This is a genomic window from Pseudomonas sp. SWRI154, from assembly GCF_014268645.1.
GTDB classification, from domain to species: domain Bacteria; phylum Pseudomonadota; class Gammaproteobacteria; order Pseudomonadales; family Pseudomonadaceae; genus Aquipseudomonas; species Aquipseudomonas marvdashtae.
Genome location: NZ_JABWQW010000002.1, coordinates 169,040 through 367,169, shown reverse-complemented (window position 1 = coordinate 367,169; position 198,130 = coordinate 169,040). Strand labels below are relative to the sequence as shown.

Below are 198,130 nucleotides of genomic sequence, written 5' to 3'. Positions count from 1 at the left end.
GTCTCGATACTGGATACGATTAACGGTTTATCCGTATAACCTGAACCGCCGTATACGGAACCGTACGTACGGTGGTGTGAGAGGACGGCGGATGTAAATCCGCCTCCTACTCGATCTGTCGTTTGGTGTTTTTTCAGGGCTATTGGTCAATCGAACCGATAAATGTCCATCCCCAGCGCTCCCATCGTGAATCCCTCATGGGCGACGTCGAACTTTCCACCGGCCCCTCGGGCAAAATACAGCGGCAGCAAGTGTTCGTCGCTGGGGTGGCTGCGTACTGCGTTGGGCGCTTGGCGACGGTAGCCGTGCAGCGCCGCCTCGTCGTCGGCGGTCAGTTGTTCGACCATCCAATCGCGGAAAGCCTTGGCCCATGGCTCGACGCTGTCTGGACCGGCGTTCCAGTCCAGGTCGCGAAGGTTATGCGTGATGCTCCCGGAGCCGATCAGCAGGATCCCTTCCTGGCGCAGGCTCGCCAGGGCCCGGCCAACCTGCGTCTGTAACATCGGCCCTTGGCGGCTGGGCAGGGAAATCTGTATCACCGGAATATCTGCCGCGGGGTACATCAAGGAGAGCGGCACCCAGACGCCGTGATCGAATGGCCGTGCCGAGTCGAGACGCGCCGGCAAGTGCGCGGCAACAAGCAGGCCGGCCACGCGCGCAGCCAGTTCCGGGTCTCCGGGCGCCGGATATTGCACCGCGTACAGGGCTGGCGCAAACCCACCGAAATCATGCCAGGTGCGCGGCTGTGGGTTGGCGTTGACCAACAGTTCATCGCTCTCCCAATGCGCCGAGACAATCACAATTGCTTTAGGCCTGGGCAGTTGCGCGGCCAGGCGAGCCAATGCCGGGCCGCTTTCACCGGGTTCCAGGGCAAGCATGGGTGAGCCATGGGAGATAAACAGGCTGGGCAGCATGAACGCGCTCCTGAGCGTTAAGATGTGCCATCTTCGGTCAGGTCGATGTTGCAGATCTAATATAAGTTTTAACCTGTTTTGATCGATATTTTGGAGCGATACCATGGAGCCGGAGTTTTGGCATAAGCGTTGGGCTGCGAACCAGATCGGTTTTCACCTGCCGCAAGTGAACCCTTATCTGCAGCGTTTCTGGCCGCAACTGGGACTGCCCCGGGGAACGCGGGTGCTGGTGCCTCTTTGCGGAAAGACCCTGGATTTGCTGTGGTTGGCGCAACAAGGGTGCTCGGTACTGGGCGTAGAGCTTTCGGAGAAAGCCATCAGCGATTTTTTCCTCGAACAGCAGCTTGAACCGAGCGTGACTGAAGAGGGCGCGTTCAAGGTGTTTCGAGCCGCAGACATTGAAATTCGCTGTGGGGATTTCTTTGCGTTGACGGCGGCGGATGTGGCGGATTGCGCGACGCTGTATGACCGCGCTGCGTTGATCGCCTTGCCTGCGCCGATGCGCGAGCGGTACGTGGCCCATCTGCAGGGCATCTTGCCGGACTGCGTCGGGCTGTTGATTACGCTCGATTACGACCAGGACGAAATGCCTGGACCGCCGTTCTCCGTTGGTCATGACGAGGTACAGCGGTTGCTGGGTGCAGCTTGGCAATTGGAGATCTTGCAGGAACAGGATGTGCTGGGAGAGAGCTGGAAGTTCTTGCAGGCGGGGGTGAAACGTCTGGAAGAGCGGGTGTATCTCATATCCCGCCGCTGATGTGGACCTTTGCTCGCAACGCCTGGCCAGCAGCCAAAAAAAAGCCCGCATCGCTGCGGGCTTTCGTTTGAGGCTCTGGCTGTCAGCCGCGGCGACGCAGCGCGTCGATACGCTCTTCCAGCGGCGGGTGGCTCATGAACATGCGAGCCAGGCCCTGCTTGATGCCACCGTTGATACCAAAGGCATTCAGGGTATCGGGCATGTGCACCGGCAGACCTTGCTCGGCGCGCAGGCGCTGCAGGGCGCCAATCATGGCACTGGTGCCGGCCAGGCGTGCGCCGGCGTCGTCGGCGCGGAATTCGCGTTTGCGCGAGAACCACATGACGATGGCGCTGGCGAGGATGCCCAGGACCAGCTCGGCGAAAATGGTCGCCACGTAATAGGCGATACCCTGGCCTTCTTCGTTCTTGAAGATCACTTTGTCGACGAAGTTGCCGATGATACGGGCGAAGAACATCACGAAGGTGTTCACCACGCCCTGGATCAGCGCGAGGGTCACCATGTCGCCGTTGGCAACGTGGCCGATCTCGTGGGCCAGCACGGCCTTGACTTCATCGGGTGAGAATCGCTCGAGCAAGCCCTGGCTGACGGCGACCAGCGCGTCGTTCTTGTTCCAGCCGGTGGCGAAGGCGTTGGCCTCGTAGGCTGGGAAGATCCCGACTTCCGGCATCTTGATCCCGGCTTCACGGGACAGCTGCTCGACGGTTTGCAGCAGCCATTGTTCGTGACGAGTGCGCGGCTGGCTGATGATCTGGGTGCTGGTGCTCATCTTCGCCATCCACTTGGAGATGAACAGCGAGAACAGGGAACCGGCGAAACCGAACACCGCACAGAAGATCAGCAGCTGATTGAGGTTGAGATCAACCCCATTGGCCGCCATGAACCCGTTGAAGCCGAAAAGGCTCAGGGTGATGCTGGCAATCAGCACGACCGCCAGGTTAGTGGCCAAGAACAGCAGGATGCGCATCATGGTGGTGGAAATCTCCTCATGCTAAAGATGTAGCGTTATGCGGGGTATATAAGGTGCTGCCTCAGGCTATTCAACTCGCCTACTATTTCAAACTGTGTCCTACAGGCGTCCTAAATGTTTGAAAGACTTTTCCGAAAGTGATTACGGAAAAGGAATGCGGCGCCGCTGCCCTGTGAACGTTGGCCCTGGCCGAACATCCGTTCCGCAGCTCTCAGTGTAGAAGGGCTGCCGAAGCTGGCGGAACGGATATGTTGCTGAATCAAACAGCATGCGAGCGAGGCGGCTCGCACGCGGTCCGGGTTACTGTCGGTAGGACTTGAGGAAGTTGCCGATTCGGCCAATGGCCTGGTCCAGGTCATCGACCCGCGGCAGGGTCACGACGCGGAAGTGATCCGGCCATGGCCAGTTGAACGCCGTACCCTGAACGACCAGCAGCTTCTCGGACAGCAGCAGGTCGAGCACGAACTTTTCGTCGTTATGGATCGGGCAGACCTTCGGGTCGATCCGCGGGAAGGCATACAAGGCGCCCATCGGCTTGACGCAGCTGACGCCAGGAATGTCGTTGAGCAATTCCCAGGTGCGATTACGCTGTTCCAGCAACCTGCCCTGGGGCAGGACGAGGTCGTTGATGCTCTGGTAGCCACCCAGCGCCGTCTGGATCGCATGCTGGCTCGGCACGTTGGCACACAGGCGCATGTTGGCCAGCATGTCGATGCCTTCGATGTAGCTCTGGGCATGGTGCTTGGGCCCGGAGATGGCGATCCAGCCGGAGCGGAAACCGGCGACCCGATAGGACTTGGACAAGCCGTTGAAGGTCAGGCACAGCAAGTCCGGCGCCAGGGATGCGGTGCACACGTGCACGGCGTCGTCGTAGAGGATCTTGTCGTAGATCTCGTCGGAGAACACCACCAGGTTGTGCTGGCGGGCCAGTTCCAGCATGCCCAGCAACACTTCCTTGGAATACACGGCGCCGGTCGGGTTGTTCGGGTTGATGATCACCAGCGCCTTGGTGTTCGGGGTGATCTTGGCCTTGATGTCCGCCAGGTCTGGGAACCAGTTGGCCTGCTCGTCGCACAGGTAATGCACAGGGTTACCGCCGGACAGGCTCACGGCGGCGGTCCACAACGGATAGTCCGGAGCGGGCACCAGCACTTCGTCGCCGTTGTTGAGCAGGGCCTGCATGGACATGACGATCAGCTCGGACACGCCGTTGCCCAGGTAGATATCCTCGATGCCGATGCCTTCGACCTGCTTTTGCTGGTAGTACTGCATCACCGCCTTGCGTGCGCTGAACAAGCCCTTGGAATCGCTGTAGCCTTGGGCAGTCGGCAGGTTGCGGATGACGTCCTGGAGGATCTCATCGGGCGCTTCGAAACCAAAGGGCGCCGGGTTGCCGATGTTCAGCTTGAGGATGCGGTGGCCTTCCTCTTCCAGGCGCTTGGCGTGCTTGAGCACCGGGCCGCGAATGTCGTAGCAGACGTTGGCGAGCTTGTTCGATTTGCTGACCTGCATGGCGATGTGTTCCCGAAAATGAACGATCCAGGCGGCGTATGAACTACCGTACTGGGGATCCTGCGTCTGTGCCCAGGCCTGACGCGATAGATGCGCCACAATCCGTTTGAATGCGCATGGCGTGACTGCCAGACTGGCATCTGACGAGGCGCAATCATACGTGCCGCCCGATCTGCGGAAAAGCGTCGGATCGGGCTTTTTCAATTGCCGAGGTAGGACGATGGAAAAGTTGCAGAAAACCCTTGAAGAATGGCGCGCCATGCTCGATCCGGAGCAGTACAACGTCTGCCGGTTGAAAGGCACCGAGCGGCCGTTCTCCGGTAAATACAACGACACCAGGATCGACGGTGTGTACCACTGCATTTGCTGCGACGAACCGTTGTTCGACTCGAAGACCAAATTCGATTCCGGCTGCGGCTGGCCGAGCTTTTACGAGCCGCTCGTAGGCAGCGCGGTGGTGGAGGTGCGCGATGTCAGCCACGGCATGATCCGCACCGAAGTGGTCTGCGCCAAGTGCGATGCACACCTGGGCCACGTCTTTCCAGACGGTCCGCCGCCGACCGGCCTGCGTTACTGCATCAACTCGGTGTGCCTGGATCTCGTGCCACGCGAGTAAAGAATGGCTCAGTCCTTCGCCAGCAGGCCATTTGCAGAGGTTGGAGCAATTAAATTGCACACAATTTAATTGCTCGCTATCTTCTGCTTCCCACTTTTTTCTGGAGCCACCCATGACTGACAATCTGTTGAGCATCCCTTGCACGACTATCAAGGGCGAACAAAAGACCCTTGCCGATTTCGCCGGCAAGGCGGTACTGGTGGTCAATACCGCCAGCCAGTGCGGCTTCACCCCGCAGTACAAGGGCCTTGAGACGTTGTGGCAGTCCTACAAGGACCAAGGGCTGGTGGTGCTGGGCTTTCCCTGCAACCAATTCGGCAAGCAGGAACCGGGTAACGAGGGGGCGATTTCCGAGTTTTGCGAACTTAATTTCGGCGTGAGCTTCCCGCTGTTCAAGAAGGTCGAGGTCAACGGTGCCAACGCCCATCCGCTGTTCGTCCAGCTCAAGCAGCGGGCGCCGGGTCTGCTGGGGTCCAAGGGTATCAAGTGGAATTTCACCAAGTTCCTGATTGGCAAGGACGGTCAGGTGGTCAAGCGCTTTGCCCCAACCACCAAGCCCCAGGACCTCACCGCTGAGATCGAAGCCCTGCTCAAATGAACCAACTGCCAGTCGATTCGCTGAAGCTCGACAACCAGTTGTGCTTCAAACTGTACGCAGCATCGCGGGCAGTGATCCGAAGCTACAAGCCGATGCTTGACCAACTCGGCCTGACCTACCCGCAATACCTGGCGATGCTGGTGCTGTGGGAATGGCAGGACAACCCGCCGGAGCAACCGACGGTCAAGGCGTTGGGGGAACGATTGCTGCTCGATTCCGGCACGCTGACGCCGCTGCTCAAGCGCTTGGAACAGCTGAAGCTGGTCCAGCGCCAGCGCTCGGCCCGTGATGAACGGGAGATGCATCTGAGCCTGGCGGAAAGCGCAAAGGCCCTGCGTGAGCGGGTCGGTCCGCTCAAGGTCCGTTTGCTGTGCGACAGTGGGATCGACCTGGCTCGCGTGGGTGAACTGCGCGACGGCCTGGATCATCTGCTGGCGCAGATCAAAGCGCTGACGTAGTGGCCACCCACTGATCCAGCAGTGCCGCCAACTCTTCGCGACGGAACGGCTTGGACAAATAATCGCTCATGCCCGCGGCCCGGCAGCGCTCGCGTTCTTCAGGCATCGCATTGGCGGTCAGGGCGACAATCGGCAGGTTCGGCCAGCGCCCGCAGCGGCGAATCTGCCGGCTGGCTTCGTAGCCATCCATGACCGGCATGTTGCAATCCATCAACACCAGGTCGAAATCCTGCTGTTCGAGCTGGTCCAGGCCTTCGGCGCCGTGGGCCGCGACGACCACTTCGCATCCCAGCTTCACCAGCATGCCCTTCGCCACCAGTTGGTTGACGGGGTTGTCTTCCACCAAAAGCACCCGTCCACGCGGGGAGAGGGTCTGTGCCTCGATTTGTGCATCATTGATCGTGGTCGCCTCGCTTTGCAGGGAGCGGCGCAGGATCTGATAAAGCGCATGGCGCGCCAAAGGCCGGGCCTGCTGTAGCAAGGGGGCGAGGGCAGCCGCTTCTTCGCTGGGCATGAAGCTGCCGTAGGCGGTGACCAGCAGGATAGGGGCGTCGAAGGTGGGCCGCAGATTGAACAGGCATTCCGGGCAGTCGGTGATCAGAATGTCCGGATTGAGGCCGAGCAGCCCGTCATCCACCGTGCGTTGTACATAATCCAAGCCCCAGCTGGGCAACAGCATGCCCAACAATTCGGCCAAGCCGCTGCTGGCGGTAGTAATCGCGACGACATTGCCACGCAACGATTCGACGGGCGTTGCAGGGGTGTGGCAGGGCAGCGGCAGCTCGGCGCAGAACTGGCTGCCGAAGCCTGTCTCGGAGCTGATCGTCAACCGGCCCTGCATGGCTTCGCAGAGGTTGTAGGTCAATGCCAGTCCCAGCCCGGTGCCGCCAAATTGACGGGTAATGCCGGCTCCGGCCTGGGTGAACGGCTGCAGGATGCGAGCCTGGGCTTCCTGCGGAATGCCGATACCCGTGTCGCAGATTTCAATCCGCACGCCACCTTCGTAATGGCTCAAGCGCACGTCCACCCGGCCGAACCGAGTGAACTTCAACGCGTTGGACAGCAGGTTGCTGACGATCTGGCGGACGCGGGTCGGGTCACCCAACACTTGCGCGGGAAACTGTGGTTCGATCAGGCACGCCAGCTCGACGCTCGGGGCGGCATTTTGGGAAAGCAGGTTGGCCGTGTCTTCGACCAGGGCGCCCAGGTCGAACGGGATGCGCTCGAGCTCCAATTGGCCCGCATCGAATTTAGACAGGTCGAGGATGTCGTTGAGCAATTCCACCAAGACCTTGCCCGAGTCATGGGCAATCGACAGCTGTTGCTGTTGTTCGGCCGTAAGTGGGCCGTCCAGGGACAGGGCAATCATCCCCAGCAGGCCGTTGAGTGGCGTGCGGATCTCGTGGCTCATGTTGGCCAGGAACGCCGAGCGCGCGTCGGCCATGTCCAGGGCGGTACGCCGGGCAACCTCGAGTTCCTCGTTGGACTGGCTGAGGCGGGCATTGATGGCCTTGAGTTCGGCGGTGCGCGCCGAAACAATGGTTTCCAGTTGCGCCAGGTAGTCGGTGAGGCGGTTTTCAGCCGTGCGCCGCTGCTGGATTTCGGTGGAGATGTTTTCGAACTGTTGGTTGGCGACTGAAACCAGTACGCCGATCTCGTCGTACTGGTGGCCGGAAGGACACTCCAGCGGGCTCTGTTCGCTGCTGCTGGGGTCTCGGCTGCTCAGCTCGCGGATGACCCGCACCAGCGGCTTGGTCAGCATGACGTAGAACAGCGCCAGCAACAGCCCGGTCAGGATCAGGCTGCGGGCGAAACCATTGAGCAAGGTGATTTCGGCCCGGCGCAGGAAGCGACTGCCGAACGAATAGGTATCGACGTCAAGTCGCAACACACCCAGGGATTCGCCGGGCAGATGATTCAAGTACAGCCGGTCCTCGAACTGGCGTTGGGCGCCGAACAGAAAGTCGCTGATGAACCGGTAGCTGCTTTGCAACTCGGGGCGTTTGACGCTTGCCAGGACGGTGTTGGTGTTATCGATCAGTTCGGCGCCGATGATGGCCGGCGAGCGCAGCAGGCCCAGGGCCAGCTCCTGGGCGAGTTCGGCATCGATGTTATAGGCAATGCGCGAGGCCGGGTTGTGGCTGATTTCCAGCAACGAGAGGATTTCCCGGTTGATCGATGCGTCTTCGCTGGCATAATCGATGCCGATCTGCACCAGGCTCAGCAAGGTGCCCAGCACGAAACCCACCAGGACGGTCAGTCGGGCCTGCTTGTACGACAGCCGTTGGGTGAACCTGATGTCCATTGAATGGTGAACCACTTACGTTTCCCTTCGCCGGTCAAGCATAGCTGATCATCTCTGAATGTCGGTGGTGGCCGGTGTGTAGTGTTTGAACAGACCCGCCATTGGCGTCGTCGTTTCGTCGCTGAAGCGTCATCATTACCGTGAACTTGTCCGAGGAGAAGACGTGGACGCCCGATTGAATGCTTTTCTTGAGCGCGCCGATGCGGTGCTGGCCCGTATCGAGCCCCTGTTGCCCGCTCCACGACCCGCCATCGACTGGTCCCGGACTTTGGCTGCCCGCTGGCAACGCGACGGGCGCAGCGGTTTCCTGCTGCCGCTTGAAGTCAGTCTCGATATTCGTTTGTCGGACCTGATCGGCGTGGATCGCCAGGTGGAGCAGTTGGGCCGCAACACCCAACAGTTCATCGATGGCATGCCGGCTAACCATGCGTTGCTCTGGGGTTCGCGTGGCACCGGCAAATCGTCGCTGGTGCGCGCCTTGCTGGCCGAACATGCCGGGCATGGCCTGCGCTTGATCGAGATCGAGCGTGATCACCTGGCCGATCTGCCCCGGGTGGTCGAGCAGGTGGCGAAACTGCCGCAGCGCTTCGTGTTGTTCTGCGATGACCTGTCGTTCGAATCCGGCGAGGGCGACTACCGCGTGCTCAAGAGCGTGCTTGACGGTTCCCTCGAGCAGGCGCCGGACAATGTGCTGCTGTATGCCACTTCGAACCGCCGCCATCTGGTCCCCGAAAAGGAAAGCGACAACGAGAACTGGAAGCGCGTCGACGGCGAGCTTCACCCCAGCGAAGCCGTGGAAGACAAGATCGCCTTGTCCGACCGTTTCGGGTTGTGGTTGTCGTTCTATCCGTTTACCCAGGAACATTTTCTCGACGTGGTGGAGCATTGGATCGGTGTGCTGGCCGCGAAGGCCGGGCTGGCCTGGCAACGTGACGAAGCGCTGGATATACAGGCGGTGCGCTGGGCGACCGGACGCGGCAACCGCAACGGACGTTGCGCCTATCAGTTTGCCCGCTATTGGGTGGGCCTCAAACTTCTGGAGCACAAGGCATGATCGATTTGATGAGCACCGGGCAAGGCCTCGAAGGCTACGGGCTGCTATCGGCACAATTGCAATCGCTGCTGGCGGATGAGCGGGACCTCATTGCCAATGCTGCGCAATTCTCGGCGTTCCTGTTCAGTCAGCTGGACGATCTGAATTGGGCTGGTTTTTACCTCAATCGTAATGACGAATTGGTACTGGGCCCGTTCCAGGGCCAGATTGCCTGCGTGCGGATCCCGTTTGGCCGTGGCGTGTGCGGTACTGCCGCGGCGACCCGCCAGACCCAGCGCGTTGAAGATGTTCATGCATTCGCCGGGCACATCGCCTGCGACAGCGCATCGAACAGCGAGTTGGTGGTGCCGCTGGTCAAGGACGGGCGCCTGATCGGCGTGCTGGACCTGGACAGTCCGCAACTGGCGCGCTTTACCGAGCATGACCAGGCCGGCATTGAACAATTGGTCGCAATATTCCTGCGCTTGACCGATTGCTGATCACGTTTTCAATCCTGCCTTGGCCAACAGGCTGTCCGGGTCGATTTCATCGATCTGGCGCGGGTCGAGAAACGCCTCGGCGTAGTGCAGGTAGATCCGCTCGTCGATGAACAGCCCGAACAGCTCGGGATCGATATGGGCATCGCGGCACATCGTGGCCATGATGCCCAAGGCTTCACTCAGCTTCTTGGCTTTCTTGTAGGGCCGATCGGCGGCCGTCAGCGCTTCGAAAATATCGGCGATGGCCATCATTCGAGCCGGCAGGCTCATCTGCTCGCGCTTGAGTCGCTTGGGATAGCCGGTGCCGTCCATCTTCTCGTGGTGCCCCCCGGCGATTTCCGCGACATTTTCCAGGTGGCTGGGAAAGGGCAACTGGCTGAGCATCAGGATCGTCTGGACCATGTGATGGTTGATCATGTAGCGCTCCTCGCGAGTCAGCGTGCCGCGGGTAATGCTGAGGTTATAGAGTTCGCCGCGGTTGTATTTCCAGGTCGGCACATCGAGTTGGAAACCCCACGGATTGTCGGCCGGAATTAGCTCGGCCGGATGCCGTTCGAACAGATGTTCGGGCTTGTCCGCCAGCAGCGGTTCAGCGACGGGCAGCGTCGGCGCCGGCTCGCGGGCCTGGCGCCGATTTTCCTCCCAGGACACGCCCAGGCGATCGTCCAGGGTTCGGGTCCAGGTGCGTTTGGCGATGCGTTGCAGGCGTTGCAAGTCGGTGTCCGCCATGGCTTCGGAGCCCAGGTTGCAGCGTGCAACGAAGGCGAAGTCATCATCGAGGGCGGCTAGCGCGGTGTCACGTCGTTGGGCCAGGAGAGAGGCTTCGCCACCGGTTGCCAGGGCCTGCCAATAGTCGACCCAGGCGTCGCGCTTGAGGACTTCGAAGCGGGTGCGAATTTCATGGATACGATCGTTCAAGGTTTCCAGCTTGGTGGCTTTGTCCACCACGTACTCAGGCGTGGTGACCTTGCCACAGTCATGCAACCAGGCTGCGATGTGCAGCGCCTCCCATTCATCTTCCGTCGGCTTGTAGCCTTCGAACGCCGGTGCCTGGCTGGCGGCAGCCGCCTGGGCGAGCATGAGCGTGAGGGCCGGTACTCGCTGGCAGTGGCCGCCGGTGTAGGGGCTTTTGGCATCGATCGCGCCGGCGAGCAATTGGATGAACGAGTCCAGCAATTGCTTTTGCCTGGCTTGCAGGCGCTGGCTTTCGATGCTCACCGTCGCGGTGCCCGAGACCGCCTGCAAGAAAGCGATGCGGTCTGGCTGGAGCTTTTCCAGGTCGGCTTCGGTGCCGGTGTCAGCGATCAATAGCACTAACGCGCCGACGGTTTCCTGATGACGGTTGCACAGGCGTATGCCGATCAAGTGCACGCGGGGGGCGTCCAGTGCCAACAGAACGCTACGCAAATCGGCGGCCTGCTCGAAGCCCAAGGAAGAGACCAGGGTTTGCGCGGCGCCCAGTTCCCGGAACCACTGCGGGCTGTCCGAGGCATTCAATGCATAACCTTGTAGCGCGAAGGCCTGGAGATCCTGAGGCGTTTCATTGATGACCAGTCCATACGGCTTGATCTGCTCGCCGTCGTTTTCGCGCAGGTAGATCAGGCCGGCCTGGGCCTGGGCGATTTTCACGGTCTCGAACAGCACCCGCTCCAGCAGTGGGGCGAAACGGGTTTCAGCGCGCAGGCTGGCGGTGATCTCGAAAAAACTCGCCAGGGTTTCTTTCATGCGGGCCATCGAAACGCTCAGTTGATCCACCTCCAGCACAGGGGAGCGACGGGACACCGGGTAACTGAAATTGAAGCTGCGGATGGCGTCGGCCTCCCTTACCAACCCACGCAACGGCTTGACCAGAATTCGCGATGTCAGCCAGCCCAAAGGCAGGCACAACAGTAAGGTGGCAAGGGTGATCAGCGCGCCTTGCCAGCGCAGTCGATAGGCATCGGCCAGCAACTCGTCTTCCGGCACCAGCAGAGCCAGTTGCAGCCCCTCTGGCCCACCCTCCTGCATGTGGCTGCGGGAGACGATCCACTGGCGCCCGGCCGCCTCCAGGCGTGGCATGTCACTGTCATTGTCGAGCGCGGCGGCGATGGCCGGGTGCAAGTCACGCGCCTTGATCAGGTGGGCCGACTGGGTGTCAGTGACCAGTCGCTCGCTGTCGGGGTAGCCCACGGCGTTGCCTTGAGGGTCGATCAGGGCGATCTCGGTGCCGGTCGTTACCTTGTGCTTGGCCAGCGTCTGGGACAACGCGGCCAGGGTGAGGTCCGCGCCGATGACCGCTCGCTCGCCGCTGCGTCGGGCGAGGGTCGTGCCGATATTACGGCTGGAAAAAAACACGTAGGGTTCGGTGGTGATCTGCTCCGTGGCGTCCATTGCGCTGCGAAACCAGCCCCGGCTGCGCGGATCATAGTCTTCACCGAGGTGATCCTGGCGGCCGATCAGCGTCAGCGCCTGGTCATAAAACAGCGACTGGGAGTGAACCGAACCTGCGTCGCCTGCGCGCTCGACGGTCCACACCTCGTAGAGCGCGTCGGCTGGAGCCTTCAAGGCGTTTTTAGAGGTTTCGGTGCGCAAGGATCGAACCATCAGGAAATTGCCGTCGCGATCGCCCAGATAGAGCGATGCGAGGTTCGGATTGTCCCGCAGAGCCTGGCTGAAAGGGCCGAGCAGGGCCAGTCGTTGCGACATCTGGGGCATGCGTGTTGCTGGATAATCGGCCAGCAGGCCGAGCAAATGGCGGATCGGTTCGTAAGTGTCGTACAGGTCCAGGCGCACAGTCTGTTCGATTCGATTGAACAGCTTTTCACTGCTGGACAGGATGATTTGGGTGGTCTGTCGATAATTGAAGACCCCCAATACCACGCCGGTCAGCAGCAGGAGCAGCGTGAACATCACGCTGATATGGACGTGCAGGGGAAACCTGCGTTTTTCTGGACGCGGTGCGCTGGGCATTTCCGTCACTCCAAGTGTTGGGGGAAATCGCCCCCTGCTACGCACTGCTGAGCGAACAGCATAGTAAACACTGGATTATTTTGCCTTGGCGATCGCTGTTTCCAGGCTGCGCCCCAGTTCAATCATCGCCTGGCTCAGCGCGTTGATGTAGCCATTGATTCGTTCGGGGGGCAGTGCTTGATGGCAGGCCTGTTCCAACGCGTCGCACAGTTGAATCAGCGCAGTGGCCTGCACGATGCGGGCGACACCTTTTATCTTGTGCGCCGTCTCGGTAATCGCCTGCCGGTTTGCGCCGCGGGCGACGTCAAGCAGTTCCTGGCGGTCAGCGCGGTTGCTGCTGAGAAGTTCCGCCAGCAGGCGGTGGGTGGAGACCGGGTCGCCGCCGGTCAGCGTGTGCAGGCTTTGCAAGTTGAAAGCTCGGGAAGCATTGATGGGTTTGATGGCGTTCATCCATTGATTAAGTGCGCTCAGGCTGATCGGCTTGAACAGGCAGTCGTCCATGCCGGCATCCTTGCATCGCTGTTTTTCCTCGGGCTGCGCGTTGGCGGTAAATCCCAGGATGGTACAAGGCGGCTGTTGCTGTTCGGCCTCGTGTCGGCGAACCGCCCGGGCAAGTTCGTAGCCGCTCATGATGGGCATGTTGCAGTCGGCGATGATCAGGTCGAAATCCCCGTCAAGCCAAGCCTTGAGACCTTGCTCGCCGTCGTGGCTGACATGGTGGGGATGACCCAGATAATTCAGCTGCTGGGACATCAGCAGACGATTGGCCGGATGGTCGTCCACGACCAAGACGTTCAGTGTGCACGTCGCTGTTTCAGTCACAGGCGTAACCGGAACGCTGGCTTCTGCCTTCGGCAGGATGGTCAGCGGCAAGGCAATCCGCACTTGGGTTCCAAGGCCCGGCTGGCTGTTCATGTGCAGTTCTCCACCCATGGCCTCGCACAAGTGACGGCTGATTACCAGGCCAAGCCCCGCCCCCTTGCGGGCCATCCGGCTGCCGTTATCGGCTTGGGCAAACGGCTCGAACAGACGTCCGAGGTCTGCCGGACTGATACCGATGCCGCTGTCGCTGACTTCCATCTGCATTTGCAGCGTCTTGTCCCGGGCGGCCTGGGACAGCTTCACGCTGACCTTCACTTCGCCTTGCTCGGTAAATTTCAAGGCGTTGCTGACCAGGTTTGAAAGCACCTGCTTGAAGCGCAGCGGGTCCATTCGCACGTCCGGGTTGATTCCGGCAGGCTCGAATTGCAGGGACAATCCAACGTTCTTTTGCCGGGCCAACCCTTCGAAAACCCGCATGACCGATTGCACCAGGGCCTTCAGGTCAACTCGTTCGGGCGCCAGGCTCAGATGGCCTGTTTCGATGCGTGCGATGTCGAGGATATCGCCTATCAGCTCCAACATGCCGGACGCCGACTCGTACGCGACCTCAATCGCCGAGCGGTCAATGTGACCCTTGTCGGCGTGTTTCAGGGCCAGTTCAAGCATGCCGATCACTGCGTTCATGGGCGTACGGATTTCATGGCTCATGGTCGCGAGAAAGGTGCTCTTGGCCCGATTGGCGTCGTCGGCCTGTTCTTTGGCTGCGCGCAGTTGCTCGACGAGCTGGCGCCGTTCGCTGATATCAATCCAGCCGCCGATGATCCCTTGCACCTGTGCCGCAGAGTTACGGTACGGAAGGATCCAGTGATAGATCGTCAGCTTCCGGTTGCCGATGTGCAGTGGCCGGTCGGTGATCAGCGCGGTGCCCTCAGCCATGACGCGTTGATAGTCCGCCTGGTATTCCCGGGCCTCGAAAGCATTGCTCATGGCACCGGGCATGATGTTCTTGCCGATGACTTCCTCACGCTTCGCGTTGAACGTTTCCAGGTAACTGTCGTTGCAGCTTTGCAGCACTCCATCGCGGTCTCGCACATAGATCGGATGGGGGGTGCCGTTGAGCAGGGCGTGCATGAACTCGAGTTGGTCATTGAGCGCCAGTTCTGCCCGCTGGCGTTGCCTGATCTGTCGCTGCATGTAGGCATTCCATGCCAGCGAAAGCAGCAGTAGCAGGCCCGCGCCCGCAACGACCTGGAGAAACACGCGATTGTAGGTACGCCAGGTACTTTCCGATGCCGAGATGTAGCCGCGCCAGCGGTTGTTGATCACGCCCAGTTCGTCGGGATCGATGCTGGTCAAGGCCTTGTCAAGAATGGAGCTCAGCTCCGTGGCGGTTCTTGCGGTGGCCAGCGAGAACATGGCCTGCTGAGTCCCCACGGTGCTGCTGATTTGCAACTTGTCTTTGAGCGAGTGGGACGAGATGAAATAGTTGGCCATGACCAGCGAGTTCACGCCACCGTCGGCCTGGCCTTGGGCGATCATTTCAGCGGCGTGCAAGGAGCCGACGGTTTCGATTATTTTGATGCTCGGGTACTGGTTGCGTAGAAACTCTATGATCGGATTGCTTTTGGCGATTGCCAGGCTTTTGTCCCCGAACTGGTCGAGGGTGGTGGGTGTATCGGAGTGTTTACGGGTCAGCAGAACGAATGAGCTATCGAGGTAAGGGCGGCTTAACTTCATCTGTTGTTGCCGCTCGCTGCTGGGTAAAAGTGCCGCAATCACGTCGGCGTGACCTTCCAGGACCGCCGCAATCATGTCGTCGTCGTTCTGGTGACGTTGGACGTCCAGGCGTATGCCGGTACGCAACCGGATCAGCTCTAGCAGGTCGGCACTGATCCCGCGAAAATCGCCGTCCGAATCAAAGAAAGTGAACGGGGCCGCGGTTTCGTTCACCGCCACTCGAACCACCGGATGCCTTGCCAGCCAGCGCTCTTCCCGGTCGGTCAGTTGTATCTTGTGCTCTGTGAGGTACAGGTCGCTGCCGGCACTCCAACGCTTGGCGATAGCCGCTTGCTCGGCGATGGAGATCTGGTTCAGCGTGGCGTTTATGACTTCCAGCAACCGGGTATCGTTGCGTCGCACCGCGAAACCGAATCCGTAGGATTCATGTTTGCCAAAACTGGCCATGCGGATGTTGCTCAAGTAACCCTTGCTGATCATGTAGTGGGTGGAAATGGTATCGCCGAGAAACACATCGGCTTGGCCGAAGGCGACGGCGTTAATAGCGTTCTGGTAGGAGGGGTACGTGGTGATAAGCGCCTTGGGGTACAGTTTTTCGATGTCACGGGGCGGCAGGTAGTGGTAGACCATGCTCAGCCGCAGCCCGTCCAGATTATCGGTCAGGGGGCGGTTTTCATTCGTCCGGGTGACCAGGACAGGTTGATCCACGGCATAGGGAGCCGATAGAACGATGCCCGGATCCTGGGCTTCGAAGCCGTTGGCGGTGCCGAGCAGGTCTATTTGCCCGGTCTTGAGCGCGGTAATGGCTGCTTCGCGGGAATCGAAGCGCAGGACTTTCATCGGCAGGCCGCTGGCCTTGGCGATGACTCCGGCATAATCGGCGGTCATGCCTTCGTAATCACAACCGCTGCCGGAAAGATCGAAGGGCGGATAATCCGGCGCAGAGGTCCCCAGGACCAGTTCCTGACGACTTTGCAGCCAGGCACGGTGGGTATCATCAAGCTTGATCTCGAGATGATCGGTGCTCGCACGGCTCAGCAGGGCATAGTGCTCAGGCACATTTGGCGCAGCCACGAGAAACACCGCATAAAGCCCTGAACTTAACAGCAGCAGGTACTTGCTTATGCATTTGAGCATCCTGTTATTTCTCACACCAATGCGTTGCGCTTTGCCATTTCGATCAAATCCACCAGCGACTTCACTTTGAGTTTCTGCATCAGCCGTTTTTTATAGGTGCTGACCGTTTTATTACTTAGGAACATGCCTTTGGCTATTTCCTTGTTGGTGCGTCCCTGGGCAAAAAGTTGCAATACCATCAACTCTCGGTCGTTGACGCTTTTGAAAAGATCCAGCTCGACACTGCGCGGATCATCGTCACGTACGGGGGTGAGCGCTTGACTGGGAAAGTAGTTGTAACCGGACAGTACGGCTTTGATTGCGCTGACAAGTTCACTGAGGTCTTCTTGCTTGCAAACATAACCGGATGCGCCGGACTGCATGCATCGAATACCGAAAAGTGTGGGGGATTGTGCTGTCAGCACCAGCGTCTTGAGCGCAGTGCCCATGGCATTGAAGCGAGACAGTATTTCCAGTCCGTCAAGTTTGGGGATGCTGATGTCCAAGATGACCAGGTCCGGCATGCACTCACGCACCATTTGCATCGCGTCGACGCCATTGTCGGTTTCCCCTACGACTTTATAGCCTTCGTGCTCGAGGAGCATTCGAACGGCGAGGCGGATGACCGGATGATCGTCAACAATGAAAACGGAGTTCATGAATAAGTCCCCTACGAGCCTAATAAAGCGCGCACCTTAGCCCAGTTAAGGTCAAGTCGCGCGAGGAGACAGGCATGCATGATCAATTTCAGAAGTTTCCTACAAAAAAAGAGGCGAGGTACCACGATGTATTTAGTTGGTCGGTAGGCAAATGGCGTGAGGAGGGGATGCTATATGTTCAGTTGTGGGTGGGTTTAGTTCTAATAATTAATCAGGTCGTTAATAAACGGCTATCGTCATCTATTGACAGGCGCAGACCAGCAACCGACCCCGTTCGCTCAGGAGGCGGTTGCTGAAAGAGGTTGCCTCATTGACGCGTGCGACCGGTCATTTCCTGGGCCATTTCGCTGGCATAGCTGTCGGTCATGCCGGCGATAAAATCGATCATCCGCAGGAATGCGTTGTGCAGCGAGCCGTCAGGATCGGGTGCGTTATTGCCGAGAAGGTCGAGGATGCGACGGTTCTTGAACGAAGGGGTACGGCCGCCGTGTTGTTCCAGCGCAGCTCCGCAGAATCCATTGAGCAAGATCTCCAGCGTGGTGTAGGCGCCGATTTCATTCAGGGTTTTTCGCTTGTCCTGGAATATCTTCTTGCGGGCCATGTCCTTGGCGTTCAGTACGCAGCGCTTGGCTGGACCGTGCATGTGCTCCACCAGGTCTCCCTGCAGCGTGCCCGCCAGCAAGGCGTCCTGCTGCTCGACGAATGCCCGGGCGGCGGCGTTGGTGAGGTGTTCGATGGCCTTGCCACGCAGGATCGCCAGTTTTCTGCGCCGCGAATCCTGCGGCCCGAGCTGGCGATAGGTTTCCGGCAAGTCGTCTCCGACCAGGTCCAGGAGTAGCGATTCAACCTGCGGGTATTCCAGCAGGTCCATCTCGACGCCATCCTCCAGATCGATCAGGGCATAGCAGATGTCATCGGCCGCTTCCATCAGGTAGACCAGCGGATGCCTTGCCCAGCGCTGGTCCTCGAGTTGCGGCAGGCCGAGCTTATGGGCAATCTGCTCCAGCAGTGGCAGCTCACTCTGGTAACAGCCGAACTTGTGTTTCTTGTAGCCCAGGGAGTCCGCGTGACGAGCGGTCCACGGGTATTTCAGGTAGGTACCCAGGGTCGCGTAGGTCAGCCGTGTGCCACCGTCGAACTGATGATATTCGAGCTGAGTGAGTACCCGGAACCCCTGGGCATTGCCTTCGAAATTAAGGAAGTCGTTGCGCTCGGCATCGCTCATGGCGTCAAGCCAACCGCGTCCCGCCGCTTGTTGAAACCAGTAGCGGATCGCGTCCTCGCCGGAATGGCCGAACGGCGGGTTCCCGATGTCATGGGCCAGGCAAGCCGATTGGACCACCATGCCCAGGTCACTTGGCTCGCACCAGTCGGGCAGGGCGCTGCGGATGGTTTCCCCGACGCGCATGCCCAGGGACCGTCCGACGCAACTGACTTCCAGCGAATGGGTCAAGCGTGTGTGGATATGGTCGTTGCTGGACACCGGGTGCACTTGCGTCTTGCGACCAAGGCGACGGAAGGCTCCAGAGAAGATGATGCGGTCGTGGTCTTTGTGAAATGGGCTGCGGCCCAGTTCTTCCGGGCTGTGCAGCGGTTTTCCCAAGCGTTCGCGAGTCAGCAGGGTGTGCCAATCCAAGGCCGGTGCTCCGTTTGATGAGTCGATGCCTTAGCTTCCCGGTTCGAGCGGTGTCCCGCAAGGCCCCAGAGCCTCGATCAGTTGTGCCCGGGTGTTGCGTCCACCGCCGGATCGGGTCATTACCGGCTTGAAGGCGTCAGGGTTTGCGCGCGCTCTTCGCCAGCTTGATCAGGGGAAGCACTGCCGTTGCCAGCCGGACCAGGCGCGACAAGCCGCCAGAACGCCCGCTTCGGGTTCGCTTGCCTCCAAGGAAGCCGAGCAAGGAAACCGCGGCTACGCCCCAAAGGGACGCGTGCTTGAGGCCGAAGCCCTCATGCCAACTTTTCGTGAAGCCGCGTACCCGTTGCAGCGGATGCAGCAGTTGGCGCGTTTCCTGGCGAATTTCCTGGCGATGCATTTCCATGCGCAGGCGCACCAGCGCCTTGCGCATTTCCTGTCGGGTACGGGCTTGGGGAATATCAGGCAGACTCATGGCAACAGGCGCTCCCGGTCGTTGGCCAATTCTTCCAGGGTGGCATGGAAAGGGGACGACTCATCGTAGATTGCTGCCTTGAGTCGAAGCCCACAGAACAACGCCGCCAACAGATAGAACAGGCACAGGCCGATAATCCCCGCCAGGCGATAGGTGTCCCATACCAGGATCAGCACCAGCGCCGACAGCCCAACCAACAGCAGCAAACCAAAAACCAGTGCAAGACCTGCAAACAACAGCAGGCTGACGGTACGCGCCTTCTGTTCCTGCAATTCAATGCCGAACAATTCGACATGGCTGTGCAGCAACCCGAGGAATGCCGCGCCCAGGCGACGCGCTGTGGGTCTTGTGCCCGATTCGGGCGAGCCGGATTCGTCGATGCCCATCATCAGCGCCGAGTCGCCAGCAGTCCGATCAAGAAGCCCACGCCCGCCGCGATGCCGACCGATTGCCAAGGATTGGCCTGTACGTATTCTTCGGTGGCGATGACCGCCGCCTGGCCGCGCTCACGCACAGAGTCTTCGGTCAACTTGAGAGTGTCGCGGGCACGCAACAGGGTTTCGTGGATCTGGCTGCGCAATTCGTCAGCCTGATCGCCCGCCAAGGTCGCGGTGTGATCGAGCAATCGTTCAGTGTCCTGGACCAGCGTCTGGAAATCTTCCATCAGGGTTTCTTGAGCAGTCTTTGCCTGGGTTCTGGCCATGGGTGCATCTCCGTAAGTGACGTCTGAAGCGTTCGAGTATGAGCCTTGCCGGAAGGTTCAGTGAAACTGAGTGGTACATCTTTTGCTCTGGATTTTGCGATGTACTGGTGCATCCACCCGCGCCAGTGCGCTGAAGCTGGGCGAAAGCCTCTGGAAACCTTAACTCAAATAATCAAAACCCGTGAAGCACCTCGACGCGGTTGCATCGAGCTACCGGATTTGCGCACCAAAGCGGTTCGTCTGCCTGTGGTAAATCGACGAGCCGTTTCAATTTGGTGCGCTGGTGGCTAGAGCGAACCGCTTTGGTGCTTTTCAATTTCTTCAGGCCTGCCCATACCATGGAAAATATGCAAAGCGCTGTGGACAGTCTCGTCCATAGTTCCAACACGCTGTTCATCCTGCTCGGCGCGGTCATGGTTCTGGCCATGCACGCCGGTTTCGCGTTTCTGGAGGTAGGAACCGTACGACAGAAGAACCAGGTCAACGCCTTGTCGAAAATCCTTAGTGATTTTGCCGTGTCGACCCTCGCCTATTTTTTCATAGGCTATTGGATCTCTTACGGCGTGACCTTCCTGCAACCTGCGGCGGTACTCAGCGCCGACCATGGTTACAGCCTGGTGAAGTTCTTCTTCCTGTTGACGTTCGCTGCCGCGATCCCGGCGATCATCTCCGGAGGAATTGCCGAGCGCGCGCGGTTCGTACCGCAGTTATGCGCGACGGTGCTTATCGTGGCGTTCATCTATCCGTTTTTCGAAGGGATTGTCTGGAACGGTAATTTTGGCCTGCAGGCCTGGCTTCAGGCGCGTTTCGGTGCCGGGTTCCATGATTTTGCCGGCTCCGTAGTGGTCCATGCGATGGGCGGCTGGCTGGCGCTGGCGGCGGTACTTTTGCTTGGCCCGCGTAATGGTCGCTACCGGGAAGGGCGCCTGGTGGCGTTCGCGCCATCAAGTATCCCGTTTCTGGCGTTGGGTTCGTGGATCCTCATCGTTGGCTGGTTCGGCTTCAACGTCATGAGTGCCCAGACCTTGCCAGGCGTGAGTGGGTTGGTGGCAGTCAATTCGCTGATGGCGATGGTCGGAGGAACCGTGGCGGCGTTGATTGTCGGTCGCAACGACCCGGGCTTCCTGCACAACGGTCCGCTGGCCGGTTTGGTGGCGGTCTGCGCCGGTTCCGACCTGATGCATCCGGTCGGCGCACTGGCGACCGGCGCCATCGCCGGTGCTTTGTTCGTCTGGTGTTTCACCGCAGCCCAGGGCAAGTGGAAAATCGACGACGTCCTCGGTGTATGGCCCCTTCACGGGCTATGCGGTGTCTGGGGCGGAATCGCCTGCGGTATTTTTGGCCAGGACGCCTTGGGCGGCTTGGGGGGGGTCAGCCTCACCAGCCAATTGGTTGGCACGGCGCTTGGCGTGATCATCGCCCTGGTGGGCGGGTTTGTGGTTTACGGTGCGATCAAGGCAGTACTGGGCTTGCGGCTGACGCAGGAAGAAGAGTACTACGGCGCCGACCTGTCGATTCACAAGATTGGAGCGGTCAGCCAGGACTGAACATTGCGCTACGGTTCCTTGTCCTGATTGCCTGGGTAGAACCCGTGGAGCAGGCCATAGCGCTCGTGTCGGACTTGATCCACATGATGCCGGACCCGCTGCTCCGGCAGCCCAAGCATGATCAGCGCGTGAGAAGCCAGCATCAGGCTCGACTCCAGCAACTCCGGGACCACTTCGGTGGCCCCGGCAGCTTGCAACTCGGCCAGTTGGCTGTCGTCCCGGGTACGCACCAGGATCGGCACCTGCTGATTGACCCGCCGGGCCTCCTTGAGCACGGTCATTGCAATGTCCGTCTTGTCTACCGCGATGACCAGCAATCTTGCGCGACCCAGCCCGACGGCGGCGAGCAGGTCTGCCCGGCGTGAGTCGCCATAGTGCACGCATTTCTCGCCGACCGAGGCTTCGCGGATGATGACCGGGTCGTCATCCAGGGCAACGAACCCCAGCCCCTCCCGGCGTAGAAAACGCCCGATCGACTGTCCTACGCGACCATACCCGCAAATGACCACATGACCTGACAAGCCTGCGTTGAGCTCGCTGATCTGGTCCAGCTGCGCTTCTTCGTTGGGCTTGCGATGGAGCCGGGCGGCTATGGCTGGCGCGGCGCGCAGCAATAGCGGCGTCAGCAGCATCGAGCAGAACGTGGCGGCCAGCAACAGCCCGCCGATGTCGGCGGGCATGAGGCGGTTCTGTTGCATCAGTGCCATGAGGGCGAAACAGAATTCGCCGCCCTGGGCCAGGGCCAAGCCGCTGCGCCAGGCGGTTTCGCCATCGCTGCCGCGCCACTTCACCAGCGCGGCGACCACGCCGCCCTTGATGATCATCAATCCCAGCGTCAGCCCCAGGATCAGCGGGCCATCCTCGACGAACAGTTGCAAGTCGATCAGCATGCCGATGCTAACGAAGAACAGTCCCAGCAGGATATCGCGGAATGGCCGTATATCGGCCTCGATCTGATGCCGATAGTGGCTTTCGCCAAGCAACATGCCAGCGAGGAATGCCCCGAGGGCCGGCGACAGGCCAAGCAGGTGAGTAAGCCATGCGGTCAGCAGCACGATCACCAGGGCCAGCAACACAAAAAGCTCGGCGGACCGGGACGCCGCTACTTCGTGGAACAGCCGTGGCAGCAGCAAGCGGCTGGCCAACAGCAAGCCGCCGAACAGCACCAGGGTCTTGCCCAGCGTCAGGGGCAGCGCCCAATACCAGGCGTGCTCGCTGCTGCCGGCAAACACCGGCACCAGGGTCAGGAGCAGTACCGCGACGACGTCCTGGAACAGCAGCACGCCGATGGCATTCTGGCCGTGACTGGTGAAAATCTCCCCCAGGCTGGTCAGCTCCTTGCTGACGATGGCGGTGGAGGACAAGGCCAGCCCGGCGCCGAGCAACAGTGCCGCCATCGCCGGAGCGCCGCAGCCCACCAGCAGGGCGCCCAGCAGCGCTCCCGAACCCACCACCTGCAAGCTGCCGAGTCCGAACACCACCCGGCGCAATTCGAGCATCTTCGAGAGCGAAAATTCCAGGCCCAGCGAGAACAGCAGGAAGACCACGCCGAGTTCGGCAAGGTCCGGCAGTTCCTCGCTGTCGTTCACCCAGTCCAGCGCGGTCGGGCCGACGGCCAATCCGACGCAGAGATAGCCAAGCACGGGTGGCAGGCGCAGTCGCCGGAACAGGGCGATGACCACCAGGGACGAGGCGAGGATGATCAGCAGGTTGGCAAACAAGGGATACTCCGTTTCAGGTCTGACACTCAGCGTAGAAGAGAAATGAACCGAGCATCGTCGAAAATACGTTTGTGCTCAATGATTTGCGTCAGCGCTTTACCGAAAAATTCTGAATCGCGGCACCCGCCTCGACGGCTTCCCAAGGCAGGCCTAGAATGGCCTTCTATCTTTTTTGGGTCTACCTGCCATGCCGCCTGAATGCCAGTTATTCGGCACCCTGGGATGCCATTTGTGTGAAGTTGCCGAGAACGTGCTGATGCCCTTCGTCGAACATGGCCTGTTGGTGGAGCTCGTGGATATCGCCGAAAGCGAGGCCCTGACCGAGACCTACGGTTTGCGCATTCCGGTATTACGCAGAGTCGACACGGGGGCTGAGTTGGATTGGCCCTTCGATGATCCCGACCGGGTTGCCACCTTCCTGGGTTGATACCTTCCATCCTTTGAGTCACACGCCGCCATTGGCGAAATAAGATTCTTCGGTTACTGTATGCCCATACAGCTATCCGGAGTGCGTGCCTTGGTCAATGTCGAGCAATTGAAAAACAGCGTGAACAGGATGTCCGCGGACGTTGTGCGTGAGGCGGTCCTGGAGTTGCGCCTGGATGGTCTGGTGACCGAAGGGAAAACGCCCTTCAATAAACTGCATTTCAACACCTGTTTCGCCGAGATCGAAGCATTGTTCCAGCGCGCCGGTTATCACAAGCAACTGGATGTGGTGGGTTACCAGGGGTTGTTATATGCATTGTACGACCCAGGGCGTTGGGAGGCGGTCGAGGTGCTGCGCTGGTTGAAAGAGTTCACCGAAGCAGCAGCGAGACCGACGCCAATCCGCGCATGAGCCAATCATTGCTGGGCTGGTTTGCGTGACTATCGGATAATGCCAGCCCCGTAAAAGGTTGAAGAGTCCTTAATGTCTGGTTCATCGTTTTCCGCGGCTCACCATCAGGCGAGCACGCTGTATTTGCCGCCCGGCGCCTGGCAGACAGTGCTCGATTGTCTCTGCGAGCATTTCAGCGCGATCAGCCGCGAGCAATGGCTGGATCGGATCGCCCGTGGACGGGTATTGGACGAAGAGGGCAGGTCGATTCGTGCCGATTTGCCTTACCGTGAAGGTCTGCGCATCCATTACTTTCGGGAAGTCCTCGACGAAAGGCCGATCCCGGTAGTGGAGTCGATTCTCCATGCTGACGAACACTTGGTGGTGGCTGACAAACCGCATTTCCTGCCTGTCACTCCAGCGGGGGAGTACGTTGAGCAGACGTTGTTGCGGCGATTGATTCGTCGGCTGGACAATCCCCATCTGGTTCCCTTGCACCGCATCGATCGCCACACGGCCGGGCTGGTGCTGTTTTCAGCCAATCCGCTGACCCGTTCAGCTTATCAATCGTTGTTTCCGACGCGACGGATCGAAAAACACTACCAAGCCATTGCCCCCGCATTGCCTGGATTGGCTTTTCCGCGCGTGCACAAGAGCCGGATGATCAACGGGGAGCCGTTCTTTCGGATGCAAGAAGGGCCGGGCGAGCCCAATACCGAAACGGCCATTGAAGTGCTTGAAAGCAATGGCGACCTGTGGCGCTACGGCCTGTATCCGGTGACCGGCAAGAAACATCAGTTACGGGTTCATATGAACGCGTTGGGGGCGGGCATCTGCAACGATCCCTTCTACCCCGATGTGGTTCGAGATGCCGAGGATGATTATTCCAATCCACTCAAGTTGCTCGCGCGGGGGTTGCGTTTCATCGATCCGATCACGGGTATGGAGCGCGCCTTTGAAAGCGCGATAACGCTGCGTTGGTAATGACGCCGCTTTCGGACAGGCAACAAAAAGCCCGCAATAGTGCGGGCTTTTCTTCATCTGTTGTGACGTCGAAGATTACAGGTCTTTAACGGTACGAACCTGATCCTTGTTCACGCGAGTCTGCTTGCCATCCAGTTGCTCGAATTCGTAGAAGCCGCTGTCTTCATCGTAATGTGGCGTGTCGACGGCCTGGATTTCGCGACCGTCATTCAAGGTAATCACTGTTGGCGATGCACACCCGGCGAGAGTGGCGAGGCCCAGCGCGAGCATGAAAGTAGCGAGGGTCCGTTGAGTCATGGTGTTTCTCCGAAATGAATTCTTCAAGTTACTGACCTTCAGACGTATACATCGCGAGCAAGTTCCTGGCTAGTGTCAATCTGACACGCCTGCGTGATGGGCGAGTAGCTCCGGTGTATTGAGATTAGCCAGCCGGGGATCATTGGCTGGGCACTGCAAGGCCACGGCATGCAGCATGCGCATGATACGGCCTGGACTGCGTTCGCCTTCATGCCACGCCTGTTCAAACGTTGCTGCCAGCGCAACCGGGATGACGCACAGCAGCGGCTCCCAATGTTCGCCATGACGCACCATCAACGGCTTGTCGGGGTGTTGGCTTGCCGTCTCGCGCATGCTGCCGAGCAGGCTTGCGTCAATCTGCGGTACGTCGCACGGCAGAACCAGCAGATAAGGATGCCGCGCCACCCCGAGGCCCGCACGGATGCCTGCCAGTGGGCCGGGGAAATCCCCTTCCTCGTCATGCACCAGCTGATCTGCGTACAGGGCGTAACGTTCCGGGTTGCGGTTGCAGGAGATGATCAGGTCATCGCTCAAGGTCCGGGTCTGCCGATGAAGGTGGGCAATCAACGGTTCTCCGTGCCATTCCAGCAAACCCTTGTCTTGCCCGCCCATCCTTTGCCCGCGCCCGCCCGCCAGGAGCAGGACGGAACAGGGCGGCAGGGGATTGTTCGAGGTCATCGTGTGTCTCCGCACGGGCGAAAAAATCAGGCGCTGTGATATAACACCAGGCTGTTTCCTCTACAACTGGAAGAGCCTATGAAAGCCAAGGCTGATGTACCTTTCGTGCCGCTCAATGTCGCGGTACTGACTGTCAGTGATACCCGTACCCTGGAAACCGACACATCGGGGCAGGTCTTTGTCGACCGGCTCACGGAGGCAGGGCATAACCTCGCGGCGCGGGTGTTGCTAAAAGATGATCTGTACAAGATCCGCGCGCAAGTCGCCACCTGGATTGCCGACGAGGTAGTGCAGGTGGTGCTGATCACTGGTGGTACTGGCTTCACCGGTCGTGACAGCACTCCCGAGGCCGTTGCGTGCCTGTTGGACAAACAGGTCGACGGATTCGGCGAATTGTTCCGGCAGATATCCGTGGCGGACATTGGTACCTCTACGGTGCAATCTCGAGCACTGGCCGGCCTGGCCAACGGTACGCTGGTGTGTTGCCTGCCGGGTTCAACCAATGCGGTGCGCACCGGATGGGACGCAATCCTGGCTGAGCAATTGGATGCGCGGCATCGGCCGTGTAACTTCGTGGCTCATTTGAAACAGGCGGCTCCTTGTGAATCCCGTGGGTAAACCCGGCAAGACTGGGGCCTTGATGGCCGTCGAGGTCGCGCTGGAGCGGTTGCTGGAGATGGCGGCGTCTTCGCCGATCGTCCAGCGCGAGCGGGTGCCCCTGGCGCAGGCGGAGGGCCGGGTGCTGGCCGAGGATCTGGTGGCGACGCTCGATCTGCCGCCTTGGCCCAACAGCGCCATGGACGGCTACGCTTTGCGCCTGGCCGACTGGCAAGGCGAGGCGCTGGTGGTCAGTCAGCGGATTTTCGCCGGACAGGCTCCAGAACCCTTGGCTGCGGGAACTTGCGCGCGAATCTTCACGGGGGCGCCCGTTCCGGTCGGCGCCGATTGCGTCGAGATGCAGGAAAACGTCGTGGTCGAAGATGACCAGCGGGTATGGTTCACCCAGCCGCTGACGAGCGGGCAAAATATCCGCCCCCAGGGGCAGGAAACAACCGTCGGCGAACAGGTCCTGTGCGCTGGTACTCGCCTGGGTCCCATCGAACTGGGACTTGCGGCATCCTTGGGTTGCGCATCGCTGGAAGTGGTGCGCAAAGTGCGCGTTGCAGTCCTGTCCACGGGCGATGAACTGGTGGAACCTGGCCAGCCCCTGGGGCCGGGGCAGATCTACAACAGCAACCGCGTGCTGCTTTGCGGGTGGCTGCAGCGTCTGGGTTGCGAGGTCGTGGATGCAGGCATCCTGCCTGACGATTTGTCCGCTACCCGCCGGTGCCTGGCCGGGCTGGCAGATGTCGACCTGATCCTTTCCACGGGTGGGGTCTCGGTGGGTGAGGCCGACTTCCTCGGCATAGCGTTACGTGAAGAAGGTGAGCTGACGCTTTGGAAGCTCGCCATCAAGCCTGGGAAACCGCTGACATTCGGACATTTCCGTGGGATGCCGGTAATAGGTCTGCCCGGAAATCCCGCTTCTACGCTGGTGACTTTTGCACTGTTGGCTCGGCCATATCTACTGAGACGCCAAGGCGTTCAGTCTGTGGAACCGCTCAAGTTCAAGGTGCCCGCCGGTTTCGTCTGGCCGAAGGCGGGCAGTCGGAGAGAGTACTTGCGAGGCCGTATTGAAAATGGCCGCGCAGTTATTTACCGCAACCAGAGCTCGGGCGTCTTGCGAAGTGCAGCCTGGGCCGACGGGCTGGTCGAGGTCCTCGAAGAGCGAACGTTGGTCCAGGGCGATGAAGTCAGCTTTATTCCCTTGAGCGAAGTCTTGGGTTAGCTCTGATTCAACATGTTCAGGCCCGAGTAGGTACTCGGGCCTCTACTTGTAATCCTTAGCGCGACAGTAACGTCACCAGTTGGTCGAATCGGTTGTTCGCGACCCAGCCCAGCAATCCGATCACCACCGCCGCCGCACCGGCCAGATAGGCAAGTCGGTGTCGAACCGCCTTGACGTCGGTACGGATTTCATCCATGTCCCTTCGGATGTACTTGAGGTGGGTTTCCAGTTCAACGACGCGCGGTTCCAAATCAGTTCCTCCAGTAGGCTTACTGCAGCTTTTTCCTTCGTTTTGCCCATCGGCTCGTTCACCCCCGAAGGGTACGAACCGCCGGGGCGATACCTTGTATTCATGGCTATGCATGGGGCGTTTCTCCCCGGCAAACATGATTTTTCCCGCGATCAAGCGGACCTCTACGGGCCGTGGCATATCCGTCCATGGGCAACACATCCTTCTAAATGATCGATTTACCGCTTCAACGTAACCTGATGCCAAGGTGTCTCAATATGACTAGAGGGTCAATTGAACTGATTCGCCAAGACTTGTAAGAAAATTCCTTGAATAAGGAAATCCCTGAGTGAGGCCGTCCGGTCTTTTGTGACAGCGAAAGGCAAGTCGCGTGTTTTTTTTAAAAGATTGAACGAGTCCGGGCTTTTTCGGCTGCGCGGGCGGTCTCATTCCTGAACCTTTCCAATGACGGAGACAACGATGAGCAAAGGCAAGGCGCTATTGATCCTGCACGGCAAGCAGGCGCTCAACGAGGAGGTTCGCGCGGCAGTGATGCTAAAGCGCAAACAAGGCTGGGATCTGGCGGTTCGGCTGACTTGGGAAGCCGGCGATGCCCAGCGATGTGTCGAGGAAGCACTGGACGCCGGTTACACTCAACTGATCGCTGGTGGCGGCGACGGAACCTTGCGCGACATCGCCGAGGCCATCGCCCTGCAGGCGGGTGATGCCAGTCTGGTGTTGCTGCCGCTGGGCACTGCCAATGATTTTTCTCGGGCGGCGGGGATTCCGCTGGACCCGGAGCAGGCCCTGGATCTACTCGACGTTGCGCCCCGGGCGGTTGATCTGGGCGAGGTCGGTGGACGGATCTTCCTCAACATGGCCACCGGCGGTTTCGGCAGTCAGGTCACTGCGAATACTTCCGAGGACCTTAAAAAAGTCCTTGGCGGTGCCGCCTATCTGTTTACCGGCCTTTCACGATTCAGTGAGCTGAGTGCTGCCTATGGCGAGCTGCAGGGCCCCGGTTTTCATTGGCGTGGCGATCTGTTGGCGCTGGGTATAGGCAATGGTCGGCAGGCTGGAGGGGGGCATGTGCTGTGCCCTGAGGCGCTGGCCGACGATGGGTTGCTCGATATCAGCATCCTGCCCGCACCTCAAGAAGTAGTCAGTACCCTCAAGGATCTGTTGTCCGGCGGCCTGGGTATCGACAACATGTTCGTACGGGCGCGCTTGCCATGGGTGGAAATCAAGGTAGCCCAAGGTCTGGATATCAATCTGGATGGCGAACCCTTGGAGGTCGATGATCTGCGTTTCACAGTGCGGCCCAAGGCGTTGCGCGTGCACTTGCCATCGGATTCGCCTCTATTGGGGTCTTCGGGCCTGCTCAGTCGTCCAGGCTGATAATCTGCTCGCGTACCGCAAATAGCACCAACCCCGCGACATCATGGATTTGCAGGCGCTTCATGATCTGGGCTCGGTGGGTTTCCACGGTCTTGATGCTCAGGCTCAGGCCGTTGGCGATTTCCCGGGTGGATTTGCCGCGAACGATCAATCGCAGGATTTCCAACTGGCGAGCGGTCAGGTTATGGGTCTGGGCAGGATCGGGTTGGTGTTTTTGAACACGGGTCAATGCTTGGTTGATCACAGTATGGGCAATGGCCGGGCTGAGGTAGCGCTCGTTATTGCGCAGGGCATCCAGGGCGTGTTCCAGCTCGGTGGCAGTGGTGTCTTTGAGCAGATAACCATGGGCTCCGGATTCCAGCGCCTGCATGATCAGCGCGGGATCGGTGTGCATGGACAGGATCAACACCTTGCTGTTGGGACGCGCTTGCTTGAGTTGCTGCAAGGCTTGCAGGCCGCTGGTGTCTTTCATCGAAATATCCAGCAGAACGATATCCGGATCGAGCCGTTCCACCAGTTCCAATAGCTGTGCGCCGTCGTTGGCTTCGCCGATGACGGCGTAGCCAGGCAGATCCAGGACAAGGGCGCGCACCCCGGCCCGGATCAGCGAGTGGTCATCTACCAAAAGCAAATTACAAGTCAATGGAGAACCTTATTCTTGCTGGCCCGTTCCAGGGTGCGAGGCGCCCAGGGAATGCGAGCTTCGATATGCGTGCCTTTTCCGGCCTCGCTGGTAACCTTGAGGGTGCCGCCCAGTTGTGCGACCCGCTCGGCCATGCCGGCCATGCCGCGTTGCCCTTCGCGGGCGGGATGGGGGGCCGGGACGAATCCCTGGCCGTCATCGCTGATCAACAACGTCAGGCCTTCGGGCAGGCGTTGCAGGCGTACCAGGAGATTCGTCGCCTGGGCATGGCGCAGGATGTTGGTGACCGCTTCCTGGGTGATGCGAAAGGCGGCGACCGTCATTTCTTCCGGTATGCCGGCCATGCGCTGCTGACAGTCCAGGCTCCATTTCACCGGCGTATTGGCCAGCGTCTTGAGCAGGTGCGCGCGCAGGCTGGCTTCGAGTCCCAGGCTGGTCAGCTGTCTCGGGTTGAGGATGGCCGACACGTCCCGCACTTTATTCAGGGTTTCGTCCAGCGTCTCGCAGAGCACGGAGCATTGGCTTTGCAAATCTTCCGGCATGCGCCGTTTGAGCCATTCGCTTTGCAGCTTTGCCGCGGTCAGTAATTGCCCGATGTCGTCGTGCAGTTCGCGGCTGAGTCGATGGCGCTCGTTTTCCTGGACTTCGAGCAGCCGATCCGCCAGTTCCTGCGGTTGGAACTTGATGGACTTTCGCGACAGTCGATAGTGGATCCAGACACAGGCAAGGGCCGCTACATTCAATGCCAGCAAGCTCAACGGCATGGTGACGGCCGTCAGGTAGGCCAGCAGGCAGCCGAGGGTCGAGCAGATGCACAGCAGCAACGTGAACCGGCGGGCATTTTCTCGGGAGGGTGGCCAGGATATAAGTGACTTGAAGCTGGCGTACATAGCGGATGGAGCCAATGGATGTTCGCTGCGGGCAGGCCGGTCAGCGCATCTGACGGGCCGGGTCGGGTAAACGTTTCAGGTCGGGGACGGCTTCAGTTGGCGACGGCTGTTCGAAGCGACTGACGCGAGACATAGTACCACTTCAAATATCGTTGGTCGCGTTCGGCTTGGCGGCTGTAATGCCCAGCGAGCCGGATACCTGATCGCGAGCCGTAACGAGCGACTTCAGGCTTGTTTCTGAGCGAAGGGGACCACTGCCAAGGAGCGCGGTGGTTGTAATACCTCGCAAGGATTTTGGCCTACCTGAAAAGCAAATGCTTCGATCAGAGAGGTCTGTTCACTGTTGTCCAGGCCCAGCTTGCCGGTGGTGTGATCGACCAGTTCCAGTTGCCAGGCCATCAGTGTGAAACAATCTTTCAGCGCGTCCAGCGCTTGATCGTGCAGCTCCATGTGATGTTGCGCATGAGTGAGCAAGCCATGGATGTGCAGCGAAAACTCCGAAACGGCCTCCAACGCCAAGGCATCGGCCTTGTTTGCCAGCTTCAGCAAGGTGCTGAGCATGCAATCAATGGCGTCCTTGTCGTTGTTGATCAATTGCAGGTGGCTCAGGCATTCCTCTGACTTGGCCAAGAGCGTCTCGGCTTCAATCAGGAACTCGGGAAGGCGCTGGCTCCAGTTCTTGCGATCGTTCGGCATGCTTATCTCCACAACATCATGTCAGGCGAAAGTGATCGCGTGTGGCGAACGGCTGGGTCTCATGGCCGACAACGAGCGACGGCACGTCGCCAGCCTCTGCCGCTCGGCCAACGCCGGCTCGCAAACGATTGCACCAGCAAGATCGGCCGAACGACTGAAAGTCCGATGTCCTACGGTCGCGCACAAGGGCCTGACTCCATTCAGCAATGAGAATGGCGTCACATTAATGGCTATTGGATAGCGGGAATATCAGGTTAGGCCTGATTGTGCCTAGGGGAATCCCTTAGGCAGGGGAACTTTGCGCGCAAACCGAAGTCGCGCAGCGAGAAAATTACGGGTAGAGACGGGAAGTCAGTAAAACATGATGTTAATGTGACATCAATGCCCCCATGCAGCTATTTCATGTCGGGGTCAAGAAACGGCTCATGCAGCCGATAAAGCCTTTACAGGATTCATCCGAACAAGCCCAGGAGTCATCGATGGCCGGCATTCTCGACACAGTAGATCAACGAACCCAACTGGTGGGTGAGAATCGCCTGGAAATTCTCATGTTTCGCCTGGCGGGGCGGCAGTTGTTCGCTATCAACGTTTTCAAGGTCCAGGAAGTGCTGCAGTTGCCGAAGCTGACGTTGATGCCCCAGCGCCATCCGTTCGTCTGTGGCGTGGTCAACCTGCGGGGCCAGACGTTGCCGGTCATCGACCTGTCCCAGGCCATCGGCATGCGTCCGCTGGTGCCGGGACCGAACAGCACCATCATCGTCACCGAGTACAACCGCTCGGTCCAGGCGTTTTTGGTGGGTGGCGTGGACCGCATCGTCAACATGAACTGGGAAGCCATCCTGCCGCCTCCGACCAGCGCCGGCCGAGAGCATTACCTGACGGCCATCAGCAAGGTGGACGACCAGTTGGTGGAGATCATCGACGTGGAAAAAGTCCTCGCCGAAATCGTGCCTTACAACGCCAAGGTGTCCCGGGACAAACTCGAGGATCCGGTATTGGAGCGCGCCCGCGGTCGTGAAGTATTGCTGGTCGACGACTCCAATGTCGCGCTTTCCCAGTTGCGTGACACCCTGGGCCAGTTGGGCGTGAAGATGCACATCGCCAGCGACGGCCTGAAGGCGTTGAACATGCTCAAGGCGTGGGCGGATACAGGGGAGGTCATGACCGACAAGTTGCTGATGATTTTCACCGACGCGGAAATGCCGGAGATGGACGGCTATCGCCTGACCACCGAAATCCGTAACGACCCGCGCTTGCGCGCGCTCTACGTGGTATTGCACACCTCGCTGTCCGGCAGCTTCAACGACTCGATGGTGAAGAAGGTCGGCTGTGACAACTTCCTCTCCAAATTCCAGCCGGACAAGCTGGTCGATGTGGTGCGTCAGCGGTTGATGCTCGACCGCGGCTGATCGAGGTTTGCTTCGACGGTCGGCTCGTATAAGGTTGCGTTTTTTCGCCACCAGGGAAGTTGATCATGTTGCGGCTGAGCGCGCTGTACCGTTATCCGTTGAAGTCCGGCAAGGGCCAGCTCCTGCAAGGGATTGGCCTGGACAAGCTCGGGCTCGACGGTGATCGGCGCTGGATGCTGGTGGATGAGGCCAGCGGACGGTTCCTGACCCAGCGAGCCGTGGCGAAAATGAGCCAGCTCTCGGCTGTGTGGAACGAGGCGGGTGGTCTGACCCTCAGCGCGCCGGGCCACGGCGGCATCGAGGTGCCGCTGCCGTCCGCCGGCGAAGAACAACGGCGCGGCGTGATCATCTGGCGTGACACCTTGCGCGTGCCGGATGCCGGCGACGAGGCGGCGGCCTGGGTCAGCGGATTCATCGGCAATCCCACCCGGTTGGTCCATGTGCCGGTGGAGTTGGCTCGCACCACGGCGGCCGGCTACGGCAAGGACGACGACAAGGTCGCCTTCGCCGATGGATTTCCGCTGCTGCTGATTGGCCAGGCATCTTTGCAGGATTTATCGAGCAAGGTCGGTCGTCCGCTGGAAATGCTGCGCTTTCGTCCCAACCTGGTGATCGAAGGCAGCGAGGCGTTCGCCGAGGATGGCTGGAAGCGCATTCGCATAGGCGAGGTGGAGTTCCGGGTGGTCAAGCCGTGCTCGCGCTGCATCATGACAACGGTCGATCCGCATACGGGCGAACGTGATCCGAAGCGCGAGCCTTTCGCGACATTGCAGCAGTATCGTTCGACCCCGGATGGCGCGATGTTCGGCCAGAATCTGGTCAACGACGGCGATGGCAGCCTTGAAGTCGGCATGCCGGTCGAAGTGCTGGAATAAAGAACCCTTGAATAGAAATGCCCGTGCCATTCGACACGGGCATTTCTGTTTATGACGTAACCGTTTCTGTGGCGAGGCGGGTTCAGCCGCGATATTCACACAGGTAAGCCGTGTCGACGGTCACCTTGAGCTGGAATTTGCTGTTGGCCGGGACGTTGAACTGGCTGCCAGCGGCAAAGGTTTCCCAGTCAGTGCTGTCGGGCAGTTTAACCGACAGGGCGCCGGAAACGACGTGCATGATTTCCCGCTGGGCGGTGCCGAATTCGTATTCGCCCGGTGCCATGACGCCGATGGTCGCGGGACCTTCGGCAGTGCCGAAGGCGATCGACTTGACGGTGCCGTCGAAGTACTCGTTGACTTTGAACATGGGCGATTCCTCGAGAAAGGGCTGAAAAAGGCCGGCCAGTATGCACAAGGCCACAACGGTCGTCATCTGCCGCGCCGGACCTTGCGGTCAGCCTGTGAGTACCAGGGGCAATAGTCTCGCCGTGTTGCGGGCGTCCTCCAGCGCGCGGTGCTGTTGCCCACAGAATTGCATTCCGGCCAGCTGGAGCGCCCCATTGAGCCCCAAAGGGCGCTCCAGCCGGCGGGCCTTGGCGAAGCGTTGCTTGAGATTCATATGCGGTACTTGGTCGAGAACGCTGTGCAATTGCTGCTGCTGCCATTCCTGAAGCAATTGCTTGCGATCGTAGTCGCCCCAACTGACCCAGCCTTCCAGGCGTGCATGATAGGGCGCCAGCCAATGTTCGAACGCTGGCCAGACCTCGGCAAGCGGTGCTGCACTGTCGACATTGGCCTGGCTGATGTGCGTCAGCTGGCGACAAAAAGAGGTGAGCAGTGGTCGCCTCAAAGGCCGGACAAACCTCTGGAAATGATCCACTTCCCGGCCATCTCGATTCACCAGGGTGGCGCCGATTTCGATAATTTCCATTTCGGTTACCGGCCAGCCACCTTCATCGGTCGTGGCCTCCAGATCAATCACCAGCCATTGAGGCATTGCAAGGTTCCTGGTATCGGCGTGTTCATGGGTTTGAGCGTAGCCAAACCCGGCATATCCGCCTAGTCCTGTCTCGTTCTGCAATATTCCGACGATTCGCTGGCATGCTTGATCCAGACGACCGCGCCCGAGCGCTTGCTTGGCTGCCCCGGTCAGCTTAAATTGCCCGCGCCACCTGGATTTGCTGAAGTGGCCCGCGTTGGCCGATCAACGGTAGGAGAGAGTGGGTGGACGAGCGAAAAGCCCTGCGCGTGATGCATGACTTGGTCGACAACGGGCAACTGACCGACCCGGACAGCGCACGCGGTAAATTGCTTCAAACCGCCGCTCACCTGTTTCGCAACAACGGCTTTGAACGCACCACCGTGCGCGACCTCGCGAGCGCCGTCGGCATTCAATCGGGGAGCATTTTCCATCACTTCAAAAGCAAGGACGAGATCCTGCGGGCGGTGATGGAGGAAACCATCCGCTACAACACCGCGTTGATGCGCGCGGCGCTGGCCGAAGGTGGCAGCGTGCGCGAGCGCGTGTTGGCGCTGATCCGCTGTGAACTGCAATCGATCATGGGCGGTACTGGCGAGGCGATGGCGGTGCTGGTCTATGAATGGCGCTCCTTATCCGAAGAAGGGCAGAGACAAGTGCTGGCCCTGCGTGATATCTACGAAGCTGTGTGGCTCGAGGTCTTGGGCGAGGCCAGGGATGCCGGGTATATTCGCGGGGACGTGTCGATCATGCGGCGCCTCCTTACCGGAGCGTTGTCCTGGACCTCCACCTGGTTTCGCGCCGAAGGCAGCCTGAGTCTTGATGAATTGGCCGAGCAGGCGCTGATCCTGGTGCTGAAAGAACAACAATAATCGAGCTCAGGCGTCAGGGCCGCGCGGTTGGCTAAGCGGCTGCAACCGCCCGGCATCATTGTATTGATGGGAATTCTTGGGGAGTGGTTATCTTGATTTTTTCGCCGATGGGGATGACCTCGCGTGTTCTGCTGGCCGCTCTGGCCCTTTTCTTGATGCTGCCTGTCGAGGCGGCGCAATTGGTCCGGATCGGCGCGGCACATTTTCCGCCTTATACCGTTCGTCCCGAGAGCGGTGCCGACACGGGGTTGCTGCCGCAACTGGTGGAGGCGTTGAATCGATCGCAGGCCGATTACCAGTTCGTCCTGGTGCCCACATCGATCCCACGCCGTTTCAATGACTTCAAGCAAGGCCGGGTCGACATGGCCATTTTCGAGAATCCGGACTGGGGCTGGCAGGATGTGCCCCATACGTTGGTGGACATGGGTCTGGAAGACGCGGAAATCTTCGTAACGCAGAAACTGCCGGATCGCCAGCAGAGCTATTTCGCGGACCTTCGAGGCAAGCGGCTGGCGTTGTTCAGCGGCTATCACTACGCCTTTGCGCAGTTCAACTCAGACCCCAAATTCCTCATCGGCCAGTTCAACGCCACGTTGACCTATTCCCATGACAGCAATCTGCAAATGTTGTTGCGCGGGCGTGCGGACATTGCGTTGGTGACCCGTTCGTACCTCAGCGATTATCTGTTGCGCAATCCCCAGCTCGCTTCCCAGTTTCTGGTCTCCGAGCGTATCGACCAGATTTATCACCATTACGCGCTGGTCCGACCGCAGGCGCCCATTTCTGCCGAGGCGTTTGGTCGATTGCTGCAGAAGTTGCGGGAGGACGGCCAGCTTCTGGCGATTTTCAAGCCCTACCAAATCGAGCTGGTGCCGACCCACACCCACTGAGCGCGCGACTAAATTTCCCCTCCTGGCTCACGTCACACGTTGACTACCGACGAATACGCGAGCCCCTTCAATGTCTCACTTCAATCCTGCGACGACGCTTCCCTTGCCTGGCGGCCGGAGTCTTGGCGCCGATGAAACAGAACGCCACCTCAGCCTGATGCTCGAGGACACGCCGCTGGTCCGGTTGCGCCTGGAGCGCGGTCCCCAATTGCATGTGCATTTGCAGGAACCCAATGATCGGCCTGTAGGCCCGGCGCTCTGGGCGGCTTGCTATTGGTTGTTTGCCAGGGAACCGGGCTGCCAGCAACTGGTCTGGCACCTCGATGAGCGTCCAGGCGAGGCGCTGCTCAGCGGCTTGCTGGTGGGCACCTCGCAGCCCAACGAATACCTGTGCGAGCGCACGCTGTTCTGGCAATTGCCGCAGCCCTGGCTGGGCGAATCGTTCAGCGGCAGTTATCCGCAGCAGATGATCATCACCGATGGCAAGCGCCATCCTCGCCGACCCGTCAAGCCACGAGGCGAAGTGTATCGGCGCTTCGACGCTCGCCTGGGGGCGTGGGTGTCCTTGCGAACCCTGGAAATCGAGCATGACCTGACGCGCTTCAACCGCTGGCAGAACAGCCCGAGAGTGGCCAGTTTCTGGCAGGAAGAGGGCAGCCTGGAGCAGCATCGCGAATACCTGACCAAACTGCAGCACGACCCTCGGGTCCTGACGCTGATCGGCTGTTTCGATGAGCAACCATTTGCCTATTTCGAAGCCTATTGGGCAAAGGAAGATCGAATCGCGCCGTTCTATGAAGCGCGCGACTTCGACCGCGGCATCCACATGCTGGTCGGCGAGGAGCAGCACCGCGGCCCGCACAAGGTGGCGAGCTGGCTGTCGGCCCTGGTCCATTACCTGTTTCTCGATGACCCGCGCACTCAACGCGTGGTGGCCGAGCCCCGCGCCGATAACGCGCGGATGATCGGGCATTTGCATAACCAGTGCTTTCATTGCGAGAAAGAATTCGATTTCCCGCACAAGCGAGCGGCGCTGATGATCCTGGGACGCGAGCGGTTTTTTGAGCGGTGTTCGTTGGTGTAGGCCTTGAAGCCTCATCGCGGGCTTGCTCGCGATGAGGCTTCACAACTACCGATGATCAGCGTCGGGCGAAGGTGTCCGCACGAACCCCTGAGACCTTGCGGCAATGCACCAGGGCGTCGCGGATCATGAAGTTGACCAAGGTCGGCGAGACCCCCAGTTCCTTGGCGATGTCCTTCTGTGGCACGCCGTGCAAACGGTACATCTCGAAGGCGTAGCGGGTACGGCTGGGCAACTCGGTCAGCGCCTCGGCAATGTGCTCCAGCGTGGAAAAATTAATGTGCAAGGTCTCCGGCGAAGCACCCTGGATCACCACGTTCAATCCTTCCTCTTCCGGCCCCGAGTATTTCTGTTCAAGCGCCTGCTTGCGGTAATGATCGATCGCCAGGTTGCGCACGATCTGGAACAGGTAGCTGAGCTGGGCCTTGAAAGATGAGGTGATCTGTGGCGCTGATTGCAGTCGGAAAAACGCATCCTGTACGACGTCTTCGGCGCGGGACCGGCAACCGGTGATACGCGCCGCGATCTTGACCAGAATTGTTCGGTTATCGACAAAGGCTTGAAGTAGCGGTGAGTCGCACCTGCTTGTGGAGACTTGTTCCGTCATGGAATTCACCTTGCTGCAATTAGTTAGCAGGACGACGGGTCCATCGGACCTGTCCTACACATCGACGGCCAAATTAGGCTTAATGATAATTATTGTCAATTGAGAAGAAGAATTATTGATGAAAGGAAGTCCAGCTTGAGCGCTGCGACTCTTTGTCGCTCTGCGCAACGGTCAAGCGGTCTGTTGCGCAGGGTCGGCGACTAATTATTTGCCGGCGCTATCCGTTCCCATGGGTGACAACTTGCAAGCCGAATTCAGGCAGGAACCCCCCATGACCGATCCGTTCGAACTCCCCAGCACCCTGGCTCATGCCCTCCAGCGCCGCGCCGCGTTGACGCCGGACCGGGTGGCCTTGCGCTTCCTCGCCGACACACCGCAGCAGAGCGTGGTGCTGAGTTATCGCGACCTGGATCTGCGCGCCCGGACCATCGCCGCTGCCTTGCAGGCCGAGTGCGACGCCGGTGATCGAGCGGTATTGCTGTTCCCCAGCGGCCCGGATTACGTCGCGGCGTTCTTTGGTTGCCTGTACGCCGGCGTGATCGCCGTGCCGGCCTATCCGCCGGAGTCCACGCGTCGCCATCACCAGGAGCGGCTGCTGTCGATCATCGCTGACGCCGAACCACGTTTACTGCTGACCAGCGCTGACTTGCGTGACACCTTGCAGGCCATCGAATCGGCACCGTCGGTGCTGTGCGTCGACGCCCTCGATCCGGCCCGCGCCGGACGATGGCTGGCGCCGGACCTGCAAGACGATGACATCGCGTTCTTGCAATACACTTCCGGCTCCACCGCGTTGCCCAAGGGTGTGCAAGTCAGCCATGGCAACCTGGTAGCCAATGAATTGTTGATTCGTCATGGCTTCGGCATTGATGTGAATCCCGACGACGTCATCGTCAGTTGGCTCCCGCTGTATCACGACATGGGCCTGATCGGCGGTTTGCTGCAGCCGATCTTCAGTGGCGTGCCCTGCGTGCTGATGTCACCGGCTTATTTCCTCGCTCGACCGTTGCGCTGGCTCGAAGCGATCAGCGAGTACGGTGGCACCATCAGCGGCGGCCCGGACTTCGCCTATCGATTGTGCAGCGAACGCGTTAGCGAATCAGCCTTGAGCCGCCTCGACCTGAGCGGTTGGCGCGTGGCCTATTCCGGCTCCGAACCGATCCGCCTCGACAGCCTGGAGCGCTTCGCCGAAAAGTTCGCCCCGTGCGGTTTTACCCCCGACAGCTTCATGGCGTCCTACGGGCTGGCCGAAGCGACCTTGTTCGTCGCCGGCACGCCGCGCAGCCGAGGCATTCCTGCGATGCGGATGGACGACGCGGCATTGGCGCAAAACCGCGCCGAACCGGGGCAGGGCAACGCGGTGATGAGTTGTGGCGTGAGCCAGCCGGGTCATGCGGTGCTGATCGTCGAGCCCTCCATGTTGCAGCCGCTGGCCGACAGTCGGGTCGGCGAAGTCTGGGCCGCCGGGCCGAGCATCGCCCACGGTTACTGGCGTAATCGCGAGGCCAGCGCCAGGACCTTTGTCCAGCATGACGGTCGCACGTGGCTGCGTACCGGCGACTTGGGTTTTGTACGTGACGGCGAGCTGTTTATCACCGGCCGCCTGAAGGACATGCTGATCGTGCGTGGCCATAACCTTTATCCACAGGACATCGAGCAAGCCATCGAGCGCGAAGTGGAGGTGGTGCGCAAAGGACGGGTCGCCGCTTTTGCAGTTGACGACAACGGCGAAGAAGGCGTCGGCATCGCAGCGGAAATCAGCCGCAGCGTGCAGAAAATTCTCCCGCCCGAAGCCCTGATCAAAGCGATTCGCCAGGCCGTGGCCGACAGCTGTCAACAAGCGCCCAGCGTCGTGGTGCTGCTCAATCCGGGCGCGTTGCCGAAGACCTCCAGCGGGAAACTACAGCGTTCGGCGTGTCGCGCCCGATTGGCGGATGGCAGCCTCGACAGCTATGCGCTGTTCCCCTCGACTGAAGTGCAAACGGTCGATGAGCCTGCGTCTTCATCCGAGCTCCAGGCTTTGATCGGCCAGCTCTGGTGCGAGCAATTGCAGGTCGACCAGGTGCGCGGCGACGATCATTTCTTCCTGTTGGGCGGCAATTCCATCGTTGCTACCCAAGTTATCGCTCGGCTGCGCGAAACCCTGGGCCTGGAACTCAGCCTGCGCGTGCTTTTCGAAGCCCCGACCCTGGATGCTTTCGCTGCTGCAGTGGCAAACCTGCAGCAGGACGGCGGCCTGGCTCAAGGCCTGATCAAGCCGTTGTCCCGCGCCGAAGCGCTGCCACAATCCCTGGCCCAGAACCGCTTGTGGCTGACCTGGCAGTTGGACCCTTCGAGCTGCGCCTACAACATTCCCGGGGCCGTGCACTTGCGCGGTGAGCTTAACGAAGACGCATTGCGCGCCAGCTTCCAGCAACTGGTCGAACGCCACGAGTCCCTGCGCACGCGGTTTCTGGAACGTGACGGGGTAGCCCTGCAACAGATCGACCCGGCCGGTGAGTTCAACCTTCAGGTGATCGACCTCAGCGACGTGCCCGCCGACCAGCGCGGAGCCCGTGCGCTGCAGATCCGTGAAGAGCAAGCGGCCACCCGATTCGATCTGGAAAAGGGACCGCTGCTCAAGGTCACTTTGTTGCGCCTGGATGAAGACGAGCATCAGTTGTTGGTGACGCTGCACCACATCATCGCCGATGGCTGGTCGATGAACGTGTTGATCGATGAATTCTCGCGGCTGTACGCCGCAGCGTCCCAGGGGCGGGTGGCGGAACTGGCGCCGTTGCCGTTGCAATATGCCGACTACGGCAGTTGGCAGCGGCAGTGGCTCGCCCAAGGCGAAGCCGAACGTCAACTGGAATACTGGAAACAGCAGTTGGGTGATGAGCATCCGCCCCTGGCGCTGGGCACCGATCATCCGCGCAATGCCCAGCAGCGTCGCAGCGCCGCGCGCCACAGCGTGCGTCTGGACAAGGACCTCGGCGAGGCCCTGCGCCAGGTCGCCCAAGCTCATGACGCGACGCTGTTCATGCTGTTGCTGGCGAGCTTGCAAGCATTATTGCAGCGCTACACCGGCCAATCCGACATCCGCATCGGTGTGCCCAACGCCAATCGCCCGCGCCTGGAAACCCAAGGGCTGATCGGCTTCTTCATCAACACCCAGGTGCTGCGCGCACAAACCGATGCGCGCCAGCCGTTCGCCGCGCTGCTGGCCGAGGCCCGGGAGGCCACGCTGGGTGCCCAGGCTCATCAGGACCTGCCTTTCGAACAGCTGCTCGAAGCGTTCCCCCAGGCCCGCGAGCAAGGCCTGTTCCAAGTGATGTTCAATCACCAGCAGCGTGACCTGGGCGCGTTGCGGCGTCTGCCCGGACTGCTGGCCGACGAGTTGCCGTGGCACAGCCGCGAAGCCAAATTCGACCTGCAACTGCACAGCGAAGAAGACCGCAACGGTCGGCTGATGCTGTCGTTCGATTACGCGGACGAACTGTTCGAGGCGGCGACCATCGCGCGCTTGGCCGAGCATTTCTGCAACCTGTTGCGATCCATCTGCAGCGACCCGCAGCAGGCGATCGGTGATGTGCCGTTGTCGGGTGCCGAGGAACTCGCCCAGCAACGGCGTTGGGGGGCTGCGCCCTGCGAACCCGCCGCGCAATGGCTGCCGGAACTGCTGAATGAACAAGCCCGCCGCACCCCGCAACGCACCGCGCTGCAGTGGGACGGTGGTTCGCTGGACTACGCCGAGCTGCACGCCCAGGCCAATCGGCTGGCGCATTACCTGCGCGACAAAGGCGTCGGCCCTGACGTGTGCGTGGCAATCGCCGCCGAGCGTTCGGCGCCATTGCTCATCGGCGTGCTGGCGATCATCAAGGCCGGTGGCGCTTATGTGCCGCTGGATGTCGATTACCCGAGCGAACGCCTGGCCTACATGCTCCATGACAGCGGCGTCGATTTGCTGCTGACCCAGACCGCATTGCTCGAACGCTTGCCGGCCTGCGAGGGCGTCAGCGTCATCGCCATGGACGCCCTGCACTTGGAGCAATGGCCAAGCAATCCGCCGGGCCTGCACTTGCACGGCGATCACTTGGCCTACGTGATTTATACCTCCGGCTCGACGGGTCAACCCAAAGGCGTCGGCAATACCCACGCCGCCTTGGCTGAACGCTTGCAATGGATGCAAGCTGCCTATGGGTTGGATGAAAGCGACGTGCTGATGCAAAAGGCGCCGATCAGTTTTGACGTGTCGGTGTGGGAGTGCTTCTGGCCGCTGGTCACCGGCAGCCAATTGGTACTGGCCGGGCCAGGCGAACACCGCGATCCGCACCGCATTGCGCAGTTGGTCGAGCGGTTTGGCGTGACCACGTTGCATTTCGTGCCGCCGCTGCTCAGCCTGTTCGTCGATGAACCGTTGAGCGCCCGCTGCACAAGCCTGCGGCGGATTTTCTCCGGCGGTGAAGCCCTGCCGGCCGAGTTGCGCAACCGGGTGTTGGCGCAACTGCCGTCGACGCAGTTGCACAACCGCTACGGCCCGACTGAAACCGCCATCAATGTCACCCATTGGCACTGCACCGAAGCCGATGGCGATCGCTCGCCGATTGGCCGGCCATTAGCCAATGTACTGTGTCGCGTGCTCGACGCTGAGCTCAATCCCGTGCCGATCGGCGTGCCGGGCGAGTTGTGCATCGGTGGCGTTGGCTTGGCGCGGGGGTATCTGGGCCGTCCCGGATTGACCGCCGAGCGTTTCATTGTCGATCGGCAAGGGCCGGCGGGCGCGCGGCTGTACCGTACCGGTGACCGGGCGCGGTGGGGCGCCGATGGCGTGATCGAATACCTCGGCCGTCTCGATCAGCAGGTCAAGCTGCGCGGTTTCCGGGTCGAACCACAGGAAGTCGAGGCCCGACTGCTGGCCCAGCTCGGCGTCACCCAAGCGGCGGTGCTGGTGCGGGACACGGCGGCCGGCCCGCAGTTGATCGGCTACTACACGACCGACGCGGCCCATGAAGACGAAAGCGCCCAGGCTATGCGCGTGAAAACCGCCCTGGCCGCCGAGCTTCCGGAGTACATGGTGCCTGCGCAACTGCTGCGCCTGGACGCCATGCCGTTGAGCCCTAGCGGTAAGCTCGACCGCCGCGCTTTGCCCGAGCCGCAATGGCAGGTGCGCGAGCACGTCGAGCCGACCAGCGCACTCGAACAGCAGATCGCCGGCATCTGGCGCGATGTGCTGGGGCTTGCGCGCATTGGCCTGCGGGACGATTTTTTCGCCCTGGGCGGTCATTCGTTGCTGGCGACCCAGATCATTTCCCGCACCCGTCAGGCTTGCGACGTCGAGCTGCCATTGCGGGCATTGTTCGAGGCCAGTGAGCTGGGGGCTTTCGCCGAACAGGTGCGCTTGATCCAGGCCAGCGGCCAGACCAACCGCCAGCCGCCCATCGAGAAAGTCGATCGCAGCCAACCGGTGCCGCTGTCCTATTCCCAGCAGCGCATGTGGTTCCTCTGGCAGATGGAGCCGGACAGCCCGGCCTATAACGTCGGCGGCATGGCGCGGTTGCGCGGGGTGCTGGACGTCGGGCGTTTCGAAGCGGCCTTGCAAGCCTTGCTCCTGCGCCACGAAACCCTGCGCACCAGGTTCCCGAGCATCGACGGCGTGGCCTGCCAGCAGGTGCACGACGAAACAGGGCTGCGCATGGACTGGAAGGACTTCTCGATGCTCGACGCCGATGTACGCCAGCAGCGCGTGCAGCAACTGGCCGACAGCGAGGCCCACGAGCCCTTCAATCTGGAAACCGGGCCGCTGCTGCGGGCCTGCCTGGTCAAGACCGCCGAGCATGAGCATTACTTTGTGCTGACCCTGCACCACATCGTCACCGAAGGTTGGGCGATGGACATCTTTGCCAGAGAGCTGAGCGCGCTGTACGAAGCCTTCGTCGACGACCGCGAATCGCCGCTGGAGCCTTTGCCCGTGCAGTACCTGGACTACAGCGTCTGGCAGCGCCAATGGCTGGAGTCCGGCGAACGCCAGCGACAATTGGACTATTGGACCGCGCAACTGGGCCGCGAACATCCACTGCTGGAATTGCCGGCCGATCGCCCGCGTCCACCGGTGCAAAGCCATCGTGGCGAGTTGTTCCGCTTTGATCTCAGCGATGAGCTGGCCGCCCGGGTCCGTGCCTTTAATGCCGAATGTGGCTTGACCCTGTTCATGACCATGACCGCCGCCCTGGCCGTGTTGCTCTATCGCTACAGCGGCCAGACCGACCTGCGTATTGGCGCGCCGGTGGCCAACCGCATCCGTCCGGAAAGCGAAGGGCTGATCGGCGCGTTCCTCAACACCCAAGTGCTGCGCTGCCAGCTCGACGGGCAGATGTCGGTGGGCGAATTGTTCGAGCAGGTGCGCCACACCGTGATCGAGGGGCAGTCCCACCAGGACTTGCCGTTCGACCATCTAGTGGAAGCCTTGCAACCGCCGCGCAGTGCGGCGTACAACCCGTTGTTCCAAGTGATGTGCAACGTGCAGCGCTGGGAATTCCAGCAGAGCCGCACGTTGGCTGGCATGAGCGTCGACTACTTGGTCAACGACGCCCGCGCGACCAAGTTCGACCTGAACCTGGAAGTCACCGACCTGGACCATCGGCTGGGTTGCTGCCTGACTTACAGCACTGACCTGTTCGACGAACCGCGCATTGCGCGCATGGCCGGGCACTGGCGCAATCTGTTGGAAGCGTTGCTGGTCGATCCGTCCCGGCGACTGAGTGAACTGCCGCTGCTGGACGCGAGCGAGCAACGGCAGCTCTTCGACAGCCTCGGCGAGGAGGGGGGGGAACATCGCCTGGATCAATGCATCCATCCATTGTTCACTGAACAGGCCCAGGCGCGCCCCGACGCGCCGGCCCTGACCTTCGCCGGCCAGACTCTGACCTACGCCGAACTCGAAGGCCGGGCCAATCGCCTGGCCTGGATGTTGCGCGAACGTGGCGTCGGGCCGCAGGTGCGGGTGGGCCTGGCGCTGGAGCGCTCGCTGGAAATGGTCGTCGGCCTATTGGCGATTCTCAAGGCGGGCGGCGCCTACGTGCCGCTGGATCCGGAATACCCGCTGGACCGCTTGCACTACATGATCGAAGACAGCGGCGTCGGCCTGTTGCTCAGCGACCGGGCCATGTTCGAGGTCCTTGGTCCATTGCCGGAGGGCGTGCAGCGCTGGTGCCTGGAAGACGATTCGGCGGCCCTGGCGCAATACGCGGATCATGCGCCGGCGCTGATCAACCTGCCGCAACATCAGGCCTACTTGATCTATACCTCCGGTTCCACCGGCAAGCCCAAGGGCGTGGTGGTCTCCCACGGTGAAATCGCCATGCATTGCCGAGCGGTGATCCAGCGCTTCGGCATGCGCCCGGACGATTGCGAACTGCATTTCTATTCCATCAACTTCGATGCCGCCACCGAGCGGTTGCTGGTGCCGTTGCTCAGTGGCGCCCATGTGGTGCTGCGCGCCCAGGGCCAGTGGGACGCCGAGGAGATTTGCGGGTTGATTCGCCAGCACCGCATCAACATCCTCGGCTTCACGCCCAGCTACGGCAGCCAGTTGGCGCAATGGCTGGCGAGCCAGGGGCAAACGTTGCCGGTGCGCATGTGCATCACCGGTGGCGAAGCCCTGACCGGCGAGCACTTGCAGCGCATCCGCGCCGCCTTCAATCCGAGCCTGTTTTTCAATGCCTATGGGCCGACCGAAGCCGTGGTAATGCCGCTGGCGAGCCTGGCCCCGGAACGGCTGGAGGAGGGCGCGGGCAGCGTGCCGATTGGCAGCGTGATCGGCGCTCGGGTGGCCTACATTCTCGACGCCGACCTGGCGCTGGTGCCGCAAGGTGCCCCGGGCGAGTTGTATGTTGGTGGCGCCGGCCTGGCCCAGGGTTATCACCAGCGCCCGGGCATGACCGCCGAGCGTTTTGTCGCCGACCCGTTTGCCGCCAATGGCGGACGGCTGTACCGCACCGGCGACCTGGTGCGCCAGCGTGCCGACGGCCAGGTCGAATACCTGGGCCGAATCGACCACCAAGTGAAAATCCGCGGTTTCCGCATCGAGCTGGGGGAAATCGAAAACCGTCTGCTGGAACATGACGCCGTGCGCGAAGCCGTGGTGTTGGCCCTCGATCTGCCGGGTGGCAAGCAGTTGGTCGGCTATCTCGCCACCGACGTCGCGGAGCAGGGCGCCGCCGAGCAGGCGACCTTGCGTGAATCCCTGAAAAACCACCTCAAGGCGCAGTTGCCGGACTACATGGTGCCGACTCACTTGATCGTGCTGGCGAGCATGCCGCTGACCGCTAACGGCAAGCTTGATCGCCGTGCCTTGCCGATGCCCGATCCGGAGCTCAATCGCCAACAGTACGTGGCGCCAGGCAATGTCCTGGAACAAGCGCTGGCGGCGATCTGGTGTGATGTGTTGAACGTGAAACAGGTGGGCCTCAACGACAACTTCTTCGAGCTGGGGGGCGACTCGATTCTCTCGATCCAGGTCGTCAGCCGTGCCCGGCAGCAGGGCATCCATTTCACGCCGCGGGACTTGTTCCAGCACCAGACCGTGCAGGCCCTGAGCAACGTTGCGACCCGCAGCGAGCTGGTCAGCGCCGAGCAAGGATTGTTGAGCGGTGAATCGGCGCTGACGCCGATCCAGCATTGGTTCTTCGCCACGCCAATGCCCCGCCGTCATCATTGGAACCAGGCGCTGTTGCTGGAGCCGACGACGCCCCTCGAACCACAGGCGCTGGAGCAGGCATTGCGCGCTGTCTTCAAACAGCATGACGCCTTGCGCCTGGGCTTCGGCAGCACGACCGGGCATTGGCGCGCCGAGCACCAGCCGTTGTTTGACGGTGGGTTGTTGCAGCACCTGCCGGTAGATTCGGCGCAAGCCTGTGAGGCGGTGTTTGCCCAGGCGCAGCGTAGCTTTGATTTGTCGAGCGGGCCGTTATTGCGCACCGTGCTGGCAGACCTGCCCGACGGTCGGCAACAACTGCTGGTCGTCATTCATCACCTGGTGGTGGACGGTGTGTCGTGGCGCGTGTTGATGGACGATTTGCAAACTGCCTACCGTCACTGCGCAGAAGGGCAGACGCCACGGTTACCGGCCAAGACCAGCCCGTTCCGGGATTGGTCGGCGCGCTTGCAGGCCTACGCTGGCAGCGAGTCTTTGCGCGAGGAGTTGGGCTGGTGGCAAAGCCAACTGAGCGGCCCGGACGTGGCGCTGCCTTGCACACATGCCGATGGAGGGCAGCAGGAGCGTCACGCGCAAGTCGTCAGCGTGCGCCTGGACGCGGAGCGCACCCGCCAGCTGTTGCAACAGGCGCCGAGCGCCTACCGCACCCAGGTCAACGACTTGCTGCTCACGGCGCTGGCTCGGGTGTTGTGTCGCCGCACCGGTCATGCCTCGGCGCTGATCCAACTTGAAGGCCACGGCCGCGAAGCGCTGTTCGATGACATCGACCTGACGCGCACCGTGGGTTGGTTCACCAGTGTCTATCCGCTGCGGCTGAGCCCTGGGGAGGACGATCTCGGCACTTCGATCAAAGCCATCAAGGAACAACTGCGCGCCGTGCCCCACAAAGGCCTCGGTTATGGCGTGCTGCGTTACCTTGCCGACACGACAACCCGTGAAGCCATGGCTGCTTTGCCGCAAGCGGCGATCACCTTCAACTACCTCGGCCGGCTTGATCATACCCTCGGCCAGGAGGCGTTGTTCCGGCCTCTCGACGCACCACTGGGGTCGATTCACGACCCTGACGCGCCACTGCCCAACGAACTGAGCGTCGACGGCCAGGTCAGCGGCGGTGAACTGGTGCTGCGCTGGACCTTCAGCGCCGAGCGCCATGACCACCAGGTTATCGCCGCGCTGGCCTATGCCTACCTCGACGAGTTACAGCGCTTGATCGAGCATTGCCTCACGGACGAGGCGGGCGGCCTGACACCGTCGGATTTCCCACTGGCGAAACTGACCCAGGCACAACTCGACAACCTGCCGGTGCCGGCCGCGCAGATCGAAGATGTTTATCCGCTGACACCGATGCAGGAAGGCATGTTGCTGCACACGTTGCTGGAGCCGGGCACGGGCCTGTATTACATGCAGGACCGTTACCGCATCAACAGCGAACTGGACCCACAGCGTTTCGCCCAGGCCTGGCAGGCGGTCATCGCCCGCCACGAAGCCTTGCGTGCTTCGTTCTGCTGGAACGTCGGCGAAGACATGCTGCAAGTCATCCACAAGCCCGGCCGCACGCCGGTCGACTATCTCGATTGGACGCAGGTCCCCGAGAATGAGCAGGAACCCAAGCTCCAGGCGTTGCTCAAGCGGGAGCGCGAGGCCGGTTTCGATCTGTTGAACGAGGCACCGTTCCACCTGCGATTGATCCGGGTCGGCGCGGCGCGCTACTGGTTCATGATGAGCAATCACCACATCCTCATCGATGCCTGGTGCCGTTCGCTGCTGATGGACGATTTCTTCGAGATCTACACCGCCCTCGGTGAGCATCGCGAGCCCCTATTGGCGGTGCCGCCGCGCTATCGCGACTACATCGGCTGGTTGCAACGCCAGAGCCTGGCCGAAGCCCGGCAGTGGTGGCAGCGCAACCTGCAAGGCTTTGAACGGACCACGCCGATCCCCGGCGACCGACCGTTCCTGCGCGAGCACGCCGGTGATAGCGGCGGCATGGTGGTCGGCGACTGCTACACGCGGCTCGACGCCCGGGATGGCGCGCGGTTGCGCGAGCTGGCCCAGGCCCATCAGTTGACCGTGAACACCTTCGCCCAGGCGGCGTGGGCCCTGGTGCTGCGCCGGGTCAGTGGTGATCGGGACGTGCTGTTCGGCGTGACCGTGGCCGGGCGCCCGGTGGAGATGCCGCAGATGCAGCGCACGGTGGGGCTGTTCATCAACAGCGTGGCCTTGCGGGTGCAGATCCCCGGCGACGACGAGCGTTGCAGTGTGCGCGATTGGCTCAACGGCCTGCTGGACAGCAACATGCAGTTGCGCGAGTACGAATACCTGCCGCTGGTGAGCATCCAGGAAGCCAGTGAACTGCCCAAGGGCCAGCCGCTGTTCGACAGCCTCTTCGTGTTCGAAAACGCGCCGGTGGAAGTCTCGGTGCTGGACCGCGCCCAAAGCCTCAACGCCACCTCGGACTCGGGCCGCACCCACACCAATTTCCCGCTGACGGCGGTCTGCTATCCGGGCGATGACCTGGGGCTGCACCTGTCCTACGACCAACGTTATTTCGACGAGTCCACCGTCCATGGTCTGCTCGGCGAGTTCAAGCGATTGCTGCTGGCCTTGATAGACGGTTTCCACGGTGACATGGCCGAGCTGCCGCTGATCGGCGCCCAAGAGCGGGACTTTCTGGTCGAAGGCTGCAACCAGAGCGAGCGCGACTATCCGTTGGAGCGCAGTTACGTCGAGCTGTTCGAGGCCCAGGTGGCGGCTCATCCGCAACGCGTCGCCGCCAGTTGCCTGGAGGACCGCTGCACCTACGCCGAGTTGAATGAGCGCAGCAACCGCCTCGGCCATGCGCTGATCGCCGCCGGCGTCGGTCTCGATCAGCCTGTGGCACTGCTGGCCGAACGGAACCTGGATCTGTTGGGCATGATCATCGGCAGTTTCAAGGCCGGCGGCGGTTACCTGCCCCTGGACCCGGGCCTGCCGAGTCAGCGCTTGAGCCGCATCATCGAACTGAGCCGCACGCCGCTGCTGGTTTGCACCCGAGCCTGTGAGGAGCAGGCGCTGGCGTTGCTGGATGAGTTCGCCTGTGCCGGCCGGCCAAAGCTGCTGGTCTGGGAGAACGTCCAGGCCAGCAATGTGTCGCTGGACAATCCCGGCGTCCACAGCGGACCGGACAACCTGGCTTACGTGATCTACACCTCGGGTTCCACGGGGTTGCCCAAAGGCGTCATGGTGCAACAGCGCGGCATGCTCAATAACCAGCTCAGCAAAGTGCCGTACCTGGCGCTGGACGAAACGGACGTGATTGCCCAGACGGCGTCGCAGAGTTTCGATATCTCGGTGTGGCAGTTCCTCGCCGCGCCGTTGTTCGGCGCTCGGGTGGACATCGTGCCCAACGCCGTCGCCCATGACCCGCAAGGGCTGCTGGACCATGTGCAACGCCAGGACATCACGGTGCTGGAAAGCGTGCCGTCACTGATCCAAGGCATGCTCACCCACGACCGCATCGGCCTCGATGGTCTGCGCTGGATGCTGCCGACCGGTGAGGCGATGCCTCCGGAGCTTGCTCACCAATGGCTGTTGCGTTACCCGGCTATCGGCCTGGTGAATGCCTACGGTCCGGCTGAATGTTCCGATGACGTCGCGTTCTTCCGCGTCGACATGGCCTCGACCCGTGGCACTTACCTGCCCATCGGCACGCCCACCGACAACAACCGTTTGTACCTGCTCGATGGGGCGCTGGAACTGGTGCCACTGGGCGCGGTGGGCGAGTTGTGTGTCGCCGGGACCGGGGTCGGGCGTGGCTATGTCAGCGATCCACTGCGCACCGCGCCGGTGTTCGTGCCCAACCCGTTCGGCGCACCTGGGGAACGCCTGTACCGCACCGGCGACCTGGCGCGACGTCGCAGCGATGGCGTGTTGGAATACGTGGGACGCATCGATCACCAAGTGAAGATTCGTGGCTACCGCATCGAACTCGGGGAAATCGAAGCGCGGCTGCACGAGCAACCGGAAATCCGCGACGGCGCGGTAGGCGTGCAGGAGGGCGCCCATGGCAAGCATCTGGTGGGCTACCTGGTTGCCGCCGACTCGACGCTGAACCCGACCGAACGGCTGGAGCGCATCAAACAACGGCTGCGCGCCGAGCTGCCGGAATACATGGTCCCGCTGCACTGGCTATGGCTCGACCGGTTGCCCCTGAACGCTAACGGCAAATTGGATCGCAAGGCCTTGCCGGCCCTGGAGATTGGCCAGTTGCAAAGCCAGGATTATCAAGCCCCTGGCAGCGATCTGGAACGGACCCTGGCGGACATCTGGGCCGAGGTGCTGAAGGTCGAGCGGGTGGGGATACGCGATAACTTTTTCGAGCTGGGCGGGCATTCGTTGCTGGCGACGCAAATCGCCTCGCGTGTGCAAAAAGCCCTGCAACGCAACGTGCCGCTGCGGGCCATGTTCGAGTGCAGCACGGTGCAGGAACTGGCCGAATACATCGAAGGGCTGGCGGCCAGCGAAATCACCGAGGAGAAAGCGGATCGGTTGAATGATTTGATGGCAGAGTTGGAAGGATTGTAGTTTTGCGGCGTCTATAAGGACCGCATCGCGAGCTGGCTGCACAAGCAGGGCAACCCCGTGGTTGACGCCTCGCTTGTCGCAGCTCAGTCTCCCGAAGGTTTTCCCTGACTCAACAAAAGGAGGTCACCGATGCCCTTTGCAACGATTGACGGACAACCGCTCCATTACCTCGACCAAGGCCGGGGGCCGGTGGTGCTGCTGGGCAGCAGCTATTTGTGGGACAGCTGCATGTGGACGCCGCAGATTGACGCCCTGTCGAAGCACTGTCGGGTGATCGTTCCAGAATTGTGGGGGCACGGCCAGTCGGGGCGCTTGCCGGAGGGCACGACTTCGCTGGACGACCTGGCGCGCCAGGCGCTGGCGTTGATGGATCATCTGGACGTTGGTTGTTTCAGCCTGGTGGGGCTGTCGGTGGGCGGGATGTGGGGCGCGCGATTGGCATTGGCGGCGCCTGAACGCGTGCAGTCGCTGGTGTTGATGGACACCTACGTCGGCGTCGAGCCGGAACCGACGCGCCTGTATTACTTCTCGCTGTTCGACAAGATCGAGGCCAGCGGCGGCATTCCTGAACCGTTGCTGGACATCATCGTGCCGATCTTCTTCCGGCCAGGCATCGATCCGCAGTCGGCGCTCTATCAACAGTTCCGCGCCTCGCTCGCTGCGCTACCCGCCGATCGCCTGCGCGACAGTGTCGTACCGCTGGGGCGGATCATTTTCGGTCGGGACGATATCCTGCCGCGCCTGCCCGGACTGGACGCCGAGCGCACGCTGGTGATGTGCGGCGACCAGGACAAGCCACGGCCCCCGGCCGAGGCGTTGGAAATGGCCGAGCTGATTGGCTGTCGGCATGTGCTGGTTCCGGAGGCGGGGCATATCTCGAACCTGGAGAACCCGGAGTTTGTGACCGAGGTGTTGCTGGAATTCTTGAAGCAAAAACGCTGACTTGTGGCGAGGGAGCTTGCTCCCGCTGGGCTGCGCAGCAGCCCCAAAAAAACCAAATGCAGTCACCCTGACGAACCGCAGCAGGAAATCCAGGGGCTGCTTCGCACTGGAGCGCCAGCCCGGCCCAGCGGGAGCAAGCTCCCTCGCCACAAAAGCAGTCGGCGGCGCCACAGGTCTTAAGGGTTTTGCTATCACTTCGGCCCGAGGATCTTCACCAGCTTGTCCGGCGATGGCGCGCCTTGCTGTTGTTGCAGTTCGCCTTTGTCATCGAGGTAGAAAATCGCCGGGGTGGCTGACAGTTCCAGTTCTTCCATCAGTTGCAGGTTGGCGTCGAGCTTGGCCTGGATGGCCGGCGGTATGTCCTTGAGCGGTTTGAGCGAGCTGCCCTTGCCGGCCTTTTCATGCTCGGCCAGGGCTTTCTCCGGTTCCTTGGCGGCCAGCAACGCGGCGGATTTACCCGGGCTGTCCTCGCGGATGATGCCCACCATGATGTGGCGCAACTGCACCTTGCCGGCCTTGACCCACGGTCGGGCCTGTTCCCAGAACATATTGCAGTATGGGCAATTGGGGTCGCTGAACAGGTACACAGTGCGCGGTGCGTCCTTGTTGCCGTCGGCGATCCAATTGCTCGCTTCCATTTTTGCCCAGATTTCCTTGGCCATCGGTGCATAGACCAGTTTTTGCAGCGGTTCGGCGCTCAGGTCCTTGCCCTCGGCGTCGTACAGGTTGCCCAGCAGAACGTGTTTGCCATCCGGCGTCAGGTACAGCGCCATGCCACGGTTCTGGTATTGCGCCGCATAACCACGCAGCCCGTCCGGTGCGTCAAAGGTGCCGACGATTTTCGCGCCCTTGGCTTCGATCTTCTTGATCGCCGCCGGTAACTCCTCGGCGTGAAGCAACGGGGTTTGCAAGAGTGCGCCGGCAAAGGCCAGGGTCAGCAGGTGGTGGAGGCGGGGCATGGCAGTGTCCTTGTCGCGGGGTGGGCCGCCGTGGTCGAGCCAGGCGTTTCGAAATTTTCCAGTGCGCGGGCCAGGCTCGCTTCCGACAACTCGCCCAGATGGCTGCCCAGCAGGCGGCCGTCGGCGCTGTAGAACAAGGTTGTCGGTAATGCCATCGAGCCGACAACCTGACCAAGACGACCGCTGCCATCGAACAGCACGTTTGTCAGGCTAAGGCCCTGGGTGGCGAGGTAGGTGCTGACGCTTTGCATGCTTTCGGCTTGATTGACGAACAGGAAGGTCAGGTCCGGGCGCTGCTTTTGTGCTTCTTCCAGTACCGGCATTTCACGCCGGCAGGGTGGGCACCACGTGGCCCAGAGATTGATCACCAAGGGGCCGCCCTGGTAGTCGGCGAGGTATACGGTTTCGCCTTGGGCGTTGCGCAGATCGATCTCCGGCAAGCGGGTACCTTGTTCATAAATCGTCAACGACATTGTTGCCACCAGCCAGAACAGCAGCCCGCTGCCAACGCTGAAACCCAGCGGGCGGCGCAGGCCCGGTCGGCGACGGGCCCACAGCAACGCAGCGATCAGCAGTGCGACGATGCCTGGCCAGGCCAGGAAACCGCCGTCGCGTAAATCGACAATCTGCCACGGATCGTCCTGGTAATGGTTCCAGTAGGCGGCGACAAAGCCGATTCTTGCGGCAAGCAGCCCCAGCAGGAACAGCCCGAACAGCACTGACTCGGGGTTTTCGCCGCCGCGCTTGGCCACGCGCCAACCGACGAAGGTCGCCAGGGCCAGCGCGCTGATCAGCAGCAAATGGTTAAGGGCGATGGCGAAGGTGCCCAAGGTAAACGTCAGCATCAGGGCGCGTTCCGGGTCATGTTCCAACGTTCCAGGAAACCCTTGGCGTCGATTTCGCCAGTGATCCGTTGGCTGCGGCGTTCCGCGCCGTCCGTGCCGATCCACAGCAGGCTCGGTGGCCCAGGCACTTGGTAACGGCTTAGCAGCTCACGACTGGCGGCGCTGTCGGCGGTGACATCCAGGCGCAGCAGCCGCACGTCCTTGAGGGCGTCGAGCACTTCGGCTCGGCCGAACACCTGTTTCTCCATGATCTTGCAGGACACGCACCAGTCGGCGTAGTAATCCAGCAACACCCACTGGCCCTGCGCCTTGGCAGCGTCCAGTTCCCTTTGCAGGGCAGCCGGCTCGCTGACCGTAACAAAGGCATCGTCGGCGCTGAGGGTCGCGTTGCCTTGTCCGCCGCCGTAGATCTGCAGGGGCCTGAACAGGTCGTCGCTGCCGCCCGCTGCACCGATCACCAGCAGGCTGCCCCACAGGCCGAACAACAGCGACACGCTGCCCCACAGATAAGCGGCGCGACCGAATCCTTGGGTTTGGCGCCAGGCGCAATAGGCGGCAACCACCAGCAGCGCGCCCCACAGCCCGATCCACAGCGAGCCATCGATGATCGGGCGAATCATCAGCAACGCGGTGCCGAGGAACAAAAAGCCGAATACCCCCTTGAGCAGGTTCATCCAGGCGCCGGGCTTGGGCAGGAAGCGATTGCCCACCGTCACCAGCAGCAACAGCGGCAGGCCCATGCCGACACCCATGGTGAACAGGATCAGGCCGCCATGCAGGGCATTGCCGCTCTGGGCGATGTACAGCAGCGCGCCGGCCAGCGGCGCGGTCATGCACGGGCCCACCAACAGGCCGGACAGCGCGCCGAGCACGCCGGCACCCACCAGGCTGCCCCCGCGCCGCTGGCGGCCGGCGTTCTCCAGACGATCACGCAGGGCGGCCGGCAGTTGCAGTTCGAAGAAACCGAACATGGGCAGCGCCAGCAACACGAAGATGGCCGCGAAGCTGCCCAGCAGCCACGGTTGCTGCAGCAGCGCCTGGAGGTTGGCCCCCAGCAGCGCGGCGAGCACGCCCATGGCGGCATACACCAAGGCCATGCTGATCACGTAGCTGCCGGCCAAGGCCAGACCGCGCCGTGGCCCGGCGCCGCTGCCCACCACCAGCCCGGCCAGAATCGGCAGCATTGGCAACGAGCACGGCGTAAATGCCAGCAACAGCCCCAGGCCGAAGAACACCAACAGGCTCCAGCCCAACGCGCGCTGTTGCAGACCACTGGCCAAGGCCTGATCCTGCGCCTCGCCGCTGGCCGCTGCTGCTGGGCCGCCACCCAGGTCGACCACTTGGGTCTGGGGCGGATAGCACAGGCCCGCGTCGGCACAGCCTTGGAAGCCGACCTTGATCTTGCCGGTGGCTCCGGCGGGAATCTTCAGCTCCAGTGCCTGGCGATAGACTTGCTGATCGCCGAAAAACTCGTCGCTGTGAGCTTCGCCTTCCGGCAACTTCGGCTTCTGCGCTTCGGCCAGACCGTCGAATTTGAGCCGCTGCTGGTAAAGGTAGTATCCGTCCGCGATCTGCCAGAACAACAGGGTCTCACCGGAATCCAGGCGTTGCGAGGAAAAGACGAAGGCCTTTTCCACCGGCAGGAATTCGGGTTTGGTCTCGAAGGGATTGGCAGCCTGGGCCAGGCCCGAGAGCAGGAACAGCCATAGCAAAAGCAATCGACGCATGGATAAAGCCTTAGAACGAAGCAGGTGGAATGCACAATGGCGACCGGCGATTAACCGTCGATTAACCTGGTCGACAACCGTTTTGCAGCAATGATCACCCATATCGGGCGTACTCGTCGCATAATGTCGGCTTAATCGGCCGGCGGCCTAATGTACCTTTTTCAACGGGGCTCCCCATGCGCGTACTGGTCTGCGAAGACGATGAGTTGATCGCCAGCGGCATAGTCGCCGGGCTTACGGCCCAAGGCCTGACGGTCGAACACGTGGCCACGGCAGCGGCGGCGCGGGCGATGATCGGCGTGGCCGAGTTCGATGTCATGGTGCTTGACCTTGGCCTGCCCGATGAGGACGGCCTCAAGCTGCTCCGGCAGTTGCGCCAGCAAGGCCTGGAGATTCCGGTGCTGATCCTCACCGCCCGTGATTCGGTGACCGACCGGGTCGAAGGCCTGCAGGCCGGAGCCGATGATTACTTGCTCAAGCCGTTCGACCTGCGTGAGCTGGCGGCGCGCCTGCACACCTTGTTGCGGCGCGTGGCCGGGCGCAGTGTCAACCTGATCGAGCACGGTCGCCTGACGTATGACCCCAGCAGCCGCGAAACCACCTTGGACGGTCATTCGGTGGACCTGTCCCGCCGCGAGCAGTCGCTGTTGCAGGCTTTGCTCCACAGTCGCGGGCGGGTGTTGTCCACCGAGCAGCTCAAGGACAGCGTCTACGGGTTCAACGACGAACTGGAAAGCAATGCCCTCAACGTGCATATCCATCATCTGCGGCGCAAGCTGGGCAACGGGATTGTCGAGACGGTGCGCGGCCTGGGTTATCGGCTGGGGCCGGCCGATGGTGGGGAATCCTCCAAGTGATGAGCTTGCGACTGCGGCTGAGCCTGACCCTTGGCGCGGCCTTCGCGCTGATCTGGGCCCTGGCCGCCGCCTGGATGCTCAGCGACCTGCGCAACCAGATGATGTTCTCCCTCGACCAGCGCCTGGTGGCTTCGGCGCGGATGGTCGCCGGGTTGCTGGAGCAACTGCCGCCCTTGCCGACCAAGGGTGACGGCACGCATTTCAGCGCCGAACAGTTGAGTATTCCGGGCGGTATGGCTTGCCAGGTCAGCTCCTTGCGCGGGGAGATCCTGGCGCGCAGCCACGGGACTCCCGAGCAACCTCTTGAAGCCGAGAAAATGGGTTTTCATGACCAGATGATCGACGGCGCGCCTTGGCGAAGTTTTACCTTGGCCCGAGGCGATTTGCGCATTACCACCGCCGACCGCCAGATCGAGCGCGAAGCCTTGAACATGTCGGTGTTGCTGGCGGCGTCGGTGCCGGTCGGCGTGGCGCTGCTCGGTTGCCTGTGCCTGTTGTGGCTCGGCATTGGCCAGGGTCTGGCGCCGCTCAATCGCATGCGCGATGCGTTGATGCGGCGCAACGCCGATTCCCTGGAGCCGCTGCAGATTCATCCCCTGCCCAGCGAGCTGCGTCCCTTGCTGGAAACCCAGAACCAGTTGCTCCAGCGCATCGGCAAGACCATCGAGCGCGAGCGCCGCCTGACCGGCGATGCCGCTCATGAACTGCGCAGCCCGCTGACGGCCATCAAGACGCACCTGCAAGTGGCGCGCATGACCGAGGGCGCCGCGCGCGACCAGTCCCTGGCGCGAGCGGAGGAGGGTGCCGACCGGTTGCATCGCACGCTCGAACAACTGTTGTTGCTGGCCCGTGTCGAGGGCAGCCTGTCGTTCGATGACGGCGTGCAATGCAATGCCGAGCAGGTCGCACGGTTGGCCATCCAGGACGCGGCCGGTGGCGCGCTCCAGCGGATCAGGCTGGATCTATCGCCGCAACTGTCCGACGCGCCAGTGCAGATGCCAGCGGTACTGGCCATCGCCGCGTTGCGCAATCTGCTGGAAAACGCCCTGCGCCATACGCCGGACGATACCGAGGTCGAGCTGAACCTGGAGATGATCGGCCAACGTGTGCGTTTCCAGGTGCGCGACCAAGGCCCCGGCATTGCCGCCGACGATATCCAGCACCTGACCCAACGCTTCTGGCGCAACGGCCAGAGCAATGGCTGCGGGTTGGGACTGGCGATTGTCCAGGCCATCGTCCAGCGCTGCGGCTGTGGCTTGCACTTCGACAGCCGCCCGGATGGGCTGCGAGTTGAATTCACCGTGCCGGTGCAAGTGTCGCCTGTCCAGTGACGGATTCCTGTGGGTAAATCCTTGCCTCGCTGATGCGTTTCCAACAGAAGCCTGCACGTGCGCCCCGAATGCGCACCTGCCCGGTGCGCCGTTTGGTCACTCATTGCGGGGTCGAAAAATGTCAGTCGCTCACAGTCCTATCCAAGCATTGCCTGTCCGGGTCAGTCCGACACCGGTCGAGACGCTCTATCAATTCAACGAATCGCCGTTGCTGGCTCGCCAGAACCGGCAGGAATCCAATGCCCGCAGTTACCCACGACGGATCCCCCTGGCCCTTAAGCGCGCCAAGGGCCTGTACGTCGAAGATGTCGAGGGCCGCACGTTCATCGATTGCCTGGCCGGCGCGGGCACGCTGGCCCTTGGGCACAATCACCCGGTAGTGATCGAGGCGATCCAGCAGGTGCTTGCCGATGAGCTGCCGTTGCATACCCTGGACCTGACCACGCCGGTCAAGGATCGCTTTGTCCAGGACCTGTTCGGCCTGTTGCCAGCGGCCCTCGCCGCCGAAGCGAAAATCCAGTTTTGCGGCCCCACGGGCACAGACGCGGTGGAAGCGGCCCTCAAGTTGGTGCGCACCGCCACGGGACGAAGCACCGTGCTGTCGTTCCAGGGCGGTTATCACGGCATGAGCCAAGGCGCGTTGAGCCTGATGGGCAGCCTGGGCCCTAAAAAGCCGTTGGGGGCCTTGCTCAGCAGTGGCGTGCAGTTCATGCCGTTTCCCTACGATTATCGGTGTCCGTTCGGACTCGGGGGGGCTGAAGGCGTCAAGGCTAACCTGCATTACCTGGAAAACCTGCTGACCGACCCCGAGGCTGGCGTGCAGTTGCCCGCAGCGGTAATTGTCGAGGTGGTGCAGGGCGAAGGTGGTGTGATACCCGCCGATCTTGACTGGCTGCGCGGGTTGCGACGGATCACCGAGCGGGCCGGCGTGGCGCTGATCGTCGATGAGATCCAGAGCGGCTTTGGCCGAACCGGCAAGATGTTTGCGTTCGAGCACGCCGGGATCATTCCGGACGTGGTCGTCCTGTCCAAGGCCATCGGCGGCAGCCTGCCGCTGGCGGTGGTGGTTTATCGCGACTGGCTCGACACCTGGCTGCCGGGCGCCCACGCCGGGACTTTCCGCGGCAACCAGATGGCCATGGCGGCGGGTAGCGCGGTCATGCGCTACCTGGTTGAACACAACGTGCCAGCCCATGCCGCCGCCATGGGCGAACGCCTGAGCGAACACCTGCATATCCTGCAGAGGGACTTCCCGCAATTGGGCGATATTCGTGGTCGCGGGCTGATGCTCGGCGTCGAGCTGGTAGACCCGGCCGGCACGTCGGACGCCTTGGGCCATCCACCGGTGGATGCACGGCTGGCGCCACGGCTGCAGCGTGAATGCCTCAAGCGTGGGCTGATCCTGGAGTTGGGTGGCCGACAGGGCGGCGTAGTGCGTTTCCTGCCGCCGCTGATCATTACCGCAGCGGAGATCGACCGGGTCGCGGAGATTTTTCGGCGTGCCTTGGAAGCCGCCGTGGCCGATGCCTAATTTTCATTCGGTCCGGTACGTTCCTTTTCATACCTTGGCTGCGCCTGCGCGCGGCGAACCTTGAGCAACGATGGAGAACCACCCATGACTTCAGTATTCGACCGCGAGGACATCCTCTTTCAGGTCGTGGTCAACCACGAAGAGCAGTATTCGATCTGGCCGGACTACAAGGCCGTTCCGGAAGGCTGGCGCACCGTTGGCAAAAGCGGTTTCAAAAAGGAATGCCTGGCTTATATCGAAGAGGTCTGGACCGATATGCGACCGTTGAGCCTGCGCAAGAAGATGGAAGAGCAGGCGACTGCGGCTCACTAAACAGAGCCGACGCGCCCCGCTTTGAGGGAGCGGGGCAAGCCCGCTCCCTCATCAGGCTTTGCGTCTGGGCCGACAGTTGGTGCACCGCCGTCTGCTTTATCTTGAAGCTTGGCGCTTGAAACTCATCGCTGCTCTACTTGAACCGCCGCTCCACCCCTTTCTCCACCAGGATCTTCGCCGAAATCTCCTCCACGGAAAAATGCGTGGAATTGATGTGGGGAATGTTCTCCCGCCGGAACAGGTTTTCCACCTCGCGCACCTCGAACTCGCATTGCGCGTAGCTCGAATAGCGGCTGTTGGGCTTGCGTTCGTTGCGGATCGCGGTAAGGCGGTCCGGGTCGATGGTCAGGCCAAACAGCTTGTGCTGGTGGGCGCGCAGGGCGCTCGGCAGTTGCAGGCGCTCCATGTCGTCTTCGGTCAGCGGATAGTTGGCCGCGCGGATGCCAAATTGCATCGCCATGTACAGGCACGTCGGCGTCTTACCACATCGCGACACCCCCACTAGGATCAGGTCGGCCTTGTCGTAATAATGCGTGCGGGCGCCGTCGTCGTTGTCCAACGCGAAGTTGACCGCTTCGATCCGCTCCATGTAGTTGGAGTTGTGGCCAATGGAATGGGACTTGCCGACCGAGTAGGAGGAATGCTCGCTCAATTCCTGCTCGAGCGGCGCGAGGAACGTGGAAAAAATGTCGATCATGAAACCATTGGACGTTGCGAGAATCTCACGGATGTCCTGATTGACGATGGTATCGAAGATGATCGGGCGAAAACCGTCGGTTTCGGCGGCTTTATTGATTTGCTGTACCATGGCCCGCGCCTTGTCGACGCTGTCTATGTAGGGACGTGTCAGCTTGGTGAAGGTAATGTTCTCGAACTGCGCCAACAGGCTCTGGCCCAGCGTTTCGGCCGTGATGCCGGTGCCGTCGGAAATAAAGAAAGCAGATCGTTTCATTTGCGCCTTGGGCCTTAAGCTAGTGAGCTAGTAACGATTCTTGGATATGATAGGCGCGATTTGCCGGCCGCCCGTGGCCCGCATTCTCACTTATTTTCCAGGTCCAGGCCATATCGCCGGTGACTCGCTCCCCTGGAGCTACCGGTTCTTGAGCTTTTCCAACACAGTTAGTGGAGAGATCACCTTGGTAGAGTACGTAGTTTCCCTCGATAAGCTCGGCGTCCATGATGTAGAGCATGTGGGGGGCAAGAACGCATCCCTGGGCGAGATGATCAGTAACCTCGCCGGCGCCGGTGTATCGGTGCCAGGTGGCTTCGCCACGACCGCCCAGGCTTATCGTGATTTCCTGGAACTGAGCGGCCTGAACCAGCAGATCCACGATGCCCTCGACGCCCTCGACGTCGATGACGTCAATGCCCTGGCCAAGACCGGCGCCCAGATCCGCCAATGGATCATGGAAGCCGAATTCCCCGAGAAGCTGAACGCCGAAATCCGCACGGCCTTTGCCAAACTCTCCGAAGGCAACCCCGATATTGCCGTCGCCGTACGCTCGTCGGCCACTGCCGAAGACCTGCCGGACGCGTCCTTTGCCGGTCAGCAGGAAACCTTCCTGAACATCCGTGGCGTGGAAAACGTCATCCGGGCCGCCAAGGAAGTCTTCGCCTCCCTTTTCAACGACCGTGCCATTTCCTACCGCGTGCACCAGGGCTTTGACCATAAGCTGGTCGCCCTGTCCGCCGGTGTGCAGCGCATGGTCCGCTCCGAAACCGGCACCGCCGGCGTAATGTTCACCCTCGACACCGAGTCGGGTTTCCGTGACGTGGTGTTCATCACCGGTGCCTACGGCCTGGGTGAGACCGTCGTACAAGGCGCGGTGAACCCGGACGAATTCTATGTCCACAAGGGCACGCTGGAAGCCGGTCGCCCGGCGATCCTGCGTCGCAACCTGGGCAGCAAGGCCATCAAGATGATCTACGGCGACGAAGCCAAGGCCGGTCGCTCAGTGAAAACCGTCGACGTCGACAAGGCCGAGCGCGCGCGTTTCTGCCTGACCGATGCTGAAGTCAGCGAACTGGCCAAGCAGGCCATGACCATCGAGAAACACTACAAGTGCCCGATGGACATCGAGTGGGCCAAGGACGGTGACGACGGCAAGCTGTACATCGTCCAGGCCCGTCCGGAAACCGTGAAGAGCCGCACCCAGGCCAATGTCATGGAGCGCTACCTGCTCAAGGAAACCGGCACCGTGTTGGTGGAAGGCCGTGCCATCGGCCAGCGCATCGGCGCCGGCAAGGTGCGAATCATCAAGGACGTCTCGGAGATGGACAAAGTCCAGGCCGGCGACGTACTGGTTTCCGATATGACCGACCCGGATTGGGAACCTGTCATGAAGCGCGCCAGCGCTATCGTCACCAACCGTGGTGGGCGTACCTGCCACGCGGCGATCATTGCCCGTGAACTGGGGATCCCGGCGGTTGTTGGTTGCGGCAACGCCACTCAATTGCTCAAGGACGGCCAGGGCGTCACCGTTTCCTGCGCCGAAGGCGATACCGGCTACATCTTCGAAGGCGAGCTGGGCTTCGACATCAAGAAGAACTCCGTGGACGCCATGCCGGAGCTGCCATTCAAGATCATGATGAACGTCGGCAACCCGGACCGCGCCTTCGACTTCGCGCAATTGCCGAATGCCGGCGTGGGCCTGGCCCGCCTCGAGTTCATCATCAACCGCATGATCGGCGTCCACCCCAAGGCACTGCTGAACTACGACGGCCTGCCTCAGGAAATCAAGGACAGCGTCGACAAGCGTATCGCCGGCTACAACGATCCGGTCGGTTTCTACGTCGAGAAGCTGGTGGAAGGCATCAGTACCCTGGCGGCGGCGTTCTACCCGAAAAAGGTCATCGTGCGCCTGTCGGACTTCAAGTCCAACGAGTACGCCAACCTGATCGGCGGCAAGCTCTACGAGCCGGAAGAAGAAAACCCGATGCTGGGCTTCCGTGGTGCGTCGCGCTACATCAGCGAATCGTTCCGTGATTGCTTCGAGCTCGAGTGCCGCGCCCTCAAGCGCGTGCGCAACGAGATGGGCCTGACCAACGTCGAGATCATGGTGCCGTTCGTGCGCACCCTCGGCGAAGCGAGCCAAGTGGTCGACCTGCTGGCGGAAAACGGCCTGGCCCGTGGCGAAAACGGCCTTCGCGTGATCATGATGTGCGAACTGCCGTCCAACGCGATCCTGGCTGAAGAGTTCCTCGAATTCTTCGACGGTTTCTCCATCGGCTCCAACGACCTGACCCAGTTGACCCTGGGCCTGGATCGCGACTCCGGGATCATCGCCCACCTGTTCGACGAGCGGAACCCGGCGGTGAAGAAGTTGCTGGCCAATGCCATCGCCGCCTGTAACAAGGCCGGCAAGTACATCGGCATCTGCGGCCAAGGCCCTTCGGACCACCCTGACCTGGCCAAGTGGCTGATGGAGCAGGGCATCGAAAGCGTTTCGCTGAACCCGGACTCCGTACTGGAAACCTGGTTCTTCCTGGCTGAGGGTCAGGCTGCGGTCTGATTGAGTGAAGGGGCCCCGTTGGCCCCTTTTGATTGAAGCAGGGCGGGCTCCGCGCGGAATCCGCCTTTTTTGTGCAAGAGCATCATGCAAAGCAGCAGCAACTTATTTCCTGTCGCCCTGATCAGCGCCGAGCGGCGTGGTGATCTGAGCGAAGATGTCTATCGCTTGAAACCCGGCAACAGCCCGGACTACAGCGTCGAACTGGCCGTCACCCGCCTGGGCATGGCGGATGCCGGCGAACGCCGTGGCGTCCCAGTGATCCTGCTGCACGGCAGCTTTTCCAACCGGCGCTTCTGGTATTCGCCCAAGGGCCTTGGGCTCGGGGCGTATCTGGTGCGGCGTGGGTTCGATGCCTGGATTCCCGAGATGCGCGGTCACGGGCTGTCCCAACGCAACCAGGGCTACCGCAACAACCGCGTCGCCGATTATGCCCGTTACGACTTGCCGGCCATCGGCGCCTTTGTGCGTGAGCAAAGCGGCCAGGTGCCCCATTGGATTGGTCATTCCCTGGGCGGCATTACCCTGGCGGCAGCCTTGGGCGGGCATTACCTGGGCGAGCCCGCCGTGGCGTCGGCGGCGTTTTTCGGTACTCAGGTCAGCCGCACCTATTGGCCGCTGAAAATTCCGCCGGTGGAGTGGAGCGGACGATTCATCCTCAAGCGGTTTGCGCAACTGTCTGGCACAAGGCTCAAGCGCGGCCCGGAGGATGAGCCCATCGGGCTGGCCCTGGAGAGCATGCGCTGGTATGGGCTTTTCGGGCGTTTCGGCGATGCCGAAAAAAACTGGTGGGCGGGCCTTGCCGATGTGCAAGTGCCGGTGCTGGCGGTGAGTGCCGCCGGTGATCGTCAGGATCCGACCTGGGCCTGTCGTAAATTGTTCGAGCAGATCGGTTCCGAGTACAAACAGTTCGTCTGTCTTGGCCGGGAACAGGGCTTTAGCGACGATTTCGGCCATGTTGAAATGCTCGTCAGCAAAGCCGCGCACGCCGAGGTCTGGCCGTTGGTGGCGCGCTGGCTGGAAAATCAATGCGCGCCGCTGTTGGCGGAGCCGTCCGGATTGGCCGAAGCTGTTTAACGCGAGGGCCCTGGACATGGGCATTTCGCTCTGGTCGGCTAGCGGCTAAGATATGACGCGCTACGTTGTTCCGGTCACAAACGGTTGTTCATTCAGCCAGACGTTCAAGCCCTGCAGGAGTTGTTCGATGAACCATTACCTCACGCCCGACCTGTGCGATGCCTATCCGGACCTGGTGCAAGTATTGGAGCCGATGTTCAGCAATTTCGGTGGCCGCGACTCGTTCGGCGGCGAAATCGTGACCATCAAGTGCTTCGAAGACAACTCGTTGGTCAAGGAGCAGGTTGAACTCGACGGCACGGGCAAGGTGCTGGTGGTCGATGGCGGCGGTTCCCTGCGTCGGGCTTTGCTGGGCGACATGCTGGCGGAAAAAGCCGCGAAGAACGGCTGGGAAGGCTTGGTGATCTACGGTTGCATCCGCGACGTCGACGTCATTGCCCAGACCGACCTGGGCGTCCAGGCCCTGGCCAGTCATCCGATGAAAACCGACAAGCGCGGCATCGGCGATCTCAATGTTGCCGTGACCTTCGCCGGCGTGACCTTTCGTCCGGGCGAGTATGTCTATGCGGACAACAACGGCGTGATCGTCTCGCCAAGCCCGCTGAAAATGCCTGAATGAAACGATATAGCCATAAGGGATGAGGATGTTCGAGGAAGAAAACGCGCAATGGGGGCTGGTTCATGCCCTGGTGCTGGATGGTAAAGGCGGCGCGCGTTCGATAGCCCGGACCGAACTTGACGATTTGCAGTTGCAGGCCCATGAAAGCCTGTGGCTGCACTGGGATCGCAGTCATCCGCAAACCCATACCTGGTTGCGCAAATCCAGTGGCTTGAGTGAATTCAATTGCGACCTGCTGCTTGAGGAGAACACCCGGCCACGCCTGCTGGCGTTGCCCAATGCCGAGCTGCTGCTGTTTCTTCGGGGCATCAACCTCAACCCGGGTGCCGAGCCTGAAGACATGGTGTCGGTGCGCATCTTTGCCTCGGCCCAGCGTGTAATCTCGCTACGGTTGCGTCCATTGCGCGCCACCGATGAGCTGCTGGCGGAGTTGGTTGAGGGCAAGGGACCGAAGACCTCGTCGGAACTCATCCTTTATATGGCGCAATACCTGACCAATAAAGTGCAGGACCTGGTGACGTGCCTGTCTGAAATCGTCGACAGCGAGGAAGAGAAACTCGATACCGACGAACGGTATACACCCGAACACGACGCCATTTTGCACATCCGTCGCAGGGCCGCCGGACTGAAGCGATTCCTGGCGCCACAGCGGGACATCTTTGGCCAGATGTCGCGGACCAAGTTGCCTTGGTTCGTCGAGGACGATGGCGACTATTGGAATGAATTGAACAACAGCCTGACGCGCTACCTCGAAGAGCTGGAATTGACCCGAGAGCGCGTGGGGCTTGTGCTGGAAGCCGAGGACCGGCGTCTTTCGGTGCGCATGAACCGCACCATGTACCGCTTCGGCATCATTACCGGGATCTTCCTGCCGATGAGTTTTCTCACCGGCCTGCTGGGTATCAATGTCGGCGGCATTCCGTTTTCCGAAAGCCCTTACGGTTTCATGATCGCCTGCCTGCTGATGATCTGCGTCGCGACGGGGCAATGGTGGTTATTCCGCCGTTTGCGTTGGGTGTGATGGGCTTTCATGTGACCCGACGAAATCTGATTGCGTCTTCCACAGACATCACGAGAGGTGCGTATGCACGATCCGTTCGAACAGTCTCTGCGCGACATGCTCAAGGCCTCGCCGTCCAGCCGGGACGACGATGCATGCCTGGGGCGTGTACTGAAAACCGCCAACCGCCAGGTCGGCGCCGGCGATCTGTTCAGCCTGCTGGGCCGTTGGTTGCCCGCGCTGATGATCGCGTTGAACAACGGGTCGGCCCATGTCTCGCCGGTTTCCCGTCGCAAATCTGTTACTCGCACCGCTGATAAGGCTGATTGAATATGGAACTTGATCTCTGGACCCAGAGCCTCGTCACGGCAATGACTGCGTTGTGGACCAAGATAGCTAATTTTATCCCCAACCTTTTTGGCGCCCTGGTGGTGCTGTTGCTGGGGTTCGTCGTGGCCAAGCTGCTGGACACGCTGCTTTCCAAGCTGCTCGCCAAATTGGGCCTCGACCGCCTGATGGGCGGCACCGGCCTGACCAAACTGTTGTCTCGCGGCGGCATCCAGGTGCCGATCTCGACGCTGGTGGGCAAGATCGTCTATTGGTTCGTGCTGCTTATTTTCCTCGTGTCGGCGGCTGAGTCCCTGGGCCTGGAGCGCGTTTCAGCTACGCTCGACATGCTTGCGCTGTATTTGCCGAAGGTGTTTGGCGCGGCGTTGGTGTTGCTGGTGGGCGTCCTGTTGGCGCAACTGGCCAACGGGCTGGTACGTGGCGCCGCCGAGGGCGTTGGACTGGACTACGCTGCGGGGCTTGGGCGAATCGCCCAAGGGCTTGTCATCATCATCAGTATTTCGGTCGCGATCAGCCAGTTGGAGGTCAAGACTGACCTGCTCAACCATGTGATCGTGATCGTCTTGATTACCGTTGGTCTGGCGGTTGCGCTGGCAATGGGGTTGGGAAGCCGGGAAATCGCCGGTCAGATTCTTGCGGGAATCTATGTGCGTGAGCTGTATGAGGTTGGACAACAAGTGCGTGTTGGCGAGGTCGAAGGCCAGATCGAAGAGATCGGCACGGTGAAAACCACATTGCTGACCGAAGAGGGCGAGCTGGTGTCGCTTTCCAATCGGATCCTGCTGGAACAGCATGTGAGTAGCCGCTAACCCGGCAAACCCTGCTAATGTATGCCGCCGCAAAATGCCTGCCACCGCAGGGTGCGGCGCACATTGACCTAGACTGTCGGCCCGACTTGTTTTGAACAAACCCCAATCGCTATCCACGCGCTACGACCCCCGTGATCTCTCCGATGAGGAGTTGGTCGCGCGCGCGCATACGGAGCTGTTTCACGTTACGCGGGCCTACGAAGAGTTGATGCGCCGCTACCAGCGGACATTATTTAACGTTTGTGCACGATATCTCGGGAACGATCGCGACGCTGACGATGTCTGTCAGGAGGTGATGTTGAAGGTGCTGTACGGCCTGAAGAACTTCGAGGGGAAATCGAAGTTCAAGACTTGGCTATACAGCATCACTTACAACGAATGCATCACGCAGTATCGCAAGGAACGGCGAAAGCGTCGCTTGATGGATGCATTGAGCCTTGATCCTCTCGAGGAAGCGTCTGAAGAAAAGGCGCCCAAGCCCGAGGAGAAGGGTGGACTCGATCGCTGGCTGGTTTATGTGAACCCGATCGATCGGGAAATTCTGGTGCTACGATTTGTCGCAGAACTGGAATTCCAAGAGATCGCAGACATAATGCATATGGGTTTGAGTGCGACAAAAATGCGTTACAAGCGCGCGCTCGATAAGCTACGTGAGAAATTTGCGGGCATTGCTGAAACTTAGTTCGGCGCAAATATCTCTTACGTGTAGGCAAGTTCTGATAGACTTGCCGCCGAGTTGTCCCCCGGTTTGCGGGACTGCTTCACAATCACCAGATGGGGATTTAACGGATGAAACTGAAAAACACCTTGGGCTTTGCCATTGGTTCTTTGATTGCTGCCACTTCGTTCGGCGCTCTGGCACAAGGCCAAGGCGCAGTTGAAATCGAAGGCTTCGCCAAGAAAGAAATGTTCGACAGCGCTCGTGATTTCAAGAACAACGGCAACCTGTTCGGCGGTTCGGTCGGTTACTTCCTGACCGACGACGTTGAACTGCGTCTGGCCTACGACGAAGTGCACAACGCACGTACTGACGATGGCACTAACGTCAAGGGCGCCAACACCGCTCTGGACGCTTTGTACCACTTCAACAACCCAGGCGACATGCTGCGTCCATACGTCTCGGCCGGTTTCTCGGACCAGAGCATCGACCAGAATGGCAGCAACGGTCGTAACCGTTCTACCTTCGCCAACGTTGGTGGCGGCGCCAAGCTGTATTTCACCGACAACTTCTACGCCCGTGCTGGCGTTGAAGCCCAGTACAACATCGACCAAGGCGACACCGAGTGGGCGCCAAGCGTCGGTATCGGTGTGAACTTCGGTGGCGGCTCCAAGCCTGCTGCTGCTCCAGTTCCAGCGCCAGCTGAAGTCTGCTCCGACAGCGACAACGATGGCGTGTGCGACAACGTCGACAAGTGCCCTGACACCCCAGCCAACGTAACCGTTGACGCTGATGGCTGCCCAGCTGTTGCTGAAGTCGTACGTGTTGAGCTGGACGTCAAGTTCGACTTCGACAAGTCGGTCGTTAAAGAAAACAGCTACGGCGACATCAAGAACCTGGCTGATTTCATGAAGCAGTACCCATCCACCAGCACCACTGTTGAAGGTCACACTGACTCCGTCGGTCCTGACGCTTACAACCAGAAGCTGTCTGAGCGTCGTGCAAACGCCGTTAAGCAAGTTCTGACCAACCAGTACGGTGTTGAATCGTCCCGCGTTCAGTCTGTTGGCTACGGCGAATCCCGCCCAGTTGCTGACAACGCCACTGACGCTGGTCGTGCAGTTAACCGTCGCGTAGAAGCGCAGGTTGAAGCCCAAGCTAAGTAATTAGCCCACAGCTTTGGAAAAACCCGGCCTAGGCCGGGTTTTTCTTTGTCTGGGATTTATCGGACAGTCTGTGCCAGACGAAGCAAGACCTTTGGGAGCGAGCTTGCTCGCGATGACGGTCTGACTGAGTACATATCCATTGCTGCGATAACGGCGGCTTATGGTTCCGCCCCGACGGCGGGTCACTTTCGAAAAGCGCGAAAGTAACCAAAGCGCTTCAAGCCCCACCACTCGGCACCTCGCCTAGGCTCGGTGTGCCCTCACTCCGGCATTGCTCCGTGGGCCCGCCGCGAAGGGCCATCCATGGCCCAGCGCGGCTACCTCGGCATCCATGCCGAGGTGCCCACTACGCAATACCTGCGTTCGGCCAGCGTGGTTAACGGGGCGCCCCAGATCAAAATCAAAAGCGAGGCGGCCTGACAGCCGACCTGTCTCCGGCGGCTGTACTTCAATCCCATTGTGGGAGCGAGCTTGCTTGCGATTGCGGTGTGTCAGTCACCCTTCAGGTTGCTGATACATTGCCATCGCGAGCAAGCTCCCACATTGGGTCGGGGGGGCTGTCAGAGGGCGCAAGCCTGGGCCCAGGCAGGCTGCGAGGCGGCCAGTTCAGCAGCGCCGGCCACCGAGCCAATCACCAGGATCGCCGGGCTCTTGAGTTGAAACGCGCTGGCATCGGCTTCCATCGAAGCCAGGTCGCTGCGGCAGTCGCGCTGGTGGGGCAGGGAGGCATTTTCGATCATGGCCACGGGCGTGTCCGCCGCCAAGCCACCGGCCAACAACTGCTCGCGGATCTCGCTCAATTTCGCCACGCCCATATACACCACCAGGGTGGTCCCGCTTTGCGCCAGGGCTTGCCAGTTCAGGCTGCTGCCGTCCTGAGTGTGGGCCGTGACCAGGGTCACGCCCCGGGCGATTCCGCGCAGGGTCAGTGAAATATCGCATTGGGTGGCGCCCGCGAGGCCGGCGGTGATGCCGTTGACCAATTCCACTTCGACGCCATGTTCGCGCAACCACTGCGCCTCTTCACCGCCGCGACCGAAGATGCACGGATCGCCGCCCTTGAGGCGCACCACGCATTTGCCTTGGCGGGCATAACGCAACATCAGCCGGTGAATGAACGCCTGTGGCGTGGACCGGCAGCCGCCGCGCTTGCCCACGGCGATGACGCGCGCAGCGGGGCAATGCTCCAGCACCGCGACGTTGACCAGATCGTCGATCAACACCACATCCGCCTCGCCCAAGGCGCGCACGGCTTTGAGGGTCAGCAATTCAGGGTCGCCAGGACCTGCACCCACCAGCCAGACTTTTGCGTTCATAGTGTTTTCCTCACGAGATCGCGGCCACTGGTTGCGCGGTGGCAACCAGCAGACGCTTGATTTCAGGTACGCAGGAACCGCATTGCGTGCCGCAACCCAGTTCTTTTTTCAGTCCCTGCAAGTCCAAGCCACGCTCGATGCCGGCGCACACCGCGCGTTGGCTGACGTTCATGCAATTGCACAGGGTTTTGCCGCCGCCCACGGTGGCGCCGACGTTGCCCGGCGGCGCGCTCAGCGGGGCCAGCAGCCAGCGCCGCAGCTGCTCATCGGCACGACCTTCCAGCCACAGGTTCTGCAACCAGTGCCGTGCGAGGGTTTCGCCGGCGAGGCGAATGGCAGTGATGCGACCATTTTCGATCCGCACCCGTTTGCCAATGGAGCGACGCGGATCGTCATAGGCCAGCACCGGCCCATCGATCAGCCCCAGCTGTTCGTCGATCGCTTGTAGCAGTTGTGGTTCGGGCGCAACGGCGCTGGCCGCGCGAATCAGCAGCGCGGGACGTTCCCGACCAGTCAGGCTCAGGCTGACGTAGGCAAACGCCTCACACAATGGACGCAATGTCTCCAAATGCTGTTGGACATCGCCCTCGACCAAGGCGAAAAGTTGCCAAGGCAGGTTCACCGGTTCCAGGCGCACGCCGCTGTGCTTGAGTTCCGGCTGTTTCGACAACGGGTCGAAAGCCGGCTGAGTCAGGGTATTTACGCCGCCCTTGAGAAACCGGTCGCCCCAATGCATGGGCAGGAAGGCTTGGCCAGGGCGAACGCTCTCGTCCCTGTCCACCGCCACGACCACGCTGCCGCGACGGCTTTTCAGGCTGACCAGATCGCCGGCTTGCAGACGATGGCGATTCAGTTCGTCCGGATGCAGGCTGAGCACGGCTTCGTTCACATGCCCGAACAACTGCGCAGCGGTGCCGGTGCGGCTCATGCCGTGCCATTGGTCCCGCAGACGACCGGTGTTCAGGGTCAGCGGGTAGCGTGCGTCACGTAGCTCCTTGGCGGCGCGATAGGGTTCGGCCACAAACCGGGCACGGCCACTGTCGGTAGGAAAAATCCCGTCGACGTACAAACGCGCCGTTCCAACCGTGGCGCCTTCGGGAAAAGGCCATTGTTGTGGGCCAAGTCGATCGATCAACGCATGGCTGATGCCGGACAGGTCCAAGTCGCGGCCGCGGGTCAGTTGTTTGTATTCGTCGAACAGGTGGGCCGGCGCGTCGAAGGCGAACAGGCTGGGTAGGTTCGGGCGCAGGCGTTTTTCCAGGCGCTGTGCGAAATCCACGGTGATGGCCCAGTCCGGACGTGCTTCGCCCGGTGCGTTTATTGCCCGGCGAACGTGGGAAATACGCCGTTCGGAATTGGTCACCGAGCCTTCCTTTTCGCCCCAACTGGCCGCCGGCAGCAACAGGTCGGCAAACGCGGCGGTCTCGGTAGTTCGGAAGGCTTCCTGCAACACCACGAACGGGCAAGTTTGCAGGGCTTCGCGCACGGCGGTCTGGTCCGGCATCGATTGGGCCGGGTTGGTGCAGGCGATCCACAGGGCCTTGATCTTGCCGCTGCGCACCTGTTCGAAGAGCTCAATGGCGCTCAGCCCCGGAGTGCTGGGCAGTTGTTCCACGCCCCAATAGCTGGCGACCTCGGCGCGATGCTCAGGATTGCTGGCTTCGCGATGACCCGGCAGCAGGTTGGACAGACTGCCGGTTTCCCTGCCGCCCATTGCGTTAGGCTGGCCAGTCAACGAGAACGGCCCCGCACCCGGCCGGCCAATTTGGCCGGTGGCCAGGTGCAAATTGATCAGCGCGCTGTTTTTTGCGCTGCCGGCGGTGGACTGGTTCAAGCCCATGCACCACAACGACAGGAAACTCGGGGAGGTGCCGACCCATTCGGCGCATTGGTGCAGTTGCTCGACGCTGATGCCGCACAGTTGAGCAACCATGGTCGGCGTGTAGTCGCGCACCAGGTTCTTCAGGTCCGCCAGGCCTTCGGTGTGGGCCTTGATGAAGCTGCGATCGACCCAGTCTTCCCACAGCAGCAGGTGCAAAATCCCATGGAACAAGGCCACGTCGGTGCCCGGCAGAATCGCCAGGTGCAGGTCCGCCAGGTCGCAGGTGTCGGTGCGCCGGGGATCGATGACGATGATTTTCATCTGCGGCCGGCGGGATTTGGCCTCTTCCAGGCGGCGAAACAGGATCGGATGCGCGTAGGCCATGTTGCTGCCGACGATCATCACGCAGTCGCTCAGTTCCAGGTCTTCGTAGCTGCAGGGTGGGGCGTCGGCACCGAGGCTGCGCTTGTAGCCCACCACGGCGGAGGACATGCACAGCCGCGAATTGCTGTCGATATTGTTGGTACCCACCAACGCCCGGGCGAGTTTGTTGAAGGCGTAGTAGTCCTCGGTCAACAACTGGCCGGAGATGTAGAACGCCACGCTGTCGGGGCCGTGCTCGGCGATCGTGTCGGCGAAGACGCTGGCGGCGTGATCCAGGGCGCTGTCCCAGTCGGTGCGGCCCCTGGCCAGGCTTTTACCGAGGCGTAGCTCGGGATACAGGGCGCGCGCGGCGAGGTCACCGGTCAGGTGCAGGGTCGAGCCCTTGCTGCACAGTTTGCCGAAGTTGGCCGGATGGGCGGGATCGCCGCTGACGCCGAGGATGCGCTCGCCGTCATGCTCGATCAGGACGCCGCAACCGACCCCGCAATAACAGCAGGTCGAGGCAGTGGTCTGGCGGTTCATCAGCTTGCGTCCCGCAGGGCGAGCATGACTCGGCCGTTCTCGACCCGCGCCGAATGATGATGGGCGCAGCCCACGTCGGGGGCCTGGGCCTGGCCGCTCTCCAGGTCGATCTGCCAGTTGTGCAACGGGCAGGCTACGCGCTTGCCGTAGACCAACCCTTGGGACAGCGGGCCACCCTTGTGCGGGCAACGGTCATCGAGGGCGAACACTTCGTCGTCGCTGGTGCGGAAAATCGCGATATCGCCTTTCGGGCCATTGATGATGCGCGAACCGAGGATATTGATCTCTTCCAGCGCGCAGATATCCAGCCAATTCATGCCGGCACCTCCAAGGTCTTCACGGGGATGACTTCGAACTCTTTCTTCAACTCAGGCTGTTCCAGGCGTTGCTTCCACGGGTCCTGTTCCAGCGACAAGGAAAACTTCAGGCGTTCATGAAGGGCCTTGCGCCGCTCCGGGTCCTCCAACACGGCTTTCTTGATGTGCTCCATGCCGACCCGTTGCATGTAATGCACGGTGCGTTCGAGGTAGAAGGCTTCCTCGCGGTACAGCTGCAGGAAAGCCCCGTTGTATTCGCGGACTTCTTCGGCGGTCTTGAGCTTGACGAAGAACTCGGCGACCTCGGTCTTGATCCCGCCGTTGCCGCCGATGTACATCTCCCAGCCCGAATCGACGCCGATAATGCCGACGTCCTTGATGCCAGCTTCCGAGCAGTTGCGTGGGCAACCGGAGACGGCCAGCTTCACCTTGTGCGGCGACCACATGTTGAACAAATCGTGCTCGAGCTCGATGCCAAGCTGGGTGGAGTTCTGCGTGCCGAAGCGGCAGAACTCGCTGCCAACGCAGGTCTTCACGGTGCGGATGGACTTGCCGTAGGCGTGGCCGGACGGCATGTCGAGGTCTTTCCACACGCCCGGCAGGTCTTGCTTCTTGATGCCCAGCAGATCGATGCGTTGCCCGCCGGTGACCTTGACCATCGGCACGTTGTACTTGTCGGCCACGTCGGCAATGCGCCGCAGCTCGGAAGGGTTGGTCACGCCACCCCACATCCGCGGGACCACGGAGTAGGTGCCGTCTTTCTGGATGTTGGCGTGGGCGCGTTCGTTGATCAGGCGCGATTGCGGGTCGTCCTGGGCTTCGCCGGGCCAGGTGGAGATCAGGTAATAGTTCAAGGCCGGACGGCAAGTGGCGCAGCCGTTGGGAGTGCGCCAGTTCAGGTAGCTCATGGTCCCGGCGATGGTCAGCAGGTGCTGGTCGCGGATCGCCTGGCGGATCTGGCCGTGGTTGAGATCGCTGCAGCCGCAGATGGCTTTTTCGCTTTTCGGCTTGACGTCCGCCGCGCCGCCCACGGTGTTGATCAGGATCTGTTCCACCAGGCCGGCGCAAGAGCCGCAGGAACTGGCGGCCTTGGTGTGTTTTTTCACGTCATCGACGCTGAACAGCCCGTGTTCCTGGATCGCCTTGACGATGGTGCCTTTGCACACGCCGTTGCAGCCGCAGACTTCGGCGGTGTCGGCCATGCTCATGGCTTTGTCCTGGCCTTGGTGGCCTACATCGCCCAAGGCGTTTTCCCCAAACATCAGGTGATCGCGGATCTCGCTGATGCCGTGGTTCTCACGGATCTGACGGAAATACCAGCCGCCATCCGCCGTATCGCCGTACAGGCAGGCACCCACCAGCACGTCATCCTTGATCACCAGTTTTTTGTAGACGCCGCCGATCGGATCGGAAAGGGTGATGGTCTCGGTGCCTTCGCCGCCCATGAAGTCGCCGGCGGAGAACAGGTCGATGCCGGTGACTTTCAACTTGGTCGACGTGACCGAGCCTTTGTAAGTGGCGAAGCCCAGTTGCGCGAGGTGATTGGCGCAGACCTTGGCTTGTTCGAACAACGGGGCTACCAAGCCATAAGCCGTCCCACGGTGGCTGGCGCATTCGCCGATGGCATAGACGCGCGGATCGTAGGTTTGCATCGTGTCGTTGACCAGGATCCCGCGGTTGCACGGGATGCCGGATTTTTCCGCCAGTTCGGTGTTGGGGCGGATGCCGGCGGCCATCACCACCAGGTCGGCGGGGATGATGTCGCCGTTCTTGAACTGTACCGAGCCGACCCGGCCATTGCCGGCGTCGTGCAGGGCTTGGGTCTGTTCACACAGGCGGAACTTGAGGCCGCGGTTTTCCAGGGCGGTTTGCAGCAGTTGGCCGCTGGTCTTGTCCAACTGCCGTTCCAGCAGCCATTCACCGATGTGCACGACGGTCACGTCCATGCCGCGCAACTTCAGGCCGTTGGCGGCTTCCAGGCCCAGCAAGCCGCCGCCGATCACCACGGCGTGCTTGTGGGTCTTGGCGGTGTCGATCATCGCTTGGGTGTCGGCGATGTCGCGGTAGCCAATCACGCCGTCCAGAGTGTTGCCGGGGATCGGCAAGATGAACGGCGTGGAGCCGGTGGCGATCAGCAGGCGGTCGTATTCGGCTTCGCTACCGTCTTCGGCGATGACCCGGCGCTTGATGCGGTCGATCTCCACGACTTTGCGGTTGAGCAGCAACTTGATGTTGTTTTCCAAGTACCAGCTCAGGTCGTTGAGCACGATGTCTTCGAACGTTTGCTCTCCGGCCAGCACCGGCGACAGCAGGATGCGGTTGTAATTGGTGTGAGGCTCGGCGCCGAATACCGTGATGTCGTAGAGCTCGTTGCTCAGCTTGAGCAGTTCCTCGAGGGTTCGAACCCCGGCCATGCCGTTGCCGATCATTACCAGTTTGAGTTTTTTCATCAGGGTTCTCCGCAAGCTCAGGTCCGGTTTCATCACGGCGATCGGACTGGCTCGACATTTTTACGAAAACAAAAAAAGGCGTCTCGCTAGTGGCCTAGCGAGGACGCCTTTGTCCTGGTCCCGTTCTCTCGGGAAGCACCGCCTTCATCGTTGGAGGCGTTGCTTTATGTATGGTGAGAGAGGCTATGCAGCGGTTGTGCCAAGTGGCTCGGCACCCCGGATTTACTGGCTGAAGCCGGGGGAGGGTGAGGTGAAGGGGGATTTATTGCACCGAATCAAAGCGTGTTGCCCGGTAATGGAGCGCGGAAGGGCGAGCGAAAAAGTTTTTGTGGCGAGGGAGCTTGCTCCCGCTGGGCCGGTCCGACGCTTCGGGCGAAGCAGACCCAAAAAAACGGCGACCGCTGCGCGCTCGAGCGGGAGCAAGCTCCCTCGCCACGGTTATGAGTGAAACACCAAAAACAGCAGCACGACATTCACCACCAACGACCCCAGCGCCAACGTCCGCCAGACCTTCAGCGGTTCACGCTCCAGCAGGGGCCTGGGCCTTACGCTCAAGCTGCGACGCTCGCCTTGTTCCAGCAGCAATAACCATTCTTCGGCCGTTTCAAAGCGCTGGGCCGGATCAGCCGCCACCGCGCGATCCAGACTTAGCCCAAGCCATTCCGGCAGGTCGGGCCGATAACGATGGGCACTCACCGGCACGCCAAAGCGCGGACGTTGGAAGGCTTCGATTTCGCCGTAGGGATAATGCCCGGTAAGCAGGTAATACAGCGTCACGCCGACGGCGTACAAATCCTGCTGCGCCGTAGGCAATGTACCGCCGAACGCCTCCGGCGCAATGTAGCTAGGCGTGCCTGGAAGAACATTGGCCTGGTCTTCGGAGAGGCCCGGACAGTACGCCAGGCCGAAATCCAGCAAGCGCAATTCCCCGTCGTCGCCCAGGTGCAGGTTTTCCGGCTTGATGTCGCGGTGATAGATCTGCCGTCGATGCAGCAGGCCCACCGCCCGCACCAGCCGTTGCGCCAGGTCCAGCCATTGGGCCAGCGGCAGCGGCCCGCCCTGGTTGAACAGCTCGGCCAGGGTCGCGCCCGGATACTCGCGCATCACGTAATACAAATGCTGACGCTGGGGAACACCATGGACCTCGGGAAACTGCCGCCCGGCGACGCGCTTGAGAAACCATTCCTCCGAGAGCAACGCCTGACCGGCCCGGCTATCGTCCCGTAGCTGCACGGGCAAGGTTTTCAGCAGCCAGGGTTGGCCCTGGCCGTCGTGGACCCGGTAGAGCAACGATTGCTGGCTCTGGCCGAGCAGGCTTTCGATCTGCCAGCCCTCGAATACCTGGCCCGGTTTCAACGCAGGCGGCAGGGGCCATTGCTGCAATTGGATCAGCGCATCGCCGATGCTGGCTTCGCCCAAGGCATCGACGCGCACCAGCAGGGCACTGGCGTTGTCCTGGCTGCCGGCGAGGTGCGCGGCGTTGACCAAGGTCTGGGCTGCAAGATTCAGGTCCGGCTGGTCGCGAAGGATACCGGCAATGGCCGTATCCCCCAATACCGCCCAGACGCCGTCGCTGAGCAGCACGAAGGTTTCGTCGGTGCGCAATTCACCGTCGAGGAAGTCCAGGATCAGATGCTGATCCAAGCCCAGGGCACGCTTGAGCACATGCTGCATGCCCTGTTGTTCCCAGACATGGTCTTCGCTGACCCGTTGCAGATGATCGGCGTGCCAGCGATAGACCCGGCAATCGCCGACATGGGCGAGGGTAAAGCGCCGACCCCGCAGGACCAGCGCGCTGACGGTAGTGAGCAGCGGTTGCCCGCCACCGTTGGCCTGCAGCCAGCGATTTTGCGCCAGCAGCAGCCGGTCGAGCGCTTGGGCCACGCCCCAGGTCTGCGGCGTGGAATAGTAATCCAGGGCCAGGGCCTGCAAGGTCGAACGGGCGGCCAATCCGCCATCGGCGCACTGGCTCACGCCGTCGGCGATGGCGAACAGGTAACCCTTGCTGGCAGCCAGGGCCGGGGCCGGGGTGACCAGGCGCAGGGCGTCCTGGTTTTCCTCCCGAGGGCCGATGGCGCTGGCCTCGGCGAAACTCAATTGCAGGCTCATGGTTGCAGGTTATACCCGAGCCGCGGTAACAGCTGCCGAACCCCAAGTGGTTCTCCAGCGACGCTTGACGCCGTACAGGCCGAACCACGCCAGGACACCGAGGCTGGCGAACAACCACAGTGCCAGTTGATAGCTGCCGGTGCTCTGCTTGATCGCGCCCATGCCCGCCGCCAGGGCGAAGCCGCCGATGCCGCCGGCCATGCCGATCAGGCCGGTCATCACGCCGATCTCGCGGCGGAAGCGTTGTGGCACCAGTTGGAACACTGCGCCGTTGCCCGCACCCAAGCCGAGCATGGTGCAGACGAACAGGGCCAGCGCCGCATAGGAACTCGGCAGGTTGAAGCCGACCGCGGCGATGCAAACGGCCGCTACGGTGTACATGCCCAGCAAGGTGCGGATTCCGCCGAAACGGTCCGCCAGTGCGCCGCCCAATGGACGCATCAGGCTGCCACCAAACACGCAGGCGGCGGTGTAGTAGCCAGCGGTCACGGGGCTCAGGCCATATTGGTCGTTGAAGTAACCAGGCAGGGCGCTGGCCAGGCCGATGAAGCCGCCGAAGGTCACGCTGTAGAAGAACATGAACCACCAGCTGTCACGGTCGCCCAAGGCCTTGAGGTAGTCGGCCATGGATTTGGCTTTCGGCCGCTCCGGAGCGTTCTTCGCCAGCCAGGCAAAGAGCACCAGGGTGATCACCAGTGGGATCACCGCGAAGCCGAACACGTTGGTCCAGCCGAAGGCCACGGCCATGACCGGTGCGATCAACGCGGCGAGCACGGTGCCTGAGTTGCCCGCACCGGCGATGCCCATGGCCTTGCCCTGATGCTGCGGCGGATACCACTGGGACGCCAACGGCAGGGCGACGGCGAACGAAGCACCGGCGACACCCAGGAACAGGCCCAGCAGCAACGCTTGTTCGTAGCTGTGGATGCCCAGTTTCCAGGCGCAGAACAGCGCACCGATCACAATCACCTGGCCGACCATGCCGGCGGTCTTGGGTGAAATCCGGTCGGCCAGCAGGCCCATGAACAGGCGCAGCACGGCGCCGGCCAGGATCGGTGTCGCCACCATCAGGCCGCGCTGTTGGGTGGTCAGGTGCAGGTCGGCGGAGATCTGTACCGCCAGTGGGCCGAGCAGGTACCAGACCATGAAGCTCAGGTCGAAATAGAGGAAGGCCGCGAACAATGTCGGGGTGTGGCCGGATTTCCAGAAGCTTGAATTCATCGCGCACCTCAGCTGTAAAAGTCTCGAGAAATGAGTCAGTGCTTTGAGCAGTGCGCCGCCTGTGGTCGCACCACCGGTCCCGAAGGACCAAAACAAAAAAACGCCGCAACCCTGAGCGCCCGGAGGCGAAGAGGATGTGCGACGTCTTTGTCGTAGGTGGGGCAACCGCCGTTGGTTACCTGTGGAGTTGCTTAAGCGAGATCTGTGCCAACGGGGCCTGGCGCTACGACGATCAGCCGAGCAATTCATTCATTGCGATGATTTGCTCCGCCACCTGGACCAGCTTCTGCTGGCGGCTCATGGCCTGGCGGCGCATCAGGGTGTAGGCCTGTTCCTCGTTGCAGTCCTTCATCTTCATCAGCATGCCCTTGGCCTGTTCGATGCGTTTGCGTTCGGCCAGTTGCTGGTCCCGGGCCAGGAGCTGGGCGCGCAGGGCCTGGTCGCTTTCGAAGCGGGCCATGGCGACATCGAGGATCGGTTGCAGCCGCGCGGCATGGATGCCTTCGACGATGTAGGCGCTGACACCCGACTTGATTGCCTGACGCATCACATCCGGGTCGTGCTCGTCGGTAAACATGACGATCGGTCGTGGCTGGTCGCGACTGACCAGCACCACTTGTTCCATCACATCGCGGCCGGGTGACTCGGTATCGATCAAGATGACGTCCGGACGCACTGTTTCGACGCGCGCAGGCAGGTCGATGGTCAATCCGGATTCGTCGATCACTTCGAACCCGGCTTCAATCAAGGCAGCCTTGAGGCGGCCGACTTTTTTCGCAGTGTCGTTGATCAGCAGGATACGCAGCATGGTCGTGGCTCCTGTCAGCGGCTGGCGAGAAGGGGAGCCGCATCGCTCAAGGCGTGCAGTTTGAAGCTGCGGGCATACCCGGCCGGGTCGGAACCGTCCCAGGTGGTGCCGTCGATCAGTTGACTGCTGCGCATGTCTTGGCGCGGCGATGAAACCCCCAGCGCCTCGGCGGCCTCCCGATACAACCCGAGCTGCTGGACTTGCCGGGCCACGGCCAGGTAGTCCGGGTCTTCGCGCAACAGGCCCCAGCGGCGGAATTGAGTCATGAACCACATGCCGTCGGACAGGTAAGGCAGGTTGACCTCGCCGCCGCCATGAAAACGCATGGCGTGGGGATCTTGCCAACTGTTGCCCAGGCCGTCGGCGTAGATGCCCAGCAGTCGGGGTTCGATGCAGTCGAGCGGCGCGTCGAGGTATTCGGGGGCGCTCAACAATTGCGCGGTGCTGCGGCGGTTTTCAGTGCTTTGTTCGATGAAGCGGCTGGCTTCGAGGATTGCCATCACCAGCGCCCGGGCGGTATTGGGGTATTGCTCGACGAACGCACGGGTGCTGCCGAGGACTTTTTCCGGATGGTCGGGCCAGATGGTCTGGGTGGTCGCCAGGGTAAAGCCGAGGTTCTGCTTCACCGCGCTGGCGCACCAGGGCTCGCCGACGCAAAATCCGTCGATACGCCCGGCTTGCAGGTGCGCGATCATTTGTGGCGGCGGCACCACCACGCTGTCGACATCCGACAGTGGATGAATGCCCTGGGCGGCGAGCCAGTAGTAGAGCCACATGGCATGGGTGCCGGTGGGGAAGGTCTGGGCGAAGGTCAGTTTCGGGCGAGTTTGGTGCACGTGCTGTTCCAGTGCCTCAGGACTGGTCACGCCTTGGGCCTGGAGACCATGGGAGAGGTTGATGCTCTGGCCATTCTGGTTGAGTCCCATCAGCACGGCCATGTCCGTTGGGGCGACGCCGCCGATGCCCAGGTGCACGGCGTAGATCAGGCCGTAAAGGCTGTGGGCGGCATCGATTTCGCCGCTGACCAGCTTGTCCCGCAGGTTGGCCCAGGATGCCTGGCGCTTGAGGTTCAGGGTCAGGCCGTAGGGCTGGGCGAAACCCTGTGTCGCGGCGACGACCAGCGGGGCACAGTCGCTCAAGGCCATGAAGCCGAGATTGACCGCGCTCTTTTCCGGGGCATCGCTGCCATTGACCCAAGCCAGGGGCGTGGCTGGAATTTCATTCATCGGTATCACCTTCCACATCAAAAAAGCGCCGTGTCCTGGCCAAGAAGGCCGAACGACGACGCTGCTGTCCCTTGAAACAGTGCGACACTCATTCCGTCGTTGGCATGGGGCGCTGATGACCAAAAGGGTGCAAGGCATATGCCAGTGCCGTCGGATTGTGCGCACGCCTCGCTTGCGCCGCCGTTGCCCGGCTATAATCGCCGCCTCATTTCGTCGCCCGAGTCAAAGCCGCCCATGTACACCCTGGCCCGTGAACTGCTGTTCAAACTCTCCCCGGAAACTTCCCATGACCTGTCCCTGGACTTGATCGGCGCGGGCGGACGCCTGGGCCTCAATGGGCTGCTGTGCAAAGCCCCGGCAAAATTGCCGGTGACGGTCATGGGCCTGGAATTTCCCAACCCGGTCGGATTGGCGGCGGGCCTGGACAAGAACGGCGCGGCCATCGACGGCTTTGCGCAATTGGGTTTCGGCTTCGTTGAAATCGGCACCGTCACGCCGCGACCACAGCCGGGCAACCCCAAGCCACGGATCTTCCGTCTGCCGCAAGCCGAGGCGATCATCAACCGCATGGGCTTCAACAACCTGGGCGTCGATCATCTGCTGGCCCGTGTGGCCGCGGCCAAATACAAGGGCGTGCTGGGCATCAACATCGGCAAGAACTTCGACACGCCGGTGGAGCGCGCCGTCGACGACTACCTGATCTGTCTGGACAAGGTCTACGCCCACGCCAGCTACGTGACCGTCAACGTCAGCTCGCCCAACACACCGGGGCTGCGCAGCCTGCAATTCGGTGATTCCCTCAAGCAACTGCTGGCCGACCTGGCCCAACGTCGCGCGGAACTGGCCTTGACCCACGGCCGGCATGTGCCACTGGCGATCAAGATCGCCCCGGACATGACCGACGAGGAGACCACCCAGGTGGCCCAGGCCCTGATCGAGACGGGTATGGACGCGGTGATCGCCACCAACACGACCCTGGGCCGCGAAGGCGTCGAAGGGCTGGAACACGGTGACGAGGCGGGCGGTTTGTCTGGCGCGCCCGTGCGTGACAAGAGCACCCACACCGTGAAGGTGCTGGCCGCTGAATTGGCGGGGCGCTTGCCAATCATCGCGGCGGGGGGGATTACCGAAGGCAAGCATGCCGCCGAGAAGATCACCGCCGGGGCAAGCCTGGTGCAGATCTATTCGGGCTTTATCTACAAAGGGCCGGCGTTGATTCGTGAGTCGGTGGATGCGATTGCGGCGTTGGGTTGAACCGAAGGTTAGTTCTGCGCAGATCCATTGCCACAGGATGTGTGGTCTTTGAGATGTCCATTAAAAAGGGCTCCTGTAAAGGAGCCCCTTGGGCCGTAGCCCGCCGCCCGGATGGGGCGTGCGTGGTTAAATCGGTTTGGGTGTCAAATTGTCGAGTTGTTGAGTATTGAGCCCTGTGTCAGCCGACGGCGTGAAGTTCGTTGAGTCTGTGGATACCCGCAGTGCCGGTCATACCGTCCCAGTTGTCGCCGCGTCCTTCTCGCCAGCCGTTGATCCAGGCTTGACGTACTGACGGTAGAGTAAAGGGGCAAAGCTCACGGGATTTACCACCAACGCCATATTGGTAACCGCGTAAAAATGCTCTTTCCAACGGATCACGCTTAAGTCTTCTCATAGGGTGTTGCCCTCACTTGTTGACTGTTGCTTAGCGTCGACCTCAATCGAGGTCGGGGCAGAATCATTCTGCCGTTGGTGGCTCGTTGCCGGCGTGACGAGCCAAGGTGTCGGCGCCGTTTCGACGCCAACCTGTGGTGAGTTCTAACCAAAGCGTCACACGGATGGAATGATCGTTTTGTCATAAGCACGTAACAATAAAGATGCTAGTGCGATAAGTAACCTGATGTTCAGCACCCGCTTTTGCGCAAGACCCCTGTATGATCAGCCCTGCGCCGAAGGGCGGTCCCTGAGTTTGAATGAGAATGTCCCCCTGTTGCACTCAGGTACTATTCGACGAAAGGGACGCGTTTTCACAATTTGTTGCACAGAATTTTTTTTCTGCCTTCGCATCTAAGCTTTTTAAACCTGAGCGGCGGGGGCGGAACGGCACACGTTCGTGCCACGCGGGTGCTCTTGAGAAAAGCACCTGATTGAACCCGGCCCGGCAATGCGTTGCCCGGTCCACTTAGCCAAAGGCTCTGGAAATTCCCATGTCCGATCGTTTCGAACTCTTCCTCACCTGCCCCAAGGGCCTCGAAGGCCTGCTGATCGAGGAAGCCGTCGGGCTTGGCCTTGAAGAGGCGCGCGAGCACACCTCAGCCGTGCGCGGCATGGCCGACATGGAAACGGCCTATCGCCTGTGCCTGTGGTCACGCTTGGCCAACCGCGTGTTGCTGGTCCTCAAGCGCTTCCCGATGAAGGACGCCGAAGACCTGTACCACGGCGTGCTGGACGTCGATTGGCAAGATCATATGCTGGCCGATGGCACCCTGGCGGTAGAGTTCAGCGGACACGGCTCGGGCATCGACAACACTCACTTCGGCGCCTTGAAGGTCAAGGACGCCATCGTCGACAAGCTGCGCACGCCATCGGGCGAGCGGCCGTCCATCGACAAGCTCAACCCGGACCTGCGCATCCATCTGCGCCTGGATCGTGGGGAGGCAATTCTTTCCCTGGACCTCTCGGGCCACAGCCTGCACCAGCGCGGCTATCGACTGCAGCAGGGCGCCGCGCCACTGAAGGAAAACCTTGCCGCCGCGATCCTGATCCGCGCCGGCTGGCCGCGCATTGCCGCTGAAGGCGGGGCGCTGGCCGACCCGATGTGCGGTGTCGGCACGTTCCTGGTGGAAGCCGGCATGATCGCCGCCGACATGGCGCCGAACCTGCGTCGCCAGCAGTGGGGCTTTACCGCCTGGCTCGGCCACGTGCCGGCGCTGTGGAAGAAGCTTCATGAAGAGGCCACCGAACGCGCTACCGCCGGGCTGGCCAAGCCACCGTTGTGGATTCGCGGCTACGAAGCCGACCCACGGCTGATCCAGCCGGGCCGCAACAACGTCGAGCGCGCAGGCCTGAGCGAGTGGATCAAGATCTATCAGGGCGAAGTCGCCACCTTCGAACCCCGTCCGGACCAGAACCAGAAAGGCCTGGTGATCTGCAACCCGCCGTACGGCGAGCGCCTGGGCGACGAAGCCAGCCTGCTTTACCTCTACCAGAACCTTGGCGAGCGCCTGCGCCAGGCCTGTCTGAACTGGGAGGCGGCGGTGTTCACCGGCGCCCCCGACCTGGGCAAGCGCATGGGCATTCGCAGCCACAAGCAGTATTCGTTCTGGAACGGCGCCTTGCCGTGCAAACTGCTGCTGATCAAAGTGCTGCCGGACCAGTTCGTCACCGGCGAGCGCCGTACCCCAGAACAGCGCCAGGCCGAGCGTGAGCAGGCCGCCTACGATCAAACCCCTGAAGTACCCCAAGAGCGCCAGTACAACAAGAACGGCAACCCGATCAAGCCAACGCCTCCCCCGACTCCCGTGGTCGAGCAGGCGCGCCTGAGCGAAGGCGGGCAGATGTTCGCCAATCGCCTGCAAAAGAATCTCAAGCAACTGAGCAAGTGGGCCAAGCGTGAAGGCGTCGACTGCTACCGGGTCTACGATGCGGATATGCCGGAATACTCCATGGCGATCGACCTGTACCACGATTGGGTGCACGTCCAGGAATACGTCGCGCCGAAGTCCATCGATCCGGAAAAGGCCTCGGCCCGATTGTTCGATGCCCTGGCGGCCATTCCCCAAGCCTTGAATGTCGATAAGAACCGCGTCGTCATCAAGCGCCGCGAGCGTCAGAGCGGCACCAAGCAGTACGAGCGCCAGAGTGCCCAGGGCAAATTCACCGAGGTCAACGAAGGCGGCGTAAAGCTGTTGGTCAACCTGACCGACTACCTGGACACCGGGCTGTTTCTCGACCATCGGCCGATGCGCCTGCGGATCCAGGAAGAAGCGGCCGGCAAGCGCTTCCTGAACTTGTTCTGCTACACCGCGACCGCCAGCGTCCACGCCGCCAAGGGTGGTGCTCGGAACACCACCAGTGTCGACCTGTCGAAAACCTACCTGGACTGGGCTCGACGCAACCTGTCGCTCAACGGTTTTTCCGACAAGAACCGCCTGGAACAGGGTGACGTCATGGCGTGGCTGGAAGCCAGTCGCGACGAGTACGACCTGATCTTCATCGATCCGCCGACCTTCTCCAACTCCAAGCGCATGGAAGGCGTGTTCGACGTGCAGCGCGACCACGTCCAGCTGCTTGACCTGGCCATGGCGCGCCTGGCGCCGGGAGGCGTGCTGTATTTCTCCAACAACTTCCGCAAGTTCCAGCTCGAGGACAACCTGGGCGAGCGTTACGCAGTTGAAGAAATCACTGCCAAGACCATCGATCCGGATTTTGCCCGCAACAGCAAGATCCACCGCGCATGGAAGATCATGGCGCGCTGATGTTCGGCTGATTGGATCCACGCAGGCCTTGAAACTCAAGGCTCTTGGATCGTTTGGGGGCTAGCTAAAGTGGTGGCAGATAGCTATAACTGAGGGTGTGACCGGGGCTGTACACAAGACCGGTCCTTTCTGAGTTATGTGTATGGCATTACATCAGGTGCGTCCCAGGATCCTGGGCTTTATCAGCGAAGATGTTTCAGCATGGCTCGTGGCTGCAGTGGTCCTGATGGTGGGCTCGCTGCTGACCGGACTGCTGGCCTGGGGTACGCTGAGCCAGTTCAATCGCCAGTTGCGCCAGCGCTTTGAACTGTTGGTCGAGGAGCGCTACAGCCGCCTCGAAGAACGTTTCCAGGATCAGGAACAACGCCTCGACAGCCTGAGGCGCTTCTTCGCCAACTCCGCTGGGGTTTCCCGCACCGAGTTCCACGGCTACACCGAAGCGCTGTTGCGGCGCACCCGGGCTTTCGCCTGGGCGCCTCGGGTGCAGCGAGGTGAGCGCCAAGCGTTTGAACAACGAGCGCGGGCCGAAGTGTCGAGCACGTTTACTGTTCGTGAGCGGGACGAGGCCGGGGTCCTGCGCGAGTCCGCCGAACGGGACGAATACGTGCCGGTGCTGTACGTCCAGAGCCAGCCATCCTATGGCGCGCCGCTGGGCTTGGATTTGCTGTCGCATCCTCTGCGCCGCGTCACGCTCGAACGGGCCCGCCAGCGTAACGCCTTGGTGGTTTCCGAGCCGATCGACCTGATAGGCGTCGATCCGGCCTTTTCCCGGGGTGTCATGTTGGCAGCGCCCGTCCTCGGCCCATCGGCCAGCGAGCCGTTCGGTTACGTGGTAGCGGCCATCAGCATGCGCCAGTTGGTCGCCGATGGCCTGCCGGAGGCTGACGATGACAACCTGTCGATGCGTGTGCTTGACGCCGCCCACGGCGATCCTCCAGAAGTCCTGTTCGAAACCTCGAACCGTCCGGGCAAAAGCGATTTGTCGGCAGCGCGGCCGTTGCGCCTCGGCGACCATGACTTTCGCGTAGAGCTGCGGCCCAGTCGTCTGTTCCTGTCGAGCAATCACTCCAGCGTGGTGAGCCTGACGGTGCTGGGCGGACTGCTCAGCCTGATGCTCAGCGCCTTGCTCTACACGTTGGTCAGCCAGCGGCAGCGGGCCCTGGCGTTGGTGGACCAGCGCACCCGCGAACTGCATGCCCGGGAATCGGAATTACGTGGCACTCACGGCCAATTGAAGGGCGTGCTCGATGCCGCGACCCAAGTCGCGATCATCGCCACCGACCTGCGGGGCATCATCACCACGTTCAACGCCGGCGCCGAGCAGATGCTCGGTTACCAGAGCTGCGACGTTTTGCAAAGCATGACCTTGGAAGGCCTCCACGTTCCCCGCGAATTGCAGGAGCGGTCCGCACAGTTGGCGGCCCGTTTCGGCAAACCGATCCCCACGTGCCATGCGATGCTGCTCGAGGGCGGCGAGCAGGGCGGCCAACAGGCGCGGGAATGGACTCTGGTGCGCCGCGACGGCAGCCACTTGACGGTCAACATGCTGGCCACGCCAGTGCTCGACGACCAAGGGCTTTGGGTCGGGCACCTGGCGATCTGCATCGACGTTACCGAACGCAAGCGTGTCCATGAGGCATTGGCCGCGCGGGATATGTTGCTGAAGAAGCTCAGCGCCCACGTTCCCGGCGGCATCTACCAATTCAAAATGGATTTCAACGGCGGATTCAGCGTGATCTACGCCAGCGATGGCATTCGCGACATCTACGAACTGGAACCTGATGTGCTGGTGCGAAACGCCGAAGCGATTTTCTCGCGAATCCATTCGTTGGACAGCGCACGGGTGCGCGCTTCCATCCGCATTTCGGCCGATACCCTGAGCCCTTGGCGTGAAGAGTACCGGGTGCTACTGCCACAGCGCGGCTTGCGCTGGGTGCGCGGCGAGGCAACACCCGAACAGTTGCCCGGCGGCGGGGTGTTGTGGCACGGCTATGTTTCGGATATTTCCGACCTCAAGCGCGTGGAGGAAGAGTTGCGGGCGCTGTCCGTGACCGATGCCTTGACCGGTATTCGCAACCGACGTTATTTCCAGGAGCGCCTGACCTCGGAGATGGTCCGGGTCGAGCGCGGTTCCGGAGAACTCACGGTCATCATGCTCGACATCGATCACTTCAAGCGCGTCAACGATCAGTATGGCCATGCGGTGGGTGATCGGGTGCTGCAAGCGGTCTGCCAGCGAATCATCCAGCGACTGCGCCGCACCGATGTGTTCTGTCGCTTGGGCGGGGAAGAATTCGTGGTGCTGTGCCCCGACACGGACGCCGAAAGCGCCTATACCCTGGCGCTGGGATTATGGGACGGCCTTCGCGCGGCGCCGATCGACGGCGTGGGGGTGATCACCGCCAGTTTCGGCATTGCCAGCTGGCGCGCCGGCGAAGGCGCCGATGCGCTGCTGTTGCGGGCCGACTCCGGAGTGTACGCGGCGAAGCAGGCTGGACGGGATCGAGTCGAGGCGCAGCTGGGTAGCCATTAGCCTGGATAAAGTCGATTACGGTGGGAGTGAGCAAGCCCGCTCCCAGCTTGATTTTAAGCGATCAGAGCACCGAAGCCGTCTGCGGCAGTTTCGGCTGGCGGTACAGGTCCAGCAGCACCTGGTCCAAAACCGATGAAGCGCCCCAGGGTTTCGGATCGTTGAGGATCGCGACCACTGCCCAGGTATTGCCGTTGATGTCGCGGCTGTAGCCGGCGATGGCGCGGACGGTGTTCAGCGTGCCCGTCTTGACGTGGGCTTCGCCGGCCATGGCGGTGGTCTTCAAGCGTTTGCGCATGGTGCCGTCGGTGCCGGCAATCGGCATCGAACTGATGAACTCCGCCGAATATGGGCTGCGCCAGGCGGCTTGGAGCATCGCCGCCATTTCCCGGGCGCTGACCCGTTCCGCGCGGGACAGGCCCGAGCCATTTTCCATCACCAGGTGCGGCGCGGTAATGCCTTTCTTGGCCAGCCACTGGCGCACCACCCGTTGCGCAGCCTTGGCGTCGTCACCGTCGGCCTCGTTGCGAAATTGCGCGCCCAGGCTCAGGAACAACTGCTGGGCCATGGTGTTGTTACTGTATTTGTTGATGTCGCGGATGATCTCCGCCAGGTCCGGAGAAAATGCCCGGGCCAGCAGCTTGGCGCTACTCGGGGTCGCGGCCAGGCGGTCCTTGCCTTGGATGCTGCCGCCCAACTCTTTCCAGATCGCCCGCACGGCGCCAGCGGTGTAGGTGGCATGGTCGAGCAACGAGAGGTAGGTCTGGGAGCTGCAGCCCTCGCCGAGTTGACCGCTGACGGTCACCGTCATGCTGCCGTCCGCCTGGGGCACCGGGTTGTAGCGCACGCCGCCGGTGCATTGTTTGGAATTGGCGGCCTTGACCACGTTTTCGATACGAATACTGGCGATTGGCGGCTCGACCGAGACCAGTACCCGGCCACCGTCGTTGCGGGCGACGAAGCGCAGCGCCTTGAGGTTGACCAGCAGCGAATCGGGCTTGACCAGGAAGGGTTTGTTTTCGTCATTGCCGTCGTCGTTGAACTCGGGCAACTGCGGTTGGATGAAAAAGCTGCGGTCCAGCACCAGGTCGCCGGTAATTTGCTGCACGCCGTTGGCCCGCAGGTCGCGCATCAGCAGCCAGAGCTTTTCCATGTTCAGCTTGGGATCGCCGCCGCCCTTGAGGTACAGGTTGCCGTTGAGGATCCCGCCGCTGAGGGTGCCGTCGGTATAGAACTCGGTCTTCCATTGATGATTGGGGCCGAGCATCTCCAGGGCGGCGTAAGTTGTCACCAGTTTCATGGTGGATGCCGGATTTACCGAGACATCGGCGTTGTACAACGTCGGGGTGCCCGGGCCGTTGAGCGGCACCAGCACCAGTGACAAGGCGTTGTCTTGCAGTTTGCTGTTCTTGAGGGCCTTTTGCACATTGGGCGAAAGGGCGGTGTTGATGGTGGCAGCGTGGGTATTAACGGGAAGGGCCAAAGGAAAAAGAAGACTGGCCAGAAGCAGTGGGCGCAAAGATTTGATCATTTGAAATAAAACCCTACAGGCGAGGGGAAAAAGACGAGGACATGGAAATGAACGCCCTCAACGGTCATGAAAGTGTCGGCATTATGCCCCAAGGCGCAACGGCTTGTGCCGTGCCCAAGCCCATCGAAGCGGTATTTTTTTACCGACGGTAGACGGACATGTCCGATGAGTCGGGCAAACGATGCACCAAACTGGTAAAGTGCCGGCCGTTATTACTTATGAGGATTGCTCCAATGGCGACTAACCGTTCCCAGCGTCTGCGCAAAAAACTGTGCGTGGATGAATTTCAAGAGCTGGGTTTCGAACTGAACCTGGATTTCAAAGAAGATCTGGCCGATGAGGCTATTGACGCTTTCCTCGACGCTTTCTTGAAGGAGGCCATGGAAGCCAACGGCCTTGGCTACGTCGGCGGCGACGACTACGGTCTGGTTTGCCTGCAGAAGCGTGGCTCGGTGACCGAAGAGCAGCGCGCAGCCGTTGAGGCTTGGCTCAAGGCGCGTCCTGAGCTGACCAGCGTTGAAGTCAGCCCGTTGCTGGACGTCTGGTACCCGGAAAAGCCGATCAATCAGAAATAAGCTGCAAGCTGCAAGCTTCAAGCCGCAAGTCTCAGTGCTTGAAGCTTGAAGCTTGAAGCTTGAAGCTCATTTATTCCAATTCAGTACCAACAGCGTCAACACCCCCGCCACAATCCCCCAGAACGCCGAACCGATGGAAGACAGCGTCAGCCCCGACGCCGTGACCATGAAGGTAATCAGCGCCGCCTCGCGCTCTTTCGTTTCGCTCATGGCGATGGTCAGACCATTGATGATCGATCCGAACAGTGCCAGGGCCGCGATCGAAAGCACCAGTTCCTTGGGCAGCGCGGCGAACAGCGCCGCCAGTGTCGCGCCGAACACCCCGGCGATCCCGTAGAAAATCCCGCACCAGACCGCCGCCGTGTAGCGCTTGTCGCGATCTTCGTGGGCGTGTGGCCCGGTGCAGATCGCTGCGCTGATGGCCGCCAGGTTGATCCCGTGGGAACCGAACGGTGCCAGCAGCAGCGAGGCGATGCCGGTGCTGGTGATCAAAGGCGATGCCGGCACGTTGTAGCCGTCGGCGCGCAGCACGGCGATGCCAGGCATGTTCTGCGAGGTCATCGCCACCACAAACAGCGGAATGCCGATGCTGATGGTCGCTGCCAGGGAAAACTGCGGCGTGGTCCAGACAGGCGTGGCGACTTCAAGGGCGAAACTGTTGAAATCCAACAGCCCCAGGAGACCCGACAGCGCGGTGCCGACCAGCAACGCCGCGAGCACCGCATAGCGTGGAGACAGGCGCTTGACGATCAGGTAGGTAAAAAACATGCCTAGCACCAGGCCGGTGCGATGCTGGGCGGCGACGAAGATTTCGCTGCCGATCTTGAACAGAATGCCGGCTAGCAACGCCGCCGCCAGCGAGGCCGGAATGCGCTTGACCAGGCGTTCGAAGCTGCCGGTCAGGCCACAGATCGTCACCAGGATCGCGCAGGTGATATAAGCACCGATTGCCTCGCCATAGCCCACACCGCCCAGGCTGGTAATCAGCAGTGCCGCGCCCGGCGTCGACCAGGCGATGGTAATCGGCGTGCGATAGCGCAGCGACAGTCCGATGGAACATATCGCCATGCCGATGGAAATTGCCCAGATCCACGAGGAAATCTGCCCGTTGGTCAGCCCCGCCGCCTGGCCGGCCTGGAACATCAGCACCAGGGAACTGGTATAGCCGGTCATCATGGCGATGAACCCGGCAACGATGGCCGAGGGCGACGTATCGGCCAATGGACGAAGTGGCGTGGTCGTGACTTCGGTCATGGTGGGCGGTGGTCCTTGTTGTAGATTGACTGGCCTCGAGGGCCCCGTGTTTCGGGTTTAAGCCTAAACTCAAGACAGTTGCCGATTGCGATACAGCCATGCCCGCAAACAGCCGTACAGTCGTGTTGCCATCAGAGGTTGTGTACAATCGCCGTGTTTTTTACGCAATACTTGCCAGCGACCCGCTGTGCCGTATTACAGTCACGGTTAAATCGCCGCAGTTCTCCCGACTCGAGTGCCCATGAACGAACAGTTGCAGCCCCTCAAGAAACAACCGCGAGCAGGCAAAGCCGGCCGCAGCGGAACCCAGGACGATATTGTCTATGCGCATATTTTCGAGGCCATCCTCGAACAGCGCCTGGCGCCCGGCACAAAATTGAGTGAAGAGGCGCTGGGGGAGATTTTCGGGGTCAGCCGCACCATCATTCGCCGTGCACTGTCACGCCTGGCCCACGAAGGCGTGGTGTTGTTGCGACCCAACCGCGGCGCGGTGGTGGCCAGCCCGAGTGTCGAAGAGGCACGCCAGGTGTTCTTTGCCCGGCGCATGGTGGAGAAGGCGATCACCGAACTGGCGGTGCAGCACGCCACCGCCGAGCAGCTTGCCGAGCTGCGGCAGATGGTCAGCGACGAGCGCGACAGCTTTTCCCGCGGCGACCGCGGCGCCGGCATCCGCTTGTCGGGCGAATTCCACCTCAAGCTGGCCGAGGCGGCAAGAAATGCGCCGTTGATCAGCTTCCAGCGCAGCCTGGTTTCCCAGACTTCATTGATCATCGCCCAGTACGAGAGTGGCAATCGTTCCCACTGTTCCTATGACGAACATACCCAGTTGATCGATGCCATCGAAGCTCGCGACGCCGCCCTGGCAGTGAACTTGATGATGCATCACATGGACCACATCGACAGCAAGCTCAACCTCGACGAAGAAAGCGCGTCGGATGACTTGCATGCGGTGTTCTCGCATTTGCTGCAAAGCAAGAAGCCGGGGCGTTCGACGGCCAAGCTGTAACCCCGACTCGGATCGTTCCCACGCTCTGCGTGGGAATGCCTCAACGGACGCTCCGCGTTCGGCTCTTGGGACGCGGAGCGTCCCGGGCTGCGTTCCCACGCAGAGCGTGGGAACGATCAATAACCCCTAGCGCTGATGCACCAAGTTGCCGGCCGCATAAGTCCGCGCCACCGTCCGGTCATCCCCCAGCGTCATCAAGACAAACAACCGCTCGGCAATGTCCTTGGCCTGCTTCAGGCGATAGCTCGACAACGGCGTGGCGTTGTAGTCCAGCACCAGGAAATCCGCATCGGTGCCCGGTTGCAAGGTGCCGATATTGTTTTCCAGGCGCAAGGCCCGGGCGCCGCCGAGCGTGGCCAGGTACAACGACTTGAATGGGCTCAGTCGCGCGCCTTGCAGTTGCATCACTTTGTAGGCTTCGTTCAGGGTTTGCAGCAGTGAAAAACTGGTGCCGCCGCCCACGTCTGTGCCCAAGCCGACATTCACCTTGTGCTTCTCGGCCATTGGCAGGTTGAACAGGCCGCTGCCCAGGAACAGGTTCGAGGTCGGGCAGAACGCGATGGCCGAACCGGTCTGCGCCAGTCGCGCGCATTCGTCGTCGCACAAATGTACGCCGTGGGCGAACACCGAGCGCTCGCCAAGCAATTGGTAGTGGTCGTAGACGTCCAGGTAGCCTTTGCGCTCAGGAAACAGCTCCTTGACCCATTGCACTTCCTGCAGGTTTTCACTGATGTGAGTCTGCATATACAAATCCGGATACTCGCTGAGCAATTGGCCCGCCAAGGTCAACTGCTCGGGCGTGCTGGTCGGCGCGAAACGCGGGGTCACGGCGTAATGCAGGCGGCCCTTGCCGTGCCAGCGTTCGATCAGCGCCTTGCTCTCGGTGTAGCTGGATTCGGCGGTATCGACGAGATAGTCCGGGGCGTTGCGGTCCATCATGACCTTGCCGGCGATCATCCGCAGGTCGAGCTTCTCGGCGACCTCGAAAAACGCGTTCACCGACTGCGGGTGCACACTGCCGAATACCAAGGCGGTGGTGGTGCCGTTGCGCAGCAGTTCCTTGACGAAAATATCCGCCACGGCGTCGGCATGGGCCTGGTCGGCGAACTGGCTTTCACACGGGAAGGTGTAGGTGTTGAGCCAGTCCAGCAGTTGCTCGCCATAGGCGCCCACCATGCCGGTCTGCGGAAGATGAATATGGGTGTCGATGAAACCGGGTGTTATCAGTGCGTCTTGGTAATGCGTGATTTCGATGTCCGCCGCCAGGGTAGGCAGCAGGTCGCTGGCGTGGCCGATGGCGCTGATCTGGCCGTTTTCTACCACCAACAGACCGTCTTCGAAATATTCATAAGACGCCTCGATTCCCACTTCGGCCGGGTCGGCGAGGCTGTGGAGCAGGGCGGCACGGTAGGCTTTGCGTGTCAGGGGCATGGAAGTTTCTCGATAATGAATCAACGCTGGCTGCGGCGTGAAACCGGCAGCAACTTGGCAATCGGTTCGGCGCGCACGGTGTGCTGACCGAAATTGGCGTTATAGGTGGCGATGATTTCGCCGGCGATGGAGATGGCTATTTCCACAGGCAGCTTGCCTTTGACTTCGCCGATGCCCATCGGGCAACGCATGCGTTGCAGGGTGCCGCTGTCGAAGCCGCGGTCGCGCAGGCGATGCTCGAACTTGACCCGCTTGGTCTTCGAACCGATCAGGCCGAAGTAGGCGAAGTCGTTGCGCTTGAGGATCGCGGCGCTCAGTTCCAGGTCGAGCTGATGATTGTGGGTCATGACGATGCAGTAGCTGCCGGCGGGCAATTCGTCGACTTCATCCAGCGGCTCGTCGGTGACGATCTTGCGTACGCCGTGGGGCAGGTGCTCGGGGAACTCCGCTTGCCGTGAGTCGATCCAGCGCACCCGGCATGGCAGGCTCGCCAGCAACGGTACCAGGGCGCGACCGACGTGGCCGGCGCCGAACACGGCGATCTGCGCCTGTACCTGGCCCATCGGTTCGAACAGCAGCACGGTGACGCCGCCGCAGCATTGACCCAGGCTGGCACCGAGGCTGAAGCGTTGCAGATGGGTGTTTTGTTGCCCGCTGGCAAGCATCTGCCTGGCGAGCTCCATGGCTTTGTATTCCAAGTGCCCACCGCCAATGGTATCGAATGCCTGGTTGGCGCTGATGACCATCTTCGAACCAGCGTTGCGCGGCGTGGAGCCGAGTTCTTCGATGATCGTCACCAACACGCAGGGTTCGCCACGGTCTTGCAGGTCGGCGAGGGCGCTGATCCAGTTGTACATGTTCACCTCGATTGCTCGTTCCCACGCTCTGCGTGGGAATGCATCTTTGGACGCTCTGCGTCCGCTCTTCAAAGCGAAGCCGCTTCGGCCTCAGCTTCCTCGGCACTGACAACCTTCAACCCGCGCATCTGCTCACACCCCCACAACACCCGCTCCGGTGTCGCCGGGGCGTCGATTTTCGGCTGATGCCTGTAGTCGCCAAGGCTCGCCACGGCGTCCTTGATGGCGCACCACGCGGCGATGCCGAGCATGAACGGCGGCTCGCCCACGGCTTTGGAGTGGAACACTGTGTCTTCAGGGTTCTTGCGGTTTTCCACCAACTTGACCCGCAGGTCCAGCGGCATGTCGGCCGCCGCCGGGATCTTGTAGCTGGCCGGGCCATTGGTCATCAACTTGCCCTTGTCGTTCCACACCAGCTCTTCCATGGTCAGCCAGCCCATGCCTTGGATAAAGCCGCCTTCGACTTGGCCGATGTCGATGGCCGGGTTCAGCGAGGCACCGACGTCGTGGAGGATGTCGGTGCGCAGCATCTTGTACTCACCCGTGAGCGTGTCGACGATGACCTCGGCACACGCCGCGCCATAGGCGTAGTAGTAGAACGGCCGGCCACGGGCCTGGCTGCGGTCGTAGTAGATTTTCGGGGTCTTGTAGAAACCGGTGCTCGACAGTGAGACCTGGGCGAAATACGCCTGCTGCACCAGCGCCTCGAAGCTCAGGATGTGATCGCGAACCCGCACATGACCATTATGGAATTCGACATCTTCTTCGCTGACCTTGTACTGCCGCGCGGCGAACGCCACCAGACGTTGCTTGATGGTTTCAGCAGCGTTTTGCGCGGCCTTGCCGTTCAGGTCGGCGCCGCTGGAGGCAGCGGTGGGCGAGGTGTTCGGCACTTTGTCGGTATTGGTCGCGGTGATCTGCACGCGGTCCATTTCCACCTGGAACACTTCGGCCACCACTTGGGCGACCTTGGTGTTGAGCCCTTGGCCCATTTCCGTGCCGCCATGGTTCAGGTGGATGCTGCCGTCGGTGTAGACGTGAATCAGCGCCCCGGCCTGGTTGAGGAAGCTGGCGGTGAACGAAATGCCGAATTTCACCGGCGTCAGCGCCAGGCCTTTTTTCAGGATTGGGCTGACTGCGTTGTAGTGGCGGATCGCTTCGCGGCGCTCGGCGTACTGGCTGCTCTGCTCAAGCTCGGCGGTCATTTCCTCGAGCATGTTGTGCTCGACGGTCTGGTAGTAATGCGTGACGTTGCGCTCGGCCTTGCCGTAGTAGTTTGCCTTGCGCACGTCCAGCGGATCGAGCCCCAGGTGCCGCGCGATTGCATCCATCACTTCTTCGATGGCGACCATGCCTTGCGGTCCGCCGAAACCCCGATAGGCGGTGTTCGACGCGGTGTTGGTCTTGCAGCGATGGCCGTTGATGGTCGCGTCGCCCAGGTAATAGGCGTTGTCGGCATGGAACATCGCCCGATCGACAATCGACGCCGACAGGTCCGGCGAGCAACCGCAGTTGCCGGCCAGCTCCAAGGCGATGCCGTGCAGTCGTCCGCGGCTGTCGAAACCCACGTCATATTCGATATAGAAGGGGTGACGCTTGCCGGTCATCAGCATGTCTTCGACACGGGGCAGGCGCATCTTGGTCGGCTGGCCGGTGATGTATGCGATGACGGCGCACAGGCACGCCGGGCTGGCGGCCTGGGTTTCCTTGCCGCCAAAGCCGCCGCCCATGCGACGCATGTCCACCACGACTTTGTTCATCGACACGCCGAGCACTTCGGCCACTAGTTTCTGTACTTCGGTCGGGTTCTGGGTCGAGCAGTAGACGATCATCCCGCCGTCTTCAGTGGGCATCACCGAGGAGATCTGGGTTTCCAGGTAAAAGTGTTCCTGGCCGCCGATGTGCAGCGAGCCCTGGATGCGGTGCTCGGCGTTCGCCAGTGCGGTGGCCGAATCGCCGCGCTGGTGGGTGTGACTGTCGAGTACAAAATGCCGTTTGCGCAGCGCTTCGACTACATCGAGCACCGGTTCCAAGTCTTCGTATTCGATGATCGCGGCCATGGCGGCCTTGCGTGCCGTCTCAAGATCCTTGGCGGCCACGGCCAGTACCGGTTGACCGACGAACTGCACATCATCGATCGCCAGCAGCGGGTCACCGGGCAACAGCGGGCCGATGTCCTTCAGGCCTGGAATGTCTGCATGGGTGATGGCGATGCGCACGCCTTCGAAGGCGTAGCAAGGCGCGGTGTCGATGCTGAGGATTCGCGCGTGGGCGCGGTCCGAAAGCCGGGCATACACGTGCAACTGGTTGGGAAATTCCAGGCGATCATCGATGTACTGGGCTTCGCCGGACACGTGCTTGGCGGCGCTGTCGTGCTTGACGCTGCGACCCACGCCGGTCGTGAGGTCACGGGCGAACAGTTCGGCCAGTTCGGCTTGGGTCTTCTCTACGGCGTGATGGTTAGACATAAGCGGTCACCCGAGTCGCGATGTGCGGCGTTTGCAGTTCGATGAAGAATTTGCGCAACAGGTTCTGGGCGCTGAGCTGGCGGTATTCCTTGCTGGCGCGGAAGTCCGACAGCGGCGTGAAATCCTCGGCCAGGGCGATGCAGGCGCGTTCGACGGTGCTGTTTTTCCACGGCGCGCCGATCAGGACGGCCTCGCAATGCTTGGCGCGCTTGGGGGTGGCGGCCATGCCGCCGAAGGCGACGCGAGCGTCCCGGACCACACCGTTTTCGATGCGCAGGTTGAACGCCGCGCAGACTGCGGAAATATCATCGTCCAGGCGTTTGGAAACCTTGTAGGCGCGAAACGCCTGCTCGGCGCTGGCCCGGGGCACGATGATCTTCTCGATGAATTCGCTTTCCTGGCGCGCGGTGACCCGGTAGTCGATGAAGTAGTCCTCCAGGGCCAGGGTGCGGCGGACCTGGCCCTTGCACAGCACGATCTGCGCACCGAGGGCGATCAGCAGGGGCGGTGAGTCGCCAATCGGCGAGGCGTTGCCAATGTTGCCACCCAGGGTGCCCTGATTGCGGATCTGCAACGAGGCGAAGCGTTGCAGCAGTTCGCCGAAGTCCGGGTATTCGGCCTTCAGCGCCTCGTAGCAATCCGAGAGCGCGGTGGCGGCGCCGATTTCCAGACGGTCATCGAAATGCTCGATGCGCTTGAGTTCGGCAACGTTGCCCACGTAGATCATCACCGGCAGGGTGCGGTGGAACTGGGTGACTTCCAAGGCCAGGTCGGTGCCACCGGCCAGCAGGCGCGCTTGTGGATAGGCGTCGTAGAGATCGGCCAGGTCGGCCACGGTCAGTGGCACCAGGCAACGCTTGTCGCCGCTGTTGAGTTCGCCGGTTTCGGTCGGAGCGATGGCTTTGAGGCGCGAAATGGTCTCGGCCTCGCCGGCGTCGAACTGGTCTGGCTGTTTAGCGCAGCAGGCTTGGTCGGCGGCGGCCAGGATCGGCCGATAGCCCGTGCAGCGGCACAGGTTGCCCGCGAGGGCTTCATGGGCTTTGTGGGCGTCGGGTTGCTCGCTGTTTTTCTGCAGGGCGAACAACGACATGACGAAGCCCGGCGTGCAGAAACCGCACTGCGAGCCGTGGCAATCGACCATCGCCTGTTGGACGCTGTGCAGTTGGCCCTTGTGCTTGAGATCCTCGACGCTGATCAGTTGCTTGCCGTGCAGCGACGAGACAAAGGTCAGGCAAGAATTGAGGCTGCGGTAGCGAATGCGTTCGCGACCGCTTTGGTCCGTGTCCAATTCGCCCACTACCACCGTGCAGGCACCGCAGTCGCCGCTGGCGCAGCCTTCCTTGGTGCCGGATTTGCCGACGTGCTCACGCAGATAGTTGAGCACGGTCAGGTTCGGGTCCAGGGCATGCTCGCTACGGAGTTCCTGGTTGAGTAAAAACTGGATCACGGAAGGCCTCGCAGATTCATTATTGTTGTATCGACGTGGGCCGAATTTAGCAGGTCTGACTTTTCGGTCAATGATTTTCTGACTTAAAGGTCAGAAAATCAGCTGCAGGCCACAAGCTACGAGCTGCAAGTCAAAAGCTTGAAGCTCAAAGCTCAAAGCTTGAAGCTGATTTTTTTGCTTTTATCGTGCCAAAAACCCGGTGCAGGCCCTGCGCCATGACGTATCGAGTGCGCTACACTGCGCCGCTTGTGCAAATCGAAGAGTTTGAAGGACAACCATGACGTTCAAGGCCCCGGACAGCCTCGCCGAGCAAATCGCCCATCACCTCGCCGAGCGGATCATTCGCGGCGAAATGAAGCCGGGGGAGCGCATCCAGGAACAGAAGGTCACGCTGGCGCTCAACGTTAGCCGCGGCTCGGTCCGCGAGGCCTTGCTGATTCTGGAGAGGCGTCATCTGATCGCCATCCTGCCGCGCCGTGGCGCCCACGTGACCGAACTCACCGAGCACAAGGTGCGCAGCCTTTGTGCGCTGATGAGCGAGCTATATATCCTGCTCGGCAACGCCGTGGCCCATGGCTGGAAGGTACAGGCCGACATGGCGCCGTTCGTCGCGATCCAGCAACGCCTCAATGAGGCCTATGCGCGCCAGGACATCCGTACCTTCGTCGACGAAAGCTTCAGCGTGATGCGCGCCGCTTATCCGTTCGCCAACAACCCGTATTTGCAGGAAACCGTCGAAAACCTGCAGCCGGCGATGAGCCGCGCCTATTTCCTCGCCCTTGAACAGCGCAAGGCGGAGATGAGCGAATTCCTCGACCTGTTCCAGCGCCTGCTCGCCGCCGTGCTGGCCCGTGATTTGCCGCAGATCCGCATCGTGCTGACGGCCTACGCCCAGCGCAGTTGCGATCTGGTGGTTTCTGCCCTGACGGCGGCCTGACGTGCGGCTCAAGTGCATCAAGCTGGCCGGGTTCAAGTCTTTCGTCGACCCGACCACGGTGAACTTCCCCAGCAACATGGCGGCGGTGGTCGGACCCAATGGTTGCGGCAAGTCGAACATCATCGACGCCGTGCGCTGGGTGATGGGCGAGAGCTCGGCCAAGAATTTGCGCGGCGAGTCGATGACCGACGTCATCTTCAACGGCTCCACCAGCCGTAAACCGGTGAGCCAGGCCAGTATCGAACTGGTGTTCGATAACTCGGACGGTACCCTGATTGGCGAATACGCTGCCTACGCGGAGATCTCCATCCGCCGCAAAGTGACCCGCGACAGCCAGAACAGTTATTTCCTCAACGGCACCAAATGCCGTCGCCGCGACATCACCGACATCTTCCTCGGCACCGGTCTCGGGCCACGCAGCTATTCGATCATCGAGCAGGGCATGATCTCCAAGCTGATCGAGGCCAAGCCGGAAGATTTGCGCAATTTCATCGAAGAAGCCGCCGGCATTTCCAAGTACAAGGAACGGCGCCGCGAGACTGAAAACCGTATCCGCCGCACCCACGAAAACCTGGCGCGCCTGACCGATTTGCGTGAAGAACTCGAGCGCCAGCTTGAACGTTTGCACCGTCAGGCCGAAGCCGCGAAGAAGTATCAGGAATACAAGGGCGAGGAGCGCCAGCTCAAGGCCCAGCTGTCGGCCCTGCGCTGGCAGGCGTTGAACGAACAGGTCGGCCAGCGCGAGGCGATCATCGGCAACCAGGAAGTCAGCTTCGAAGCGTTGGTGGCCGAACAGCGCAATGCCGACGCCGCCATCGAACGCCTGCGCGACGGGCACCATGAACTCTCCGAGCGCTTCAATCTGGTGCAAGGGCGCTTCTATTCGGTGGGCGGCGACATCGCCCGGGTCGAACAGAGCATCCAGCATGGCCAGCAACGCCTGCGTCAGTTGCAGGACGATTTGAAGGAGGCCGAGCGCGCGCGCCTGGAAACCGAATCCCACCTCGGGCATGACCGCACCCTGTTGCTGACCCTCGGCGAGGAACTGGACCGGCTCACACCGGAGCAGGAAATCACCAGCGCCGCCGCCGAAGAAGCCGCCGCTGCCCTGGAGGAAGCGGAGCTGACCATGCACGGCTGGCAAGAGCAGTGGGACACTTTCAACCTCACCTGTGCCGAACCACGACGCCAGGCCGAGGTGCAGCAGGCGCGCATCCAGCAGTTGGAAACCAGCATGGAGCGCCTGGCCGAACGGCAGCGCCGCCTGACTGAAGAACGGACGTTGCTCGCTGCTGACCCGGAAGACGCAGCGATTCTGGACCTGGGCGAACAACTGGCCACCAGCGAAGCCACCCTGGAAGATTTGCAAGCCAGCGAAGACGCCCAGGTCGAACGCCTTGAGCAACTGCGCCAGGCCTTGCAACTGGCCTTGCAGAATCAGCAGCAAGCCCAGGGCGAATTGCAGCGGCTCAACGGGCGCCTCGCCTCGCTTGAAGCCTTGCAGCAAGCCGCGCTCGATCCTGGCACCGGGACGGCGGAATGGCTGCGCGACCAGCACTTGGCCGAACGCCCGCGCTTGGCCGAAGGACTGAAAGTCGACGCTGGCTGGGAGCTGGCGGTGGAAACCGTGTTGGGCGCCGACCTGCAAGCGGTGCTGGTGGAAGACTTTGGCGGCTTTGATCTGTCGGGCTTCACCCAGGGCGATCTGCGCCTGCTCAGCCCGGCCGGCGACGGCGTGCGGATGCCCGGCAGCCTGCTGGACAAGGTCGAGACCGACGTCGACCTGTCGCCCTGGCTGGGGCAGGTCAAGCCGGTGGACAGCCTTGATCAGGCGCTGGTCCTGCGCGGGCAACTGGCTCCCGGCGAAAGCCTGATCAGCCGTGACGGATATTGGGTGGGCCGACATTTCCTCCGGGTGCGCCGGGCCGGCGAAGCCGAGAGCGGCATGCTCGCCCGCGGCCAGGAAATCCAGCGACTGGTCGCCGAGCGTGAGGAGCGCGAAGCCAGCGTCGAAGCCCTGGAAACCGAATTGCAGAACCTGCGCGCACAGCAGCGTCAGCAGGAGAATGGCCGGGAACACTTGCGTCGGTTGTTGCAGGACGAAGCGCGCCAGCAAGGCGAGCTCAAGGCGCAGTTGTCCGCCGGCAAGGCCAAGGTCGAGCAATTGGCCCTGCGTCGCACCCGCCTCGACGAAGAAATCGCCGAGCTGGGCGAGCAACGAGCGTTGGAACATGAGCAGATCGGTGAAGCGCGCTTGCAACTGCAAGACGCCCTCGATGCGATGGCGCTGGACACCGAGCAGCGCGAATTGCTGTTGGCCCAGCGCGACAGCCTGCGCGAGCGCCTCGATCGGGTGCGCCAGGAGGCGCGTCAGCACAAGGACCATGCCCATCAATTGGCGGTCCGTCTTGGCTCGCTGAGGGCGCAATACGATTCCACGCGCCAGGCCTTGGAACGCCTGGAAATGCAATCCGAACGCCTGACGGAAAAACGCGAGCAGCTGAGTCTCAACCTGGAGGAGGGCGAGGCGCCGCTGGAAGAGCTGCGCCTCAAGCTCGAAGAGTTGCTCGACAAGCGCATGAGCGTCGACGAAGAACTCAAGACAGCGCAGATCGCCCTGGAGGATGCCGACCGCGAACTGCGCGATGCCGAGAAGCGCCGCAGCCAGGCCGAGCAGCAATCCCAGCTGATCCGCGGCCAGATGGAACAGCAGCGCATGGAATGGCAAGCCCTGACCGTGCGCCGCAAGGCTTTGCAGGATCAGTTGCTGGAGGACGGCTACGACCTCACCGGCGTGCTCGCCACCTTGGTCACGGGCGTCAACGAGAAAGACGCCGAGGAAGAGCTCGAGCGCATTGCCCAGCGCATCCAGCGCCTGGGCGCGATCAACCTGGCCGCCATCGACGAATACCAGCAGCAGTCCGAGCGCAAGCGTTACCTGGATGCTCAGAATGACGACTTGGTGGAAGCGTTGGAAACCCTGGAAAACGTCATCCGCAAGATCGACAAGGAAACCCGCAATCGCTTCAAGGATACCTTTGATCAGATCAATGGCGGTTTGCAGGCGCTTTTCCCAAAAGTTTTCGGTGGCGGCAGCGCCTATTTGGAACTGACGGGCGAAGATCTACTCGATACTGGGGTGACAATCATGGCGCGTCCCCCCGGCAAGAAGAACAGCACCATTCATTTGCTCTCCGGCGGTGAAAAAGCCCTGACGGCATTGGCCTTGGTATTTGCCATCTTCAAATTGAACCCAGCGCCGTTCTGCATGCTCGACGAAGTCGACGCACCGCTGGACGACGCCAACGTCGGCCGTTACGCACGGCTGGTGAAAGAAATGTCCGAGACCGTGCAGTTCATCTACATCACCCACAACAAGATCGCCATGGAAATGGCCGACCAGTTGATGGGCGTGACGATGCACGAGCCGGGTTGTTCGCGGCTGGTGGCGGTGGACGTGGAAGAAGCCATGGCGATGGTGGACAGTTAGCTGCGAGCTTCAAGCGGCAAGCTGCAAGTGAGGCGGCTAGTGGCTTTCAGCTTGTAGCTTGTATCTGCAGGTCATGCTAGTTTAATGTCAATTTTTCGTATGCGTGGGCAAAACGCCATTCAGAACATAGAGTTGGCGCCACGTTTTAAAGCGGTTTGCAAATAGCTAAGCCCCTTATTTTTCAGCATTTTTATAGAGGCACGGGATTACATGGAAATCGGTCTGCGCGAGTGGCTGATCGTCATCGGCATCATAGTCATTGCCGGTATTCTTTTCGACGGCTGGCGTCGCATGCGCGGCGGCAAGGGGAAACTCAAGTTTCGCCTGGACCGCAGCCTGTCGAACCTGCCCGATGAGGATGATAGCGCCGAACTGCTGGGCCCGCCTCGGGTGCTGGACACCCACAAGGAGCCGCAGCTGGATGAGCACGACCTGCCGTCGATGAGCGCGCCTGCGCGTGAGCCGAAGGAGTCGGGTTCCAAGCGTGGCAAGCGTAACAGCGAGCCGTCCCAGGGGGATTTGAATCTCAATCTCGACCTCGACGGCGGCCCGAGCTTCAGCAGCCGCGACGGCGACTTCCCGGACGAGAGCAAGCCATCGAGCAGCGACAAGGAACAGGCCCAGGCCGAAGAAGTGCTGGTGATCAGCGTGATCTGCCGCGATCCGGCCGGCTTCAAGGGCCCGGCACTGCTGCAGAACATTCTGGAAAGTGGCCTGCGTTTCGGCGAGATGGATATTTTTCACCGTCACGAAAGCATGGCCGGCAATGGCGAGGTGCTGTTCTCCATGGCCAACGCCGTCAAGCCTGGCGTCTTCGACCTGGACGACATCGACCATTTCAGCACCCCTGCGGTGAGCTTCTTCCTGGGGTTGCCAGGTCCGCGCCATCCCAAGCAGGCTTTTGACGTAATGGTGGCCGCGGCTCGCAAGCTCTCCCAGGAGCTCAACGGCGAACTGAAGGATGACCAGCGCAGCGTGCTGACCGCCCAGACCATCGAGCATTACCGCCAGCGCATCGTTGAATTCGAGCGCCGGGCGCTGACCCAGAAGCGCTGAAGTCGCCAGAGTCGTTGTGGCTAGGGCTTTTTGAGGCGAGGGAGCTTGCTCCCGCTGGGCCGGGCTGGCGCTCCAGGCGAAGCCCTCCCATAAAAGTCTTGAAAAAATGAGCAGCCTCGGCTGCTCTTTTGCTTTATGAGAGAACACCATGAACGCCGTCGAAACCCGTATTCAACAGCTGCGTACCGAGCTGGACCAGCATAACTATCGCTACCATGTCCTCGATGAACCCAGCATCCCGGACGCCGAGTACGACCGCCTGTTCCACGAGCTCAAGGCCCTTGAAGAGCAGCACCCGGAGCTTGTGACCAGCGACTCTCCAACCCAGCGGGTCGGCAGTGTGGCGCTGTCGGCGTTCAGCCAGGTGCGCCATGAAATCCCGATGCTCAGCCTGGGCAACGCCTTCGATGAAACCACCATGCGCGAATTCGACCGGCGGGTAACCGAAGGCCTCGACCTGCCCATGGGCGATCTGCTGGGCGGTGGCGCGGCGGTGGAATATAGCTGCGAGCCGAAGCTCGATGGCCTGGCGGTCAGCCTGTTGTATCAGGACGGCATGCTCGTACGCGGGGCGACGCGTGGTGACGGGACCACGGGCGAGGACATCAGCGTCAACGTTCGCACCGTACGAAATATTCCGCTCAAGTTGCAGGGCACTGGCTGGCCGCCGGTGTTGGAAGTGCGTGGCGAGGTCTACATGTCCAAGGCCGGTTTCGAGCGGCTCAACGCCACGCAACTGGAGGCGGGCGGCAAGACCTTCGCCAATCCGCGCAACGCGGCGGCGGGCAGCCTGCGCCAGTTGGATTCCAAGATCACCGCCAACCGTCCCCTGGAGTTCTGTTGCTATGGCATCGGCCAGGTATCCTCGGACATCGCCGACACTCACATTGGCAATCTCAAGCAACTGAAAGCCTGGGGCATGCCCATCAGTCGCGAATTGAAGTTGGCCCACGGCATCGACGAATGCCTGGACTACTACCATGACATCGGCGAGCGGCGTAATGCGCTGCCCTACGAAATCGACGGCGTCGTGTTCAAGGTCAACAGCATTGCCTCGCAGCGCGAACTGGGCTTCCGCGCCCGGGAGCCGCGCTGGGCCATCGCCCATAAATTCCCCGCCAGCGAAGAGCTCACCGAGTTGCTGGACGTGGAATTCCAAGTCGGTCGCACTGGTGCCGTCACGCCTGTGGCCCGGCTCAAGCCGGTCAAGGTCGCCGGCGTGACCGTGGCCAACGCCACGCTGCATAACATGGACGAAGTGGCGCGCCTGGGCCTGATGATCGGTGACACGGTGATCATCCGCCGCGCCGGCGACGTGATCCCGCAAGTGGTGCAAGTCGTCACCGAGCGCCGTCCGGACAACGCCCGTGCGGTGGAGGTGCCGCAGCAATGTCCGGTCTGCGGTTCCCACGTCGAGCGCACACAATTGATCAAGCGCAGCAAGGGCCGTGAGACCGTCAGCGAAGGCGCGGTGTATCGCTGCGTCGGTCGCCTGGCCTGTGGCGCGCAACTCAAGCAGGCGATCATCCATTTTGTCTCGCGCCGGGCCATGGACATCGAGGGCCTGGGCGAAAAGAGCGTCGAACAATTGGTGGACGAAGGCTTGGTGGGCTCACCCGCCGACCTGTACGCGCTGACGTTCGAGCAAGTGGTCGACCTGGAAGGTTTTGCCGAGCTGTCGAGCAAGAACCTGCTGGCGGCCATCGTTGACAGCAAGAAGCCGAGCCTGGCGCGATTCATCTATGCGCTCGGCATACCGGACGTGGGCGAGGAAACCGCCAAGGTCCTGGCCCGCTCCCTCGGTTCGCTGGAGCGCGTGCAAGCCGCCTTGCCCCAAGTGCTCACGTACTTGCCGGACGTCGGCCTGGAAGTCGCCCACGAGATTCACAGCTTCTTTGAAGATCCGCACAATCGCCAAGTCATCAAGGACTTGCTGCGTCATGGCCTCGAGATCCAGGACCAGGGCGAGCTGGGCGCCGAGTTTTCCGCCAGCACCACCCTTGGCGGCTTCCTGGACAAGTTGCACATTCCTTCGGTAGGGCCGGGCGGCGCACAAAAACTCGCGGACAAGTTCGGTTCACTCGAAGCTGTCATGGATGCCGACTGGCTGGACATGCGCCAGGCGCTGCCGGAAAAGCAGGCCAACGCTGTGCGGGAATTCTTCTCCATCGCCGCCAACCGCGAGCAGGCCATGGCCGCTGAGCGGCAGCTGCGGGACTTCGGCATGCACTGGCAGAGTGAGAAAAAGGTCGTCGAAGGGCTGCCCGAGGCGGGCCATACCTGGGTACTGACCGGTTCGCTGGAATTGATGAGTCGCGACATTGCCAAGGACAAATTGGAAAGCCTTGGGGCCAAGGTCGCAGGGTCCGTCTCGGCGAAAACCCACTGCGTCGTGGCAGGGCCTGGGGCGGGCTCGAAGCTGACCAAGGCCAATAAGCTGGGGCTCAAGGTGCTCGATGAACAAGCGTTTGTCGATTTCCTGAAGGGGCACGGCATCACGGTCTGAGGGGCAGCCGCTCTTGTGGCGAGGGAGCTTGCGCCCGCTGGGTGGCGTAGCCGCCCCAACCGGAACGACGCAACCCTCCAGGTGGACCACATCAGCCGGTTTACGACGGCTGCGCCGCCGAGCGGGAGCAAGCTCCCTCGCCACGGGCTGTGGTCAGTCCACAGCGTGGGAACGATCATGGACGAAGGATGATCTAGTCTTGCAGGCTCAAGGGAGAGATCGCCATGTACCGCTTCTTCGAACAACTGAGCTCACGCATCGCCGCGCCGTTCCTGGGCGATCGCTCACGTAACAGCAAGATCTGGCCGTGTCGCTGCGGCCAGTCCTTGTTCTTTCGCAACAGCCAATGCCTGGCGTGCCTGGCGGCGCTGGGCTATCAGCCGGAACAGAGCCGCCTGTCGTCTCTGCAACCCGGCGAGCAACCTGGCACTTGGAACCTGGATGTCGATCCACAGGCCGGGCTGTTCAGGCGTTGCGCCAATCTTGATACCCCAGCGGCCTGCAACTGGCTGTTGCCGGCGAACGGGCATGACACCTTGTGCGTCGCCTGCAGCTTGAATCGCACCATTCCAGACCTGTCGGTTGCGGAAAATCCTGAGCGCTGGCGCAAGGTTGAAACCGCTAAGCGGCGCCTGGTGGCCCAGCTGATTACCCTCGGCTTGCCGGTGATTCCCAAGACTGCCGATGAAAATATCGGCCTGGCCTTCGACTTCATCGGTGTCGACCTCGACGGCAAGCCGCCGACCACTGGGCACGCCAGCGGGTTGATCACCCTCGATATCAAAGAGGCCGACGATGCCCATCGCGAGCACGTGCGCCAACAAATGCGCGAGCCTTATCGCACCTTGCTCGGGCACTTTCGCCACGAGGTGGGGCATTACTACTGGGATCGATTGGTCGCCGACAGTCATTGGCTGGAGCCATTTCGCGCATTGTTCGGCGATGAGCGCGCCAGCTATTCCGAAGCCCTGGAGCGCCACTATCAGCAAGGCGCGCCGCTGGACTGGCAAACCCGTTACGTCAGCGCCTACGCGACCATGCACCCTTGGGAAGACTGGGCAGAAACCTGGGCCCATTACCTGCATATGATGGACGCGGTCGACACGGCGCTGGGCTTTGGCATGAGCGCCCGGGAAATGGATTTCGACTACCAACCATTCCCACCCGAAACCCTGTTCGACCCGGAGCACGCGGGCGGCGCGGCGTTCTTGTCATTCGTCAACGCCTGGATCGAGTTGGCTGGGATGCTCAACGAACTCTCGCGCAGCATGGGCCAGCCGGATTTCTACCCGTTCGTCGTACCGGCGGCGGTCATCACCAAGCTGCATTTCATCCATCTGGTGATCCAGGAGGAGGGTGGTCGGGCGGATGCGGTGCTGTTGTAGCTGCGCGCACCTACAAGTGCTTGAAGGCCATGAGTTTTTAATCCCGTGCCAACGGTTGTAACTTCCCGCCAGATAGGTACAATGGCGCGGCTCGCCGTCAGGCGGGCGTCGTTATGGTGACCCCATCGGTCCCCCCGCAACGATTACCCGTGAACCTGGTCAGATCCGGAAGGAAGCAGCCACAGCGGGAACATTGTGTGCCGGGGTGTGGCTGGTGGGGTTGCCTCCATAACGCCCCAGGCCCTCGTTCGCAGGGTTTGCCAAATCTCTTATTCCTTTTGATTCACTGCTTGGTTCGATGTTGGTCGAGGCGGCGGTTTTCCATTGTTCAAATGTGGTGGTCATTCTCGATATGGCACCAATAGTATGATAATTTCGCCTTAATCGTTCATTCTTCCAGGGGCTGATTATGGGTACCGTTCGAAAAACCATCACCGTCACCGACCAACAGGACGGCTGGATCAAGGCCCAGATCGAGGCGGGTCACTACACGAATGACAGCGAATACATCCGCGATCTGATTCGGCGCGAGCAGGAACGTAGCGCCGAGCTTGGGATAATCCGGTCTGCCTTGAAAGAGGGTGAGTCCAGTGGAGAGCCGCAACCATTCGATCCCGATGCATTCAAAAAAAAAATGCTGACAGCGCATGGCTGAATATCGTCTTGCACCTGCCGCCGAGCGTGATCTTGAAAAAATCTGGACTTACACCGCCCAGCATTGGAGCGTAGGGCAGGCCAATCGATACATCGATATCATCTCTACGGCGTTTCATGAGCTGACGCTACAGCCGGAAATAGCTCCAGCATGTGACCATATCCGTGCTGGCTATCGCCGACGCAGTGTCGAACGGCACATGATTTACTTTCGAATCACAACCTACGGGATTGTGATTATTCGTGTCCTTCATGATCGGATGGATACATTTCGGAATCTGTGACGGTTAGCTTTACGAAATTGGTCATCGTTCGTAGCTGGCCTTCGGTAACAGACTCGGCCTCCCTTTCCCTGCATCAAGACTTGGACATCGCCTGGTCAACCGCCGCAATCAACTTCCCAAGGTCCTTCGAAGTAGCTTTGTGAATGACGTTGAACAAGTAGGCCCGCTGCTCGTCTTCATCGGCCATGTCGGCGAAAAACGCTTTAGGCTGGACGTCCAATACGTTGGCAAGCAGGAGCAAGGCTTCGACGCTGGGGGTGTAGGTGCCGGTTTCGAAGCGGCTGATGGTTTTCGGGTCAAAACCGGTCTTTTCGCCAAGTTCAGCCTGAGTAAGCCCCGCTACTTTGCGGTAGCGTCTGATGGCTGAACCCAGACTTGAAATTTGCATCGCTTAATTCCCATTCAGAATCAAGAACTTAACGATAGATTTTCGCATTAGGCAACCGCTTGTTCCATCACCTTGCTTTGCAAAATGTGATGCGTTTCGTAGAATCGGCCTTTGGCATGGGGGATTCGGTGATCTGCTTCTGAAGCCGGGCGAGTAAAAAGACCGGGGCTCGCGCTTCTTTGCAGCGACACAAGGCGGGGCCTGGAGCATTCAGGTCGCACCGCCAGCGTCCGTGCTCCAGCTTTATCAAGGTATTTGAGCCTAGTTGATTTTCGCCCGTCCGGGGGTGGTTCAACCGCGCGCGCCAAACGAGCCTGACTCATGGATGACTGCTTCGATGGATAAGAAGTACCGCAGGGCCGTTGACGCCGCCGCGATCTTTTCCGAAACCGATTTGAGCGGTCGCATCACTTACGTCAACGATCAGTTCTGCGATCTGTTTGGCTTCCGGCGCGATGAGCTGCTGGGGGCGAACCACAGGTTGCTCAATTCCGGCCAGCACCCCAGCGAATTCTTCAGTGCGATGTGGCGCACTATCGCGTTGGGGGATATCTGGAAGGGCGAGATCTGCAATCGATCCAAGGACGGTACGCTGCACTGGGTCGACACCACCCTGGTACCGGTAACTGACGAAGCGACAGGGCTCGTCGAGCGATACCTGGCAATTCGCTTCGATGTCAGCGAAAAGCGTCGGCTGCTGCATTCCCTGCAATGGCGGGTCGGGCACGATGTGCTGACTGGACTGCCCAATCGTACCTACTTGTCCGAACTGTTGGACCAGGCCTTGGAATTTTCCCGGGGAGAAAATCTACCCCTCGCGGTATGCATGCTCGATCTGGATGGCTTCAAGGCAGTCAACGACGGCTATGGCCACGCCAGCGGTGATCGCTTGCTAGTGGAAGTCGCCAGGCGACTGCGCAGCATTGTGCGCGGCGACGACGTCGTGGCGCGCCTGGCTGGGGATGAGTTCGTGCTGGTGCTGCGACATGTGTGTGGCATAGACGAATTGCATGCCGCGTTGAATCGGGTGTTGATCGCCGTTTCCATGCCCTATGCCATTGATGGCAAGAGCATCAAGGTCTTTGCCAGCATCGGTGTGACGCTGTCTCCCTGGGATAACGAAGACGCCGACACGTTGCTGCGCCACGCCGACCAGGCGATGTACGTGGCCAAGCAGAGCGGCCGCAATCGTTTTCACCTGTTCGACGTGTCCCGGGACAAAGAGGTGCGTGCAACTTACCAGACCGTCGAACGGGTCCGACAGGCCTTGGCCAACAATGAATTGCGATTACATTTCCAGCCCAAGGTCAATATGCGCGATGGCACCGTGGTCGGTCTGGAAGCTTTGTTGCGCTGGAAGCATCCGCAGCGCGGCCTGGTGCCGCCGCGCGAATTCCTGCCGCTGGTAGAAGAGACGGACCTGATTGTCGAAATCGGCGAATGGGTCATGGGAAAAGTGCTGACCCAGCTGCAGCAATGGCAACAGGCGGGGCAGGGGTGGCCGGTGAGTATCAACATATCGGCGCGGCACTTCCAGCGGGCGGATTTCGTCGAGCGGCTGCGGCGAATGCTGGAGCTGCATCCGGCGGTGTTGCCGCGCATGCTCGACCTGCAGATCGTGGAGTCGGTCGCCGTGGAAAACCTCGCGCACGTCAGTGCCTGTCTACAGGCGTGCCAGGCCTTGGGCGTGGGGTTTTCATTGGGCGGTTTCGGTACGGGTTATTGTTCGCTCAATGACCTCAAGCACCTACATACGCAAACCATCAAGATCGACAAGACCTTCGTGCGCGATATGCTAGATGACCGGGACGATCTGGCGCTGACCAAAGCCGTGATCGGTCTGGCTCGGGCGTTTGGCCGGCAGGTGGTCGCGGAGGGCCTCGACAGTCTTGAGCACGGACAGCTCCTGCTACGCCTGGGATGCGAAGTGGCGCAAGGTTACTTTATCGCCCGGCCCATGCCCGCCAATCGGGTGCCGGGCTGGGTAAGAAGCTTCGTCCCGCCGCCGCAGTGGCGGAGTCGGCCGGGTGGTCAGGGAGATACGGCGCCGGTCTGAGCCCCCTCGCTGCGACCGGTGTAGAGCTGGATGATCGAGTCGATTTCCCCAGACATTTTCATTGTCAGCAAGGTGCGCAGAATGCGTTGCGCTGGAATATTCGGGTCATTGCGCACATAACAGCTCAATTGCTGTTCCTGGAGGACCGCAACCTCATGCAACTGTCGGTCGGCGCCATGCCGTTGGTTGAACCAATCAAGTGCCCATTGATTGCTGACCGCATAACGGTAGCGCCCGGCCAACAGTTTCGCCAGCACCTGGTCCTGGCTGCGCGCATCGTCGCGCCGCAGGTGGCCGCTGTCGAACAAAGGTTGCAAGGTCGGGTAGCGGTAGCTGAGCACGGTGCCGATCGATTGTTGCGCCAGCGCCGCCGGGGCGATTTTTACACCGGTGCCGGTCGCGCTGACGAGCACGTCGCGCTGAAAGAACAGCGGAACACTCCAAAGGTAATCGGGGCCTTTGTCCTTCACCCAATCAGGCGAGACGTAACAGCGAATGTCTATTTCGCCATGTTCCATGGCGCTGTCCAGTCGTGCGCGAGCCAGGACATGAAATTGCGCGGGCATGCCCACCTGGGTTGCCAGGCTGGTCATGATGTCCGGCAGGATGCCTTGGGTCGGGCGGCCTCGCTCGATCTGCACCATGGGCATGGCCCAGCCGTCGGTAATGGCGAAACGCAAGGGGACCTCGTCGGCGAAACATCCCGTGGTCAACAGCAGCAAAGCCCCCATGGCGGAACGCATAAACTCTCCTGACAGTGCCAAACCGTGTCGACAACCGAGCCTTCAGGTCCAAGCTTAGCCACATTAGACGAGCACACCGGATGCAATTTCGCCCCTGCTCCGCTAGCATTAGCCGCTTATGTTCCTTCGTTGCGACGGTTTTCGATGAGTTATCAGGTTCTTGCACGTAAATGGCGCCCGCGCTCGTTCCGCGAAATGGTCGGCCAGACCCATGTGCTCAAGGCTCTGATCAATGCCTTGGACAGCCAGCGGCTGCACCATGCCTACCTGTTCACCGGCACCCGGGGCGTGGGCAAGACCACCATTGCGCGGATCATCGCCAAGTGCCTGAACTGTGAAACCGGTATCACTTCGACGCCTTGCGGCGAATGCTCGGTCTGCCGGGAAATCGACGAAGGTCGTTTCGTCGACCTGATCGAGATCGACGCCGCCAGCCGCACCAAGGTCGAAGATACCCGTGAGTTGCTCGACAACGTCCAGTACGCGCCGAGCCGTGGGCGCTTCAAGGTCTACCTGATCGACGAAGTGCACATGCTCTCCAGCCATTCCTTCAATGCGCTGCTCAAGACCCTCGAAGAACCACCGCCCTACGTCAAGTTCATCCTGGCGACCACCGATCCGCAGAAACTCCCTGCAACGATTCTCTCGCGGTGCCTGCAGTTCTCCCTGAAGAACATGACGCCGGAACGGGTCGTCGAGCATTTGACCCACGTCCTGGGCGTCGAGAACGTGCCGTTCGAAGACGACGCGCTGTGGCTGCTGGGCCGCGCCGCCGACGGTTCGATGCGCGACGCCATGAGCTTGACCGACCAGGCCATCGCTTTCGGTGAAGGCAAGGTCATGTCCGCCGATGTGCGCGCCATGCTCGGCACTCTCGATCACGGTCAGGTCTACGACGTGCTGCATGCGCTGATCGAAGGCGACGCGAAGGCGCTCCTCGAAGCGGTGCGTCACCTGGCCGAGCAGGGGCCGGACTGGAATGGCGTGCTCTCGGAAATCCTCAATGTGCTGCACCGTGTCGCCATCGCCCAGGCGTTGCCGGACGGCGTTGACAACGGTCATGGCGACCGCGATCGCGTATTGGCCCTGGCCCAGGTGCTGCCGGCCGAAGACGTGCAGTTCTATTACCAGATGGGCTTGATCGGCCGGCGCGATCTGCCCCTGGCGCCGGATCCGCGCGGCGGCTTCGAAATGGTCCTGTTGCGAATGCTGGCGTTCCGGCCAGCCGACACGGCGGATGCGCCGAGGCAAGCGCTAAAGCCAGTGGGGATCAGCCAAGCCACAGCTGATTCCGCCAAGCCAGTGGCTGCCGCGCCCAATGTCGCGTCGGCAGCGGCTTCTGCTCCGGCCGCAGTGGCGCCTTTCACCCAGCCGGCCCCGATGCCGGTCGTTACCACGCCTGAACCGCAGCCCGAACCGGAGCCGGTCGTTGAGGCGTTGCCCGAGCCTGTCGCCGAAGACGTCATCGATCTGCCCTGGAACGACCCGGTCGAGCCGGAGGTTGTCCTGCAGCCTGCTGTCGAGCCGGTGCTGGAAACGGTCGCCGAGCAGCCCGAATTGCCGGCCATGCCCATGCCAACGCCGGACAGCGTGGTACCCGACGCGCCTGAGTGGGTCGCCGCGCCGGTGCCCGAGCCGACGGTGGCCGACGTCGATGTCGCCACGCCGGGCAGCGACCTGGATGACGAGCCGCCGTTGGACGAGGATTACATCGAGCCGGACATGGATTCGGCCTACAGCTACCTGGACGACCTGGCCAGCGAGCACGCCGCCGAGCCAGCCCCTGAGCCCGAGCCGGAACCCGCGGCGATGCCAGCCACAGGGCTGGCCTTGCAATGGCTGGAGCTGTTCCCGAAACTGCCGATCAGCGGCATGACCGGCAGCATTGCCGCCAACTGCACGTTGATTTCCGTCGAAGGCGACCACTGGCTGTTGCACCTGGACCCGGCCCACAGCGCGCTGTTCAACGCGACCCAACAGCGTCGTCTCAACGATGCGCTTAACCAATACCACCAGCGCCCGTTGACGTTGACCATCGAGCTGATCAAGCCCGAGCAGGAAACCCCGGCACAGGCTGCGTCCCGCCGCCGTGCCGACCGTCAGCGCGAGGCGGAAGAGTCGATCCACGGCGATCCGTTCATCCAGCAGATGATGCAACAGTTCGGCGCCGTGGTCCGTCACGATACTATCGAACCTGTCGAGGCCCCGGTCACCCAGGGCTCATAACTGAAAGCGCCGGGCCGAACGCCGGGCGCTGTGTTTATTCACGTACTTTCGAGGTGATTCCCATGATGAAAGGTGGCATGGCCGGCCTGATGAAGCAGGCGCAGCAGATGCAGGAGAAAATGGCCAAGATGCAGGAAGAGCTGGCCAACGCTGAAGTCACCGGCAAGTCCGGCGGCGACATGGTGACCGTGGTCATGACCGGGCGCCACGACATCAAGCGCGTCAGCATCGACCCAAGCGTCGTTGAAGGCTTGAGCGAAGATGACAAGGAGATGCTCGAAGCCCTGTTCGCCGCCGCCGTCAACGACGCAGTGCGCAAGATCGAAGCCAACAGCCAGGACAAGATGTCCGGCATGACCGCTGGCATGCAGCTGCCGCCGGGCATGAAACTGCCGTTCTGATTCGCCATCCCGGTCGGGATGGGCTACACACAATGCCAGGCATCGCGCCTGGCATTTTTGTTTGCGCTATGCAGCCGAAATCACTGGGGCCGTTAGGCTGAACAAACATCGAACGCCGCCCCTTCGGCAATGGTCTGCTCCCTATACGTGCCCGTAACGAACAAGGAGACGCTTGCATGTCGATTTCCAACCAGCGCATCGTCCTGGCTTCCCGCCCGGAAGGTGCGCCCATCCCTGAAAACTTTCGTCTTGAACACGTCACGCTGCCGGACCTGGCGGAGGGACAGATCCTGCTCAAGACGCTGTTCCTATCGCTGGATCCCTACATGCGCGGACGCATGAGTGACGCACCTTCCTACGCCGCGCCGGTGCAAATCGACGAGGTTATGACCGGTGGCGCCGTCAGTCGCGTGGAGCGCTCGATGCATCCGAAGTTCCAGGAGGGCGATTTGGTGGTGGGGGCAACGGGTTGGCAAAGCCACTGCATCAGTGATGGCCGCAATGTCATTCCCATCCCCTCGGGATTGCCAAGTCCTTCAATGGCCCTGGGGGTTTTGGGGATGCCGGGCATGACCGCCTACATGGGTCTGATGGACATCGGCCAACCCAAGGCGGGGGAAACCTTGGTGGTCGCCGCGGCGTCGGGCGCGGTAGGTTCAGTGGTCGGCCAGGTGGCGAAGATCAAAGGCCTGCGCGTGGTGGGTGTGGCCGGCGGAAGCGAGAAGTGCAAATACGTGGTCGACGAGCTGGGGTTCGACGCCTGCGTCGACCATCGAAGCGAGAGTTTCGCGCAAGAACTGGCCCGGGCCTGCGACCAGGGCATCGACATCTATTACGAAAACGTCGGTGGCAAAGTCTTCGACGCGGTGGTGCCGCTACTCAACGCCAAGGCCCGCATCCCGCTCTGCGGATTGATTGCGTCCTACAACGATCATCAGCCGCCGGGTGGCCCGGATCGTCTACCGCAGTTGCAGCGCACGCTGCTGACCAAGCGCGTGCGTATCCAAGGCTTCATCGTGTTTGATGATTACGGTGACCGCCAGCCGGAATTCATCAGCGCCATGGCGCCCTGGGTGCGGGACGGCAGGGTCAAGTTCCGCGAAGACCTTGTCGACGGTCTCGAGAACGCGCCACAGGCATTTATCGGTCTGCTGGAAGGGCGCAACTTCGGCAAGTTGGTCGTGCGGGTGGCGCGCGATTGAGTATTTGACGCTAATCGGAGGCGCGGGTATAAACCGCGTCTCGTTGTTATGTCGGACGTTTCCTCCATGAGCTTCAGCCCTTTGATCCGTCAACTGATCGATGCCTTGCGAACTTTGCCGGGTGTCGGTCAGAAAACCGCCCAGCGTATGGCGTTGCAATTGCTTGAGCGCGATCGCAGTGGCGGCTCGCGCCTGGCCCAGGCCTTGAGCCAGGCGATGGAAGGGGTAGGGCATTGCCGCTTATGCCGCACCCTGACGGAAGACGACCTTTGTCCGCAATGCGCCGACCCGCGTCGGGACGACAGCCTGCTCTGCGTGGTGGAGGGGCCGATGGACGTGTACGCGGTGGAGCAGACCGGTTTCCGTGGTCGCTACTTCGTGCTCAAGGGCCATTTATCGCCGCTCGACGGGCTAGGGCCTGAGGCCATTGGCATTCCGCAGCTGATGGCGCGGGTCGAGGAGGCGGGTACGTTTACCGAAGTCATCCTTGCCACGAACCCGACGGTCGAAGGCGAAGCCACCGCCCACTACATTGCCCAACTGCTGAACAATAAAGGCCTGGTCGCCTCCCGCATCGCCCACGGCGTGCCCTTGGGCGGCGAGTTGGAGTTGGTGGATGGCGGGACATTGGCGCATTCATTTGCCGGGCGCAAGCCGATCGCGTTGTAACGTGCGGAGCGAGCAGGCTCGCTTCCACACGTTCTACCGTGGGGCGCTGATTATCGTTCGCTGAGCGAAAACTGCGTCAGGCAGAACGTCGGTATCCCCATATCTTGCAGGCGCTGGGAACCGAGCAGTTCAGGCAAATCGATTATCGCCGCCGCTTCATGGACCTTCGCGCCCATGCGGTGGATCAGGTTGGCGGCGGCGATCAGCGTGCCGCCCGTGGCGATCAGGTCATCGAACATCACCACCGAATCACCCTCGCACAGGCTGTCGGCGTGAACTTCCAGGAAGGCCTCTCCGTATTCCGTCTGGTAGCCCTCGGCCAATACGTCGGCCGGCAGCTTGCCTTGCTTGCGGAACAGCACCAGCGGCTTGTTCAGCTGATAGGCCAGGATCGAGCCAATCAGGAAACCTCGTGCATCCATCGCGCCGATATGCGTGAACCCGGCCTCGACATAGCGATGGGCGAAGCTGTCCATCACCAACCGCAGCGCGGTGGGCGATTGGAACAACGGAGTAATGTCGCGAAAGATCACGCCGGGCTTGGGGAAGTCGATAACGGGGCGTATCAGGGATTTGAAGTCGAAGGAGTCGAAGACCATCGTCGAAGTGTCCTGGCTGGCTGCAAGCGCCGCAGTATAGCGCGGCGGGGCGAAAGCCTCAGCCGCGCAGGTGTATCAGCCTTCTACCGAGCCGCCCGCCAGGGCGCAAAGCTGGATCGGATCGAGAATATGGATTTCCTTGCCTTCGGCGGCGATCAATTCATTCTGCTGGAAACGGGTGAACACCCGAGACACGGTTTCCACCGCCAGGCCCAGGTAATTGCCGATTTCGTTGCGCGACATGCTCAGGCGAAATTGATTGGCGGAAAACCCACGGGCACGAAAGCGGGCCGAGAGGTTGACCAGGAACGTGGCGATGCGCTCGTCGGCGGTTTTCTTCGAGAGCAACAGCATCATCTGCTGGTCGTCGCGGATCTCCCTGCTCATCACTCGCATCAGTTGACGGCGCAGTTGCGGCAGTTGCACGGCCAACTCGTCGAGACGATCAAAAGGAATTTCGCAGACCGAGGTGGTTTCCAGCGCCTGGGCCGAGACCGGGTGGGTTTCTGTGTCCATGCCCGACAGGCCCACCAGTTCGCTGGGCAAGTGGAAACCGGTGAGCTGCTCTTCGCCGCCGTCGCTCAGGTTGAAGGTCTTCAAGGCGCCCGAGCGTACGGCATAGACTGAATTGAAGGCATCGCCCTGGCGAAACAGGAACTCGCCTTTTTTCAACGGACGTCCGCGTTTGACGATGTCATCCAGCGCGTCCATGTCCTCCAGGTTCAACGAAAGTGGCAGGCACAGGGGGGCCAGGCTGCAGTCCTTGCAGTGTGCCTGGTTATGAGCGCGCGATTTGACTGGCTCGGACATTTCTTAAATCCTTGTGGGAAAACACACATAAGCCGTAAGGGTAACTCAGCACACTAACTCGGGCCAGTGCGGTATCACCGTCAAATTGTCGCGCTCAGATGACGCGGGAAAAACGCTGTCGATTCTGATGCTCCAGATACACGTCGAACACCATGCAGACCGAGCGCACCAGCAAGCGCCCAGCGGGTAATACCATGATGTGCGTATTCGTCAGTTCAATCAGCCCGTCGTCGGCCATTGTTTGTAGTTGCGGCCATATCGAGGCGAAATACTCGCAAAAACCGATGTTGAAGGCATGCTCGATCTCGGCGAACGCCAGCGTGAAATGGCAGATCAGCTGTTGGATCACCGCCCGTCGCAGCCGGTCGTCAGCGTTGCACACCAGCCCGCGACTGGTCGCCAGTTGCCCGTCGGCCAGGGTGTTCTGGTAGCGGCTCAAATCGCTGCTGTTCTGGCAGTAGAGATCGCCGATCTGGCTGATGGCCGACACGCCGAGACCGATCAGGTCGCAATGACCATGGGTGGTATAGCCCTGGAAGTTGCGCTGCAAGGTCGCTTCTTCCTGGGCGATTGCCAGTTCGTCGTCGGGCAGGGCGAAGTGGTCCATGCCGATGTAGCGATAACCGGCGGTGGTCAGCTGTTCGATGGTGCCTTGCAGCATCGCCAGTTTCTGGGGCGGGTTCGGCAGGTCCTGGCTGTTGATGCGCCGCTGGGGCATGAAGCGTTCCGGCAGGTGGGCGTAGTTGAACACCGACAGGCGGTCCGGTTGCAGGCTGATGACTTCCTCGACGGTGCGAGCGAAGTTGTCCGGGGTCTGCTTGGGCAAGCCGTAAATCAAATCGATGTTGATCGAACGAAACTGCAGGGTCCGGGCGGCTTCGACCACGGCGCGGGTTTCTTCCAGGCTTTGCAGGCGATTGACGGCGCGCTGCACGGCCGGGTCAAGGTCCTGCAAGCCGATGCTGACCCGGTTGAAGCCCAGTTCCCGCAGCAATCCCATGGTCGACCAGTCGGCTTCCCGAGGGTCTATTTCAATGCCGTAGTCGCCGGAATCGTCGTCCATCAGATTCAGGTGTTTGCGCAGCTTGGCCATTAGTTGACGCAACTCGGCATGGCTGAGAAAGGTCGGCGTGCCGCCACCCAAGTGCAGCTGTTCGACGCGCTGGGCCGGGTCCAGGTGGCAACTGATCAGTTGGATTTCCTGCTCCAGGCGTTGCAGATAGACATGGGCCCGGCCGCGATCCTTGGTGATGACTTTGTTGCAGGCGCAGTAGTAGCAAATATTGGCGCAGAACGGCACGTGCACATACAGCGACAGCGGCTTGAGCGCTTTGCGGCTATCGCGCAAAGCATGGAGCAAATCGAAACTGCCCACTTGGCCGGCAAACTGCGCCGCGGTCGGGTACGAGGTGTAGCGTGGGCCCGCCAGGTCGTAGCGGCGGATAAGGTCTGAGTCCCAACGAATGGCGTCGAGCATGCGGGCATTCCCCGGATAGGCTGGCATGCTTGAAAGTTTATGGGGGCGATGGAAGGAGCGTGTTGATTTGCGTCAACAGGGCAAGCCTGCTTCCAACGTATCCCTGTGGAACCGGATCAATGCCCCATGAGCCAATGCTGATGCGGCCCTGGCAACGTCCAGATTCCGAAGACAATCACCAACAAGCCGCCAGCCATGCGCACGCTGCGTTTGCGTAGCAATGCCGTGACGCGTTCGGCGGCGAGGCCGGTGGCGAGCAGCACAGGCCAAGTGCCCAGGCCAAAGGCGAGCATCAGTAACGCACTGTCCAGCGCATTGCCTTGGCTGGCGGACCACAGCAGGGTGCTATAGACCAACCCGCACGGCAACCAACCCCACAGCGCGCCGAGCAGCAGGGCCCGGGGCAGGCTCGACACCGGCAGCAGGCGATTGGCGACGGGTTGGATATGCCGCCACAGGCCACGCCCGACGCTTTCGATTCGTGTCAGGCCACCCCACCAACCTGCCAGATACAGGCCCATGGCGATCAGCAACAGACCGGCCAGCACCCGCATGACCATTGCCGCCGGGCTGTTTGCCACGGCCCAGCCCGCCAGGCCGATCAGCAAGCCGGCCGTGGCGTAGCTGAGGATTCGTCCGAGGTTGTAGGCCAGCAACAATCGAAAGCGCCGACTGCGCTGTTCCTTGGGAATCGCCAGGGTCAGGGCGCCCATCAGCCCTCCGCACATGCCCAGGCAATGTCCGCCGCCCAAAAGGCCAAGGATGACGGCCGAAACCAGTAAGGGCGCCAGATCAAGCATGGGGCGGGACCTTGTCGTCCGGTTTGCGCTCGTCGCCGCTGGCCTCGTCCACGGCGGCCTTGTGGTTCGGGTCCTGGTCATCGAACAGAATGCTATGGGCCGGACCGTCGAGGTCATCGTATTGGCCGCTGTCCACGGCCCAGAAGAAGATGTAGACGGCGATGGCTACGATCAGCAGCGCGGCCGGGATCATCACGTACAGAGCTGGCATGTCGGAAACTCCATGCCCGCGCGGCTCAGGCCGGCAGCGGACGGGTATCGGGCGTGGCGTCGAACACCTGCGCCTTGGGTTGACGGGTTAGCCTCAGCGCATTCAGCACCACCGTCAACGAGCTGATGGACATGCCGACCGCGGCCCACACCGGCGTAATCCAACCGAGGGCGGCAAACGGCAACATGAGGCCATTGTACAACCCGGCCCAGAGCAGGTTCTCGATGATCACCCGACGGGTGCGCCGGGCCAGGCTGAAGGCGTGAATCAGGGCGCCCAGGCGGTTGGACAAGAGGACCGCGTCAGCGCTGGTCTTGGCCAGGTCGGTGGCTGAGCCCATCGCGACGCTGATGTCCGCCGCCGCCAACACCGGGACGTCGTTCACGCCGTCGCCAAGCATCAGCACTTTATGGCCTTGCTGGTGCAATTGCTGGAGCACCGCCAGCTTGTCGTCCGGGCGCAGGCCGCCGCGGGCTTCATCGATGCCCAGTTCGGCGGCGACGCTGACAACCATTGGCGAGCTGTCGCCCGACAACAACAAGGTTCGCCAGCCCCGCGCCTTGCACGCCGCCAGCAGGGCCGGCGCGTCTGCACGCAAGCGATCATCGAGGACAAACCAGGCCAGCGGCCCGAGCTCATCGCCCAGCAGCAGCCATTGCCCAGGTTCGTCCGGCATCACCGGCACTGCGGCGCCGCTCAGTTCGCAGACAAAGCTGGGATGGCCGATGCGCAGGGATTGTTCGCCCACCACGCCTTCAAGTCCCAAGCCGGGAGTGCTTTGAACATGCTCGGCGGCCAATGGCGCACGGCCGAAAGCCCTGGCGATAGGGTGTTCGGAGCGGTTTTCCAAAGCGGCGGCAAGGGCCAGGCAATGGTCGCTGTCGAGTGCCCCGAGTGTTCGAATCGCGCGCAACGCCAGGCGGCCTTCGGTGAGGGTGCCGGTCTTGTCGAAAATCACCGTGTCGATCTGGTTCAGGCCTTCCAACACATGACCGCGCGTCAGTAGCAGGCCGAGTTTGTGCAGGGTGCCGGTGGCGGCGGTCAGGGCGGTCGGCGTCGCCAGGGACAGCGCGCAAGGGCAGGTCGCGACCAGCATCGCGAGGACAATCCAGAATGCCCGTGAGGCATCCAGTTGCCACCACACCAACCCGATGACGGCAGCGGCGACCAGAGAGAACAGCAAGAACCACTGGGCGGCGCGGTCGGCGACTTGCGCCAGTCGTGGCTTCTCGGCCTGGGCCCTGTCCAGCAACCGCACGATGGCCGATAACCGGGTGTCCTGCCCGAGGGCCAGCACCTCTACCGTCAAGGCACCTTCGACATTCAGCGTGCCAGCGGTGACTGCGTCGCCCACCTGGCGAGGTTGAGGCAGGTATTCGCCGGTCAGCAGTGATTCGTCGATGCTGGACTGGCCGTCGAGAATCCTGCCATCGGCCGGCAGCACCGCGCCTGGATGCACCAGTACCCGGTCGCCGGTGCGCAATTCACTGAGCAGGATGCGTTCACTCTGGCCGCTGTCCTCCAGACGCAGGCACGAAGCCGGCAGCAGATTGACCAGTTGTGCGGTGGCAGCAGCGGTACGCTCGCGAGCCCGGCGCTCCAGGTAGCGGCCGGCGAGCAGGAACAAGGCGAACATGCCGACGGCATCGAAATACAGCTCGCCTGTCCCGGTGATGGCGGTCCAGATGCCGGCTATATAGGCGCCGCCAATGGCCAGGGACACTGAAACATCCATGGTCAGGTGCCGGGTGCGCAGGTCGCGCATGGCACCTTTGAAAAACGGCGCGCAGCTGTAGAAGACGATGGGGGTGGTGAGGAACAGCGCAACCCAGCGCAGGATGGCGTGCATCTCCGGGCTCAGGTCGATGTTGAATTCCGGCCAGGTGGCCATGGTCGCCATCATGGCCTGGAACCACAGCAATCCGGCCACGCCCAACTGGCGCAGGGCCAGGCGATTCTGCGCGGCGAGCTGTTCGCAGGCTTGGTCGGCCTGGTACGGATGGGCGGCGTAGCCGATCTGGCGCAGCTCGGCGAGCAGCGTGCTCAGCGGCAGTTGCCCGTCGGCCCAGCGAACGTGCAAGCGATGGTTGGACAGGTTCAATCGCGCCTCGGCCACGGCCGGCAGGCTGCGCAGTTGTTTTTCGATCAACCAGCCGCAGGCGGCGCAGCTGATGCCTTCCATGAGCAGGGTAGTCTCGGCCAGTTCGCCTTCATGACGAACGAACGATTGCTGCACATCGGGTCGATCATACAGCGCCAGTTCTTCGCTCAGTTGCACCGGCAGGGTCTGGGGATTGGCCGACGCTTCGCTGCGATGCTGGTAATAACCTTCCAGGCCACCGGCGACGATCGCCTCGGCCACGGCCTGGCAGCCCGGGCAGCACAGCTCGCGGGTTTCACCGAGGACAACGGCGGTGAAGCGACTGCCAGGGGGGACGGGCAGGGCGCAGTGATAGCAGGGCTGTGGAGTGGTCATGGGTATCGCATGAAGCCTTTTGTGGAAGGAGCTTGCTACAAGTGAGGGCGCTTTTTGTGGCGAGGGAGCTTGCTCCCGCTGGCCTGCGTAGCAGGCCCAAAGCAGCCGACACCATGGAGCCTGATAGCGCCGGGACTCAGGCTTCAGGGCCGCTTCGCAGCCCAGCGGGAGCAAGCTCCCTCGCCACAACAGCAGCTTACTTTTTCAGGTCTTCAGCGCCTTGCAATGGCTCATCGCCAAGCAGGATGGCCTGGTCGTGGTTGATCTGTTCTTCTTCGAACAGGCGCCAGGTCTGGTCGCTCTCCACGCCTAGCAATTCGACAAAGCGCCGGCCTTCGATCTTGTCCGTCAACTGGCCGACGTAGCGTCCCGGCTCGCTGTCGTTGCGGGCCAGGACGACCTTGCGATCCTTCTCCGGCTGGGTTGGCGAGATCAGGCTCAGTTCCAGGGTCTGGGGGCGACTGTCGCCGTTCAGGCGCAGGTTCACTTCGCCGGTCACATCATCCAGTTGCACATTGGCGTGCAGTTGCAGTGTCTGGGCCAGCAACTCTCGCTCCAGCGAGCGGTTGATGCCCTTGCCGGCTTCGTAGTAGTTGTCGTTGACCAGGTTGTCCGGATTCTTCACGGCGATGGTCACCATGGTCAGGCTCAGTGTCACTGAACAGGTCAGGATCGCAATGATGATCCACGGCCAGAGGTGTTTGTACCAAGGGCTGGTGGCGGTTGCTGCAGGCATGTTCATTTCTCTCAACGAGTCTGTGGGCCGATGAACCGGCTCTTGGCTTCAACATGGACGCTGTCGTCATCGGCATCCTTGAGGATGAATGTAACCTCGTTGGTGCTCGATGGCAGTTGTTCCGGTGCGCTGGATAATTCAACCGGCTGGCTGAGGATCTCGCCGGCGGCCACCTTGATTTCCCGGCGCCCTTGCAGCTTGAGATCGGGCAGGCCGGCGGCTTCCAGAATGTACGTATGGTCGCGTTGGTCCTTGTTCATGATTTTCAGGCTGTAGACGTTCTCGATCCGGCCTTCGGCGTTTTCGCGATACAGCACGCGGTCCTTGCTGACGTCGAAACCCACCAGCGAGCGCATGAAGAACGCCGTCACCAGCAGGCTGATCATGGCCAGCAGCACCAAGGCATAACCGATCAGGCGTGGGCGAAGTTTATTGGTTTTCTGGCCCGAGAGGTTGTGTTCGGTGGTGTAGCTGATCAGGCCGCGGGGATAATCCATCTTGTCCATGATGTTGTCGCAGGCATCGATGCAGGCCGCGCAGCCGATGCACTCGACCTGCAGGCCGTCGCGAATGTCGATACCGGTGGGGCAGACCTGGACGCACATGGTGCAATCGATGCAATCACCCAGGCCCAGCGCCTTGTAGTCGATGCCTTTTTTGCGCGGGCCGCGGCTTTCACCGCGACGCGGGTCATAGGAAACGATCAGGGTGTCCTTGTCGAACATCACGCTTTGGAAGCGGGCGTAGGGACACATGTAGATGCACACTTGTTCGCGCAGCCAGCCGGCATTGCCATAAGTGGCGAGGGTGAAGAAGCCGACCCAGAAGTACGACCAACCATCGGCCTCGCCGGTAAAGAACTGGAACACCAGTTCGCGGATGGGTGTGAAGTAACCGACGAAAGTCATGCCGGTGACGAAACCGATCAGCAGCCACAGGCTGTGCTTGGCGAACTTGCGTGAGATTTTGTTGGCGCTCATGGGCGCCTTGTCGAGCTTGATGCGTTGGTTGCGGTCGCCTTCGGTGACTTTTTCGCACCACATGAAGATCCAGGTCCATACGCTCTGCGGGCAGGTATAACCGCACCAGACCCGTCCGGCATACACGGTGATGAAAAAAAGACCGAAGGCGGCGATGATCAGCAGCCCGGAAAGCAGGATGAAATCCTGAGGCCAGAAGGTGGCGCCGAAAATAAAGAATTTGCGTTCAGGCAGGTTCCACCAGACAGCCTGGTGGCCACCCCAGTTCAGCCAGACCGTACCGAAATACAACAGGAACAATAACGCCCCGCCAACCATTCGCAGGTTACGGAACAGGCCCGTGAAGGCGCGGGTGTAGATTTTTTCCCGAGAGGCATACAGGTCGACGCTTTTGTTGGCGTCCTTGGCAGGCGGGGTAACGTCATGTACCGGAATCTGGTTGCTCATCAATTGCATCCCACGGCAGTGGAAAAGTGCCGAGGCCAGTACGTGCCGACCACGGTCAGAAAGGGCATTGCAGTGGCGCAATGATACGCCTGTCGCTCTAGTGCAAGGGTGCGACCTTTGGTCGCGTTGGGAGTGAGGGCCGAATGGTGTAGCGGATGTAACAAGTCATGACCCAGATCAATTGACTATAGACAGTGCATGGCGTTGGCGAAACGAAGGGGGGCTCTGCAGGCTGTTCTGTTTCGTGGCGAGGGAGCTTGCTCCCGCTCGGCTGCGCAGCAGTCGTAAATCAGGCTAGTGCGGTTTTACCTGGAAAAGTGCGGTGATTTTTTGGGGCGGCTTCGCCACCCAGCGGGAGCAAGCTCCCTCGCCACAAAAGGCCAACTTGTAATCAGCCAACCCACGGGTTGAGCACCGCCACGCCGCTGGCCTGGAAATCAGTCACGTTACGTGTGACCACAGTCAGCCCATGGACAAGGGCGGTGGCGGCAATCAGTGCGTCGCACTCATTGCTGCGGTCGGGCACATGCAGGCGAGCGCAGCGCAGTGCGACTGCGCGGTCCACAGCCAGGATCCTGCCGGCAAAGGCAGGCAGCACATGATTATCCAGCCACGCCCGCAGGCGACTGCCTTGCGTCGGGTCCTTGCGTTCGAAGCGCAGCACACCGGTTTCCAGTTCCAGTACGGTAATGGCCGAGACATACAGGCTGGGTGCCGGAACGCTGCGGGCCCAGGCCTGGACGTTTTTGTCTGCCTGGGGTTTGCGCAGTTCCGATATGACGTTGGTATCGAGTAGAAACATTCAGGACAAGTCCACCGAGCGAGGCGTGATGACGGCACGCTCGGTATCGAAGTCGATATCCGGCGTATCGGGCATGACCAGCAACTCGACAATGCTCGCGCCAATGCCGGACAGTTTCTGGTACTCCTCAATGCTTAGCAGCACATGGGCCGGCTTGCCACGGTCGGTGATGATGACCGGCCCTTCACGGGTGGCTTTTTTGGCACCACTTGTGTCGTGGTTGAATTCGCGGCTGGAGATGGTGGTGGTGGACATGGAAGTGCCCCTCTTTAACGCTTGAATGTAGGCACGTTACTACCAGTATGAATAGCCGGCAAGTGGAACAGTTTTACCCCTGTTTCGAGCCGGTAAACAAAAGGCCCCGCCAGTCTGATTGGCGGGGCCTTTGATGTCTCAAGCGTTTGCCTTATTGCGCGTCAGCGGCCGGAGCCTTTTCGCCGTGTGACAGGCTGTAGACGTAAGCGGCCAACAGGTGAACCTTGTCGTTGCCTTGCAGATCGGCCTGGGCCGGCATCTGGCCCTGGCGGCCGTAACGGATGGTCTGCTGCAACTGAGCGAAGCTCGAACCGTAGATGAAGCCGGCCGGGTGCGTCAGGTCAGGAGCGCCCATGGCGGGCGTGCCCTTGCCGGCTGGACCATGGCAGGCTACGCAGTTGGCTGCGAACAGCTTTTGGCCGTTGGCCGGGTCGGCCTTGGCGCCTTCCGGCAGTTTGCGGCTATGCAAGCCGGTCACCAGGTAAGCGGCTACGTCGGCAACACCTTGCTCGCCAACCACGGCAGCCCATCCCGGCATGACGGCATGACGACCGCCCATGATGGTGGTCTTGATGGTTTCCGGCTCGCCGCCCCAGCGCCAGTCGGCGTCGGTCAGGTTAGGGAAACCGTAGGCGCCCTTGGCGTCGGAACCATGGCAGACCGAGCAGTTGGAGGCGAACAGGCGGCCACCCATCTTCAGGGCTTGCGGGTCCTTGGCGACTTCTTCGATCGGCATGGAAGCGAACTTGGCGAAGATCGGACCGAACTTGGCGTCCGAGCGGGCCATTTCCTTTTCCCATTCGTGCACGCCAGTCCAGCCGGTCTGGCCGTTGGCGAAAGCGGTCTGCTTTTCATTGTCCAGGTAGTTGTAGCCTGGCAGCAGGCCTTTCCAATTGCCCAAGCCCGGATAGAGGACCAGGTAACCGAGGGCGAAAATGATGGTGCCGACGAACAGCATGAACCACCACTTTGGCAGTGGGTTGTCGTACTCCTCGATCCCGTCGAAGGAGTGGCCGACCGTCTCCTCGGTGGCTTCGCTGCGCTGGCCCTTGCGGGTCGACAGCAACAGCCAGGTCAGGGCGAAGATCGTTCCCAGGCTGAGGACTGTGACGTACAGACTCCAGAATGTTGTCATTCTTTGTTACTCCTAGAAGCTTGCTCGACGTGCTTGATGGCTTCGGGATCATCCGCGAATGGCAGCAAGGTCGCGTCGTCAAACTCCGACTTGCGCTTTGGGCTGAACACCCACAGGGCCAGGCCGATAAAAGCCACCATCACGACGACGGTGCCCAGGCCACGAATCATCCCGATATCCATCTAAATCACCGTTTGCTTTTGATGATGGTGCCCAGGCCTTGCAGATAGGCCACCAGCGCGTCCATTTCGGTCTTGCCCTTCACGGCATCCCTGGCACCGGCGATGTCTTCGTCGGTGTAAGGCACGCCCAAGGTGCGCAAGACTTCCATTTTCTTGGCAGTGTCTTTGCCGTCGAGCTTGTTTTCTACGAGGAACGGGTAGGCCGGCATCTTCGATTCCGGCACCACGTTGCGCGGGTTGTACAAATGCGCACGCTGCCAGTCATCAGAGTAACGGCCGCCAACGCGGGCCAGGTCCGGGCCGGTACGCTTGGAGCCCCACAGGAACGGGTGGTCCCAGACGCTTTCACCGGCAACGGAATAGTGGCCGTAACGTTCGGTTTCGGCGCGGAACGGACGGATCATCTGCGAATGGCAGCCGACACAGCCGTTGGCGATGTAGACGTCGCGGCCTTCCAGTTCAAGGGCGGTACGCGGCTTCATGCCTTCGACCGGCTTGTTGGTCACGTCCTGGAAAAACAGCGGAACGATCTGGGTCAAGCCGCCAATGCTGACGGCGATGACCATGAAGAAGGCCAGCAGGCCGATATTCTTCTCTACTGCTTCGTGCTTCATCAGTGAGCTCCAACTACGGCGATCTTGGCGGCGGCTTCTGCTTCAACCGGGTCAGAGGCACGAACGGTGCGATACACGTTGTAGGCCATCAGCAGCATGCCGCTGGCGAAGAACGCGCCGCCCAGGGCACGCACGATGAAGCCTGGGTGACTGGCTTGCAGGGCTTCGACGAACGAGTACGTCAGGGTGCCGTCGTCGTTGATTGCACGCCACATCAGGCCTTGGGTAATGCCGTTGACCCACATCGAGGCGATATAGAGCACGGTGCCGATGGTGGCGAGCCAGAAGTGCGCGTTGATCAGGCCGGTGCTGTGCATCTGCGCGCGACCGAACAGTTTCGGGATCATGTGGTAGATGGCGCCGATGGAAATCATCGCGACCCAGCCGAGTGCACCGGCGTGTACGTGGCCGATGGTCCAGTCGGTGTAGTGACTCAGCGAGTTGACTGTCTTGATGGCCATCATCGGGCCTTCGAAGGTCGACATGCCGTAGAACGCCAGGGATACCACCAGGAACCGCAGGATCGGGTCGGTGCGCAGCTTATGCCAGGCGCCCGACAGGGTCATCATGCCGTTGATCATGCCGCCCCAGCTTGGCGCCAGCAGGATGATCGACATCGCCATGCCCAGCGACTGCGCCCAGTCCGGCAGCGCGGTGTAGTGCAGGTGGTGCGGGCCGGCCCAGATGTACAGGGTGATCAGCGCCCAGAAGTGCACGATGGACAGGCGATAGGAGTAGATCGGACGCTCGGCCTGTTTCGGCACGAAGTAATACATCATCCCCAGGAAACCGGTGGTCAGGAAGAAGCCCACGGCGTTGTGGCCGTACCACCACTGGATCATCGCGTCGGTCGCGCCCGAGTAGGCCGAGTACGACTTGAAGAAGCTGACCGGCAGCGATGCGTGGTTGACGATATGCAGCATGGCGGTCACGACGATGAAGGCACCGTAGAACCAGTTGCCAACATAGATGTGCTTGGTCTTGCGCTTGACGATGGTGCCGAAGAACACCAAACCGTAGGTCACCCAGACGATGGCCAGCAGAATAGCCAGGGGCCATTCCAGTTCCGCGTATTCCTTGGTGGTAGTGAAACCCATTGGCAAGGTCACGATCGCGCCGATGATCACCGCTTGCCAACCCCAGAAGGTGAAGGCGGCGAGGCTGTCGGAGATCAGTCGCGTCTGGCAGGTTCGCTGCACGACATAGTAAGAAGTGGCAAACAAGGCACAACCACCGAAGGCGAAGATCACCAGGTTGGTGTGCAGTGGGCGCAGGCGTCCAAAAGTCGTCCATGGCAGATCGAAGTTCAACTCCGGCCAGACCAGTTGCGAGGCGATGAAGACACCGAGCCCCATGCCAAGGATCCCCCAGACCACCGTCATGATGGCGAACTGGCGGACTACCTTATAGTTATAAGCAGTCGGACTGATTGCTGTGCTCATTCTAAGGTTCCACGGTTTGGGTGTTTTATTAGGATAAAAATCGGTCGCAAGTATGGAGAAAGCGGGGGGTCATTGCAACGCGCCATGACCTGGGTCAATGCTTTCCAAAGCTGATTCTGCGGCCTTTCCATGTTCTGTGTAGGGACAAAATTGGCCCTCGGCAAAATGTCGCAACGAAGGAAAGAGGCGAGGGGGTCGGGTCGGTTGTAACGGGGTGTGTTCAAGCGCTACGTTCGGGTGATGCCTGGCAACTGTCGCAACAGCCGGGATTCACCTGCCTTTGCGGCTTTTTTCAACGAACGAATGTCGAACGCATCGGGTCGGCTCGACCTGAAACCGGCAGTCGCCAGTGCACGCAGAGGCAAGCTTAGACCCGATTGCGGGGAACCGAAAGGAGACGATGGGAGGGGTGCGACAATGCGTCGCGCAGGGGCACGGAACAGCCGCATCCAGATGAATGCGACTGTTCGTGTGGTCAGGATTTATTCGCTTTTGCGTTCAGCTTGCAGGCGCTCGGCGCCAGTGCCGTGGGACAGGTTGTAGACGTAGGCCGCGAGCAGTTGCACCTTGTCATTGCCGAGCAATTCATTCTGCGCTGGCATATGGCCCTGGCGGCCGTGGCGGATGGTCTGCTGCAGTTGGGCCAGGCTGGTGCCGTAGATGAAACCGGCCGGTTGCGTCAGGTTCGGCGCGCCCATCGCTTCGGTCCCTTGGCCGTTGGCGCCGTGGCAGGCGACGCAGGTGCTGTTGAACGCCTGCTGGCCGGCTTGCAGGTCGGCACCGCTGTCGGCCGGCAGTGGCAGGCCAGCCAGGTCGTGGCGAACATACGCGGCCACGTTCTTGACTCCGGCGTCTCCCAGCACTTCGCCCCAGGCCGGCATTGCCGCCATGCGACCGCCCAGGATGGTCGCCTTGATGGTCTCGGCATTGCCGCCCCAGCGCCAATGGCTGTCGGCCAGGTTCGGGAAACCGAAGGCGCCCTTGGCGTCCGACCCATGGCAGACCGAGCAGTTGGAGGCGAACAGGCGGCCACCCATCTTCAAGGCTTGCGGATCCTTGGCGACTTCTTCCACCGGCATGGCCGAGAACTTGGCGAAGATCGGCCCGAACTTGGCGTCGGCCTTGGCCATCTCCTTTTCCCATTCATGAGCGCCGGTCCAGCCATTCTCATAGCCGGGCAGGATGCCTTTCCAGTTGCCCAGGCCTGGATACAGAATCAGATAGCCCACGGAAAATACCAACGTGCCGGCGAACAACAGGAACCACCATTGCGGCAATGGGTTGTCGTACTCCTCGATGCCATCGAAGCTGTGGCCCATGGTCTGGTCGACGCTGCCCTTGGTCTCGCCCTTGCGGGTGCCGATCAGCAGCCAGGTCAGGCCGATCAAGCTGCCGAGGGTCAGTACGCAGATCCACGTACTCCAGAAGGTGGTCATGGCCGGGTGCTCCTTGTTGCAGGGTCTTGGGGAATGGCGGTTTCGGCGGGCGGTTCGTCGGCGAATGGCAGCAGGCGCGCCTGGGCGAATTCCGGGCCACGCTTGCTGCTGAACACCCACAGGGTCAGGCCGATGAAGGCGATGAACACCACGACCGTGCCCAGGCCGCGGATCATTCCAGTGCTCATTTCAAGGAACATGGATTCACCTCTTGCTCTTGATGGCAGTGCCGAGCACTTGCAGGTAGGCGACCAGCGCGTCCATTTCGGTCTTGCCCTTGAGCGAAGCCACGCTGCCCGCGATGTCGTCGTCGGTGTACGGCACGCCGAGGGTGCGCATGGCGCGCAGCTTGCCTTCGGTGTGGCTACTGTCGACCGCTTGAGTGACCAGCCATGGATAGGCCGGCATTTTCGACTCGGGTACGACGTTGCGCGGGTTGTACAAGTGGGCGCGGTGCCAGTCATCGGAGTAGCGCGCGCCGACTCGGGCCAGGTCCGGTCCGGTGCGCTTGGAGCCCCACAAGAACGGGTGGTCCCAGACGCTTTCACCGGCGACGGAGTAATGGCCGTAGCGCTCGGTCTCGGCGCGGAATGGGCGGATCATCTGCGAGTGGCAGCCAACGCAGCCTTCACGGATGTAGATGTCGCGACCTTCCAATTGCAAGGCGGTGTAGGGCTTCATGCCGTCCACCGGTTTATTGGTCACGTCCTGGAAGAACAGCGGCACGATCTGGGTCAGGCCGCCAATGCTCACGGCCAGCACCATCAGCAGCATCAGCAGGCCGACGTTTTTTTCGATTGTTTCGTGTTTCATGGCGGACTCCTCAAGCCATCTGCGCGGCAGCGGCGGCTTCGGCAGGCTCGTAGGCCCGCACGGTGCGCCAGGTGTTGTAGGCCATCAGCAACATGCCGGCGAGGAAGATTGCCCCGCCCGCCAACCGCACGATGAAGCCGGGATGGCTGGCCACCAGGGTTTCGACGAAGGAATAGGTGAGCGTGCCGTCCTCGTTCACTGCCCGCCACATCAGGCCCTGGGCGATCCCGTTGACCCACATCGAGGCGATGTAGAGCACGGTGCCGATGGTCGCGAGCCAGAAGTGCGCGTTGATCAGGCCGATGCTGTGCATCTGCGCCCGGCCGAAGACTTTCGGGATCATGTGGTACAACGCGCCGATAGAAATCATCGCCACCCAGCCGAGCGCACCGGCGTGGACGTGGCCGATGGTCCAGTCGGTGTAGTGGGATAGGGCGTTGACGGTCTTGATCGCCATCATCGGACCTTCGAAGGTCGACATGCCGTAGAACGCCAGGGACACCACCAAAAAGCGCAGGATCGGGTCGCTGCGCAACTTATGCCAGGCGCCCGAGAGCGTCATCATGCCGTTGATCATGCCGCCCCAACTGGGCGCTAGCAGGATCAGCGACATCACCATGCCCAGCGACTGCGCCCAGTCCGGCAGCGCCGTGTAGTGCAGGTGGTGCGGGCCGGCCCAGATGTACAGGGTGATCAGTGCCCAGAAGTGCACGATGGACAAGCGATAGGAATACACCGGGCGCTCGGCCTGCTTCGGCACGAAGTAATACATCATCCCGAGGAAACCCGCGGTGAGGAAAAAGCCCACGGCGTTGTGGCCGTACCACCATTGCACCATCGCATCGGTGGCCCCGGCGTAAACCGAGTAGGACTTGGTGAAGCTCACCGGCAGTTCCAGGTTGTTGACGATGTGCAGGAGCGCCACGGTCAGGATGAACCCGCCGAAAAACCAGTTGCCGACGTAGATGTGCTTGGTGTTGCGCTTGGCCACGGTGCCGAAGAACACAACGGCGTAGGCGACCCAGACGATGGTGATCAGGATGTCGATCGGCCATTCAAGCTCGGCGTATTCCTTGGAACTGGTGTAGCCCAGTGGCAGGCTGATGGCCGCCAGCAGGATCACCAGCTGCCAACCCCAGAAGCAGAACGCGGCGAGTTTCGGCGCAAACAGCTGGGTCTGGCAGGTGCGTTGCACCGAATAGAACGAACTGGCGAACAACGCGCAGCCACCGAAGGCGAAGATTACCGCGTTGGTGTGCAATGGGCGCAGGCGGCCGAAGCTGGTCCAGGGCAAATCGAAGTTGAGCTGCGGCCAGACCAATTGGGCCGCGAGAAAAACCCCGAGCCCCATGCCGACGATGCCCCACACCACCGTCATAATGGCGAATTGGCGGACCACCTTGTAGTTGTAGGCGGTACTGATAGAAGTGTTCATGGTTCCCCATCCACGGTTCAGCCGAAGTGAGCGCCTGCGCAAGGCAGTGCGGCGTTCTTCGCCTGGAGTTATAGGCAGACTAAAAGCGAGGCAAGCATGGACAAACAGCACAAGGCCAGTATTGACGGGGATCAATGGGCGCGATGCGTGGCGCAACACGGTTGGTTGTGGACAGCCGCGCAGCCAAGTACCGGCACCGAGTCGCCGACCTTGATCCTGGCCCATGGTGCCGGTGCGCCGATGGACAGTGGCTTCATGAACGAAATGGTCGCGCGCCTCGCCGCACAAGGCGTCAACGTGCTGCGCTTCGAGTTTCCCTACATGGCTCAACGGCGCTTGGACGGAGGCAAGCGTCCACCGAACCCAGCGCCCAAATTGCTTGAGTGCTGGCGCGAGGTGTACGCCACGGTGCGGCCTTATGTCGCTGGGCGGCTGGCCATTGGCGGCAAGTCCATGGGCGGGCGCATGGCGAGCCTGCTGGCCGATGAATTGGGTGCCGACGCGCTGGTATGCCTGGGGTATCCCTTCTACGCGGTGGGCAAGCCGGAGAAACCGCGGGTCGAGCATTTGGCGGGGTTGAAGACCCGGACCTTGATCGTCCAGGGCGAACGCGATGCGTTGGGTAATCGGGCGGCGGTGCAGGGCTACACCTTGTCACCGAACATCGAGGTGTTGTGGTTGGTGGCGGGGGATCATGACCTCAAGCCGTTGAAGGCTTCGGGGTTCAGTCATGAGCAGCATCTGGAGGCCGCGGCGCGGAAGGTGGCTGGGTTTCTCTCCCAGGATTGATGCGGCCGGCAAATAATAAAACCCGGAAGCTTTCGCTGTCCGGGTTCTTGGTTTGCCAATCGAAATCAGCGGTTAAACCGCTCCACCAACGAATACTGGGTATTGGCCGTGCGAGTCAGTTCTTCGCTGAGCAGCGCCGAGCTGTGGGCCTGGCCGGAGGTCTGGTCGGCCAGTTCCGAGATGTTGCTGATGTTGCGGCTGATTTCCTCGGCCACTGAGCTTTGTTCCTCGGTGGCGGCGGCGATCTGGGTGGTCATGTCGGTGATGTGGGCCACCGCTTCGCTGATCCCCACCAGCGCCTGGTCTGCTTCCATCACACGCGCCACACCTTCTTCGGCCTGGCGATGGCCGGCCTCCATGGTTTGCACGGCGTTGGTGGCGGTCTGCTGGAGCTTGGCGATCAGGGCGTGGATCTGCCCGGTCGATTCGCTGGTACGTTGTGCCAGTTGTCGCACTTCGTCGGCCACCACGGCAAAACCGCGCCCCATTTCACCGGCGCGGGCCGCTTCGATGGCGGCGTTGAGAGCCAGCAGGTTGGTCTGGTCGGCGATGCCTTTGATCACGTCGACCACGCCACCGATTTCGTCGCTGTCCTTGGCCAGTTGGGTCACGGTCTGTCCGGTCTCGCCCACGACCACCGACAGGCGCTCGATGGCCTGGCGGGTTTCCCCGGCAATATCACGACCTCGACCGGTCAGGCGATTGGCCTCCTGGGTGGCATCGGCGGTGCGTTGTACGTGGCTGGCAACTTCCTGGGTCGTGGCGGCCATCTGGTTGACGGCTGTAGCGACCTGTTCGGTCTCCACGCGCTGGCGCTCCAGGCCACTGGAGCTGTCGTTGGCCAGGGCATTGGACTGGCGCGCCTGGGCGTTGAGGTGCTCGGCGGTATCCTGCAGGCGGGTCAGGCAGGTTTTCAAACGTGCTTCCTGGCTCAGGATCGACATTTCCAGGCGCGCCTGGACGCCGCGGCTGTCGGTGTACATCCGCGCGATCAACGGGTCGGAAGTGGTTTGCTCGGCCAGGCGCAGCAGGCGCTTGATGCCGCGTTGCTGCCATTGCAGGCCCATCAGCCCCAAGGGCACCGACAGCAGGGCGGCCAGGGCGAAACCGTAGGACGAATTGAGGAACGCGCCGACCACGAAACTCAACTGGCTGACCAGGATGAACGGCAGCCAGTCCTGCAGGATCGGCAACCATTTGTCGCTGCTCGGGACCGCTGACTTGCCCTGGTTGATGCGTTGATACAGTGCTTCGGCCCGGCTGATCTGCTCGGCGCTGGGCTTGACCCGCACCGATTCATAGCCGACCACCTGGTTGCCTTCGAATACAGGCGTGACGTAGGCGTTGACCCAATAATGATCGCCGTTCTGGCAGCGGTTCTTGACGATGCCCATCCATGGCAAGCCTTGTTTCAGGGTGTCCCACATGTGGGCGAACACGGCCGACGGAACGTCCGGATGGCGTACCAGGTTGTGCGGCGAATGGATCAGCTCTTCCTTGGAAAATCCACTGACTTCAATGAACGCGTCGTTGCAGTAGGTGATCACACCCTTGGTGTTGGTGGTGGAAATCAATCGTTGCTGGGCCGCGAAAGTCCTTTCGCGTTGTGTGACAGGCTGGTTGTTACGCATGGTGTGTAGATCCGCAAGGCTTTGTAAGGTTGTCGGCACCGTCAGCTTTTTGTTGAAGTAATTCTGCCCGGCGGCATCACGCCAGCATCGGGTAGGTAAATAGGGCGAAATGCAGCAGATTGAGGCCAAAATGCGTGGCAATCGCCGCGCTCAGGCCGCCCAACCGATAGGCCAGGCCGTAACCGATCCCGGCCAGGCCCGACAGCAGTACCCATTGCCAACCGGCGCCAGCATGCACCAGGCCGAACAGCAGCGAGGCGAGCAGCAGTGCGAGGTTGTCACCCTGGCGCAGATGTTTGAAGCGTCGGCTCAGGCCACCCTGAATGTAGCCACGAAACAGCGCTTCCTCCACCAAAGTCACCAACAAAAGATTATTGAGTACCCACAGCCAGGCCTGGTCCGGCCATTTCGGTGCCCAGTGGATCATGCCCAGCAGCATTGCTCCGCCCAAGGCCAATACCGCGCTCAAGCAAAGACCTTGGGCTGTGGCGTAGACAGACAAGCGAAACGAGCGCCGACCGACGATCCATGGACAGGCCAGTAACAGCCAGAAGCCGATCAACGGTTTGTCTTGATTCAAATACATGGCGAACCGCACGGCGTCATCGCTGAAGCGTTGCGCCGCGATCGCCCGGCCGTTGAAAAAACCTGGCATCCAGTGCAATGCCAGCGCGACCGCAAGGACGATGAACAGGCAATGCCCAAGAAACTGCCCGACCGGCGTCTGTCGCTGGCGCACCGCGTACCCGGCAAACAGCAGCAGCGCGACCGAGATGATGGCAGTCCAGGCCAGATGGCCGTACACGAGGGCCAGGCCATAACCGATCGAGAGAAGGGCCAGGTACGGCCAGGGTAGGGCGAGCATGTGAAGTCCTTTGGGGCGGAAACGTTCGAGGCTGTCAGGGCCGGCGGGATTATAGGCAGACCCAAACGAAAACACCGCCCTTAAGAGGCGGTGTTTTCGTAGGACGCTTCTTTTTATCCTGCAATCAATTGCCGTAGGACGTAGTGCAAGATGCCGCCGGCCTTGAAATATTCCACTTCGTTCAAGGTGTCGATCCGGCACAACACTTCGATCCGCTCCTGGCTGCCGTCTTCGCGGGTGATGACCACGGGCAGATTCATGCGCGGCGTCAGCTCGGTATCGCTCAGACCGAGAATGTCCAGGGTTTCCTTGCCCGTGAGGTTCAGGCTCTTGCGGTTCTGATCCAGCTTGAACTGCAAGGGCAGCACGCCCATGCCCACCAGGTTGGAGCGGTGGATACGCTCGAAGCTCTCGGCAATCACTGCCTTGACCCCCAGCAGATTCGTGCCTTTGGCGGCCCAGTCCCGGCTCGAACCCGTGCCGTATTCCTGCCCAGCAATCACTACCAATGGTGTGCCCGTCGCTTGGTACAGCATGGCGGCATCGTATATCGACATTCTTTCGCCGCTGGGGATATAGATCGTATTGCCGCCTTCCTCGCCGCCGAGCATCTCGTTACGGATACGAATATTGGCGAAGGTGCCGCGCATCATCACCTGATGATTGCCGCGCCGCGAGCCATAGGAGTTGAAGTCCCGTGGCTCTACGCCTTGTTCGCGCAGGTAGTGACCGGCTGGGCTGTCCGTCTTGATGTTGCCCGCAGGGGAGATGTGGTCGGTGGTCACCGAGTCCCCGAGCAGCGCCAGGACTTTCGCCCCCTCGACGTTTCTGACAAGCGGCGGTGGTCCGCCGATGTCGTCAAAGAAGGGCGGATGCTGGATGTAGGTCGAGTCGTCCTGCCAGACGTAAGTTGCTGCTTGAGGGACTTCGATGGCTTGCCATTGTTCGTCCCCGGCAAACACAGCGGCGTATTCCTTATGGAACATGCTGGTATCGACCTGGGCCACGGCGTCGGCCACTTCCTTGCTGCTGGGCCAGATGTCCCGCAGATACACCGGGTTGCCGTCCCGGTCGTTGCCCAACGGTTCGCTGCTGATGTCGATGCGCACGGTGCCGGCCAAGGCATAGGCAACCACCAGCGGCGGTGAGGCCAGCCAGTTGGTTTTCACCAGCGGATGCACCCGGCCTTCAAAGTTGCGGTTACCCGACAGCACCGAAGCGACGGTCAGGTCAGCCTTCTGAATGGCTTTTTCAATAGGATCGGACAGTGGCCCCGAATTGCCGATACAGGTCGTGCAACCGTAGCCCACCAGGTCGAAGCCGAGCTTGTCGAGGTATTCGGTCAGGCCCGCGGCGTTGTAGTAATCGGTCACCACCTTGGAACCCGGCGCCAGTGAACTCTTGACCCAAGGCTTGCGGGTCAGGCCTTTTTCCACGGCTTTTTTCGCCACTAGGCCGGCGGCCATCATCACGCTGGGGTTGGAGGTGTTGGTGCAAGAGGTAATGGCGGCAATCACCACCGCGCCGTTTTTCAAGCGATGGGTCTGGCCTTCGAATTCATACTCGGCTTCGCCCACTTGGTCGGCATTGCCCACCGCGACCCCTCCGCCACCTTCGCTTTCCAGGCGGCCTTCTTCTTTGCTGGTGGGTTTGACCTGCAGTCCCAGGAAGTCGCTGAAGGCCTGGCCGACATTCGGCAGCGAGACCCGGTCCTGGGGACGTTTGGGCCCGGCGAGACTGGCTTCGACGCTGCCCATGTCCAGTTCCAGCGTGTCGGTGAACACCGGTTCCTGGCCCGGCAGCCGCCACAGTCCCTGGGCTTTGCAATAGGCTTCTACCAGCTTCACCGTTTCGGCCGGGCGGCCGGACAGGCGCAGATAATCCAGCGTCACGTCGTCCACCGGGAAGAAACCGCACGTGGCGCCGTATTCCGGCGCCATATTGGCAATGGTCGCGCGGTCGGCCAGCGGCAGGTCGGCAAGTCCATCACCATAAAATTCGACGAATTTGCCCACCACCCCCTTCTTGCGCAGCATTTGCGTGACGGTCAGCACCAGGTCGGTCGCGGTGATGCCTTCGCGCAGCTTGCCGATGAGTTTGAAACCGACAACCTCGGGAATCAGCATCGACACCGGTTGGCCGAGCATCGCCGCTTCCGCCTCGATCCCGCCGACGCCCCAGCCGAGCACGCCCAGGCCATTGATCATGGTGGTGTGGGAATCGGTACCGACGAGCGTGTCGGGAAAGGCGTAGGTGCGGCCGTCTTCTTCTTTGGTCCAGACGGTGCGGCCCAGGTATTCAAGGTTGACCTGATGGCAGATGCCGGTGCCCGGCGGCACCACGCTGAAATTGTCGAAAGCACTCTGGCCCCAGCGCAGGAAAGCGTAGCGTTCGCCGTTGCGCTGCATTTCGATGTCGACGTTCTGCTCGAACGCCTGGCTGCTGGCGAACTTGTCCACCATCACCGAGTGGTCGATCACCAAGTCCACCGGTGACAAAGGGTTGATCCGCTGGGGATCGCCGCCGGCCTTTTCCACGGCGGCGCGCATGGCGGCCAGGTCGACCACGGCGGGCACGCCGGTAAAGTCCTGCATCAGCACCCGTGCCGGGCGGTATTGAATCTCGCGGTCGGAGCGGCGCTCCTTCAACCATCCGGCCAAGGCCTTGAGGTCGGCGCCGGTGACGGTTTTTTCATCTTCCCAGCGCAGCAGGTTTTCCAACAGCACTTTCAGGGACATGGGCAGCTTGTCGAGGTCACCCAGGCTGCGCGCGGCGTCCGGCAGGCTGAAATAGTGATAGGTCTTGGCGTCGACTTGCAGCGTTTTAAGGGTTTTCAGGCTATCGAGGGACGGCATTGAAATCACTCCTTTGAGTCCGCACGGCTACGGACTGACGGAACGGACAGAGCCTTTAACCTAGCCCTGTTTTGAGCGTATGACTAATCACTGGACTCTACGGGCAGGTCGGGGGTTCCGAACTCCGCTATCATGCGGCGGTTTTCGTGACAGGCTTTGCTACGGAGTTTCAATGAATACGCTTTTCATGCACTGCCGACCGGGATTCGAGGGCGAGGTCTGTTCGGAGATCGCCGAACACGCCGCGCGGCTCAACGTGGCCGGTTATGCCAAGGCCAAGACGGCCAGTGCCTGCGCCGAATTTGTCTGCACCGAACAGGACGGCGCCGAGCGGTTGATGCGTGGACAGCGGTTTGCCGAGTTGATTTTTCCGCGCCAGTGGGCGCGGGGTACGTTCATTGACTTGCCGGAAACCGACCGCATCAGCGTCATCCTCGCCCACATGACGGCATTCCCGACCTGCGGCAGCCTGTGGTTGGAAGTGGTCGACACCAATGACGGCAAGGAGCTGTCGAATTTCTGCAAAAAATTCGAAGGTCCGTTGCGCAAGGCATTGAGCGGAGCCGGCAAGCTGGTGGACGATCCGCTCAAGCCGCGCCTGCTGCTGACGTTCAAAAGTGGCCGGGAGGTTTTCCTCGGGCTGGCGGAGTCAAACAATTCGGCGATGTGGCCGATGGGCATCCCGCGCCTGAAGTTCCCTCGGGAAGCGCCGAGCCGTTCGACGCTCAAGCTGGAAGAGGCCTGGCACCATTTCATCCCTCGCGACCAGTGGGACGAACGCCTGCACAGCGACATGACTGGCGTCGACCTCGGCGCCGCGCCGGGCGGCTGGACCTGGCAACTGGTCAACCGTGGCATGCTGGTGACGGCCATCGATAACGGCCCGATGGCCGAAAGCCTGATGGATACCGGCCTGGTGCAGCATCTGATGGCGGACGGCTTCACCTTCAAGCCCAAGCAGCCGGTGGACTGGATGGTGTGCGACATCGTTGAGAAACCGGCGCGCAACGCGGCGATGCTGGAAGAGTGGATTGGCGAGGGGCATTGCCGCGAGGCGGTGGTCAACTTGAAGCTGCCGATGAAACAGCGCTATGCCGAGGTCAAGCGTCTGCTCGAGCGTATCGCCGAGGGGTTCAAGGCGCGGGGCATCAAGGTCGAGATTGGTTGCAAGCAGCTGTATCACGACCGCGAAGAAGTGACGTGCCATCTGCGGCGGTTGGACAGCAAGAAGCCGAAGTCCCGCTGAAGCGATGTGGCGAGCTTTTGGTGGCGAGGGAGCAAGCTGCCTCGCCACAGGGCTGATGTACATCTTTCAAGAGCGCCGGCATTACGCGACAATGCCGGCCAGTTTCAGGAGTAGAACATGGGTGAAATGAACGACACGCCGGTCGACGGCACACTGGACGCCACCGGCCTCAATTGTCCGGAACCGGTGATGATGCTGCACCAGCATATCCGCGACCTGGTTCCCGGTGGCCTGTTGAAAGTCATCGCCACCGACCCCTCGACTCGCCGCGACATTCCCAAGTTCTGCGTGTTCCTGGACCACGAACTGGTGGCCCAGCAGGAAGAGGCCGGCACCTACCTCTACTGGATCCGCAAGAAACTCGCTTAATCCGTCGAGCGGCTGATGCGGATTTGCTTGCGTGCACTGCGTGCCAGGCGGATCGAAAGCATCAGTGCCGCGCAACTCAAGCCTACGATCAAACCCTGCCACAATCCGCTCGGACCGCTGGCGTCGCCGAGCCAGTCGGTCAGGCCCAATGCGTAACCCACCGGCAGGCCGATCCCCCAATAAGCGAACAACGTCAGGATCATCGTCACGCGCGTATCCTGATAGCCGCGTAACGCGCCTGCCGCCGTGACCTGTATCGCATCGGAAAACTGGAACAGCGCCGCGTAGACGATCAGCATCGACGCCACCTGGATCACCACGGGGTCGGCGGTGTAGATCGCGGCGATGGGCGCGCGCAGCGCGAACATCAGGCTCGCCGACAGGCAGGCGTACGCCAGCGCCGTGCCCATGCCGACACCGGCGGCGAAGCGCGCTTCCCGTGGCTGGCCGCGGCCCAGCGCCTGGCCGACCCGCACCGTCACGGCCATGCCCAGGGAGTAGGGGATCATGAACACCAGTGAACTGAAGTTCAGGGCGATCTGATGCCCGGCCACCACCGTGGCGCCGAGGCTGCCGATCAGCAGCGCGATGACCGCGAAGATGCTCGACTCAGCAAACACCGCAATGCCAATGGGCAAGCCGATCCCCAGCAGGCGCTTGATCACTGCCCCTTGCGGCCAATCGAAACGAGCGAACAAACGACTCGACTGATAGGCCGGCGCCCAGCGTGTCCAGGCCGCCATGCCTGCCGCCATGAACCACATCACGATGGCCGTGGCCCAACCGCAACCGACGCCGCCCATGGCGGGAACGCCCAGGTGTCCATAAATGAAGATGTAGTTGAGCGGAATGTTCAGCGCCAGGCCGCACAGGCCCAGCACCATCGCCGGCCGCGTACGCCCCAAGCCGTCGCTGAAGCAGCGCAGCACATGATAAAACGCCACCGCCGGAAGACCGGTGCCGATGCCCCGCAGGTATTCCATGCAAGGGCCGATCAGCTCGGGATCGACCTTCATGATGTGCAAGATCGGTTCGGCACTGAACAGCACCAGCGTAGCGATCAATCCCACCACCAGCGCCAGCCACAGCGCCTGGCGAACCAGTGGGCCGATCTGGTCGAACGTTCCGGCACCGAAACGCTGGGCCACCTTCGGGGTAGTGGCCAGCAGCGTACCGGTCATCAACAGGAACACCGGGACCCAGATCGAATTGCCCAGCGCCACTGCCGCAAGATCCCGCGGCCCGACCCGCCCGGCCATCACCGCATCGACAAAACCCATGGCGGTGGTCGCCAGTTGCGCCACCATGATCGGCAGAGCCAGGGCCAGCAGCGTCTTGAGCTCCAGGCGAACCCGGGCCGGGCGGGTGAGAGTCGTGGGGTTTTCGATGACAGGATTCACAGGCGCAGCGTCCGAAAAATTAGCAAGTGGCGGCGCATTCTACGCCTTGACGCAATGGTCAGGAAAAAACCTCTGTTGGGGATTTGTAATCGGCAACGTCTGCCTGGGTCGTTTCCGTGGCGAGGGAGCTTGCTCCCGCTGGACTGCGAAGCAGGCCCAAAAAGCTGGCGGCTGCTTCGCACTGGAGCGCCAGCCCGGCCGAGCGGGAGCAAGCTCCCTCGCCACATACGCGTTCACTGAAGCAATGGCTGGCCCATCGAGGCGAGGAACGCCTACACTGCCAACCCCGCCAAAGGAGCTGCGCCATGCTGATTGTTGCCGACGAAAACATTCCTCTGCTCGATGCTTTTTTCCAGGGCTTCGGTGAAATCCGCCGGGTGCCGGGACGGAGTATCGACCGGGCGCTGGTCGAGCAGGCTGATGTGTTGCTGGTGCGTTCGGTCAGCCAAGTCAATCGGGCATTGCTGACTGGCAGCAAGGTGCGCTTCGTCGGTACCTGCACCATCGGTACTGATCACCTGGACCTGGATTATTTTGCCGAAGCCGGCATTCGCTGGGCCAGTGCGCCCGGCTGTAACGCTCGTGGCGTGGTGGACTACGTGCTGGGTAGCCTGATGACCCTGGCGGAAATCGAAGGCGCAAGCCTTGCGCAACGCACTTTCGGCGTGGTCGGCGCGGGGCAGGTGGGCGGGCGGTTGGTCGAGGTGCTCAAAGGCCTGGGTTGGAACGTGAAGGTCTGCGATCCGCCGCGCCAGGCGCTCGAGGGCGGTGATTACCTGAGCCTGGAGCAGATTGTCGAGCAGTGCGATGTTATCAGCCTGCACACACCCTTGACCCGTGGTGGGGAGCAGCCTACCTGGCATCTATTCGATGAGCACCGGTTGAACAGTCTCAAGCCCGGCACGTGGCTGATCAACGCAGCTCGCGGCCCGGTCATCGACAACTTGGCGCTGCGCGAAGTGCTGTTGGAACGCGAGGACTTGCAAGCGGTGCTGGATGTCTGGGAACAGGAGCCAACAGTCGATGTTGACCTGGCCGACCTGTGCGTCATCGCCACCCCGCACATTGCCGGCTACAGCCTTGACGGTCGCCAGCGCGGCACGGCGCAGATCTACGAAGCCTTGTGCGGTTTTCTCGAACGACCGGTCGAAGTCAGCCTGGCCGACCTGTTGCCTCGCCCTTGGCTGGATGGTGTGACGCTGGACGCCGAAACCGACCCGGCCTGGGCCCTCGCGGCGTTGTGCCGCAGCGTGTACGACCCGCGTCGCGACGATGCGGATTTTCGCCGCAGCCTGGTGGGCACGGCCAGCGAACAGCGCAGCGCCTTCGACGCACTGCGCAAGTTCTATCCGCCCCGGCGCGAGATCGACAGCTTGAAGGTGCGTATCGAAGGGCAATCCCCCGCCTTGCAACAGATCGTGGCGGCGCTGGGCGCCACTACCTTGTAAGCGCCGGGCACTCCAAGGGCTGAGACGCAACAGGCATAAAAAACCCGACATCAAGGTCGGGTTCAATAGAAGACGGGTTGGGTCACTTTTGTTCGGCAGGCTTGACCAGTCGTTTTTCCAGTTCGCTGCAAGCTTCCTGGATCATGTCTTCGGTGATAGGGACTTCGCGCCCTTGGGCATCGATGAACGAGCAGCCCAGGGACTGGTCCGGTTGCGTGCGAATCACTTGAATCTTGTCGTCGCTGCTGTGTTGCAAGGACATGGCCTGTCTCCTCATCAGGTTGTGTGCCTAGTTTAATGTCGCCAGGTGACCGAGCCATGACACTCCTTGTCGGTTCATGGCGACACCTCCACTCAATCAGAAACACAGTTGCGTTTCCAGCCGGACTTTAGACCGATAACATCTAGCCGCCAGTCGTAGTGGTCATATTTAACCTGACTCATTTCGATTCAATTTGGTTCCGCTGCGTTTCGTTGCCGCTGGCCGTCCTTTCCTGCTGCATTATCGGATGCTCTCCATGCTTACTTCCCGACATCGACGTGCCATTCGCTTGGCCAGCGGCTTTATTGCTCCTTACCGCAAGCAAGTGATGGGCGCTTTGCTGGCGCTGATTGCCACGGCCGCCATTACCTTGTCCATGGGCCAGGGCATCCGGTTGCTGGTGGACCAAGGCTTCATGACCCGCTCACCGCAGTTGCTCAATCAGTCCATCGGCCTGTTCATGGTCTTGGTCGTTGGGCTGGCGATCGGTACGTTTTCGCGTTTTTACCTGGTGTCGTGGATCGGCGAGCGGGTGGTGGCCGATATCCGGCGGCAGGTGTTCAACCATTTGGTGTACTTGCATCCTGGCTTCTATGAAAACAACCGCAGTTCGGAGATCCAGTCACGCCTGACGGCTGACACAACGCTGTTGCAGTCGGTGATCGGCTCATCGCTCTCGTTGTTCCTGCGCAACCTGCTGATGGTGATCGGCGGCATCGTGCTGTTGTTCGTGACCAATCCCAAGCTCACCAGCATCGTGGTCATTGCCCTGCCGCTGGTACTGGCGCCGATCCTGATTTTCGGCCGCCGTGTGCGGAGCCTGTCGCGTGAGAGCCAGGACCGCATCGCCGATGTGGGCAGCTACGTCTCCGAAACCCTCGGCCAGATCAAGACGGTGCAGGCCTACAATCATCAAGTCCAGGATGAGCGTCGTTTCGCCACCACCGTGGAGCAGGCCTTCGACACTGCCCGCAAACGAATTACCCAGCGGGCCTGGTTGATCACGCTGGTGATCGTATTGGTGCTGGGGGCGGTGGGCGTGATGCTCTGGGTCGGCGGCATGGACGTGATCGCGGGAAGGATTTCCGGCGGTGAGCTGGCGGCGTTCGTGTTCTACAGCATGATTGTCGGGAGTGCCTTCGGTACCTTGAGCGAGGTGATCGGCGAGCTGCAGCGAGCGGCCGGCGCGGCCGAGCGTATTGCCGAGTTGCTGCGTTCGGAAAATGTCATCCAGCCGCCGGCTTCTGGCCTTGTTACATTGCCGCCGCGGGTGCGCGGCGATCTGCGGCTTGAAGGCGTACGGTTTTCCTATCCGTCCCGACCGGAGCGTTTCGCGGTCGATGGGCTGGACTTGACCGTCAGGGCCGGCGAAACCCTGGCGCTGGTCGGGCCGTCCGGCGCCGGCAAATCAACGGTTTATGACTTGTTGCTGCGTTTCTACGACCCGGTCGAGGGAGCGATCCTGATCGATGACGTACCGCTGACCCAGCTCGATCCGCTGGACCTGCGCCGTCACTTCGCCCTGGTGTCGCAAAGCCCTGCTTTGTTTTTTGGCACGGTTGAAGAAAACATCCGCTACGGCAACCCCGACGCCACCGCCGAGCAAGTCCGCGAAGCCGCGCGCATTGCCCACGCCCACGATTTCATTGAAAAAATGCCCGACGGCTACGGTACCCACCTGGGCGATGGCGGCCTCGGACTTTCTGGAGGCCAGCGCCAACGCCTGGCCATCGCCCGGGCATTGTTGGTGGACGCGCCGATCCTGTTGCTGGACGAAGCGACCAGCGCCCTCGATGCGCAAAGTGAACACCTGATCCAGCAAGCCCTGCCCAGCCTGATGAAGAACCGCACCACGCTGGTCATTGCCCATCGCCTGGCCACCGTGAAGAACGCCGACCGAATCGCGGTGATGGACCAGGGCAAGGTGGTTGCGGTGGGCACGCATCAGGAGTTGGTTGCTGGTAATGCGCTGTATGCGCGGTTGGCGGCGTTGCAGTTCAGTCAACAGGGTGAAGGGATTCATTAATGCTGCTGGCACCGATGCGTTGGGGCATCATGTTGAACTGTTTGTTGGAGCTGGATGAGGTATGAGCCGTTATACGCCACCGCTGACCCTGACGACCCGAATGCTGGGATTGATCGCTGACATCAGCGAGCAAATCGGTCAGCTTTCGGCTGTCAGCGAGAACCAGCAGACACCGCAGCTGCGCCGAGGAAACCGGATCCGCACGATCCATGCTTCCTTGGCGATCGAAAACAACACCCTGAGCGTCGAGCAGGTGACCGCGGTTTTGGCCGGACAGCGGGTATTGGGCCTGCCTCGTGAGATCCAGGAGGTTCGCAATGCGTTTGCTGCCTACGAAGCCATGTCTGGTTGGCAGCCTGATAGCCGGATCGACTTGCTCAGGGCTCATGAATTGCTGATGCAGGGTCTGATCGATGATGCCGGACAGCTTCGCAGTGCAGGCGTGGGCATTGATCGGGGGGATCAACTGGTGCACATGGCGCCACCACCCAGCCGTGTCACACACCTAATAGACGATCTACTTGCATGGGCCGGATCGTCTGATTGGCATCCGCTGATTATCAGCTGCGTTTTTCATTACGAATTCGAATTCATTCATCCTTTCGCAGATGGGAATGGACGAATGGGCCGGCTATGGCAAACATTGATTCTTAGCCGATGGCGACCTGTGCTGGCCTATCTGCCGGTTGAGGCAGTCATCCGTGATCAGCAGGATGCCTATTATGTTGCGTTGTCGGTTTCGGATCGGTTGGCTGAATCGACGCCCTTCGTTGAGTTCATGCTGCAGTCACTGAACGTTGCGCTTGGAGAAGCCATTCGTAGCGAGCCGGTAACCGACCAAGTAACCGACCAAGTAACCGACCAAGTAGCGAGACTGCTCCACGCGCTGCGTGGGGGAGGGGCTTTCAAGGTAAGTGAGTTGATGGGGCTGTTGGGGCTGGCGCACAAAGCTACTTTTCGGGGTAACTACCTTAAGCCGGCACTAGCCTGCGGTTTCATCGAAATGACTGACCCCGAATCCCCGAGAAGTCCGGCGCAACGGTACCGACTCACCCAATTGGGGAGACAGGCGACGATGCGCTCGGATTGAGTTCTGTCCGCGCGCCAAGCCAGTGTAGGCGATCAGGCTCGCACACAGGCTCTTGCGAAGTAATCACTGATCGTCGAAAAAACGCTCATGCCAGTCCACCAGCGGCTGCGGCGAGTTGAGTTTCTGGCCGTAGATCACCGAATACGACAACACGTTCTGCACGTATTGGCGGGTTTCGTCAAAGGGGATGCTTTCGACCCAGACGTCGAAGCTCAGGTGATCGGCGCCGCGCAGCCACTGGCGCACACGGCCGGGGCCGGCGTTGTAGGCGGCGGAGGCGAGGACGCGGTTGCCATTGAACTGGCTGTGGACTTGGCTCAGGTAAGCCGCGCCTAGCTGGATGTTCTTGTCCGGGTTGAGCACTTGCTGTGGCGAGGCCAGTGGAATGTTGAATTTGCGTGCGGTTTCCTTGGCAGTGCCCGGCATCAACTGCATGAGGCCGCTGGCGCCGACGCTGGAGCGGGCATCGTCCATGAATGCGCTTTCCTGGCGGGTGATGGCGAACGCCCAGCTCGGGTGCAGGCCGCGGACCTTGGCTTCGCGCACCAAGGTCTCGCGGTGGGCCATCGGGAAGCGAATGTCCAGGTCGTCCCAGTATTTGGCTTGGCTGATGGTGCGAATGGCCGGGAAATACCATTTCAAGTCGTACGCCAGTTTCGCCTGGGCGACCATTTCGTCCCGGTTGAAATGACGGCTGACGTGATACCACTCGCGGCGCCCATCAACGATTTGCCCGCGCGCATGAAACTCCAGAGCGCGACGTACGCCGGGGGTGTTGCGCACTTTGTTGATCAGCGCCTGGCTCATGGGCAGCGGCTTGTTTACCAGCGAGTACGGCGATTGGGAGCGGTCGGCGGCCAGGAATCCGTAAAAGTCCCGTTCGCGAGCCAGATGCTTGTACAGCGTGATCGCCTCGGGGTTCTGTGGTTGCGCCAGTTCCAGGCTGCGTGCCTGCCAGTAGCGCCAGCGGTTGGTGCTGGCCAGCGATTCCGGAAGGCGGCGGGTCAGTTGATAGGCCTCGTCCCAGCGCGCCAGCCGCAGGAGCAGACGCAAGCGCCACTCCGATACGGTGTCGTCGCGAAGTTCGGGGTCATATTTGGTCATGACGTCCAAGGCGCGGCTGTCGAAGCGTTTGGCCAGGGTCAGCCCGATCTCACGGGCAATGGCGACTTTTTCATCCCGGGAGAAATGCATGGTGCTCGCATAGCCGTCCAGCAAGACCATGGCTTTTTCCGGGTCCTGGCGGGCCAGGCGGCGCAGGCCGAGGCTGACCACATCGGACATCGGCTCGTCGGCGGGCGAGAAGCGCGAAGGCTGGTCGAGCATCTCGGGCTTTTGCGCAACATCGACCAGCAGCTTGCCTCGGGGGGCAAGGGTGGTCAGGCCGCTGATCAGGCTGTTGGCCAACGGATAGTTGCGCGCCTGGGCAGCCAGTTTGGCGCGCTCCCAGCGTTTCTGCTCGGTCAACTGGCCCTGAGCCGCCCACATGCCGAACAGCGCGTCGCAGGCCGCTGGCTGCGATTTGCCGGTGAGCCATAGTTTTTCGGCGTTGGCGTAGCCCTCGGCTTTCAAGCCATGGCTCAGCTGATATTGAGCGTTAAGGCAATCAAGCTCGGTGAAGTTGAGCTTGGGGTCGTAGTACTTGACGAAAGTCGCCCAGTCACCACGTTCGGCCAGCCAGCGCAACCAGCGCAGCTTCATCCAATTGGCCTGGGGCAGGTCGCCATGTTCGGCGAGGAATTTCTCGATCTCGGCGTTGCTTGCGCTCTTGAGGCGCGCGGTCAGCTCGTCGTAGGCCAGGTACGGTTCCAGTGGATAATCGCGCAGGGCCTGGCTATAGCGAAAATAAGGGCCGGAATCACCTTTGGCCAGGGCGCGCTTGGCTTCATCGTAGTACTGGCGCTGGGTGGAGATATCCACCGCCTGGGCGGTTTGAACGGCAGTGGCACATACAAAAAAACAAGATAAGACATTCAAAAGGCGACTGCGCATGATACGTCCGGGCAAAAAAACATGACAAGCCCAAGGGGAAACCCAGGGTAACTTGCTCGTAGCTTAGCCTTTTGCCAGCAACCGGCGAAAGCTTTGCGAAGTCGTCGGCACAACTTGGCAACATTTAAAGGGCAGAGTGCTTCGGCGAAGAAATTGGCGGACCTTTGAGGTCGCTTCTCAGGTAGAATGCGCGCCCGGTTTTTGGAGAAGCTCATGACCCTGCTCAAATTCAGCGATGTGTCCCTTGCTTTCGGCGCGATGCCGTTGTTGGACAAGGTGTCCTGGCAGATCGCCCGTGGAGAGCGGGTGTGCATCATCGGCCGCAACGGCACTGGCAAGTCCAGCATGATGAAGCTCGTCAAGGGCGACCAGAAGCCTGACGATGGTTCGGTCTGGCGCGCGCCTGGCCTGAAAATCGGCGAATTGCCCCAGGAACTGCCGGTGGCCGACGAGCGGACCGTGTTCGACGTGGTTGCCGAAGGCCTGGACGGCGTCGGCGCGCTGTTGGCCGAATATCACCACCTGAGTCAGAACATCGTCACCGATGCCGACCTGGACAAGTTGATGCACGTGCAGCACGACCTTGAGGCTCGCGACGGATGGCGCCTGCAGCAACTGGTCGACAGCACCTTGAGTCGTCTGCAACTGCCGGCCGACAAGACCCTGGCCGAGCTGTCCGGTGGCTGGCGTCGCCGCGTCCTCCTGGCCCAGGCCCTGGTGTCCGAGCCGGACCTGCTGTTACTCGACGAGCCGACCAACCACCTGGACATCGGCGCCATCGCCTGGCTTGAAGAAGCCTTGAAGGATTTCCAGGGCGCTGTGCTGTTCATCACCCACGACCGTTCCTTCCTGCAAAACCTGGCGACCCGCATCCTCGAACTGGATCGCGGTGGCCTGATCGATTGGAACGGCGATTACGCCAGTTTCCTGGTGCACAAGGAAGCGGCGCTGGCGGCGGAGGAAACCGCCAACGCGTTGTTCGACAAGAAGCTGGCCCAGGAAGAAGTCTGGATTCGCCAGGGCATCAAGGCTCGGCGCACCCGCAACGAAGGCCGCGTACGGGCGCTGAAGGCTCTGCGCATGGAACGCAGCGAGCGTCGCGAGCGCACCGGCAAGGCGAATATCCAGCTGGATACCGCCGACAAGTCCGGCAAGCAGGTAATGGTTCTTGAGAACGTGAGCTTCGCCCACCCTGGCGGCCCGTTCCTGATCAAGGACTTCTCCATGGTCTTGCAGCGCGGCGATCGCATCGGCCTGCTGGGCGCCAACGGCACTGGCAAGACCACCTTGCTCAAGCTGATGCTCGGCGGCCTGGTCCCGACCAACGGCAAGGTAGAAGAGGGCACGAAGATCGACGTCGCCTACTTCGACCAGCTGCGTCATCAGTTGGACCTGGAAAAGACCGTGATCGATAACGTGGCGGAAGGCCGCGACTTCATCGACATCGATGGCCAAAGCCGCCATGTGTTGAGCTACCTTGGCGATTTCCTGTTCAGCCCCCAGCGCGCTCGCACGCCAGTGAAGGCGCTGTCGGGTGGTGAGCGGGCCCGTCTGTTGCTGGCCAAATTGTTCAGCAAGCCAGCAAACCTGCTGGTGCTCGACGAACCAACCAACGACCTGGACGTGGAAACCCTGGAATTGCTGGAAGAAGTGCTGCTGACCTTCAACGGCACTGTGCTGATGGTCAGTCACGACCGGGCATTCCTCGACAACGTGGTCACCAGCACGCTGGTGTTCGAAGGCGAGGGACTGGTTCGTGAATATGTCGGTGGTTATCAGGACTGGCTGCGCCAGGGCGGCTCGCCGCGTCTGCTGGGTGTGACCGAGAGCAAGTCCGGCAAGGCTGATCTGAATTCCGCGGTCGTCAAGGCCGAGCCGGCGCCGGTTGCCGCCGCGGCCGCACCGACGCCAGCGAAGAAAAAACTCAGCTACAAGCTGCAGCGTGAGCTGGAAGCCTTGCCGGGTGATATCGATGCGAAGGAAAAGCAGATCGCCGCGGTGGAGGCCGAAATGGCGGACGCTGGTTTTTATCAGCGTCCACCGGCTGAAACCGCCAAGGTAATCGCGCATCTGGAGCAGTTGCAGGCTGAGCTGGACGCATTGGTCGAGCGTTGGGCCGAACTGGACGCCTGATCTGGCGCTCAAAAAAATCCCGGCGTTGAGCGCCGGGATTCTTTCATCTGATATGCCGCCCCTGAAGGTTCAGGTGCGTTTGATCAGGTGCACTGCCAGCACATCGCATGGCGCACCATGCAACACATCGTTGGCGGTGGAGCCTAGCAACAGCGCCAGGCCGTGGCGGCCGTGGCTGCCAACGACGATCAGGTCGCAGCCTTGCTCCTTGGCCAGATGATGGATCTCCTGGCGAGGCTGGCCGTAGGTCAGGTGGCTGTTTTCTTTTTTCAGCGCGGGGTATTTCACGATCAGCCGGTCAAGGCGTTCCTTGGCTTGGTCGAATTGCTGCTGCTGCAGTTGGGAAAGATCCATCGGAACGTCACCGCCAAATGCCATGGCCATGGGTTCGACGATGTGCACCAGCGACAGTTTGGTGTCTCGGCCATCGCAAAGGGCGAGGGCGCGCTTGACGACGGGATCGCATTCTTCAGTAAGGTCGACGGCGACCAGGACGTGTTCGTAGTACATGAAAAAGCACTCCAGAGAATGGCGATACGTTAAGTATGGCTGGTTTCAAGCGCATTGAAGGCAACGCAGGTCAATGGCTCATCAAAATTCGGGATTACAGATATGACGGTCTGGATAGTGGTGTCAATCCTGTTGGTGGTTTTAAGCCCCCTGGCATGGTTGCGGCCGTCCCGCGTGCAGAGCGGTCGAATGGCCCTGCGCATGGAGGCCCGACGCCTTGGGTTGGCCATGCAGTTGGCCCCGCAGGAATGGCCCCACTGGCTCGGCCAGCAGCCGCCGAACCCTTGCGCGCAGTATCATCGGCCGCGGCGGGGGCGTCAGCCGGTCAGTTGGAGTTACTGGCAAAAGGCGCCAGGCGTGTGGGTCAACCAATGGCAGGAGACCTGTCAGGACGAATCGCTGCTTGGTCATTTCAGAACATTGCCTGCCAACGTCTACAAGGTCGAGGCTGACGGTCAGATGATCGCCCTGTATTGGGGCGAGAAAGGCGAGGCGAGTGTTTTGCAGGACATTTCTGCTGTGCTCAAGGCGTTGGCCTGAGTAATAAAAAGCCCGATAGCGTCATCGGGCGGGTTGGCCAGGCAGGCCGGTAAACCGTTCTCTCCGGGCGTGCTTCTAAACGTCCTTCTTCCCAAGCACTCGGATGTGTTGTCACCAGCTTAGCCGGTTCAAATCCGCACGCCTGTAATTAGGGCGACTTTTCTAATAATTGATTCTATGAATGGTTGCCCATGCGGCGTCGTGTTGCGGATCCGTGCGGTACGGAAATGACTGTAGAGTCCTGTTCAAACGCTTGTTTAGGGCGATTGACAATTGTCGGAAATTCCGTGAAGGTGACGTACCCAAATCAAACGGGCGTATGAATTGAGCGTTTGTATTTTCAGAACGTTCCTACAGAACCCGACTATCGCGTTGACGGGTGTGCCTGACGGACTGGCGTAGCATCGACGTTATGTCAATGCCAGACCAACAGTCAGCGTCCAACGTGTACTGTTCAGCTTCCATATCGTGGAGATCAGTTGATGATTTACGAAGGTAAAGCCATCACGGTTAAGGCTCTTGAAAGTGGCATCGTCGAACTGAAATTCGACCTCAAGGGTGAGTCCGTCAACAAGTTCAACCGTCTAACCCTGAATGAATTGCGGCAGGCCGTGGACACCATCAAGGCAGATGCTTCGATCAAAGGCGTGATCGTCAGCAGCGGCAAGGACGTGTTCATCGTCGGCGCCGACATCACCGAATTCGTCGACAACTTCAAGCTGCCCGATGCCGAACTGATCGCTGGCAACCTCGAAGCGAACCGTATCTTCAGCGATTTCGAAGACCTTGGCGTGCCAACCGTCGCGGCCATCAACGGCATCGCCCTGGGTGGTGGCCTGGAAATGTGCCTGGCGGCGGATTACCGTGTCATGTCCACCACGGCCAAGATCGGCCTGCCGGAAGTCAAGCTGGGCATCTACCCTGGCTTTGGCGGTACCGTGCGCCTGCCGCGCCTGATCGGCGCCGACAATGCCATCGAGTGGATTGCCGCCGGCAAGGAAAACCGCGCCGAAGACGCACTGAAAGTTGGCGCTGTGGATGCCGTGGTTGAACCCGGTAAACTCCAGGAAGCGGCGCTTGAAACGATCAAGCGCGCCATCAGCGGCGAGTTCGACTACAAGGCCAAGCGCCAGCCGAAGCTGGAGAAACTCAAGCTCAACGCCATCGAACAAATGATGGCCTTCGAGACTGCCAAGGGTTTCGTGGCTGGCCAGGCTGGCCCGAACTACCCGGCACCGGTCGAAGCGATCAAGACCATCCAGAAAGCCGCGAATTTCGGTCGCGACAAGGCTCTGGAAGTCGAAGCCGCCGGTTTCGTCAAGCTGGCCAAGACCTCGGCCGCACAAAGCCTGATCGGTCTGTTCCTCAACGACCAGGAACTGAAGAAAAAGGCCAAGGCCTACGACGAAATCGCCCGTGACGTGAAGCAGGCCGCCGTGCTCGGCGCAGGCATCATGGGTGGCGGTATCGCCTATCAGTCGGCGTCCAAAGGCACGCCGATCCTGATGAAGGACATCAACGAACACGGGATCGAACAGGGCTTGGCCGAAGCCGCCAAGCTGCTGGTCGGTCGCGTCGACAAAGGTCGCATGACAGCTGCGAAGATGGCCGAAGTGCTCAACGGCATTCGTCCAACCCTGTCCTACGGCGATTTCGGCCATGTCGACCTGGTGGTCGAAGCCGTTGTCGAGAATCCGAAGGTCAAGCAGGCGGTACTGGCCGAAGTCGAAGACAAGGTCAAAGAGGACACCATCCTCGCCTCGAACACCTCGACCATCTCCATCTCGCTGCTGGCCAAGGCCCTCAAACGTCCGGAGAACTTCGTCGGCATGCACTTCTTCAACCCGGTGCACATGATGCCGCTGGTGGAAGTCATCCGTGGCGAGAAGTCCAGCGAACAAGCCATCGCCACCACCGTTGCCTACGCGAAGAAAATGGGCAAGAACCCGATCGTCGTCAACGATTGCCCGGGCTTTTTGGTCAACCGCGTGCTGTTCCCGTACTTCGGTGGTTTCGCCAAACTGGTCAGCGCTGGCGTCGACTTCGTGCGTATCGACAAGATCATGGAAAAATTCGGCTGGCCGATGGGCCCGGCGTACCTGATGGACGTGGTCGGCATCGACACCGGCCACCACGGTCGCGACGTCATGGCTGAAGGCTTCCCGGATCGCATGAAAGACGATCGCCGTTCGGCCGTCGACGTGCTCTACGAAGCCAAGCGCCTGGGCCAGAAGAATGGCAAGGGCTTCTACGCTTACGAGACCGACAAGCGCGGCAAGCAGAAGAAAGTTGCCGATTCGTCGGTACTGGAAGTGCTCAAGCCAATCGTGTACGAGCAGCGCGAAGTCACCGACGAGGACATCATCAACTGGATGATGATCCCGCTGTGCCTGGAAACCGTGCGTTGCCTGGAAGACGGCATTGTTGAAACTGCCGCCGAAGCCGACATGGGTCTGGTCTACGGTATCGGTTTCCCTCCATTCCGTGGCGGTGCGCTGCGTTACATCGACTCGATCGGTGTGGCCGAGTTCGTTGCCCTGGCTGACCAGTACGCTGATCTGGGCGCGCTGTACCACCCGACCGCGAAGTTGCGTGAAATGGCCAAGAACGGCCAGAGCTTCTTCGGTTAAGCGCCCAACGACTAGAGCGAGAGAACATTTATGAGCTTGAATCCTAGAGACGTCGTGATTGTCGACTTCGGTCGTACGCCGATGGGCCGCTCCAAGGGCGGCATGCACCGCAACACCCGCGCCGAAGACATGTCGGCGCACTTGATCAGCAAACTGCTGGAACGCAACGTCAAAGTTGACCCCAACGAAGTCGAGGACGTGATCTGGGGCTGCGTGAACCAGACCCTGGAGCAGGGCTGGAACATCGCCCGCATGGCGTCGCTGATGACCCAGATTCCTCACACCGCGGCCGGCCAGACCGTCAGCCGCCTGTGCGGTTCGTCCATGAGCGCGCTGCACACCGCCGCCCAGGCGATCATGACCGGCAATGGCGACGTGTTCGTCGTCGGCGGCGTGGAGCACATGGGCCACGTGAGCATGATGCACGGCGTCGATCCGAACCCGCACATGTCGCTGTACGCGGCAAAAGCCTCGGGCATGATGGGCCTGACTGCGGAAATGCTCGGCAAGATGCACGGCATTACCCGCGAACAGCAGGACGCTTTTGGCGTGCGCTCCCACCAGCTCGCCCACAAGGCGACCGTGGAAGGCAAGTTCAAGGATGAAATCATCCCGATGCAGGGCTATGACGAGAACGGCTTCCTGAAGCTGTTTGACTACGACGAAACCATTCGTCCGGAAACTACCTTGGAAAGCCTGGCGACCTTGAAGCCGGCCTTCAATCCAAAAGGCGGCACCGTGACAGCTGGTACCTCGTCGCAGATCACCGATGGTGCCTCGTGCATGATCGTGATGTCGGCCCAGCGAGCTCAGGACCTGGGTATCCAGCCGATGGCCGTTATTCGTTCGATGGCCGTCGCCGGTGTGGATCCCGCGATCATGGGCTATGGTCCAGTACCGGCTACGCAAAAAGCCTTGAAGCGTGCGGGCCTGAGCATTGCCGATATCGACTTCTTCGAGCTCAACGAAGCTTTCGCCGCACAGGCCTTGCCAGTGCTGAAAGATTTGAAAGTGCTCGACAAGATGAACGAGAAGGTTAACCTGCACGGCGGCGCAATCGCCCTGGGTCACCCTTTCGGTTGTTCCGGTGCGCGTATCTCTGGCACGCTGCTCAACGTCATGAAGCAGAACGGCGGCACTTTTGGGGTGTCCACCATGTGCATTGGCCTCGGCCAGGGCATCGCCACTGTCTTCGAACGCGTCTAAGCGTTACGTTGATGGAAGCCGGGGCCAAGTGCCCCGGTTTTTGTTTTTCCGGGTTTAGTAAAAAAGATTTTGTTTTTATTTTGAAAAGATTTGAGTGAGTGCCAAAGCATGCCGATACAACCTGGGCTCTACCAACATTACAAAGGTCCGCAGTACCGCGTATTCAGTATTGCGCGGCACTCCGAGACCGAGGAAGAAGTGGTCTTCTATCAAGCCCTGTATGGCGATTACGGCTTTTGGGTGCGTCCGTTGAGCATGTTCCAGGAATCCGTCGAGGTTGACGGCGAACAGGTGCCACGCTTTGCTTTGGTGCAGGCCGAGGAGAGCATTTTTTCCAAGCCTTGAGGCCGACATGAGGGCGTGCGTGCCCTTGACCTCACCTTGCAGCCACTATATATAGCGGTGCCGCGTCAGGCGCCAACCGCCTTTCACTTTTTAGAATTCAGGAATTTTCTGATCCATGGGCAAATCGCTGGTCATTGTGGAATCCCCGGCTAAGGCCAAGACCATCAACAAGTATCTGGGCAACCAATACGTGGTGAAGTCGAGTATCGGCCATATCCGAGACCTGCCCACCAGCGGTTCGGCTAGCGCCAGCAAAGAGCCGGCCGCCAAGCGCGGCAAGGCAGCTGCCGCTGAAGCGCCAGCGCTGTCGCCGAAAGAAAAGGCCCGCAAGCAGCTGGTCTCGCGCATGGGGGTCGATCCGGAACACGGCTGGAAAGCCAAGTACGAGATCCTCCCAGGCAAGGAAAAGGTCATCGAAGAACTGCGTCGGCTCGCCAAGGATGCCGACACCATCTATCTCGCGACGGACTTGGACCGCGAAGGGGAAGCCATTGCCTGGCACCTGCGCGAAGCCATCGGTGGCGATGACAGCCGCTACAAGCGCGTGGTGTTCAACGAGATCACCAAGAAAGCCATCCAGGAAGCTTTCTCCCAGCCGGGCGAGTTGGATATCGATCGGGTCAACGCCCAGCAGGCGCGTCGCTTCCTCGACCGCGTGGTGGGCTACATGGTCTCGCCATTGCTGTGGGCCAAGATCGCCCGTGGTCTGTCGGCCGGTCGCGTGCAGTCGGTTGCGGTGAAGCTGGTGGTGGAGCGCGAGCGGGAAATCCGGGCTTTCATTCCCGAAGAATATTGGGAGGTCCACGCTGATCTTGGAACCGCCAAGGGCGCTACCGTGCGCTTTGAGGTGGCCCGTGAGAAAGGCGAGGCCTTCAAGCCACTCAACGAAGCCCAGGCCATGGCGGCGTTGGAGAAGCTCAAATCGTCGAGCTACAGCATCGTCAAGCGTGAAGACAAGCCGACCAGCAGCAAGCCGTCCGCGCCGTTCATTACGTCCACGCTGCAGCAGGCCGCGAGCAACCGCCTGGGCTTCGGCGTGAAGAAAACCATGATGATGGCCCAGCGGTTGTACGAAGCGGGCTACATCACGTACATGCGTACCGACTCGACCAACCTCTCGGCGGATGCCGTGGCGATGGCGCGTACTTATATAGAAAGCGAGTTCGGCAAGAAATATCTGCCTGAGACGCCAAATGTCTACAGCAGCAAGGAAGGCGCCCAAGAGGCTCACGAAGCGATTCGTCCGTCCGACGCCAATACCGAGCCAAGCAAGCTGTCGGGGATGGAGCGCGATGCCGAGCGTCTCTACGAGCTGATCTGGCGCCAGTTCCTGGCCTGCCAGATGCTGCCGGCGCAATACCTGTCGACCACGGTCAGCGTCGGTGCTGGCGACTTCGAGCTGCGCGCCAAGGGGCGCATCCTGAAGTTCGACGGTTACACCCGTGTCATGCCGCAAATCACCAAGCCTGGCGACGACGATGTCTTGCCGGACATGGCCCAGGGCGATGTGATGAAGCTGGTCAAGATCGATCCAACCCAGCACTTCACCAAACCGCCGGCCCGTTACTCCGAAGCCAGCCTGGTCAAGGAAATGGAAAAGCGCGGCATCGGTCGTCCTTCGACCTACGCGGCGATCATTTCCACCATCCAGGACCGCGGTTACGTGGCGCTGCACAACCGTCGTTTCTATTCGGAAAAGATGGGTGACATCGTTACCGAGCGTTTGTCGGAGAGCTTCTCGAACCTGATGGACTACGGCTTCACCGCCGGCATGGAAGAGAACCTCGATGACGTGGCCCAGGGCGAGCGGGACTGGAAGAACGTGCTCGACGAGTTCTACGGCGACTTCAAGAAAAAACTTGAAGTAGCCGAGAGTCCTGAGAGCGGCATGCGCGCCAACCAGCCAGTCATGACTGACATCCCGTGCCTGACGTGCGGTCGCCCGATGCAAATCCGTACCGCCTCGACTGGCGTGTTCCTGGGCTGCTCAGGCTATAGCCTGCCGCCGAAAGAGCGATGCAAGGCGACGGTCAATCTGGTGCCTGGCGACGAAATCGCCGCAGACGACGAAGGCGAATCGGAATCCTTGGTGTTGCGTGGCAAGCACCGCTGCCCAATCTGCAGCACGGCGATGGATGCCTACCTGCTGGATGAGAAGCGCAAGCTGCACATCTGCGGTAACAACCCGGACTGTGCCGGGTACGAGATTGAAGAGGGCACTTATCGCATCAAGGGCTACGAAGGCCCGAGCCTGGAATGCGACAAGTGCGGCAGTGAGATGCAGCTCAAGACAGGTCGCTTCGGCAAGTTCTTCGGTTGCACCAACCCGACCTGCAAGAACACCCGCAAGCTACTCAAGAGTGGTGATGCCGCGCCGCCGAAGATGGACCCGGTGAAGATGCCTGAGCTCAAGTGCGAGAAGGTCAACGACACCTACATCCTGCGCGACGGCGCTTCCGGGCTGTTCCTGGCGGCCAGCCAGTTCCCGAAAAACCGTGAAACCCGTGCACCACTGGTGATGGAGATCGTCCCGCACAAGGACGAAATCGATCCGAAGTATCATTTCCTCTGCGAAGCGCCACAGAAGGACCCGGACGGTCGCCCGGCGGTGATTCGTTACAGCCGCAAGACCAAGGAGCAATACGTGCAGACCGAGGTCGACGGCAAGCCTACTGGCTGGAAAGCGTTCTATAACGGCGGAAAATGGACCGTTGAAGATAAGCGCTGATGTAACTCTGCTCGATCGCCGCCTGTGGCGAGGGAGCTTGCTCCCGCTGGGCGACGTAGTCGTCTTTGTAAACTCCAGGTAAGCAAAAGGCCGTATGACAACCCTCAGGTTTTCATGCGGCCTTTTGGTTTTTGGCTTGCAGTGGCTTCGGTTGATCCACGACACTGTCGCACCTGCGTGACGCTTTTATTTCGTTGGGGAGAATGCCGACATGGCCCACGAACTCTACACCCGCACCAACCAGAAGATTTATTTCGCCGGCCTGTCGCTTGAAGCGCTGGCCAGGGCTGAGGAAGGGCGCGCAATGAATTCCCCGGCGCTGGTCCAGGCTGGGCGTGAGTCAGTGCTGTTTCATTTGTACGGTGCGTTGCTAGGGCTTTGTCATGAAATTGCCGGTTTCTATCGCTTGCCCCAGGCGAATGCTTCACGGGCTGAGTTGATGTTGGCTCCGGAAGTGTTGGAAGCCCACGCGATTCCAGAACTGGCCGAAATGATCGAGCTGGCCCAAAACCCGGAAACCTGGCTGGCCAGGCTGTTGGCAGCCCATACGGCTTTGTTCCAGCCGCCACGGGCTCCGCGTAAACCCAAGGGTGACGTGACCCAGCCATTGATCGTTGCGGTCAATCTTGACGAGCATGAGCCGGAGCAAGAGCTGACTCGGGAAGAATTGGAAAGCTGGCGGCAGAATCTCAAAGGCCTGGCTATCCGCTTTCGCGAAGGGCTGAGCGAATGTTGAGTTTCATTCGCTCCGTAATGTTCGCTAACGACGCTTGGTCAAGATCCTGAGCGAAGCCCGGCTGATGACTATATAATCCCCGCCTTTCGTGGAGAACAGACTTTTATGCCAACGTCCTTTCTAGAAATAGTCGAACTTCCTGATGGCCGCATCGAGTTGCGCAGGGCTGAAGACGAGGGTTCCCTGGTTACCCTGAACTTCTCCGAGGACGCCAAGGTGTTCCTTCAAGGCCAGCACGTCGAGGTCGCCAAGGCGATGCTTAGCGTGGGTGTCCAGATGGCAGGCCGCCTGGTTGAAGGCGAATTCAACAAGGAAGAAGGGCCGCGGGTTCTTCATTGATTCCGGCTGTCGGTTTTATCTAGGTCAATATTGCTGGCTTCTCTGCCTGTGAAGAAGCCCTGCGATTGTCTTAGCCCAGTCGGATATTCAAGCTTTGCGCATCCCCGATGCGGGCGGCGCTGATCAATTGTTGACGCGCGGTCGCGGTCAAGGGGTTCAGCCAGCTGACTACCGTATGGCTGCGGCCCAGGCGCAACGCTTCGCAAGTCAATTGCTGGGCACTTTGGGTGCCGCGTGGTTGCAGCAACAGGATCCGTTCGCGATTGAGACCAGCGTCCCGCAACCAGGCCTGTGTAACGCTCGCAGGCGGCGCAATCAGCGTCAGCCAGCGAGCATCCTGATCTTGGCTCAGCTCCCTCAGGATGGGGGCGAGCAGGTTCAGGCAATTTCCTGCTGCACCACGCAACGACAGCTCGCTGAACGCCTCGGGCTCGATGCCCCAGGGCGATTCGATGACCTCTTGCAGGACAGGAACCAGCGGTTGGGCCATGAATGCCTCGAACAACGGAAGTTGTGTGTGCTGTGGTGCGTGAGGAAATTGCATAAAGCCTCCTTTAGCGGCGAATGACGCCGACACTCAAGCCTTCGATAACCAGGTCCTGATCTTTCAGGTCCACTTCGATGGGGGCAAACTCTGGATTTTCGGCAATCAGCCAGACCTTGCTGCCGTCGCGCTTGAATCGCTTGACCGTGACTTCATCCCCAATTCGCGCCACCACGATCTGGCCGTTGCGGGCTTCGCGCGTGGTATGGACAGCCAGGAGATCGCCGTCGAAGATGCCGATGTCCTTCATGCTCATGCCATGGACACGAAGCAGGTAATCAGCCCTTGGATGGAAGAACGAAGGGTTGATGTTGCAGGATTCCTCGACGTGCTGCTGAGCGAGAATCGGTGCGCCAGCTGCAACACGACCAATGATCGGGAGGGTGGTTTCGTCAGCCTTGGCTTCGAAGCCGGGGATGCGAATGCCCCGCGAGGCGCCAGGCGTCATTTCGATCGCGCCTTTGCGGGCCAGCGCCTTAAGGTGTTCTTCCGCCGCGTTGGGCGATTTGAAACCCAGTTCCTGAGCGATTTCCGCACGGGTCGGCGGGTAGCCGTTGTCTTCTAGGCAGCGTTTGATGAAGGCCAGAATCTCTGCTTGGCGTGGCGTCAGCTTTAGCATAATGATCGCTCTGTCTTTTTATACAGTGACTGGGATTATATACAGTACGCGCCGCTTGGCAATCCTCCTTTTTTCAGGCGCCGCTGGACGGTCGCTCCGGGGCTGCAAACGACAGCGCCACAACCGTCTGGAAGGTGTGGTTAAATACCTGACCGGGCGTTCGCAAAACGTCCCGTCAGGCTTGACAACCCCAAGGCTGAAACGTATGTTTCAAACAAGTGTTTGTCAGGCGGAGTAGCCATGGCCCAGTCGGAAACCGTAGAACGCATTCTGGATGCTGCCGAGCAGTTGTTCGCGGAAAAAGGTTTCGCCGAAACCTCGTTGCGTCTGATCACCAGTAAAGCCGGTGTCAACCTGGCGGCGGTGAATTATCACTTCGGTTCAAAAAAAGCGCTGATCCAGGCGGTTTTCTCTAGATTTCTCGGGCCTTTTTGCCTCAGTCTCGATCGCGAGCTGGAGCGGCGCCAAGCCAAGCCCGACGTAAAGCCGACGCTGGAAGAACTGCTGGAAATCCTTGTCGAGCAAGCCCTTGTCGTGCAGCCCCGCAGCGGCAATGATCTGTCCATCTTCATGCGCCTGCTGGGTTTGGCGTTCAGCCAGAGCCAAGGCCACTTGCGGCGTTATCTTGAAGACATGTACGGCAAGGTGTTTCGCCGCTACATGCTGCTAGTCAACGAGGCTGCGCCGCGAATCCCGCCGATCGAGCTGTTCTGGCGCGTGCACTTCATGCTTGGCGCCGCAGCGTTCAGCATGTCCGGTATCAAGGCGTTGCGGGCCATTGCTGAAACCGACTTCGGGGTAAACACTTCCATCGAGCAGGTGATGCGCCTGATGGTGCCTTTCCTGGCGGCCGGCATGCGTGCCGAAAGTGGTGTCACCGATGAGACCATGGCCGCGGCGCAGCTGCGTCCGCGCAGCAAATCCACGCCGGCGCTCGCCAAGGCTTAGTGCGCGGGTGGGCGCGACAGCCTACATCCGCTAAGCTAGCCGCCCATGCCGACTCTCGTTTCGAACCCGTTATACAGTTCGTTGCATCATCGCGACCTGCCAGGCCTGGAGCCCGGCGGTGCGATCGTGCATGCGTCACTGTGCGGGGTCATCGTTTTTAAGGAATTTTTATGACTGCTGGCCTGCAAGGCTCGTTGATGGTGGACGTCGCCGGTACTTGGCTGACGGCTGAGGATCGGCATCTGTTGCGCCAGCCCGAAGTTGGCGGCTTGATCATCTTTGCTCGCAACATCGAGCACCCGCGCCAGGTGCGCGAACTGAGTGCGTCGATCCGGGCCATCCGTCCCGACCTGCTGCTGGCGGTCGATCAGGAAGGTGGACGCGTCCAGCGCCTGCGCCAAGGCTTCGTGCGGCTGCCGGCGATGCGAGCCATAGCCGATAACCCGAATGCCGAGTACCTGGCCGAGCAATGTGGCTGGATCATGGCGACCGAAGTGCTGGCAGTCGGCCTGGATTTGAGCTTCGCCCCCGTGCTGGACCTCGATTACCAGCGCAGCGCCGTGGTCGGCAGCCGTTCCTTTGATGGCGATCCCGAGCGCGCCGCACTATTGGCTGGTGCTTTCATTCGGGGCATGAGCGCTGCGGGAATGGCTGCCACCGGCAAGCACTTTCCAGGGCACGGCTGGGCCGAGGCTGACTCTCACGTGGCCATTCCCAATGACGAGCGCAGTCTCGAACAGATCCGCGCCAACGACCTGGTGCCGTTTGCCAGGTTAAGCAAGCAGCTTGCCGCCGTGATGCCGGCCCATGTCATTTATCCGCAGGTCGATGCCAATCCGGCAGGCTTCTCTCGCCGTTGGCTGCAAGAAATCTTGCGAGGCGAGCTGCAGTTTGACGGCGTGATCTTCAGCGATGATCTTTCCATGGCCGGCGCTCATGTGGTCGGTGATGCCGCCAGCCGTATCGAGGCGGCACTGACGGCAGGTTGCGACATGGGGCTGGTGTGCAATGACCGTGCTGCCGCGGAACTGGCGTTGAGTGCAGCCCAGCGTCTGAAGGTCAAGCCGTCGGCGCGGATCGCCCGCATGCGTGGCCAGGCGTTCGCCTCCACTGAATATCGTCAGGACCCACGCTGGTTGACAGCCATCGGCGCGTTGAAAGCCGCCCAACTGATCGATTAAAGGACATTTTACATGACCGTTTACGCAATTATTGGCGGCACCGGCCTGACCCAGCTAGAAGGCTTGACCATTCGCCAGTCCCTATCGGTGGAGACGCCCTACGGCGCGCCATCGGCCGACGTGCAGATCGGCGACTATGCCGGACGCGAGGTCTTGTTCCTGGCGCGCCACGGCCATCCCCATCGCCTCCCGCCTCATCAGGTGAATTATCGCGCCAATCTCTGGGCCTTGAAGCAGGCCGGCGCCCAGGCTGTCCTGGCCGTCAATGCCGTGGGTGGGATTCACGCTGCAATGGGCACCGGTCATTTCTGCGTGCCCCACCAGTTGATCGATTACACCAGCGGTCGCCAGCACACGTATTTTGCCGACGATCTGGAGGCGGTGACCCATATCGACTTCAGTTATCCGTACACGGAGTCGCTGCGCCAGCAGTTGATCGCGGCCCTGGCCGCCGAGGGCTGTGGCTATAGCAGTCACGGTGTCTACGCCTGCACGCAGGGCCCGCGCCTGGAAACCGTGGCTGAAATCGCCCGCCTGGAGCGTGATGGTTGTGACATCGTCGGCATGACCGGCATGCCGGAAGCGGCCTTGGCCCGTGAGCTGGAGCTGGATTACGCCTGCTTGGCCTTGGTGGTGAATCCCGCAGCGGGCAAGTCCACGGCAGTGATTACCATGGCCGAGATCGAGCAGGCGCTGCATGACGGGATGGGAAAAGTGAAGTCGACGCTGGCGCGGGTGTTGATGGCCGGTTGATGAGCTTGTACAGGGCGACGGAGGGAGCCGAGCCTTTTCGGCTCCCACTGAAAGCCCCGGAAGCGGCTTTAATCAGGGCGGGATGACCTAGCGTTTTTCCAGCTTCTCCGGCAGCGGCGCGAACAACGCTTCGATGTCCTCATTCTGCAATTTCCAATCTCCGGCCACGCGGCCATCCAGTACACCCGCTGCCAGGTCGGATTTTTCTTTTTGCAGCAGTTGAATCTTCTCCTCCACGGTGCCGCGGGCGATCAGCTTGTAGACAAACACCGGTTTTTCCTGGCCGATACGGTAGGCGCGGTCGGTGGCTTGGTTTTCGGTCGCCGGGTTCCACCATGGGTCATAGTGAATCACCGTGTCGGCTTCGGTCAGGTTCAAGCCTACGCCGCCGGCCTTCAGGCTGATGAGAAAAATCTGACGTTTGCCGCTCTGAAATTCCTTCACGGGAGTGCGCCGGTCGCGCGTTTGGCCGGTCAGGATCGCATAGGCGACGCCGCGCTTTTTCAGTTCCTCTTCAATCAACGCCAACATGGAGGTGAACTGAGAAAACAGCAGCACTCGCCGACCTTCTTCGAACAGCTCTTCGAGCATCTCCATCAGGCTGTCGAGCTTGCCCGAAGTGCTGCCTCGGACGGGTAGCGTGGCGTCGTTGATCAGGCGCAGGTCGCAGCACACCTGGCGCAGCTTGAGCAGTGCTTCGAGGATGATGATCTGGCTGCGCGCCACGCCTTTGCGAGTAATCTCGTCGCGCACTTTCTTATCCATGGCCAGGCGCATGGTTTCGTAGACGTCGCGTTGGGCGTCGCTGAGTTCGACCCAATGGATAATCTCGGTCTTGGGCGGCAATTCGGTTGCGACTTGTTCCTTGGTCCTGCGCAGCAGGAACGGTTTTATCCGACCGTTAAGGTGCTGCAGTCGTACGTCGCTGTGGCGTTTTTCGATCGGCACGCGGTAGTCGCGGTTGAAACTCTTGACGTCGCCAAGCCATCCCGGCAGCAGGAAGTGAAACAACGACCACAGTTCCCCGAGATGGTTTTCCAGCGGCGTGCCGGACAGGCAGAGCCGCTGCCGGGCGTTGAGTTCGCGGGCGGCCTGGGCGGCTTTGCTGGTGGGATTCTTGATGTACTGGGCTTCATCGAGGATCAGTACGTGAAGGGGCTGCGCCTTCAGTCGCTCGACATCCTTGGGGAGCAGGGCATAGGTGGTAAGGATCAGGTCGTAATCTGCCAACCGCTCGAAATGTTTCTTGCGCCCAGCACCGTACAACGCCAGTACCTTGAGCTGCGGGGTGAAATGGCTTGCCTCGTCGAGCCAGTTGGGAATCAGGCTTGTCGGCATCACGACCATGCACGGCCGGTCGAGGCGACCGGCGATTTTTTCGCTGAGAATGTGCGCCAGGGTTTGTAGGGTTTTGCCCAGCCCCATGTCATCCGCGAGGATACCGCCGACCTCCAGCTGCCGCAGCGATTGCATCCAGCTCAGGCCTTCGAGCTGGTAGGGTCGCAGCGTTGCATTCAGGCCTTGCGGCGCGGTGGCGGTGTAGTCCTTGATGTCGCGCAGGCGCTGGGCCAGGCCGCGGATGTGTTCACCGCCCTCCCAGCGCAGGGGCATATCCTGCAGTGGGTTCAGGCGCAGGGCGTCCGCGCTGTTGAGTCGCAGTTTGGTGGTGCCGGGTTCTTGCAGGTAGAACTCGCCGAGGGTCGCCAGTACCGGTTTCAGCCGGCCGTAGGGTAGGGCCACCTGCTGCGGACCAAATTCCGAGTTTGGACGGTTGGGCAAATTGACCAGGATGAGTTCGTCATCGCGGCGCCTGGCCAGCCGTTCCGGGTTGAACAGTTCGATGTGCGAGCGCATCAGGTTCAACAGGATCGGCAGCAGGCTCAGGCGCTCGCCATTGACGATAATGCCCAGCTCCAGGTCGAACCAGTCACGCTCCGGTGTGTCCTCGACCGTGGCGTACCACTCGTCCACCGCCGTCAGGTCGAAGCCGAAATCTTCGTCGATCTGCAATTCCCAGCCCTGGCTACGCAGTTTCGGCAGGTCGTTGAGGGTAAACGTCAGCCAGGCACTGTCATTGACCATTTCGTACAGTTCGCCAGCGCTTTCCGGCAGCGCCTTGCTTTGCCGTGTCGCCACCTTGAAGCCGAGGATTCGTAGCTGCTCGCGGTAGGACTGTTCGACATCGGTCTGGCGTTTTATCCGCAGCGTCTGGGTTTCCTGGCGAATCAGCACGTCGGTGTTGCGCTGGCCGCTGACGTACTCGTCCAAATAGCTGAACGAGAGCGCGGCGCGGTGCTGGATGTAGCGCTGCATCTTGCCATTGCGCGGCTCGAACGCGCTGAACTCGACACTCGCCAGCCACAGCCGTGGTACCGGCTGCACGTTTTCAACCAGTACTTGAGGCGCAGCCTTGGGGCTGCGGTTGTCCAGCACGGCCTGGAGTTTTTCCAACATTTGCGCGTCTTTTTCGGCGGCAGGGTAGGCCAGGGTTTCCTGGACTTGCAGCAGCACGGCGGCGCAATGCTTGCAGTTGATGCGCACCGGGCAAGAGCAGGCCGCTTCGAGCAGGATCAACGCACCTTTGGCCGACTCCTTCAGGCGAATGGTCTGACGGTAGACGCTGCCGCCGGACCCTTCGCAACTTGCAATGATAGTGCTGTCGCCGGCCTCGACGATCCTGACGCGGTTTTCCAGGGCGTAACGGCGCCCACGCTCCAGGCTTTGTTCCTTGAATCGATTGACCCAGGAAGGAGCCAGGGGTTTGCTCAGGGGCGAGGGCATAGGCGCGCCGATCAGTCCGGAATCACGTCAGGAGCCTGCCGTGGCGCAGGTGCGGTCAGCGAGGTGATCTTGATCAGCAAGCCCAGATGGCCGTTATCAAGGAAGTTCAGTTGGCCGTTCTTGGTATGGCTCTGCTGCTTCAGTCGCTCGCTGGCGGTGACCAAGCCATTGGCGTCGATTTGATTGATCCAGAAGTCCGCGTCGACGTCGGTGAAGCGACCGAGCTTCAGTTCGAGGATGCCCTCGATGGGAAACTGGCCGAACTGTTCGGCGCCGTCGCTGACGGCGATTTTGCGCCCTTGTTCGCCCAGGTTCTGCTGCCAGGCCTTGTGCATCAGCACGGTGTATTGGCCGCTGGCGTTGAGTTTCTCGACGATGTTGCCCAGTGCCGGCGTGCGCTGGCTGTCCGCGCCAAGGCGTTGCGCGCCGGCGTCCCAGTCTTCCGGCGCGGCGCGGCTGATAATCGCCGGTTCGGCATTCTGGCGAACCAGGATCATTTCAACCTGGTACAGGTCATCGGCAAACGCCAGCGGAGCGATCAGGGTCATCAACAACGTCAAGGAGCGAAACAGGCGCATTGGGCGTCCTTCAAGCAGTGGTCGGAGTGAGGCGCTCGAACAGCGCTTCAACGGTATTGAAACGCTCTTCCGGGCGTTCCATGGGCACCATGAACTTGAACATCGTGGCGCCTTCGAACTTGTAGCGTTTGGGCTGGCCCTGGATCAGCTTGATCAGCACCAGCGGATCGACCGGCGTCTGGGCTTCGAATTCGATACGGCCACCGTTGGGGCCGCCGTCGACTTTCTTGATGCCCAGTTGCTCGGCCTTGAGCTTGAGCAGCGTGGTGCGGACCAGGTTCTTGGTCGGCTCCGGAAGCAGGCCGAAGCGGTCGATCATCTCCACTTGCAGGTCCTTGAGACCTTCCTCGTCGGTGGCCGAGGCGATGCGCTTGTACAGGATCAATCGGGCATGGACGTCCGGCAGGTAATCTTCCGGAATCAGCGCCGGCACTCGCAGGTTGATTTCCGGCCCGCCGCCCAGGGGCTGGTCGAGGTTTGGTTGCTCGCCCTTGCGAATCGACTTGACCGCCCGCTCGAGCATTTCCATATACAAGGTGAAGCCTACGGCCTGGATCTGGCCGCTCTGGCCATCGCCGAGCAATTCGCCGGCGCCACGGATCTCCAGATCGTTGGTGGCCAGCACGAAACCGGCGCCCAGGTCCTGGGTATTGGCGATCGCCTCCAGCCGCTTCTCCGCATCCGGGGTAATTTGCTGGCGCGGCGGCGTCAGCAGGTAGGCATAGGCCTGGTGGTGGCTGCGTCCGACCCGGCCGCGCAACTGGTGCAACTGGGCCAGGCCGAATTTGTCGGCGCGCTCGATGATGATGGTGTTGGCGCTTGGCACGTCGATACCCGTCTCGATGATGGTCGAGGCAATCAGCACGTTGAAGCGTTTGTGATAGAAGTCGCTCATCACCTGTTCGAGTTCGCGCTCGCGCATCTGCCCGTGGCCGATGCCAATCCGTGCTTCCGGCACCAGTTCGGCCAGGTCGGCGGCGCATTTCTCGATGGTCTTCACGTCGTTGTGCAGGTAATACACCTGCCCACCGCGCAACAGCTCCCGCAGCAGGGCTTCCTTGACCGTGCTTTTGTTCTGCTCCATGACAAACGTGCGCACCGACAGGCGACGGGCTGGCGGCGTGGCGATGATCGACAGATCGCGCATGCCCGACACTGCCATGTTCAGCGTGCGCGGGATCGGCGTGGCGGTGAGGGTCAGGATGTCGACTTCGCTGCGCAGCGCCTTGAGCTGTTCTTTCTGGCGTACACCGAAGCGGTGTTCTTCGTCGATGATTACCAGCCCGAGATTCTTGATCTTCACGTCATCCTGCAGCAGCTTGTGCGTACCGATGACGATGTCGATCTTGCCTTCGGCCAGGTCGGCCACGGCGACATTCACTTCCTTGGTCGACTTGAAGCGGCTCATCACTTCCACGCTCACCGGCCAGTCGGCGAAGCGATCGCGGAAACTGTTGTAGTGCTGCTGGGCGAGCAGGGTGGTCGGCACCAGGATCGCCACCTGCTTGCCGCCATGCACGGCGATGAACGCGGCGCGCATCGCCACTTCGGTCTTGCCGAAGCCGACGTCGCCGCAAACCAGGCGGTCCATCGGCTTGGGCGCGAGCATGTCGGCGCGCACGGCTTCGATGGTGGTCTGCTGGTCGACGGTCTCTTCGAAGGGAAAACCGGCGCTGAAGGTTTCATAATCGGCTTTCGGGTCGGCGAAGGCGTAACCTTCGCGGGCGGCCCGGCGGGCGTAGATATCGAGCAATTCGGCGGCGACGTCGCGCACCTGTTCGGCCGCCTTGCGCTTGGCTTTCTGCCAGGTTTCCGAACCCAGGCGGTGCAGCGGGGCCAGGGCGTCGTCGCTGCCGGTGTAGCGTGCAATCAAATGCAGGTTCGCCACCGGCACGTAGAGCTTGGCGCCTTCGGCATATTCCAGGGTGAGGAATTCGGCGGCCTGGTTTTCGATCTCCAGGGTCGCCAGGCCCAGGTAGCGGCCCACGCCATGGTCGATGTGCACCACCGGCGCGCCCTCGCGCAGTTCGGTGAGGTTCTTGATGACCGCGTCATTGGCGGCATCGGCGCGTTTTTCACGGCGGCGGCGCTGCATCACGCGCTGGCCGAACAGCGGACTTTCGGCGACCAGCGCCAGGGCCGGATCCTCGAGAACCAGTCCGTCGTTCAGTGGGGCGATGGTGATCGCCAGGCGATCTTTGCCGGCGACAAAGCCCGGCCAGCTGTCGACGGTCTTCGGCCGTAGTTTCAGGCGTTCGAGCAGCTCCAGCAATACCTCGCGCCGTCCCGCGGACTCAGCGGTGAACAGCACGCGGCCGGGGAACTCGTCGAGGAAACCGGCCAGGGCCGCCAAAGGTTGCGTGGCCTTGGCTTCGATCGCCAGATCCGGCAGTGGCTTGGCCGGGAAGCGTTCGCGACCGGCACCCACTTCCACGTCCTGCTGGCTCGCCACCACGCGTGGCCAGCTCTTGAGCCGGGCAAAGCAGTCTTCCACCGGCAGGAACAACTCGGCCGGCGGCAATAACGGCCGGGACGGATCGACGCGGCGCTCTTCGTAACGGTTGCGCACGTCGTTCCAGAAGTTTTCCGCCGCCTGCTCGATACCTGGCAGGGAAAACACTTGGGTGTCCTGGGGCAGGTAATCGAACAGGGTCGACGTCTCTTCGAAAAACAGCGGCAGGTAATACTCGATCCCCGCGGGGGTGATGCCGCTGCTCAGGTCCTGGAAAATCGGGCAACGGCGGAAATCCACGTCGAAACGTTCGCGAAACCGCGCCTTGAAGCGAGTCACCGCGTCTTTTTGCAGGGGGAATTCCTTGGCCGGCAGCAGGCGGATCGACTGGACCTTGTCGATGGAACGCTGGTTTTCCGGGTCGAAGGTACGCAGCGTCTCGATCTCGTCGTCGAACAGGTCGATGCGATACGGCAATTTGCTGCCCATCGGGAACAGGTCGATCAGCGCGCCGCGTACGGTGAACTCACCGTGCTCGTACACCGTATCGACGTAGCGGTAGCCGCTGGCCTCGAGCCGGGTGCGCATTTGCTCGACGTCGAGCTTCTGGCCGATGTCCAGCACCAGGCTGCTGCCGAGCAGGAATTGGGTCGGTGCCAGGCGATGTAGGGCCGTGGTGATGGGCACTACCAAAACGCCATGACTGAGCTCCGGCAGCCGATAAAGGCTGGCGATGCGCTGGGAAATGATGTCCTGGTGGGGCGAAAACAGATCGTAGGGCAGGGTTTCCCAGTCCGGGAAATGCAGCACGGGCAAATCCGGGGCGAAGAAAGCCAGCTCCTGTTCGAGCCGCTCGGCGCTCTGGCTGTCAGCGGTCAATAACAGGGTGAAGCGCTTTGCAGCGCTGGCAGCCTCGGCAATGGCCAGGCTCAGGGCGGCACCGGGCAGGTTGCCCCAGTGCTGTTTACCTGCCGCGGCAGGGAGAAGCGGAAGACGCAGAACGGGCACGGAAGGTTGAGCTCCAAGCGTTGCGACAAAGTCGACAATTGTAGCGGGGGAAGTGCCCGGCTGTCAGTCGCGGACTACTCTTGCAGCACCTAAAACCACGGCGCGACGGGCGCGCATTGCTCCGCAGAGGACTCGGCGTCATAATGTAGCCCCTTTTTTCAGCCCCTACATGTGGAAGGTTACCGTGACTCAGAAGCCCGACCAGTGTCTTGGTGAATGGATTGATCGTGAAGCACTCGCCGAAGCGATGATCCCTCTCATCGGTCAGCTCTACCGCAATAACAACGTGGTGAGCTCGATCTATGGCCGCAGCCTGATCAACCAGTCTGTCATCGCGATCCTCAAGGCCCACCGCTTTGCTCGCCACCGTTCTTCCGACGACAGCGAACTCTCCGTCCACGAAACTTTCCCCCTGCTCAAGGCCATGAGCGAGCTCAAGCTCGGCGCGGCTTCGGTAGACCTGGGCAAGTTGGCTTTCAAATTCCGCAACGAAGGCAATGGCCGTAGCGCCGAGCAATTCGTGCGTGAAGAAATGGCTGATGTGGTCGGTCAGCAAAACGCTTCGGCCCGCAAAGGCACCGACGTCGTGTTGTACGGTTTCGGTCGTATCGGCCGTCTGCTGGCGCGCATCCTGATCGAAAAAACCGGCGGTGGCGACGGCCTGCGCCTGCGGGCCATCGTGGTGCGCAAGGGCGCCGAGAATGACCTGACCAAGCGCGCCAGCCTGCTGCGTCGCGATTCGGTCCATGGTTCGTTCAACGGCACCATCACCATCGATGAAGAAAACAACACCATCACCGCCAACGGTAACCTGATCCAGGTGATCTACGCGAAGAACCCGGCCGAGGTGGATTACACCCAGTACGGCATCAAGGACGCCCTGCTGGTGGACAACACCGGTGTATGGCGTGACGCCGACGGCCTCGGCCAGCATCTGGCCTGCCCAGGGATCGACCGTGTTGTTCTGACTGCGCCAGGCAAGGGCAAGCTGAAGAACATCGTTCACGGCATCAACCACAACGAAATCACCGCTGACGACAAGATCGTGTCCGCCGCTTCCTGCACCACCAACGCCATCGTGCCGGTGCTCAAGGCTGTGAACGACAAGTTCGGCATCATCAACGGTCACGTCGAAACCGTTCACTCGTACACCAACGACCAGAACCTGATCGACAACTTCCACAAGGGTGATCGCCGTGGCCGCAGCGCCGCGCTGAACATGGTCATCACCGAGACCGGCGCCGCTACCGCCGCCGCCAAGGCCCTGCCTGAGCTGGCCGGCAAGCTGACCGGTAACGCGATCCGTGTACCAACGCCGAACGTGTCGATGGCCATTCTCAACCTGAACCTTGAGAAAGCCGCCACCCGTGAGGAGATGAACGAGTACCTGCGCTACATGGCGCTGCACTCCGATCTGCACAAGCAAATCGACTTCGTCAACTCGCAGGAAGTCGTGTCCACCGACTTCGTCGGCTCGCGCCACGCCGGTGTTGTCGACGCCGAAGCAACCATCGTCCAGGACAATCGCGTTGTTCTGTACGTCTGGTACGACAACGAGTTCGGCTACAGCTGCCAGGTAGTTCGCGTGATGGAAGACATGGCTGATGTGAATCCGCCTGCGTTCCCGCGCTAAGCCTTAGCCGCTTGTGAAAACGCCCCGATTTGTCGGGGCGTTTTTTTTCGCCTGGGCTTTGTCAGGCGCCGCTGACCATTGAAGCCTGCGCCATCCGCAGTTCATGCCGGTTGCCCTTGAACAGCACCAAGGTTGCAATCAGCCCCAGTACCGCCGCGCCGCTGAGCCAGATGCCCGGTGCGGCCTTGTTGTCGAGCACATGGATCAGATAGGTGCAGGCCGCTGGGGTAAACCCACCGAACGTCGCCGTCGCCAGGCTGTAGGCCAGGGAAAAACCAGTGGTGCGCACTTCGACGGGCATGATTTCGGTCAAGGCGACCACCATCGCTCCGTTGTACGATCCATACAGGAACGACAACCATAACTCGACGATCAGCAAATGGCTGAAGCTGGGGTTCGCCACCAGCCAGGACAGCGCGGGGTACGCAGTCAAGATTGCAAGAATGGTCGCACCCAGCAACAGGGGTTTACGTCCAATCTTGTCGGAAAACGCGCCCATGACCGGCAGCCAGAAGAAATTCGATAAGCCGATGCACACCGTGACCAGCAGCGCATCCAGGTCCGACAGGTTCAGCTCGGCCTTGCCAAATGTCGGTGTGTAGGCGGTGATCAGGTAAAACGACACCGTGGTCATCACCACCAGCGCCATGCCCGCCAGGACGATGCCGAAATTCTGGCCGATGGAACGGACGATTTCCGACAGGGTAGGGCGGTGTTTTCTTGCCTGGAATTCAGGTGTTTCTTCCAGTGAGCGACGAATCACGAAGATGACCGGGACGATCAGGCAACCGACGAGGAACGGCACGCGCCAGCCCCATTCACCCATTTCCACGGGGCTCAGCCAATGATTCAGAGCGACTCCCAGCAAGCCGGCAAACACCACGGCAGCCTGCTGGCTGGCGGATTGCCAACTGACAAAAAAGCCCTTGCGCCCCGGCGTGGAAATCTCTGCCAGGTACACCGACACACCACCCAATTCGACGCCAGCGGAGAAGCCTTGCAACAACCGCCCCAGCAGCACCAGCAACGGCGCTGCTACGCCGAGGGTGGCGTAACCGGGCACGCAGGCAATCAGCACGGTGCCGGCGGCCATCAGCGCGAGGGTAATGATCAGGCCTTTGCGGCGGCCGTGGCGGTCGATGTAGGCACCGAGAAAAATCGCCCCCAGGGGACGCATGAGGAACCCGGCGCCGAATGTCGCCAAGGACAGCATCAGGGAGGCAAAGGCACTGTCGGTGGGGAAGAATGTCTTGGCGATGGCTGTGGCGTAGAAGCCGTACACCATGAAATCGAACATCTCCAGGAAGTTGCCGCTGACAACACGAAAAATCGCCTTGCCGTTGCTCGTTTGGGAAGACATGTGTAGGTACTCACTCTGGCCAATCTTGTAGGGAAGCATTGCTCGCTGCGGGAGCGCTGTAGCCCATAATGGCCGGCGTGGTTTTGAGGGGAGATGAAGATTTGTTAACTGGACGATGGATTGGGCTTGTGATGCTGGCCGGCGTGTTGTCCGGTTGCGGCAACGGCGACACCCTTGAACGCTTCGATGGCCCGACCATGGGTAGCCGCTATTCGATCCAGTACGTCAGGCATGTCGCCACAGCCGGTCCGATAGAGGTGCGTGGCGAGGTGGAGAGCATCCTTGCCGAGGTCGATCGGCAATTTTCCACCTACCGCGGTGACTCGGACATCGAGCGTTTCAACGCGCTGCCAGCCGACAGTTGTGCGGTCATGCCCGTTCCGGTTCTCGAATTGATCCGGGTCGGTGAGCAGCTGTCTTCGCAAAGCGATGGCGCTTTCGACCTGACCGTGGAACCTTTGCTGAATCTATGGGGGTTCGGTCCTCAGTCCCGTACCGAAGAGGTGCCCAGTGCCGACGCTTTGGCCCAGGCACGGCAACGTGTCGGCTATCGGCACTTGCACATCGACGGCGAGCGGTTGTGCAAAGACGCCGCGGTCGAGGTCGACTTCAACAGCATCGCCGCAGGCTATGCCGTCGACCGCATCGCCGGCCGGCTAAAGGCATTGGGCATCGACAGTTATCTGGCCGAGGTGACTGGAGAACTCAAGGCCGCTGGGCGCAAGCCGGATGATTCCGCTTGGCGTATCGCCCTGGAAGAACCCCGGGACGACAAGCGAGTGGCGAAGCGTGTCATCGAGCTCAATGGTTATGGCGTTTCGACCTCGGGCGACTACCGTAAATATTTCGAGCAGGGCGGCAGGCGATACTCCCACACCTTTGACGCACGTACCGGTGCGCCGGTCCTACACAACCTGGCGTCCGTCACGGTAATTCATCCTTCGGCGCTAATGGCCGATGGACTATCGACGCTGTTGCTGATTCTCGGCCCTGAACAGGGTTGGGACTATGCCCAGGAGCATGGCATCGGGGTATTTTTTGTCTTGCGGGACAATGACCGTTTCGTTGGTCGCACAAACGATGCGTTTGAACGGATGGTCGGCGGAAAAACCCAATAGGTTTCCAGCAATGAGCCCGTGGCGAGGGAGCTTGCTCCCGCTGGGCTGCGTAGCGGCCCCTTTTGTGAGCGCTTCGCACTCAAGCGGGAGCAAGCTCCCTCGCCACGATGATGCAGGCGAACTTGAGTAAGCGATGACAGCGTCATGAAAGGTTGCCTGTGGCGAAATAGCGCAGGCAGAGGGGGCGTTCTCAATTAGTTTCCCCACCGCGCCGGGTCTGCTGTTGTGCAGGGCAAGGCGCGAGAAGCGCGGTTTGGTCATTCCAAATAAGCTTCGAGCAACGCAGCCCTGCACAACAGCAGGCCCGGCCCTCCGGGTTGCGCCTTAAAGCGGGCCATGCTGCGTTGCAGGCCTTGGAAAGGGAATACCATTCCCAGCGGCCTGCGCCTTGCCTGGCCCGCTTTAAGGCACAACGCGGTGGGGAAACTAATTGAGAACGCCCCCTAGCCTATGACGCGACCAAGGGGTAATGTGCGCGGCGTTGACGCTTCTATAGACTGTGGCCGGGCTCGTGAACCGGCCCCAAATTGTTCCTTCATGCCGCCGGCCGGCATGATTTAGCCGTCGGTGCCAAATGTGGCGCCGCGGCCTGTTCTGAGGAGTACGCATGGCTGTCTACAACTACGACGTGGTGGTATTGGGTTCCGGCCCGGCGGGGGAAGGCGCGGCAATGAACGCGGCCAAGGCAGGGCGCAAGGTGGCGATGGTCGACAGCCGTCGGCAGGTCGGCGGCAACTGCACCCACTTGGGCACCATCCCGTCCAAGGCCTTGCGTCACTCGGTCCGGCAGATCATGCAGTTCAACACCAACCCGATGTTCCGGGCCATCGGCGAGCCGCGCTGGTTCTCCTTCCCGGACGTGCTCAAGAGCGCCGAGAAGGTCATCTCCAAGCAAGTGGCCTCGCGTACCGGCTACTACGCCCGCAACCGTGTGGACGTGTTTTTCGGCACCGGCAGCTTTGCCGACGAGCAGACGGTCGAAGTGGTCTGCGGCAATGGCGTGGTCGAGAAACTGGTGGCCAAGCACATCATCATCGCCACTGGATCGCGCCCGTATCGCCCGGCCGACATCGATTTCAACCACGCGCGTATCTACGATAGCGACACCATCCTGAGCCTGGGGCACACCCCGCGCAAGCTGATCGTCTACGGCGCCGGCGTGATCGGTTGCGAATACGCCTCGATCTTCAGCGGCCTGGGTGTGCTGGTGGAACTGGTGGACAACCGCGGCCAGTTGCTGAGCTTCCTCGACTCGGAAATCTCCCAGGCCCTGAGCTATCACTTCAGCAACAACAACATCACCGTGCGCCACAACGAAGACTACGAGCGCGTCGAAGGTTGCGACAACGGCGTGATCCTGCACCTCAAGTCGGGCAAGAAGATCAAGGCCGACGCTTTGCTCTGGTGCAACGGCCGTACCGGTAACACCGATACCTTGGGCCTCGAAAATATCGGCGTGAAGGTCAACAGCCGCGGCCAGATCGAAGTCGACGAGAACTATCGTACCTGCGTGCCGAACATTTATGGCGCCGGCGACGTGATCGGTTGGCCAAGCCTGGCCAGCGCCGCCCACGACCAGGGCCGTTCGGCTGCCGGCAGCATTGTCGACAACGGCAGCTGGCGCTTCGTCAACGATGTGCCGACCGGCATCTACACCATTCCGGAGATCAGCTCGATCGGCAAGAACGAGCAGGAGCTGACCCAGGCCAAGGTGCCATACGAAGTGGGCAAGGCGTTCTTCAAGAGCATGGCGCGGGCGCAGATCGCCGGCGAGCCGCAAGGCATGCTGAAGATCCTGTTCCACCGTGAGACCCTGGAAGTGCTGGGCGTGCACTGCTTCGGCTACCAGGCATCGGAGATCGTGCACATCGGCCAGGCGATCATGAACCAGCCGGGCGAACTGAACACGTTGAAGTACTTCGTCAACACCACGTTCAACTACCCGACCATGGCCGAAGCCTACCGGGTAGCGGCCTACGACGGGCTCAACCGGCTTTTTTGAGCGGCTCCGGCCGGTGGCCTGAGCCGGCCGGGGAGACCGATTTCAGCAATTCTCGAGGGTGGCAGTGGCCAAACCGGGAAAGTCTGTAATCAGGCTGTCAGCGCCAAAGTCGGCGAGCCTGCGCATGAGCGCGGGCTCGTTGACGGTCCACACCGACACATGCAGCCCCTGGCGCTGCGCCTTGACCAGGCGTTCCGGCGTGCACAGGGTCCAGTTCAGCGCGAGAATCTCGCAGCCATAGCTTTGGGCTACCTTCAACGGGTCGAGCCAGGCGTATTCGGCCACCAGTCCACGGGAAATATCTGGCGTCAGGTCCAGGGCGGCCTTGAGCACTTCCCGGGAACTGGACGTGATGGTGATCTTGTCCAGCAGCCCGAAACGCTGGGCCATCTCGCGGATCCCCAGTACGGTCGCGGCAGCCCGGGTGCGCGATGCGCTTTTAACCTCTAGCTGCCAGTGCTCGAAATCACACTGTTCGAACAGTTCTTCCAGGCGCGGGATCGGGCAAGGCTTGATCCAACCCGGTCCACCCTTGCGCGCGTCGTAGGTCACCAGTTCGGCAGCGGTGTGCTCAACGACCTTGCCCCGACGGTCCGTGGTGCGCTTGAGGGTCGGATCGTGGATCACCATCAATTCGCCGTCCATTGACAAGTGCAGGTCCAGCTCGCAACGGCGCACGCCGTGCTTGAGGCATTCCTGGAAACCGATGAGGGTGTTTTCCGGTGCTTCGCCCTTGGCGCCGCGGTGGCCATAAATGAGGGTCACGGTTCTTCCTTATTGATGCCAGATTCGTTCAGTTCTCGGGCCAGGCGTCGTTCTTGAGCCTGTTTTTGCAGGATATAGCGGGCCAGCAATTGACGCTGGGCGTCGGTCGGGTGCTCAAACTCGGTGCCTACGTCATAGCCACCGCCCTTGGGGTCGCAATGGGTAACGCGGGCCCGGAGCAACAACCCCAAGGCCTGGGGCATCAGCACCAGTTTGATCGACAGGTGTGCGCCGACGGCAATGGGGGTGGGGTATTGGAAGTCGATGCCACCTTCGGAGATGATCACCGGCTGGGGCTCGCCGATTTCGCCGAGTACCGTCACGGCGATGACCTGGCTGAGCAAATCGATGCGCTTGTTCATGGCCTTGAGATAGGCCGCGATGCTGCGTTCGCGCTCGCTGATCTGGCGCAACAGGTGTTGTGACTCGAATTCGCTCAGGTGCAGTTCGCTGAGCAGATTGAACAGTGGGGACTCATCCTGCAACACTTCCTGGCTGGCAGCTTCAGGAATGGACAAGGGCCGAATTTCCAGTGCGATCGTGTCCTCGATACGGTAGTATTCGCGGCGATCTTCTTCATCTAATGTCGACATGGCGAACCCATGGTAGCGGCGGTGGTCTGAGTGTAAAGCTGGTTTGTGACCCCCGCCACAAGGACGTTCCTTTTCCCTCCGAACAAGCCCCGACATGTTCAGACCTCTCTTCGTATTCATCGGCACGCGTTATACCCGTGCAAAGCGTCGCAATCATTTCGTATCGTTCATTTCCCTGACTTCCATCATCGGTCTCGCCTTGGGCGTGGTCGTGATGATTGTCGTGCTATCGGTGATGAACGGCTTCGATCATGAAATGCGCACCCGCGTGCTGGGCATGGTGCCCCACGCGACCCTCGAAACCGGGGAAGCCATCAGCGACTGGCCAAGCCTGGCCGCCAAGGTCAAGCAGAACCCTCAGGTCCTGGCCGTTGCGCCTTTCACCCAGATGCAGGGGCTGCTGACCAACGACGGCAAGGTGTCCAAGGTCTTGCTCAACGGCATCGACCCCGGGCTCGAACGGCAGGTGTCGATCATCGACAACTTCATGAAACAGGGGAAACTCGACGACTTGGCGCCGGGCAGCTTCGGTATCGTTATCGGCGACAAGGCTGCGGCCAAGCTCGGCGTGGCCATCGGCGACAAGCTGACGTTTGTCGCTCCGGAGGTCACCGTGACGCCGGGCGGGATGTTCCCACGCATGAAGCGCTTTACCGTGGTCGGCATTTTCCATGTCGGCGCCGGCGAGCTGGACGGCTACCTGGGTGTGACCAATCTCCAGGATCTGGCCCGCCTGCATCGCTGGAAGCCGGATCAGGTGCAGGGCCTGCGGCTGAAGTTCGACGACCTGTTCCAGGCGCCGCGCGTTGCCTGGAGCATTGCCCAGCAGCTCGGCGAAGACCGTTACTACGCCCGTGACTGGACCCGCACCCACGGCAACCTGTACCAGGCGATCCGCATGGAGAAGGCCATGATCGGCTTGCTGCTGTTGCTGATCGTGGCCGTGGCGGCCTTCAACATCATCTCGACGCTGGTGATGGTGGTGAACGACAAGAAAGGCGACATCGCCATCCTGCGCACCCTCGGCGCCACGCCGGGGCAGATCATGCGCATCTTCATGGTCCAGGGCACGGTCATCGGGGTGATCGGTACGTTCGTGGGGGCCTTGGTCGGGATGTTCGCCGCATTGAATGTCAGCGCCGCGATTGCCGCCCTTGAAGGGCTGCTCGGGCACAAGTTTCTCAACGCCGACGTGTATTTCATCGACTACCTGCCATCGCAGTTGCAGTCCGATGACGTGTTGATGGTCTGCGGCGCCGCGTTGATCCTGAGTTTCCTCGCCACCCTGTACCCAGCCTGGCGTGCCGCGCGCACCCAGCCGGCAGAGGCGTTACGTTATGAGTGAGTCGGGCATGAGTGAAAAAGCTATCTTGAGCTGCCGCAACCTGGGCAAATCCTACGAGGAAGGACCGGAGTCGGTGGTGGTGTTGTCGGGCCTGCAACTGGAGCTGCATCCTGGCGAGCGCGTGGCGATTGTCGGCACCTCCGGATCGGGCAAAAGTACCTTGCTCAACCTGCTCGGTGGCCTGGATACGCCGACTGCCGGCAGTGTCTGGCTGGCCGGGGAAGAACTGTCGGCGCTGAACGAGAAGGCCCGGGGCCTGCTGCGCAACCGGTCCCTGGGTTTCGTCTACCAGTTCCACCATTTGCTGCCCGAATTCACGGCGCTGGAGAACGTCTGCATGCCGCTGTTGATCGGCCGCACGGCAATTCCCGAAGCCCGGCAGCGCGCCACGGCGTTGCTGGAGCGGGTAGGGCTGGGCCATCGCCTGGAGCACAAGCCGGCCGAGCTGTCCGGTGGTGAGCGCCAGCGCGTGGCGATTGCCCGTGCCCTGGTCAACAAGCCGGGGCTGGTGATGCTCGACGAGCCCACCGGTAACCTCGACTCCCACACCGCACAAGGCATCCAGGACTTGATGCTGGAACTCAGCACCTCGATGCGCACCGCGTTCCTGGTGGTGACTCACGACATGAACCTGGCCCGCCAGATGGACCGTGTCCTGCACTTGCAGGAAGGTTGCCTGACGCCCATCTGATCGACCGAAACCCGGCGCCTGTTGAAAAGCGCCGGGTCTTTTATTTTCATACGGTGCCCCGCGAATGTTCAGACCGTTATCGATCTTTATCGGCACGCGCTATACCCGCGCCAAGCGCCGCAATCGCTTTGTTTCGTTCATCTCCATGACCTCGATGATCGGCCTCGCCTTGGGCGTGCTGGCGATGATCGTGGTGTTGTCGGTAATGAACGGCTTCCAGCGCGAAATGAGCTCGCGCATCCTCGGCATGGTGCCACACGCGACCATCGTCGGCGTCAATCCTATCGACGACTGGCAGCCGGTGGCCGCCGCAGCGTTGAAGAATCCCGAAGTGACCGCCGCAGTGCCGTTCACTGAAATGGAAGGCATGCTCAGCCACAAGGGTTCGATGCAGCCGATCCAGATCAGCGGCATTGACCCGGCCCAGGAAGGCAAGGTCTCGATCGTCGCCCAGCACATCGTCCAGGGGCGTCTCGATGCCCTGAAGCCGGGCGAGTTTGGCGTTGTCATCGGCGAAATCACTGCCCGGCGTTTCCGCCTCAACGTCGGCGACAAGCTGACCTTGATCGTGCCGGAAGTCAGCACCGCGCCGGGCGGCATCACGCCACGGATGCAGCGGCTGAATGTGGTGGGTGTGTTCAAGGTTGGTGCGGAGTTGGACGGCTCGATGGCGCTGATCCACCTCGCCGACGCCGCACAGATGCAGCACTGGCAGCCGAACCAGGTGCAGAGCGTGCGCCTGGCGGTGAAGGATTTGTACGCGGCCCCGAAAGTGTCCGGTGATATCGCCACCGGCCTTGGTGCGGCCTACAAGGCCGACGACTGGACCCACACCCAGGGCAGCCTGTTCAGCGCCATGAAAATGGAAAAGACCATGATCGGCCTGCTGTTGTTGATGATCGTCGCGGTGGCGGCGTTCAACATCATCGCCACCTTGATCATGGTAGTGAACGATAAAGGCGCGGACATCGCCATCCTGCGCACGATCGGCGCCACACCGCGGCAGATCATGGCGATCTTCATGGTCCAGGGCACAGTGATTGGCGTCGTCGGCACGTTGATCGGCGGCGTGCTGGGGGTAATTGCGGCGTTGAACGTCAGCGAATTGGTGGGGTGGCTGGAACGGGTCAGCGGCCAGCATATCTTCAGTTCAGACGTGTACTTCGTCAGCAACTTGCCGTCGGAGCTGCAGCGTGGCGACGTGATATTGATCTGCTCCGCCGGGTTCATCCTGAGCTTCCTCGCCACCGTATACCCGGCGTGGCGCGCGGCGAAGATCGAACCTGCGCAGGCGTTGCGGTATTCCTGAGGCGTCTGCCGGGAGAGAGCTTCTGTGGCGAGGGAGCTTGCTCCCGCTGGAATGCGCAGCGCTCCTAAAATATCGAAGCATCCGCCGGTCATTTGGGTGAGCGAGATTTTGGGGCCGCTACGCAGCCCAGCGGGAGCAAGCTCCCTCGCCACGGGCAGACCTCAACGTCCGTTAGGCAAATCAATCACGAACCGCGTCCAGCCATCAGCCGATTCGCAGCGGATCTCCCCGCCATGGGCACGGATGATCGAGCGGGTGATGGCCAGCCCCAGTCCAGCGTGCTCGCTGCTGCCTTCCTGGCGGGACGAATCGGCGCGATAGAAACGGTCGAACAGGCGCGGCAGCAAGTCCGCTGGAATGCCTTCGCCGCTGTTCTCCACGCTGACACTCACCTCTTGAGCTCCATCCACAATCCGCACACGCACTTCGCCGCCATCGGGAGTGAAGCGCAGGGCGTTGTCCATCAGGTTGGAGAGGGCCCGGCGCACCATGTTGCGGTCACCCTCGATACGGCACTCGCCCTCGCGGCTCAGGCGCACAGTGGCGTCTTCGGCCAGGGGTGCGAAAAAATCCAGCAGCACATCCACTTCCTCGGCCAATTGCAGCGGTTCGCGATGGAGCGCCAGCAGGCCATGGTCGGCCTTGGCCAGGTAGAGCATGTCGTTGACCAGTTGCGCCATCCATTGCAGTTCTTCGAGGTTGCCGTGCAGCGCTTCGCGGTAATCCTCCAGCGAGCGCTCACGGGTGAGCGTGACCTGAGTGTGAGTCAGCAGGTTCGACAATGGCGTGCGCAATTCATGGGCGATATCGGCGGAAAAGGCAGAGAGACGTTGAAAGGCGTCATCCAGGCGTCCGAGCATGTCGTTGATGCTGTGGGCCAATTCCGCCAGTTCGGCGGGCATATGCTCTTCTGGCAGTCGGGCGTTGAGTGAGCGGACCGAGACATTGCTGGCAATGGCGCCCATGCGTCGCAAGGGGCGCAGACCACGTCGCGCTGCCCAGGCGCCGAGCAGGGCGGTGGCCACGGCCGAGAGGCCGACGGTCAACCAGATCAGGCGCTGCATCCGCTGCAGGAAGTGCTGGTGATGAGTGATGTCGAGCAACAGCGTGAGCTGCGCTGAGTCCGCGCGATCAAGATACAGCGGCGCATTCAGCACCCGATAATCATTGTTGGCGTCGCTGAGCGTGGACAAGCCAAGCCGCTCCGGCACTTGCGCTGGAATTCGAATCGAGCCGCCATGCCAGCTGGCGCCTTCGTTGTCCTTGATGCGCAAGGCCAGGTCTGCCTGACGGCTCAACTCATCGTCCAGGAGTTTGCGCGGATCGTGGCCATGGCTGTCCTGCAAGGCGCGCCGCACGCCAATCAACTTGGCTTCGAGCACTTGCTGGTCCAGCTCGATGAAGTGCGCCTCGCTGCCTCGGCTGAACAGCACGCCTGCAAACAACGACACAATGGCGGTGCACGCAGCGAAAAGCAGAGCCAAGCGATTGCTCAGCGACCATCGACGATTCACAGGCTGCGCTCTTCGAGGACATAGCCCATGCCGCGCACGGTGTGGATCAGCTTATTGGGAAACTCATCGTCGACCTTGATCCGCAGACGCCGGATTGCCACCTCGATGACGTTGGTGTCGCTGTCGAAATTCATGTCCCAGACCTGCGATGCAATCAGCGACTTTGGCAGCACTTCGCCCTGGCGCCGAAGCAGCATTTCCAGCAAGGAAAACTCCTTGGCGGTCAAATCGATACGTCGGCCACTGCGCTCTACCCGCCGGCGGATCAGGTCCAGGCGCAGGTCTGCCAGTTGCAGGCTGGTTTCCTGGGTCGCCGAACTGCCCCGACGCAACAGGCTTCGAACCCGGGCCAGCAGTTCGGAAAAGGCAAAGGGCTTGACCAGGTAATCGTCGGCGCCCAGTTCCAGCCCGTGTACCCGATCCTGCACCGCATCGCGCGCGGTCAGGAACAGCACCGGCGTGTCCAGCCCAGCCCCGCGTACCGCTTGCAGGATCTGCCAGCCATCACGACCGGGCAGCATCACGTCGAGAATCAGCAGCGTGTATTCACCGCTCAGGGCCAGTTGCTGGCCGGTGATGCCATCGGCCACCAGGTCGGCGTTGAAACCGGCTTCGCTCAAGCCTTGGCGCAGGTATTGGCCGGTTTTCAGTTGGTCTTCGACGATCAGCAGTTTCATGGGCGGCTCGAGGCGGTGTTGAATGAGGGCGTTATACCGTGGCGGCTGGAGTGGTGGGGAAACCTGACAAACTTGTAACGTAAATGTCAGTCAATTGGCAGTCGCACCTGTCTAGAGTCTTCGGCAAATTGAACCTTAACTTGTCGGATTATGAATATGTTGACGATAAACCGCCTGGCCCTGGCCGCTGCCGCGCTGACATTGAGTACTTCATCCTGGGCGTCACCGGGGCACTTTGATTTCGGCCAGCCCGCACCCGCGACCAAGGCCAGTCGCAGTATCGACGTAGTGATCGGCGACATGTAGTGAAGGGCGACCTGACTGTCAGTCAGTAAGCACTCAAAGGTAGTGGAAAAGACTGGTAGAATCCGCTGATTCTTCAGTCAGGTTTCCGTCATGCATCCTGCAGCCGAACATTCGCCGCTGGGCAAATCCAGCGAATACATCGCCACGTACACGCCCTCATTGCTATTTCCCATTCCGCGCACCGCAAAATGGGCGGAGCTAGGGCTGACGGCCGAGACATTGCCGTACAAGGGCGTGGATTTCTGGAACTGTTTCGAGCTGTCCTGGCTGCTACCGTCCGGCAAGCCGGTGGTGGCTATCGGTGAGTTCGCCATTGCGGCGGATTCGCCGAACATCATCGAATCGAAATCTTTCAAGCTGTACCTGAACTCGTTGAACCAGACCCCATTCACCGATACCGCCAGCCTGGAAGCGACCTTGCGCAAGGACCTTTCGGCCGCTGCTGGCAAGCCAGTGGGTGTACGAATTCGCAGTCTCAAGGATGTGGAAAGCGAGGGCATCGTGGCGCTGCCCGGTGCGTGCATCGACGAGTTGGACATCAGCGTCGATTCCTACGAGCACCCACGCCCGGAGCTGCTGCGTTGCGATGCATCGCGCATCGTCGAGGAGAGCGTGCACAGCCATCTGCTCAAATCCAATTGCCCGGTGACCAGCCAGCCGGATTGGGGCAGCGTAGCGGTGGAGTATCGCGGTGCGGCGCTGGACCACGCGAGCCTGCTGGCCTACATCGTCAGTTTCCGTCAGCATTCGGACTTCCACGAGCAGTGCGTCGAACGGATCTTCCTCGACCTGCAGCGCTTGCTCAAGCCGGAGAAACTGACAGTGTATGCACGGTATGTGCGGCGGGGTGGGTTGGATATCAATCCGTATCGCAGTACTGAAGCGGTGCAGTTGCCGAACGGTCGACTGGTTCGGCAATAGATCATTCATGTGGTTGCGAGTTTGCATTTCAGCTCGCTGCCGTTAAAAAGCCCCGCTATCGTCAGCGGGGCTTTTCTGGATCAGGCATTCAAATGCCCATGTTGCCCAGCGTTAAAATGATGTTGCGCAACGTGCTCGCGATACCAGGATAATCGACTTCAAAGCGTTCCACGGCCAAGTTTACATCGTCGGCGAGACTGGAGTTCGGTAGAGCCGTCTCCAACTGGATTTTGGCTTCGAGTTGAGCCATCAGCTCTTGTAGATTTTCGCGCTGAGGTTCAGGTAGCGGCGAGTCCTCTCCCAGTCGCTCACGCAAGGTGTTGAGTTGCCCTTGCAGACTCTCGCGCTCCGGGTCGGTCAGCGGGGGGCTCTGGTCCAATTGCTCGCGCAAGGCATCGAGTTGTTCTTGCAATTCCCGGCTGGCAGGCATTGGCGTACTCCCTTTATTGATAGGCACTTCCATGGACCGTGACGCGGCGTCAAAAGTCCGTGGCTTGCCTTAAGAGTAATCCACACTTACACGCCCTGCATGATCCGGGTCACGGCTTCTCGCCTTTAAGTCGGCGCAGGCTGATATCGGCCAGGCAGGTATCGAGTTCTCCCAGATGGTCGATCACCGAATGCACGCCGAGGCCGAACAGCTGCACGGTGGCCTTGGCGCGTTTGGCCTCCCGTTCTTGTTGGCTCAAGGCCTGCCACTCGGCAGGTGCCAGGCCGCACAACGAGCCACAGGAAGCCAGCCCGATGGTCCACAACCCGGCGTTGAGCCCCGACTGCAACAACTTCGGTTCGCCACTGATCAACACGCAGCCGTCCAATTGCTGGACGTTCAGCGCCATCAGCGATTGCCAGCAAGCGTGCGGTGCTGGCCATGGCTGATTTGTTGCAGGAAGTTGCGGCGCCTTGATGAATGCCGGCAATGAGGCGGCGAGGCTATGGCTGACAGCAGGCGGCAATTCGTCGAGCCAGGCGCAGGGAATATCCAGATGCTGCAAACGTTGCAGACTTTCCAATGCACCGGGTGTCGGTTGTGCGAGATCGGTCGGCGTGGCCCCTGGCTGGCGAACACGCGCGCCGAAATCCACCAGGCATCCACTCAGGCCAAACAGTACAGCGGTGAGGCTGGGAGCGGGGAGGGGCAGGGCTTCGGCGCGGGGCATGAGAACGTCCTTGAAATAACCAAGCAGCCTAACGAGGCCCTATGACAGTCAGGTGACAATGAAATGAAGGCGGCGGATCGCGGAATGTTCCTACAGCCAGCTGCTCTTTTCAGTGCTGCCTATCCACGCGTTCCGCCTTATACTAGCCACCCTACCGCCTGGGCTCGGCGCCCTTGCCAGATTAATCCAAGGAGTTTTCCCTATGCGCTGGAGCCATCGTCTAGCTCAGCTGTGTCTGTCTGCCAGCGTCCTGCTGGTGCCGTTCGCCGCCCAGGCCGCCACGGAAGAAGATCCATGGGAAAGCGTCAACCGTCCGATCTTTACCTTCAACGACACCATCGACACCTATGCCCTCAAGCCGCTGGCGCAAGGTTATCAATACGTAACGCCGCAATTCCTCGAGGACGGCATCCACAACATGTTCCGCAACATCGGTGACATGGGCAACCTGGTCAACGACGTGCTGCAAGCCAAGCCGGCCGCCGCCGGGGTCGACACTGCACGACTGATCTTCAACACCACCTTTGGCCTCTTGGGCTTCTTCGACGTAGGCACCAAGATGGGGTTGCAGCGCAACGACGAAGATTTTGGCCAGACCTTGGGGTACTGGGGGCTGGGCAGTGGGCCGTACTTGATGCTGCCCTTGCTCGGGCCTAGCACCTTGCGGGATGCGCCTGCGAAGATGGTCGACAGCTATGCCACGCCGTACCCGTATATCGATAATGTATCGGTGCGCAATTCGATCTGGGGCCTGAACATCGTCGACACCCGCGCCAGCCTGCTGTCGGCCGAGAAGATGGTCAGCGGCGATAAATACGTGTTCATCCGCAATGCTTACCTGCAAAACCGCGAATTCAAGGTCAAGGATGGCCAGGTCGAAGACGATTTCTGATTTCGATTTGCAAAACACGAAGGCGGCCGAAAGGTCGCCTTCTTCGCTTTGGCGTTGGTTAAGGCGCAGATCCATCCTTCCATTGAGTTACGCTTCGCTCGGTTCTTATAACTCTCCGGACTTTGACAAATAAAGACGGCAAGCGGCTATCTGCATGAGCTTGAAACACCCCGCGGATGGGAGTACCGTCTGCGCCTTAGAAGGGCACCTCTGATGTATATGCGTGTAGGGCAAAGGCCTGAAACCTGTACGACAGAGAGGCTAGAAAGCGAATCCAGTAGTGCGCGCCAGGCCCGATTGCCCAGCCCGCTACGCCAACCTAATTCTGGCGCCGTTTGCCCACATGCCAATAACCAGTGCCACGCTGCTGATAATCGATGATGACGAAGTGGTGCGAGCCAGTCTCGCAGCCTACTTGGAAGACAGTGGTTTCAGCGTCCTGCAGGCCAGCAATGGCCAACAGGGTCTCCAGGTATTCGAGCAGGACAAGCCCGACCTGGTCATCTGCGACCTGCGCATGCCGCAGATGGGCGGACTCGAACTCATTCGCCAGGTCACCGAGCTGTCGTCGCAGACTCCGGTGATCGTGGTGTCGGGTGCGGGCGTGATGAACGACGCGGTCGAAGCCTTGCGCCTGGGCGCGGCGGACTACCTGATCAAGCCCCTCGAAGACCTCGCCGTGCTTGAGCACTCGGTACGCCGGGCGCTGGATCGCTCGCGCCTGTTGGTGGAAAACCAACGTTACCGCGAGAAGCTGGAGACGGCCAATCGCGAGCTGGAAGCCAGCCTGAACCTGCTGCAGGAAGACCAGAATGCCGGGCGCCAGGTGCAGATGAACATGCTGCCGGTCAGCCCCTGGACAGTCGATGGCTTCCGCTTTGCCCACCAGATCATCCCGTCGTTGTACCTGTCGGGGGATTTTGTTGACTATTTCCGGGTCGATGAACGTCGAGTGGCGTTCTATCTGGCGGACGTTTCCGGCCATGGCGCTTCGTCGGCGTTCGTGACGGTACTGCTGAAATTCATGACCACGCGCCTGCTGTTCGAATCCAAGCGCAACGGTACTTTGCCGGAATTCAAGCCTTCGGAAGTCCTTGGGCATATCAACCGGGGCCTGATCAGTTGTAAGCTGGGTAAACACGTCACGATGGTCGGTGGAGTCATCGACGAGGAGACTGGTTTGTTGACGTATAGCATCGGCGGTCACCTGCCGTTGCCTGTGTTGTATACACCCGACAGTGTTCGTTACCTGGAAGGGCGTGGTTTGCCGGTGGGCCTGTTCAACGAGGCGACCTATGAAGACCACGTGCTGGAACTGCCTCCGGCGTTCAGCCTGACGCTGATGTCTGATGGCATTCTGGACCTTTTGTCAGAACCTACACTCAAAGAGAAAGAAGCGGCCTTGCCTGAACGGGTAAGTGCGGCGGGCGGCAGCCTGGAAGGCCTGCGGCAAGTGTTTGGATTAGCCACGCTAGGGGAGATGCCGGATGATATCGCCCTGTTAGTGTTGAGCAGGAACCTTTGATGAGTACCGGTAGAATCCAGTTCGCCGAGCAGGACGGCACATTTGTCCTGAAGTTTGTCGGTGAAGTGCGCCTGACCTTGTGTTCAGCGCTGGATGCGACAATCGAAAAGATTTTCACCGCGTTGAATTTCAGCGCTATCGTGATCGACTTGACCGAAACCCGTAGCATCGACAGCACCACCTTGGGCTTGCTGGCCAAGCTGTCGATCCTGTCGCGGCAAAAGGTCGGCCTGCTGCCTACCGTCGTGACCACCCACAACGATATCACCCGTCTTCTGCAATCGATGGGCTTCGACCAAGTGTTCAATATCGTCGGCGACCCGGTGCCATGCCCGGAGTGCCTGGACGATCTGCCCGACCAGGACCAGTCCGAAGAGGAAGTGCGGATCAAGGTGCTGGAAGCCCACAAGATCCTGATGGGCCTGAACGACTCCAACCGTGAAGCGTTCCATGACTTGGTCAACGCGTTGGAGCGGCCTTGATTCTCTCTATCGGCTGAGCGACCTTACCGCAGCAGCTACATCACGCACAAAAAAGGGCGAACCCATTCAGGTTCGCCCTTTTGCATGTCGCTGACTCAATTCAGAGCTTGGCTTGCAGCAACGCTTCCAGCTTCTCCTGATCCCGAGCGAACTGGCGGATGCCTTCGGCCAGTTTCTCGGTCGCCATGGCGTCCTCGTTGGACAGCCAGCGGAACTGTGCCTCGTTGAGGCTCAAGCGTGCTTCTCCGGCTTGCCCAGGCGCCAGCTTGCGTTCCAACTTGCCCTCGTCGGCGGCCAGTTTTTCCAGCAGTTCAGGGCTGACCGTCAAGCGGTCGCAGCCGGCCAGTTGCTCGATCTGGTTGAGATTGCGGAAGCTTGCGCCCATGACCACGGTCTTGTAGTCATTGGCCTTGTAGTAGTTATAGATGCGCGTCACCGATTGCACGCCCGGATCATCGGAACCGGTGTAATCGTTGCCATTGGCCTTCTTGTACCAGTCATAGATACGACCCACGAACGGCGAAATCAGGAACACGCCGGCATCGGCGCAGGCGGCGGCCTGGGCGAAGGAGAACAGCAGGGTCAGGTTGCACTGGATACCCTCGCGCTCCAGCTTCTCGGCGGCGCGGATGCCTTCCCAGGTGGACGCGATCTTGATCAATACGCGCTCACGGCCAATGCCGGCCTTGTCGTACAGGTCGACCAGGCGATGGGCACGCTTCAACATGGCCTCGGTGTCGAACGACAGGCGCGCATCCACTTCGGTGGAAATGCGCCCCGGAATCACTTTCAGGATCTCTTGGCCCACCGCGACGCCAAAACGGTCGCTCGCCAAGCCCACATCGCCCTTGCAGTCCGCCACGCAGGCGTTCAGCAGCTCGGCGTAGCCGTGAATGGCCGAGGCCTTGAGCAGCAGGGAAGGGTTGGTGGTAGCGTCTACGGGCTTGATGCGGGCGATGGCTTCGAAGTCGCCGGTATCGGCCACGACGGTAGTGAACTGCTTGAGTTGTTCCAGCTTGGAAGTCATGGGCGTGCTCTGTCCTATGGGTCCGTTGACATTACCCGAGGGCCGGCAGCCACTCAAGGGTGTGAAGAGGTATCGATGGCTCCAGCGGCAACAACCTGAAAACGGCTGTTTGAAAGGCCGGGGCAACTACTGCTAGATACGATGCCAAAACAGCTCGCAGGTTCAAAGCAAGTGACGGTTACCGCCCTTCAAGCAAGTGTCCCGCCTGATCCAGAAGCGCCAGTGGATCCTTGGTCTTGTGGATATCCACCGACAACAACTGCCGAAACCGTCGGGCCCCCGGGAAGCCAGTGCCCAGCCCCAATATATGCCGAGTGATGTGATGCATGGCGCCGCCTGTGGCCAAGTGATGGGCGATATAAGGCCGCAACTGTGCCAAGGCTTCGGCGCGGCTGATGACCGGCACCGTGCTGCCGAATAGCTGTTGATCGACTTCGGCCAGCAGGTACGGGTTATGGTAGGCCTCGCGTCCGAGCATGACACCGTCGAACGTTTGCAGGTGTTCGTGGCACGCCTCGAGCGTCTTGATCCCGCCGTTCAGGACAATTTCCAGCCCAGGGAAATCAGCTTTCAACCGCGCCACCACGTCATACCGCAACGGCGGAATGTCACGGTTCTCCTTCGGCGACAGCCCTTCCAGGATCGCAATTCGCGCATGCACGGTGAAACTCGTGCACCCGCTTTCGTGCACCGTGCCGACGAAATCACACAGCTGCTCATAACTGTCGCGTCCGTTGATTCCGATCCGATGCTTGACTGTCACTGGAATCGACACCGCATCACGCATCGCTTTCACGCAATCGGCCACCAGCCCTGGATGCCCCATCAGGCAGGCGCCAATCATGTTGTTCTGCACTCGGTCGCTGGGGCAACCGACATTCAGATTGACCTCATCGTAACCATGTTCCTCGGCCATCCGGGCGCACGCCGCCAAGTCGGCCGGAACGCTGCCGCCCAATTGCAGGGCAAGCGGGTGTTCGGTCCCATGGTGGCGCAGGAAGCGCTCGTGGTCACCGTTGAGTAGCGCGCCGGTGGTAACCATTTCGGTGTAGAGCAGGGCATGCTTGGAGAGGATGCGCAGGAAGTAGCGGCAATGGGCGTCAGTCCAATCCATCATGGGTGCAACACTGAAGCGCCGAGAGACCGATTGTTTAGAAATTTCTTGAGAAGGCATGGGAATCTGGAGGCAAAATGCGAAGGGCGGCCAGTTTATCAGGTATGGGGCGTTAGCGATTGCGGTTGGCCCAGCGCCTGCGCGCGAGACGGGCCGTTACTTCATTGTGTCGTGCCTACGCTGATGACGGCTTGGCTGTTGATTTCCACGAGGCTTAACGCACCGTCGGAAAAAGAGCAGCCAGTGTCCATATAAACGACGTTGCCGAGGCGCGTGACGTTGGGGACGGTGGAATGCCCGACGTAGAGAGCGAGGAGGCCCTTGATTGAAGTCTGGTCCTGTCGTTCTATTTTTTCTCGGGCATAGAGGGCTTGCGCCAAGGCTTGGTGTTGACACTGCTCTCCAAGTTTCCCGGTAATGGCGTCTTTCGCACTCTGCCAATCATCGTTAAGGCCGATCATCGGCGCCTGGGCATGTACGATCCCGACCGTTTCGTTTGGCGATAGATGGATTTCGATAATGACTGGAAGTTTTTCGAAGGCCTTTAACAGCTTGTCCTGGATGGCAGGGGTCAACTTGTAGAGCCAAGCGCCACCGTTGCGGATATGCCTGGGCCTGTCTCCATGACCGGCGATACCGTCGATCAGCATTTGCTCGTGATTGCCGCGTACCGCGTGGAACCAGGGCTTCTCCAGCCAGTTCAACACGTCTTTTGAGTCGGGGCCCCGGTCGATAAGATCGCCCACGGAAAAAATACGGTCCAGCTCGGTATTGAAATTCACCGCGGTCAAGGCCGTGGCAAGCATGTTGAAATGACCGTGTAGGTCGCCCACCACGAAGTCGCGACCTTGTTTGTTCGGTGGGAAAGAGGCGGTCCGGTACATGTTTATCTTTTGGAAAGTTTGGCTGGTGGGGAATGTAGCACTTAAAAGGGGAGGCGCAGAGAGGGCTTATGCTTAGGGTTGAATCGCTTGCCCGATACATTTTTCAAACACTTTCTCCATAGGCCCAAGCACGCAGTTGTAGGCCGCGATATTGGCGCAAATCCATTCGTGTTTTTCGATCCCCCACCAACTGATCTCAAATCCGGCATTCATGATCAGATGCTCAAACAGTATGCGCTGGGCGCGGCCATTGCCTTCGCGGAAGGGGTGCACGACGTTGATGTCGGAATAGGCATCTGCCACAGCCACGATCAAGTCCGCTCGGTCCATGCCTTCGAACCAGTTCGCCGTCGCCAGTTTGGCGAAGATTTTCTCGGCTTCCTTTTCCATGTATTCGGGTTGGCAAAAGCGCGAGGCTTGTTTGGCCATGCCAACGGTGCGCAGCTCCCCGGCCCACTCGAACAGGTCGCAGAACAATGCTCGATGAATATTTTGCAGGTAGCTCAGGTTGTAGGGGGGAGGGTTGAATTCGACGCTTGCCGCTGCGATGGCCGACAGTTGTTGTTCGGCTTCGTCCAGGGTCGGCTCGTCGCGGATCTCGAGTTTATTGCGAAGGACCGTGGAGCCCGCGTAGCAGTAGGCGTCTTCGCCGACGCCATATTTGTCGGGCATCAGGTTCGGGTCTGGGTGAAAGTCTTCAGGACTTGTTCACGGGAGGGCAGCTTGCATTCGCCGTCTTCGGGAGACACCTTGAAGCCTTCCAGGCGCAGGCTGGCTGCGTAATTGGATCGGCGTGTCCTGGCCGCGTAGGCCTTCTTTGTCTCAAGGCTGACATTGCCCATGGGGCTGAACCTCAATCGCGTGGATGAACGGATTATAGCCCATCCCGCCACCAGGGCCTACGCCGTGGCCGAGATGATTCGGTCCGTCACGAGCCTGGATTGACCAACGGAGCTTGCATCAGGGCGTGTCTCAAAATACTGTGTATGCATCCAGTGCTAGAGCATTCTTCCATGCAACTCATCGCGAAACTCGGCATTCTTGCCGACGCCGCCAAATATGACGCATCTTGCGCCAGCAGTGGCGCCCCCAAACGCAGTTCTCGGGGGCGCGACGGGCTTGGCGCCACCGATGGCATGGGCATTTGCCATAGTTACACGCCGGACGGCCGCTGTGTTTCTCTACTCAAGGTGTTGTTGACCAATTTCTGCCTGTATGACTGCCAATACTGCGTCAACCGTCGCTCTAGCAACGTGCCGAGGGCGCGATTCACGCCGGAGGAGGTGGTTCGCCTGACGCTGGATTTCTACCGGCGAAACTGCATCAGCGGCCTGTTCCTCAGTTCCGGCATCATTCGCTCGGCGGATTACACGATGGAGCAATTGATCCGAGTGGCACGGCTGCTGCGAGAGGAGCACCAGTTTCGCGGCTACATCCATCTCAAGACCATTCCCGATGCTGATCCGCTGTTGATCGAAGAAGCGGGACGGTTGGCGGATCGCCTAAGCGTGAACATCGAACTGTCCAGCGAGGTGAGCCTCAAGCACCTGGCGCCGGAAAAGCGATTGACGACCATCCGCCAGGCCATGGGCACCATCCATCACGGTCAACAAGCGGTGGCCGGCGAGCCCCGGGCGCCGCGTTTTGCCCCGGCCGGGCAAAGCACCCAAGTGATCGTGGGGGCTGATGCCACCGATGACCACGCCATCCTGAGCAATGCCGAGTCGCTCTACCAAGGCTACGGCTTGCGGCGGGTCTACTATTCCGCCTTCAGCCCGATCCCCGACAGCCCCGCCAGCGTTCCGCTGGCCGCGCCGCCATTGCTGCGCGAACATCGTCTGTATCAGGCCGACTTCCTCATGCGCGGCTACGGCTACAAGGCCGGCGAGCTGCTGGGAAAAACCGCCAACCTGGACCTGGACATCGATCCCAAGCTGGCCTGGGCATTGGCCAATCGCGAAGTTTTCCCTCTTGACCTCAACCGTGCCGAGCCTGCGTTGCTGGCGCGTATCCCCGGCATTGGCCTGCGGAGTGTGCAACGCCTGGTAGCGCTGCGCAGGGAGCGGCGGATTCGCTACGACGATCTGGTGCAGATGCGCTGCGTACTTGAGAAGGCCCGGCCGTTTATCGTCACCAGCGATTATCGACCCGCCGACGCTCAAATGCGCAGTGGCTTGCTGCGGGCTCGTTTGCGCGATCCTCAAAGGCCTGTGCAAATGGGATTATGGGCATGATCGCGGTGGATTGTGACGATGATTTCGCCACGTGGCGTGACCAGGCCCGAACGCTGCTCGGACATGGAATCGACCCCTGCGACGTGACATGGTCCCAGGGCCCCACGGCCGATTTGTTGGCCGTGTCGGCGCCCTTGCCGCAAGGTCCGGGACCGTTCCGCACGCGTGTTCCGGCGGCCTTGTTGGATCAGCTCGAACAGGCCAGCCGCTATCAGGGTGAGCAGCGCTGGAGTCTGTTGTACGAAGTGCTCTGGCGCGTCGCCCATGGCGACCGCACGGCCATGCTCGCCGGGGATCGACTAGGCAGCGAACTGCAACGGCGCATCAAGCAGGTCAGTCGCGAAACCCATCATCTGCACGCCTTTGTGCGCTTCATCCCCTTGCCGCCAGCCGTGGCCGAGCGACTGGAACTGGATCTGGTGGCTTTCCACCAGCCGGCCCACGACATCCTTGAAAGCGCGAGTGGTCATTTCGCCGAGCGGCTGGGCCGGCAGCGCTGGCTGATCGCAACGCCTCGCGACGGTATCCGTTTCGATGGCCAGTCGCTGGATTACCAGCGGCGCTGCCCCGAGCAGTGGCAACAATGGGCCCGCCATGCCGAAGACCCCGGCGCCGAGTTGTGGCGCACCTATTATCGTCACATTTTCAACCCGGCAAGGCTCAATCCCACCGCGTTGCGACAGCACATGCCGGGGCGGTTCTGGAAGCATTTGCCGGAAGGGGACTTGATTCCGCAACTGGTGGGGCAGGCGCGGCAGGGGAAGCAGCGGGATGGGCAAGCGTTGGAGGTGGGGGAGAGGGAGGGTAAGCGAATAATCATTGGCAGCATGGCAGAGGCACTGCGTTGAGGCAGTGCCTGCGCGTCACCGCGTTCCTCAGATCATGCCGATGCCTTGGCGCTGCCGGGCTTAGGCGCATTCATCATCTTGTGTAGTTCTTCAGTCATGGCGGCTAGCCGTTTCTCCAGATCCTTCACATCGGATCGGGTAATTCCGTTTGCGTAGGGTTTGACGGTGCGGGTTCGCTTTTGCGGCGCTGGTGCCAGGTTGTGGACGGTTTCGGATATCAGGGCCTGACGCAGCAGATGGTTGATGACGGTTTGATAGCCAATGCCGGCATTTTCGGCGGACTCGCGAGCAGCTTTGATCACGTCGTCATCGAGCATGATGGTGATGCGGGTCTTGCCTTTACTGCTCGCAACGGGACCGCGCTTGGCGGTGCTGAAATCGTATTCTTCTTTCATAGGTCACCCCCCTAGGTACTGATGCAGTTCGTTTTTGGAGGCTACTCGCGCGCTGATGAGGCGGACGAAGTCCGGTTCGCGGTAGGTCTAGGCAACGACGAGAACACGACCGGTTGCGTCTCGGCCCATGATAACCCAGCGTGTTTCATCATGGTCGTTGTCCTCTCGTTCAAGGGCCATACCGTCGTAAAATACGGCTTAAACGTCTGCCAGGCTTACTTTGTGCTTCTTTTTGTTCGCAGCGTTTTTCGCCGAATCATACTGAACTCTGAATGTTTTCATTATGCATATTCTATATGTATAAAAAAGGCCCTTCGTCAGCTGTTTCTTTGGCCAGCCAAGGCGATAACCCCAACCATACGATGAAGTCCTTGGCCTCGTTTCAGGGTCTGGAGGTTCATTTGTTTCAAGATCAATCCATGCGCCCCATCCGTTGCGTTGCTCGTATCGCCTAAAAAACGACGTATCTGTGCGAATCCCAAACAAGTCCTGTGCCGCGCGCACTGTGTTCCAGTGCAGACCATCCCCCTAGCATTCCCTCATCCACTCCACGAATGAAGGAATCTCCCATGCAACGTTTCCCCCGCCGTTTTCTCAGTGCCTGTGTTTTATCGGGCGTTCTCGCCAGTGCTGGCGCCTCGGCCGAGACTCACCCGACCATCCGCGCAATGTCTGGCGCGGTGCAGGTCAGCCAGTTGCCTGCCGGTAAGACCGCGTTACTGGTGATCGATTTTCAGAACGAATACTTCACCGGTAAGATGCCGATCCCGGATGGCGCCGCAGCGCTGGCCAACGCGCGGAAACTGATCGAGTTCGCCAATGAACATGAAATGCCGGTCTACCATGTCCAGCACATTGCACCTGCCGGTTCGCCAGTGTTCGCCGTCGACGGTGAAACCGTGAAATTCCACCCTGACATGCAGCCCCGGGCCAAGGATTCGGTCTTGCAGAAAACTACCGTGAGCGTGTTCGGCAGTACCGATCTGGACAACCGGCTGAAAACCGCAGGCATCGAGAGCCTGATCGTCTCCGGCCTCATGACCCATGCGTGCGTGGCGGGAGCAGCCCGTGATGCGGCCCCGCAGGGCTATAACGTGCTGGTGGCGGCCGATGCCTCGGCCACCCGCGCGATCACTCGGGTCAACGGTGACTCGATAAACAAGGACGCTTTACATAAGGCTGCCCTGGCTGAAATCGAGGACACGTTCGGTGACGTGATGAGTACCGCCGACATCATCAAGCTACCGGTGCGCTGAAGCCCTATGAATCAGATGTTCGCCATGCGCGTGTTCCGCAGCATCGCCGAAGCCAAGGGTTTTTCAGCCGCCGCCGAGCGACTGGACACCACGCACTCGTCGGTGTCGCGGCACTTGCAACAATTGGAATCCGCGCTGGGCGTGCGCCTGGTCAACCGCAATACCCGGCGCATGAGTCTGACGGCGGCAGGGGAAAGATACTACACAGCGTGCGTGGATATTCTTGATCGCGTTGACGCCGCGTCCCAGGCCGCCGCCCTGGAACAGGAACGGCCCTCCGGACTGCTTCGAGTCAGCGCGCCGCTGGTCATTGGCACATTGGAACTCGCGCATTGGTTGCCGGCGTTCCAGGCACGTTTTCCGGATATCAGGGTTGATTTGTCGTGCTCCGATTCTCTGATCGATCTGGTGGCCGATCGCTTCGATGTGGCGCTGCGAATTTGCGGACCATTGGCCGACAGCAGTTTGGTCGCCCGGTTGCTCAGCGTCTCGCCGCTGGTGCTCGTGGCGGCGCCGGCCTACGTGTTCAAGTGCGGTTTGCCTCGCAGCGTGGCCGA

General features: G+C 61.0%; 165 protein-coding genes, 1 other RNA gene and 2 pseudogenes (1 of these 168 only partly in view). 82 read left to right on the top strand and 86 right to left on the bottom strand.

Going from position 1 to position 198,130, the window contains the following annotated elements:
* Positions 1-146: 146 nt before the first annotated feature.
* Positions 147-914 (bottom strand): DODA-type extradiol aromatic ring-opening family dioxygenase, encoded by a 768-nt coding sequence (locus tag HU806_RS03610; protein ID WP_186609935.1) that lies wholly within the window; start codon positions 912-914, stop codon positions 147-149.
* A gap of 103 nt (positions 915-1,017) precedes the next feature.
* On the opposite strand from HU806_RS03610, the gene HU806_RS03605 reads away from it, so the two are divergent.
* Entirely contained in the window at positions 1,018-1,671 is a 654-nt protein-coding gene (locus HU806_RS03605) for a thiopurine S-methyltransferase (RefSeq protein ID WP_186609934.1), read from the top strand.
* 82 nt (positions 1,672-1,753) lie between these two features.
* Here the strand turns inward: HU806_RS03605 and htpX are convergent, their stop codons facing one another.
* On the bottom strand, positions 1,754-2,641 hold the full coding sequence (gene htpX / locus HU806_RS03600; RefSeq protein ID WP_003199411.1) for a protease HtpX: 888 nt from the start codon (positions 2,639-2,641) through the stop codon (positions 1,754-1,756).
* 300 nt (positions 2,642-2,941) lie between these two features.
* Entirely contained in the window at positions 2,942-4,153 is a 1,212-nt protein-coding gene (locus tag HU806_RS03595; protein ID WP_186609933.1) for a pyridoxal phosphate-dependent aminotransferase, read from the bottom strand.
* A 220-nt stretch (positions 4,154-4,373) separates the two neighbouring features.
* Between HU806_RS03595 and msrB the strand changes: the two genes are divergently transcribed.
* The 3 genes from msrB to HU806_RS03580 all read left to right on the top strand — a co-directional run bounded on the left by msrB (position 4,374) and on the right by HU806_RS03580 (position 5,825).
* Positions 4,374-4,769 carry a peptide-methionine (R)-S-oxide reductase MsrB gene (msrB, locus tag HU806_RS03590; protein ID WP_186609932.1) on the top strand — a complete coding sequence of 132 codons (396 nt, stop codon included), beginning with the start codon at positions 4,374-4,376 and terminating at the stop codon, positions 4,767-4,769.
* 112 nt (positions 4,770-4,881) lie between these two features.
* Positions 4,882-5,367 carry a glutathione peroxidase gene (locus tag HU806_RS03585; RefSeq protein WP_186609931.1) on the top strand — a complete coding sequence of 162 codons (486 nt, stop codon included), beginning with the start codon at positions 4,882-4,884 and terminating at the stop codon, positions 5,365-5,367.
* Positions 5,364-5,825, top strand: coding sequence for a MarR family winged helix-turn-helix transcriptional regulator (locus HU806_RS03580; RefSeq protein WP_186609930.1), 462 nt, complete (start codon positions 5,364-5,366; stop codon positions 5,823-5,825). Before HU806_RS03585 ends, HU806_RS03580 begins: the two co-directional genes overlap by 4 nt.
* Here HU806_RS03580 and HU806_RS03575 read toward each other — a convergent pair.
* Entirely contained in the window at positions 5,809-8,130 is a 2,322-nt protein-coding gene (locus HU806_RS03575; RefSeq protein ID WP_186609946.1) for a hybrid sensor histidine kinase/response regulator, read from the bottom strand. The genes HU806_RS03580 and HU806_RS03575 overlap by 17 nt on opposite strands.
* Positions 8,131-8,293: 163 nt before the next feature.
* Between HU806_RS03575 and HU806_RS03570 the strand changes: the two genes are divergently transcribed.
* Together HU806_RS03570 and msrC are read left to right on the top strand one after the other, a co-directional pair.
* The gene (locus HU806_RS03570) at positions 8,294-9,184 is read left to right on the top strand and encodes a DUF815 domain-containing protein (RefSeq protein ID WP_186609929.1); all 891 of its coding nucleotides are present in this window, start codon (positions 8,294-8,296) and stop codon (positions 9,182-9,184) included.
* Positions 9,181-9,663 (top strand): free L-methionine (R)-S-oxide reductase MsrC, encoded by a 483-nt coding sequence (msrC, locus tag HU806_RS03565; protein ID WP_186609928.1) that lies wholly within the window; start codon positions 9,181-9,183, stop codon positions 9,661-9,663. Before HU806_RS03570 ends, msrC begins: the two co-directional genes overlap by 4 nt.
* On the opposite strand, the gene HU806_RS03560 is transcribed toward msrC, so the two are convergent.
* The 7 genes from HU806_RS03560 to HU806_RS03530 all read right to left on the bottom strand — a co-directional run bounded on the left by HU806_RS03560 (position 9,664) and on the right by HU806_RS03530 (position 19,757).
* The gene (locus HU806_RS03560; RefSeq protein WP_186609927.1) at positions 9,664-12,612 is read right to left on the bottom strand and encodes an HD domain-containing phosphohydrolase; all 2,949 of its coding nucleotides are present in this window, start codon (positions 12,610-12,612) and stop codon (positions 9,664-9,666) included. It lies immediately after the preceding gene.
* A 75-nt stretch (positions 12,613-12,687) separates the two neighbouring features.
* Positions 12,688-16,308 (bottom strand): transporter substrate-binding domain-containing protein, encoded by a 3,621-nt coding sequence (locus HU806_RS03555; protein WP_186609926.1) that lies wholly within the window; start codon positions 16,306-16,308, stop codon positions 12,688-12,690.
* 11 nt (positions 16,309-16,319) lie between these two features.
* Complete coding sequence (locus tag HU806_RS03550) at positions 16,320-16,946, bottom strand: response regulator transcription factor (RefSeq protein WP_186609925.1); 627 nt, start codon at positions 16,944-16,946, stop codon at positions 16,320-16,322.
* A 307-nt stretch (positions 16,947-17,253) separates the two neighbouring features.
* The gene (locus tag HU806_RS03545; protein ID WP_186609924.1) at positions 17,254-18,582 is read right to left on the bottom strand and encodes a deoxyguanosinetriphosphate triphosphohydrolase; all 1,329 of its coding nucleotides are present in this window, start codon (positions 18,580-18,582) and stop codon (positions 17,254-17,256) included.
* Positions 18,583-18,718: 136 nt separating this feature from the next.
* A complete protein-coding gene (locus HU806_RS03540; RefSeq protein WP_186609923.1) occupies positions 18,719-19,054 on the bottom strand; it encodes a hypothetical protein in 336 nt (111 codons plus the stop codon).
* Positions 19,051-19,440, bottom strand: a complete 390-nt coding sequence (locus HU806_RS03535) for a phage holin family protein (RefSeq protein WP_186609945.1) — start codon at positions 19,438-19,440, stop codon at positions 19,051-19,053. The genes HU806_RS03540 and HU806_RS03535 overlap by 4 nt, the downstream gene beginning before the upstream one ends.
* Positions 19,441-19,442: 2 nt before the next feature.
* Complete coding sequence (locus HU806_RS03530; protein WP_186609922.1) at positions 19,443-19,757, bottom strand: ElaB/YgaM/YqjD family protein; 315 nt, start codon at positions 19,755-19,757, stop codon at positions 19,443-19,445.
* Positions 19,758-20,095: 338 nt separating this feature from the next.
* Between HU806_RS03530 and HU806_RS03525 the strand changes: the two genes are divergently transcribed.
* Positions 20,096-21,304 carry an ammonium transporter gene (locus tag HU806_RS03525; protein ID WP_186609921.1) on the top strand — a complete coding sequence of 403 codons (1,209 nt, stop codon included), beginning with the start codon at positions 20,096-20,098 and terminating at the stop codon, positions 21,302-21,304.
* Positions 21,305-21,312: 8 nt separating this feature from the next.
* Here the strand turns inward: HU806_RS03525 and HU806_RS03520 are convergent, their stop codons facing one another.
* Positions 21,313-23,025 carry a cation:proton antiporter gene (locus tag HU806_RS03520; RefSeq protein WP_186609920.1) on the bottom strand — a complete coding sequence of 571 codons (1,713 nt, stop codon included), beginning with the start codon at positions 23,023-23,025 and terminating at the stop codon, positions 21,313-21,315.
* A gap of 187 nt (positions 23,026-23,212) precedes the next feature.
* On the opposite strand from HU806_RS03520, the gene HU806_RS03515 reads away from it, so the two are divergent.
* The 3 genes from HU806_RS03515 to HU806_RS03505 all read left to right on the top strand — a co-directional run bounded on the left by HU806_RS03515 (position 23,213) and on the right by HU806_RS03505 (position 24,826).
* The gene (locus HU806_RS03515) at positions 23,213-23,452 is read left to right on the top strand and encodes a glutaredoxin family protein (protein ID WP_186609919.1); all 240 of its coding nucleotides are present in this window, start codon (positions 23,213-23,215) and stop codon (positions 23,450-23,452) included.
* Between the two features lie 90 nt (positions 23,453-23,542).
* Complete coding sequence (locus HU806_RS03510) at positions 23,543-23,863, top strand: transcriptional regulator (RefSeq protein WP_186609944.1); 321 nt, start codon at positions 23,543-23,545, stop codon at positions 23,861-23,863.
* Between the two features lie 72 nt (positions 23,864-23,935).
* Positions 23,936-24,826 (top strand): pseudouridine synthase, encoded by an 891-nt coding sequence (locus HU806_RS03505; RefSeq protein ID WP_186609918.1) that lies wholly within the window; start codon positions 23,936-23,938, stop codon positions 24,824-24,826.
* 75 nt (positions 24,827-24,901) lie between these two features.
* Here the strand turns inward: HU806_RS03505 and HU806_RS03500 are convergent, their stop codons facing one another.
* Complete coding sequence (locus HU806_RS03500; protein WP_039588986.1) at positions 24,902-25,123, bottom strand: YgdI/YgdR family lipoprotein; 222 nt, start codon at positions 25,121-25,123, stop codon at positions 24,902-24,904.
* 75 nt (positions 25,124-25,198) lie between these two features.
* The gene (mobA, locus tag HU806_RS03495) at positions 25,199-25,801 is read right to left on the bottom strand and encodes a molybdenum cofactor guanylyltransferase MobA (RefSeq protein WP_186609917.1); all 603 of its coding nucleotides are present in this window, start codon (positions 25,799-25,801) and stop codon (positions 25,199-25,201) included.
* A 78-nt stretch (positions 25,802-25,879) separates the two neighbouring features.
* Between mobA and moaB the strand changes: the two genes are divergently transcribed.
* Complete coding sequence (moaB, locus tag HU806_RS03490) at positions 25,880-26,419, top strand: molybdenum cofactor biosynthesis protein B (RefSeq protein ID WP_186609916.1); 540 nt, start codon at positions 25,880-25,882, stop codon at positions 26,417-26,419.
* Positions 26,420-26,441: 22 nt separating this feature from the next.
* Positions 26,442-27,629 (top strand): molybdopterin molybdotransferase MoeA, encoded by a 1,188-nt coding sequence (locus HU806_RS03485; RefSeq protein WP_186609943.1) that lies wholly within the window; start codon positions 26,442-26,444, stop codon positions 27,627-27,629.
* Positions 27,630-27,684: 55 nt separating this feature from the next.
* On the opposite strand, the gene HU806_RS26430 is transcribed toward HU806_RS03485, so the two are convergent.
* On the bottom strand, positions 27,685-27,993 hold the full coding sequence (locus tag HU806_RS26430; RefSeq protein ID WP_238350106.1) for a hypothetical protein: 309 nt from the start codon (positions 27,991-27,993) through the stop codon (positions 27,685-27,687).
* A gap of 345 nt (positions 27,994-28,338) precedes the next feature.
* Here HU806_RS26430 and yegS point away from each other — a divergent pair, with 345 nt between their 5' ends.
* On the top strand, positions 28,339-29,256 hold the full coding sequence (gene yegS, locus HU806_RS03475) for a lipid kinase YegS (protein WP_186609914.1): 918 nt from the start codon (positions 28,339-28,341) through the stop codon (positions 29,254-29,256).
* On the opposite strand, the gene HU806_RS03470 is transcribed toward yegS, so the two are convergent.
* The 3 genes from HU806_RS03470 to HU806_RS03460 form a co-directional block, all read right to left on the bottom strand.
* A complete protein-coding gene (locus tag HU806_RS03470) occupies positions 29,240-29,899 on the bottom strand; it encodes a response regulator (RefSeq protein ID WP_186609913.1) in 660 nt (219 codons plus the stop codon). The two genes, yegS and HU806_RS03470, sit on opposite strands and share 17 nt — an antisense overlap.
* Entirely contained in the window at positions 29,896-30,789 is an 894-nt protein-coding gene (locus HU806_RS03465; RefSeq protein ID WP_186609942.1) for a sensor histidine kinase, read from the bottom strand. The genes HU806_RS03470 and HU806_RS03465 overlap by 4 nt, the downstream gene beginning before the upstream one ends.
* Before the next feature lie 225 nt (positions 30,790-31,014).
* Positions 31,015-31,485 (bottom strand): hypothetical protein, encoded by a 471-nt coding sequence (locus tag HU806_RS03460; RefSeq protein ID WP_186609912.1) that lies wholly within the window; start codon positions 31,483-31,485, stop codon positions 31,015-31,017.
* Positions 31,486-31,964: 479 nt separating this feature from the next.
* Between HU806_RS03460 and HU806_RS03455 the strand changes: the two genes are divergently transcribed.
* Both HU806_RS03455 and HU806_RS03450 read left to right on the top strand, forming a co-directional pair.
* A complete protein-coding gene (locus HU806_RS03455) occupies positions 31,965-32,894 on the top strand; it encodes a chemotaxis protein CheV (RefSeq protein WP_186609911.1) in 930 nt (309 codons plus the stop codon).
* 65 nt (positions 32,895-32,959) lie between these two features.
* Positions 32,960-33,769: an MOSC domain-containing protein gene (locus HU806_RS03450; RefSeq protein WP_186609910.1), complete on the top strand. Its 810-nt coding sequence runs from the start codon at positions 32,960-32,962 to the stop codon at positions 33,767-33,769.
* A gap of 82 nt (positions 33,770-33,851) precedes the next feature.
* Here HU806_RS03450 and ppnP read toward each other — a convergent pair whose 3' ends face one another.
* Together ppnP and HU806_RS03440 are read right to left on the bottom strand one after the other, a co-directional pair.
* Positions 33,852-34,136 carry a pyrimidine/purine nucleoside phosphorylase gene (gene ppnP / locus HU806_RS03445; RefSeq protein WP_186609909.1) on the bottom strand — a complete coding sequence of 95 codons (285 nt, stop codon included), beginning with the start codon at positions 34,134-34,136 and terminating at the stop codon, positions 33,852-33,854.
* A gap of 87 nt (positions 34,137-34,223) precedes the next feature.
* Positions 34,224-34,766: a 3'-5' exonuclease gene (locus tag HU806_RS03440; RefSeq protein WP_186609908.1), complete on the bottom strand. Its 543-nt coding sequence runs from the start codon at positions 34,764-34,766 to the stop codon at positions 34,224-34,226.
* Between the two features lie 227 nt (positions 34,767-34,993).
* Here HU806_RS03440 and HU806_RS03435 point away from each other — a divergent pair, with 227 nt between their 5' ends.
* The 3 genes from HU806_RS03435 (at position 34,994) to HU806_RS03425 (ending at position 37,594) form a co-directional block, all read left to right on the top strand.
* The gene (locus tag HU806_RS03435; protein ID WP_186609907.1) at positions 34,994-35,620 is read left to right on the top strand and encodes a TetR-type transcription factor C-terminal domain-containing protein; all 627 of its coding nucleotides are present in this window, start codon (positions 34,994-34,996) and stop codon (positions 35,618-35,620) included.
* A gap of 113 nt (positions 35,621-35,733) precedes the next feature.
* Entirely contained in the window at positions 35,734-36,510 is a 777-nt protein-coding gene (locus HU806_RS03430; protein ID WP_186609906.1) for a substrate-binding periplasmic protein, read from the top strand.
* 70 nt (positions 36,511-36,580) lie between these two features.
* Positions 36,581-37,594, top strand: coding sequence for a GNAT family N-acetyltransferase (locus tag HU806_RS03425; RefSeq protein ID WP_186609905.1), 1,014 nt, complete (start codon positions 36,581-36,583; stop codon positions 37,592-37,594).
* Positions 37,595-37,649: 55 nt separating this feature from the next.
* Here HU806_RS03425 and HU806_RS03420 read toward each other — a convergent pair whose 3' ends face one another.
* Positions 37,650-38,198 carry an RNA polymerase factor sigma-70 gene (locus tag HU806_RS03420; protein WP_186609904.1) on the bottom strand — a complete coding sequence of 183 codons (549 nt, stop codon included), beginning with the start codon at positions 38,196-38,198 and terminating at the stop codon, positions 37,650-37,652.
* 271 nt (positions 38,199-38,469) lie between these two features.
* Between HU806_RS03420 and HU806_RS03415 the strand changes: the two genes are divergently transcribed.
* Positions 38,470-51,456, top strand: coding sequence for a non-ribosomal peptide synthetase (locus tag HU806_RS03415; protein ID WP_186609903.1), 12,987 nt, complete (start codon positions 38,470-38,472; stop codon positions 51,454-51,456).
* A gap of 129 nt (positions 51,457-51,585) precedes the next feature.
* Positions 51,586-52,398, top strand: a complete 813-nt coding sequence (locus tag HU806_RS03410) for an alpha/beta fold hydrolase (RefSeq protein WP_186609902.1) — start codon at positions 51,586-51,588, stop codon at positions 52,396-52,398.
* A 191-nt stretch (positions 52,399-52,589) separates the two neighbouring features.
* Here HU806_RS03410 and dsbG read toward each other — a convergent pair whose 3' ends face one another.
* Genes dsbG through HU806_RS03395 form a run of 3 tightly spaced genes read right to left on the bottom strand, consistent with a single transcriptional unit; the run spans position 52,590 to position 55,929 of the window.
* Positions 52,590-53,357 (bottom strand): thiol:disulfide interchange protein DsbG, encoded by a 768-nt coding sequence (gene dsbG / locus HU806_RS03405; RefSeq protein WP_186609901.1) that lies wholly within the window; start codon positions 53,355-53,357, stop codon positions 52,590-52,592.
* Positions 53,333-54,202 (bottom strand): TlpA family protein disulfide reductase, encoded by an 870-nt coding sequence (locus tag HU806_RS03400; RefSeq protein ID WP_186609900.1) that lies wholly within the window; start codon positions 54,200-54,202, stop codon positions 53,333-53,335. Before HU806_RS03400 ends, dsbG begins: the two co-directional genes overlap by 25 nt.
* Positions 54,202-55,929: a protein-disulfide reductase DsbD gene (locus HU806_RS03395; protein ID WP_186609899.1), complete on the bottom strand. Its 1,728-nt coding sequence runs from the start codon at positions 55,927-55,929 to the stop codon at positions 54,202-54,204. Before HU806_RS03395 ends, HU806_RS03400 begins: the two co-directional genes overlap by 1 nt.
* 176 nt (positions 55,930-56,105) lie before the next feature.
* Here HU806_RS03395 and HU806_RS03390 point away from each other — a divergent pair, with 176 nt between their 5' ends.
* The 4 genes from HU806_RS03390 to HU806_RS03375 all read left to right on the top strand — a co-directional run bounded on the left by HU806_RS03390 (position 56,106) and on the right by HU806_RS03375 (position 59,960).
* On the top strand, positions 56,106-56,786 hold the full coding sequence (locus HU806_RS03390) for a response regulator (RefSeq protein ID WP_186609898.1): 681 nt from the start codon (positions 56,106-56,108) through the stop codon (positions 56,784-56,786).
* Positions 56,783-58,117 (top strand): ATP-binding protein, encoded by a 1,335-nt coding sequence (locus HU806_RS03385; protein WP_186609897.1) that lies wholly within the window; start codon positions 56,783-56,785, stop codon positions 58,115-58,117. The genes HU806_RS03390 and HU806_RS03385 overlap by 4 nt, the downstream gene beginning before the upstream one ends.
* Positions 58,118-58,235: 118 nt before the next feature.
* The gene (locus HU806_RS03380; protein WP_186609896.1) at positions 58,236-59,648 is read left to right on the top strand and encodes an aspartate aminotransferase family protein; all 1,413 of its coding nucleotides are present in this window, start codon (positions 58,236-58,238) and stop codon (positions 59,646-59,648) included.
* An 84-nt stretch (positions 59,649-59,732) separates the two neighbouring features.
* Positions 59,733-59,960: an MbtH family protein gene (locus tag HU806_RS03375; protein WP_186609895.1), complete on the top strand. Its 228-nt coding sequence runs from the start codon at positions 59,733-59,735 to the stop codon at positions 59,958-59,960.
* Between the two features lie 133 nt (positions 59,961-60,093).
* On the opposite strand, the gene ppsR is transcribed toward HU806_RS03375, so the two are convergent.
* On the bottom strand, positions 60,094-60,912 hold the full coding sequence (ppsR, locus tag HU806_RS03370) for a phosphoenolpyruvate synthetase regulatory kinase/phosphorylase PpsR (protein ID WP_186609894.1): 819 nt from the start codon (positions 60,910-60,912) through the stop codon (positions 60,094-60,096).
* Between the two features lie 184 nt (positions 60,913-61,096).
* Here ppsR and ppsA point away from each other — a divergent pair, with 184 nt between their 5' ends.
* The 8 genes from ppsA to HU806_RS03330 all read left to right on the top strand — a co-directional run bounded on the left by ppsA (position 61,097) and on the right by HU806_RS03330 (position 69,146).
* Entirely contained in the window at positions 61,097-63,472 is a 2,376-nt protein-coding gene (gene ppsA / locus HU806_RS03365) for a phosphoenolpyruvate synthase (protein ID WP_186609893.1), read from the top strand.
* Positions 63,473-63,556: 84 nt separating this feature from the next.
* Positions 63,557-64,546 carry an alpha/beta fold hydrolase gene (locus HU806_RS03360; protein ID WP_186609892.1) on the top strand — a complete coding sequence of 330 codons (990 nt, stop codon included), beginning with the start codon at positions 63,557-63,559 and terminating at the stop codon, positions 64,544-64,546.
* 127 nt (positions 64,547-64,673) lie between these two features.
* A complete protein-coding gene (gene rraA, locus HU806_RS03355; protein WP_186609891.1) occupies positions 64,674-65,165 on the top strand; it encodes a ribonuclease E activity regulator RraA in 492 nt (163 codons plus the stop codon).
* A gap of 25 nt (positions 65,166-65,190) precedes the next feature.
* Complete coding sequence (cmaX, locus tag HU806_RS03350; RefSeq protein WP_186609890.1) at positions 65,191-66,186, top strand: divalent cation transporter CmaX; 996 nt, start codon at positions 65,191-65,193, stop codon at positions 66,184-66,186.
* Positions 66,187-66,249: 63 nt separating this feature from the next.
* A complete protein-coding gene (locus HU806_RS03345) occupies positions 66,250-66,495 on the top strand; it encodes a CrfX protein (protein WP_186609889.1) in 246 nt (81 codons plus the stop codon).
* Between the two features lie 2 nt (positions 66,496-66,497).
* Positions 66,498-67,322: a mechanosensitive ion channel family protein gene (locus tag HU806_RS03340; protein WP_186609888.1), complete on the top strand. Its 825-nt coding sequence runs from the start codon at positions 66,498-66,500 to the stop codon at positions 67,320-67,322.
* Between the two features lie 91 nt (positions 67,323-67,413).
* The gene (gene sigX, locus HU806_RS03335; protein ID WP_025212681.1) at positions 67,414-68,004 is read left to right on the top strand and encodes an RNA polymerase sigma factor SigX; all 591 of its coding nucleotides are present in this window, start codon (positions 67,414-67,416) and stop codon (positions 68,002-68,004) included.
* A 107-nt stretch (positions 68,005-68,111) separates the two neighbouring features.
* Positions 68,112-69,146: an OmpA family protein gene (locus HU806_RS03330; RefSeq protein ID WP_186609887.1), complete on the top strand. Its 1,035-nt coding sequence runs from the start codon at positions 68,112-68,114 to the stop codon at positions 69,144-69,146.
* A gap of 560 nt (positions 69,147-69,706) precedes the next feature.
* Here the strand turns inward: HU806_RS03330 and cobA are convergent.
* The 8 genes from cobA to HU806_RS03290 form a co-directional block, all read right to left on the bottom strand.
* Complete coding sequence (cobA, locus tag HU806_RS03325) at positions 69,707-70,462, bottom strand: uroporphyrinogen-III C-methyltransferase (protein WP_186609886.1); 756 nt, start codon at positions 70,460-70,462, stop codon at positions 69,707-69,709.
* Positions 70,463-70,472: 10 nt separating this feature from the next.
* Entirely contained in the window at positions 70,473-73,190 is a 2,718-nt protein-coding gene (locus HU806_RS03320; RefSeq protein WP_186609885.1) for a nitrate reductase, read from the bottom strand.
* Positions 73,190-73,507 carry a nitrite reductase small subunit NirD gene (gene nirD, locus HU806_RS03315; protein ID WP_025212685.1) on the bottom strand — a complete coding sequence of 106 codons (318 nt, stop codon included), beginning with the start codon at positions 73,505-73,507 and terminating at the stop codon, positions 73,190-73,192. The genes HU806_RS03320 and nirD overlap by 1 nt, the downstream gene beginning before the upstream one ends.
* Positions 73,504-75,957: a nitrite reductase large subunit NirB gene (nirB, locus tag HU806_RS03310; protein WP_186609884.1), complete on the bottom strand. Its 2,454-nt coding sequence runs from the start codon at positions 75,955-75,957 to the stop codon at positions 73,504-73,506. Before nirB ends, nirD begins: the two co-directional genes overlap by 4 nt.
* Before the next feature lie 438 nt (positions 75,958-76,395).
* On the bottom strand, positions 76,396-78,066 hold the full coding sequence (locus tag HU806_RS03305) for a bifunctional protein-serine/threonine kinase/phosphatase (protein WP_186609883.1): 1,671 nt from the start codon (positions 78,064-78,066) through the stop codon (positions 76,396-76,398).
* A 9-nt stretch (positions 78,067-78,075) separates the two neighbouring features.
* Positions 78,076-79,287: a nitrate/nitrite transporter gene (locus HU806_RS03300; RefSeq protein ID WP_186609882.1), complete on the bottom strand. Its 1,212-nt coding sequence runs from the start codon at positions 79,285-79,287 to the stop codon at positions 78,076-78,078.
* 232 nt (positions 79,288-79,519) lie between these two features.
* A complete protein-coding gene (locus HU806_RS03295; protein WP_186609881.1) occupies positions 79,520-80,095 on the bottom strand; it encodes an ANTAR domain-containing response regulator in 576 nt (191 codons plus the stop codon).
* A gap of 14 nt (positions 80,096-80,109) precedes the next feature.
* A complete protein-coding gene (locus HU806_RS03290) occupies positions 80,110-81,321 on the bottom strand; it encodes a CmpA/NrtA family ABC transporter substrate-binding protein (protein ID WP_186609880.1) in 1,212 nt (403 codons plus the stop codon).
* A gap of 234 nt (positions 81,322-81,555) precedes the next feature.
* Between HU806_RS03290 and HU806_RS03285 the strand changes: the two genes are divergently transcribed.
* Complete coding sequence (locus HU806_RS03285) at positions 81,556-82,575, top strand: quinone-dependent dihydroorotate dehydrogenase (RefSeq protein WP_186609879.1); 1,020 nt, start codon at positions 81,556-81,558, stop codon at positions 82,573-82,575.
* A gap of 178 nt (positions 82,576-82,753) precedes the next feature.
* On the opposite strand, the gene rmf is transcribed toward HU806_RS03285, so the two are convergent.
* Positions 82,754-82,969: a ribosome modulation factor gene (gene rmf / locus HU806_RS03280; RefSeq protein WP_003223300.1), complete on the bottom strand. Its 216-nt coding sequence runs from the start codon at positions 82,967-82,969 to the stop codon at positions 82,754-82,756.
* A 532-nt stretch (positions 82,970-83,501) separates the two neighbouring features.
* Between rmf and rlmKL the strand changes: the two genes are divergently transcribed.
* Positions 83,502-85,772, top strand: coding sequence for a bifunctional 23S rRNA (guanine(2069)-N(7))-methyltransferase RlmK/23S rRNA (guanine(2445)-N(2))-methyltransferase RlmL (rlmKL, locus tag HU806_RS03275; RefSeq protein ID WP_186609878.1), 2,271 nt, complete (start codon positions 83,502-83,504; stop codon positions 85,770-85,772).
* A 142-nt stretch (positions 85,773-85,914) separates the two neighbouring features.
* A complete protein-coding gene (locus tag HU806_RS03270) occupies positions 85,915-88,305 on the top strand; it encodes a sensor domain-containing diguanylate cyclase (RefSeq protein ID WP_186609877.1) in 2,391 nt (796 codons plus the stop codon).
* A gap of 61 nt (positions 88,306-88,366) precedes the next feature.
* Here the strand turns inward: HU806_RS03270 and dacB are convergent, their stop codons facing one another.
* Positions 88,367-89,833, bottom strand: a complete 1,467-nt coding sequence (gene dacB, locus HU806_RS03265; RefSeq protein ID WP_186609876.1) for a D-alanyl-D-alanine carboxypeptidase/D-alanyl-D-alanine endopeptidase — start codon at positions 89,831-89,833, stop codon at positions 88,367-88,369.
* Positions 89,834-90,066: 233 nt separating this feature from the next.
* Between dacB and HU806_RS03260 the strand changes: the two genes are divergently transcribed.
* Positions 90,067-90,408 (top strand): YggL family protein, encoded by a 342-nt coding sequence (locus HU806_RS03260; protein WP_186609875.1) that lies wholly within the window; start codon positions 90,067-90,069, stop codon positions 90,406-90,408.
* Positions 90,409-90,474: 66 nt separating this feature from the next.
* On the opposite strand, the gene HU806_RS03255 is transcribed toward HU806_RS03260, so the two are convergent.
* Entirely contained in the window at positions 90,475-91,662 is a 1,188-nt protein-coding gene (locus tag HU806_RS03255) for a benzoate/H(+) symporter BenE family transporter (protein WP_186609874.1), read from the bottom strand.
* Between the two features lie 241 nt (positions 91,663-91,903).
* Between HU806_RS03255 and HU806_RS03250 the strand changes: the two genes are divergently transcribed.
* Positions 91,904-92,668 carry a GntR family transcriptional regulator gene (locus HU806_RS03250; RefSeq protein WP_186609873.1) on the top strand — a complete coding sequence of 255 codons (765 nt, stop codon included), beginning with the start codon at positions 91,904-91,906 and terminating at the stop codon, positions 92,666-92,668.
* A gap of 126 nt (positions 92,669-92,794) precedes the next feature.
* On the opposite strand, the gene guaD is transcribed toward HU806_RS03250, so the two are convergent.
* From guaD to xdhA, 4 genes are all read right to left on the bottom strand, one after another.
* On the bottom strand, positions 92,795-94,099 hold the full coding sequence (gene guaD, locus HU806_RS03245) for a guanine deaminase (RefSeq protein WP_186609872.1): 1,305 nt from the start codon (positions 94,097-94,099) through the stop codon (positions 92,795-92,797).
* 20 nt (positions 94,100-94,119) lie between these two features.
* The gene (xdhC, locus tag HU806_RS03240) at positions 94,120-94,956 is read right to left on the bottom strand and encodes a xanthine dehydrogenase accessory protein XdhC (protein ID WP_186609871.1); all 837 of its coding nucleotides are present in this window, start codon (positions 94,954-94,956) and stop codon (positions 94,120-94,122) included.
* Between the two features lie 68 nt (positions 94,957-95,024).
* Positions 95,025-97,424: a xanthine dehydrogenase molybdopterin binding subunit gene (gene xdhB, locus HU806_RS03235; RefSeq protein WP_186609870.1), complete on the bottom strand. Its 2,400-nt coding sequence runs from the start codon at positions 97,422-97,424 to the stop codon at positions 95,025-95,027.
* Positions 97,417-98,871: a xanthine dehydrogenase small subunit gene (gene xdhA / locus HU806_RS03230; protein WP_186609869.1), complete on the bottom strand. Its 1,455-nt coding sequence runs from the start codon at positions 98,869-98,871 to the stop codon at positions 97,417-97,419. The genes xdhB and xdhA overlap by 8 nt, the downstream gene beginning before the upstream one ends.
* Positions 98,872-99,148: 277 nt before the next feature.
* On the opposite strand from xdhA, the gene HU806_RS03225 reads away from it, so the two are divergent.
* From HU806_RS03225 to HU806_RS03190, 8 genes are all read left to right on the top strand, one after another.
* On the top strand, positions 99,149-99,808 hold the full coding sequence (locus HU806_RS03225; protein WP_186609868.1) for a GntR family transcriptional regulator: 660 nt from the start codon (positions 99,149-99,151) through the stop codon (positions 99,806-99,808).
* 1 nt (position 99,809) lies between these two features.
* The gene (smc, locus tag HU806_RS03220) at positions 99,810-103,298 is read left to right on the top strand and encodes a chromosome segregation protein SMC (RefSeq protein WP_186609867.1); all 3,489 of its coding nucleotides are present in this window, start codon (positions 99,810-99,812) and stop codon (positions 103,296-103,298) included.
* 210 nt (positions 103,299-103,508) lie between these two features.
* Positions 103,509-104,354, top strand: coding sequence for a cell division protein ZipA (gene zipA, locus HU806_RS03215; RefSeq protein ID WP_186609866.1), 846 nt, complete (start codon positions 103,509-103,511; stop codon positions 104,352-104,354).
* Between the two features lie 148 nt (positions 104,355-104,502).
* The gene (ligA, locus tag HU806_RS03210; protein WP_186609865.1) at positions 104,503-106,860 is read left to right on the top strand and encodes an NAD-dependent DNA ligase LigA; all 2,358 of its coding nucleotides are present in this window, start codon (positions 104,503-104,505) and stop codon (positions 106,858-106,860) included.
* A gap of 224 nt (positions 106,861-107,084) precedes the next feature.
* Complete coding sequence (locus HU806_RS03205; protein ID WP_186609864.1) at positions 107,085-108,245, top strand: zinc-binding metallopeptidase family protein; 1,161 nt, start codon at positions 107,085-107,087, stop codon at positions 108,243-108,245.
* A gap of 123 nt (positions 108,246-108,368) precedes the next feature.
* An RNA gene (gene ffs / locus HU806_RS03200) (signal recognition particle sRNA small type) lies at positions 108,369-108,465 on the top strand.
* A 189-nt stretch (positions 108,466-108,654) separates the two neighbouring features.
* A complete protein-coding gene (locus tag HU806_RS03195; RefSeq protein WP_186609863.1) occupies positions 108,655-108,900 on the top strand; it encodes a type II toxin-antitoxin system ParD family antitoxin in 246 nt (81 codons plus the stop codon).
* On the top strand, positions 108,893-109,183 hold the full coding sequence (locus HU806_RS03190) for a type II toxin-antitoxin system RelE/ParE family toxin (RefSeq protein WP_186609862.1): 291 nt from the start codon (positions 108,893-108,895) through the stop codon (positions 109,181-109,183). Before HU806_RS03195 ends, HU806_RS03190 begins: the two co-directional genes overlap by 8 nt.
* Positions 109,184-109,256: 73 nt before the next feature.
* Here HU806_RS03190 and HU806_RS03185 read toward each other — a convergent pair whose 3' ends face one another.
* The gene (locus tag HU806_RS03185) at positions 109,257-109,571 is read right to left on the bottom strand and encodes a helix-turn-helix domain-containing protein (protein WP_186609861.1); all 315 of its coding nucleotides are present in this window, start codon (positions 109,569-109,571) and stop codon (positions 109,257-109,259) included.
* Between the two features lie 337 nt (positions 109,572-109,908).
* Between HU806_RS03185 and HU806_RS03180 the strand changes: the two genes are divergently transcribed.
* Entirely contained in the window at positions 109,909-111,627 is a 1,719-nt protein-coding gene (locus HU806_RS03180; RefSeq protein ID WP_186609860.1) for a putative bifunctional diguanylate cyclase/phosphodiesterase, read from the top strand.
* Here HU806_RS03180 and HU806_RS03175 read toward each other — a convergent pair.
* On the bottom strand, positions 111,603-112,370 hold the full coding sequence (locus HU806_RS03175; protein WP_186609859.1) for a substrate-binding periplasmic protein: 768 nt from the start codon (positions 112,368-112,370) through the stop codon (positions 111,603-111,605). The two genes, HU806_RS03180 and HU806_RS03175, sit on opposite strands and share 25 nt — an antisense overlap.
* Before the next feature lie 144 nt (positions 112,371-112,514).
* Between HU806_RS03175 and dnaX the strand changes: the two genes are divergently transcribed.
* The 4 genes from dnaX (at position 112,515) to recR (ending at position 116,868) form a co-directional block, all read left to right on the top strand.
* The gene (dnaX, locus tag HU806_RS03170; protein ID WP_186609858.1) at positions 112,515-114,596 is read left to right on the top strand and encodes a DNA polymerase III subunit gamma/tau; all 2,082 of its coding nucleotides are present in this window, start codon (positions 112,515-112,517) and stop codon (positions 114,594-114,596) included.
* 62 nt (positions 114,597-114,658) lie between these two features.
* A complete protein-coding gene (locus HU806_RS03165) occupies positions 114,659-114,997 on the top strand; it encodes a YbaB/EbfC family nucleoid-associated protein (RefSeq protein ID WP_003183512.1) in 339 nt (112 codons plus the stop codon).
* A gap of 176 nt (positions 114,998-115,173) precedes the next feature.
* Positions 115,174-116,199: an NADPH-dependent curcumin/dihydrocurcumin reductase gene (curA, locus tag HU806_RS03160; protein ID WP_186609857.1), complete on the top strand. Its 1,026-nt coding sequence runs from the start codon at positions 115,174-115,176 to the stop codon at positions 116,197-116,199.
* 66 nt (positions 116,200-116,265) lie between these two features.
* Positions 116,266-116,868: a recombination mediator RecR gene (recR, locus tag HU806_RS03155; protein ID WP_186609856.1), complete on the top strand. Its 603-nt coding sequence runs from the start codon at positions 116,266-116,268 to the stop codon at positions 116,866-116,868.
* 50 nt (positions 116,869-116,918) lie between these two features.
* Here the strand turns inward: recR and HU806_RS03150 are convergent, their stop codons facing one another.
* The 18 genes from HU806_RS03150 to ccoN (HU806_RS03065) all read right to left on the bottom strand — a co-directional run bounded on the left by HU806_RS03150 (position 116,919) and on the right by ccoN (HU806_RS03065) (position 133,518).
* Positions 116,919-117,467: an adenine phosphoribosyltransferase gene (locus HU806_RS03150; RefSeq protein WP_186609855.1), complete on the bottom strand. Its 549-nt coding sequence runs from the start codon at positions 117,465-117,467 to the stop codon at positions 116,919-116,921.
* A gap of 75 nt (positions 117,468-117,542) precedes the next feature.
* Positions 117,543-118,277, bottom strand: a complete 735-nt coding sequence (locus tag HU806_RS03145) for a fumarate/nitrate reduction transcriptional regulator Fnr (RefSeq protein ID WP_186609854.1) — start codon at positions 118,275-118,277, stop codon at positions 117,543-117,545.
* Between the two features lie 94 nt (positions 118,278-118,371).
* On the bottom strand, positions 118,372-119,754 hold the full coding sequence (gene hemN / locus HU806_RS03140) for an oxygen-independent coproporphyrinogen III oxidase (RefSeq protein ID WP_186609853.1): 1,383 nt from the start codon (positions 119,752-119,754) through the stop codon (positions 118,372-118,374).
* A 116-nt stretch (positions 119,755-119,870) separates the two neighbouring features.
* Positions 119,871-120,554, bottom strand: coding sequence for a sulfite exporter TauE/SafE family protein (locus HU806_RS03135; RefSeq protein ID WP_186609852.1), 684 nt, complete (start codon positions 120,552-120,554; stop codon positions 119,871-119,873).
* Positions 120,547-120,765: a cbb3-type cytochrome oxidase assembly protein CcoS gene (gene ccoS / locus HU806_RS03130; protein WP_186609851.1), complete on the bottom strand. Its 219-nt coding sequence runs from the start codon at positions 120,763-120,765 to the stop codon at positions 120,547-120,549. Before ccoS ends, HU806_RS03135 begins: the two co-directional genes overlap by 8 nt.
* 25 nt (positions 120,766-120,790) lie before the next feature.
* On the bottom strand, positions 120,791-123,241 hold the full coding sequence (locus HU806_RS03125) for a heavy metal translocating P-type ATPase (RefSeq protein ID WP_186609850.1): 2,451 nt from the start codon (positions 123,239-123,241) through the stop codon (positions 120,791-120,793).
* A 196-nt stretch (positions 123,242-123,437) separates the two neighbouring features.
* Positions 123,438-123,977, bottom strand: coding sequence for a FixH family protein (locus HU806_RS03120; protein ID WP_186609849.1), 540 nt, complete (start codon positions 123,975-123,977; stop codon positions 123,438-123,440).
* 11 nt (positions 123,978-123,988) lie between these two features.
* On the bottom strand, positions 123,989-125,404 hold the full coding sequence (gene ccoG, locus HU806_RS03115) for a cytochrome c oxidase accessory protein CcoG (RefSeq protein WP_186609848.1): 1,416 nt from the start codon (positions 125,402-125,404) through the stop codon (positions 123,989-123,991).
* 391 nt (positions 125,405-125,795) lie between these two features.
* Entirely contained in the window at positions 125,796-126,206 is a 411-nt protein-coding gene (locus HU806_RS03110; RefSeq protein ID WP_186609847.1) for a type II toxin-antitoxin system VapC family toxin, read from the bottom strand.
* Positions 126,207-126,461 carry a type II toxin-antitoxin system Phd/YefM family antitoxin gene (locus HU806_RS03105; RefSeq protein ID WP_186609846.1) on the bottom strand — a complete coding sequence of 85 codons (255 nt, stop codon included), beginning with the start codon at positions 126,459-126,461 and terminating at the stop codon, positions 126,207-126,209. It lies immediately after the preceding gene.
* Positions 126,462-126,612: 151 nt separating this feature from the next.
* Positions 126,613-127,596, bottom strand: a complete 984-nt coding sequence (gene ccoP, locus HU806_RS03100) for a cytochrome-c oxidase, cbb3-type subunit III (protein ID WP_186609845.1) — start codon at positions 127,594-127,596, stop codon at positions 126,613-126,615.
* A complete protein-coding gene (locus HU806_RS03095; protein ID WP_003183474.1) occupies positions 127,593-127,778 on the bottom strand; it encodes a CcoQ/FixQ family Cbb3-type cytochrome c oxidase assembly chaperone in 186 nt (61 codons plus the stop codon). The genes ccoP (HU806_RS03100) and HU806_RS03095 overlap by 4 nt, the downstream gene beginning before the upstream one ends.
* Before the next feature lie 5 nt (positions 127,779-127,783).
* Positions 127,784-128,392 carry a cytochrome-c oxidase, cbb3-type subunit II gene (gene ccoO / locus HU806_RS03090; protein WP_095943289.1) on the bottom strand — a complete coding sequence of 203 codons (609 nt, stop codon included), beginning with the start codon at positions 128,390-128,392 and terminating at the stop codon, positions 127,784-127,786.
* A complete protein-coding gene (gene ccoN / locus HU806_RS03085; RefSeq protein WP_186609844.1) occupies positions 128,392-129,834 on the bottom strand; it encodes a cytochrome-c oxidase, cbb3-type subunit I in 1,443 nt (480 codons plus the stop codon). Before ccoN (HU806_RS03085) ends, ccoO (HU806_RS03090) begins: the two co-directional genes overlap by 1 nt.
* A 482-nt stretch (positions 129,835-130,316) precedes the next feature.
* Complete coding sequence (gene ccoP / locus HU806_RS03080) at positions 130,317-131,270, bottom strand: cytochrome-c oxidase, cbb3-type subunit III (protein ID WP_186609843.1); 954 nt, start codon at positions 131,268-131,270, stop codon at positions 130,317-130,319.
* Positions 131,267-131,470: a cbb3-type cytochrome oxidase subunit 3 gene (locus tag HU806_RS03075; protein ID WP_186609842.1), complete on the bottom strand. Its 204-nt coding sequence runs from the start codon at positions 131,468-131,470 to the stop codon at positions 131,267-131,269. Before HU806_RS03075 ends, ccoP (HU806_RS03080) begins: the two co-directional genes overlap by 4 nt.
* Before the next feature lie 4 nt (positions 131,471-131,474).
* The gene (ccoO, locus tag HU806_RS03070) at positions 131,475-132,083 is read right to left on the bottom strand and encodes a cytochrome-c oxidase, cbb3-type subunit II (protein WP_003183469.1); all 609 of its coding nucleotides are present in this window, start codon (positions 132,081-132,083) and stop codon (positions 131,475-131,477) included.
* Between the two features lie 10 nt (positions 132,084-132,093).
* Complete coding sequence (gene ccoN, locus HU806_RS03065; protein WP_186609841.1) at positions 132,094-133,518, bottom strand: cytochrome-c oxidase, cbb3-type subunit I; 1,425 nt, start codon at positions 133,516-133,518, stop codon at positions 132,094-132,096.
* A 96-nt stretch (positions 133,519-133,614) separates the two neighbouring features.
* Between ccoN (HU806_RS03065) and HU806_RS03060 the strand changes: the two genes are divergently transcribed.
* On the top strand, positions 133,615-134,307 hold the full coding sequence (locus tag HU806_RS03060) for an alpha/beta family hydrolase (protein WP_238350105.1): 693 nt from the start codon (positions 133,615-133,617) through the stop codon (positions 134,305-134,307).
* A 65-nt stretch (positions 134,308-134,372) separates the two neighbouring features.
* On the opposite strand, the gene aer is transcribed toward HU806_RS03060, so the two are convergent.
* From aer to acnA, 3 genes are all read right to left on the bottom strand, one after another.
* A complete protein-coding gene (gene aer / locus HU806_RS03055) occupies positions 134,373-135,938 on the bottom strand; it encodes a methyl-accepting chemotaxis protein Aer (protein WP_186609840.1) in 1,566 nt (521 codons plus the stop codon).
* A 76-nt stretch (positions 135,939-136,014) separates the two neighbouring features.
* Positions 136,015-136,803, bottom strand: coding sequence for a CPBP family intramembrane glutamic endopeptidase (locus HU806_RS03050; protein ID WP_186609839.1), 789 nt, complete (start codon positions 136,801-136,803; stop codon positions 136,015-136,017).
* A 113-nt stretch (positions 136,804-136,916) separates the two neighbouring features.
* Positions 136,917-139,658 carry an aconitate hydratase AcnA gene (gene acnA / locus HU806_RS03045; RefSeq protein ID WP_186609838.1) on the bottom strand — a complete coding sequence of 914 codons (2,742 nt, stop codon included), beginning with the start codon at positions 139,656-139,658 and terminating at the stop codon, positions 136,917-136,919.
* Positions 139,659-139,830: 172 nt separating this feature from the next.
* Between acnA and rlmM the strand changes: the two genes are divergently transcribed.
* Both rlmM and tusA read left to right on the top strand, forming a co-directional pair.
* On the top strand, positions 139,831-140,904 hold the full coding sequence (rlmM, locus tag HU806_RS03040; protein WP_186609837.1) for a 23S rRNA (cytidine(2498)-2'-O)-methyltransferase RlmM: 1,074 nt from the start codon (positions 139,831-139,833) through the stop codon (positions 140,902-140,904).
* A gap of 117 nt (positions 140,905-141,021) precedes the next feature.
* Entirely contained in the window at positions 141,022-141,273 is a 252-nt protein-coding gene (tusA, locus tag HU806_RS03035) for a sulfurtransferase TusA (RefSeq protein ID WP_186609836.1), read from the top strand.
* On the opposite strand, the gene HU806_RS03030 is transcribed toward tusA, so the two are convergent.
* On the bottom strand, positions 141,270-142,673 hold the full coding sequence (locus tag HU806_RS03030; protein WP_186609835.1) for an MATE family efflux transporter: 1,404 nt from the start codon (positions 142,671-142,673) through the stop codon (positions 141,270-141,272). The two genes, tusA and HU806_RS03030, sit on opposite strands and share 4 nt — an antisense overlap.
* Positions 142,674-142,978: 305 nt before the next feature.
* Here HU806_RS03030 and pdxB point away from each other — a divergent pair, with 305 nt between their 5' ends.
* Positions 142,979-144,121 carry a 4-phosphoerythronate dehydrogenase PdxB gene (gene pdxB / locus HU806_RS03025; protein WP_186609834.1) on the top strand — a complete coding sequence of 381 codons (1,143 nt, stop codon included), beginning with the start codon at positions 142,979-142,981 and terminating at the stop codon, positions 144,119-144,121.
* A gap of 82 nt (positions 144,122-144,203) precedes the next feature.
* Here pdxB and HU806_RS03020 read toward each other — a convergent pair whose 3' ends face one another.
* A complete protein-coding gene (locus HU806_RS03020; RefSeq protein ID WP_186609833.1) occupies positions 144,204-144,383 on the bottom strand; it encodes a PA1571 family protein in 180 nt (59 codons plus the stop codon).
* 247 nt (positions 144,384-144,630) lie between these two features.
* On the opposite strand from HU806_RS03020, the gene HU806_RS03015 reads away from it, so the two are divergent.
* Entirely contained in the window at positions 144,631-146,409 is a 1,779-nt protein-coding gene (locus HU806_RS03015) for an ABC transporter transmembrane domain-containing protein (protein ID WP_186609940.1), read from the top strand.
* 61 nt (positions 146,410-146,470) lie between these two features.
* Positions 146,471-147,499 carry a Fic family protein gene (locus HU806_RS03010; protein WP_186609832.1) on the top strand — a complete coding sequence of 343 codons (1,029 nt, stop codon included), beginning with the start codon at positions 146,471-146,473 and terminating at the stop codon, positions 147,497-147,499.
* Between the two features lie 63 nt (positions 147,500-147,562).
* Here the strand turns inward: HU806_RS03010 and HU806_RS03005 are convergent, their stop codons facing one another.
* Complete coding sequence (locus HU806_RS03005) at positions 147,563-149,491, bottom strand: transglycosylase SLT domain-containing protein (protein ID WP_186609831.1); 1,929 nt, start codon at positions 149,489-149,491, stop codon at positions 147,563-147,565.
* Positions 149,492-149,704: 213 nt separating this feature from the next.
* Here HU806_RS03005 and HU806_RS03000 point away from each other — a divergent pair, with 213 nt between their 5' ends.
* Positions 149,705-151,624 (top strand): ATP-binding cassette domain-containing protein, encoded by a 1,920-nt coding sequence (locus tag HU806_RS03000; RefSeq protein ID WP_186609830.1) that lies wholly within the window; start codon positions 149,705-149,707, stop codon positions 151,622-151,624.
* Positions 151,625-151,693: 69 nt separating this feature from the next.
* Here HU806_RS03000 and HU806_RS02995 read toward each other — a convergent pair whose 3' ends face one another.
* Complete coding sequence (locus tag HU806_RS02995) at positions 151,694-152,134, bottom strand: universal stress protein (protein ID WP_186609829.1); 441 nt, start codon at positions 152,132-152,134, stop codon at positions 151,694-151,696.
* Between the two features lie 102 nt (positions 152,135-152,236).
* On the opposite strand from HU806_RS02995, the gene HU806_RS02990 reads away from it, so the two are divergent.
* The 7 genes from HU806_RS02990 (at position 152,237) to HU806_RS02960 (ending at position 160,658) form a co-directional block, all read left to right on the top strand.
* Complete coding sequence (locus HU806_RS02990; RefSeq protein WP_186609828.1) at positions 152,237-152,674, top strand: hypothetical protein; 438 nt, start codon at positions 152,237-152,239, stop codon at positions 152,672-152,674.
* A 482-nt stretch (positions 152,675-153,156) separates the two neighbouring features.
* Positions 153,157-155,304, top strand: a complete 2,148-nt coding sequence (fadB, locus tag HU806_RS02985; protein ID WP_186609827.1) for a fatty acid oxidation complex subunit alpha FadB — start codon at positions 153,157-153,159, stop codon at positions 155,302-155,304.
* A 30-nt stretch (positions 155,305-155,334) separates the two neighbouring features.
* Entirely contained in the window at positions 155,335-156,510 is a 1,176-nt protein-coding gene (fadA, locus tag HU806_RS02980; RefSeq protein WP_041020098.1) for an acetyl-CoA C-acyltransferase FadA, read from the top strand.
* A gap of 108 nt (positions 156,511-156,618) precedes the next feature.
* Positions 156,619-156,855, top strand: a complete 237-nt coding sequence (locus HU806_RS02975; protein WP_025212748.1) for a DUF1653 domain-containing protein — start codon at positions 156,619-156,621, stop codon at positions 156,853-156,855.
* 115 nt (positions 156,856-156,970) lie between these two features.
* Positions 156,971-159,583 carry a type I DNA topoisomerase gene (gene topA, locus HU806_RS02970; protein WP_186609826.1) on the top strand — a complete coding sequence of 871 codons (2,613 nt, stop codon included), beginning with the start codon at positions 156,971-156,973 and terminating at the stop codon, positions 159,581-159,583.
* Positions 159,584-159,794: 211 nt separating this feature from the next.
* Positions 159,795-160,319, top strand: coding sequence for a DUF6586 family protein (locus tag HU806_RS02965; protein WP_186609825.1), 525 nt, complete (start codon positions 159,795-159,797; stop codon positions 160,317-160,319).
* A gap of 105 nt (positions 160,320-160,424) precedes the next feature.
* Complete coding sequence (locus HU806_RS02960; protein ID WP_003183419.1) at positions 160,425-160,658, top strand: hypothetical protein; 234 nt, start codon at positions 160,425-160,427, stop codon at positions 160,656-160,658.
* A 70-nt stretch (positions 160,659-160,728) separates the two neighbouring features.
* Here the strand turns inward: HU806_RS02960 and sulA are convergent, their stop codons facing one another.
* Positions 160,729-161,202: an SOS-induced cell division inhibitor SulA gene (gene sulA / locus HU806_RS02955; protein WP_186609824.1), complete on the bottom strand. Its 474-nt coding sequence runs from the start codon at positions 161,200-161,202 to the stop codon at positions 160,729-160,731.
* 10 nt (positions 161,203-161,212) lie between these two features.
* Positions 161,213-161,821, bottom strand: coding sequence for a transcriptional repressor LexA (gene lexA, locus HU806_RS02950; RefSeq protein ID WP_186609823.1), 609 nt, complete (start codon positions 161,819-161,821; stop codon positions 161,213-161,215).
* A gap of 240 nt (positions 161,822-162,061) precedes the next feature.
* On the opposite strand from lexA, the gene HU806_RS02945 reads away from it, so the two are divergent.
* The 3 genes from HU806_RS02945 to HU806_RS02935 all read left to right on the top strand — a co-directional run bounded on the left by HU806_RS02945 (position 162,062) and on the right by HU806_RS02935 (position 164,703).
* Complete coding sequence (locus HU806_RS02945; protein ID WP_186609822.1) at positions 162,062-162,769, top strand: TetR/AcrR family transcriptional regulator; 708 nt, start codon at positions 162,062-162,064, stop codon at positions 162,767-162,769.
* A 182-nt stretch (positions 162,770-162,951) separates the two neighbouring features.
* Entirely contained in the window at positions 162,952-163,950 is a 999-nt protein-coding gene (nagZ, locus tag HU806_RS02940) for a beta-N-acetylhexosaminidase (RefSeq protein ID WP_186609939.1), read from the top strand.
* Positions 163,951-163,962: 12 nt separating this feature from the next.
* Positions 163,963-164,703, top strand: coding sequence for an S-methyl-5'-thioinosine phosphorylase (locus HU806_RS02935; RefSeq protein ID WP_186609821.1), 741 nt, complete (start codon positions 163,963-163,965; stop codon positions 164,701-164,703).
* Positions 164,704-164,790: 87 nt separating this feature from the next.
* Here HU806_RS02935 and HU806_RS02930 read toward each other — a convergent pair whose 3' ends face one another.
* From HU806_RS02930 to mfd, 3 genes are read right to left on the bottom strand one after another with little or no spacing between them, the layout of a single operon-like run.
* A complete protein-coding gene (locus tag HU806_RS02930; protein WP_186609820.1) occupies positions 164,791-167,484 on the bottom strand; it encodes a DEAD/DEAH box helicase in 2,694 nt (897 codons plus the stop codon).
* Positions 167,485-167,495: 11 nt separating this feature from the next.
* The gene (locus HU806_RS02925; RefSeq protein ID WP_186609819.1) at positions 167,496-168,062 is read right to left on the bottom strand and encodes a CsiV family protein; all 567 of its coding nucleotides are present in this window, start codon (positions 168,060-168,062) and stop codon (positions 167,496-167,498) included.
* 10 nt (positions 168,063-168,072) lie between these two features.
* Entirely contained in the window at positions 168,073-171,522 is a 3,450-nt protein-coding gene (gene mfd / locus HU806_RS02920) for a transcription-repair coupling factor (RefSeq protein WP_186609818.1), read from the bottom strand.
* Between the two features lie 169 nt (positions 171,523-171,691).
* Here mfd and HU806_RS02915 point away from each other — a divergent pair, with 169 nt between their 5' ends.
* The gene (locus HU806_RS02915) at positions 171,692-173,155 is read left to right on the top strand and encodes a glyceraldehyde-3-phosphate dehydrogenase (protein ID WP_186609817.1); all 1,464 of its coding nucleotides are present in this window, start codon (positions 171,692-171,694) and stop codon (positions 173,153-173,155) included.
* Positions 173,156-173,216: 61 nt separating this feature from the next.
* Here the strand turns inward: HU806_RS02915 and tcuC are convergent, their stop codons facing one another.
* The gene (gene tcuC, locus HU806_RS02910) at positions 173,217-174,515 is read right to left on the bottom strand and encodes an MFS transporter (RefSeq protein WP_186609816.1); all 1,299 of its coding nucleotides are present in this window, start codon (positions 174,513-174,515) and stop codon (positions 173,217-173,219) included.
* A 131-nt stretch (positions 174,516-174,646) separates the two neighbouring features.
* On the opposite strand from tcuC, the gene HU806_RS02905 reads away from it, so the two are divergent.
* Positions 174,647-175,633, top strand: coding sequence for an FAD:protein FMN transferase (locus tag HU806_RS02905; protein ID WP_238350109.1), 987 nt, complete (start codon positions 174,647-174,649; stop codon positions 175,631-175,633).
* 607 nt (positions 175,634-176,240) lie between these two features.
* Positions 176,241-177,635 (top strand): Si-specific NAD(P)(+) transhydrogenase, encoded by a 1,395-nt coding sequence (gene sthA / locus HU806_RS02900; RefSeq protein ID WP_186609814.1) that lies wholly within the window; start codon positions 176,241-176,243, stop codon positions 177,633-177,635.
* Between the two features lie 42 nt (positions 177,636-177,677).
* Here sthA and HU806_RS02895 read toward each other — a convergent pair whose 3' ends face one another.
* Positions 177,678-178,400, bottom strand: a complete 723-nt coding sequence (locus HU806_RS02895; RefSeq protein WP_186609813.1) for a glycerophosphodiester phosphodiesterase family protein — start codon at positions 178,398-178,400, stop codon at positions 177,678-177,680.
* A complete protein-coding gene (locus HU806_RS02890; protein ID WP_181286899.1) occupies positions 178,397-178,993 on the bottom strand; it encodes a PilZ domain-containing protein in 597 nt (198 codons plus the stop codon). Before HU806_RS02890 ends, HU806_RS02895 begins: the two co-directional genes overlap by 4 nt.
* 94 nt (positions 178,994-179,087) lie before the next feature.
* On the opposite strand from HU806_RS02890, the gene HU806_RS02885 reads away from it, so the two are divergent.
* The 3 genes from HU806_RS02885 to HU806_RS02875 all read left to right on the top strand — a co-directional run bounded on the left by HU806_RS02885 (position 179,088) and on the right by HU806_RS02875 (position 182,338).
* Positions 179,088-180,338 carry a lipoprotein-releasing ABC transporter permease subunit gene (locus HU806_RS02885; RefSeq protein WP_186609812.1) on the top strand — a complete coding sequence of 417 codons (1,251 nt, stop codon included), beginning with the start codon at positions 179,088-179,090 and terminating at the stop codon, positions 180,336-180,338.
* A gap of 7 nt (positions 180,339-180,345) precedes the next feature.
* Positions 180,346-181,029, top strand: coding sequence for a lipoprotein-releasing ABC transporter ATP-binding protein LolD (lolD, locus tag HU806_RS02880; protein ID WP_162843734.1), 684 nt, complete (start codon positions 180,346-180,348; stop codon positions 181,027-181,029).
* Between the two features lie 64 nt (positions 181,030-181,093).
* On the top strand, positions 181,094-182,338 hold the full coding sequence (locus HU806_RS02875; RefSeq protein ID WP_186609811.1) for a lipoprotein-releasing ABC transporter permease subunit: 1,245 nt from the start codon (positions 181,094-181,096) through the stop codon (positions 182,336-182,338).
* 161 nt (positions 182,339-182,499) lie between these two features.
* On the opposite strand, the gene HU806_RS02870 is transcribed toward HU806_RS02875, so the two are convergent.
* Complete coding sequence (locus HU806_RS02870) at positions 182,500-183,852, bottom strand: heavy metal sensor histidine kinase (protein WP_186609810.1); 1,353 nt, start codon at positions 183,850-183,852, stop codon at positions 182,500-182,502.
* Complete coding sequence (locus tag HU806_RS02865) at positions 183,849-184,529, bottom strand: heavy metal response regulator transcription factor (protein WP_186609809.1); 681 nt, start codon at positions 184,527-184,529, stop codon at positions 183,849-183,851. The genes HU806_RS02870 and HU806_RS02865 overlap by 4 nt, the downstream gene beginning before the upstream one ends.
* A gap of 156 nt (positions 184,530-184,685) precedes the next feature.
* Here HU806_RS02865 and HU806_RS02860 point away from each other — a divergent pair.
* Positions 184,686-184,832: pseudogene (locus HU806_RS02860) on the top strand (copper-binding protein); the annotation flags it as partial.
* A 93-nt stretch (positions 184,833-184,925) separates the two neighbouring features.
* Entirely contained in the window at positions 184,926-185,756 is an 831-nt protein-coding gene (gene queF / locus HU806_RS02855) for an NADPH-dependent 7-cyano-7-deazaguanine reductase QueF (RefSeq protein ID WP_186609808.1), read from the top strand.
* 88 nt (positions 185,757-185,844) lie between these two features.
* On the opposite strand, the gene HU806_RS02850 is transcribed toward queF, so the two are convergent.
* Both HU806_RS02850 and pcrP read right to left on the bottom strand, forming a co-directional pair.
* Positions 185,845-186,117 (bottom strand): DUF4404 family protein, encoded by a 273-nt coding sequence (locus tag HU806_RS02850; RefSeq protein ID WP_346657144.1) that lies wholly within the window; start codon positions 186,115-186,117, stop codon positions 185,845-185,847.
* 178 nt (positions 186,118-186,295) lie between these two features.
* Positions 186,296-186,916 (bottom strand): HAD superfamily inactivated hydrolase PcrP, encoded by a 621-nt coding sequence (gene pcrP, locus HU806_RS02845; RefSeq protein WP_186609806.1) that lies wholly within the window; start codon positions 186,914-186,916, stop codon positions 186,296-186,298.
* Positions 186,917-187,118: 202 nt separating this feature from the next.
* On the opposite strand from pcrP, the gene HU806_RS02840 reads away from it, so the two are divergent.
* The 3 genes from HU806_RS02840 (at position 187,119) to rssC (ending at position 189,815) form a co-directional block, all read left to right on the top strand.
* The gene (locus HU806_RS02840; protein WP_186609805.1) at positions 187,119-187,808 is read left to right on the top strand and encodes an MlaA family lipoprotein; all 690 of its coding nucleotides are present in this window, start codon (positions 187,119-187,121) and stop codon (positions 187,806-187,808) included.
* Between the two features lie 343 nt (positions 187,809-188,151).
* A complete protein-coding gene (rssB, locus tag HU806_RS02835) occupies positions 188,152-189,333 on the top strand; it encodes a two-component system response regulator RssB (RefSeq protein ID WP_186609804.1) in 1,182 nt (393 codons plus the stop codon).
* Positions 189,333-189,815 (top strand): anti-sigma factor antagonist RssC, encoded by a 483-nt coding sequence (gene rssC, locus HU806_RS02830; RefSeq protein WP_186609803.1) that lies wholly within the window; start codon positions 189,333-189,335, stop codon positions 189,813-189,815. Before rssB ends, rssC begins: the two co-directional genes overlap by 1 nt.
* A gap of 100 nt (positions 189,816-189,915) precedes the next feature.
* Here rssC and tal read toward each other — a convergent pair whose 3' ends face one another.
* The 5 genes from tal to HU806_RS02805 all read right to left on the bottom strand — a co-directional run bounded on the left by tal (position 189,916) and on the right by HU806_RS02805 (position 193,682).
* Positions 189,916-190,842, bottom strand: coding sequence for a transaldolase (gene tal, locus HU806_RS02825; protein ID WP_186609802.1), 927 nt, complete (start codon positions 190,840-190,842; stop codon positions 189,916-189,918).
* A gap of 178 nt (positions 190,843-191,020) precedes the next feature.
* Positions 191,021-192,016: a tRNA dihydrouridine(20/20a) synthase DusA gene (gene dusA / locus HU806_RS02820; RefSeq protein ID WP_186609801.1), complete on the bottom strand. Its 996-nt coding sequence runs from the start codon at positions 192,014-192,016 to the stop codon at positions 191,021-191,023.
* Between the two features lie 101 nt (positions 192,017-192,117).
* Complete coding sequence (locus HU806_RS02815) at positions 192,118-192,840, bottom strand: metallophosphoesterase (protein ID WP_186609800.1); 723 nt, start codon at positions 192,838-192,840, stop codon at positions 192,118-192,120.
* 72 nt (positions 192,841-192,912) lie between these two features.
* Positions 192,913-193,512 (bottom strand): putative adenosine monophosphate-protein transferase Fic, encoded by a 600-nt coding sequence (locus HU806_RS02810; protein WP_186609799.1) that lies wholly within the window; start codon positions 193,510-193,512, stop codon positions 192,913-192,915.
* The gene (locus HU806_RS02805) at positions 193,512-193,682 is read right to left on the bottom strand and encodes a YhfG family protein (protein ID WP_186609798.1); all 171 of its coding nucleotides are present in this window, start codon (positions 193,680-193,682) and stop codon (positions 193,512-193,514) included. Before HU806_RS02805 ends, HU806_RS02810 begins: the two co-directional genes overlap by 1 nt.
* Positions 193,683-193,853: 171 nt before the next feature.
* On the opposite strand from HU806_RS02805, the gene HU806_RS02800 reads away from it, so the two are divergent.
* Together HU806_RS02800 and HU806_RS02795 are read left to right on the top strand one after the other, a co-directional pair.
* Entirely contained in the window at positions 193,854-195,074 is a 1,221-nt protein-coding gene (locus tag HU806_RS02800; RefSeq protein ID WP_186609797.1) for a putative DNA modification/repair radical SAM protein, read from the top strand.
* A complete protein-coding gene (locus HU806_RS02795; protein WP_186609796.1) occupies positions 195,065-195,922 on the top strand; it encodes a TIGR03915 family putative DNA repair protein in 858 nt (285 codons plus the stop codon). Before HU806_RS02800 ends, HU806_RS02795 begins: the two co-directional genes overlap by 10 nt.
* A 32-nt stretch (positions 195,923-195,954) precedes the next feature.
* Here the strand turns inward: HU806_RS02795 and HU806_RS02790 are convergent, their stop codons facing one another.
* Together HU806_RS02790 and HU806_RS02785 are read right to left on the bottom strand one after the other, a co-directional pair.
* Positions 195,955-196,317 (bottom strand): BrnA antitoxin family protein, encoded by a 363-nt coding sequence (locus HU806_RS02790; protein ID WP_186609795.1) that lies wholly within the window; start codon positions 196,315-196,317, stop codon positions 195,955-195,957.
* Positions 196,318-196,320: 3 nt separating this feature from the next.
* Positions 196,321-196,599: pseudogene (locus tag HU806_RS02785) on the bottom strand (BrnT family toxin).
* Positions 196,600-196,886: 287 nt separating this feature from the next.
* Here HU806_RS02785 and HU806_RS02780 point away from each other — a divergent pair.
* Positions 196,887-197,573, top strand: coding sequence for a cysteine hydrolase family protein (locus HU806_RS02780; RefSeq protein WP_186609794.1), 687 nt, complete (start codon positions 196,887-196,889; stop codon positions 197,571-197,573).
* Between the two features lie 6 nt (positions 197,574-197,579).
* A protein-coding gene (locus HU806_RS02775) for a LysR family transcriptional regulator (RefSeq protein WP_186609793.1) crosses the window boundary here: on the top strand, positions 197,580-198,130 show its 5' portion. 337 nt of this gene lie beyond the right edge of the window; the window shows 551 of its 888 coding nt (coding positions 1-551); it begins with the start codon at positions 197,580-197,582; its stop codon lies beyond the right edge, outside the window.

Excerpts from the sequence above, each read along its gene's own strand:
- acnA (WP_186609838.1), bottom strand. The coding sequence starts at position 139,658 with ATGCCGTCCCTCGATAGCCTGAAAACCCTTAAAACGCTGCAAGTCGAC.
- HU806_RS03060 (WP_238350105.1), top strand. The coding sequence starts at position 133,615 with ATGGACAAACAGCACAAGGCCAGTATTGACGGGGATCAATGGGCGCGA.
- dusA (WP_186609801.1), bottom strand. The coding sequence starts at position 192,016 with ATGCCTTCTCAAGAAATTTCTAAACAATCGGTCTCTCGGCGCTTCAGT.
- ccoP (WP_186609843.1), bottom strand. The coding sequence starts at position 131,270 with ATGACCACCTTCTGGAGTACGTGGATCTGCGTACTGACCCTCGGCAGC.
- HU806_RS03415 (WP_186609903.1), top strand. The coding sequence starts at position 38,470 with ATGACCGATCCGTTCGAACTCCCCAGCACCCTGGCTCATGCCCTCCAG.
- ccoG (WP_186609848.1), bottom strand. The coding sequence starts at position 125,404 with ATGAGCAACCAGATTCCGGTACATGACGTTACCCCGCCTGCCAAGGAC.
- HU806_RS02945 (WP_186609822.1), top strand. The coding sequence starts at position 162,062 with ATGGCCCAGTCGGAAACCGTAGAACGCATTCTGGATGCTGCCGAGCAG.
- HU806_RS02905 (WP_238350109.1), top strand. The coding sequence starts at position 174,647 with ATGCTGGCCGGCGTGTTGTCCGGTTGCGGCAACGGCGACACCCTTGAA.
- ccoO (WP_003183469.1), bottom strand. The coding sequence starts at position 132,083 with ATGAAACACGAAACAATCGAAAAAAACGTCGGCCTGCTGATGCTGCTG.
- HU806_RS03485 (WP_186609943.1), top strand. The coding sequence starts at position 26,442 with ATGGCCGTCGAGGTCGCGCTGGAGCGGTTGCTGGAGATGGCGGCGTCT.
- xdhB (WP_186609870.1), bottom strand. The coding sequence starts at position 97,424 with ATGTCTAACCATCACGCCGTAGAGAAGACCCAAGCCGAACTGGCCGAA.
- HU806_RS03205 (WP_186609864.1), top strand. The coding sequence starts at position 107,085 with ATGTACCGCTTCTTCGAACAACTGAGCTCACGCATCGCCGCGCCGTTC.
- topA (WP_186609826.1), top strand. The coding sequence starts at position 156,971 with ATGGGCAAATCGCTGGTCATTGTGGAATCCCCGGCTAAGGCCAAGACC.
- HU806_RS03420 (WP_186609904.1), bottom strand. The coding sequence starts at position 38,198 with ATGACGGAACAAGTCTCCACAAGCAGGTGCGACTCACCGCTACTTCAA.
- HU806_RS02995 (WP_186609829.1), bottom strand. The coding sequence starts at position 152,134 with ATGTACTACGAACACGTCCTGGTCGCCGTCGACCTTACTGAAGAATGC.
- HU806_RS03095 (WP_003183474.1), bottom strand. The coding sequence starts at position 127,778 with ATGGATATCGGGATGATTCGTGGCCTGGGCACCGTCGTCGTGATGGTG.
- HU806_RS03305 (WP_186609883.1), bottom strand. The coding sequence starts at position 78,066 with ATGAGCCTGCAATTGAGTTTCGCCGAGGCCAGCGCCATCGGCCCTCGG.
- HU806_RS03250 (WP_186609873.1), top strand. The coding sequence starts at position 91,904 with ATGAACGAACAGTTGCAGCCCCTCAAGAAACAACCGCGAGCAGGCAAA.
- HU806_RS03390 (WP_186609898.1), top strand. The coding sequence starts at position 56,106 with ATGCGCGTACTGGTCTGCGAAGACGATGAGTTGATCGCCAGCGGCATA.
- guaD (WP_186609872.1), bottom strand. The coding sequence starts at position 94,099 with ATGCCCCTGACACGCAAAGCCTACCGTGCCGCCCTGCTCCACAGCCTC.
- msrB (WP_186609932.1), top strand. The coding sequence starts at position 4,374 with ATGGAAAAGTTGCAGAAAACCCTTGAAGAATGGCGCGCCATGCTCGAT.
- ccoS (WP_186609851.1), bottom strand. The coding sequence starts at position 120,765 with ATGCCAGCTCTGTACGTGATGATCCCGGCCGCGCTGCTGATCGTAGCC.
- rraA (WP_186609891.1), top strand. The coding sequence starts at position 64,674 with ATGAACCATTACCTCACGCCCGACCTGTGCGATGCCTATCCGGACCTG.
- HU806_RS03375 (WP_186609895.1), top strand. The coding sequence starts at position 59,733 with ATGACTTCAGTATTCGACCGCGAGGACATCCTCTTTCAGGTCGTGGTC.
- HU806_RS03145 (WP_186609854.1), bottom strand. The coding sequence starts at position 118,277 with ATGTCCGAGCCAGTCAAATCGCGCGCTCATAACCAGGCACACTGCAAG.
- HU806_RS03020 (WP_186609833.1), bottom strand. The coding sequence starts at position 144,383 with ATGTCCTTGCAACACAGCAGCGACGACAAGATTCAAGTGATTCGCACG.
- HU806_RS03125 (WP_186609850.1), bottom strand. The coding sequence starts at position 123,241 with ATGACCACTCCACAGCCCTGCTATCACTGCGCCCTGCCCGTCCCCCCT.
- HU806_RS03285 (WP_186609879.1), top strand. The coding sequence starts at position 81,556 with ATGTACACCCTGGCCCGTGAACTGCTGTTCAAACTCTCCCCGGAAACT.
- HU806_RS03425 (WP_186609905.1), top strand. The coding sequence starts at position 36,581 with ATGTCTCACTTCAATCCTGCGACGACGCTTCCCTTGCCTGGCGGCCGG.
- ccoP (WP_186609845.1), bottom strand. The coding sequence starts at position 127,596 with ATGACAACATTCTGGAGTCTGTACGTCACAGTCCTCAGCCTGGGAACG.
- HU806_RS03290 (WP_186609880.1), bottom strand. The coding sequence starts at position 81,321 with ATGAATGAAATTCCAGCCACGCCCCTGGCTTGGGTCAATGGCAGCGAT.
- tusA (WP_186609836.1), top strand. The coding sequence starts at position 141,022 with ATGGGTGAAATGAACGACACGCCGGTCGACGGCACACTGGACGCCACC.
- HU806_RS03450 (WP_186609910.1), top strand. The coding sequence starts at position 32,960 with ATGTTGCGGCTGAGCGCGCTGTACCGTTATCCGTTGAAGTCCGGCAAG.
- HU806_RS03455 (WP_186609911.1), top strand. The coding sequence starts at position 31,965 with ATGGCCGGCATTCTCGACACAGTAGATCAACGAACCCAACTGGTGGGT.
- curA (WP_186609857.1), top strand. The coding sequence starts at position 115,174 with ATGTCGATTTCCAACCAGCGCATCGTCCTGGCTTCCCGCCCGGAAGGT.
- fadB (WP_186609827.1), top strand. The coding sequence starts at position 153,157 with ATGATTTACGAAGGTAAAGCCATCACGGTTAAGGCTCTTGAAAGTGGC.
- HU806_RS03120 (WP_186609849.1), bottom strand. The coding sequence starts at position 123,977 with ATGCCTGCAGCAACCGCCACCAGCCCTTGGTACAAACACCTCTGGCCG.
- dsbG (WP_186609901.1), bottom strand. The coding sequence starts at position 53,357 with ATGCCCCGCCTCCACCACCTGCTGACCCTGGCCTTTGCCGGCGCACTC.
- HU806_RS02840 (WP_186609805.1), top strand. The coding sequence starts at position 187,119 with ATGCGCTGGAGCCATCGTCTAGCTCAGCTGTGTCTGTCTGCCAGCGTC.
- ppnP (WP_186609909.1), bottom strand. The coding sequence starts at position 34,136 with ATGTTCAAAGTCAACGAGTACTTCGACGGCACCGTCAAGTCGATCGCC.
- HU806_RS03460 (WP_186609912.1), bottom strand. The coding sequence starts at position 31,485 with ATGCCGAACGATCGCAAGAACTGGAGCCAGCGCCTTCCCGAGTTCCTG.
- HU806_RS03255 (WP_186609874.1), bottom strand. The coding sequence starts at position 91,662 with ATGACCGAAGTCACGACCACGCCACTTCGTCCATTGGCCGATACGTCG.
- HU806_RS03560 (WP_186609927.1), bottom strand. The coding sequence starts at position 12,612 with ATGCCCAGCGCACCGCGTCCAGAAAAACGCAGGTTTCCCCTGCACGTC.
- HU806_RS03540 (WP_186609923.1), bottom strand. The coding sequence starts at position 19,054 with ATGAGTCTGCCTGATATTCCCCAAGCCCGTACCCGACAGGAAATGCGC.
- HU806_RS03165 (WP_003183512.1), top strand. The coding sequence starts at position 114,659 with ATGATGAAAGGTGGCATGGCCGGCCTGATGAAGCAGGCGCAGCAGATG.
- HU806_RS03050 (WP_186609839.1), bottom strand. The coding sequence starts at position 136,803 with ATGCTCGCCCTACCCTGGCCGTACCTGGCCCTTCTCTCGATCGGTTAT.
- HU806_RS03110 (WP_186609847.1), bottom strand. The coding sequence starts at position 126,206 with ATGTTTCTACTCGATACCAACGTCATATCGGAACTGCGCAAACCCCAG.
- pcrP (WP_186609806.1), bottom strand. The coding sequence starts at position 186,916 with ATGCCCCGCGCCGAAGCCCTGCCCCTCCCCGCTCCCAGCCTCACCGCT.
- moaB (WP_186609916.1), top strand. The coding sequence starts at position 25,880 with ATGAAAGCCAAGGCTGATGTACCTTTCGTGCCGCTCAATGTCGCGGTA.
- rssC (WP_186609803.1), top strand. The coding sequence starts at position 189,333 with ATGAGTACCGGTAGAATCCAGTTCGCCGAGCAGGACGGCACATTTGTC.
- HU806_RS03465 (WP_186609942.1), bottom strand. The coding sequence starts at position 30,789 with ATGTACGCCAGCTTCAAGTCACTTATATCCTGGCCACCCTCCCGAGAA.
- HU806_RS03345 (WP_186609889.1), top strand. The coding sequence starts at position 66,250 with ATGCACGATCCGTTCGAACAGTCTCTGCGCGACATGCTCAAGGCCTCG.
- HU806_RS03410 (WP_186609902.1), top strand. The coding sequence starts at position 51,586 with ATGCCCTTTGCAACGATTGACGGACAACCGCTCCATTACCTCGACCAA.
- HU806_RS03395 (WP_186609899.1), bottom strand. The coding sequence starts at position 55,929 with ATGCGTCGATTGCTTTTGCTATGGCTGTTCCTGCTCTCGGGCCTGGCC.
- HU806_RS03175 (WP_186609859.1), bottom strand. The coding sequence starts at position 112,370 with ATGCGTTCCGCCATGGGGGCTTTGCTGCTGTTGACCACGGGATGTTTC.
- HU806_RS03500 (WP_039588986.1), bottom strand. The coding sequence starts at position 25,123 with ATGACTCAACGGACCCTCGCTACTTTCATGCTCGCGCTGGGCCTCGCC.
- HU806_RS03295 (WP_186609881.1), bottom strand. The coding sequence starts at position 80,095 with ATGCTGCGTATCCTGCTGATCAACGACACTGCGAAAAAAGTCGGCCGC.
- HU806_RS02925 (WP_186609819.1), bottom strand. The coding sequence starts at position 168,062 with ATGCGCCTGTTTCGCTCCTTGACGTTGTTGATGACCCTGATCGCTCCG.
- HU806_RS03010 (WP_186609832.1), top strand. The coding sequence starts at position 146,471 with ATGAGCCGTTATACGCCACCGCTGACCCTGACGACCCGAATGCTGGGA.
- sthA (WP_186609814.1), top strand. The coding sequence starts at position 176,241 with ATGGCTGTCTACAACTACGACGTGGTGGTATTGGGTTCCGGCCCGGCG.
- HU806_RS02800 (WP_186609797.1), top strand. The coding sequence starts at position 193,854 with ATGCAACTCATCGCGAAACTCGGCATTCTTGCCGACGCCGCCAAATAT.
- rlmM (WP_186609837.1), top strand. The coding sequence starts at position 139,831 with ATGAATACGCTTTTCATGCACTGCCGACCGGGATTCGAGGGCGAGGTC.
- HU806_RS02965 (WP_186609825.1), top strand. The coding sequence starts at position 159,795 with ATGGCCCACGAACTCTACACCCGCACCAACCAGAAGATTTATTTCGCC.
- HU806_RS03515 (WP_186609919.1), top strand. The coding sequence starts at position 23,213 with ATGCCGCCTGAATGCCAGTTATTCGGCACCCTGGGATGCCATTTGTGT.
- htpX (WP_003199411.1), bottom strand. The coding sequence starts at position 2,641 with ATGATGCGCATCCTGCTGTTCTTGGCCACTAACCTGGCGGTCGTGCTG.
- HU806_RS03535 (WP_186609945.1), bottom strand. The coding sequence starts at position 19,440 with ATGGGCATCGACGAATCCGGCTCGCCCGAATCGGGCACAAGACCCACA.
- nirB (WP_186609884.1), bottom strand. The coding sequence starts at position 75,957 with ATGAAAAAACTCAAACTGGTAATGATCGGCAACGGCATGGCCGGGGTT.
- HU806_RS03150 (WP_186609855.1), bottom strand. The coding sequence starts at position 117,467 with ATGGTCTTCGACTCCTTCGACTTCAAATCCCTGATACGCCCCGTTATC.
- HU806_RS03430 (WP_186609906.1), top strand. The coding sequence starts at position 35,734 with ATGACCTCGCGTGTTCTGCTGGCCGCTCTGGCCCTTTTCTTGATGCTG.
- HU806_RS02960 (WP_003183419.1), top strand. The coding sequence starts at position 160,425 with ATGCCAACGTCCTTTCTAGAAATAGTCGAACTTCCTGATGGCCGCATC.
- HU806_RS03075 (WP_186609842.1), bottom strand. The coding sequence starts at position 131,470 with ATGTTCCTTGAAATGAGCACTGGAATGATCCGCGGCCTGGGCACGGTC.
- ccoN (WP_186609841.1), bottom strand. The coding sequence starts at position 133,518 with ATGAACACTTCTATCAGTACCGCCTACAACTACAAGGTGGTCCGCCAA.
- HU806_RS03440 (WP_186609908.1), bottom strand. The coding sequence starts at position 34,766 with ATGCCTCAATGGCTGGTGATTGATCTGGAGGCCACGACCGATGAAGGT.
- msrC (WP_186609928.1), top strand. The coding sequence starts at position 9,181 with ATGATCGATTTGATGAGCACCGGGCAAGGCCTCGAAGGCTACGGGCTG.
- ccoO (WP_095943289.1), bottom strand. The coding sequence starts at position 128,392 with ATGAAGCACGAAGCAGTAGAGAAGAATATCGGCCTGCTGGCCTTCTTC.
- sulA (WP_186609824.1), bottom strand. The coding sequence starts at position 161,202 with ATGCAATTTCCTCACGCACCACAGCACACACAACTTCCGTTGTTCGAG.
- HU806_RS03185 (WP_186609861.1), bottom strand. The coding sequence starts at position 109,571 with ATGCAAATTTCAAGTCTGGGTTCAGCCATCAGACGCTACCGCAAAGTA.
- cmaX (WP_186609890.1), top strand. The coding sequence starts at position 65,191 with ATGTTCGAGGAAGAAAACGCGCAATGGGGGCTGGTTCATGCCCTGGTG.
- HU806_RS03135 (WP_186609852.1), bottom strand. The coding sequence starts at position 120,554 with ATGCTTGATCTGGCGCCCTTACTGGTTTCGGCCGTCATCCTTGGCCTT.
- HU806_RS02935 (WP_186609821.1), top strand. The coding sequence starts at position 163,963 with ATGACCGTTTACGCAATTATTGGCGGCACCGGCCTGACCCAGCTAGAA.
- rssB (WP_186609804.1), top strand. The coding sequence starts at position 188,152 with ATGCCAATAACCAGTGCCACGCTGCTGATAATCGATGATGACGAAGTG.
- HU806_RS03225 (WP_186609868.1), top strand. The coding sequence starts at position 99,149 with ATGACGTTCAAGGCCCCGGACAGCCTCGCCGAGCAAATCGCCCATCAC.
- HU806_RS02890 (WP_181286899.1), bottom strand. The coding sequence starts at position 178,993 with ATGTCGACATTAGATGAAGAAGATCGCCGCGAATACTACCGTATCGAG.
- HU806_RS03505 (WP_186609918.1), top strand. The coding sequence starts at position 23,936 with ATGTCTGGTTCATCGTTTTCCGCGGCTCACCATCAGGCGAGCACGCTG.
- rmf (WP_003223300.1), bottom strand. The coding sequence starts at position 82,969 with ATGAGAAGACTTAAGCGTGATCCGTTGGAAAGAGCATTTTTACGCGGT.
- HU806_RS02930 (WP_186609820.1), bottom strand. The coding sequence starts at position 167,484 with ATGCCCTCGCCCCTGAGCAAACCCCTGGCTCCTTCCTGGGTCAATCGA.
- HU806_RS03260 (WP_186609875.1), top strand. The coding sequence starts at position 90,067 with ATGGCGACTAACCGTTCCCAGCGTCTGCGCAAAAAACTGTGCGTGGAT.
- HU806_RS03105 (WP_186609846.1), bottom strand. The coding sequence starts at position 126,461 with ATGTCCACCACCACCATCTCCAGCCGCGAATTCAACCACGACACAAGT.
- tcuC (WP_186609816.1), bottom strand. The coding sequence starts at position 174,515 with ATGTCTTCCCAAACGAGCAACGGCAAGGCGATTTTTCGTGTTGTCAGC.
- HU806_RS03015 (WP_186609940.1), top strand. The coding sequence starts at position 144,631 with ATGCTCTCCATGCTTACTTCCCGACATCGACGTGCCATTCGCTTGGCC.
- zipA (WP_186609866.1), top strand. The coding sequence starts at position 103,509 with ATGGAAATCGGTCTGCGCGAGTGGCTGATCGTCATCGGCATCATAGTC.
- HU806_RS02790 (WP_186609795.1), bottom strand. The coding sequence starts at position 196,317 with ATGAAAGAAGAATACGATTTCAGCACCGCCAAGCGCGGTCCCGTTGCG.
- HU806_RS03595 (WP_186609933.1), bottom strand. The coding sequence starts at position 4,153 with ATGCAGGTCAGCAAATCGAACAAGCTCGCCAACGTCTGCTACGACATT.
- HU806_RS03005 (WP_186609831.1), bottom strand. The coding sequence starts at position 149,491 with ATGCGCAGTCGCCTTTTGAATGTCTTATCTTGTTTTTTTGTATGTGCC.
- lolD (WP_162843734.1), top strand. The coding sequence starts at position 180,346 with ATGAGTGAAAAAGCTATCTTGAGCTGCCGCAACCTGGGCAAATCCTAC.
- HU806_RS02990 (WP_186609828.1), top strand. The coding sequence starts at position 152,237 with ATGACGGTCTGGATAGTGGTGTCAATCCTGTTGGTGGTTTTAAGCCCC.
- HU806_RS02815 (WP_186609800.1), bottom strand. The coding sequence starts at position 192,840 with ATGTACCGGACCGCCTCTTTCCCACCGAACAAACAAGGTCGCGACTTC.
- HU806_RS02885 (WP_186609812.1), top strand. The coding sequence starts at position 179,088 with ATGTTCAGACCTCTCTTCGTATTCATCGGCACGCGTTATACCCGTGCA.
- HU806_RS03380 (WP_186609896.1), top strand. The coding sequence starts at position 58,236 with ATGTCAGTCGCTCACAGTCCTATCCAAGCATTGCCTGTCCGGGTCAGT.
- fadA (WP_041020098.1), top strand. The coding sequence starts at position 155,335 with ATGAGCTTGAATCCTAGAGACGTCGTGATTGTCGACTTCGGTCGTACG.
- aer (WP_186609840.1), bottom strand. The coding sequence starts at position 135,938 with ATGCGTAACAACCAGCCTGTCACACAACGCGAAAGGACTTTCGCGGCC.
- HU806_RS03605 (WP_186609934.1), top strand. The coding sequence starts at position 1,018 with ATGGAGCCGGAGTTTTGGCATAAGCGTTGGGCTGCGAACCAGATCGGT.
- HU806_RS02810 (WP_186609799.1), bottom strand. The coding sequence starts at position 193,512 with ATGCCCGACAAATATGGCGTCGGCGAAGACGCCTACTGCTACGCGGGC.
- tal (WP_186609802.1), bottom strand. The coding sequence starts at position 190,842 with ATGACTTCCAAGCTGGAACAACTCAAGCAGTTCACTACCGTCGTGGCC.
- dnaX (WP_186609858.1), top strand. The coding sequence starts at position 112,515 with ATGAGTTATCAGGTTCTTGCACGTAAATGGCGCCCGCGCTCGTTCCGC.
- HU806_RS02975 (WP_025212748.1), top strand. The coding sequence starts at position 156,619 with ATGCCGATACAACCTGGGCTCTACCAACATTACAAAGGTCCGCAGTAC.
- HU806_RS03300 (WP_186609882.1), bottom strand. The coding sequence starts at position 79,287 with ATGAATTCAAGCTTCTGGAAATCCGGCCACACCCCGACATTGTTCGCG.
- HU806_RS02915 (WP_186609817.1), top strand. The coding sequence starts at position 171,692 with ATGTGGAAGGTTACCGTGACTCAGAAGCCCGACCAGTGTCTTGGTGAA.
- xdhC (WP_186609871.1), bottom strand. The coding sequence starts at position 94,956 with ATGTACAACTGGATCAGCGCCCTCGCCGACCTGCAAGACCGTGGCGAA.
- yegS (WP_186609914.1), top strand. The coding sequence starts at position 28,339 with ATGAGCAAAGGCAAGGCGCTATTGATCCTGCACGGCAAGCAGGCGCTC.
- HU806_RS03555 (WP_186609926.1), bottom strand. The coding sequence starts at position 16,308 with ATGCTCAAATGCATAAGCAAGTACCTGCTGCTGTTAAGTTCAGGGCTT.
- HU806_RS03550 (WP_186609925.1), bottom strand. The coding sequence starts at position 16,946 with ATGAACTCCGTTTTCATTGTTGACGATCATCCGGTCATCCGCCTCGCC.
- queF (WP_186609808.1), top strand. The coding sequence starts at position 184,926 with ATGCATCCTGCAGCCGAACATTCGCCGCTGGGCAAATCCAGCGAATAC.
- hemN (WP_186609853.1), bottom strand. The coding sequence starts at position 119,754 with ATGCTCGACGCCATTCGTTGGGACTCAGACCTTATCCGCCGCTACGAC.
- HU806_RS03190 (WP_186609862.1), top strand. The coding sequence starts at position 108,893 with ATGGCTGAATATCGTCTTGCACCTGCCGCCGAGCGTGATCTTGAAAAA.
- HU806_RS03195 (WP_186609863.1), top strand. The coding sequence starts at position 108,655 with ATGGGTACCGTTCGAAAAACCATCACCGTCACCGACCAACAGGACGGC.
- HU806_RS02780 (WP_186609794.1), top strand. The coding sequence starts at position 196,887 with ATGCAACGTTTCCCCCGCCGTTTTCTCAGTGCCTGTGTTTTATCGGGC.
- HU806_RS03180 (WP_186609860.1), top strand. The coding sequence starts at position 109,909 with ATGGATAAGAAGTACCGCAGGGCCGTTGACGCCGCCGCGATCTTTTCC.
- pdxB (WP_186609834.1), top strand. The coding sequence starts at position 142,979 with ATGCTGATTGTTGCCGACGAAAACATTCCTCTGCTCGATGCTTTTTTC.
- HU806_RS03585 (WP_186609931.1), top strand. The coding sequence starts at position 4,882 with ATGACTGACAATCTGTTGAGCATCCCTTGCACGACTATCAAGGGCGAA.
- mobA (WP_186609917.1), bottom strand. The coding sequence starts at position 25,801 with ATGACCTCGAACAATCCCCTGCCGCCCTGTTCCGTCCTGCTCCTGGCG.
- rlmKL (WP_186609878.1), top strand. The coding sequence starts at position 83,502 with ATGTCCGATCGTTTCGAACTCTTCCTCACCTGCCCCAAGGGCCTCGAA.
- HU806_RS03360 (WP_186609892.1), top strand. The coding sequence starts at position 63,557 with ATGCAAAGCAGCAGCAACTTATTTCCTGTCGCCCTGATCAGCGCCGAG.
- HU806_RS03580 (WP_186609930.1), top strand. The coding sequence starts at position 5,364 with ATGAACCAACTGCCAGTCGATTCGCTGAAGCTCGACAACCAGTTGTGC.
- ligA (WP_186609865.1), top strand. The coding sequence starts at position 104,503 with ATGAACGCCGTCGAAACCCGTATTCAACAGCTGCGTACCGAGCTGGAC.
- HU806_RS26430 (WP_238350106.1), bottom strand. The coding sequence starts at position 27,993 with ATGCATAGCCATGAATACAAGGTATCGCCCCGGCGGTTCGTACCCTTC.
- recR (WP_186609856.1), top strand. The coding sequence starts at position 116,266 with ATGAGCTTCAGCCCTTTGATCCGTCAACTGATCGATGCCTTGCGAACT.
- ccoN (WP_186609844.1), bottom strand. The coding sequence starts at position 129,834 with ATGAGCACAGCAATCAGTCCGACTGCTTATAACTATAAGGTAGTCCGC.
- HU806_RS03330 (WP_186609887.1), top strand. The coding sequence starts at position 68,112 with ATGAAACTGAAAAACACCTTGGGCTTTGCCATTGGTTCTTTGATTGCT.
- HU806_RS02795 (WP_186609796.1), top strand. The coding sequence starts at position 195,065 with ATGGGCATGATCGCGGTGGATTGTGACGATGATTTCGCCACGTGGCGT.
- HU806_RS02875 (WP_186609811.1), top strand. The coding sequence starts at position 181,094 with ATGTTCAGACCGTTATCGATCTTTATCGGCACGCGCTATACCCGCGCC.
- dacB (WP_186609876.1), bottom strand. The coding sequence starts at position 89,833 with ATGATCAAATCTTTGCGCCCACTGCTTCTGGCCAGTCTTCTTTTTCCT.
- HU806_RS03530 (WP_186609922.1), bottom strand. The coding sequence starts at position 19,757 with ATGGCCAGAACCCAGGCAAAGACTGCTCAAGAAACCCTGATGGAAGAT.
- ppsR (WP_186609894.1), bottom strand. The coding sequence starts at position 60,912 with ATGAAACGATCTGCTTTCTTTATTTCCGACGGCACCGGCATCACGGCC.
- HU806_RS02805 (WP_186609798.1), bottom strand. The coding sequence starts at position 193,682 with ATGGGCAATGTCAGCCTTGAGACAAAGAAGGCCTACGCGGCCAGGACA.
- HU806_RS03525 (WP_186609921.1), top strand. The coding sequence starts at position 20,096 with ATGGAAAATATGCAAAGCGCTGTGGACAGTCTCGTCCATAGTTCCAAC.
- HU806_RS03610 (WP_186609935.1), bottom strand. The coding sequence starts at position 914 with ATGCTGCCCAGCCTGTTTATCTCCCATGGCTCACCCATGCTTGCCCTG.
- HU806_RS03400 (WP_186609900.1), bottom strand. The coding sequence starts at position 54,202 with ATGCTGACGTTTACCTTGGGCACCTTCGCCATCGCCCTTAACCATTTG.
- HU806_RS03000 (WP_186609830.1), top strand. The coding sequence starts at position 149,705 with ATGACCCTGCTCAAATTCAGCGATGTGTCCCTTGCTTTCGGCGCGATG.
- nirD (WP_025212685.1), bottom strand. The coding sequence starts at position 73,507 with ATGAATTGGCTGGATATCTGCGCGCTGGAAGAGATCAATATCCTCGGT.
- HU806_RS03340 (WP_186609888.1), top strand. The coding sequence starts at position 66,498 with ATGGAACTTGATCTCTGGACCCAGAGCCTCGTCACGGCAATGACTGCG.
- HU806_RS03270 (WP_186609877.1), top strand. The coding sequence starts at position 85,915 with ATGGCATTACATCAGGTGCGTCCCAGGATCCTGGGCTTTATCAGCGAA.
- lexA (WP_186609823.1), bottom strand. The coding sequence starts at position 161,821 with ATGCTAAAGCTGACGCCACGCCAAGCAGAGATTCTGGCCTTCATCAAA.
- cobA (WP_186609886.1), bottom strand. The coding sequence starts at position 70,462 with ATGAACGCAAAAGTCTGGCTGGTGGGTGCAGGTCCTGGCGACCCTGAA.
- HU806_RS02865 (WP_186609809.1), bottom strand. The coding sequence starts at position 184,529 with ATGAAACTGCTGATCGTCGAAGACCAACTGAAAACCGGCCAATACCTG.
- HU806_RS03575 (WP_186609946.1), bottom strand. The coding sequence starts at position 8,130 with ATGGACATCAGGTTCACCCAACGGCTGTCGTACAAGCAGGCCCGACTG.
- HU806_RS03320 (WP_186609885.1), bottom strand. The coding sequence starts at position 73,190 with ATGAACCGCCAGACCACTGCCTCGACCTGCTGTTATTGCGGGGTCGGT.